Origin of the sequence: Kurthia sp. YJT4 (assembly GCF_030219945.1) — a bacterium.
Taxonomy (GTDB): domain Bacteria; phylum Bacillota; class Bacilli; order Bacillales_A; family Planococcaceae; genus Kurthia; species Kurthia gibsonii.
Genome location: NZ_CP126689.1, coordinates 2,058,332 through 2,245,000 on the forward strand (window position 1 = coordinate 2,058,332; position 186,669 = coordinate 2,245,000).

General features: G+C 36.7%; 168 protein-coding genes, 20 tRNA genes, 2 rRNA genes, 3 riboswitches and 3 other annotated features (2 of these 196 only partly in view). Of the genes, 35 read left to right on the forward strand and 155 right to left on the reverse strand.

From position 1 onward, the window contains the following. From QN089_RS10220 to zapA, 13 genes are all read right to left on the reverse strand, one after another. Positions 1–913, reverse strand: the 5' portion of a protein-coding gene (locus QN089_RS10220; RefSeq protein ID WP_285215259.1) for an aspartate kinase. 323 nt of this gene lie to the left of the window's left edge; the window shows 913 of its 1,236 coding nt (coding positions 1–913); its start codon is at positions 911–913; the stop codon falls past the left edge of the window. Between the two features lie 105 nt (positions 914–1,018). Beyond that, a riboswitch (Lysine riboswitch) is annotated at positions 1,019–1,194 on the reverse strand. 54 nt (positions 1,195–1,248) lie between these two features. After that, complete coding sequence (gene uvrC, locus QN089_RS10225) at positions 1,249–3,024, reverse strand: excinuclease ABC subunit UvrC (RefSeq protein WP_285215260.1); 1,776 nt, start codon at positions 3,022–3,024, stop codon at positions 1,249–1,251. A 69-nt stretch (positions 3,025–3,093) separates the two neighbouring features. Further along, a complete protein-coding gene (trxA, locus tag QN089_RS10230; RefSeq protein WP_068452072.1) occupies positions 3,094–3,408 on the reverse strand; it encodes a thioredoxin in 315 nt (104 codons plus the stop codon). A 245-nt stretch (positions 3,409–3,653) separates the two neighbouring features. Continuing rightward, the gene (locus QN089_RS10235; protein WP_068452069.1) at positions 3,654–4,631 is read right to left on the reverse strand and encodes an electron transfer flavoprotein subunit alpha/FixB family protein; all 978 of its coding nucleotides are present in this window, start codon (positions 4,629–4,631) and stop codon (positions 3,654–3,656) included. A 33-nt stretch (positions 4,632–4,664) separates the two neighbouring features. Then, positions 4,665–5,438, reverse strand: coding sequence for an electron transfer flavoprotein subunit beta/FixA family protein (locus QN089_RS10240; protein WP_068452066.1), 774 nt, complete (start codon positions 5,436–5,438; stop codon positions 4,665–4,667). Between the two features lie 22 nt (positions 5,439–5,460). Further along, positions 5,461–6,225 carry an enoyl-CoA hydratase gene (locus tag QN089_RS10245; protein ID WP_087680380.1) on the reverse strand — a complete coding sequence of 255 codons (765 nt, stop codon included), beginning with the start codon at positions 6,223–6,225 and terminating at the stop codon, positions 5,461–5,463. Between the two features lie 69 nt (positions 6,226–6,294). Continuing rightward, entirely contained in the window at positions 6,295–6,876 is a 582-nt protein-coding gene (locus QN089_RS10250) for a fatty acid metabolism transcriptional regulator FadR (protein ID WP_068452060.1), read from the reverse strand. A gap of 96 nt (positions 6,877–6,972) precedes the next feature. Next, positions 6,973–8,679, reverse strand: a complete 1,707-nt coding sequence (locus tag QN089_RS10255) for a long-chain-fatty-acid--CoA ligase (RefSeq protein WP_087680381.1) — start codon at positions 8,677–8,679, stop codon at positions 6,973–6,975. A 311-nt stretch (positions 8,680–8,990) separates the two neighbouring features. Further along, complete coding sequence (locus tag QN089_RS10260) at positions 8,991–9,398, reverse strand: DUF350 domain-containing protein (RefSeq protein WP_068452054.1); 408 nt, start codon at positions 9,396–9,398, stop codon at positions 8,991–8,993. 24 nt (positions 9,399–9,422) lie between these two features. Continuing rightward, on the reverse strand, positions 9,423–11,786 hold the full coding sequence (locus QN089_RS10265) for an endonuclease MutS2 (RefSeq protein ID WP_285215261.1): 2,364 nt from the start codon (positions 11,784–11,786) through the stop codon (positions 9,423–9,425). 13 nt (positions 11,787–11,799) lie between these two features. Next, positions 11,800–13,506, reverse strand: coding sequence for a DNA polymerase/3'-5' exonuclease PolX (gene polX / locus QN089_RS10270; protein ID WP_285215262.1), 1,707 nt, complete (start codon positions 13,504–13,506; stop codon positions 11,800–11,802). 80 nt (positions 13,507–13,586) lie between these two features. Beyond that, positions 13,587–14,126, reverse strand: a complete 540-nt coding sequence (locus QN089_RS10275) for a CvpA family protein (protein WP_068452046.1) — start codon at positions 14,124–14,126, stop codon at positions 13,587–13,589. After that, positions 14,119–14,391, reverse strand: coding sequence for a cell division protein ZapA (zapA, locus tag QN089_RS10280; protein ID WP_068452044.1), 273 nt, complete (start codon positions 14,389–14,391; stop codon positions 14,119–14,121). Before zapA ends, QN089_RS10275 begins: the two co-directional genes overlap by 8 nt. 88 nt (positions 14,392–14,479) lie before the next feature. Between zapA and rnhC the strand changes: the two genes are divergently transcribed. Continuing rightward, positions 14,480–15,412, forward strand: a complete 933-nt coding sequence (gene rnhC / locus QN089_RS10285; RefSeq protein ID WP_285215263.1) for a ribonuclease HIII — start codon at positions 14,480–14,482, stop codon at positions 15,410–15,412. A gap of 64 nt (positions 15,413–15,476) precedes the next feature. Here rnhC and QN089_RS10290 read toward each other — a convergent pair whose 3' ends face one another. From QN089_RS10290 to QN089_RS10330, 9 genes are all read right to left on the reverse strand, one after another. After that, entirely contained in the window at positions 15,477–17,267 is a 1,791-nt protein-coding gene (locus QN089_RS10290) for an oligopeptide ABC transporter substrate-binding protein (protein WP_285215264.1), read from the reverse strand. A 17-nt stretch (positions 17,268–17,284) separates the two neighbouring features. Beyond that, entirely contained in the window at positions 17,285–18,193 is a 909-nt protein-coding gene (locus QN089_RS10295) for an ABC transporter permease (RefSeq protein WP_082701379.1), read from the reverse strand. Between the two features lie 30 nt (positions 18,194–18,223). Further along, positions 18,224–19,186, reverse strand: a complete 963-nt coding sequence (gene opp4B / locus QN089_RS10300; protein ID WP_068452035.1) for an oligopeptide ABC transporter permease — start codon at positions 19,184–19,186, stop codon at positions 18,224–18,226. Position 19,187: 1 nt separating this feature from the next. After that, complete coding sequence (locus QN089_RS10305) at positions 19,188–20,135, reverse strand: ATP-binding cassette domain-containing protein (RefSeq protein ID WP_068452032.1); 948 nt, start codon at positions 20,133–20,135, stop codon at positions 19,188–19,190. Beyond that, the gene (locus tag QN089_RS10310) at positions 20,116–21,144 is read right to left on the reverse strand and encodes an ABC transporter ATP-binding protein (RefSeq protein WP_068452030.1); all 1,029 of its coding nucleotides are present in this window, start codon (positions 21,142–21,144) and stop codon (positions 20,116–20,118) included. The genes QN089_RS10305 and QN089_RS10310 overlap by 20 nt, the downstream gene beginning before the upstream one ends. Before the next feature lie 403 nt (positions 21,145–21,547). Beyond that, the gene (gene pheT / locus QN089_RS10315) at positions 21,548–23,956 is read right to left on the reverse strand and encodes a phenylalanine--tRNA ligase subunit beta (protein WP_285215265.1); all 2,409 of its coding nucleotides are present in this window, start codon (positions 23,954–23,956) and stop codon (positions 21,548–21,550) included. 12 nt (positions 23,957–23,968) lie between these two features. Next, positions 23,969–25,006: a phenylalanine--tRNA ligase subunit alpha gene (pheS, locus tag QN089_RS10320; RefSeq protein ID WP_068457291.1), complete on the reverse strand. Its 1,038-nt coding sequence runs from the start codon at positions 25,004–25,006 to the stop codon at positions 23,969–23,971. A 355-nt stretch (positions 25,007–25,361) separates the two neighbouring features. Then, entirely contained in the window at positions 25,362–26,123 is a 762-nt protein-coding gene (locus QN089_RS10325) for a TrmH family RNA methyltransferase (protein WP_068452024.1), read from the reverse strand. A 15-nt stretch (positions 26,124–26,138) separates the two neighbouring features. Then, a complete protein-coding gene (locus QN089_RS10330; protein ID WP_285215266.1) occupies positions 26,139–27,116 on the reverse strand; it encodes a zinc-binding dehydrogenase in 978 nt (325 codons plus the stop codon). Positions 27,117–27,233: 117 nt separating this feature from the next. On the opposite strand from QN089_RS10330, the gene QN089_RS10335 reads away from it, so the two are divergent. Next, complete coding sequence (locus tag QN089_RS10335) at positions 27,234–28,205, forward strand: bile acid:sodium symporter family protein (RefSeq protein WP_068452019.1); 972 nt, start codon at positions 27,234–27,236, stop codon at positions 28,203–28,205. 51 nt (positions 28,206–28,256) lie between these two features. Here QN089_RS10335 and argF read toward each other — a convergent pair whose 3' ends face one another. From argF to hmpA, 7 genes are all read right to left on the reverse strand, one after another. Next, positions 28,257–29,222 (reverse strand): ornithine carbamoyltransferase, encoded by a 966-nt coding sequence (argF, locus tag QN089_RS10340; protein WP_068452016.1) that lies wholly within the window; start codon positions 29,220–29,222, stop codon positions 28,257–28,259. Positions 29,223–29,385: 163 nt separating this feature from the next. Next, positions 29,386–30,471, reverse strand: coding sequence for a M42 family metallopeptidase (locus QN089_RS10345; protein WP_068452013.1), 1,086 nt, complete (start codon positions 30,469–30,471; stop codon positions 29,386–29,388). Positions 30,472–30,519: 48 nt separating this feature from the next. Then, positions 30,520–31,005 carry a dUTP diphosphatase gene (locus tag QN089_RS10350; protein WP_068452010.1) on the reverse strand — a complete coding sequence of 162 codons (486 nt, stop codon included), beginning with the start codon at positions 31,003–31,005 and terminating at the stop codon, positions 30,520–30,522. A 5-nt stretch (positions 31,006–31,010) separates the two neighbouring features. Further along, complete coding sequence (locus QN089_RS10355) at positions 31,011–31,289, reverse strand: DUF1294 domain-containing protein (RefSeq protein WP_121177886.1); 279 nt, start codon at positions 31,287–31,289, stop codon at positions 31,011–31,013. Positions 31,290–31,374: 85 nt separating this feature from the next. Beyond that, the gene (locus QN089_RS10360; RefSeq protein ID WP_285215267.1) at positions 31,375–32,859 is read right to left on the reverse strand and encodes a DUF5776 domain-containing protein; all 1,485 of its coding nucleotides are present in this window, start codon (positions 32,857–32,859) and stop codon (positions 31,375–31,377) included. Positions 32,860–33,141: 282 nt separating this feature from the next. Next, complete coding sequence (locus QN089_RS10365) at positions 33,142–34,611, reverse strand: DUF5776 domain-containing protein (protein WP_068452005.1); 1,470 nt, start codon at positions 34,609–34,611, stop codon at positions 33,142–33,144. A gap of 415 nt (positions 34,612–35,026) precedes the next feature. Then, positions 35,027–36,187: an NO-inducible flavohemoprotein gene (gene hmpA / locus QN089_RS10370; protein ID WP_285215268.1), complete on the reverse strand. Its 1,161-nt coding sequence runs from the start codon at positions 36,185–36,187 to the stop codon at positions 35,027–35,029. Between the two features lie 168 nt (positions 36,188–36,355). Between hmpA and QN089_RS10375 the strand changes: the two genes are divergently transcribed. After that, positions 36,356–36,793 carry an RrF2 family transcriptional regulator gene (locus QN089_RS10375; protein ID WP_068451998.1) on the forward strand — a complete coding sequence of 146 codons (438 nt, stop codon included), beginning with the start codon at positions 36,356–36,358 and terminating at the stop codon, positions 36,791–36,793. Positions 36,794–36,942: 149 nt separating this feature from the next. On the opposite strand, the gene rplT is transcribed toward QN089_RS10375, so the two are convergent. The 28 genes from rplT to QN089_RS10515 all read right to left on the reverse strand — a co-directional run bounded on the left by rplT (position 36,943) and on the right by QN089_RS10515 (position 69,551). Continuing rightward, complete coding sequence (gene rplT, locus QN089_RS10380) at positions 36,943–37,302, reverse strand: 50S ribosomal protein L20 (protein WP_068451995.1); 360 nt, start codon at positions 37,300–37,302, stop codon at positions 36,943–36,945. Positions 37,303–37,360: 58 nt separating this feature from the next. Continuing rightward, positions 37,361–37,561 (reverse strand): 50S ribosomal protein L35, encoded by a 201-nt coding sequence (gene rpmI, locus QN089_RS10385; RefSeq protein WP_068451992.1) that lies wholly within the window; start codon positions 37,559–37,561, stop codon positions 37,361–37,363. 34 nt (positions 37,562–37,595) lie between these two features. Next, positions 37,596–38,102: a translation initiation factor IF-3 gene (gene infC, locus QN089_RS10390; protein WP_068451989.1), complete on the reverse strand. Its 507-nt coding sequence runs from the start codon at positions 38,100–38,102 to the stop codon at positions 37,596–37,598. Between the two features lie 295 nt (positions 38,103–38,397). Continuing rightward, positions 38,398–38,988, reverse strand: coding sequence for a glycoside hydrolase family 25 protein (locus QN089_RS10395; protein WP_285215269.1), 591 nt, complete (start codon positions 38,986–38,988; stop codon positions 38,398–38,400). Between the two features lie 100 nt (positions 38,989–39,088). After that, positions 39,089–41,023, reverse strand: a complete 1,935-nt coding sequence (gene thrS / locus QN089_RS10400; protein WP_068451984.1) for a threonine--tRNA ligase — start codon at positions 41,021–41,023, stop codon at positions 39,089–39,091. A gap of 80 nt (positions 41,024–41,103) precedes the next feature. Beyond that, positions 41,104–41,333: a binding site (T-box leader), on the reverse strand. A 68-nt stretch (positions 41,334–41,401) separates the two neighbouring features. Beyond that, positions 41,402–42,343 (reverse strand): primosomal protein DnaI, encoded by a 942-nt coding sequence (gene dnaI, locus QN089_RS10405; protein WP_285215270.1) that lies wholly within the window; start codon positions 42,341–42,343, stop codon positions 41,402–41,404. Positions 42,344–42,357: 14 nt separating this feature from the next. Further along, positions 42,358–44,076 (reverse strand): DnaD domain protein, encoded by a 1,719-nt coding sequence (locus tag QN089_RS10410; RefSeq protein ID WP_087680398.1) that lies wholly within the window; start codon positions 44,074–44,076, stop codon positions 42,358–42,360. Positions 44,077–44,097: 21 nt separating this feature from the next. After that, entirely contained in the window at positions 44,098–44,580 is a 483-nt protein-coding gene (gene nrdR / locus QN089_RS10415; RefSeq protein WP_068451972.1) for a transcriptional regulator NrdR, read from the reverse strand. A gap of 179 nt (positions 44,581–44,759) precedes the next feature. Continuing rightward, positions 44,760–45,779 carry a glyceraldehyde-3-phosphate dehydrogenase gene (locus QN089_RS10420; protein WP_068451971.1) on the reverse strand — a complete coding sequence of 340 codons (1,020 nt, stop codon included), beginning with the start codon at positions 45,777–45,779 and terminating at the stop codon, positions 44,760–44,762. 160 nt (positions 45,780–45,939) lie between these two features. Further along, entirely contained in the window at positions 45,940–46,533 is a 594-nt protein-coding gene (gene coaE, locus QN089_RS10425) for a dephospho-CoA kinase (RefSeq protein WP_068451970.1), read from the reverse strand. Between the two features lie 11 nt (positions 46,534–46,544). Then, positions 46,545–47,417 (reverse strand): bifunctional DNA-formamidopyrimidine glycosylase/DNA-(apurinic or apyrimidinic site) lyase, encoded by an 873-nt coding sequence (gene mutM, locus QN089_RS10430; protein WP_285215271.1) that lies wholly within the window; start codon positions 47,415–47,417, stop codon positions 46,545–46,547. A 13-nt stretch (positions 47,418–47,430) separates the two neighbouring features. Then, entirely contained in the window at positions 47,431–50,058 is a 2,628-nt protein-coding gene (gene polA / locus QN089_RS10435; protein WP_285215272.1) for a DNA polymerase I, read from the reverse strand. Positions 50,059–50,276: 218 nt separating this feature from the next. Then, positions 50,277–51,815 (reverse strand): two-component system histidine kinase PnpS, encoded by a 1,539-nt coding sequence (gene pnpS, locus QN089_RS10440; protein ID WP_068451961.1) that lies wholly within the window; start codon positions 51,813–51,815, stop codon positions 50,277–50,279. Continuing rightward, positions 51,812–52,543 (reverse strand): response regulator transcription factor, encoded by a 732-nt coding sequence (locus tag QN089_RS10445; RefSeq protein ID WP_068451957.1) that lies wholly within the window; start codon positions 52,541–52,543, stop codon positions 51,812–51,814. Before QN089_RS10445 ends, pnpS begins: the two co-directional genes overlap by 4 nt. A gap of 57 nt (positions 52,544–52,600) precedes the next feature. After that, positions 52,601–53,041 carry a MaoC/PaaZ C-terminal domain-containing protein gene (locus tag QN089_RS10450; RefSeq protein ID WP_068451954.1) on the reverse strand — a complete coding sequence of 147 codons (441 nt, stop codon included), beginning with the start codon at positions 53,039–53,041 and terminating at the stop codon, positions 52,601–52,603. Between the two features lie 148 nt (positions 53,042–53,189). Next, positions 53,190–54,128, reverse strand: coding sequence for a malate dehydrogenase (mdh, locus tag QN089_RS10455; RefSeq protein ID WP_068451951.1), 939 nt, complete (start codon positions 54,126–54,128; stop codon positions 53,190–53,192). A 198-nt stretch (positions 54,129–54,326) separates the two neighbouring features. Next, positions 54,327–55,589 carry an NADP-dependent isocitrate dehydrogenase gene (gene icd / locus QN089_RS10460; protein ID WP_087680402.1) on the reverse strand — a complete coding sequence of 421 codons (1,263 nt, stop codon included), beginning with the start codon at positions 55,587–55,589 and terminating at the stop codon, positions 54,327–54,329. A 99-nt stretch (positions 55,590–55,688) separates the two neighbouring features. Beyond that, positions 55,689–56,804: a citrate synthase gene (citZ, locus tag QN089_RS10465; RefSeq protein WP_068451942.1), complete on the reverse strand. Its 1,116-nt coding sequence runs from the start codon at positions 56,802–56,804 to the stop codon at positions 55,689–55,691. 443 nt (positions 56,805–57,247) lie between these two features. Further along, positions 57,248–57,643 carry an FxsA family protein gene (locus tag QN089_RS10470; protein WP_068451939.1) on the reverse strand — a complete coding sequence of 132 codons (396 nt, stop codon included), beginning with the start codon at positions 57,641–57,643 and terminating at the stop codon, positions 57,248–57,250. Between the two features lie 35 nt (positions 57,644–57,678). Beyond that, positions 57,679–59,439: a pyruvate kinase gene (pyk, locus tag QN089_RS10475; RefSeq protein ID WP_068451935.1), complete on the reverse strand. Its 1,761-nt coding sequence runs from the start codon at positions 59,437–59,439 to the stop codon at positions 57,679–57,681. A gap of 21 nt (positions 59,440–59,460) precedes the next feature. After that, entirely contained in the window at positions 59,461–60,417 is a 957-nt protein-coding gene (pfkA, locus tag QN089_RS10480) for a 6-phosphofructokinase (RefSeq protein WP_068451933.1), read from the reverse strand. 185 nt (positions 60,418–60,602) lie between these two features. After that, entirely contained in the window at positions 60,603–61,556 is a 954-nt protein-coding gene (gene accA / locus QN089_RS10485; RefSeq protein ID WP_285215273.1) for an acetyl-CoA carboxylase carboxyl transferase subunit alpha, read from the reverse strand. Between the two features lie 2 nt (positions 61,557–61,558). Continuing rightward, positions 61,559–62,413 (reverse strand): acetyl-CoA carboxylase, carboxyltransferase subunit beta, encoded by an 855-nt coding sequence (accD, locus tag QN089_RS10490; protein ID WP_068451927.1) that lies wholly within the window; start codon positions 62,411–62,413, stop codon positions 61,559–61,561. Then, the gene (locus QN089_RS10495; protein WP_068451924.1) at positions 62,410–63,063 is read right to left on the reverse strand and encodes a FadR/GntR family transcriptional regulator; all 654 of its coding nucleotides are present in this window, start codon (positions 63,061–63,063) and stop codon (positions 62,410–62,412) included. The genes accD and QN089_RS10495 overlap by 4 nt, the downstream gene beginning before the upstream one ends. A 198-nt stretch (positions 63,064–63,261) precedes the next feature. After that, complete coding sequence (gene dnaE / locus QN089_RS10500; protein ID WP_285215274.1) at positions 63,262–66,330, reverse strand: DNA polymerase III subunit alpha; 3,069 nt, start codon at positions 66,328–66,330, stop codon at positions 63,262–63,264. A gap of 16 nt (positions 66,331–66,346) precedes the next feature. Next, entirely contained in the window at positions 66,347–67,285 is a 939-nt protein-coding gene (locus QN089_RS10505; RefSeq protein ID WP_068451920.1) for a DHH family phosphoesterase, read from the reverse strand. A 143-nt stretch (positions 67,286–67,428) separates the two neighbouring features. Next, entirely contained in the window at positions 67,429–68,739 is a 1,311-nt protein-coding gene (locus QN089_RS10510) for a DRTGG domain-containing protein (protein ID WP_068451918.1), read from the reverse strand. A gap of 131 nt (positions 68,740–68,870) precedes the next feature. Continuing rightward, the gene (locus tag QN089_RS10515) at positions 68,871–69,551 is read right to left on the reverse strand and encodes a metal-dependent hydrolase (protein ID WP_285215275.1); all 681 of its coding nucleotides are present in this window, start codon (positions 69,549–69,551) and stop codon (positions 68,871–68,873) included. Positions 69,552–69,795: 244 nt separating this feature from the next. Here QN089_RS10515 and QN089_RS10520 point away from each other — a divergent pair, with 244 nt between their 5' ends. Continuing rightward, entirely contained in the window at positions 69,796–70,896 is a 1,101-nt protein-coding gene (locus QN089_RS10520) for a M24 family metallopeptidase (protein ID WP_285215276.1), read from the forward strand. A 151-nt stretch (positions 70,897–71,047) separates the two neighbouring features. On the opposite strand, the gene ald is transcribed toward QN089_RS10520, so the two are convergent. Then, complete coding sequence (gene ald, locus QN089_RS10525; RefSeq protein ID WP_068451906.1) at positions 71,048–72,169, reverse strand: alanine dehydrogenase; 1,122 nt, start codon at positions 72,167–72,169, stop codon at positions 71,048–71,050. A 333-nt stretch (positions 72,170–72,502) separates the two neighbouring features. Here ald and QN089_RS10530 point away from each other — a divergent pair, with 333 nt between their 5' ends. Next, positions 72,503–72,949 (forward strand): universal stress protein, encoded by a 447-nt coding sequence (locus QN089_RS10530; protein ID WP_068451904.1) that lies wholly within the window; start codon positions 72,503–72,505, stop codon positions 72,947–72,949. Between the two features lie 51 nt (positions 72,950–73,000). On the opposite strand, the gene QN089_RS10535 is transcribed toward QN089_RS10530, so the two are convergent. The 10 genes from QN089_RS10535 to QN089_RS10580 form a co-directional block, all read right to left on the reverse strand. Continuing rightward, a complete protein-coding gene (locus tag QN089_RS10535; protein ID WP_165442694.1) occupies positions 73,001–73,168 on the reverse strand; it encodes a hypothetical protein in 168 nt (55 codons plus the stop codon). 1 nt (position 73,169) lies between these two features. Then, entirely contained in the window at positions 73,170–74,108 is a 939-nt protein-coding gene (locus QN089_RS10540; RefSeq protein ID WP_068451902.1) for a class I SAM-dependent methyltransferase, read from the reverse strand. A gap of 65 nt (positions 74,109–74,173) precedes the next feature. Then, the gene (gene tpx / locus QN089_RS10545) at positions 74,174–74,674 is read right to left on the reverse strand and encodes a thiol peroxidase (protein WP_068451900.1); all 501 of its coding nucleotides are present in this window, start codon (positions 74,672–74,674) and stop codon (positions 74,174–74,176) included. Positions 74,675–74,755: 81 nt separating this feature from the next. Further along, the gene (locus QN089_RS10550) at positions 74,756–75,265 is read right to left on the reverse strand and encodes an RDD family protein (RefSeq protein WP_082701376.1); all 510 of its coding nucleotides are present in this window, start codon (positions 75,263–75,265) and stop codon (positions 74,756–74,758) included. A gap of 11 nt (positions 75,266–75,276) precedes the next feature. Continuing rightward, positions 75,277–76,293, reverse strand: coding sequence for a signal peptide peptidase SppA (sppA, locus tag QN089_RS10555; protein WP_285215277.1), 1,017 nt, complete (start codon positions 76,291–76,293; stop codon positions 75,277–75,279). A 53-nt stretch (positions 76,294–76,346) separates the two neighbouring features. Then, on the reverse strand, positions 76,347–77,249 hold the full coding sequence (gene rarD / locus QN089_RS10560) for an EamA family transporter RarD (RefSeq protein ID WP_285215278.1): 903 nt from the start codon (positions 77,247–77,249) through the stop codon (positions 76,347–76,349). Positions 77,250–77,405: 156 nt separating this feature from the next. Then, positions 77,406–78,986, reverse strand: coding sequence for an acyl-CoA synthetase MbcS (mbcS, locus tag QN089_RS10565; protein ID WP_285215279.1), 1,581 nt, complete (start codon positions 78,984–78,986; stop codon positions 77,406–77,408). 390 nt (positions 78,987–79,376) lie between these two features. Then, the gene (thiI, locus tag QN089_RS10570; RefSeq protein WP_068451887.1) at positions 79,377–80,582 is read right to left on the reverse strand and encodes a tRNA uracil 4-sulfurtransferase ThiI; all 1,206 of its coding nucleotides are present in this window, start codon (positions 80,580–80,582) and stop codon (positions 79,377–79,379) included. Next, positions 80,569–81,726: a cysteine desulfurase family protein gene (locus QN089_RS10575; protein ID WP_285215280.1), complete on the reverse strand. Its 1,158-nt coding sequence runs from the start codon at positions 81,724–81,726 to the stop codon at positions 80,569–80,571. The genes thiI and QN089_RS10575 overlap by 14 nt, the downstream gene beginning before the upstream one ends. A gap of 129 nt (positions 81,727–81,855) precedes the next feature. Then, the gene (locus QN089_RS10580) at positions 81,856–83,559 is read right to left on the reverse strand and encodes a septation ring formation regulator EzrA (protein ID WP_068451883.1); all 1,704 of its coding nucleotides are present in this window, start codon (positions 83,557–83,559) and stop codon (positions 81,856–81,858) included. A gap of 151 nt (positions 83,560–83,710) precedes the next feature. Here QN089_RS10580 and hisJ point away from each other — a divergent pair, with 151 nt between their 5' ends. Then, positions 83,711–84,508, forward strand: a complete 798-nt coding sequence (gene hisJ, locus QN089_RS10585) for a histidinol-phosphatase HisJ (RefSeq protein WP_285215281.1) — start codon at positions 83,711–83,713, stop codon at positions 84,506–84,508. An 18-nt stretch (positions 84,509–84,526) separates the two neighbouring features. Continuing rightward, entirely contained in the window at positions 84,527–85,009 is a 483-nt protein-coding gene (locus QN089_RS10590) for a GAF domain-containing protein (RefSeq protein WP_068451877.1), read from the forward strand. 67 nt (positions 85,010–85,076) lie between these two features. Here QN089_RS10590 and QN089_RS10595 read toward each other — a convergent pair whose 3' ends face one another. Then, positions 85,077–86,945 carry a sensor domain-containing diguanylate cyclase gene (locus tag QN089_RS10595; RefSeq protein WP_285215282.1) on the reverse strand — a complete coding sequence of 623 codons (1,869 nt, stop codon included), beginning with the start codon at positions 86,943–86,945 and terminating at the stop codon, positions 85,077–85,079. A gap of 362 nt (positions 86,946–87,307) precedes the next feature. Here QN089_RS10595 and rpsD point away from each other — a divergent pair, with 362 nt between their 5' ends. Further along, positions 87,308–87,910, forward strand: a complete 603-nt coding sequence (gene rpsD, locus QN089_RS10600) for a 30S ribosomal protein S4 (RefSeq protein ID WP_068451873.1) — start codon at positions 87,308–87,310, stop codon at positions 87,908–87,910. A 213-nt stretch (positions 87,911–88,123) separates the two neighbouring features. Next, positions 88,124–88,570, forward strand: coding sequence for a DUF4352 domain-containing protein (locus QN089_RS10605; RefSeq protein ID WP_285215283.1), 447 nt, complete (start codon positions 88,124–88,126; stop codon positions 88,568–88,570). A 129-nt stretch (positions 88,571–88,699) separates the two neighbouring features. Here the strand turns inward: QN089_RS10605 and QN089_RS10610 are convergent, their stop codons facing one another. Further along, complete coding sequence (locus QN089_RS10610) at positions 88,700–89,896, reverse strand: IS256 family transposase (protein WP_285215039.1); 1,197 nt, start codon at positions 89,894–89,896, stop codon at positions 88,700–88,702. Positions 89,897–90,121: 225 nt separating this feature from the next. Between QN089_RS10610 and QN089_RS10615 the strand changes: the two genes are divergently transcribed. Then, positions 90,122–90,370, forward strand: a complete 249-nt coding sequence (locus QN089_RS10615; RefSeq protein ID WP_087680409.1) for a hypothetical protein — start codon at positions 90,122–90,124, stop codon at positions 90,368–90,370. 110 nt (positions 90,371–90,480) lie between these two features. On the opposite strand, the gene QN089_RS10620 is transcribed toward QN089_RS10615, so the two are convergent. The 3 genes from QN089_RS10620 to QN089_RS10630 form a co-directional block, all read right to left on the reverse strand. Then, on the reverse strand, positions 90,481–91,113 hold the full coding sequence (locus QN089_RS10620; RefSeq protein ID WP_068451861.1) for a YIP1 family protein: 633 nt from the start codon (positions 91,111–91,113) through the stop codon (positions 90,481–90,483). A gap of 148 nt (positions 91,114–91,261) precedes the next feature. Beyond that, positions 91,262–91,558: a rhodanese-like domain-containing protein gene (locus tag QN089_RS10625; protein WP_285215284.1), complete on the reverse strand. Its 297-nt coding sequence runs from the start codon at positions 91,556–91,558 to the stop codon at positions 91,262–91,264. A gap of 70 nt (positions 91,559–91,628) precedes the next feature. Then, positions 91,629–91,892, reverse strand: a complete 264-nt coding sequence (locus QN089_RS10630; protein ID WP_068451854.1) for a metal-sensitive transcriptional regulator — start codon at positions 91,890–91,892, stop codon at positions 91,629–91,631. Positions 91,893–92,025: 133 nt separating this feature from the next. Here QN089_RS10630 and QN089_RS10635 point away from each other — a divergent pair, with 133 nt between their 5' ends. Further along, positions 92,026–92,835 (forward strand): cobalamin-binding protein, encoded by an 810-nt coding sequence (locus QN089_RS10635; RefSeq protein ID WP_285215285.1) that lies wholly within the window; start codon positions 92,026–92,028, stop codon positions 92,833–92,835. Between the two features lie 86 nt (positions 92,836–92,921). Here QN089_RS10635 and tyrS read toward each other — a convergent pair whose 3' ends face one another. Then, positions 92,922–94,190, reverse strand: coding sequence for a tyrosine--tRNA ligase (gene tyrS, locus QN089_RS10640; RefSeq protein WP_285215286.1), 1,269 nt, complete (start codon positions 94,188–94,190; stop codon positions 92,922–92,924). Between the two features lie 49 nt (positions 94,191–94,239). Beyond that, positions 94,240–94,443, reverse strand: a binding site (T-box leader). 395 nt (positions 94,444–94,838) lie between these two features. Between tyrS and QN089_RS10645 the strand changes: the two genes are divergently transcribed. After that, positions 94,839–97,496, forward strand: a complete 2,658-nt coding sequence (locus QN089_RS10645) for a transglycosylase domain-containing protein (protein WP_285215287.1) — start codon at positions 94,839–94,841, stop codon at positions 97,494–97,496. Between the two features lie 97 nt (positions 97,497–97,593). Here the strand turns inward: QN089_RS10645 and acsA are convergent, their stop codons facing one another. Continuing rightward, complete coding sequence (gene acsA / locus QN089_RS10650; RefSeq protein ID WP_285215288.1) at positions 97,594–99,315, reverse strand: acetate--CoA ligase; 1,722 nt, start codon at positions 99,313–99,315, stop codon at positions 97,594–97,596. A gap of 273 nt (positions 99,316–99,588) precedes the next feature. Between acsA and QN089_RS10655 the strand changes: the two genes are divergently transcribed. The 3 genes from QN089_RS10655 to QN089_RS10665 are packed head-to-tail and all read left to right on the forward strand — an operon-like array spanning position 99,589 to position 102,035. Next, a complete protein-coding gene (locus QN089_RS10655) occupies positions 99,589–100,221 on the forward strand; it encodes a GNAT family N-acetyltransferase (RefSeq protein ID WP_285215289.1) in 633 nt (210 codons plus the stop codon). A gap of 18 nt (positions 100,222–100,239) precedes the next feature. Next, entirely contained in the window at positions 100,240–100,884 is a 645-nt protein-coding gene (locus QN089_RS10660) for a CBS and ACT domain-containing protein (protein WP_285215290.1), read from the forward strand. Next, positions 100,854–102,035 (forward strand): acetoin utilization protein AcuC, encoded by a 1,182-nt coding sequence (locus QN089_RS10665; protein ID WP_068451833.1) that lies wholly within the window; start codon positions 100,854–100,856, stop codon positions 102,033–102,035. The genes QN089_RS10660 and QN089_RS10665 overlap by 31 nt, the downstream gene beginning before the upstream one ends. A 43-nt stretch (positions 102,036–102,078) precedes the next feature. Here the strand turns inward: QN089_RS10665 and ccpA are convergent, their stop codons facing one another. Continuing rightward, positions 102,079–103,080, reverse strand: coding sequence for a catabolite control protein A (gene ccpA, locus QN089_RS10670; RefSeq protein WP_068451830.1), 1,002 nt, complete (start codon positions 103,078–103,080; stop codon positions 102,079–102,081). A 116-nt stretch (positions 103,081–103,196) separates the two neighbouring features. Further along, positions 103,197–104,282, reverse strand: coding sequence for a bifunctional 3-deoxy-7-phosphoheptulonate synthase/chorismate mutase (locus QN089_RS10675; protein WP_068451826.1), 1,086 nt, complete (start codon positions 104,280–104,282; stop codon positions 103,197–103,199). 198 nt (positions 104,283–104,480) lie between these two features. Between QN089_RS10675 and pilM the strand changes: the two genes are divergently transcribed. Further along, a complete protein-coding gene (gene pilM, locus QN089_RS10680; protein WP_285215291.1) occupies positions 104,481–106,634 on the forward strand; it encodes a cell division protein FtsA in 2,154 nt (717 codons plus the stop codon). A 158-nt stretch (positions 106,635–106,792) separates the two neighbouring features. Here the strand turns inward: pilM and QN089_RS10685 are convergent, their stop codons facing one another. From QN089_RS10685 to QN089_RS10725, 9 genes are all read right to left on the reverse strand, one after another. Further along, positions 106,793–107,299: a YtxH domain-containing protein gene (locus tag QN089_RS10685; protein ID WP_068451820.1), complete on the reverse strand. Its 507-nt coding sequence runs from the start codon at positions 107,297–107,299 to the stop codon at positions 106,793–106,795. A 17-nt stretch (positions 107,300–107,316) separates the two neighbouring features. Further along, entirely contained in the window at positions 107,317–107,736 is a 420-nt protein-coding gene (locus QN089_RS10690) for a DUF948 domain-containing protein (RefSeq protein ID WP_068451817.1), read from the reverse strand. Positions 107,737–107,930: 194 nt separating this feature from the next. Next, positions 107,931–109,229, reverse strand: coding sequence for a UDP-N-acetylmuramate--L-alanine ligase (gene murC / locus QN089_RS10695; RefSeq protein WP_068451814.1), 1,299 nt, complete (start codon positions 109,227–109,229; stop codon positions 107,931–107,933). A 199-nt stretch (positions 109,230–109,428) separates the two neighbouring features. Further along, entirely contained in the window at positions 109,429–112,476 is a 3,048-nt protein-coding gene (locus QN089_RS10700) for a DNA translocase FtsK (RefSeq protein WP_285215292.1), read from the reverse strand. A 211-nt stretch (positions 112,477–112,687) separates the two neighbouring features. Then, entirely contained in the window at positions 112,688–113,299 is a 612-nt protein-coding gene (gene ytpR, locus QN089_RS10705; RefSeq protein WP_285215293.1) for a YtpR family tRNA-binding protein, read from the reverse strand. Between the two features lie 3 nt (positions 113,300–113,302). Then, on the reverse strand, positions 113,303–114,112 hold the full coding sequence (locus QN089_RS10710; RefSeq protein ID WP_068451807.1) for a DUF1444 family protein: 810 nt from the start codon (positions 114,110–114,112) through the stop codon (positions 113,303–113,305). Positions 114,113–114,124: 12 nt separating this feature from the next. After that, positions 114,125–114,436 carry a thioredoxin family protein gene (locus tag QN089_RS10715; protein ID WP_068451804.1) on the reverse strand — a complete coding sequence of 104 codons (312 nt, stop codon included), beginning with the start codon at positions 114,434–114,436 and terminating at the stop codon, positions 114,125–114,127. A 67-nt stretch (positions 114,437–114,503) separates the two neighbouring features. After that, positions 114,504–115,028: a DUF84 family protein gene (locus QN089_RS10720; RefSeq protein ID WP_325922265.1), complete on the reverse strand. Its 525-nt coding sequence runs from the start codon at positions 115,026–115,028 to the stop codon at positions 114,504–114,506. Between the two features lie 79 nt (positions 115,029–115,107). After that, entirely contained in the window at positions 115,108–116,181 is a 1,074-nt protein-coding gene (locus QN089_RS10725; protein WP_285215294.1) for a M42 family metallopeptidase, read from the reverse strand. 172 nt (positions 116,182–116,353) lie between these two features. Between QN089_RS10725 and QN089_RS10730 the strand changes: the two genes are divergently transcribed. Beyond that, the gene (locus QN089_RS10730) at positions 116,354–116,671 is read left to right on the forward strand and encodes a peptidase M4 (protein WP_068451794.1); all 318 of its coding nucleotides are present in this window, start codon (positions 116,354–116,356) and stop codon (positions 116,669–116,671) included. Between the two features lie 117 nt (positions 116,672–116,788). Here QN089_RS10730 and QN089_RS10735 read toward each other — a convergent pair whose 3' ends face one another. From QN089_RS10735 to QN089_RS10765, 7 genes are all read right to left on the reverse strand, one after another. After that, positions 116,789–117,649 carry a YtnP family quorum-quenching lactonase gene (locus tag QN089_RS10735; RefSeq protein WP_068451791.1) on the reverse strand — a complete coding sequence of 287 codons (861 nt, stop codon included), beginning with the start codon at positions 117,647–117,649 and terminating at the stop codon, positions 116,789–116,791. A gap of 80 nt (positions 117,650–117,729) precedes the next feature. Further along, positions 117,730–118,347: a hypothetical protein gene (locus tag QN089_RS10740; protein ID WP_285215295.1), complete on the reverse strand. Its 618-nt coding sequence runs from the start codon at positions 118,345–118,347 to the stop codon at positions 117,730–117,732. Positions 118,348–118,426: 79 nt separating this feature from the next. Beyond that, positions 118,427–119,080 carry a tRNA (guanosine(46)-N7)-methyltransferase TrmB gene (trmB, locus tag QN089_RS10745; protein WP_068451785.1) on the reverse strand — a complete coding sequence of 218 codons (654 nt, stop codon included), beginning with the start codon at positions 119,078–119,080 and terminating at the stop codon, positions 118,427–118,429. A 58-nt stretch (positions 119,081–119,138) separates the two neighbouring features. After that, positions 119,139–120,053: a diacylglycerol/lipid kinase family protein gene (locus QN089_RS10750; RefSeq protein WP_068451782.1), complete on the reverse strand. Its 915-nt coding sequence runs from the start codon at positions 120,051–120,053 to the stop codon at positions 119,139–119,141. 2 nt (positions 120,054–120,055) lie between these two features. Beyond that, positions 120,056–121,042 carry an NERD domain-containing protein gene (locus tag QN089_RS10755; RefSeq protein WP_068451780.1) on the reverse strand — a complete coding sequence of 329 codons (987 nt, stop codon included), beginning with the start codon at positions 121,040–121,042 and terminating at the stop codon, positions 120,056–120,058. An 82-nt stretch (positions 121,043–121,124) separates the two neighbouring features. Then, positions 121,125–121,973, reverse strand: coding sequence for a D-amino-acid transaminase (gene dat, locus QN089_RS10760; RefSeq protein ID WP_087680421.1), 849 nt, complete (start codon positions 121,971–121,973; stop codon positions 121,125–121,127). Positions 121,974–122,150: 177 nt separating this feature from the next. Then, a complete protein-coding gene (locus tag QN089_RS10765) occupies positions 122,151–124,496 on the reverse strand; it encodes a glycoside hydrolase family protein (RefSeq protein WP_285215296.1) in 2,346 nt (781 codons plus the stop codon). A gap of 570 nt (positions 124,497–125,066) precedes the next feature. On the opposite strand from QN089_RS10765, the gene QN089_RS10770 reads away from it, so the two are divergent. After that, positions 125,067–125,288, forward strand: coding sequence for a DeoR family transcriptional regulator (locus QN089_RS10770; protein WP_068451771.1), 222 nt, complete (start codon positions 125,067–125,069; stop codon positions 125,286–125,288). A gap of 151 nt (positions 125,289–125,439) precedes the next feature. Here the strand turns inward: QN089_RS10770 and QN089_RS10775 are convergent, their stop codons facing one another. Both QN089_RS10775 and QN089_RS10780 read right to left on the reverse strand, forming a co-directional pair. Next, positions 125,440–126,153 carry a pseudouridine synthase gene (locus QN089_RS10775; protein WP_068451768.1) on the reverse strand — a complete coding sequence of 238 codons (714 nt, stop codon included), beginning with the start codon at positions 126,151–126,153 and terminating at the stop codon, positions 125,440–125,442. Positions 126,154–126,161: 8 nt separating this feature from the next. Further along, positions 126,162–127,772, reverse strand: a complete 1,611-nt coding sequence (locus tag QN089_RS10780; protein WP_285215297.1) for a putative polysaccharide biosynthesis protein — start codon at positions 127,770–127,772, stop codon at positions 126,162–126,164. A 126-nt stretch (positions 127,773–127,898) separates the two neighbouring features. On the opposite strand from QN089_RS10780, the gene QN089_RS10785 reads away from it, so the two are divergent. The 3 genes from QN089_RS10785 to QN089_RS10795 all read left to right on the forward strand — a co-directional run bounded on the left by QN089_RS10785 (position 127,899) and on the right by QN089_RS10795 (position 131,249). After that, positions 127,899–129,164 (forward strand): BaiN/RdsA family NAD(P)/FAD-dependent oxidoreductase, encoded by a 1,266-nt coding sequence (locus QN089_RS10785; RefSeq protein WP_285215298.1) that lies wholly within the window; start codon positions 127,899–127,901, stop codon positions 129,162–129,164. A 181-nt stretch (positions 129,165–129,345) separates the two neighbouring features. Further along, positions 129,346–130,566: a GGDEF domain-containing protein gene (locus QN089_RS10790; protein ID WP_285215299.1), complete on the forward strand. Its 1,221-nt coding sequence runs from the start codon at positions 129,346–129,348 to the stop codon at positions 130,564–130,566. A 62-nt stretch (positions 130,567–130,628) separates the two neighbouring features. After that, positions 130,629–131,249, forward strand: a complete 621-nt coding sequence (locus tag QN089_RS10795; protein ID WP_068451758.1) for a glucosaminidase domain-containing protein — start codon at positions 130,629–130,631, stop codon at positions 131,247–131,249. 79 nt (positions 131,250–131,328) lie between these two features. Here QN089_RS10795 and QN089_RS10800 read toward each other — a convergent pair whose 3' ends face one another. Beyond that, complete coding sequence (locus tag QN089_RS10800; RefSeq protein WP_285215300.1) at positions 131,329–131,616, reverse strand: hypothetical protein; 288 nt, start codon at positions 131,614–131,616, stop codon at positions 131,329–131,331. Between the two features lie 128 nt (positions 131,617–131,744). Beyond that, complete coding sequence (locus QN089_RS10805) at positions 131,745–132,368, reverse strand: Bax inhibitor-1/YccA family protein (protein WP_285215301.1); 624 nt, start codon at positions 132,366–132,368, stop codon at positions 131,745–131,747. 100 nt (positions 132,369–132,468) lie between these two features. Here QN089_RS10805 and QN089_RS10810 point away from each other — a divergent pair, with 100 nt between their 5' ends. From QN089_RS10810 to pepF, 4 genes are all read left to right on the forward strand, one after another. Then, the gene (locus QN089_RS10810; protein WP_481810418.1) at positions 132,469–133,392 is read left to right on the forward strand and encodes a ketopantoate reductase family protein; all 924 of its coding nucleotides are present in this window, start codon (positions 132,469–132,471) and stop codon (positions 133,390–133,392) included. A gap of 122 nt (positions 133,393–133,514) precedes the next feature. Then, positions 133,515–134,777 carry a dicarboxylate/amino acid:cation symporter gene (locus QN089_RS10815; protein ID WP_285215303.1) on the forward strand — a complete coding sequence of 421 codons (1,263 nt, stop codon included), beginning with the start codon at positions 133,515–133,517 and terminating at the stop codon, positions 134,775–134,777. Between the two features lie 108 nt (positions 134,778–134,885). After that, a complete protein-coding gene (locus QN089_RS10820) occupies positions 134,886–135,185 on the forward strand; it encodes a hypothetical protein (RefSeq protein ID WP_068451745.1) in 300 nt (99 codons plus the stop codon). A 67-nt stretch (positions 135,186–135,252) separates the two neighbouring features. Further along, the gene (pepF, locus tag QN089_RS10825) at positions 135,253–137,058 is read left to right on the forward strand and encodes an oligoendopeptidase F (RefSeq protein WP_285215304.1); all 1,806 of its coding nucleotides are present in this window, start codon (positions 135,253–135,255) and stop codon (positions 137,056–137,058) included. 41 nt (positions 137,059–137,099) lie between these two features. On the opposite strand, the gene QN089_RS10830 is transcribed toward pepF, so the two are convergent. From QN089_RS10830 to QN089_RS10845, 4 genes are all read right to left on the reverse strand, one after another. Continuing rightward, a complete protein-coding gene (locus tag QN089_RS10830) occupies positions 137,100–139,970 on the reverse strand; it encodes a DEAD/DEAH box helicase (protein ID WP_285215305.1) in 2,871 nt (956 codons plus the stop codon). Then, entirely contained in the window at positions 139,967–140,368 is a 402-nt protein-coding gene (locus tag QN089_RS10835) for a (deoxy)nucleoside triphosphate pyrophosphohydrolase (RefSeq protein ID WP_285215306.1), read from the reverse strand. Before QN089_RS10835 ends, QN089_RS10830 begins: the two co-directional genes overlap by 4 nt. Positions 140,369–140,429: 61 nt before the next feature. Then, entirely contained in the window at positions 140,430–142,847 is a 2,418-nt protein-coding gene (gene leuS, locus QN089_RS10840; RefSeq protein WP_285215307.1) for a leucine--tRNA ligase, read from the reverse strand. A 67-nt stretch (positions 142,848–142,914) separates the two neighbouring features. After that, positions 142,915–143,120: a binding site (T-box leader), on the reverse strand. Positions 143,121–143,173: 53 nt separating this feature from the next. Next, positions 143,174–144,346, reverse strand: coding sequence for an MDR family MFS transporter (locus QN089_RS10845; RefSeq protein ID WP_285216429.1), 1,173 nt, complete (start codon positions 144,344–144,346; stop codon positions 143,174–143,176). A gap of 186 nt (positions 144,347–144,532) precedes the next feature. On the opposite strand from QN089_RS10845, the gene mnmL reads away from it, so the two are divergent. Together mnmL and mnmM are read left to right on the forward strand one after the other, a co-directional pair. Beyond that, positions 144,533–145,501, forward strand: a complete 969-nt coding sequence (gene mnmL, locus QN089_RS10850) for a tRNA modification radical SAM protein MnmL/YtqA (RefSeq protein ID WP_285215308.1) — start codon at positions 144,533–144,535, stop codon at positions 145,499–145,501. After that, a complete protein-coding gene (mnmM, locus tag QN089_RS10855) occupies positions 145,492–146,067 on the forward strand; it encodes a tRNA 5-(aminomethyl)-2-thiouridylate-methyltransferase MnmM (RefSeq protein WP_285215309.1) in 576 nt (191 codons plus the stop codon). Before mnmL ends, mnmM begins: the two co-directional genes overlap by 10 nt. A 46-nt stretch (positions 146,068–146,113) precedes the next feature. Here mnmM and QN089_RS10860 read toward each other — a convergent pair whose 3' ends face one another. The 8 genes from QN089_RS10860 to QN089_RS10895 form a co-directional block, all read right to left on the reverse strand. Beyond that, positions 146,114–146,536, reverse strand: coding sequence for an OsmC family protein (locus QN089_RS10860; RefSeq protein WP_068451717.1), 423 nt, complete (start codon positions 146,534–146,536; stop codon positions 146,114–146,116). Between the two features lie 11 nt (positions 146,537–146,547). Further along, a complete protein-coding gene (locus QN089_RS10865; RefSeq protein WP_285215310.1) occupies positions 146,548–147,297 on the reverse strand; it encodes an amino acid ABC transporter ATP-binding protein in 750 nt (249 codons plus the stop codon). A gap of 10 nt (positions 147,298–147,307) precedes the next feature. Further along, complete coding sequence (locus QN089_RS10870; RefSeq protein ID WP_068451709.1) at positions 147,308–147,949, reverse strand: amino acid ABC transporter permease; 642 nt, start codon at positions 147,947–147,949, stop codon at positions 147,308–147,310. A gap of 17 nt (positions 147,950–147,966) precedes the next feature. Beyond that, positions 147,967–148,773, reverse strand: coding sequence for a substrate-binding periplasmic protein (locus QN089_RS10875; protein WP_121177791.1), 807 nt, complete (start codon positions 148,771–148,773; stop codon positions 147,967–147,969). Positions 148,774–148,791: 18 nt separating this feature from the next. Further along, on the reverse strand, positions 148,792–149,403 hold the full coding sequence (locus QN089_RS10880) for a TetR/AcrR family transcriptional regulator (RefSeq protein ID WP_285215311.1): 612 nt from the start codon (positions 149,401–149,403) through the stop codon (positions 148,792–148,794). A gap of 163 nt (positions 149,404–149,566) precedes the next feature. After that, positions 149,567–150,184 (reverse strand): MerR family transcriptional regulator, encoded by a 618-nt coding sequence (locus QN089_RS10885; RefSeq protein WP_068451700.1) that lies wholly within the window; start codon positions 150,182–150,184, stop codon positions 149,567–149,569. Positions 150,185–150,306: 122 nt separating this feature from the next. After that, on the reverse strand, positions 150,307–151,743 hold the full coding sequence (locus QN089_RS10890; RefSeq protein WP_068451697.1) for an alanine/glycine:cation symporter family protein: 1,437 nt from the start codon (positions 151,741–151,743) through the stop codon (positions 150,307–150,309). A gap of 298 nt (positions 151,744–152,041) precedes the next feature. Next, complete coding sequence (locus tag QN089_RS10895) at positions 152,042–152,842, reverse strand: alpha/beta hydrolase (protein WP_285215312.1); 801 nt, start codon at positions 152,840–152,842, stop codon at positions 152,042–152,044. 118 nt (positions 152,843–152,960) lie between these two features. Here QN089_RS10895 and QN089_RS10900 point away from each other — a divergent pair, with 118 nt between their 5' ends. Continuing rightward, on the forward strand, positions 152,961–153,476 hold the full coding sequence (locus QN089_RS10900) for a gamma carbonic anhydrase (RefSeq protein WP_087680440.1): 516 nt from the start codon (positions 152,961–152,963) through the stop codon (positions 153,474–153,476). Positions 153,477–153,656: 180 nt separating this feature from the next. Here QN089_RS10900 and qoxD read toward each other — a convergent pair whose 3' ends face one another. The 6 genes from qoxD to metK all read right to left on the reverse strand — a co-directional run bounded on the left by qoxD (position 153,657) and on the right by metK (position 160,496). Continuing rightward, the gene (gene qoxD / locus QN089_RS10905) at positions 153,657–153,938 is read right to left on the reverse strand and encodes a cytochrome aa3 quinol oxidase subunit IV (protein WP_068451687.1); all 282 of its coding nucleotides are present in this window, start codon (positions 153,936–153,938) and stop codon (positions 153,657–153,659) included. A 1-nt stretch (position 153,939) separates the two neighbouring features. Continuing rightward, complete coding sequence (locus QN089_RS10910) at positions 153,940–154,542, reverse strand: cytochrome (ubi)quinol oxidase subunit III (protein ID WP_068451683.1); 603 nt, start codon at positions 154,540–154,542, stop codon at positions 153,940–153,942. After that, positions 154,542–156,509: a cytochrome aa3 quinol oxidase subunit I gene (gene qoxB / locus QN089_RS10915; RefSeq protein ID WP_068457275.1), complete on the reverse strand. Its 1,968-nt coding sequence runs from the start codon at positions 156,507–156,509 to the stop codon at positions 154,542–154,544. The genes QN089_RS10910 and qoxB overlap by 1 nt, the downstream gene beginning before the upstream one ends. A gap of 76 nt (positions 156,510–156,585) precedes the next feature. Continuing rightward, positions 156,586–157,521 (reverse strand): cytochrome aa3 quinol oxidase subunit II, encoded by a 936-nt coding sequence (qoxA, locus tag QN089_RS10920; protein ID WP_068451680.1) that lies wholly within the window; start codon positions 157,519–157,521, stop codon positions 156,586–156,588. 1,217 nt (positions 157,522–158,738) lie between these two features. Next, a complete protein-coding gene (locus tag QN089_RS10925) occupies positions 158,739–159,041 on the reverse strand; it encodes a hypothetical protein (protein WP_285215313.1) in 303 nt (100 codons plus the stop codon). 258 nt (positions 159,042–159,299) lie between these two features. Next, positions 159,300–160,496 carry a methionine adenosyltransferase gene (gene metK / locus QN089_RS10930; RefSeq protein ID WP_068451670.1) on the reverse strand — a complete coding sequence of 399 codons (1,197 nt, stop codon included), beginning with the start codon at positions 160,494–160,496 and terminating at the stop codon, positions 159,300–159,302. A 255-nt stretch (positions 160,497–160,751) separates the two neighbouring features. Continuing rightward, positions 160,752–160,869, reverse strand: a riboswitch (SAM riboswitch). 267 nt (positions 160,870–161,136) lie between these two features. On the opposite strand from metK, the gene pckA reads away from it, so the two are divergent. Next, positions 161,137–162,723, forward strand: coding sequence for a phosphoenolpyruvate carboxykinase (ATP) (pckA, locus tag QN089_RS10935; protein ID WP_068451667.1), 1,587 nt, complete (start codon positions 161,137–161,139; stop codon positions 162,721–162,723). A gap of 77 nt (positions 162,724–162,800) precedes the next feature. On the opposite strand, the gene QN089_RS10940 is transcribed toward pckA, so the two are convergent. From QN089_RS10940 to QN089_RS10965, 6 genes are all read right to left on the reverse strand, one after another. Beyond that, positions 162,801–163,136 carry a GIY-YIG nuclease family protein gene (locus QN089_RS10940; protein ID WP_068451663.1) on the reverse strand — a complete coding sequence of 112 codons (336 nt, stop codon included), beginning with the start codon at positions 163,134–163,136 and terminating at the stop codon, positions 162,801–162,803. Between the two features lie 17 nt (positions 163,137–163,153). Beyond that, the gene (locus QN089_RS10945) at positions 163,154–163,909 is read right to left on the reverse strand and encodes a DUF2087 domain-containing protein (protein ID WP_068451662.1); all 756 of its coding nucleotides are present in this window, start codon (positions 163,907–163,909) and stop codon (positions 163,154–163,156) included. Positions 163,910–164,032: 123 nt separating this feature from the next. Beyond that, positions 164,033–164,482: a hypothetical protein gene (locus tag QN089_RS10950; protein WP_068451660.1), complete on the reverse strand. Its 450-nt coding sequence runs from the start codon at positions 164,480–164,482 to the stop codon at positions 164,033–164,035. A gap of 17 nt (positions 164,483–164,499) precedes the next feature. Continuing rightward, positions 164,500–165,264 carry an alpha/beta hydrolase family protein gene (locus tag QN089_RS10955; protein ID WP_087680469.1) on the reverse strand — a complete coding sequence of 255 codons (765 nt, stop codon included), beginning with the start codon at positions 165,262–165,264 and terminating at the stop codon, positions 164,500–164,502. A gap of 8 nt (positions 165,265–165,272) precedes the next feature. Then, positions 165,273–165,731, reverse strand: a complete 459-nt coding sequence (gene ytkD, locus QN089_RS10960; protein ID WP_285215314.1) for an RNA deprotection pyrophosphohydrolase — start codon at positions 165,729–165,731, stop codon at positions 165,273–165,275. A gap of 98 nt (positions 165,732–165,829) precedes the next feature. Continuing rightward, positions 165,830–166,015, reverse strand: a complete 186-nt coding sequence (locus QN089_RS10965) for a putative motility protein (protein ID WP_068451646.1) — start codon at positions 166,013–166,015, stop codon at positions 165,830–165,832. A 135-nt stretch (positions 166,016–166,150) separates the two neighbouring features. Between QN089_RS10965 and QN089_RS10970 the strand changes: the two genes are divergently transcribed. Beyond that, a complete protein-coding gene (locus QN089_RS10970; RefSeq protein WP_285215315.1) occupies positions 166,151–167,173 on the forward strand; it encodes a Cj0069 family protein in 1,023 nt (340 codons plus the stop codon). Positions 167,174–167,264: 91 nt separating this feature from the next. On the opposite strand, the gene QN089_RS10975 is transcribed toward QN089_RS10970, so the two are convergent. Next, on the reverse strand, positions 167,265–167,519 hold the full coding sequence (locus QN089_RS10975; protein WP_068451639.1) for a GlsB/YeaQ/YmgE family stress response membrane protein: 255 nt from the start codon (positions 167,517–167,519) through the stop codon (positions 167,265–167,267). Between the two features lie 169 nt (positions 167,520–167,688). Here QN089_RS10975 and yidD point away from each other — a divergent pair, with 169 nt between their 5' ends. Together yidD and QN089_RS10985 are read left to right on the forward strand one after the other, a co-directional pair. Beyond that, positions 167,689–167,922: a membrane protein insertion efficiency factor YidD gene (gene yidD / locus QN089_RS10980; protein ID WP_068451636.1), complete on the forward strand. Its 234-nt coding sequence runs from the start codon at positions 167,689–167,691 to the stop codon at positions 167,920–167,922. A gap of 88 nt (positions 167,923–168,010) precedes the next feature. Next, positions 168,011–168,979: a metal ABC transporter solute-binding protein, Zn/Mn family gene (locus QN089_RS10985; protein WP_121177786.1), complete on the forward strand. Its 969-nt coding sequence runs from the start codon at positions 168,011–168,013 to the stop codon at positions 168,977–168,979. Between the two features lie 125 nt (positions 168,980–169,104). On the opposite strand, the gene QN089_RS10990 is transcribed toward QN089_RS10985, so the two are convergent. Both QN089_RS10990 and QN089_RS10995 read right to left on the reverse strand, forming a co-directional pair. Further along, positions 169,105–169,869, reverse strand: coding sequence for an NRDE family protein (locus QN089_RS10990; RefSeq protein ID WP_068451631.1), 765 nt, complete (start codon positions 169,867–169,869; stop codon positions 169,105–169,107). Between the two features lie 110 nt (positions 169,870–169,979). Then, the gene (locus QN089_RS10995) at positions 169,980–170,306 is read right to left on the reverse strand and encodes a GlpM family protein (RefSeq protein ID WP_068451628.1); all 327 of its coding nucleotides are present in this window, start codon (positions 170,304–170,306) and stop codon (positions 169,980–169,982) included. Between the two features lie 126 nt (positions 170,307–170,432). Here QN089_RS10995 and QN089_RS11000 point away from each other — a divergent pair, with 126 nt between their 5' ends. Further along, positions 170,433–171,335 carry a LysR family transcriptional regulator gene (locus QN089_RS11000; protein ID WP_285215316.1) on the forward strand — a complete coding sequence of 301 codons (903 nt, stop codon included), beginning with the start codon at positions 170,433–170,435 and terminating at the stop codon, positions 171,333–171,335. A 22-nt stretch (positions 171,336–171,357) separates the two neighbouring features. Here QN089_RS11000 and QN089_RS11005 read toward each other — a convergent pair whose 3' ends face one another. The 3 genes from QN089_RS11005 to QN089_RS11015 form a co-directional block, all read right to left on the reverse strand. Next, positions 171,358–172,809: an o-succinylbenzoate--CoA ligase gene (locus tag QN089_RS11005; protein ID WP_350310596.1), complete on the reverse strand. Its 1,452-nt coding sequence runs from the start codon at positions 172,807–172,809 to the stop codon at positions 171,358–171,360. Between the two features lie 96 nt (positions 172,810–172,905). Then, a complete protein-coding gene (locus QN089_RS11010) occupies positions 172,906–173,820 on the reverse strand; it encodes a pseudouridine-5'-phosphate glycosidase (protein ID WP_087680445.1) in 915 nt (304 codons plus the stop codon). Positions 173,821–173,822: 2 nt separating this feature from the next. Beyond that, positions 173,823–174,920, reverse strand: coding sequence for a PfkB family carbohydrate kinase (locus QN089_RS11015; RefSeq protein WP_068451619.1), 1,098 nt, complete (start codon positions 174,918–174,920; stop codon positions 173,823–173,825). Between the two features lie 149 nt (positions 174,921–175,069). After that, a riboswitch (TPP riboswitch) is annotated at positions 175,070–175,169 on the forward strand. A 113-nt stretch (positions 175,170–175,282) separates the two neighbouring features. On the opposite strand from QN089_RS11015, the gene QN089_RS11020 reads away from it, so the two are divergent. Beyond that, entirely contained in the window at positions 175,283–176,035 is a 753-nt protein-coding gene (locus QN089_RS11020; RefSeq protein ID WP_285215317.1) for a 3-oxoacyl-ACP reductase, read from the forward strand. Between the two features lie 31 nt (positions 176,036–176,066). Continuing rightward, a complete protein-coding gene (locus QN089_RS11025; protein ID WP_285215318.1) occupies positions 176,067–177,371 on the forward strand; it encodes an LLM class flavin-dependent oxidoreductase in 1,305 nt (434 codons plus the stop codon). A gap of 61 nt (positions 177,372–177,432) precedes the next feature. Here the strand turns inward: QN089_RS11025 and menB are convergent, their stop codons facing one another. The 28 genes from menB to QN089_RS11165 all read right to left on the reverse strand — a co-directional run. Further along, positions 177,433–178,251 carry a 1,4-dihydroxy-2-naphthoyl-CoA synthase gene (menB, locus tag QN089_RS11030; RefSeq protein ID WP_068451610.1) on the reverse strand — a complete coding sequence of 273 codons (819 nt, stop codon included), beginning with the start codon at positions 178,249–178,251 and terminating at the stop codon, positions 177,433–177,435. An 18-nt stretch (positions 178,252–178,269) separates the two neighbouring features. Continuing rightward, positions 178,270–179,091 (reverse strand): 2-succinyl-6-hydroxy-2,4-cyclohexadiene-1-carboxylate synthase, encoded by an 822-nt coding sequence (gene menH, locus QN089_RS11035; RefSeq protein ID WP_285215319.1) that lies wholly within the window; start codon positions 179,089–179,091, stop codon positions 178,270–178,272. Beyond that, positions 179,079–180,806 (reverse strand): 2-succinyl-5-enolpyruvyl-6-hydroxy-3-cyclohexene-1-carboxylic-acid synthase, encoded by a 1,728-nt coding sequence (gene menD, locus QN089_RS11040; protein ID WP_285215320.1) that lies wholly within the window; start codon positions 180,804–180,806, stop codon positions 179,079–179,081. Before menD ends, menH begins: the two co-directional genes overlap by 13 nt. Next, positions 180,796–182,184, reverse strand: coding sequence for an isochorismate synthase (locus tag QN089_RS11045; protein WP_285215321.1), 1,389 nt, complete (start codon positions 182,182–182,184; stop codon positions 180,796–180,798). Before QN089_RS11045 ends, menD begins: the two co-directional genes overlap by 11 nt. 97 nt (positions 182,185–182,281) lie before the next feature. Beyond that, entirely contained in the window at positions 182,282–183,220 is a 939-nt protein-coding gene (locus QN089_RS11050; protein WP_285215322.1) for a dipeptidase, read from the reverse strand. Positions 183,221–183,339: 119 nt separating this feature from the next. Then, positions 183,340–184,284 carry a D-alanyl-D-alanine carboxypeptidase family protein gene (locus QN089_RS11055; protein ID WP_285215323.1) on the reverse strand — a complete coding sequence of 315 codons (945 nt, stop codon included), beginning with the start codon at positions 184,282–184,284 and terminating at the stop codon, positions 183,340–183,342. A gap of 121 nt (positions 184,285–184,405) precedes the next feature. After that, a tRNA-Glu gene (locus QN089_RS11060) sits at positions 184,406–184,477 on the reverse strand. A 4-nt stretch (positions 184,478–184,481) separates the two neighbouring features. Beyond that, positions 184,482–184,572, reverse strand: a tRNA-Ser gene (locus tag QN089_RS11065). A gap of 3 nt (positions 184,573–184,575) precedes the next feature. Beyond that, positions 184,576–184,652 (reverse strand) — tRNA-Asn (locus QN089_RS11070). 10 nt (positions 184,653–184,662) lie between these two features. Then, positions 184,663–184,739: transfer RNA gene (locus QN089_RS11075), tRNA-Ile, on the reverse strand. Between the two features lie 4 nt (positions 184,740–184,743). Further along, a tRNA-Gly gene (locus QN089_RS11080) sits at positions 184,744–184,817 on the reverse strand. A gap of 5 nt (positions 184,818–184,822) precedes the next feature. Next, positions 184,823–184,898: transfer RNA gene (locus QN089_RS11085), tRNA-Phe, on the reverse strand. 33 nt (positions 184,899–184,931) lie between these two features. Then, a tRNA-Asp gene (locus QN089_RS11090) sits at positions 184,932–185,008 on the reverse strand. A gap of 9 nt (positions 185,009–185,017) precedes the next feature. Further along, a tRNA-Met gene (locus tag QN089_RS11095) sits at positions 185,018–185,094 on the reverse strand. A 29-nt stretch (positions 185,095–185,123) separates the two neighbouring features. Further along, a tRNA-Ser gene (locus QN089_RS11100) sits at positions 185,124–185,216 on the reverse strand. 24 nt (positions 185,217–185,240) lie between these two features. Further along, positions 185,241–185,317, reverse strand: a tRNA-Ile gene (locus QN089_RS11105). A gap of 11 nt (positions 185,318–185,328) precedes the next feature. Next, positions 185,329–185,402 (reverse strand) — tRNA-Met (locus QN089_RS11110). A 27-nt stretch (positions 185,403–185,429) separates the two neighbouring features. Then, positions 185,430–185,505: transfer RNA gene (locus tag QN089_RS11115), tRNA-Ala, on the reverse strand. Between the two features lie 22 nt (positions 185,506–185,527). Further along, positions 185,528–185,604 (reverse strand) — tRNA-Pro (locus QN089_RS11120). A gap of 4 nt (positions 185,605–185,608) precedes the next feature. Next, positions 185,609–185,685, reverse strand: a tRNA-Arg gene (locus QN089_RS11125). Positions 185,686–185,713: 28 nt separating this feature from the next. Further along, positions 185,714–185,802 (reverse strand) — tRNA-Leu (locus QN089_RS11130). A gap of 5 nt (positions 185,803–185,807) precedes the next feature. Further along, positions 185,808–185,882, reverse strand: a tRNA-Gly gene (locus QN089_RS11135). Between the two features lie 50 nt (positions 185,883–185,932). Further along, positions 185,933–186,017 (reverse strand) — tRNA-Leu (locus QN089_RS11140). Positions 186,018–186,033: 16 nt separating this feature from the next. Further along, positions 186,034–186,109: transfer RNA gene (locus QN089_RS11145), tRNA-Lys, on the reverse strand. 4 nt (positions 186,110–186,113) lie between these two features. Next, positions 186,114–186,189: transfer RNA gene (locus tag QN089_RS11150), tRNA-Thr, on the reverse strand. A 9-nt stretch (positions 186,190–186,198) separates the two neighbouring features. Beyond that, a tRNA-Val gene (locus tag QN089_RS11155) sits at positions 186,199–186,274 on the reverse strand. A gap of 11 nt (positions 186,275–186,285) precedes the next feature. Further along, a 5S ribosomal RNA gene (rrf, locus tag QN089_RS11160) occupies positions 186,286–186,401 on the reverse strand. 132 nt (positions 186,402–186,533) lie between these two features. After that, positions 186,534–186,669 (reverse strand): 23S ribosomal RNA (locus QN089_RS11165); it runs 2,793 nt beyond the window's last position.

Below are 186,669 nucleotides of genomic sequence, written 5' to 3' on the forward strand. Positions count from 1 at the left end.
CCGTTGGTGATGCGTTTGGAATGATGGATTGTACAATGATATCCACATTGATATGGTGCTTCGCTAATGTTGTGAAGATGTTCGCTAATGACCCCATATATGCTTCGCTAAAATAAACTGTTAAACGAACGATTTCTCCTTCGAATGCTACTCCTCGTACAACTAAATCTTTTTCCATTTGAACTTCCTCCTTTAAAACGGTTCCTTCTACTTGTTCATAACTTGAACGAACAGACATGGGCATTTGATAATTTTTCGCTAATTCAACAGAGCGTGGATGTAAAACACCTGCTCCTAAATGTGCTAATTCGAGCATTTCATCATAACTTAATTCTGCTAATTTACGTGCATTTGGCACAAAGCGTGGATCACTTGTATAAACCCCATCAACATCGGTATAAATATCACAGCGTTCTGCTTGAATCGCAGCTGCAATCGCGACAGCTGTTGTATCTGAGCCACCTCGACCAAGTGTCGTAATATTACCTTCATGATCAATCCCTTGAAAACCTGCTACAACGGCTACTTTCCCTTCATTTAAACAGGTCGTGATTTTCTCACAATCAATCTGTTCAATGCGTGCATTACTCGCAACATCATCGGTCATCATACCTGCCTGCCAACCTGTAAAAGACTGCGCAGGTACATCTAATTGGTGAAGCGCCATCGTCAGTAAAGCTGTTGTAACTTGTTCACCTGTAGATAGTAGTACATCCATCTCACGTTTTGATGGATGTGTCGATACTTGGTTCGCCATCTCGACTAAATGATCTGTCGTTTTTCCCATCGCTGAAACGACAACAACCACTTTATTCCCCACTTCCACTTCTTGTAAAACTCTTTTCGCTACATTTTGAATACGTTCCGGTGTTGCCACCGATGTGCCACCAAATTTCATAACATAAGTTCCCATACGTTCTCCCCCTACATATTGTAATGTGGGTTCTCTCAATAAAAAAAGCAGCCAAACATCGAAATGTTGGGCTGCTTATGCATGTCTATTCAAAAATGAACATTCATGTGAGATAGCCCTCCAGAGTGTACACTCTGACAATTCTGCATTTATTCAATACAGAACCAGCAATGAAGTCGTAGTTCCTTCATCACTTCGGCAGTTTCCCCTTTCACCTTCTTTCACTGAGTTACTACACTCTCAAAAAGGCTACTCTTGACACCTGCTCCTCTATCATCACTTTTTCAGTGATTTTTAATTAACGTTACTTTATCACAATATTTGGCAAAAGACAATTATTTTTTCAGAAAATGCGCAATTACGGCACTAGCCAGATTTTTCGGTAATCCAGCAGCAATTAATTCTTCTTCTGTTGCCTCTTTAATTTTTTTCATCGAACCAAAGTGTTTTAACATTTGCTGTTTCCGCTTTGGCCCAACACCTGGAATGTCATCAAGTTGCGAAGTGAGTGCATTCTTCTCACGTAATTGACGGTGAAAATTAATCGCAAATCGATGCACTTCATCTTGAATACGTTGCAGCAAATAGAACCCTTCACTCGTTCTTTTCAGTGGAATAACTTGTGGCGGATTACCATAAAGTAACTGGGCTGTCTTATGCTTATCATCTTTTGCAAGACCTGCAATCGGAATATCAAGACCTAGTTCATCTTCAAGTACTTCACGCGCGACTTCCATCTGTCCTTTCCCACCATCTGTTACAAGTAGATCTGGAAGTGGTAGTCCTTCTTTTACAACACGTTGATAACGTCTTCTTAATACTTCACGCATCGCACCGTAATCATCATGCGCAGAAGCTGTTTGAATTTTAAATTTACGATAGTCTTTTTTACGCGGGCGACCATCTTCAAATACGACCATCGCAGATACCGTATCCGAACCGAAAATATGTGAGTTATCAAATGCTTCAATGCGAAGTGGTGTTTGAATATTCATCGCATCACCTAATTCTTCACATGCACCAATTGTTCGCTCTTCTTGGCGCTGTAGCATATTAAATTTCTCATCAATTTTCACATGCGCATTTTGTGTTGCTAAATCGAGCATTTCTTTTTTATAGCCGCGATGTGGCGCATGTACTTTAATGTCTAAAGCCTGTTGCAACATCTCTGCGTCCACTTCTTTTGGCACAATTATTTCAGATGGTTTTAAATGATTCGCTTCTTCATAAAAACGCGCAATAAAAGTTGTAAATTCGTCTAGCGGTTCACCATATGAAGGGAATAATGATACATCGCGCTCAATCAACTTCCCTTGACGAATAAAGAATACTTGAACACACATCCATCCTTTATCCACTGCAAAACCAAAAATATCACGATTCGTAAAGTCCGTCGTCTTCGTAATTTTTTGTTTCGCCATAATTTGATCGATATTCGCAATTTGATCGCGCAACTCTTTTGCTCGTTCAAAATCGAGTGCTTCAGATGCTTTATACATCTTTTCCTCTAGTTCCGTCTTTACATGCTCATGTCCGCCATTTAAAAAGTCTGTAATCTCTTGAATCATCTCTTTATACGCATCTTTTGGTACATCTTTTACACAAGGGGCTAAACATTGTCCCATATGATAATATAGACAGACACGATTAGGCATGACATCACATTTTCGCAGTGGATAGATACGGTCTAATAGCTTTTTCGTTTCTGCTGCTGCATAAGCATTCGGGTAGGGTCCAAAATATTTTGCACGGTCTTTCTTAACTTTTCGCACCATTAACAAACGTGGATGCGGTTCATTTGTTATTTTCAAATAAGGATACGTTTTATCATCTTTTAACATGATATTATATTTTGGATCATGTAATTTAATTAAGTTCAATTCAAGTAAAAAAGCCTCTAAATCAGAAGATGTTACAATGTAGTCGAAATCGACAATCTCTGAAACAAGGCGTGCTGTTTTCTCATTATGCGAGCCTGTAAAGTAAGAGCGCACACGATTTTTCAGTACTTTCGCTTTACCGACATAGATGACTGTTCCTTGACGATCCTTCATTAAATAGCAACCTGGTTGGTCAGGGAGAACAGCTAATTTTTGTTTGATTTCGTTCATTTCATCACCTTCAAAAAAAGAGACTGTACCTGTTATGCAGGACAGCCTCTATTCAAGTTTAATTCACGATTACATGTGTTTAGCTAGTAAATCTGCTAAAGCTTCTTTCGGGTGGAAGCCAACTGTTTTATCTACTGGTTTACCATCTTTGAAAACAAGTAGTGTTGGGATTGACATGATGCCAAATTGAGCAGCTGTCTCTTGGTTTTGGTCTACGTCCACTTTTACGATTGTTGCTTTACCATCTAAGTCTGCATCTAGTTCTTCAAGAACTGGCGCAATCATTTTACAAGGTCCGCACCAAGTAGCCCAAAAGTCTACTAGTACTACACCTTCTGCTACGTCTTGTTGGAATGATTCGTCTGTTGAATATACAATTGCCATAATTTATTTCCTCCTCTTATATAAACGATATGTTTGAATTATAGCATGGAACGACTTGAATTCGTATAAATATGCCTACATAATCGTCTCTTACTTCATTTTCATACAAAAATCTTGTATTTTATATTTCAAATCCATGATTTTATTTTATTATATTAAAAAAAGAGTTAACTTGCCAATCTTTCTGCTTCACTTTTGACAAAAGAAAACTGTTCCTCTGAAATTCAAAGGAACAGTTCTTTTTATTATACGCTCGCTTTTAATGCTTTTACTTCTTCAATTAATAGCGGCATCACTTCAAATAAGTCACCAACAATACCGTAGTCTGCTACTTTGAAAATATTCGCTTCTGGATCTTTATTAATCGCTACAATAATTTTCGAGTTCGACATACCAGCTAAATGTTGGATGGCACCTGAAATACCAACTGCGATATATAAGTCAGGTGTTACAACTTTACCTGTTTGACCGATTTGTAATGAGTAATCGCAATATTCTGCGTCACATGCACCACGTGATGCACCAACTGCACCGCCAAGTAAGTTTGCTAACTCTTTTAGAGGAGCAAAACCTTCTTCGCTTTTCACACCACGACCACCTGATACGATGACTTTTGCTTCTGATAAATCTACACCATCTGTTGCTTTACGAATTACGTTTTCAACAACTGTACGTAAATTTGTAATATCTACTGATAATGTATCGACTGTACCTGTTTTGCCTGCTTCTGCTTCAAGTGGTTCAATGTTATTTGGACGAACCGTTACGAATAACGGCTCGCTTGCTGCTTCCACTTTTTCAAAAGCTTTACCCGAGTAAATTGGACGAATGAACTGCGCATCGTCGCCTTCTCCTTCAATTGACGTTACATCCGAAATCAAGCCTGTTTGTAAACGACTTGCCACTTTTGGAGATAAGTCTTTACCAAGAGCTGTATGACCTAACACAATTGCTTCTGGCTTTTCTTGGTCTACAACTGCAAGTAGTGCCTGACTGTAACCATCTGCTGTATAGAAATTCAAGTGTGGATGTTCCACTAAAACAACGCGATCTGCGCCGTACTCGAATAATGAATTGGCTAAACCTGAAACATCTTGACCAAATAGCGCTACTACTACTTCGCCACCATCTGAAATTTTCTTCGCTGCGCTAATTGCTTCAAATGAAACATTACGTAATGCGCCTTCACGTGCTTCTGCTAATACAACTACTTTTTTAGACATATGTTCTTCCTCCAATCAATTTTTCATCGTTTGTTAAATGACTTTTGCTTCTGAACGTAATAACGAAATTAATTCTCTCGCTTGGTCACGAATCTCACCTTCGAGAACTCGACCAGCTTGTTTTTCTGGTGCTAAGAATACCTCTACAGTTTTGATTTTTGGTTCTACATCGTCTTCATCTAAATCTAAATCATCTAATTCTAATTCTTCTAAAGGTTTCTTTTTCGCCTTCATAATACCTGGTAATGAAGGGTAGCGTGGTTCGTTTAGTCCTTGTTGTGCTGTTACAAGAAGTGGTAGAGATGTTGTAATCTCTTCTGAGTCACCTTCTACATCACGCACAATTTTCACGTCACGTCCATTTAATTCAAAACCTGTAATTGTTGTTACATAGTTAATATCTAATAATTCTGCTAGACGTGGTCCGATTTGACCTGAGCCACCGTCAATTGCAACATTTCCTGCGAAGATTAAATCAACATCTTGCTCTTTTAAGTGAGCTGCTAAGATTGTTGCGACAGAGAATTGATCTAAGTCTTCTACATCTTCTTCTGCGTTGATGAGTACTGCTTGATCTGCACCCATCGCTAATGCTGTACGAAGTTGTTTTTCAGATTCGTCATTACCAACCGTAATAACTGTTACTGTCCCACCTTCGCTATCGCGCACTTTAATCGCTTCTTCAATCGCATACTCATCATACGGGTTGATGATGAATTCTGCGCCGTCTTCTTGAATTGCGCCACCTGAGATGACGATTTTTTCCTCGGTATCAAAAGTTCTTTTCACTAATACATAGATGTTCATAATGTAAACCTCCTAAATAGTATTATTTTCCTTTAAATACTGCTTGACGTTTCTCAACAAAGGCTGTGATTCCTTCTTTCGCATCCTCTGTTGCAAATACGCGACCAAATGCTTGTGCTTCTTCATCAATTCCAGTGTAAAAACGATCTGTTTTTGAGAAGTTCAGCATATCTATTGTAGCTTTCAAAGAGATTGGACTTTTTAGTGCGATCTTTTTCGCAATGTCGAGTGTTTTACCCAACAGTTCCTCTTCTTCAAATGCCGCATTGGCTAAGCCCCAGTTTACAGCTTCCTCTCCTAAGATTGGATCACTTGTAAACATCATTTCAGCAGCTTTCGCTGAGCCAACATACCGCGGAAGTCGCTGTGTTCCTCCGAAGCCAGGAATTAGTCCCAATGAGAGCTCAGGTAATCCAAGCTTTGCCGTTTTAGAAACATAGCGAAGATGACAGCTCATCGCCAATTCTAAACCGCCTCCTAAAGCTGCGCCATGAATCGAAGCGATGACAGGTTTTTCGAACGTTTCAAGACGTTCAAAAATAGATTGTGCTTCAGAAACATGTGCTGTGATATTTGGAACGGATAGAAATTCCTTAATATCTGCGCCGGCTGAGAAGAATCTTCCCTCGCCATGGATTACAACAACTCTCGTTGAATGGTCTTTCTCAATTTGATCAAGTGCTTCTGCAATCTCTTTTACAAGTTGTTGACTCATTGCATTTGCTGGTGGTCTTACGATTGTAACGATTGCGACACCGTCTTCATTGTTTAGCTTTAGAAATTCCATGTTCTTACCCCTTTTCGTATATGTTGTTATAGAAATATAGGTAAGTGGAAAAACTTACCTATATTCATTTTAACCTTTAATACCATTTAATAACAATTGATATACTTTTGGTGCTTGTGCAGTTAAGTCGAATTTGTGATCTTTCATAACCCATGATGTCGTCACTTCATCAACTGTTCCAAAAATCAATTGTCGTGCTAAGCGAAGATCCATATTGGCATCAAACTCGCCAGCTTTTACCCCTTCTTCTAAAATGGTATCCAGTTGTTCAAGATATTCTTTTAATACGGCGTTGATTTTTAGGCGAATATCACGATTCGATTGTCGTAATTCTAATTGTGTGACACGCGCTAAATATTTATCATTCGACAACACGCGGAAATGGTTCGTAATCATAAATTCGAGCTTTTCAGCCGCTGTCGTATTTTCTTGATTAACTTCTTGCAAGCTTTCAATAAATACAGCCATCTTTTCTCGGAACACCGAGATTAAAATATCTTCTTTGTTTTTAAAGTATAAATAGATTGTGCCATCTGCTACACCAGCTTGTTTTGCAATTTTAGATACTTGCGCTTGATGATAGCCATTATCTGCAATTACAATAACTGCGGCATCAATAATTTGCTTATACTTCGGTTTTTCTCTTTTCATACAAATCACACCACTTTTCCAAACAATAATGAATGGTTATTCATTCATAGTGTTATGATATTATTCATTGAAAATAATGTCAAGCATTCTCTGTCATTATGCCTGTTCTTGTCGTGGTTGTTGCTGTTTTTCTTTTTCTTCATCAATTAAAGCGCGACGTAAAATTTTACCAACTGCTGTTTTTGGTAGCTCTGCTCTAAATTCGTAAATGCGCGGCACTTTATACGCAGCTAAGTTCTCACGGCAGAATTTATTCAAATCTGCTTCTGTTGTTGTCGCACCTTCACGCAATACGATATATGCTTTAACCGTCTCACCTCGATATGGATCTGGAACGCCGGCTGCTACACACTCTACTACATCTGGATGTTCATACAATACTTCCTCGACTTCACGCGGATAAATATTATAACCACCTGCAATAATCACATCTTTTTTACGGTCTACTACATAGAAGAAACCGTCATCATCCATATAACCAAGGTCGCCTGTTTTTAGCCACCCATCTTCTAATGTCATCGCATTTTCTTCTGGACGATTCCAATATCCCTTCATAACTTGTGGACCTTTTACAACGAGTTCACCGATTTCGCCGTTCGCTCTTGGACGTTCGATTGACCCATCAACAATCATGGCATCTGTATCTGGCCATGGAATACCGATTGAATTTTTCTGACGAATGTTCTCGAATAAGAGATTAGCATGTGTAACAGGTGATGATTCTGTTAAACCATAACCTTCGACTAATTTACCACCTGTCAATTCTTCAAACTGTTCTTGTACTTCTGCTGGTAGCGGAGCCGAACCACTAATACATGCTTTAATAGAAGAAAGATCATATTTTTTGATTTGCGGATGATTAATTAAGCCAATATAAATTGTTGGTGCGCCTGGGAATAATGTCGGACGCTGCTTTTGAATCGTCTTTAAAATCATCTCTGCATTAAACTTCGGTAATAGCACCATCTTGCCACCTTGCATGACTGTATACAGTAGAACGGTTGTCATACCATATACATGGAAAATTGGCAAAATTCCTAAAATAACAGGAGGTTCACTTTGGGCATTCGGTTCTGTTAACCATTCGGCACACATTCGTGTATTCGCAATGAGGTTTTTATGTGTCAGCATAACTCCTTTTGGAAAACCTGTCGTACCGCCTGTGTACTGAAGCAATGCTAAATCTTCTTCAAAATTAAAATCAATCGTTGGTTCAATCGCTTGTGACGTTTTTAAAATCTCCATAAACTGATGGCTAACTCCACTATGGGCAACGTGGACTTGCACACCTTGTTCTTTTTTCTGCACGTACGGATATAACAAATTTTTAGGGAATGGTAAGTAATCTTTAATACTTGTAATAATGACATTTTCAAGTGCCGTATTTTTAAATACTTTCATAATACGTGGATATAAAATATCTAAGCTAACAATTACTTTTGCACCTGAATCTTTTAGCTGATACTCAATTTCTCGCTCTGTGTATAACGGATTCGTCATGACAACTGTTGCACCGGCATAAAGTGCGCCGTAATAAGAGATGACCGTTTGGGGTGTATTCGGGAGCATAAGCGCGATTCGGTCTCCTTTTTCAATACCTAATTGTTGTAAGTATTGGGCAAACTTTAGTGCAGATTCATGTAACTCTTTGTACTTAATGTCTTTTCCCATAAAGTGAATAGCAATTTTTTCAGGGGTGTTCCTTGCGGCATTTGTTAAAAACTGTTGTAACGGAATTTCTTCATAATCCAAATTTGCACGAATATAATTTGGATAATGCTTCAACCAAACCTTCTCAGTCATTTCAATCCACTCCTTATAAAATTTGTTAAATATTACTTCTTATTATATAGAAGTTTGTGAACGCTTTCAAATGATGAATAAGAAAAAAATGCATTTTTCCAACAAAAACGAAACAAAACATACAAAGTTTTCACATTTTCCTATATACCAACACTTTAACACAAATGAATGACTATTCATAGAAAATGTTCAGAAAAATTCTATTTCATTATAAATAATTGTCTTTCATGTTCTTTTTACACTCGAATACGCTATGTTATTTATGAAAAAATAAAAAAACCAGCGTGATTTTTACATCACACTGATTTTCATTAAGAAATACTCGCACCGATGACAAAAGATAAACCGATGGAGATAGCAAAGGAAATAAAGCCAACTGAACGATTATCTTTTGCAATCTCTTCATCAATTTTAAATGAAGGTGTTAAAAACTCATATAATAAATAAGCAATAATTAAGAGAATAAAGCCGAATAGTCCCCACCCAAGCATTTCTGGGAGTGAATTATTCTTCTCAATCGAGTAGCGAAAAATATTGCAAATCCCTAAGATTTTACCTCCTGTTGCAAAAGCAACAGCCATATTACCATTTTTAATCTCTTGCCAATTTTTATAGCGTGTAACAGCTTCGAAAATAGCCATTGACACAATTAAACAAAGGACAACCACACTATAATATCCTGTCATAATAACAGCAGGATGTTGCCAAAACGCATCCATGAACGAAAACCTCCGTCCTTCTATCTATTTTAATTCGGCGATTGTAACACCGAACCCACCCTCGCTCGCTTCACCGAAATGATATGATTTTACACGTGGATGACGTTTTAATAAATCTTGTACACCTTTTCGTAATGCTCCGGTTCCTTTACCATGAATGATGGATACGCGATGATAGTTCGATAACAAGGCATCATCAATATATTTTTCTGTACGATATAGCGCATCTTCATAACGCTCACCACGTAAATCAAGCTCTAATTTCACAGCTTCACGTCCACGTACATTCGTTACGTTGACAGACTCTTTTACTTTTTCAGGCTTGATGTATTCTAAATCTGCTTCATCTAGCTTCATTTTTAAAATACCCATCTGTACAACCCATTCATGATCCGATGCTTTTTCAATTAATACACCTTTTTGACCATAAGTTGTTACTTTGACTTCATCACCTTTTTGCAGTTGCTGTGCACGTTCTTGAATTTGACGTTGCTTTTTCAACACTTTATTTTCTGCTGGTGCAGCATCTTCTAAACGTTTACGCGCTTCAATAATTTCATGTTCTTTTACAACTTTATGTGCATTCATCTGCATTTTGTGTAACTCATCAATTACAGATTCTGCTTCACGTTTTGCTTCTTCTACAATTTTCTTCGCTTTTTCTTTTGCTTTTGCTTCTAATTGTTCTTTTAACTCATCATATTCTTTTAAGCGTGCATCTAAGTCTGCTTGTAAAATACGTGCTTCCTCTAATAATCGTGCACTTTCTTCCGCATCTTTTTCAGATTTCAAACGAGATTCTTCTAATGAAGCAATCATCGATTCAACTTCATGTGTCTCCGTTCCTGTGTAAGAACGTGATGTTTCGATGATGTGTTCAGGTAGACCTAGTCGTTTCGAAATTTCAAAGGCATTTGAACGTCCAGGTACACCGATTAATAAGCGATATGTTGGACTTAATGTTTCGACATCAAACTCCACACTTGCATTAACGACAGCCGGACGATTAAATCCATAAGCTTTTAATTCCGGATAGTGTGTTGTTGCCATAACGCGTGCACCACGTCCATGTACTTCATCTAAAATTGAAATGGCAAGTGCGGCACCTTCTTGCGGATCTGTTCCTGCACCTAATTCATCAAATAGGACAAGTGAATTCTCATCAAACTTTTTTAGAATATCTACGATGTTTACCATATGACTTGAGAATGTCGATAAACTTTGTTCGATTGACTGCTCGTCACCAATATCTGCAAATAATTGATCAAATACGGCTAACTCTGAACCATCTAATGCAGGTACTGGAATACCTGATTGCGCCATCAATGTACATAGACCGACTGTTTTTAAAGTAACCGTCTTACCACCGGTATTTGGTCCTGTAATCACGATTGCTGTAAATTCGCGACCAAATTCAATATTATTGGCAACTGCAATATCACGATTAAGTAGCGGGTGTCTTGCTGCAGTTAACTTAATATAACCGTCTGCATTCATTGTTGGTTTTGAACATTTATTCGCTTGTCCATATTTAGCTTTTGCTAAAATGACATCGATTTGACCTAGTACTTGTACCATGACGAATAATTCATGCGCCACTTCTTGCACCATACCTGATAGTACACCTAAAATACGGTCGATTTCTACTTTTTCTTTCACTTTTAAACTATGAATTTCGTTATTCGCTTGCACGACTGAATCAGGTTCAATGTAAAGTGTTTGACCAGATGAAGATTGGTCATGCACGACACCACCATAGTGGCTACGATATTCTGCTTTTACAGGAATTACAAAGCGGTCATTACGAATCGTAATAATCGAATCTGATAACATTTTTGCAGCATTCGTGCCACGCGTTAAACTCGCTAAACGTTCACGTACACGTCCTTCTTGCATACGTAATTGCTGACGAATTGTACGAAGTGCTGAACTCGCTGAATCTGTCACATGAGCATTATCATCAATACAGCTATTAATCTCATGTTGTAGTCCTGTTAAAATCGGAAGTTGTTCCTTTTTCTCTTCAAAATAAGGAATCTCTAAGTCTTCGTCTATCATTATTTCTTCGATGAATTCTCTAAAAATACGACTAGCACGAATAGTTGACGAGATCTCCATCAATTCTGATGGACTAAGTACACCGCCAATTTGTGCACGTCTCGCACTTGGACGAATATCAAAAATACCGCCAAGTGGTACATTCGAGCGAAGACGTAAAATGGCAAGTCCCTCGTCCATTTCATCTAATAAACGATTTACTTCTTCTAAAGTTGTTTCTGGTTTTAATTGTTCAATCGTTGATTTACCAATTGAATTCGTACAGTAATTAGCAACCTGTTCAATAATTTTTTCATATTCTAGTGTTTTCAATGCGCGTTCTGCAATCATTCAAAACACCTCCTCATTTATTCGTTAAAAACTCCATAAAGCGCTCAAATGACCATGTATTCACAATTAAATCTTTATGAAGCCATGCTTTTTGCGCATATTTTGTACCGATATCCATATAGCGTAACTGTTCAATAGCATGTGCATCTGTATTAATTGCAACCTTCACACCTGCTTTTGCAGCCATTTCTAAATGTTCGATACATAAATCAAGTCGATATGGATTAGCATTTAGCTCTAAAATCTTACCGTATTCTTTTGCCCATGCAATCAATTGTTCCATATTTGGATTATATCCATCACGCTGATGAATAACACGTCCTGTTGGATGGGCAATCATGTCAACGTGTGGATTTTTCATCGCTGTATGCAATCGTTCCATAATTTGCTCTTGTGGTTGACTAAAACTTGAATGAATCGATGCAATAACAAAATCTAAATTCGCCAGTACATCATCTGAAAAATCAAGTGTACCATCTGGTAAAATATCCATCTCTGTACCGCGTAATAAGTGGAAGCCTTCTACTTGTTTATTAAAAGCGAAGATTTCCTCTTGTTGCTGTAGCAGTCGTTCTGGCGTTAAACCATTCGCTACTTTTAAATATTGCGAGTGGTCGGTAATCACACCATGTGTATAGCCCTTCTCGATTAAAGCTCGTCCCATTTCTTCGACTGTATGCGCACCGTCTGACCATGTTGTATGCATATGCAAATCTGCGCGAACATCTTCTATTGTAACAAGCTTTGGTATATCCGTATAGCTTTCAAACTCACGTTTTCCTTCACGTAAAGTCGGTGGAATGAAAGGTAAATCAAAGTGTGCGAAAAATTCCGCTTCGGTTTGGAAAGTTTGCATCGTACCATCTGCTAATTCCACACCATATTCACTAATTTTTTCGCCGCGTTCTTTTGCGATTTGGCGCATGCGTACATTATGATCTTTAGAACCTGTAAAGTGGTGAAGTGCTGTTGCATACTGTTCAGGTTCTACAATGCGAAAATCGACATTCGGTGCATCTTCACCTGTTAAAACAACGGATATTTTTGTATCGCCAGCTGCAATTACTTCTGCTGCTTCTACTTGCGCTAAAATAGCTTCTTTTACAGCAGTCGGTTCATTTGTCGCAATCATATAATCTACATCTTTACTCGATTCTTTGATTCGTCGATAACTACCTGCCACTGAGAACGTATCAATTTCTTCAATTGAAGCAAGAATCGCATCTAACTTCGGCACGATTGTTTCTAATTGCCAAAGCGGATGACTTTCTGAACGCTTACCCAACTTTTCAAGTTCAGTGAGAATTTTTTCTTCGGTCTTTTTAGCAAAACCAGCAAGTTGCTGTACACGCCCTTCTTCACAAGCTGCTTTTAACGATTCAGCTGAATCAATACCGAGTTCAGCGTATAATTTTGCAATTTTCTTCCCGCCGAGTCCTGGAATTTTTAATAAAGGTGGCAGTCCTACAGGTACTTCTTGCTGTAATTGCTTCAACTCAGATGACTCGCCAGTTTCAAGCAATTCCGTAATAACGGAAGCCGTTCCTTTACCAATTCCTTTTAAAGCTGTTACGTCATCTATTTCTTCCATACTGCGCGGATCATTTTCAAGTGCTGCACCTGCTTTACGATAAGCAGAAATTCGAAAGGCATTTGCGCCTTGTAACTCTAAATAGGTAGCAATCTTTTCTAGTACTTTGATAACTTCTTTTTTATTCATGTTCTTCAAACTCCTTCTGAAAAAAAGAGCTACTCACGAAAAACGGAGCAGCTCTCTTTGATTAGGTTGGTGGTATGTAATTACTGTAAATACACGAACCACATCTTTTGGAACATCGATGATAAAATCGGTGTAAATTCCAATATGACTTTCGTTAAAATTGAGCTTTCTACATATTTTTGAATCGAATCGATTGGTAGTAATGCTAACACATATAAAATGATAAATAACATAATATAGCATTGTACAAAACCAAGTAATGAACCGAGGAAGCGATTGAATACGCCGAGTACTGGTACATCCTTTAAGAAATCAAAAATTGAGAATAAGATGCTTAATACAATTTTAATAACAAAGAAAATAATAGCAAATGCAAGCAATTGATAGAATGTTAAATTCAAATCAAGTGCGTCATTGGCAAACTTCAGTGCCGTATTTTCCGTAACTGCTGGATATGGAACCCATAGTACGATTTTCTCTGCAAAAGGCTTATAATAAATATAAGCCACGATTAGCGCAACTAGTAGACCGACCAAGTTCAACAACTGCGTGATGAACCCTTTTTTATAGCCGGATACAAGTGCTGCTATAAATAATATAATGATAAGTAGGTCAATCATTCACTTCATCCTTTTGTTTATTCAGTTCCGCCTCTAAGGCTTCATATTTTTGTTGCAGCTTCATTAAATCATTTACTGCGTTGGCAGCAGTAAGTACAGCGAGTTGGGTACTGCTAAGCACAGGGTTTGCAAGTTTGATCTCTCGCATACGCTCATCTACTGTGGCAGCGACAGCACGCATATGAGCAGTTGACTCTGGTCCAACCATATTGTATGTTTGACCATATATTTCAATGGCAATGCGATTTTTCGGACAATCTCCCAACAGTATCCCTCCCTTAAAAATCTCATTCTCATCATACCATGAAATCATTCATTCTGTGAATAATGATACAACGAAAGGTGTTAAAAATATGTCTAATATTGTCATTCAACTAACGAAAGAAGCACAACAGAAAGTTCACGCGCATTACACACCCTATAAAGTCGAGCGTAATGCACCTGGGGTTGTATTTGCAGCAAAAGCAAATGGCGTCTCGATCACGTCTTATCGCTCTGGAAAAGTTATGTTCCAGGGTGGACGTGCGGCAGAAGAAGCGCAACAGTTCGGTATACCAAACCCATCAAAGAATGTGACGTCATCGAAGGGCGATACGTTGCCTGAAGATTTTGCATCAAAGTCTGTCATTGGTTCAGATGAAACAGGTACGGGTGATTACTTTGGTCCGATTACGGTTGCAGCTGTCTATGTTCCTGCTCATCAAATTGAATTAGTAAAAGAGCTTGGCGTGAAAGATTCAAAAATGCTAACAGATGACTTCATTCGAAAGATTGCACCTGATTTGATTAAGACACTTACGTACTCACTACTCATCTTACACAATCCAAAGTATAATGAAGTGCAAGCGAAGGGCTGGTCACAAGGGAAAATTAAAGCCGTTCTTCACAATCAGGCACTCAAAAAAGTCTTAGCTAAAATTGCACCTGAAAAACCTGAAGCCATCTTAATTGACCAATTTGCTGAGCGTAATACGTATTATAATCATTTGAAAAACGAAAAGGAAATTGTACGCGAAAATGTGTTATTTGCTACGAAGGCTGAACAACTTCATCTCTCTGTAGCTGCCGCTTCGATTATTGCACGCTATGCTTTTTTACGTGAGATGGATCGTCTATCAAAAGAAGTCGGTGTAACTTTACCAAAAGGAGCTAGTGCAAAGGTCGATGAAGTTGCTGCGCAAATTTTATTGACACAAGGTGAGGATGCACTTTATGAAGTGACGAAATGGCACTTTGCGAACACGACGAAAGCTTCTCGAATCGCTTCTAAAAAACGCCTTATTTAATTAATATAACAAAAAGGAGGAATTCCCCCATAATGGAATTCCTCTTTTTCTTATGCTCGATTGATTATTCGCCTTTTACTGGTTCGTCAGCAGTTAATTCTACTTTTTCGATACCATCTTTTGCTAAGTAATCAATTGTCCAGTTTTTAACGCGTTTGTTTACAGGAATGATTTCCGTACGGAAGTACATTGGCACTGTTGCTGCGTTATCTGACATGAATTCTTGCCACTTACCGAATGCTTCTGCACGGTATTTTGAATCTAATGCTTCTGGTGAATCGATATCTAATAATAATTTTTCAAGTTCTGGTGAAGTGTAACGGTTATAGTTGAACTGAGCTGCTTTTGAGTAAAGACCGATTGGTGATGGGTTTGTACCTGTACCCCATGCTGCCATATACATATCGATATCTTTATCGTCTGCTTTTACTTTTTCATAGAATGAGTTGAACTCAATTAGACGACCTGTTGATAATTCTACTTTTAGACCAACATCTTTCCAGTTTTGGATGTAGAATTGTACAATTTTATCATCTTTATCTGATCCAGCCATACCTGCTAACTTAATTGTAAGTGGTTTGCCGTCTTTATCTTCACGGTAACCGTCGTTGTTTGTATCTTTATAACCTGCTGCGTCTAATAATTCTTCAGCCTTTTTCTTGTCGTATTTGTAACCTTTTAATGAATCATCATAGAATGACGAGAATACTGGTGGAATTAATGAGTTACCACGTGTACGTAAACCATCATAATATACATCTGCTACTTCTTCGATATTCATTGCGTAAGCAATTGCTTGACGTAATTGTTTATCATTCATTTTTGCATTTTCATCTACTACAACTTCTGATTTTTTAGAATCCCATTTACCTAGTTTGAAACCTAAGTAAGAGTAAGCTAATTCTGGACGACCTAAGATTTCAATGTTTTTGAAGTCTTTGATTGAAGCGTAATCATTTGCTGGGTAGTTTGGTACTGAAACATCGTACTTACCTGCTTTTAATGCTGCTGCCATTGAAGCTGAAGGAACAACTTCGATAACTACTTTGTCTAATTTTGGTTGACCTTTGTAGTAGTTTTTGTTCGCTACTAATTCTACTGATTCGCCTTTAACGATTTTGTTAATAACGAATGCACCTAATGTTACAGGGTTTTTACGTACTGCGTCTGATTTTTGTAAATCTTTTACAGCGATTTTTTCTAACTGATGTTTTGGAGCTGCGTAACCCCATAAACCGTCACCGCCAGAGTAGATTGCTGGTGAGATCTTTTTGAATGAGATTTCAGCTGTGTAATCATCAATCTTTTTAATACCTGAGATGTCTTTTGCTTTACCGTCATGGTATTCTTTTGCACCTACGATATTTTGGAAGTCTGTATCGTAACGTACACCTGTGTAGTCTTTATCGCCGATGATATAGTAAGGATAGATAACATCATCAATTGTGAATGGTTTATCATCTGACCATTTAACGTCTTTTTTGATTGTAATTGTTGCTTTTTTAGCATCTGTATCTACATCTAATTTTGCAAGACCATCATTATCGATTAAGAAGTCTTCTTTTGTTGTGAAAATTGAGTTTGAAGTATAGCTTAAGATTTCTGCATCATATGCATCTTCATATACTTCGTAAAGGAATAAACCTTTGAATGGTGCATCTGATTGTAATGCTACTTTTAATGTACCACCTTTAATTGATTCGTCTTTATTCGTCGTTTGTAACGGGAATTTTGACGTATCTACTTTTTCTTTTTGGTTACTTTTTTCGCCGCTCTTGTCGCCGCCGCCACATGCTGCTAATACAAGCATGATCGCTGCAAGAACTGTTAGTAATAGCCAATTCTTTTTGTTCATTTCATTTCCTCCCCTTTTTAACCTAATCTTTGTTTTGAATCTGCTGCTCGACGTAAAGCTTGTCCAACATAATTTATTGCCAGCATCAATACGAGAATGAGTATTGATGCGGGTAACCATACCCACCAATTGTTTTCAAGAACAACTGGGTTACTTGCAGCCCCTACCAATGTCCCTAAACTCGGTACATTTGGCGGTAGACCAAATCCTAAATACGTAAGACCTGTTTCAATACCGACATTTCCGGCAAAGTTCAGTGTCAGCTCAACAATTAGTAATGAGCTAATGTTTGGCAAAATACCTTTTAACATAATGGCAAAATTGCCTGTCCCCATCGTTTTAGAGGCACTTACATAATCACGTTTCCCCTCGGAGAGCACTTTACTTCGAATTAACCTCGCTGTTCCTACCCACAAGAATGCGCTCATGATGAGTACAAATGTGGTGACATTATATTTTGGAACAATCGTTACGAACACGATGATGATCATCAATGTTGGTAATGTCATGTAGAAGTCCATAATACGCATGATGATGGCATCAACGATTCCGCCAAAGTATCCAGCGGCTAAACCAATACCAACACCAAGTACACCTGTAATTAACGTAATCGCAATGGCAATCGTTAACGAGTTACGTGTACCGAGAATTAACTGACCTAGGATGTCACTACCACCCTGATCTGCCCCTAGAATGAAACCATTCGTTCCCGGTTGTGCAAATTCATCATATAGACTAATTTGCATTAATTCTTCTCGGTCAATCGTGAATGCCCAAACGAATGTGACAACGATAATACCGACTAATACGATGAGTGAAGTCATCGCTAATTTATCTTTTTTAAACTCACGCCATACAACCTTTAATCCAGTTGCGGGCGTTCCTTCATCTTGTTGTAAGAGTGTTTTTTCTTCAATTTGTTGCATCTTTCTCACCTCTTTATTTTCGATTATGTCCTAATCAATACGGATTCGTGGATCAACAATACTCATAACAATGTCGGAAATTAAACTACCTAGTAAAGATAGGAATCCGAATAGTAGTACGAGCGCTGTAATAACTGAATAGTCACGCTGTCCTAGTGATTGAATGAATAGTTGCCCCATTCCTGGATAACCGAAAATTGTTTCGATAAAGATGGAACCACCAAGTAAACCTGTAATTGTAAAACCAATGAATGCTGCAATTGGTAATAATGAATTACGGAAAATGTGTTTTGAATAAATGACCTTCATCGGTACACCTTTACTTCGCGCTGTTTTTACATAATCTTGTGTTTTTGCATCGATTACTTCTGAGCGTAAGTATTGAATGATTGTTGTTGTACCTAATAAAGCGAATGTAATACCTGGTAAGATAAGATGATAAATTTTATTCCATACATAATCCCATGTGCCAGGGTCATATTTCACATCGACCGTTCCACTAGTTGGGAACCAATCGAGTTTATAACCAAATAAGAATAAGAAAATTAAGCCAAGTACAAATGTCGGAATCGCATATGTAATGAAGCTATATAATACTGTTCCTTTATCAAACCAAGTACCTTGATAACGACCTGCATAAATTCCAAGTGGAATCGCGATTAAATATAAAAGAATGACACTGAATAGTGATAACCAAAGTGTATTTAATGCACGTTCTCCGATTAGGCTAGATACGCTATCTTTGAATGCATAGCTTGTTCCAAAGTCCCCTTGAAGTGCATTCGTAATCCAATTCCAATACTGTACATACCATGGATCATTCCAGCCTGCTAACTCACGTAATTCTTCGATACGGTTCGGGTCTGTTTCAGGTGTTACAAGACCTGTTAATGGATCGCCCGGCATCAATTTAGCTAACCAGAAAATGATTAAACTTAATACAATTAGTTGAGGAATCATAATTAAGATTCGTCTGACGATGGTTTTCCACATACTATTGTGCCTCCTTCTCAGCTGCTGACATCGCTACTTTATGCGTAGCTGAAATGACTTGAAGTGGGTAAACCTTTCCGTCTGCATCATAGTACTTTTGAGCATTTTCACGGTAAGCTTGTTCCACTGCACGACGCTCCATTTTTCGTTCAAAGCGTGTCTCAGGTTCGATTGTTGGAATTGCAGATAATAAACGGTTCGTGTAAACATGTTTTGAATGTTTATAAATATCTTCTTTCGTTCCCTGTTCAACAAAACGTCCTTTATACATGATAGAGATATGATCACACATATGGCGAACAACACCTAAGTCATGCGAGATGAATAGATAACTTAACCCATATTCAGTTTGAATATCTTTCATAAAGTTCAGAACTTGTGCTTGTACTGATAAGTCAAGCGCTGATACAGGTTCATCGGCAATAATCATCTTCGGCTTACACGCTACTGCACGCGCAATTCCTAGACGCTGCTTTTGACCACCAGAGAATTCATGTGGATATTTTAATAAAGCTTCTTCTGACATCCCAACGATTTCAAGCAGCTCAATCATATGGCGCTTTTCTTCTGTTGGTGATAGATTCATAAAGTTACGAATCGGCTCTGCTAATACATCTTGTACACGTTTTCTAGGATTCATCGCTGACGTTGAATCTTGGAAAATCATTTGAATATCACGTGTGAATGCACTATTACGTGTACGACGTTTATTCGTTACATCTTCACCTTCATAAATCACTTGACCTGATGTAATTTTTTCGAGTCCAATAATTGCTTTTCCTGTTGTCGACTTCCCTGAACCTGATTCTCCGACTAAACCATAAGTTTTGCCTTTTTCAAATTCCATCGATACACCATCTACTGCATAGACATGGTCTACTACTGTATTAAAGAAGCCACCTCGAATTGGATAATGTACATGTAAATCTTTAATTTGTATGAAGCTCATGATTTAGTCCTCCTTCCTCATGTTCAAAATGGAAGTCTTTCCAGCACGTACAACGTACAAAATGTTCTGGACTGATTTCGTGTAGTGATGGATTGTCCTCATGTTTAGAAGGATCAATCCAAGGAATACGTGGTGCAAAACGACAACCCGTTCTTGGCATTTTCGTTAATGTTGGAACCATTCCATGGATAACTTCTAATCGATCTTGGTCGTGATCCACTTGTGGAATTGAATTTAATAATGAACGTGTATATGGATGCTTTGGATGGCTGAACAGCTCTTCAACAGATGCGAGTTCAATAATTTGTCCAGCATACATCACTGCTACACGATCAGCCACTTCAGCTACTACACCTAAATCATGTGTAATCAAAATAATTCCCGAATTCGTTTCTTCTTGTAAGTCATTTAATAAATCTAAAATCTGTGCTTGAATCGTTACATCTAAAGCAGTTGTTGGTTCATCCGCAATCATAATTTTCGGTTTGCATGCAATCGCAATCGCAATGACAACACGCTGTCTCATCCCACCTGACAATTGATGTGGATATTGTCTTGCAACACGTTCTGGATGACTAATACCTACTTGATCTAATAATTCTAAAACACGTTTTTGACGTTCTTGTTCACTTAATTTTGTATGGTATTTTAATGTTTCGGCAATCTGATCGCCAATACGCATGAGTGGATTAAGGGCTGCAAGTGGGTCTTGGAAAATGAAGCCAATGTCATTTCCTCGAATTTTATTCAGTTGGTCTTCTTTTAATGTCGCTAAGTTCTGATCGTTGTACAAAATCTGACCATCTACTTTTGTATTGTTTGCCACATGTAAACCAACAATAGAAGTGGCTAACGTACTTTTACCACAACCTGACTCCCCTACAATTGCTAACACTTCATTCTCACGTAGTGTTAAATTGATATCTTCAATTGCTGCATAATACTGATCTTTGATTCGGAAACTTGTATGTAAGTTTTCAATTTTTAGTAATTCTTTTGATGTATTCAAAATATTGCCCCTTTCCAATCTAGCTCGAATATTCTAACTATTCAAAGCGTATGATTCTTTTTATACATACGATGTATAAATTTCGAATACCGAAACAATTAGACTTTTAAAATAAATTCCCTTATGCAATTCATGCATAAATTCCGATTATCGGAATTTTCTTAAAGGGAAATATGTTTTATTTGTCTTAATATAACACAATTTTTAATTTTTTGTCTATTTTTTGTAAAAAGTTTTTAAAATATTCTTAAAAACGAGAAAATTGAGTTTACTTTTATGTAAATCTATTTCCTATATTTTGCATTATAGCATAGCAATGACATATAACATATACTTTTTTTCAAAAAAAGAAGAAGAAAACCACACAAAATAGAATTTTGTGTGGTTTAACGAGCATTTTAAATTATCGAACCTCTACATTCGCTTGTTCTTTTAACGCTGCCATTACTTCATCATGCACTGCTACGACTTCTTCATCCGTTAATGTTTTCTCTGGATTAAAGTACGTTAATGTAAATGCAAGTGACTTTTTGCCTTCTGGCATGTTTGCACCTTCATATAAATCGAATACATGTACTGATTTTAATAATGTACCACCAGCTTCACGAATAATTGCTTCAATTGTTCCTGCCTCTAATGTACGATCTACAACTAATGCAATATCACGTGAGATGGATGGGAAGCGTGGAATTGGTTGACAAACTAAAGGTTCCACTTCTGCTCCAGCTAATTGTTTAAAGTTTAGCTCTGCTACATATGTCTCTTTTAAGCCAAGTGCTTTTTGTTCTTTCGGGTGTAATTGTCCGAAGAAACCTACTACTTCACCATCTAATACGATTGATGCAGTACGACCTGGGTGCATACCTTCTTGTTTTGAAGCTACGTACTGAATACGCGCAGATAGACCTAATTTTTCAAGTAACCCTTCGATTACACCTTTTAACACGAAGAAGTCTACTTGCTTATGTTCGCCTTGCCATGCGTTTTCAAGCCATTTACCTGTCATAACGATTGATAGATGTTCTTCTTCATTTGGTAAGCCATCTTCGCCTTTACCTAGGAATACAGAACCAATTTCATATAATGCGACTAATGGAATTTGACGTGATACATTATGCACTGCTGCCTCGATTAAATGTGGTAATAAACTTTGGCGTAATGTACTATGTGCCTCACTCATTGGCATCATAAGACGTGTTGTTTCTTCTGTTTGTAATGCGTATTTTTGTGCTAATTCATCTGATGTTAATGAGTATGTTAACGCTTGGAATAAGCCACTACCTTCTAAATGATGACGTGTTACGCGGCGTTTTTCTTGGTATGATGTTAAACCACCTACTGATGTTTCTGCTACAGGAATTGTTTTTGGAATCTCGTCGTAACCATACATACGCGCGATTTCTTCTACGATATCTTCTTCAATTTTAATATCTTGACGACGTGTTGGCGCATCTACGATTAATAAACCGTTCGCTGTTTCTACATCAAAACGTAGACGTTTTAAAATCGATACCATCTCATTTAATGAGATTTTCATACCTAGACGTGAGTTGATGAAGTCAGGTGACACAGCTACGCGAGCTGGAGTTTTATCTAATTCATCTACAAGTACTGTTCCTTCTAGTACTGTTCCACCAGCGATTTCAGCCATTAACTGCGCTGCACGTTCTGCTGCTGGTAATACGCGGTTCGGGTCAATCCCTTTTTCAAAGCGCGCACTCGCATCACTACGTAAGCCTAAATCTTTTGATGTGTAACGAACAGATAACCCTTCAAAGTAAGCCGATTCAATCACAACAGTTGTTGTCTTATCTGTTACTTCTGAATCGAATCCACCCATAACACCTGCTACTGCAACTGGCTCTTCACCATTTGTAATTACAAGGTTCGAAGCTTTTAATGTGCGGTCTTTTCCGTCTAGTGTTTTAATGTTTTCGCCTTCTGTCGCTAAACGAACAACGATTTCACCTGTTTTTAGTGCATCGTAATCGAATGCATGAAGCGGTTGACCATATTCCATTAAAATATAGTTTGTAATATCAACTACGTTATTTAATGGACGAACGCCTACAGCCATTAATGCTTGTTGTAACCATAATGGTGATTCCGCAATTTTTACATTCTCCACAACTTTCGCTGCATATAGTGGATTTTGTTCTAATGCTTCTACACGTACATTTAATACGTCTGCTGCTTTTTTCGTTGTTGCTTCATACTTGATTTCAGGTAGGTGAATTTCACGATCTAGAATTGCCGCTACTTCATAAGCTACACCTAACATACTCATGGCATCTGAACGGTTTGGTGTAAGACCTAATTCTAATACCACATCATCTAAACCTAATACTTCAACTGCATCTGAACCTACTGGTGTATCTGATGGTAATACGTAAATACCTTCAGCATATGCTTTTGGTACAACTTTACCTTCGATACCTAGTTCTTGAAGTGAACAAATCATACCGTTTGATACTTGTCCACGTAATTTAGCTTTTTTAATTTTTCCGCCTGGTAAATGTGCGCCTGGGCGTGCAACAATGACTTTTTGTCCTACCGCTATATTCGGTGCACCACAAACGATTTGTGAATATTCTTCTTCGCCAAAATCAACTTGGCAAATATTTAATTTATCTGCTTCTGGGTGTTTTTCTTTTTCTTTTACTTCTCCAACCATTAGCTTTTTAAGACCAGCTGATAAGTCGATGATGCCATCTACTTCAATCCCTGCTCGTGTAATTTTTTCTGCTAATTCTGCTGGTTCAAAACCTGAAATGTCAACATACTGTGCTAACCATTTTAATGATACATACATGCGTTATTCCTCCTAATCTTCTGCTCTTTGGAATTGTTCTAAGAAACGAACGTCATTCGTATAGAAATCACGAATATCTTCTACACCGTAACGTAACATCGCAATACGTTCTTGTCCCATACCAAATGCAAAGCCTGTTACTTTTTTAGGATCATATCCTGCCATTTCAAGTACGTTCGGGTGAACCATACCTGCACCTAGAATTTCAATCCAACCTGTGTTTTTACATACATTACATCCTGAACCGCCACATTTGAAGCATGAGATATCCATCTCAACTGATGGCTCTGTGAACGGGAAATAGCTTGGACGTAAACGAATTTCGCGTTCGTCACCGAACATCTTCTTCGCAAATACATCTAATGTTCCTTTTAAATCACTCATACGAATGTTCTCACCGATCACTAAACCTTCAATTTGATTGAATTGGTGTGAATGTGTTGCATCATCGTTATCGCGACGGAATACTTTACCTGGGCAAATAATACGGATTGAAGAACCTTTTTTCTCTTCCATCGTACGCGCTTGTACAGGTGATGTATGTGTACGCATTAAGATTTCTTCTGAAATATAGAATGTATCTTGCATATCACGCGCTGGGTGACCTTTTGGTAAGTTTAATGCTTCAAAATTGTAGTAATCTTTTTCTACTTCTGGACCTTCTACTACTTCATAGCCCATACCGATGAATAAGTTTTCGATTTCTTCTGTTACACGTGTTAATGGATGTGCATTCCCTACTTTAATTGTGCGACCTGGTAGTGTTACATCAATTGTTTCTTGAGCTAATTGTGCTTCCACTGCTTTTTCTTCTAATTCAACCATACGTGCTTCTAATACTTCTTGTACTTCGCCACGTACTTCATTCACAAGAGCCCCCATTTTTGGGCGTTCTTCGGCAGGAAGTTTACCCATGCCTTTTAATAAATCTGTAATTGGACCTTTTTTACCTAAATAAGCAACACGTACATCATTTAATTCTTTTGTATTTGTTGCTGCTTGAATACGATCCAATGCTTCTTGTTTTAACTGTGTTAATTGTGCAGCCATTTCCATCGTAAAATTCCTCCTTTTATTGGATGATTAACCTGTTGTAAGCATAAAAAAATCGCCCCTTAAAAAAGGGACGAGGATTATATCGCGTTACCACCCTAGTTATTGCATACGTTCATGCAATCACTTCGTTGAATTAACGGCTCATTTGCCGGCGTACCTTTACAGCTAATGCTGGTCCCGGACGCTGCTAACGGGGTGAACTTCTTCTATTATAGAGGCACATCTCCACTTTCAGTCTATGGTGGACACTCCCTAATTGCTTATAATAGCGTACTTTTCCCGATCATCGCATTTGAATTATGTGTTCATACTCAACTATTATAAACGCTTTAATGCCATACTTCAAGTGTTACTCGGCAGTTGCAAAGTGATATAGAACAATTCCAGTCGCTACTGCTACATTTAATGACTCAGCGCCACCCATAATCGGAATGATGACATTCTTCGTCGTTTTTGTTAGTAATTCTTTTGAAATACCACTACCTTCATTCCCCATAATGACTGCAAATGAAGGTGTCTTTTGTACTTGGTTATATACCACAGATGTCGCATCAAGTGCTGTTCCATAAATCGGAATATCACGTTCTTGTAATTGTTCTACCCAATCTACTAGCTCACCGCGCAATACAGGTAAATGGAAAATAGAACCCTGTGTTGATCGAATTGTTTTCGGATTGAATGGGTCTGCACTACCTTTTCCTAAAATAACAGCATCCATCCCCGCTGCATCTGCTGTTCGAATCATCGTACCGACATTACCGGGGTCTTGTACAGCATCAATCAGTAAAAACTTCTTCCATGAAGACTTTACTTCAAAATCAGGTTGTTTGCAGTGTGCAAAAATGCCTTGTGTACGTTCTGTCTCTGCCAATTCTGCTGCGATTGCCGCTGTTACTTCTACCATATAAATGTTGTCAATATTCCATGTAGCAGGAATTTCAACACCTTCTCGTACAATTAAGTTTAAAACATCTGTACCTTGAAGTGCTTCTTCTACTAAATGGAAACCTTCTACTAAAAACTCACCAGATTGGTCACGTTCTTTGCGTGTTGTCGCTAATTTTTTCCAATATTTCACTAATGAATTTGATAATGATTCAATTCTTTTCATTCATAAACCGCCTTTTTACATCGTTAATACTATTTTGCCAAACTGTGTACTCTCTTGCAACTGCTGAAATGCTTGTGTCGCATGTTCGATGGCATATGTTTGTTCAACGATTGGGCGAATGTGATGTGCTTCCATGAAAGAAAGACATGCACGAAATTCTTCTCGACTCCCCATTGTCGTCCCATGTAATGTGTACTGACCGTAGAAAAAGTCACGTAAATTAATCGTTGTTTCATCTGCTGTTGTTGCGCCGAATGTTACTAGTGTACCACCCTTTTTTAAAACAGCCAATGAACGATTAAAAGTTGCTGCACCAACGCTATCAATGACAAGGTCGACTGTCTCATGCTGAAGTGCCGCGTTCCAGTCCTCTGCTGTATCAATTACGAGATCTACACCTAGTTGTCGTACTTTTTCACGCTTCTCTTCTGAACGTGAACTCGTAATAACTCGCGCGCCTATATTCTTCGCAAATTGAATCATAAATGTCGCAACACCGCTACTTCCACCTGGAATAAATACCGTCTGCCCTTTTTGTAATTGTCCTTTTGTAAAGAGTGCACGATAACCTGTTAATGGAGCAATCCCAATTGTCGCTGCTTCTTCTATTGATAAATAGTCTGGTTTTCGTTCAATTTGTTCTGCTGAAATGGCGATTTTTTCTGCAAATGTCCCTTGATCTGGCAAACTTAAAATTTCGAAGTCCTCAGGTGGAGCAGGTGTATTATCGAACCAACGAAGAGAAGGATTTATAATAACTTCATCGCCTACTTGCCAATTCTCGATATCTGCTGATACCTGTTCAATAATACCTGTTGCATCTGAACCTAAAATTAAAGGTGCCGCATCTTTCGCTAAACGATTCGGTGTATAAAGGTCCCGACGATTAACACTCGCCGCTTGAATACGAACGAGTACTTCTCCATCTTTTAGTATAGGTTCTGGTCTTTCTCCTACATGAATTTCGTTTTTTTCTGCATAAACCGCTTTCATTGACATTCTTCCCTTCATTTTTAGTTTATTTATTCATTATATCATTTTTTATATTGCTATTTTAAGAAAATTATATATACTTGAAATTATCAGAATTTTTGAAAAGGTGTGGATATGATGAAAGTTTTAGAATCAATTAGTTCATTTACAGGAAAGTACTTTGCTTTTCTTGTACTCGGAGTTGCTGTCATCTCATTCTTCTTCCCGACAGCATTCCTACCATTCGGAGGTTATATTACAATCATGTTAGGGATTGTCATGTTTGGAATGGGTTTAACATTAAGTGCAAAAGATTTTAAATTAGTTTTAACAAAGCCGCTACCCGTATTGATTGGGATTGTTGCACAGTTTACAGTGATGCCACTAACAGCTCTTGGTATTGCGTACTTACTACAATTGCCACCTGAATTAGCGGCAGGACTTGTATTACTTGGATCCGTACCAGGTGGAACTGCTTCAAACGTAATGGTTTATTTAGCAAAAGGAAATGTTCCTTTATCAATTACAATGACATCTGTATCCACATTATTAGCACCATTCTTTACACCGGTGATTTTATACTTCTTAGCTGGACAGTGGATGCCTGTTAATATGTCTTCGATGTTTATGTCGATTGTACAAGTTATTTTAGTACCGGTTGCACTTGGTATCATCGTTCGTAAATTAGCACCAAACTTAATCGACCGCAGTGTATCGGTTGTACCATTAATCTCAGTTGCTGCCATCATCTTAATCGTTGGTGCAGTAGTTGCAGGGAATCAAGAGAAAATCGCAACAGCTGGCTTAATTATTTTCTTAGCCGTATTCTTACACAATACAGCTGGTTTAGTTTTAGGTTATTACGCAGGAAAGATGTGCGGACTTTCATTATCAGACCAACGTGCCATCTCCATCGAGGTCGGTATGCAAAACTCTGGTTTAGGTGTGGCACTTGCTACAGCACACTTAGGACCACTTGCTGCTATTCCAAGTGCATTCGGTGCTGTATGGCATAATATTTCAGGACCAATTATCGCTAGTTACTGGGCACGTCGTCCGATTCCAAATGAATCAAAGCAACAAGTTTCAATTGAAAAGAAACATGCATAACAAAAAGAGAAGTGGGAGGTTAATCTCTCACTTCTCTTTTTTGTTCTCGTTTTATCCAAGTACGGATACAAGTACTGCTTTTTGTGCATGTAGACGATTCTCTGCTTGTTGGAAAATATATGAGTTTTCGCCGTCAATAACAGCTGTCGCAACTTCTTCTTCACGATGTGCTGGTAAACAGTGTAAAAACATATAATCTGGTTTCGCGTATGCAACAAGTTCAGAAGAGATTTGGAATCCTTCAAAGTCTCGTAGGCGTTTTGCTGATTCTTCTTCTTGGCCCATTGAAGTCCACACATCTGTGTAAATTACATCTGCATCTGTTGCCGCTTCAATTGGATCATTCGTAAATGATACCGTACTACCATTTTGTGCTGCGATTGTTGCTGCTTTTAACATGACTTGTTCGGATGGTTCATATCCTTTTGGTGCTGCTACAACGACATCCATTCCTACATGTGCTGCTGCTACCACAAGTGAATGTGCTACATTATTTCCGTCACCAATATACGCTAGTTTCAATCCTTTGAAGTGCCCTTTTACTTCTTTAATTGTTTCAAGATCAGCTAAAGCTTGGCATGGGTGTGAGATATCTGTTAAACCATTAATTACAGGAATTGATGCATGTTCTGCTAATTCTTTCACCATCGCATGTGAATTTGCACGAATCATAATACCATCTACATATCCTGATAATACATGTGCTGTATCATAAACCGACTCACCACGACCGATTTGTAAATCGCGTGCATTCATATACATACCTTTTCCGCCTAATTGGTGCATACCTACTTCAAACGAAATACGTGTACGTGTTGAATTTTTCTCAAAAATCATCGCAAGTGTTTTACCTTCTAATAGTTTCGGACACTTACCTTCTTTTGTAATCGTTTTTAATTGAATCGCTAAGTCGATTAATTGTTGTACTTCTTCACTTGAATAATTCACTAATGATAATAGATCTTTTCCTTTTAAGCTTGTGACAATTTGTAATTGTACCTCTTCTAATAATTTCACACTGCATCGCTCCTGTACGTTTAATTGTTAATTCTCATTATATGTATGTATATTTATTCTGTCAAATGAATTTTTATGTTTTATCTGACTATTTTATCATTTCTAGTAAGATTAGATAAAAAAAGAGTTCGAAGCAGCATATTCGCTTCGAACTCTTGTATGTTTATTCAAATGTAATACGTTGTACTGTTTCAGCATCTAGCTTTTTAATCACTTCAATCACTAATTTCACTGTATTTTCAAAGTCATCGCGATGTAAAATACCTGCATGTGAATGAATATAACGTGTCGCAATACCAATCGAGATTGCTGGTACACCGTTTGCTGTAATGTGAATAGAACCTGCGTCCGTACCGCCACCTGGAATTGCTTCATACTGATATGGAATTCCTGCTTCTTCTGCTGTATCAACGACTAAGTCACGTAACCCCTTATGACCGACCATTGATGCATCATAGACAATGATTTGTGGACCTTCACCCATTTTAGAAGCTGCTTCTGAAGGTGAGATTCCTGGTGTATCTCCTGCAATACCGACATCTACTGCAAAACCAATCGCTGGATTGATTTGATGCGTAGCTGTTTTTGAGCCACGTAAGCCCACTTCTTCTTGTACAACACCACAACCGTAAACAACGTTTGGATGTTGTTCATCTTTTAAGCCTTTTAATACTTCAATCGCAATCGCACAACCGATACGGTTATCCCACGCTTTTGCTAGTAAGAATTTATCGTTTTTCATCACTGTAAAATCGAAGTACGGTGCAATCATATCACCAGGGCGAATCCCCCACTCCATTACTTCTTCTTTCGAAGTTGCACCAACATCAATAAACATCTGTTTAATGTCAACCGGCTTATTACGTTGTTCTGCTGGTAAAATGTGCGGTGGTTTTGAACCGATAACACCTGTGACTGTCTCACCTGAACGTGTGACGATTTGAACGCGCTGTGCCAACATTACTTGGCTCCACCAACCGCCAACTGTTTGGAATTTAATAAAACCACGATCATCAATTTGTGTCACCATAAAGCCCACTTCATCTAAGTGTCCAGCTACCATAATTTTCGGACCATCTTCTTGTCCCACTTTTTTTGCAATTAATGAACCGAGACCATCTGTTTCGATTGTATCTGCATACGGTTCAATGTATTGCTTCATGACATCGCGCGCTTCCTTTTCATTACCTGCAATCGCACGTGCATCGGTTAAATCTTTTAGCATGGTTAATGTTTGATCTAATTTCATCTTGAGAAATCCCCCTTGTTGAAGAATACTTCCATTATACAACAGCTTTTAATATCCTGTACGTTGTCGCTCATAATTTTTTTCGTTTTTCGAAATATATGCATCGATAATTTGCTGTGCATCGAATTGTAATGTGCGTGCAATCGCACCATAGCACTTCCAAATCTCTTCATAATTTTCGCGTTCCGGCTCATTTCCAAACACGATAATCGCTTGTTGTGTCTGTAAAAATAATTCTGTTAAAGAAGCATCACGTGCATCTGTTGGCCATTCTGTTAAATCATTAAAACCTTTCATAATACCAAGAGATAATAAAAAGTGTACTGAGTCTACGAATTCTTCTAAAATAACAGCATCTTCTGAAGGACCTTTTGTACTCCAAAATTTGAAACAGCGTGTTTCATTCGCAAGTTCTCCTAATTCCACTAATAGCGCTAATGTTTTTTCACGAAAGACATCAAAATCAATCCCCTGTGTCTTTTCGATAAATGCATCTAATTCTTTTTGCATTGTAAATAATTGTTGTAAATTCACGTTCATCATCCTTTCATATGTATAGTATCGAAGTGATCAATAGCTGACAATAAAAAATACCCATCCATTAGAGCGAAGATTGTAAATCCAATAACAAAATGAAGCTTTCTTATTTTATGTCGCCAAATCATCATACCTAAAAATGTACCGAGTCCACCACCGACAATTGTTAAAATCCATAGTGTACGCTCTCTAATACGCCACTTGTGACGAATGGCTCTACTTTTATCAATGCCCATCACAATAAAACCAATCACTGATAATACAATAATCCAAATAGCCATATATACCTCATTTCTATTCGCTTGATTAGTATAACAAAAAAAGAAGAAGGAATCGCTTCGTTTGCGCCCTTCTTCTTACTTATTTTTATTTTTTCACAACATAGGCTTTATTCGCACTAATATATTGTCCTGTACCAATTTTTAAACGTGGCGTTCCTGCAGCGCTCCATGTAACTGCTGTCACTTGAAGTTTTTTACCTTTTGCAATCGTACGTGTCTTATTAGCGAATGACACAGATGTATAAACACCTACATTTGTTTTTGTTTGAATCGTTTTTGGATTTACATAATAATAATCTGAAATATTATTTACAACAGAGCGTGTATAAGCTTTGTTTGCACTCACATAATAACCAGTTGATGTTTTTAATCGTGGTGTTCCGCCATCTGTATAGTCGATGTCTTTAATCGTGAATACGCTATTTGTGCTGTAATTTTTTAATTTTGTCGATGTACTAAATGTCGTACTTTTGTATAAACCTTGTGTCACACGTAACAACGCTTTTTTCGGCATTTTTGTGATATATTCATCAATATCTGAACGTGTTTTCACAACATAGGTACGGTTTGCTGTAATATAGTTACCGTTTTTTAGTTTTAAACGTGGTGTTCCAGATGCACTCTTTTCAACAGCTACAATATCTAATAGCGTATTTTTAGGGTGACGTTTTACTTTCGCACTTTCTTTAAAAGTACGTGAATTATATTCATATGCTACTGTTTTTGTTGCAATTTTTTTAGGGTTACTTGTATAGTAACGTGGATTTGAGACAGGTTTTGATGTTGATTGCGTGAAGTAACTTAGGCTTACACCATTTAAACGGTTTAAATCAACATATGTACCAATTCCATCTACTTTCCCTCGGTCTGTAAACTGCCATAATGCATGTGGATATGCTGGTTTAGTTGAACCATAGCGTGGAATCCAGACAAAATCTGCTTTTGATGTATCAAGATTTAATTTATCATATAGATGATTGGCTATGTATAAGCCGATTTTTTTATCTGTATATTTACGTAATTCCGCAACGAATGAATTGACGATTGCACGCATGCTCTCACCAGATTCACTTGTGAATTCTTCTACGTCAATCACATAAAAATTTGCATCTTTACTTGCACGGTTATAAAAATCACGCGCTTCTACTTTAGCATCTGCTGTGTCAGTTGCTAAATGATACGCATATACGCCAAATGGCACATTATATTTTTTAGCACTTGCCTCATAACTTTTATGCCAATGATCTTCTAATACACTTCCATATTGTGTACGAATAATCGCTAAATCAATAACTTTTGAAGCCTTTGCCCAGTCAATATTCCCTTGGTGATGCGAGATATCGACAATAACGGGATCTGTGTATGATTTTGTGCTTAGTGTACGACTTTTAGCGTTCACCGGGTTTGTATCTGTGACATATGGTGTGCCTTCCCATTCGATTTTACGATCAGGATTTGCTGGTGCTAACGTCCCATCTTGTTCTACTGCAGAAGCCGAATTACTTTGCCATGCGACTACTACAAATAACGCAAACAAAAGTGATAGACACCATTTCAATTGTTTGTTCATTTTCCACTCTCCTTTTCAAATTTTTGAGGATTTTATAGCCTGAATTGACTATCCAAATCATAACAAATTTCTCTCTTTACTTATGACACTTTTACGCGTCATTTTAATTTCATATATTAAAATAATATTACATTTTATTTCACCTTGTAATATCCATACTCTTTTTCTTCTATCTGGTTATCTTTTTGAAATAAATGCGTATTTTATATACGCTTTTCCTCATTTTTTAGTATGAATCAAAAAAAAGAAGCTAGGTCCTAAAACCTAACTTCTTCTCTATTATTATTGTTCATACCAAGGGATTTGTTTAAATAATGTCTTTTTAGTTGAGACATATTTACCATCTGCTAATTTGAATCGTGGATAGCCTAACTTATTATAAACCACGTCTTGAATATCGAGTACTGTACCGACTGGAACCATCTCTGGATCTTTTTGTTGATCACCGAAAAGTAATGTATCGTATTTATAAATTACTTTTTGTGTACGTAACTTTAAAGATGAATCATATTCTAAGAAGTAGTTTTGAATAGTTGCTGGTACTTCGACTACATCATTTTTATCTGCTGAGATAAATCTGCCATTAATAATTGCAAAACGATTTTCGCCTGAACCATTATAAACTACACGACTTACGTTAAAAATCGTATTCGCTGGAACAAACTCTGGCGAGGTATTACTTGTTGATGAACGATATGAATATAAATTACGAATTGTCATGACTTGTTTTACATTATCATTTGTTGTATAGAAATTCGACGTAGCAGAAGTTTTTAATACTAAACTTTTACTAGCACTAATATATGAACCATCTGCTAGTTGAAGGCGTGGAATACCTGTTGAAGATTTCACTACCTTTTTAACTTTTAAACGTGTTCCCTCTTTGTAGCTTTTCTTTTTATTTTTTTTATCAAAGCTTGTTTTCTTATAAACATTTACAGGTTTCTTTAAAAGAACATATTTAGGATTCGTTACATAATATTTTTTAACGAGTTCTGAGTTTGAAATTGTTGTTACTTTATTTGTAAAGTATTCTAACTTTGTTCCACCTGCTAAACGATTTAAATCAACATTTCCATTGATTCCTGGAACGCGTCCGCTATCAGTATATTGCCAAAGTTGATGTTTATAAATAGGTCCTGAATAACCATAACGTGGAATCCAGACAAAATTAAATTTACTTGCATCTAATTTGAATGATGAATACTTGTGGTGCGCTACATATAAACCAATTTTTTTATTCGTTAATTTACGCATTTCCTTCATATACTCATTAATAATAGTACGCATAGAGTACCCTTTTTTATTCGTCTGTACTTCTACATCTAAAACATAAAATTCTGTATCTTTACTCGCACGATTATAGAATGAGCGCGCTTCTGCACGTGCTTCTGCTGGTGTACCAGCTCTTACAAAAGAATAAACACCAAATGGCACATTGTATTTTTTAGCATTGGATTCATATGTACGATGCATATAATCTTCTAATTTTCCATCTTGTGTACGAATAATCACTAAATCAAGCGCTTTTGATGCTTTTGACCAATCAATATTACCTTGCCATTTTGAAATATCTGCAATAACAGGATCATTTGCAGATTGTTTTACAAGTTTTGCATTGGCTGGGTATTCCCATTTCACAACACTCTCAGGTTTTGCAGTATTTTTATGTGTCTTGGCTTCACTATTTTGCGAGAATCCAAAGAGACTAAATACAACAAGTAATAGGGCTAAACCATAAACTTTTTTCATCTTTCCCTTCCTTTCACGTTCTCTCTATTCTTTCTTCTTTTATTATATCGTATAAGAAGAAAGAATTATTATTACAAACAAATAACATTTTATTTTTTATTATTTTTTTATCCATAAAACCTTATTTTAATATTATTACGTGAAATAATATTAAAAATTACTATGTATATACCTAAAAAAGCAAAAGAAAGTTCAATCAAAATAAGTATTAAGAATTAGTCATAATAATGGAATCAAAAGTAGGCTAAACAAAAATTTCACTTCGCTTTTTTAACGTTCACAACACAAAACTGGAACCGCGCCACAGCGTGATTCCAGTTTTTCTTAAGCTTATATGAGGTATTATTTTTACACTTATGTTCTAGCTTGTGTTATTTAATTTTTCAAACCCGATACAACTTCATGTTAAATCGAATTAAATATTCATTGCTGGTCCAAAAAATTCGTAATGAATTTGGTCACGACTCATGCCCAGTTCAGTTAGAGAAGCAATCACTTCGTGCATGAATCCTACAGGTCCACATAAATATACTTCACCTGTTAAATCAACTTGCTCAGCTAACATTTCTTTCGTAATTTTCCCTGCTACATCTGAAGCGTGTTGTACATATGTCACATTTTCAGGAATGGCAATATGGCATAACGCTTTTTCAAATGCATGCTCATTTAAGTGGGATGCACTATGAATCAATTTCACTGCGGCTTTATTTTCGCTTGCTGCTTTTTCAAACATACTAATTAATGGCGTAATTCCCACACCACCTGCGATGAATGTCACGGGTTTTTCTGTTGCTTCATAAACAAAGGAACCAGCTGGTACACTAATTGATAGCGTATCGCCAACTTGTACATGGTCATGTAGATAGTTCGATGCTTTACCGATTGGTGTATTTTTTTGATCGCGTTTAACAGAGATACGGTAGCTTTCACCATCATATGATTTTGATAAGCTATATTGACGATTTAGAATATATTCTTCGTTTGGATTTTTTACTTGTACCGTAATATATTGTCCAGGTAAATATTCTGGTAATGCTGAACCATCTGCTGGTTGTAAATAGAATGATGTAATGAGTGCATTCTCAGCTACACGCTTCACAACTTTAAAGTCTTTAAATCCACGGAATCCACCTTGTTTATTTTCAGCTTCTTGATAAAGCGCTTCTTCTTCTTGGATAAAGACATCTGCGATTACACCATATGCTTCTCCCCAAGCTTGAATAATTTCATCTGTTGCTGCATCACCTAATACTTCTTTAATTGCACGTAGTAAAAATTCTCCTACGATTGGATAATGCTCTGGTAATACACCTAAACTACGGTGCTTTTGTGCGATTTGTTTTACAACTGGAATAATCGCAGGTAAGTTTTCAATGTGTACAGCTGCTGCATAAACTGTATTTGCTAAAGCTGTTTGTTGACGACCTTTTTCTTGGTTCGCGTGATTAAAAATGTTTAATAAAGCTGGATTTGCTTCAAATAAATTTTTATAAAAAGTTTTTGTAATTTCTACTCCGTGTACTTCTAATACAGGTGCAGTTGATTTTACGACGTCCATTGTGTGTTGAGATAACATGTGAATCATCCTCTCTTTTTTTTACACCCTTAGAATAATCCTATTTTCCATTTAAAGCAATATACAAAATACATCTTTAACAAAAAAGACATATTTAAAATACATATTTAAAATTTATAAATTATTTTCTTTACATGCTATAATAAAAGGAGTTGGAGGTGAATTCTGTTGAGGTTGACACTATATACAGATTATTCTCTGCGCGTTTTGCTTTATCTTGGCGCAAAAAAGCCAGATGAATTATCGACAATTAAAGATATTTCCGATGCTTATGGTGTGTCTAAAAATCATTTAATGAAGGTGACACATGAATTAGGAAAAATGGGGTACATCGAGACAATCCGTGGTCGTGGTGGTGGTATTCGTCTCGCTATGCAACCTGAAGAAATTAATATTGGGAAGCTCGTCCGACAAACAGAAGAAGATTTTTATTTAGTCGATTGCTTTAATCCTGAATCTGTTGGTTGCGTTATTTCACCCGTTTGTAATTTAAAAGGCGCGTTAAATAAAGCACTACATGCATATATTGCTGTACTTGATGAATACCATCTAAGTGATTTTTTAACATCAAAAGAAAAATTAGCTGCGTTATTATTTGATTCTTAATATACAGCATCCTTTCCTTTTGAGGATTAAATATTTATATGTACAAAAAGAAGTGATAGGAATAAATTCCATCACTTCTTTTTTTGTTGCATATAAAAAAAGAGCCAAGTCCGAAGACTCGACTCTTTCATCATACCTGAATGTATGAATTATTTTGCGATTGCTTTTTTAGCAGCGTCTGCTAATTGAGCGAATGCAGCTGCATCGTTTACAGCTAAGTCAGCTAACATTTTACGGTTTACTTCGATTTCAGCAAGTTTTAAACCGTGCATTAAACGGCTGTAAGAAAGACCGTTGATGCGAGCAGCTGCGTTGATACGAGTGATCCATAATTTACGGAAATCACGTTTCTTTTGACGACGGTCACGGTATGCATATTGACCAGACTTCATTACTGCTTGGTTCGCTACTTTATAAAGTGTGTGTTTTGAACCGAAATAACCTTTTGCTAATTTTAAAACCTTTTTACGACGCTTGCGCGTTACTGTACCGCCTTTTACGCGTGGCATAGTTCATTACCTCCTGTATTTATCACTCTGATAAATAGTATATGTGTGTGTTTTCTTATTATTTCATGTAAGCTAATAAAGATTTGATGCGTTTGTAATCACCAGATGATACTAATGATTGTTTACGTAGGTGACGTTTAGCTTTTGTAGATTTGTTAGCAAATAAGTGAGAGCCGTATGCACGGTCACGTTTTAATTTACCAGTACCAGTTCTTTTGAAGCGTTTTGCAGCGCCACGGTGTGTTTTCATTTTTGGCATTTGGATTTCCTCCTATTACTCATAACTTTAATAATTATTGTTTCTCGTTCTTAGGTGCTAAGATCAAGAACATGCTGCGGCCTTCCATTTTCGCACGTTGTTCAACAGTTGCTACTTCTTTACAAGCCTCCGCAAAGCGATCTAATACGCGTTGACCAATCTCTTTGTGCGTAATAGCACGACCTTTAAAGCGAATAGATGCCTTTACTTTATCTCCTTTTTCAAGGAATTTGATTCCGTTGCGTAACTTCGTTTGGAAGTCATGCTCGTCAATCGATGGTGAAAGTCGTACTTCTTTAAGTGCAATAATCTTTTGATTTTTGCGAACTTCACGATCTTTCTTTTGTTGTTCGAATTTGAATTTACCGTAATCCATAATACGAGCAACTGGTGGCTTGGCTTGTGGAGCCACAAGGACAAGATCCAAATTTGCACGTTCTGCAAGTTGCAGTGCATCGTTTCGAGTTTTAACACCTAATTGATCGCCATTGTGATCGATTACGCGTAATTCGCGAGCACGGATACCTTCGTTTACATACATGTCTTTGCTAATAACAATCCACCTCCAAGTAGTATTAAAATACTGCGTTTGGGCAAGGAGCCCTGTTCGGTACAGATATTTCGATGTCCATAAAAAAAGACGGACATTAGTCGAAATGTCCGCCCGCGTATATGTTGACATGCGAAATATGCATGTTCGATTCATCAATTAACCTGTCAATACCTTCTAAAAGGATCGATTCTCAGGTGAGAAGCGGGCAGCCTCTACTTCAACCACAAACTCTGTATTTGTTTACCTCAATTATAATATCACCTTTTTTTAGGTAAGTCAAACATTATTCTGCTATAAACCATGCTAATTTTTTCTTTCCATTCAAACGATTTAAATCGACATAGCCTTCAATTCCCTTTATGCGTCCTCGTTCTGTGTACTGATGTAAGTCACACGGGAACTTCGGCTTTAAAATCGTTTTGCCATCTAGATGATAGCGTGGAATCCATATGAAGTCTGCTTTCGTTAGATCTAAACAAAAAGTATAGTATAGATGATGCGCAATGTAGATACCTACTTTTTTCGCACCTAAATTCCTTAGTGTACGAATAAAAGCATTCGTTCCTGCACGCATATCAGACATCGACTCCACTTCAACATCGACCACATAAAACAAAGGCTGCTTTACTCGATTTGCACGCTCGTAAAAGTCTTGTGCTTCTTTTTCAGCGTCTTTAACAGACGTAAAACGCGCAAATGCATACACACCATACGGAATAGCAAATTGACTACAACCTTTCGCATGTTGTTCATATAAAACATCTTTTACATACGAACCATCCTGTACACGTAAAATGGCTAAATCACATACTTTCGAAAGCTCCTCATAGTTCACACGATTTTGCCATTTTGAAAAATCAACGATATACCCCATCTTCTTCATCTCCTTTTATATTTTATATAGAAGAAAAAAGATTGCGCGAGACAAAAAATGAGAAGCCGCTAGACAATACGACTTCTCATTTGAATACTTATTATTTTACTGTAATCTCTTTTGTAATTGCATCCACAAACTCGTCTAAAGAAACTGTTTCTGAATCTTTTGAGCCGTAACGACGAACATTTACTGCATTTGATTCAACTTCTTTATCCCCTAATACAAGCATGTAAGGAATTTTTTGCATTTGTGCTTCACGGATCTTGTAACCTAATTTTTCGTCACGGTAATCCATTTCTACACGTGCACCTGCAGCGATTAAACGTTCTTCAACTTGTTTTGCATAGTCAAAGTGCGCATCGTTTGATACAGGAATAATTTGAACTTGAACAGGTGCTAACCAAGTCGGGAATGCGCCTTTGTATTCTTCAATTAAGAAGGCTACAAAGCGTTCCATTGTTGATACAACACCGCGGTGAATAACGACTGGACGGTGTTGTTTACCATCTTCACCTACATAGTTTAAGTCGAAGCGTTCTGGTAATAAGAAGTCTAATTGTACTGTTGACAATGTTTCTTGTTTACCAATCGCTGTTTTTACTTGTACGTCTAGTTTTGGACCGTAGAATGCAGCTTCGCCTTCTGCTTCATAGTAATCTAATCCTAGCTCGTCCATCGCTTCTTTTAACATGCTTTGTGCTTTTTCCCACATTTCATCGTCATCGAAGTATTTCTCTGTATCTGCTGGATCACGATATGATAAACGGAATTCATAGTCTTCTAAGTTGAAGTCTTTATAAACCGCTTGGATTAACTCTACTACTTTTTTGAATTCATCTTTAATTTGATCTGGGCGAACAAATAAATGCGCATCATTTAAAGTCATACCTCGTACACGTTGTAAGCCTGATACTGCTCCTGACATTTCGTAGCGGTGCATTGTCCCAAGTTCTGCGATACGAAGTGGTAAGTCACGGTATGAACGCATTGCTGATTTGTACACCATCATGTGGTGAGGACAGTTCATTGGACGAAGTACGAATGTTTCGTGATCTACTTCCATTGGTGGGAACATATCTTCTTGGTAATGATCCCAGTGTCCTGAAGTTTCATATAATGATTTTGAACCTAAAACAGGTGTATATACGTGTTTGTAGCCTAATGCTAACTCTTTATCTACAATATAACGTTCAATTGTGCGACGTACTGTTGCACCGTTCGGTAACCATAATGGTAAACCTTGACCTACTAATTGGCTTGAAGTAAAGATGTCTAATTCCTTACCAATTTTACGGTGGTCACGCTCTTTTGCTTCTTCTAACATTTGAAGATGATGTTTTAAATCTTCTTTTGTGAAGAATGCAGTTCCGTAAATACGTTGTAGCATTTTGTTATCTGAATTCCCTCTCCAATATGCACCTGCAATTGATAGAAGTTTGAATTCTTTAATTTTATTTGTTGATGGTACGTGTACACCACGGCAAAGGTCGAAGAATTCGCCTTGTTCGTAGATTGACACTTGCTCATCTGCTGGAATTGCTTCTAGTAATTCTAATTTGTATTCGTCATCAATTTCTTCAAAACGACGTTGTGCTTCTGCACGAGATACATCATGGCGTACAACTTCTAAGTTTTCTGCGATGATTTTTTTCATCTCTTTTTCGATTTTCGGGAAATCTTCAGAAGTAATTGGTTCTTTCGAATCGATATCGTAGTAGAAACCACCTTCGATTACAGGACCAATACCTAATTTTACATCTGGGAATAGACGTTTTACTGCTTGTGCTAATAAATGGGCAGTTGAGTGACGTAACACTTCTAATGCTTCATCATCTGAAGGTGTAATAATCGCGATTGTGCCATCTTCATTTAAAGGTGTTTTTGTATCAACTAACTCACCATTGAATTTACCAACGATTGCTTTTTTACGTAATCCTGGGCTAATTGCCGCTGCTACTGCATCTGTTGTAATTCCTTTTTCATACTCTTTTACAGACCCATCTGGGAATGTTAATTGAATCATTTCTGACATATCCATTCTCTCCTTTTTATTATTTCGAAAGCTACGGGCCACAAACGGGAGATTTTTTGCATACAAAAAAGCATCCTCCCTAAAGGGACGATGCTTGCGCTCGTGGTTCCACCCTTCTTCCTTCCATGCAGAAAAAACTGCAAAGACGAAGCTCTCGATCGGCTAACGGGCCGCTACCGTCGACAATTACTATTCGTTCACTGTCGCTGCTCCAAGGTGGTAAATCATTAGCCGTCACTAGAATACTCGCACCATTGTATTCCTCTCTGAAAGTCGCACTAATCATTGTTGTCCTTATCTGTGCATTTACATATTAATGTAACCTATTATAAAACTTCAGAATCGAACTCGCAACTATTTTTTAGAATTCAAGCACTTCTATGTTAAATCGCGTAAATTTAAGCCTTCCACTTGAATTGGTTCTGTAATTGCTTTGATTCGTTCCATAATTCGCTTCGCTTTAATCGGGTCCTGTCCACCACGTGTAGTCTGAGTAAAGAATACTTCAAGACCACTATAATCAAGATTCGATGTAATAAATGTCGGCAATTGTTCTGCCATACGATAATGCAGAATAGACCCTAAAATTTCATCTCGCGTCCATTCTGATAACTGTTCAGCTCCTAAATCATCAAGCATTAACACAGGTGCTTTTTTCACAAAATCAAACTTTTCTTCTAATTGTGGTGTACCAATCGCATTTTTTAATTCACGTAAAAATTCAGGTACATAGACAACGACAGATTGAATTTGCAAAGCTGCTAATTCATTCGCAATCGCTCCAATTAAGAAGGACTTCCCGACACCAAAATCACCATATAAATAAAATCCTTTACGTGGTAATTCCCCCGTCTGCTTCACTTGGTCAACAAAGTTTTGCGCTGCCTGCAATAAATTTTCACGATCTTCACTATAGACGCGTACATCTGATAATGTCGCACGTAACACATCTTTTGGCATGTGCATACTCGCAATCATCTTCTCCGTATGACGGCGTTCATCTTCAATACGTTTTTGCTGACAAGGTGTATATTCTAAATCAATTAAACCACGTGTTAGCGATAATTTTGGTGTAAAGCCATTGATTGTATTCACACACTGCTGTACAGAAGGACACTTCGAACAATCTTGTTGTTGATTTTTAAATTCATACAACTTGCCTAATCCACGTTCTAAAACAGAGCGTGTAATCGCACCTTCATTCTCTTTAAAAAATTGCTGAATAACAGGGTCTTTTAAAAGTTCTTCTTGAATCGACTGTAGACGTTCTTGAAATTTGGCATCCATTTGTTTTTGTAATTCATTTTGAATCGGTTTCAACGTACAACACCTCCTCAGGATTTCTTCTTCATACGATATTGACGTTCTAACTCTTCAAGTGATGCCTGACTTTTTGGCTTCTCTGATGAATTAATCCATGCTGGTAATTCTTTTTTCTCAGGATTCCCGTAAGTCGTACGGCTATATTTTTGAGCGCGTGACTTTCGATAATTTTGTCCATATTGAATGGCTGTTTCAATCGTTTGAACCGACTGTTTACGCCACCCTGAAGCAATCGCCTCTAAGAATGGTAAATTCAAATTCCCTTCACTTGAGAAATGAGCATAATGAATTAACGTATTTAATAAAGGTCGTTCCCATTCATACATCGAAGCAAACTGCGTCACTGCTTTTAATTCATGTGCAAAAGGCTCTTTGCCATCTGCCAACATTTGAAGAAGAACAGGTGGTTCAATTTTTTTCATTAAACTTTTGAAGGTCTCTTCGATATTTTTTAGTTTAGCAGCACTTGCTTTACCTGGTTCAAATTGATAAAGAACGTAAGCTGCCGCCTGAAGCAATTCAAACTCCGCATGCATATCTTCGATTGTAGTCGACTTTTTCACTGTTGGATTTTTTTGATCCATGAATTGACGTGCCTCATTCATCGCTTGCGTAGCGGTTTCAATTCCTTTTTTACGCCAATCTGCTGCAATCGCTTGAATGTATTTTTTACTAATATGACCTGGATTATTCAGCGAGATATAATGAATTAATACATTCACAACAGGTGGTGTAATATCATATTGTGTAATTAAACTTTCATACATTTCAAGTTCATGGTCAAATACTTGCTTCCCGTCATTCACAGCGATTAAAACATCAATTGGTCGAGCTTGTTCAAAATACTGTACCAACTCGTCTTGTTTACTATTCCATTCCTTCGCCTGCTCATGTGCTTGTTCAGGTGGAAGCATTTTCGAAATAGCTGGTGGTGTTTTGGAAATCGTCAATTTATAATATTCACTCGCTGATTTACGCACCGCATCTGTCGTTAATTCATCATCACTATTCGCCATCATGAGTACATGCTTCATATCAATTGCTGATAAACCATACATAAATGCAACTTTTGCAATCGTTTCTTTAATCTCAGCTGTAATCAAACGATGTGGAATCATATTTTCAGATAACCCAGACATCAGTAACGGAAAATCAAAGGATTGATAGTAAAATGGTATTTTCGATGGTTTTTCAGCTATATCATGCACCATCATATTTTTGGGCATATGTTGTTGAATCGGTTGATAGACATCCGTAAATTGACGTGAAATTTCCGTCATTCCTTCGATTGCTACACGTTTCGGTGTAAAGCGCTGCAATAAACGGCGGTATGCATTCTCACCAATTTTACTGAATAAAAACATCGATAGAAGTGGGTCTTCAAAGAAACGTCTTGCTTCTAAAGGTGGTAAAATTTCATACGAAAAATAATGTAAATCATCTGTTTCTTTTTTATACGTACGTAATAATCCAATCGCTTCAAGCGCAATACGTGCGTTGAAAATAGCTCCAATCGACATATCAAGTCCATTCATCAAATGGTAGTGTGTATAGTCTCTACCTTCTTCATCTTCCCCTTCAGCCCACAACAAAAAATACAGACTAATTGGTTCAGGTCCAATTAAAGGCTGATAAAGTAGCGTAATTAACTTTCTTTCATAACTTGAAAGAGGAAATGGAATGTGAATTGTAAATCGGTCTACAGAATGTAGTTCATTATTTAGTTTCAATTCAAACTCCTCCTCTTTTGTTTAATCTTCTTTTGAGTCCGATTCACTTTCTTGTCGCTCAATTAACTCACGTAACTCATGAATAAATACATTAATATCTTTGAACTGACGATAAACGGAAGCAAAACGCACGTAAGATACTTCGTCAATTTTTGCTAAGCGATCCATTACTTTTTCACCGACATCTTCTGATTTAACTTCCGCAATACCGGCACTTCGTAAGTCTTGTTCAATTGCAAAGACAACATCTTCAAGCTCACTTAATGCAACTGGTCTTTTTTCACAGGCACGAATAAGTCCGCGCAACACTTTTTCACGGCTAAATTCTTCACGAGAGCCGTCTTTTTTCACGACAACTAGCGGCATCTCTTCTACTTTTTCAAATGTGGTGTAGCGAAACCCGCATGATTCGCATTCGCGGCGACGACGAATGGCTTTATTATCATCGACAGGTCGGCTATCAATCACTTTTGTTCCATTGTACTGACAACTTGGACATCTCATAATTTTTCTCTCCTGAATTAAATACTATTTAGTTTATCTATTATAACAAAAAAACGTGTGATGTACCGAACAATCCCTATATTTTTTAAGGGAAATACTACTGAATACAGAACAATAAAAAAACTGTAAGCAAAACGGCTTGCACCATTCTACTTACAGTTTAAATTATTGCGATTAAATTAAGCTTGTACAGCTGCTAATTCACGCGCTACTTTTTGTGTTAAATCTACTACGCGAGTTGAGTAACCCCACTCGTTATCGTACCAAGCAAGTACTTTTACTTTGCGTGTACCCATAACCATAGTTGTTAAACCATCAACTGTTGCTGAAGCTGGGTTTGTATTGAAATCTACAGATACTAAAGGTTCTGTTGTGAAATCTAATACACCTTTTAATGATGTTTGAGAAGCTTCGATGAATGCAGCATTCACTTCTTCAACTGTTACATCTTTGTTTAAGTCTACTACTAAATCTACAAGTGATACATTTGGTGTTGGAACACGTAGAGCCATACCATGTAATTTACCTTGTAATTCAGGTAGTACAAGTGCTAATGCTTTTGCAGCACCTGTTGAAGTTGGAATAATTGATTCCGCACAAGCACGTGCACGACGTAAATCTTTGTGTGGGTTATCAATATTTTTTTGGTCATTTGTATAAGCATGAACTGTTGTCATAAGACCGTTATCAATACCGAACTTGTCATTTAAAACTTTTGCTACAGGAGCAAGGCAGTTAGTTGTACATGAAGCGTTTGAAATAACATCATGTTTTGATAAATCTAATTTGTCATCATTTACACCCATAACGACTGTAATATCTTCATTTTTACCAGGTGCAGTTAAAATAACTTTTTTCGCACCAGCTTCTAAATGTAAAGCAGCTTTGTCGCGTGCGTTAAATTTACCTGTTGCTTCAATTACAATATCCACACCTAGTTCTTTCCAAGGTAATTTTAATGGATCGCGCTCTGATACAAGTTGTACACGTTTACCGTTTACAATTAGTGCACCTTCAACCGCTTCAACAGTACCTTCGAAACGTCCGTGGTTTGTATCGTATTTTACTAAATGAGCTAATGTCTCCGATGGGTAACTCGCATTGATGGCAACGATGTTTAAATCATCTTGAAGTATCGCCTGACGGAACACCATACGTCCGATACGGCCAAATCCGTTAATAGCAATAGAAACTGTCATGAAATATATCCTCCTGTTTTAAAAGAAATTCTTTTAAATGTGTTATTTGAGAATTAGTATAACACATTTATCTGGAAGTAGAACATATTTACACACAAAAACAAAAGTTTTTATTTTCTGACAACTTTTTTCTATCACTTTTTTGATATTCTTTTATGTTTTATACTAAACCCCATTCTTTTAAAATATAGTTCAACTGCTGCTCTGTTTTTTCCAATGTACTTTCATTGTAGATGACCGCATCGGCACCTTCTTCTTTCACAGATAGAGGGAGTTGCGAGCTAATTCGCGCTCGCGCTTCTTCCTCATTCAATTGGTTCCGTTCCATCAAGCGCTCCAGCTGTTTTTCTTCTGATAACGATACCACAAGAATTTTTTCAACAAAGTGTTGTAACTTACTTTCAAACAATAATGGAATATCCATAATAACGACTTCAGCCCCGTTGTTAAGCCATTCATCACGCTGTCTCAACATCTCTTTTCGAATCGCCGGATGAATAATTCCATTTAAAATAGCTCGCTTTGATGGGTCATGAAAAATGAGATCGCCCAATTTCTTTCGATTCAATGAACCATCTTCTAATAAGATTTCTTCTCCAAAAGCAGCTACGATTTCTGTCAGTGCTGGCTCCCCTGGTTCTACAACAAGACGTGCTACTTGGTCCGCATCGACAATTGGAAAACGATATTTTTCGAGCATTTTCGCTACTGTACTTTTCCCACTTGCTATACTTCCTGTTAATCCAATAATCATTTTGACATCCCCTATTTTTGACAATTTGGACAGTAATACGAATTCCGTCCTGCTATGATTTTCTGTTCTGAATTAGTATGACACATTGGGCAAATATTCATCCCGTACATTTGTAAACGGTCCTGCATACCGCCTGCTTCACCATTAATATTTCGATAATCTGAGATTGATGACCCACCATATGCGATACTTTCGCTCAAAACTGCAACAATCTCGTCAAATAGCTGTTCTTTCTCCGCCCCGCTTAATTGGGATGTAATTCGTCCCGGATTAATTTTCGTTCGAAATAAAGCTTCCGTTGCATAGATATTGCCACAGCCACATAACACATGTGAATCCATAATGACCGCCTTAATTTCTTTTTTACTGTACTTCGGTAACGCACAATATGTTAAAAAATGGTCTTTCGCAATAGCATCGAATGGCTCAGGTGCTAACGCCATTAATGGCGGATGATCTTCAATCTTTTGTAAGAAGCGCATCTCACCAAAACGACGGATATCTGAATAGATCAGCTTCTTTCCATTATCAAGTGTAAATGTCACATGGGCATGTTTACGGAACTTTTCTTCTGGAATTTCCGATACATCATGTACATCAAAAAATGCACCGCTCATGCCCAAATGATTCACTAACTTATACGTGACACCCGCATACTCTAACGTAAAATAAATATATTTCGAACGACGTGCAACATCTTGAATCGTCATTCCTGTCACAGCTTCTACAAACTCATCCGGCTGCAACCCTTTAATAATACTTTGTTTACCTGCTTCATGGCTTGTATAAATCGTCGGCGAAATTGTCACACGTTCAATCGTTCTACCTGTTACAGCAGGTTGTAGTGAACGTACGACTCCTTCTACTTCTGGTAATTCTGGCATATCATTTCACTTCCTATTTCGCATCGTACCATGTATAACCAGCAGAATAATCTGCTCTCAGCGGCACATCTAACTTCACTGTATTCGCCATCACTTCTGGTACGAGCTTTTCTAAAATTGCAATTTCTTCTTCTGGTGCTTCAAAAATCAATTCATCATGTACTTGCAATAACATTTTTGCCTGTAATTGATGCTCTTTTAAAGCTGCATCCATATCAATCATCGCTTTTTTAATAATATCTGCTGCACTACCTTGAATTGGTGTATTCATCGCTGTACGTTCAGCAAAACTACGTAAATTGAAGTTACTTGACTTTAAATCAGGTAAATAACGTCGACGATTTAATAGCGTTGTGACATAACCTTTTTCTTTTGCCATCTTCACCATATCATCCATATATGTTTTAACACCTGGGAAACTTGCGAAATAACGTTCAATAAACTCTGCTGCTTCTTTTCTCGAGATATCTAAGTTTTGAGATAAACCGTAGTCACTGATTCCATAGACAATCCCAAAGTTAACTGCTTTCGCCGCACGTCGCATAGACGAAGTAACTTCATCTTCTTCTACATGGAATACGTTCATTGCTGTATTCGTATGGATATCTAATCCGTTTAAGAAAGCTTGCATCAAGTTCTCATCTTGTGACATATGCGCGAGTACACGTAACTCAATTTGTGAATAGTCGGCTGCGAATAGTTGCCACCCTTCCGTTTCAGGTACAAAGGCTTTACGAATTTTACGTCCTTCTTCTAAACGAATCGGGATGTTTTGTAAGTTTGGATCAGTTGAACTTAGACGACCTGTTGCAGTTAAAGCTTGTTGATAGCGTGTATGAATCTTATGGTCATCTTCATGAATTTCTTTCATTAACCCTTCAATATAAGTCGATTGTAACTTCCCTAATTGACGGTATTGTAAGATGTGTTCGATAATTTCATGTTCAGGTGCTAGCTTTTCTAAAACATCTGCTGCTGTTGAATAACCGGTTTTTGTCTTTTTTATAACTGGTAATTGAAGTGTTTCAAATAGAACAACACCTAGTTGTTTAGGCGAATTAATATTAAATTTTGTCCCTGCAAGCGTATAAATTGTCGCCTCAATTGCTTGTAGTTTTTCAGTTAATTCTTCGCCCATATCAGCTAATGTCTCTTTATTAACGCGAATACCACATGTCTCCATCTTCCCGAGAATATGTGCAAGCGGTAGTTCAATATCTGTATATAAATCATATTGTTCATTTTCTTTTAGCTTCGAAAGCAATGGTTCGCGCGTCGTATAAACGGCTAACGCTTGGCGACATACATGTTCTGCTAATACTTCTTCTGATGGTACTGCTCGTTTTGCGCCTTTCCCATAAATAGATTCTTCTGTTTGTACATTTGTATAGTTGTATGCACGTGAAACAGACGCAATATCTTCAGAGGCAAAAGCTGGATCATCAATGTATGCAGCTAGTAATAAATCGAATTCAACACCCTTTAATTCAATTTGATCACGCGCAAACGCAACTTGATGTTTTTTCAAATCAAATACATATTTTTTCTTTGCTTCACCTTGTAAATAAGCTTTTACTTCTTCCGATTGGAGTACATCTTCATATGGCATATAGTAAGCAGCTGTATCCGTAACGAATGCAAGTCCAAGTGCTTTTGACGTATGGTAATGCGCATTCTCCATCTCCAAATGAATGGCCATACCATCTACGAGCTGTTCAGCAGTTAAATTCGAAACAATTTGATGTTCGAGTACGGTTGTTTCCTGTGCTTCCGATTCATATTCGCTTTTTTCAAGTAATGTTTTAAAATCAAGCTCTTGCCATAAAGCGAATAGGGCATCTACATCTGGACCTTCCCAACCAAGTTCATCTACTACCACTTCAATTGGTGCATTTACTTCAATCGTCGCAAGTTGTTTACTCATTTTCGCTTGTTCTTCATTTGCAACTAACTTCTCTTGTAACTTTGCACCCTTCACTTCACTTACATGCGCATAAATCTCTTCTACTGTTGGGTATTCTTTCAATAGTTTAATTGCTGTTTTTTCTCCTACGCCTGGCACACCTGGAATATTATCAGATGAATCGCCCATAAGACCTTTCATATCAATAATCTGTTCAGGTGTTAAACCATACTTTTCTAAAATATGTGCTGGCGTATAGTGTTCGATATCCGTCATACCTTTACGCGTTATGTAGACGGTTGTTTTGTCTGTTGCCAGCTGTGTTAAGTCTTTATCACCTGAGATAATAACCACTTGCATATCTGCTTCTTCTGCTTGTTTCGCAAGTGTGCCAATGATATCGTCTGCTTCATACATTTCTAATTCATACTGCTTCATATTATAAGCCGATACAAGTTTTCGGACATATGGGAATTGTTCTGATAATTCTGGTGGTGTTTTTTGACGCCCACCTTTATATTCGGTGTACGTACTGTGACGGAACGTTGTTTTCCCTGCATCAAATGCTACAAGCATATGCGTTGGTTGTTCCTCTGCTAGAATTTTTTGTAACATCGTTGTAAACCCATACACTGCATTCGTATGAATCCCTTGATGATTTGTTAATGGGGGTAAAGCAAAAAACGCACGATATGCTAAACTGTTTCCATCTAGCAACAGTAATTTTTTTTGTGTCATTCCCTCACACTCCTGTTCGTATTTTCTTCTTCTCTATTCTATCATGCTATGCAGTCAAAATAAAAAAAACGAAAGGAACTCACCTTTAGGGAAGGTTGAGTTTCTTTCGTATACAAGGGGTCTTTCTTTTTGGATTCATGTTATGAAGGGGGTTTCATGTGTTTAGTATAGCAAGTCGTTATGAAGTTTCTATTAGCCTTTTGTAAATTCCATGTAAATTACGATGCTAACGGAATATAAATACGCATCGTCGTTCCTACACCTTCTTCACTTTTTACAATAATTCGACCATTATGTGCTTCAACTAAATGTTTTACGATTGCAAGCCCTAAACCCGTTCCACCTGAATTACGACTTCTCGCACGATCTACACGGTAGAATCGTTCAAAAATACGCGGAATTTCTGCTTGTTTAATACCAATTCCTTGGTCAGCAATTTCGACTACACCGTATTCACCATGTGTTAGTACTTTTAAATCAATTCGTTTGTCTGGTTTCGAATAGGATACGGCATTCGCAAGTAAATTGACAACAATTTGCGTAAGGCGATTCGCATCTCCAAGTACACGAACCTCTCCTTCTTCTTCTAAATGTACATCCATATTCTTCTCTTCAATTTGAATATGCGCCATTTCCATCGCACTTTTTACAACTGCATTGAAAGAAGTTGGTGCTACATCAACTTTGAATCCTTCTTTTTCAATTTTCGACAGCTCTAATAAGTCTTGTACAAGCATTTGCAGTCGATTACTTTCTTTATACATAATCTCTAAAAACGATAACAATGTTTCTTCATCTTGGTAAGCACCATCTAGAAGTGTTTCTGAGAAGCCTTTAATCGATGTAATCGGCGTTCTTAGCTCATGTGACACATTCGCAACGAAGTCTTTTCGCACTTGTTCTAAGTTCTTCAGTTCCGTAATATCGTGCATGACAATTACAACACCTAGCCAATGACCATGCGCTCCAATAACAGGCGCGCCATACACTTCCATATGTTTAATTTGTTGATGAACGGTTATTTCAATTTGCTTACGATACGGTGTTTCCGTCATAAAAACATGATCGACAAACTCCTCTAAATTTTCATCAACACCAAGTTCTCGAAAAACATGTTTTTTAACGTCATCATGATTTTTATTGAATAACTTTAAAAAACCATCGTTTACAACAGAAATTTCACCTTCACGTCCAATCATAATTAAGGCACTTCCCATATTATTAATAAGGGTTTTGAGACGCTCTTGCTCAATCTCACGAATCATTGTCATATCTTGTAGATTACGCGCTAAAACATTAATCGACTTACTAAGTGCTGTTGTAGCTACATCAGATGATTCGTATGCACGTGCACGGTAATTCCCTTGCGCTAATTCTAAAGCGGTCTGTGTTACATGTTCCACAGATAGCGATAATTTCTTTAACAGTCGATTCGTTGTGAACATGAGTAAGACGAACGCAATAAATAGCACAATAACGAGGATGAGCCAAAAATGCCAGCGTGTTGTAATTAAATCATTTGATAAGAAACTATCTGGAAGTTGCTTCACTAGCTCTTGTTGTTGTTTATCCGTAATCGGAATTTTTTCAGAAGTAAAATAGTCACTTAAATGTTGCTGTGCTTCTTGTAAATTAGAACGCACTGTATTTTCCATATAAACAGGAAAAAGCTGGCCTAATACAAAGCCAAGACCAGCTAAAATTGCGGCATACAAGCACGCAAATGCAATTAATAGGCGTACTTTTAATGTATTCATGACCCTTTAGGCTCCTCAAACTTATAACCTAAACCACGAATCGTTTTAATATATTTCGGTTTACGACTATTTTCTTCGATTTGATCGCGTAAATGGCTAATATGCACGTCTACAATACGTGTATCTCCTGCAAAATCATAATGCCAAACGGCACTTAATAATTGATCTCTCGTTAACACACGGTTTTTATTCTCTAATAGATAAACTAGTAGTTCGAATTCTTTCGGTGTGAATTCAAGCTCTTTATTGTCTAATGATGCTTCAAAACGTTCAGGATATACGCTAAGCGGACCAATATGATACGTTTTTTCAGAGTCAGAAAGTTTTTCTTTCTCATCATTTGTTTGTGCAGATTCTACTACTTTTGAACGTCGTAAGACTGCCTTCACCCGTGCAATGACTTCACGCGGACTGAATGGCTTCGTCATATAGTCGTCTGCACCAAGTTCTAAACCTAATACTTTATCAAATTCATCATCTTTTGCTGTTAACATAATGATTGGTGTATCAATTTTTTGAATGCGTAACTCTTTACACACTTCCATACCATCTCTCTTTGGTAGCATGAGGTCTAGTAAGATCAAGTTTGGACGATGTTCGATTGCTTTTTGAAGCCCTTCTTCACCGTCATTCGCAATCATCACCTCATACCCTGCTTGCTTAAGATTGTACTGTAATAAAGTCGCAATCGATAGTTCATCTTCTACTACTAAGATTGTGTTTGTCATGTTTATGCCTCCGCTAATGTATTGAAACCCCCATTTCAAACATTCGTGCATATAATCTTACAATTTAGGTGGTATAACGTTTACAGTGCCAGATACAACAATCTGTTCTTCGTTATTTTTTCCTTCTACTTGTAAATGTAATTCATTCATTTCTGCATTCTTTACTACTACTTTTAACGATAGATGTAGCGTTTCGTAGTGATGCAATGGTTTAGGATAACGTAGTGAAATAGCTGATATATACGAACCAGGTCCAGGCATGTATTTGGAAATCGCAGATGTTACAATACCCGATAACATAATAACTGGTACAACAGGCTTTTCATATGTAGTAAGTGCTGCATATTCCTGCTGGATATATAGCGGGTTCTGATCATTCGTTAACCCTAAATATAACAATAAATCTTTACTCTCAATATTTTCTGTGATTTGCAGAGATGTGCCAACATCGATTTGATCGAATGTTTTACCCACTTTATAATCTTTGCTTAGTAACACAGAATTCCCCCTTTGTAATCTACCATATATTTATAGTATCAAGAATTGTATGAAAAATCGAGTTGTATTCGTAAAAGAAACAGGACTTTTATAATTTCCAAAATAAAAGAGGAACGCTGCTTCCGCAACATCCCTCTTTTTATATTTATTACACTAGCGCTTTCATTACATCACGAACAGCTTCTGCTGAATAATCGAGCGCTGTTTTTTCTTCTTCTGTTAGTTCAAGTTCATAAATTTTCTCAATTCCATTACTACCAAGTAATGTTGGAACACCTAAATATAAATCTTCATAGCCATACTCACCTTCTAAATAAGCAATAGATGGTAAAATACGACGTTGGTCTTTGATAATCGCTTCTGCCATTTCAACCATAGCAGCGGCTGGTGCATAATAAGCTGACCCATCACCTAATAAATTGACAATCTCTGCTCCACCTGTACGTGTACGGTTGACGATTTCTGTCAGACGTTCTTTTGGAATTAATGTTTCAAGCGGAATCCCCCCAGCAAAAGAGTAACGCGTTAAAGGAACCATTGTATCTCCGTGACCTCCTAATACGAAGCCTGATACATCTTTAACAGATACATTCAATTCTTCTGCTACAAATGCGCGGAAACGGGCTGTATCAAGTACACCCGATTGACCAATTACGCGATTTTTCGGGAAACCTGTTTCTTTAAAAATCGTATATGTCATCGCATCAACAGGGTTTGTTAAAACAATAATGACAGCATTTGGTGCATGTTTTACAATTTCTTTCGCAACAGATTTCATAACACCTTGATTAATTTGAACTAAATCATCGCGACTCATTCCTGGTTTACGTGCTACGCCTGCAGTAACTAGAATCACGTCAGAACCTTCAATACGCGCATAATCTGATGTCCCTGTTACACGTGCATCAAAATTTTGAACTGGTGATGCCTCATACATATCAAGTGCTTTCCCTTTAGTTGGGTTTTCTACTTTCGGAAGATCGACAATTACCACATCTGCTAATTCTTTTTGTGCAATTAAAAATGCAGCCGTTGCTCCTGTATAACCACTACCAATAACAGCAATCTTTTTACGTTTTAAAGACATGTGTAAAACACTCCTCATACTTTTCTTATTTTCGTTGGGTGACGAATACCTTTATTATACTTCATTCCCTCTTTTTATACCCTTCAAAAACGGAAAACAATCGCTAATCCTTTTAGATATGTCACGATTTTGTAAATTACATAAAAAAAGACCCGTTAGAATCAAATGATCCCAACGGGTTATAAAAGCCTTTAAATATTAAAGGTTTTTGATTAGTTCATCAGCGAACTCTGAACATTTCACTTCTGTAGCACCGTCCATTAGACGAGCGAAGTCGTAAGTTACAACTTTAGAAGAGATTGTTTTTTCTACTGAGTTAGTAATTAAGTCAGCAGCTTCTTGCCATCCTAAGTGTTCAAGCATTAATACGCCTGAAAGTAATACTGAAGATGGGTTTACTTTATCTTGACCAGCATATTTCGGAGCAGTACCGTGAGTAGCTTCGAAGATCGCGTGTCCAGTTACATAGTTAATGTTAGCTCCTGGAGCGATACCGATACCACCAACTTGTGCAGCAAGTGCATCTGAAATGTAGTCACCGTTTAAGTTCATTGTTGCAACAACGTCGAACTCATTTGGACGAGTAAGGATTTGTTGTAAGAAGATATCAGCGATTGAATCTTTTACAATGATTTTGCCAGCAGCTTCTGCTTCAGCTTGTGCTTTATCAGCAGCTTCTTTACCTTCAGCTTCTACGATTGCATCGTATTGAGCCCAAGTGAATACTTGATCGCCGAATTCGTTAGCAGCTAAATCGTAACCCCATTGTTTGAATCCACCTTCAGTGAATTTCATGATGTTACCTTTGTGTACTAATGTTACAGAAGGTTTTTTGTGTTCGATTGCATAGTTGATTGCAGCACGAACTAAACGCTCTGTACCTTCTTTAGAAACTGGTTTAATACCTAAACCTGAAGTTTCTGGGAAACGAATTTTGTTAACGCCTAATTCATTTTGTAAGAAGTTTAATAGTTTCTTTTGCTCATCTGAACCAGCTTTGTACTCGATACCAGCGTAGATATCTTCAGTGTTTTCACGGAAGATTACCATGTCAACATCTTCTGGTTTTTTAACAGGTGAAGGAACACCGTCAAAGTGACGAACAGGACGTAAGCATACATATAAGTCAAGAGTTTGACGTAATGCTACGTTTAATGAACGGATACCGCCACCGATTGGTGTAGTAAGTGGACCTTTGATTGCGATTAAGTATTCGTTAATTTTGTCTAAAGTTTCTTGTGGTAACCATTCACCTGTTTCGTTGAATGCTTTTTCACCAGCTAAAACTTCTAACCATTCGATTTTCTTTTCACCATTGTAAGCTTTGTTTACTGCAGCGTCGATAACGCGTGAAGCAGCGTGCCAGATATCAGGACCGATACCGTCACCGATGATGAATGGGATTGTTGGATTGTTTGGTACGTTTAAAACACCATTTTCTACTACGATTTTTTCAGACATGAATTGCGCCTCCTACTATATTCATAATCATAGGGCTAGTGCTATAACAGCCCCGCCCTATGACTTTTATATTATAACATAACAATCAAGAAGTCAGTATTATCTTTCTTCAATTGCTACGTATGTTTGCATTCCTGGTCCAACATACTCAGCACGTGGACGGATTAAACGGTTGTTAGCATATTGTTCTAAGATATGAGCTACCCAACCAGAAGTACGAGATACTGCGAATACTGGTGTGAATAGGTCATGTTCGATACCTAAAGAGTCGTAAACTGACGCTGAGAAGAAGTCAACGTTAGCTGGAAGACCTTTTTGAGTTACGATCATGTCATGGATTTTAACTGACATATCATATAATTCTGGTTTACCAGTTAATTTTGTTAATTTTTCAGACATTGCACGTAAGTGTGGTGCACGTGGGTCACCTTTACGGTATACGCGGTGTCCGAAGCCCATGATTTTTTCTTTATTATCTAATTTAGTTTGAATATATGTTTCAACGTTATCAACTGAACCGATTTCGCTTAACATTTTCATAACTTGCTCATTTGCACCACCGTGTAATGGACCTTTAAGAGCGCCGATTGCAGCAGTAACACCAGAGTAAACATCAGATAATGTAGCAACACATACACGTGCAGTGAATGTAGATGCATTTAATTCGTGGTCAGCGTGTAAGATTAAAGCTTTATCGAATGCTTCGATTTCGATTGGAGCTGGCTCTTCACCTTTTAGCATGTATAAGAAGTTTGCAGCGTAACCAAGTTCTGGTTTTGGAGCAATTGGTTCTTGACCGTTACGAACACGTGCAAAAGTTGTAACAACTGTAGCAATTTTCGCTTGTAGACGGATTGCTTTGCGGTAATTCGCTTCTGGTTCCATAACATCTGCTTCATCATCAAAAGTACCTAACATTGATACAGCTGTACGAAGAGCTGCCATTGGATGTACTGTTTTTAGAGGCATAGACTTGAATAATTCAACGATTGCTGAAGGAATTTCCATGTTATCAGCTAATTGTTGTTTTAGTTCAGCTAACTCGTCAGCTTTTGGAAGACGTGTATGCCATAATAAGAAAACTACCTCTTCAAATGTTGCATTGTTTGTTAAGTCATCGATGTTGTAACCTACATAAGTTAATGTGTCATCGATAATCGAACTAATCTTCGTTTCTGCAGCTACGATACCTTCTAAACCTTTAGTTGATGCCATAATATATCTCTCCTTTTTACATTTCTCTTTGTAACCATTCCCTAAAACGAGAAAGGCTACCCCAAAAATATCATATGAACCTATAAGTAAATCGCTTACATAAAACATTATAATCAATTTTGACGGCTTTGTGAATGAAAAGACATCATTTTATGCAAACACCACTTTTTATAGTATTTTCCATACATTAAACAGAAAAATGATGAATTTCAAAGCAGCCAAAAAGGTTCATTTTATCCTAAATTTTACTATTTTTTACTATTTTGTTCTAAATACTCGGCAAAAATCATGTTTTTATGGAAATAAAAGGTACTTTAAAACTTATAACTAAAATCAAGTTGCTACTTTACATCAAGAAAATGACACATAAATATCGTTTTTTTTCCAATCAAAAACGGAAATTAGAGGTCATTTTACCCTTCTAATTTCCGTTTTTTTACTCTTTATGCATCATGCGTGTACACTACTACGTTACTTGTTTGATATTTTTTCTTTAGCCAGCGAATCATCAGAGGTCTTAATGCATGACGAACTGGTTTTAAAATCAATAAGATGCCCAGTAAATCTGATAAGAACCCTGGCAAGATTAATAAAACTCCTGCAACTAAGACGAGAATTCCATCAATTAGCGCAAAACCGGGTGGTTGCCCTTGTCGCATACTTTGTTGAAAAGATTGTTTTGCTTTTAGACCTTCTTTTTTGAGTAAATAAATACCCAAAGCACCTGTTAACAAGATACAAGCAATTGTCCACCATGCACCGATTAACTTACCTGATAGTAAAACGAATGCAATCTCGACAATCGGTACAAGTAATAGTATAAATAAAAATTTACGCATTATTTTTCCTCCTTCAATTGAAGGGCGACGCTATTTTAAAGAATGCTTGAATAGCCGTGATAAATCACACCTGAAGTTGCATCCATTGAAATTTCTTGATCTGATTTAATTAATTTTGTTGCGTCCTTCACTCCTACAATAACAGGAATACCAAGTGATAGTCCAACAACAGCCGCATGAGAAGTTAATCCACCTTCTTCAGTAATCAGCCCTGCACAATTTGCCACTGCTGGCATCATGTCACGATCTGAACCAATTGTGACAATAATACGTCCTGTCGTATCGACTGCATTTGCTTCCTCTGCATCTTTTACAACAATTGCTTGGCCATTCGCAACTGATTTACCGATTCCTTGACCTTTTGTTAAAATATCGCCAATTACATGTACTTTCATTAAGTTTGTTGTACCTGCTTGACCAACTGGTACACCTGCTGTAATGACAACTACATCGCCATACGAGACAAAATGATGTTTTAAACTTTCTTGAACTGCTAATTCTAAAATACCATCTGTGTTACGTACTTTTTGTGCAACGATTGGCATAACACCCCAAACAAGCGCTAGTTTACGCGCAGTAATGTCAGAGGATGTCACCGCTACAACTGCTACACCTGGACGATATTTCGCAATTGTTTTCGCTGTATAACCACTCTCTGTTGGTGCTAAAATCGCAGATACTTGTAAATTAATTGACGTATATGCTACAGATTGTGCGATTGAATCCGTCATACTAATACCTTGTTCCTTACTTTGCGCGCGTACAATTGCTTTATGATCTAATGTATTTTCGATACGCTCTGCAATTTTCGCCATTGTTGCAACAGACTCTACAGGATATAGCCCCGCCGCTGTTTCACCTGAAAGCATGATTGCATCTGTACCATCTAAGATCGCATTTGCTACATCAGATGCTTCAGCACGTGTTGGACGTGGGTTACGTTGCATCGAGTCTAGCATTTGTGTTGCTGTAATAACAGGTTTACCTAGTTTATTACATTTTTTAATTAAACTTTTTTGAACTACTGGTACTTCTTCAGCTGGGATTTCTACACCTAAGTCTCCACGTGCAACCATTAAACCATCTGAAACTTTTAAAATTTCGTCGATGTTATCGACACCTTCTTGATTTTCAATCTTTGGAATGATTTGAATATGACCAGCATCATTCGACTCAAGTAACGTACGAATTTCTAAAACATCTTTTGGACGACGAACGAATGAAGCTGCTATGAAATCAACTTTTTGTTCAATTCCGAATAAAATATCGCTTGCATCTTTCTCCGTAATACCTGGTAACTGTACAGATACGCCTGGTACGTTTACGCCTTTTTTATTTTTAAGTGTTCCTGCATTTTCAACGATTGTATGAATTAATCCTTTTTCTGAATCAATAGATGTTACACGTAATTCGATTAATCCATCGTCTAATAAAATAATCGAGCCTTCTGATACATCCTCAATTAATTTGTCATATGTGATTGAAAAGACTTCTTGGTTACCAAGTACTTCTGTCATTGAAATCGCAATTTTTTGACCTGTAACTAAATCAATTGCATCATTTTCCATTTGGTGCGTGCGAATTTCAGGACCTTTTGTATCCAGTAAAATCGCGACGATTTTATTCATTTCTTCTGCTGCTTCGCGAATTGTTTTGATTCGTTCCGCATGTTCTTCATGACTACCATGTGAAAAGTTTAAACGCGCAACATTCATACCTGATGCAATTAATTTTTTTAATGTTTCTTTTGATTCACTTGCTGGACCAATTGTACAAACAATTTTAGTTTTTCTCATTACACGACCACTCCAATTTTATTAAATCGATAGTTCTTTCGATAACTTGTACATCTCGTTATCAAATTCAGGACTTTCTTCAAACACTTCTTCAAAATCATGTGCGACAATTTCGTGATTACGCATACCAACAGCTTTTCCGCCGTTATTTTGTAATAGTAACTCTACTGCTTTTGCACCCATCTGAGAAGCTAATACACGATCTCTAGCTGTTGGGGAACCGCCTCGTTGAATATGTCCAAGTACAGATACACGTGTTTCAATTCCCATCTCAAGCAATTTCACCTGTAAATCTTGTCCTGACATCACACCTTCTGCCACAATAATAATACTATGTTTTTTACCGCGATCTCGACCACGTTTCAGACGTTCCGCCATATCTTCTAAATCATGCGGCTCTTCTGGTATTAAGATTGTTTCTGCTCCACCTGCTAATCCTGCCCAAAGTGCTAAATCACCTGCGTCTCGTCCCATCACTTCAATAATAAAAGAACGATCATGGGATGTGGCAGTATCACGAATTTTATCAATGGCTTCAATGACCGTGTTAAGCGCTGTATCAAAACCAATCGTATAGTCTGTTCCTGCAATATCATTATCAATTGTTCCTGGAACACCGACACATGGAATTCCTCGCTTTGTTAATGCCTTCGCACCACGATAGGAACCATCACCACCAATGACAACTAAGCCATCAATTTCATGTGCACGTAATTGTTCAATGGCTTTTAATTGTCCCGCTTCTTCTTTGAATTCAAGACAACGTGCTGAATAAAGCATTGTTCCGCCACGTTGGATAATATCACCAACATCACCACGTTCTAATGGCTTTATATTTCCATCAATTAAGCCTTGATATCCATGAAAAATACCAGCAACTTCTAAACCATGATAAATCGCTTTACGTACGACTGCTCGAATTGCGGCATTCATACCAGGTGAATCGCCACCACTCGTTAAGACTCCGATTTTTTTCATGTTTTCCCCTCCTGCAAGTTTTTACACTTTACACAATAGCATAATGAATACAGATTAAGCAGCTATGTGTTGAAAGAATGAGGCTGTTACGATGAATATACTCTATTCTTCGAAACAGCCCTCCTCTTTATTTATACCCTATCATAACTGCTAAATCTTACTTTGGAAATATATTTTACAAATTTTTATTGTTCGAACGAGCCAATCGCACGGAATTTATCATAGCGTTGATTCACTAATTGTTCTTTCGAGAAGTCCTTAAAGTCTTGCAACCCTTGACGAATTGATACTGCGACAAATTCTGCCTGCTCCTCTGGGTTTTTATGTGCCCCACCTAAAACTTCAGGAATAATTTCATCGATTACAGTCATTTCTTTTAAGTTAGGAGCTGTAATTCGCATTGCTTCTGCTGCATCTTTTGCAAGTGAAGCATCCTTCCATAAAATCGATGCCGCACCTTCTGGTGAAATAACTGAGAATGTTGAGTTTTCAAGCATGTAAATACGATTAGCTACACTAATACCAAGCGCACCACCACTACCGCCTTCTCCAATCACAACAGATAAAACAGGAACAGTTAAACCAGCCATCTCAACCAAGTTGCGGGCAATTGCTTCACTTTGTCCACGTTCTTCAGCTGCTTTACCAGGATAAGCTCCCTTTGTATCAACAAAACAAATAATTGGTCGGTTGAATTTTTCTGCCTGCTTCATTAGGCGAAGTGCTTTACGATAACCTTCTGGATGTGGCATACCAAAATTACGACGAATGTTTTCTTTCGTTGCCTTACCTCGTTGGTGTCCTATGACAGTTACAGCTTGTCCATCAATACTTGCAATTCCACCGATTAAAGCTTCATCATCTCCGTAGTTTCGATCACCATGAAGTTCGATAAAATCATCAAAGATGGCGTGAATGTAATCTAAGCTTGTTGGACGCATAGTGTGACGTGCAATTTGAACACGATCCCAAGGTTCTAAGTTTGAATAAATCTCTTTTTGAAGTGTTTCAAACTTCGTTTCAAGATGCTTAATTTCTTCTGTAAAATCAATGTCAGCGCTCTCCGTTACTGATTTTAACTCAGCAATTTTAGCTTGTAGTTCAATTAATGGTTTTTCAAATGGTAATGTTTGTTCCATGATTAGTTGTCTCCCTTCGTGTGTAAACGAACAATCGTACTTAATGTATCTTTCATCTCATGTCGAGGGACAATTTTATCTAATTGACCATGCTTTAATAAAAACTCTGCTGTTTGGAAATCATCCGGCAATTTTTCACGTACAGTCTGTTCAATAACACGACGACCTGCAAAGCCGATTAACGCTTGTGGTTCAGCTAAATTGATATCACCAACAGATGCAAAACTCGCTGATACGCCACCTGTCGTTGGGTGTGTCATAACTGATACATATAACTGACCTTCACGACTATGTTTTTCAAGTGCTACAGATGTTTTCGCCATTTGCATTAGCGATAATGCACCTTCTTGCATGCGTGCGCCACCACTTGCAGTAAAGATAATAAATGGTACTTTTAATTCCGTTGCTTTTTCAATCGCACGTGTGATTTTTTCACCGACTACTGACCCCATTGATCCCATACGGAAGAACGAATCCATAACTGCTAACACAATCGTTTGACCATCAATTTGGCCGATACCTGTTAACACTGCTTCATTCAAACCAGTCTTCGCTTGGTCTACTTGTACTTTTTCAACGTATCCTGGGAAGCCAAGTGGATTCGTTGTTTTTAAATTATCATCAATTGATTGGAATGTACCTTCGTCAATCACTAGATTCATTCGTTGTTGTGAATTGATTTTGTTATGATAATTACATTTTGGACAAACATATAAGTTCTTCTGTAATTCTTTTGTAACCATTACATGCTTACATTCTGAACATTGATGCATAACACCTGCTTTAATATCATTTTGAACCTGTGCTTTTTTTACTTTATTCGGTTTTGTTTTTGAAAATATATTTTTTATACTCATTCCATATTCTCCCCTTCAGTTAACAAATCAATCCATACCTCATAGGCCTGAACCGCCTGAGCAGGATTCCCTGCAATTAATTCACTTATAAATGTCGCTAGTACTTCTCGTTCCGCTGGAGTCGATTGTCCTCGATACGGTGACTTACCGAATTGATTTAAAATCATCCAAATTTTAAATACTAATCGATTATGTGATGATACCATCAATTCTCGAACTAAAATTTCTCGTTCAATTTGACCTTCAATAATTAACATATGTAGTAAACTTTCCCACACAGGTAATTTACAAAGCTTTTCGTCTGTTGCAACTTCAACAATCGCATCGCGCTCTAAAATTTGTTGTGTGTGATGAACATTTACTAAATCTTTTTCTTCTTGTAAAACAAATGTAGATAATACTTCTACTAATTTATGATTTCTAAAATCGGATAGGAATGTGCCACCACCATGTTTGGTTTCAATTAAGCCTAGCAGCTCCATACTTCGTAAAGCCTCACGTACAGAAGATCGCCCAACACCTAGTCTTTCTGCCAATACACGTTCTGAAGGCAGTTTATCACCTGGTCCAATTTCTTCAACTCGAATAATTTCTCGAAGCTCTTTCACTATTTGAATAAATCTTTTTGGCGCGGACTTCTCTACATTCATCGCTTCAACTCCCCATCTTCACAAAAGTGGTCTGACCACTTTTTATAGCATACAAAAGTTTTTTTAGTTAGTAAAGTAAAATCATGTAATTCTAGACTTTTTACTCATTCATTTTTTGAATTGATTTTTAACGTTTTCATTATAAAACACAAAAAAATAAGTAGATGCGCTTTGTTATAAAACACATCTACTTACTTCTTATAATGACTTCACATCTTGTATTTTTTGGGCAATTAATTGTATTTGTTGCTGACGCGATTCTACTTTTCCTTCAATATATAAAATAGAATCTTCCTCTAATAAGGACTTGATTTGTTCAAACACCTTCGGGAAAATTGTAACGGATAGTGCCCCTGTTTCATCTTCGATTGTTAAGAACGCCATTTGCTCGCCATTTTTTGTACGAATTACTTTTATGTTTTGAACCGCTGCTATGACTTGAATCGTTGCACCTATTTTAATAGAAGAAACTCGATGTATTGGAACTACTGGTTGCCCCATTTTCGCTTTCAACTGCTCAACAGGGTGCTTGGAAATATAGAAACCAAGAACTTCTTTTTCACCTTGTAGTTTTTCTTTTTCAAGCATAGGTTCTGCTTCGGCATGTTTCGGTACACCGTAAATTCGCGTGTCATACAACACAGTCGTTTCTTCATCAGGCGCATACAATTTAGCAAGATTTTCAGCACGACTAACAGTAGCTAGAAGTGTTTGTCGGTCTTGTTCAAAATCATCTAAAGCGCCTGCTTTGATTAAAGCTTCGATTGTTTTTTCTTTAAAATGTTGTGCTGATATACTTAATGCCATATCAAAAATACTTTTCCACTCTTTTTTCTCTTGCTGCATTTGCTGTAATTTTTTCAAAAAAGTTTGGGGTACGCCACGAATTGCTCCTAATGCTAATCGGATACTACCGTTTTCAACGCGGTAACTCTTTCCACTTTTTTGAATCGAGGGGCGTAGTAATGGAATATCTTTTGCACGTACTTCTTGCAAAATTTTCAACTGCTTTTCTCGATCTCCCATAACACTTGTTAAGAGAGCCGCATAGAAATACGGTGCAAAATTGGCCTTTAAATAAGCTATTTGATACGTAATTAAACTGTAGGCAACAGCATGACTTTTCGGAAAACCATAATTCGCAAAGCGAACAATTAAATCATATACCTCATTTGCTACATTTTTAGCGTACCCATTCTGTAGAGCACCTTGTACAAAATGTTGACGTTCTTGATCTAATATACTTTTTTCTTTTTTACTAACTGCTCGTCTTAATACATCTGCCTCACCTAATGTAAAACCTGCAAAAACAGAAGCGATTCGCATAATCTGTTCTTGATAGACGATAACACCGTACGTTTCATTAAGAATGGGCGCAAGTATCGGGTGAGGTAAAACGACCTGTTCTTGTCCATGCTTCCTTCTACTATAAACAGGAATAAAATCCATCGGACCTGGACGATACAACGCATTTACTGCTACTAAATCTAAAAAGCTAGTTGGATATACTTCTTTTAAAGCTTGTCGCATACCAGCCGACTCCAATTGGAATACCCCTGTTGTATCACCTTGTTGTAGTAATTGATACGTTCTCACATCATCTAAAGGAATTTTTTCAAAATCTAGTACACGTCGTTCACCTGCATAAATAAGATATCGAATATGGTCGAGTATGGATAAATTACGCAAACCTAAAAAGTCCATTTTCAATAATCCAACCGCTTCAACTTCTTTCATCGGCCATTGCGTCATATAGATATCATCGCTACCTTTTTCAATTGGAACGATTTCAGGTAAAGCAATCGGTGATAAAATCACACCAGCAGCATGAGTCGAAGCGTTACGTGGTAAACCTTCTAAGCGTTTCGCAATTTGTAGCCACTTCACCTTATGCTCATCTGTACCAATCCACTGTTCAAATGCTGGCTCAGCATCTCGTAACATTGTTCCTGGCTTTGAAGGTATGAGCGCAGAAATTTGAGCCATCTCCTCCATTGTAAAGCCTAGAACACGTGCGACGTCGCGTGCTACTGCTTTCGCTGATAATGTACCAAATGTAATAATTTGTGCTGTATGCGAGGTTCCGTACTTTTTCGCTACATACTCAATCACTTCTTGTCTTTTAGCGTCTGCAAAATCGACGTCAATATCAGGTAATGTAATACGCGCTGGATTTAAAAAACGCTCAAATAATAAATCATACTGTATCGGGTCAACATTCGTAATACGTAAACAATACGCAACGAGTGAACTCGCAGACGAACCACGACCTGGTCCTGTTAAAATACGTTTTGAACGCGCAAAAGCGATATAGTCTGCTACGATTAAGAAGTAATCTGCATAACCCATATCATTGATGACACGTAGTTCATATTGCAAACGCTCTTCATATATTTGTTGTCCTGTAAAACCACGCTCTTGTAAACCTTTTTTACATTGCTCTGCAAGTAAAACCTCGGCTGTCTTTCCTTCTTCTAATGGTTGAAACTTCGGCATATAATGCTGTTCATACGTTAACTCAACTTTACACTGATTTAATACTTCCGCTGTTGTATCTAACCATTCTGGTACATCTTGAAACCACTCTTTCAATTGCAACATTGTCGGTAAATAATGTGCACGTTCTATAGGATTAAGTTGTTCACGGTCCTCTACACGCACACCTTGCTGAATCGCTTTCGCTACTGTATAGGCTTCCACGTCTTCTTCGTTTAAAAAATGGACGCGCTGGGTTGCCATCACTTTTAGTTTTTCAGATTGTGCAACATCACGCCACAGCGATTCTTGTTCGTGGATGATTCCATTCGCTCGCTCAATCCCTAAATAGAAATATTCTAATTGTTCATGTAACTGTTGAACCATTTGTATGACTTCATCACAATGATGTGTCATTGCAACAGGTAACATGACAATTAGCCCCTTTTGATAACCAAGTAACCATTTTAACGGTAAATCTTCTTGCTCTCTTAATGAAATCGCAGAAGAAATTTTGATTAGATGTTGGTAACCTTGTTGATTCGCTGCATATAAAACAAGTGGTATCGTGAGATTTTCTTGGCACACAAGATCTACTGTCAGTCCTAAGACTGGTTGTATGTGTGCTTTTTTCATAACTTGATTGAAATGAAGTAAACCATACAACTTACGGTCTGTAATGGCAACTGTTGCATGCTCATACGATTGTAAAGCAGCTGATAATTCTTCGATTTTCACAATACTATCCAGCATACTTGCAGACGTTACGATTTGCGGAAAATGAGCATCCATTCATTTCTTCTCCTTTCTATTGCGCACAAACCTCATCTAATTGTGCGATTAAATCATCTGCTTCTGACCAATCATAAATTGTAGCCCCCGAAGCAAATGGGTGACCGCCGCCTCTAAATTGTTTAGCAATCGTATTAATAACTAAACCTTTCGAGCGTAAACGAACACGAATTTGATCTGGCTCTTCAACAAAAATAGCCCATGCACGAATTCCTTTTACATTTCCTAAAGAACTGACAAGCGCACTTGTTTCGAGCGCTGTGACTCCATATTCTTCTAGTAATTCTTTTGGCAACTTAATATAAGCTGCACCATTTTCGTTCATATGGAAATTTTGATAAATGTAGCCTTGTAATTGTAGCAATTCTTTACTCAATTCATACATACCATCAAATAGCGTAGAGCGATCAAAGTCATGCTTCACTAATTTACTTGCTGTTTTAAATGTTTTTTCTGTTGCACTTGGGAATTTAAAACGTCCTGTATCGCCTACAATTCCAGCAAATAAATAACGTGCTGCCTGTGCAGGAAGCCCCCAAGCACGATGTTCTTCCCCATATTCATATAGCTCATAAATCAATTCTGAGCAAGAACTCGCAGATGTGTCTACCCATGTAATGTCACCATAAGCATCGTCATTTGGATGATGGTCTATTTTAATTAATGTCTCACCCATTGTATAACGTTGATCATCAATGCGTTCTTGATTCGCTGTATCTGTGACAATCACTAGAGCACCATTATATGCTTCATCTTCCACATGTACGGGTTCACCTAAATATGTAAGTGCCGGATCATGTGTACCAGGTGTGTACACTGTTTTTTCGGGATAATTTGATTGAATGAGTGCAGCTAGTCCCATTTGCGAACCATAGGCATCTTCATCTGGACGTACATGACGATGAATGATAATCGTTTGATACTTTTCAATACATTCAATAATTTGTTGTTTCATCTAAATCGCTCCCTTAAAATAAATTAACGAAAATACTACTTTCTATTTTAACAGTTTTTACATGAGGTGTATTTATTTCTGAGTTATTTTATCTGAAATCGTAAATAAAAAAAGTATTGGGCAACAAAATCGCCCAATACTCTTTATCGTTCTAATACTTGGAATGTCACAAGTGCCTTACATACTAATATTTCATCGCTATAAACTTCAAAATCAATTTTCGCAAATTTACGACTCATGTCTAAAATTTTCGGTAACACTTGAATGGTTTTTTCCATTTGCACAGGCTTCATGAAATAGATGGTCATATTTTCAACCACACTGTCGCCTCGCTTTGTTTTTTTCAAAGCGGCTGCCCCTGCTTCTACTAGTAATGTTGTGAAAGCTCCATATGAAATCGCACCAAACTGATTCGTCATTTGCGGTGTTACCGTAAATTCAACCGTTGAATCGTCTTCGTCTTTTTCAAGCTTCATCTCATTTTTCACAAGGTCATCAATCGTTTCGCCATGCTGTGGTTGACGCTGAGCCATTTGCATCGCCTTTAATACATCCTGACGACTTACAACGCCTTGTAACACGCCATGTTCGTCCGTAACAGGTAATAAATCGATTCCTTCCCAAATCATACGGTGTCCAGCTGTTGCTACACTCGTCTTCATTGTAACTGTAATGGGATTACGTGTCATCAAACGATCAATCGAGTCTGATTCTTGCTTACCAATTACGTCTTTTGATGTCACAATCCCCACTGTTTTCTTCTGTTTATCAACGACTGGATAACCACCATGCGTTGTACGAGAATTTAATTCATTAAAGTCACGTACTGTGTCAGTTGATTTTAAATATGAAGTGTCTTCAATTGGTACAACAATATCTTCAATTAATAGAATCTCTTTTTTAATTAACTGATCATAAATAGCGCGATTAATCATCGTTGCAACTGTAAAGGTATCGTAACTTGAAGAAATAATAGGTAAATCAAGTTCATCCGCTAAGCGACGCGCTTCTTCATCCGCATCAAAACCACCTGTAATTAATACAGCAGCTCCTGCTTTTAAAGCATTCAAATGCGTATTCGAACGGTTACCAACAATTAATAAACTGCCTGCATCCGTATAACGCATCATGTCATCTAACTTCATTGCACCAATAACAAATTTCGTTAATGTTTTATGCAATCCACTTTTACCACCTAATACTTGTCCATCTACAATGTTAACAATTTCAGCAAAAGTTAAACGTTCAATATTCTCTTTTTTCTTCTTCTCAATACGAATCGTCCCTACACGCTCAATCGTACTAACTAAGCGACGTGTCTCTGCTTCTTTAATCGCGCGATAAGCTGTTCCTTCACTTACTGCCATATCTTTTGCAATTTGACGTACAGAGATTTTATCACCTACAGGTAAAGTCTCGATGTATTGAATTATCTTTTCATGTTTAGTAGCCAAAGAATCACCTATTTTCCAACTTCATTCTACCCCTAGTGTACCATATTTCCTGTTTTGTCGTGCTGCTTTTTAAAACAAAAGTACAGTAAATTTGCTACAAATTTAGCGTTTTCAGTGGATTTCTCATAAAACTAGCGTTCGATTACATCCCCTGCGGACATAATTAATACTTCTGTTCCCTCAACTAATTTTGCAAAATGGGTTGGATTTTGCTCAATTACGGGGAATGTATTGTAGTGAATCGGTACAGCTAATTTTGGTTTTAAAAACGCTACTGCCGTTGCAGCATCTTCTGGTCCCATCGTAAAGTTGTCACCAATCGGTACAAACGCAACGTCAATCGGATGTCGTTCACCAATTAATTTCATATCACTAAACAGCGCTGTATCACCTGCGTGATAAATGGTTTTGCCTTCTGCTGTAAATAAAATACCACCTGGCATGCCCGTATAAATAATTTGTTTGTCTTCTGTTACATAAGAAGACCCGTGAAATGCTTGTGTATATTTGACTGTTCCAAAATCAAATGTATAAGCGCCACCAATATGCATATTATGAACGCGTACACCTTGCCAAGATAGATAATCTGCTAATTCGTTTGGAGCGACCACAAGGGCATCATGTTTTTTCGCCAACTCAACTGTATCACCAACATGATCATTGTGACCATGTGTTAGTAAGATTACATCTGGTGATTCTGACTCTACTTTTAAATCGGTTTGGCTATTTCCATTAATGAATGGGTCGATTAAAATGACCTTGTCATTCGTTTTGATTTTTACAACTGAATGTCCATGAAATGATATTTGCATTGAAAAATCCTCCTTAAAATATGGATTACATTACACACAAATGCTGTTTTTTTGATACACTGGTAAAGCGTTACACTTGTTTTAGATTGACGTGACTTCATGTGAAATGTACGTATCTCATTTGTAACATATTCTGTTACAGAATGGAAACCTAAGATAACTAGTACACACATTTTTTCTTACGTTTGTTCTATACCCAAGTCAGACGAAATTCAATTATAGAGATTTGAGAGGAGACGACATTATGTCATCTAAAATCGAAAAAATTCAACACCATTTACAAGCAGCAAACATTGATGCTGCATTCATCACAACTCCTGAAAATGTTTTTTATCTATCAGGATTTTTAAGTGATCCACATGAGCGCTTACTAGGCATTCTTATTTTTAAAGATGCTGCACCATTTATGATTTGTCCAAAAATGGAGGTTCCTGATGCGAAGGCAGCTGGCTGGACATACGATGTAGTAGGTCACGACGATCAGGAAGATGCTTTTGAAGTACTTGCAAATAAAGCAGCTCAATCTGTTAGTGCCATTCAAACATTAGCAATTGAAAAATCACATTTAACAGTAGAACGTTTAGATACTTTACAACGCTTCTATCCGAACAGTTCAGTTGTTGGAATTGATCAAGTATTAACAGATTTACGTATTGTTAAATCTGCTGATGAAGTGGAAAAAATTCGTGAAGCAGCAAAACTTGCTGACTATGCGATTCAAGTAGGTTGCGATGAATTAGCTGAAGGTAAAACAGAACTTGAAGTACTATCGGCAATCGAAGCTGCAATCCTTCAAAAAGGTTACTATATGTCATTCGATACAATGGTATTAACAGGATTAAATGCTGCTTCTCCACATGGCACGCCAGGTAACACAAAAATTAAAAAAGGTGACCTAGTACTGTTTGATTTAGGTGTTGTTTATGAAGGTTACTGTTCTGATATTACACGTACAGTTGCATTCGGTGAACCAAATGCAGAGCAAAAAGCAGTATATGATGCTGTACTAAGCGCGAATAAAGCCGCAATTGATTTAGTTAAACCAGGTGTTCGTACAATGGACTTAGACCGTGCAGCGCGTCAAAAAATTGAAGATGCTGGTTTTGGTGAATATTTCACACACCGTCTAGGACATGGTCTTGGAATTGGTTTACACGAAATTCCTTCTATCCACGGTTCAAATGAATTGCCTTTAGTGGAAGGTATGGTTTTCACGATTGAACCAGGTGTTTATAAAGGTGACACAGCTGGCGTACGTATCGAAGATGATGTTGTTGTGACAAAAGATGGTGTTGAAATTCTAACATCATTCCCTAAAGAGTTACACATTGTTGAACCAAAATAAGTGTTAAAAACAAAAGAGAAATTCCGCTGCCAATCGGCTTTGGAATTTCTCTTTTTTTATACAATGGATTGACTTATATCAATCTCTATTTATACGTTATCTACTCACAAACAAACTGACCCCTGATTCCCTTTGTATGAATCATTTTTGATTATGCTTTTGCTTGTAATAACGCGTCAGCTGGAACGTATTCGTAACCAAGCGCTTCTGCAACTGCATCGAACGTTACATGACCATCTAATACGTTTAAACCTTTACGTAATGCTTCATTATCTAAGCATGCTTTTACATAACCTTTATTCGCAATTTGTACTGCGTAAGGTACTGTGTTATTTGTTAAAGCCATTGTTGCTGTACGTGGTACTGCACCTGGCATATTTGCCACTGCATAGTGAACCACACCATGCTTCACATAAGTTGGCTCATCATGTGTTGTAATACGATCTGATGTTTCGAAAATACCACCTTGGTCGATTGCGATATCAACAACAACTGAACCTGGTGACATCGATTTAATCATCTCTTCTGTTACTAATTTTGGCGCTTTAGCACCTGGAATTAATACAGCACCGATTACTAAATCAGATTGTTTTACAGACTCTGCAATGTTATATGGGTTTGAAATAAGTGTATGAACATCTGTACCGAATTGATCATCTAATTCACGTAAACGTTCTGGGCTTAAGTCGATAATTGTTACATCAGCACCCATACCTACAGCGATTTTCGCAGCATTTGCGCCAGCCATACCACCGCCGATTACTGTTACTTTACCGCGTGACACCCCTGGTACGCCGCCTAGTAAAATACCTTTACCGCCTTCTTGTTTTTCTAAATACTGTGCACCGATTTGTGTTGCCATACGACCTGCAACTTCACTCATTGGTGTTAATAATGGTAGTGAACGGTTTGGTAATTGTACTGTTTCATAAGCAATCGCTGTCACTTTTTTATCGATTAATGCTTTTGTTAAAGCTGGTTCTGGTGCTAAGTGTAAATAAGTGAATAAGATTAAGCCTTCTGTAAAGAAGCTGTACTCTGATTCGATTGGTTCTTTAACTTTCATGACCATATCAACATTCCAAGCACCTGCTTGGTCTACCATTACTGCCCCTGCTTCAATATATTCTTCATCTGTAAATCCTGAACCAATACCAGCGCCCTTTTCTACGACAACATCGTGACCTGATACCTTAAAGTTCACAACGCCTGCTGGTGTAATTGCTACACGATTTTCATTGTTTTTGATTTCCTTTGGAATACCAATTTTCATGACCCATCCTCCTAAAGATAAAAGTATATATGAAGTTAAACTTATCTCTTCAAACAAATCTATCTTAACAGATTTTTACGACTTTTTGCAAAATAATTTTCAAGTTTTTTTCTTTTTTCCAAATAATTGCGTTTACAAAAGGCCTATAAACTCTTTTTTTATGTAAAAATAACAAAATATGCTATTTAATTATATTAAATCTTTTGATTTTTCTAATTAATTTTTTGATGAAAAATTCATAATTTGTTCCAATTCCATTTAAAAAAGAGGGATTTGTGAATTGATATAGAATGTTATAATATGCTTATAAAAGCAAAGAGGAGGAATTTTATTATGGCAACTTATAACAACATTATTGTAGCAGTAGATGGTTCTGCAGAAGCAGAATACGCATTCAACAAAGCAGTAGAGGTAGCACAACGTAACGATGCGGTTTTACACTTAGTAAACATCATCGATACACGTTCTTTCGCAGCAATCGAAGCGTATGATCGCTCAATCGCTGAACGCGCTCAAAGCTTTGCTGAAGAAAAATTAAACGAATATAAAACAATTGCTGAACAACATGGCGTAAAAGAAGTGAAAACATTAATCGAATACGGTTCACCAAAAACAATGATTACAAAAGACGTTGCTGAAAAAACAGTAGCTGATTTAATCGTATGTGGTGCGACTGGTCTAAATGCTGTAGAGCGCTTCCTAATCGGTAGTGTATCTGAAAGCATCGTACGCTCTGCAAAATGTGACGTATTAGTTGTACGTACACCAGCAGCTGAATAATCACCAATTAAAAAAGAGAAATCGCGATTCAATGCGATTTCTCTTTTTCTATTACTTTTCTTGTTCTTGCTCTTTAGTGAGCTTTTCACACAGGTAACCAACAATATGACCTCTTGGTGTTTTTTCTTCTAAGTCACCATTCTCAACTAATTCATCGAGTGATTGCCAAATGGTTGCCCATAATTCTGTGTTTTCATATTGTTTATATTGTGGATTCAATTTATTTCTTCTCTTCTTTCTTCCAATTTTGTACGCGTGCGAAGAAAGTTTCGAGTGCTTGAATATTGTCTAGTCTTGGAACTTTCGCGAGTAGCACATCTTTAACTGCTTGTTCGCCTTCTTTTTTCTTCTGTAAAATGAATAAGCTTTTTCCCATCTCTTTTTGTTTAAAAAGATTTTCAGGTAACTGGACAACCGCTTGAATCCACGCATGTTTTTGCACATAACTATAAAGTAAAGGTGCTTGTTCTGATTCAAATAAGTTATTCGGTACTAAGAAGAATAAGTAGCCACCATCTTTCGTATGGTTCATTGATTGCTCAATTAATAAATGGTGTGCATACGTCATACCATCTTCCTTATGAATTTCAAAGTTCTCTGCATATTCTGTATCTGGATAATATCCAACAGGTAGATCGCAAATTACTCCATCAACAGGATCGATTAAAAGGTGTTGTAACGCATCTTGACGATATAAAGCAACCGGTTGCTCTTGTAAATCAGCTGAAACTGCAGCGAGTTGAATTAATAGTTCATCAATCTCTACACCAATTCCTTCAATTTTACCGTCTAAATGATTCATCACAGTCATCATTAGGTTCCCTGTTCCAATGGTTGGATCAAGTAATGTAACCTTCTCTTGCTCTTTTAATTGCTTTTCAAAGAACTGCTCGACAAAATAACCTACTAAAAAACCAAGAGAATCGGGTGTCATTTGATGATTTGGCTGTACATTTTTACGCATGCCTTTTAATAAAGCGAGTTGAATTGCCTTTCTCACTTGCTCTTTTGATACTTCTTTTAGAATAGATGATTCAGGTTCTTCCACTAATTGCGTTAGAGTAGATAGAAGACCGTCTAAATACGTAACATCAAATTCTTTGCTTACTTTTTTAGATTGCTCATCTAAATAAGTGAAAATATTTTCTATTTTTTCCATTTGATACTCCTAAACACGAAAGGGACTATCCTTTACAGGACAGGCCCTAACGTTCATGTTTTTAATTAAAGTGCTTTTAGAGCTTCTAAAGCACGATCATAATCTGGGTGGTTTGTGCCTTCTGGAACATATTCTGTGTAAGTGACTTCACCAGCTTCATTAATTACGAAGATTGAACGAGCTAATAAGCGAAGTTCTTTCATTAATACGCCATAAGCTTCACCAAATGATGCATCGCGGTGATCTGATAATGTAATAACATTTTCAATACCGTTTGCGCCACACCAACGTTTTTGTGCGAATGGTAAGTCCATTGAAATCGTCAGTACCACAACATCATCACCGAATGATGCCGCTTCTTCATTGAAACGACGTGTTTGTGCATCACAAACGCCTGTGTCTAAAGAAGGTACAACTGAAATTAACACTTTTTTACCAGCGAAATCTTTCCATGTTTTTTCACCTAAACCGTTATCTACAACTTTAAAATCAGGTGCTTTTGAACCTACAGTTACTTCTTCGCCTACTAGTGTTACTGGATTATTAATAAATGTTACATTTGCCATTCTCAAAACGCCTCCTCAAAATTTCTACTTCCAATTCTACTAAAATTACACTTTACTACGCAACTATGAAGCCTTAATTCTTTATACTTCGACTGTTTGCGATACTACTTGTTCTTTTTTACTATATGCTCTTTCATGGATAACATGTGTATCTGCAATGAAATCATGGACAGCTTTATGCTTTGGTGTGAATGGAATGATTAAATATAAAATTTTCACTGTCATCGAAATAAAGCGCCCTACACCTTCACGAAATAGCACAGTAGACCATGAAAGAGGTTCACCATCATCTCGTACGACTTTTAAACCAAAAATCATCTTACCTAATGTCTGACTTAAAAATTTTGTCATCAAGATGAAGTAAATGTAAAACATCACGCCTGATAAAACAGCTGAAATCGAGATATATAAAATCAATTCATTTTCCCAAATCGACTTGGGAATAATGTTTTGTAACAGCAGACCGACTAGGACAGTGTTTACTAATAATACATCAATTAAAAAAGCGAAAAAGCGAACCCAAAATCCCGCTGATTTATGTTCAAAAATAGCGGATTCTTGCATTTCGATTTGCGTTGCAAATTGTGTCATGCGAAAACCTCCTATTCTTCACCATACATATACATGAGACGTGGGCCATTTTGTGCATTTGATAAAATGTGTTGAACCATTTGTGCATCAACTGAGCCACCACCTAATAACGACTGCACTTTTGTTGCAAATAAGCTTGTGATGGAATCGGTTGTACTGTATTCATATACTTTTGAACCTGTTAAACCTTTTTCTTTCTTCATTGCAGCAATCGCATCTTCTGTATAACCGAATTCATCTGCTAATCCTACTTTTACAGCTTGTGAACCATTATATACGCGACCATCTGCCACTTTTTTAACTTTTTCCATCGGCATGTTACGACCATCTGCTACAACTTTTAAGAAACGTTGGTATGAGTCATCAACCATTGATTGTAAGATTTTACGGTCGCCTTCTGTCATCTCACGAGAGCCACTCATAATATCTTTATACGGACCTGTTTTAATCGTTTCGAATTTCACGCCGTATTTATCAGCTAATTTACTGTAGTTAATTGATTGCATGATAACGCCGATTGAACCTGTTAACGTCTCTTCATCGATAAAGATTTTATCTGTTGGCGCTGAGATATAGTAACCACCTGAAGCGGCCATTGATCCCATTGATGTATAGATTGGAATATTACGCGTCTTTTGAATATCTTTGATTTTTTCATAGATTTGTTTTGACTCGACAACGCCACCACCTGGTGAATTCACATATAATACAACACCTTTTACAGTTGTATCTTTTTTCACATCATCTAACTGTTTTAAAAACTGTTTATGATTATATCCCTTTGACCCTGTAAACGCTGAAGCTTCACCTGTATCTTGAATTGCTCCATCTACTTTTAAAACTGCAATTTGTGATGTTTCTTTTCCTTCTTGTACTGTTGTACGTTCAAGTGAAGATTCTTCACCCATTACTTGCACCATAGCATCAGAAAATTTTACTTTACTAAAATTAATCAAGCCACTAATTACCGTAGAACCAACCAGTAAAAAGGCTGCTATTCCAAGTGCAATCCATCTTTTTGCATTCATAAACTCATCTCCTCTGACTGTTTATACGCATTATTTTTCCAAATGTTTCATTTTCAGGCTAAATTTTTTGATTTTTTCGCCTCTACAATTGTAGCATATGAGAAAACAATAATGGCAAGCCAGATACAGCCAAATGCAATGAAATCATGAAGTCCAAATTTTTCATGGTAAATAAATGTACCAATTAACAATGTCATAGTTGGCGCAATATATTGGAAGAATCCAACTAAGTAAAGTGGAATATTTTGTGCACCTACTGCAAATAAGATTAATGGAATTGCTGTGATGACACCTGTACCAATTAATAGTAATGTTGTTACCCAGTCTAAGTGGAACATTGCCGATTCACCTTTAGCAATTAAATAAATATAATAGCCTACTGCAAGTGGCAGAATAAATAGTGTTTCAATTACTAAACCGCGTGTGGCATCTAGTTTGATTTGTTTCTTTAATAACCCATAAATACCAAATGAAAAAGCAAGTCCAAGTGCTACAAATGGGAACTTTCCATTTGAAATAATGAGAACTGCTACACCGGCAAATGCAATGATGCACGCTAAAACTTGCGCCTTTGATAAACGCTCTTTCAAGAAAATAACACCTAGTAATACAGAAACTAATGGATTAATATAATAACCCATACTTGTCTCTACAATATGATTATGATTCACTGCCCAAATAAATATGTACCAGTTTGCTGATATTAAATAGGAAGCTGCAACTAATGACCAAAATGATTTTTGATGTTGCCACAGTGTTTGAACATCTTGTAATAAATCTTTTCCTTGTCGAATGGCTACGACAAAGATGAGCGTTAAAATAAATGACCAGATAATACGACTCGTAATAATTTCGTTACTATTCACCATGTCTAGTTGTTTCCAATAAATCGGTACAAGTCCCCAAATAATATACGCAAACGTTGCGGACAAAATACCTTTTTTTGTTGAATCCATTCTCATTTCATCTCTTTTCTTCTTTCTAGTGTTTCTATAGTATAGTAATATTTGTTTGCATATGTAAATAATTTTTTCTTCGTTTAACGAAAGTTTTAAATATGAATAAGCCTGCATGCATCTACTACTGCATACAGGCTTATTTGTTCTATTTCATTACACTGTTTTTTTCATTTCGCGTTCGCGCAATTCTACACGGCGAATTTTACCTGAAGCTGTTTTTGGTAATTCATCAACGAATTCAATTGCGCGTGGATATTTATAAGGAGCTGTTGCTTCTTTTGCAAAGCTTTGTAGCTCTTTAATAAATCCTTCTTCGTTAGCGCGTTCTTTGTTTTGTAAGATGATATATGCTTTAACAATCGTTCCACGAATTTCATCTGGACTTCCAACTACTGCACATTCTTGTACATCAGGGTGTTTCACAAGTGCATCCTCTACTTCGAATGGCCCAATTGTATAGCCAGAACTGATAATAATATCATCGCTACGCCCTTCAAACCAGAAGTAACCATCTTCGTCTACTTTAGCTTGGTCACCTGTAATGTAGTAATCGCCTCTAAATTGACCTTGTGTACGCTCAGGATCGCGATAATATTCTTTGAATAATGCAGGTGTTGTTTTATGGATGGCGATATCTCCTACTGTATTTGGCGCACATGGTTCACCGTTCTCATCGACCACTACTACCATGTTTCCTGGTGTTGGTTTACCCATCGAACCAGCTTTTGCTTCCATGCCCTTCATTGTACCGATTAGTAATGTGTTTTCAGTTTGACCATAACCATCGCGTACTTGTAAGTCAAATGTCTGTTGGAATTTATTAATAACCTCAACATTTAATGGTTCACCAGCAGATACTGCACTGTGTAAGCTACTTAAATCAAAGTCGGCTAAATTTTCAACTTTCGCCATAACACGATACTCAGTCGGTGTACAGCACAATACATTAATTTTATGTTCTTGAATAAGTGACAGATATGTTTGTGCATCAAAACGACTGTTATAAACAAAGCCTGTTGCTCCGCTACCTAATACAGATAAGAATGGACTCCAAATCCATTTTTGCCATCCTGGACTTGCCGTTGCCCAAACTAAATCACCTTTTTGAATTCCTAACCAGTGAGAAGCAGCTGTGCGTAAATGCGCATAAGCCCATGCATGTGTGTGAACAGCTGCTTTTGGATTACCCGTCGTGCCGCTTGTATAAGATAGGAATGCTGTATCCGTACTTAACGTATCGCACATTTCAAATGATGTAGAAGCTTCCTTTACTTCTTCTAATAAAGGAACCCACGGTGTATGTGCATGACCAATTACAAATTGTTTTACACCTTCTAAATTGCGTACTTGATCGAATTGATCAATATATGGTTCGTATGACACAATCGCTTTTGCTGAACTGTGTTCAATACGGTATTCAATATCTTTTGTACGTAGCATTTCAGAACTTGGAATCACAATAATTCCGGATTTAATCGCAGCAATATACGTAACATATGCTTCAATTAAACGTGGAACCATGACAATCATAACGTCTCCTTTTTTTAGTCCATGTGCTTGAAACACATTGGCCATTTGATTCGCTTGTTGAATGAGAGCATCGTATGTGATTTCTTTGTGTTGTCCTTCTACGTCTTCATATTTGACTGCTATGGCACCTTCACCTGTTGCGAACTGTTCAAACTCTGATACCAAGTTATAATGTTCTGGTGCTAATAAATCCTCTCTGTTCATAACGAACTCCCCCTAAATTTAAGATTTCTGCTTAATTATTATAACTAAGCACTCCCGATTGCACAACCTATTACTATAACTTATTATTATTACTAGGTCTTAATATCAAAAGAAAAATATTTTCAATTACCTAATAATTCCCAAAATTATAACATATTAAAAAAGTAAAATACCATTATAAACTATAGAGAAAAATGTGTTTTTCAACAAAATTTTTCAAAAGACGAGCATTAAACACTCAAAGTAGTTATTTCATGTAACTTTAGATTCTTGAATTCTGATGTATTCATCAATAAATAAACAATTAAAAACAATTTATTTACTTAACTAAAAAATTTTTCAGTACAAAAAAATCCGCATAAAAAATTATACGGATTTTTCGCTTTTTATTTAAAGTAAATCGTCAAACGCATCTACTTCTTTTTTACGTGGGAAGTCATGAATTTCGCGATTTTGTATCGCGCGTTCAATCATTTCATCGAAATCTGTAAAGCTTTCATAATAATTCATTTTGTCAATCTTGGGTTTAGTTTTTGGACTTGCTGGTGTAAATACCGTACAGCAATCCTCATATGGACGAATCGATGTTTCATACGTACCAATTTTTTGTGCGATATCAATAATTTCAAGCTTATCGTATGTGATTAGCGGACGTAAAATAGGCGTTGTTGTTACATCATTAATAGCTGCTAAACTCTCTAATGTTTGACTCGCTACCTGTCCTAAATTCTCCCCTGTCACTAAGACTTTTGCGTCAATTTCTTTACGAACTAAATCAGAAATTTTCATCATCATACGGCGCGTTGAAGTCATCGTTACATTCTCCGGTACATTTTGTTGAATTGTTTGCTGAATTTCTGTAAATGGAATAATGTGTAGACGAACTTTACCACCAAATTGACTGATTTGTTGACAAAGATCTTTAACTTTTTCAAGTGATTGGTCACTTGTGAATGGCGGACTAAAGAAGTGAATCGCTTCAATTCGCACACCACGCTTCATAATGAAGTACGCTGCTACGGGGCTATCAATCCCACCTGATAATAATAGAAGTGCTTTACCATTTGAACCAACTGGCAAACCTGTAGCACCTGGAATTTTCTCCACCATCATATATGTGCCATTTTCACGTACTTCCACAACTAATTCAATTTCTGGATTTTTCATTTGAACCGTCATGCCTGGCAGTGTCGTTAACACATGCCCTGCTAAATCACGATTTAATTCATATGTGTCTAATTCAAATTTTTTATAAGCACGACGTACATTCACTTTGAATGTTTTACCTTTGTAATCGATTCCTTCAACAATCTTTACAGCGAGTGCTTTCATTTCTTCTAAATCGGTTTTACATTCTGCTACTGGACTAAATGATTGTATGCCGAAAACACGTGGTAAACGTTCTAATAAAATTGCCATCTCATGTTCATGACTACTTCTTAAATACATACGATCATGCTCTGAACGAATACGTAAATCTGTTACATCTTGAAAAACAAAACGTAGATTTTCACGTAGACGACTAATGAATTGTTTACGGTTCTTTCCTTTTGTTGAAATTTCACCGTAACGAATTAAAATTTCATGCCATTTCATACTTTTTGACCTCTCCCTTAACTTGCTGAATCACGCGTTCTATAATGTCTTTTACTTGCTGAATTTCCTCATCTGTATTAAACATCCCAAAGCTAATACGCACAACACCACGTGCATATTCATGTGGTACATTCATCGCAGATACAACATGACTAACCTTTGTATCTTTTGAATGACAAGCACTTGAAGTAGAAATAATGACATTATGTGCTTGCATCGCATTAATCATCACTTCACCTTTGATACCTGAAACTGCATAACTAACAATATGAGGTGCACCATGATTCGTTGATAGTACACGAATTGCTTCAAATTGCTGTAAAAATTCATGTAGCTCATTGCGCCACATGCTATATTTCTTCGCATTCACTTGTTGCTGTTCAGCAGCTAAACGAATCGCTTTTGATAATGCCACATACTGAGGAACCGCTACTGTACCGCTGCGCAATCCCATCTCTTGACCACCACCATGAATAAGTGGTTCAAGTGTCATTTGTTTACGAAAAACTGCTACACCTGTTCCTTTTAGTGCGTGTAGTTTATGACCGGAAATTGTAATCGCATCTGGCCCTGCTTCACTTGCAAAACGGATTGGTAACTTACCAAAACTTTGCACCGCATCTACATGGAAAAAAGCACGACTTTCTCGATGAACAATTTGTGCAATTTGTTCAATCGGTTGAATCGCACCCACTTCATTATTCACATGCATGACACTCACAAGTACCGTATCTTTTTGTAATTTTCGCTGTAAATCTTCTAAGTCGACAATACCTGTTGTTGTGACGTCCACATAATCAACTGTAAATCCTTCTTGTTCTAAAGCACGTACACTTTCTAATACCGACGCATGCTCAATCGCTGAAACTAGAATATGCTTCCCTCGATGTGTATTTGCTCGTGCAATGCCTTTTATAATAAAATTATTCGATTCTGAACCACCTGAAGTAAATACAACTTGTTCAGCTGTTGTGCCAAAAACATCGGCTACTTGTTGGCGAGAACGACTTAATAATTTATTTGTTTCGACACCCATTTCATGCAATGAAGCTGGATTTGCGTAAAAACGTTCATTCGCTTGAATAAACGCGCGCATAACTTGTTCATCTGGCTTCGTCGTTGCACTGTTGTCTAAATAAATCATATTGACCCTTCCTTCTATCGTACATATTCAATTATTATATCAAAAAGAATAACAGATGTCTTACACCTTTTCTTGCAATATAAAAGAGGCTAGAGCAGACATTTGCTCCAACCTCTAATTAAATGTGTATTAAACGCGTGTCACCGTTTGTTTCGCTAAACCTTCGATTCGTTTTAAAGCACCCGGTTCAGCTGCTTCTACTGCCGTCGCAACCACTTCTAAAGCTTTCGTATAACGTAAATTAGTAAAAGCTAGTTCTGCTTCTGTTAATTTTTCATCCATACCAGGTTTTGAAGTACGGTAACGATTACCATATTGAATCAATAATTCAATCAACTGAACATTACTTAACATTTCTTCAATTACACCTTCTGCTTCAGTAATTAATTCATTTGATTTTTTTAAGTTTGCGGCAATCACACCTACATTAATCGGTACTTCTAATAATTCTTGCTTCACAACATCTAATTGCTGATCAGCTTCTTTAAAGCGAGCAATAATCTCATCTGGAATACCTGGCATATTCGCTTTTTGAATTCTACGTTCTAGTAAACGAAGTCGTTGTTCAAATGATTCTAGCTGTTCGCGTCCTTCATTTTCATGAACACGTAAGTCTACTAATTTTTTAGAAAATTCTTCAATCTCTTTTTTCTTAATTTCAACAAGCTTATCTAAATCTTCTAATTCTTCTTTTAGAATAGAGTAAGCAGATTGTTCTTCTTTTACTTCTACACATAATAAATCGTATCGTTGCTTATACGTATTTAAAGCTGAACGGCATTGACGAGGCATTGCAAGTTCCTGTGTTGTTAAATGATAACTTTTTTGAACAACTTCTGCTTCATACTGCATTTCATCTACAGCTAAAAGTAAATCTTCTAAACGTGTACCTAACTTTGTAAAATTAGAATCCACAAATTGTTTTGCATGGACTTCATTTTCAAGTGCTTCATAATAGGCATCAATATCTTTTTTCATTTGTTCTACTTGTTCAATTGCAACTTCAGTTTCTAACTGCACCAACTGCTCTTTTAATATAGGTAATTGCGCTTCAATTGCATCCAATTTTTCTGGCAACTCTAAGTGTAAGAGGAAGAATGATTGCTGTTCCATCGAACGATAACCATTACGTAAGTCGGATAAATCATTTGGTATCTTATGTTGCACATCTGTCAACAATGTTGGAATCTCCGTAATTAAGCGTAGAATTTCTTTACCTTCATGATCCAACTCTTTCACAATTTCTTTCGCTTCTAAATAGTTACCTTCTGCTGTTAGTCGCTCATAAGCTTCAAATTTTTCTGGGAATACAGCTAAACGACTTTCAAGTAGATTACCCGCTTCCCCAAATGAATATTGATGTGCGAGTAAAGTCTTGCGTGATGTACGATAATCTAATTTTAAATTTTCGATTTCCACACGACTTTTCTTTTCGCTTTCAATTAAATCATTTAGTTCTGTTAGAATGTTTTCGAGCTCACCATCACAAGCATCAATGCGCTGTTCCACTTCTTCTTCAATTTGTGTAGCTTTTTTAAATTGGAACTTATCTACAGTTTCTTCTGCTTGGATTAGTTGTTGTTCAATTTGAACTAAGTCATCATCCATCATGTCAGTCCATTTATTGCGCCATCTCTCAAACATTTCTTCTGCCTGACCACTCATATTTAACTTTTTCACTTTCGATAATTCCTCTAAAACTGGTTTGTTTTGAAGGTCTAACCTTTTTTGATCCAATCTACTAATCTCAGTATGATGTTTTTTGCGGTACACAAAAAGTACGACCACAAAAATCAATAGTACGATGACAATTGGAATGATATAATTGTACATCATATGCCCCCTATCTCTTCTATCAGGTTTTCTGCCTACTTATATTATTTTAATATTACCATGTTTCATTTCTTTTTGTTCACCATTTGTATGCGATTTTGTGTTTTTTTCAATTTTTTGTACTTTTTTTAAGCCATTAGGAGGTTTTCTCATGAAAAGAAACGGACATATTCATACACCTTTCTGCCCACATGGCACGAAAGATTCTTTCGAGCAATATATTGAACAGGCAATTCAAGCAGGTTTTGAAGATATTACTTTTACAGAACATGCTCCTTTACCAACAAATTTTGTAGATCCAACACCTTTACAAGATAGTGGTATGCAACCAAAAGATGTAGATACGTATATTAAAACATTGCAAAACTTACAAGTTCAATATGCGAACAACATAAAAATCCGCATTGGTTTTGAAGTTGATTATATAATGGGATATGAAGAAGAAACAAAACAATGGTTACATACATATGGTCCTGTAATAGACGACGCTATTTTATCTGTTCATTTTTTAAAAATTAACGGAGAGTATGTTTGTATTGATTACTCAGATAGTGTTTTTATGGATACCGTTCAAAAAGTCGGCTCAGTTGAACGATTATATCATATGTATTATGATACAGTTCAGCAGTCGATTGAAGCCGATTTAGGGACTTTTAAACCAAAGAGAATTGGACATCCAACACTCATCCATAAATTTCAACATGCTCATCAAGAAACGATTGACGATCACGAACAGATTGAACATGTTTTACAATCCATCAAGCATCATAACTATGAGCTTGACGTAAATAGTGCGGGATATGCTAAGAAATTTTGTTTAGAATCTTACCCACCTATTCGTTATATCGAACACGCAAAACAATTACAAATTCCTCTCGTTTTTGGTTCAGATGCTCATCAAGCAAAAGACTTTGACCAGTTCTTTGAGGAATTACAACCGTATTTATAGAAAAGGAAGTGGCTTTATATGTTTACACCACAAAATATTGAAGGTTCATCAAAAGAAAAATATGTTATGTTATCAAAACAACTAGCAGCATTAACAGAAGGCGAAACAGATCACATCGCTATTTTAAGTAATGCATCAGCTTTATTAAACCAAGCGCTTGATACAATTAACTGGTGTGGTTTTTATTTATATAAAAATGACGAATTATTATTAGGTCCATTCCAAGGCTTACCAGCTTGTGTACACATCACTCTTGGTCGTGGTGTTTGCGGTACAGCTGCAAGCGAATTAAAAACATATCGTGTAGAAGACGTGCATGCTTTTCCAGGACACATCGCTTGTGATGCTGCATCCAATTCTGAAATTGTCGTACCAATTGTAATCAACGGAGAACTATACGGCGTACTTGACATTGATAGCCCAATCAAAAATCGCTTCTCAGAAGAAGACCAAGAAGGTATTGAGCTATTTGTCGAAACACTTCAAAAATTCTTAGTATAAGCAAACACAAAAAGAGAAATCCCTTTAAAAATAATGGGACTTCTCTTTTTTCAATTCTTTTTATCTATTAAAGACTCTCTTTAATTTCCATCTTTTTCGTGTATATTTGAGCTTGATTTTTCCCATTACCTTTTGCAAAATATAACGCTGCATCCGCTTCTTTAAATAGACTTTGATATGTTACATGCTTTCGGTGATGATTCCAATAAGAAATTCCTGCAGAAACTGTTACTTTAGGAACTGTCTCGGTGGCAATACGTTGTGAAATACGCGCTACGATTTGTTGACTATTCAGCAACTGATTATTCGGTAGATAAACAGCTAGTTCTTCCCCGCCCCAACGCGCTCCAATTCCACACTCCCCTACTTCTTCTTGAATAATTTTTGCTACATGCTCTAAAACACGGTCTCCTTGATGATGACCGAATTTATCATTTACTTGTTTGAAGTCATCAATGTCAAATAATACAAAAACACCTTGTCTATCGATGTGCATCGCCTTCTCAACAAAGCTATCTAGATAATGGCGCGCAAAAAGTTTGGTTAAATTATCGCGGTTTACCATCTCCTGTAGCTGTTCACGTAAAATAACATTTGAAATTGCCAAAGAAGAGTGACGAATAATCGATTGAATCAATTTATAACTATCAAAGGAGAAGTAATAAGCTTCTTCATGTACTAATAACACAAAGCCATGCACTTTCTCTCGAATAATGATAGGTACAGCCATCAATGATGCGTATGGTATTTCTAAATCAATTAATTCTTGAAAATCCGCAACAAACAGTGGCTCATTCGTTCTTGAAAAGTGCTCACCAATATACTCCAAATAAACAGCTGATTCATTTGAGTAAAAATAAGGTGTTGTTCCTGTCTCCATCTCTAATCGTTGGTTCATAAAAACAACTGCCAATTCAGAAGGTTTAAATGCTTTTGAAATTTGTTTCGACAAATATTCAAGCATTTCTTTTTGTGATAAGTTCATATTCAAATCATGAAATGACTCATTAATAAACTGTAAATCGCTGACAAGTCGATGCGATTGCCCATATAACTTTGCATTTTCTAACGCTTTACCTGATGTATCGCCTAAAAAACTTAGTTTTCGTTCATCATATTCTGTGAATTGGTATTTCTCATGCTTTTCAATGCGGATTACACCGTATGTTCCTTGACGACCCTTGATTGGAGCACATAAAGATGTTAATCCATGTTCTTCAAAATTTTCATGCACCAAATGACCCGATACAAACGATTCCGTTGTCGCAGGTCTTTCATTAATATAGTCATATACCGATACATTTTTAGGTAGTTGATGTTCTTGATCATTTGATAAAATCAATTGATGTTCATATTGAGGAAACTTACTTTCTAATTCTTGTAAAAGCGCATCTATAATATGCTCAACATTCATTGTTGAGTGGAATAATTCTGTCATTTTCAACAATTCTTTATTCAAACGATTTTCTGCACGATTTTGATATTGTTGCTTAATTGTACGTGCAGACTCATAAAATGACTCCATTAATTCCGCAAAGTAATCACTTTGTTTGAATTCTTCCCATTTAGGTGAAGAAGTAAAAAACAACACTCCTTCTACATCGCCTTTTTGTCGAATGATTAAAGCATCATTCACTTCTGGATGATGTATTTGTACGCTTGATACAAGATGATGAATTGAATTATTTTGTATGTGTGTGAGAATACAATCTAAAGCGATATGATGAGATTGAAAATCTTGTTGATGATGTCTTAGCTTTCGTAGTTGTTTTTCTTCTATAAAATAGTACTCTACATTTTTTAATTGGAATTGTTGATACAATAATTCATTTAAATAACTATAATATGAGAAGGTATTAAATCCATCGCGATGAATTTCAATCCATAAGTCCAATATATGCCCTTTAATTGCATCCATAATATGTTGATCTCGCAAATGTAATCACCTATTTTCGTTTAATAGACACAAGATTCTTAACTGTATTATACACAAATAGGTTCTTTTATACTACTTCTATTTAACCAAGTTCAAAAAAACTATTTTTATTAATTAATTTGTCCGTTATTTTTTTCATTTTCTTGACATACCAATCTATACGCTATACAATAGAATTTGTGTAAAATAAACGCAGCGGTTGTATGGTATTGTCGTTTATTCTGTTCCTCTAGTTCTGCTAGACGGAGTAGGAGTAATTCTTAGGCTGCATGAACGAAACTACTTGAATATAGAATAACTGCTTTGCTAAATACAGCTGATTTTTGTTTTATGCCAAATAAAAATCATAGGAGGGACTTTAAATGTCTCGTTATACAGGTCCATCTTGGAAACTATCTCGTCGTTTAGGCATTTCTTTAAGCGGTACTGGTAAAGAAATCGAAAAGCGTCCATACGCTCCAGGTCAACACGGTCCAACTCAACGTAAAAAATTATCTGAGTATGGTCTACAATTACAAGAAAAACAAAAACTTCGTCATATGTACGGTATGACTGAACGTCAATTCCACAACTTATTCGTTAAAGCTGGTAAAATGAATGGTGTACATGGTGAAAACTTCATGATCCTTCTTGAAACTCGCTTAGACAACCTAGTTTACCGTCTTGGCTTAGCTCGCACTCGTCGCGGCGCTCGTCAATTAGTAAACCACGGTCACGTAACAGTTGATGGTAAACGCGTTGATATCCCATCATACAGCGTAAAACCAGGTCAAGTTATTTCTCTTCGTGAAAAATCTCTTAACCTTACTGCTGTAAACGAAGCAATCGAAGCTAACGCATTCGTTCCAGAATACTTAACTTTCGATGCTGACAACAAAGTTGGTACTTTCACTCGCCTACCAGAGCGCTCTGAATTATCAGCTGAAATCAACGAAGCTTACATCGTAGAGTTCTACTCTCGTTAATCTTTTTGATTCAAAAACCTTTGAAAACGTTGTTTTCAAAGGTTTTTTTGTTGTTTAAATACATAATTTATAACAAAAATACACTTATTTTCATTCATCGATAAACATATTTTCTCTTTCCATACCTCACCTTTCACTTAAAAAGATTAAATCCTACTAAAAAAGGGCAAATAAACAAAGAACAGTCTAAATTCTATTTCGGGAGGGTTTACTATGCGTAAGTCATTAGTTGCTTTACCATTGGTTGCACTTTTTTTATTAAGCGCTTGCGGTAATGCAACAGAAGAAAAAAATGGCGAAAAAGCAGAAAGTTCATCAACAACTGATACATCGAAAAATGGTACAAAATATGAAATAGGACATACGGTGAAAATTGATCGTGTTGATTTCACCATTACATCTGCAAAATTATCGGATGGTGAAAAAAATATAAAGCCTAAAGGCAAGGCTCTTACACTAGATGTAACTGCAAAAAATGAATCAAACAAAAAAGTACTACTTGCTTCTACAGAATTTACACTTTATAAAAACGGTAAGAAACAAGAAAGTTACTTCGGTGAAACGAATCATCTAGATGGTAATTTAGATAGAAACAAAACAGTTAAAGGTGTATTACAATATGATGTTGAAGGGGTACTGTCAATAATTTTGTGTAAATGACCATTCACCCATTCAAGGTAGCTCATCACCTGTGTATTCAATTGTACTTGTTCGAAGTGTTGATTTGAGTGTGTAGGAAAGGGCTAGCCCTTTCCTACACACTCAAATTTCGCGCTGGCGCGTTCCGGTTTAGTTTGCCGGTTCGTGCAGCTGCTCAAACATCTCTTCTAGCTCCGCACGGGCCTGATTGAAGCCAATGTGGCAGCGTGTGGCGAAACGTTGATTATAGTCCTCGAACTGCGTCACTAAAAAGCGTTCCAACGATTCTTCACTCGGGAACTGTTCCTTGCGCTTCGTGTATTTCTTGATTTGTTTATTAAACGACTCGATTAAATTCGTCGAGTAGATACTTCGCCAAATCGCCTTTGGAAAGCTGTAAAACGTCAGTAAATACGGGTTTTCTCGTACGCCTTGTGCGACCTTTATATACGATTTGCCCCATTTTTCGCAGAACGTCTCGAGCGCTTCTTTCGCTGCTTCGGCGTCCTTTGCTTGGTGAATCGTTTTAAAATCCTCGCATACTTCCTTGCGATCTTCTACGCGTACTTTATGCATGATATTGCGCGCCACATGGACAAGGCACACCTGATATTTTGCCTTTGGAAACACGTTGAACACAGCGTCTGCCATGCCTTTTAAGCCGTCTGATACGAATAACAGCACGTCTTTTACACCACGGTCCGTCAGCTCTTCTAATAGCTCCTGCCAGTTGTAAGCAGATTCCGTTGGGGCAATCGTATAACCAAGCACTTCTTTCGAGCCGTCTTCACGAATGCCGACCGCAATATAGACCGCCTCTTTTGACACCGTATCACGACGCACGGCAATATAGGTCGCGTCTAAATACACGACTACGTAACGATTGTGCAACGGACGGTTATTAAAGGCTTCTACCGTTTCTGAAACAGCCTTTGTCATATTCGAAATCGTTTGAGGCGTATAGTGATGCCCATACATTTTCTCGATTAATTGCGCAATTTCCGCCATCGTAATTCCTTTTTTGAACAGGTGAATCACGGTTTCTTCCAGCGTATCGTTCGAGCGCTTATACGGTGCCACTGTCTGTTGCTTGAACTCACCGTTGCGATCACGCGGGATTTGAAGCGTTAAATCGCCGTACTCCGTGTGAAGTGTACGCGAATAAGACCCATTGCGAGAATTGCCTGAGTTGAACCCGATACGATCGTATTTTTCATAATCCAAAAATTCCGTCAGCTCTGTCGCCAGTAGCGAGTTGATCGCCATTTCCAAGTGCGAACGAAAAACCTCGGTAATATCTTGTTTTTTGACTAGTGCATCGACAATTTCTGTTGTAAACTGATTCATAGGGAAGACCTCTTTTCTAGGATTGGTTGTGGTGACTTAATTCTACCAAGAAAGGGTCTTCCTTTTTACATGGAATTTTCTATTTACACAAAATATTTTATACTCTCGTTGAAGGTGCTGGAGAATATGAGCTTATTTATAAACCAGCCTATATAAATGACAAAAAAGAATATAAGTGGCATATTGAAGTAAAATAAATCTATTTAATTGAAAGGAAGATAATTTATGGGACGCTACTACTCAATTAACTTTGGATTAGGCAATGCTTTTGAAGGTTTGTTTGAAGATATTGGAGAAGCTAAGTCATACGCAGAAGAAAATGTGGAACTAAATCGCCAACATATTAAAATCCATGATGATGAAGGGAAACTCCTTAGCACATCGCATTGGAATGGTGTTGCTCCTACTGCTGACGAAGATGTACTTGTTGATTTCGGTAAACATGGTTACTACAGTAATTGGATGGATGTATAAATAAAAAAACAGGTTAAAAAAACTGGAACTGCGTCACAACGCGATTCCAGTTTTTCTTATGCTCATGTGGGATCATATTTTGTATACTTATGTTTCAATCTGCTTAAATTCTATAGTTGTGTAAGACCTAAAAAGATTCCTACACAAGCAAATATAATAGCAGAAATGACAACCACTGATAAAATCATCGTAAAGAACGCTTTCCATTTGGAGAATTGATGTACTTCCGATAACATAACAATCCCTACAATGAACGTATAGATAGAACAAATAACCGCTAAAATAACCACGATAATTGCTAACGTAACTGATCCAGCTGTCTGATCTAAATCCGTATTATAAAAATTAGCCGGATATGCAATTAAATAAATAATTACAAATGGGAAAAGTAAAAAGTGAGGGAATGTTAGGAACATCGAACCTTTATACAAAGCTACAAAACTACCTGTTCCCTTTAAAATTTTACCCGCTAACCAATAAAAGAATGCTGTAAAAATACTACCCACAATTAAAGCAAAAATGGCACCGACTGCTCCAGCGAATATAATAATGAAAGAGTTTGGTAAGTCACCTGAACTTGTCACCATATTCTTTTGATCCATTGTTCCAAATAAACTTGTTGCCCATGCACCTAAGAAAGCAAGAAAGAATATACCCCAAAAACTGCGTTCCATCAATACGCTTTTCACCGTATCAACTGGATGAAACCAGAGATGTGTAAAGGGATTTACTTTTTTACGCATGCTCATCCTCCTAATTAATAAAACATGAATTTTTTGATATTACTAGAATTTACCCTGATTTCTTTTAGGACAAACAGCCTCCATTTATTGTTACTTTGCAAAAAAGAAGAACCACAACATCGTGTGATTCTTCCAGATTGAGTATTGATTATTCTACTTCTCCGCCCCACATCATCATACCGCCATTCATATTCGTTACATCGTAACCTTGTTGCTCTAAAAATTGTGTCGCTTGACCTGAGCGTCCACCTGAGCGACATACCATAATATATGGTGTATTTTTATCTAATTCATGCATTCTAAATTCTAATAAACCTAATGGAATATGAATAATCCCTGGAATTTTCCCTGCTTCTACTTCTTCTACTTCGCGTACATCGATTAAATGTAGTTGTTCACCTGCTGCTAACTTTTCTTGTACTTCTGTTGTTGTAATAGTTTTCATTCTATATGCTCCTCTTTTATACTTACGGGGGTATTAAAAATAGTAAAAAGAAGTACGAAACGACTTCTTTTTAGCGACTTTTCACAAGAAGATTCACAGCTTCTTGAATAAGCTCTTCGTGTGTTTTATCGTCTGTATTCCCTTCGCCTTGGATACAGTGTACTAAATTCGTACTAACGACTAAGCCAATTGTACGATCGATTGCTGAACGAGCAGCAGATAATTGTGTAATGACTTGTTTACAGTCTTTACCTTCATCCATCATGCGTAAAATTCCTTGAATCTGTCCATCGATGCGTTTCAGTCTGTTTCGAACTTGTTGATCATATTCCACTATTTTTACCTCCCATCATTTATTTATATTGCTATGATATACCCCATAAGGTATTTAGTCAAGCATTTAAAATTCAGAAGTTCATCATACACTATGTTATAATTTTTGAAAAGAAATGTGAAGGAGGATTTTCATGCGTATTATCTCCATTTGTCCAAGTAATACAGAAATCGTTGCTTTACTCGGCTTGACTGATTCACTCATCGCTGTTGATGATTTTTCAGATTGGCCACAGACTGTAAATACATTACCCAAATTAGGACCTGATTTATCCATTGATTTAGATGCATTAGAGGCATTACAACCAGACCTCGTTCTATCTTCTCTCAGTGTTCCTGGTATGGAAAAGAATGTTGACGGTTTAAAAGAACGCGGGATTCCTCAACTCGTTTTAAATGCAAATTCACTCGATGAGATTATTGAAGAAGTCCGTCTTGTTGGGAAAGCTTGTGGTGTTGCAGATCGTGCGGAAGAAGTTGCAACAGCTTATGAAGCAAAAAGACATGAACTACATACCATTTCTCAATCAATCAATGAACATCCTTCACTTTATTGGGAATGGTGGCCCAATCCTATTTTCACACCAGGAAAAGTAAATTGGCTAACAGAAATCAGTCAACTTGCAGGTGGTCGTAATACGTTTGAAGATGTTGAATTAGCTAGTGTCATGACTGATTTTGACGATGTAAAAAAGAGAAATCCTGATTATATTTTTTTATCATGGGTGGGCGTAGCTTATGAACGAATCAATCCAAAAGTCGTATTAAAGCGTGATGGATGGCAAGAGATGGATGCTGTAAAAAATGAACGTATTTTTAAAATGGAAGAATGGCTTTACTGTCGCCCCTCTCCACGTCTTTTAATTGGTGCAATTCAACTTGCCAAACGAATTCATCCAAAGGCATATGCTCATGTCGAAATCCCATCTTTTTTAACAATATAATAGGAAGAAACTCATTTTTCATGCATAAAAAAAGAAGGAATCGACTAGTTGCGATTCCTTCTTTTTTGCGTTCAAATGAGATTGTATTATGAAAACTTCACCATGAAGTATTTTTTCTTACCACGACGAATGATTGTAAATGCATCCTCTAAGCGATCTTTTGCGTCAACTGTGTAGTCAAGGTCTTGTACTTTCTCACCGTTTACGGAAATAGCACCGTTTGTTACATCTTCACGCGCTTGACGTTTTGAAGGTGAGATTTTAGCTTCTACTAATAATTCAACAATATTTGTATCTGCTTTCGTTACTTCTACAGATGGGACACCTGAGAATGCAACTTTCATCTCATCTGCTGATAAAGCTTTTAAGTCACCTGAGAATAGCGCAGCTGTAATTTTTAATGCTTGCTCTAAACCTTCTTCACCGTGAATCATTTTTGTCATTTCAGCAGCTAATGTTTTTTGAGCTTCACGTAAATGCGCTTCTGTTTCTACTTTTTCAGCTAAAGCTTCAATTTCAGCACGTGTTAAGAATGTAAAGATTTTTAAGTATTTCACAACATCTGCATCTGCTGTGTTTAACCAGAATTGGTAGAATTCATATGGAGATGTTTTTTCACCATCTAACCAAATCGCACCACCAGCTGTTTTACCAAATTTCGTACCATCTGCTTTTGTCACAAGTGGAATTGTAAAACCGAATGCTTTTGCCTCTTCATCATGTGTTTTACGAATTACTTCTAAACCTGTTGTAATATTACCCCATTGATCAGAGCCACCCACTTGAATACGTACATTGTGGTGATCGTATAAATGATTAAAGTCCATACCTTGAATTAGTGTGTATGTGAATTCAGTGAATGATAGACCTGATTCTAAGCGAGAAGAAATCGTATCCTTACCTAGCATGTAATTAATATTAATTAATTTACCATAGTCACGTAAAAATTCGATTGTTGTCATATTGCCGAACCAATCGTAGTTATTCACTAATTTTGCGCCATTCGCTTCATCTTTGAAGTCGAAAATACGACCTAGTTGTCCTTTAATACAATCTACATTGTGTTGAATTTGTTCTTCTGTTAATAAATTTCGCTCTGAAGAACGACCTGATGGGTCACCAATCATTCCTGTTGCACCACCTACTAGTAATACAGGTTGGTGACCAGCTTGTTGGAAACGACGTAATGTTAGCATTGGTACGATATGTCCGATATGCATCGAATCTGCTGTTGGATCTACACCTACGTATAACGATACTTTTTCTTCGTCTAGTAATTTCGCCATGCCTTCTTCATCTGTTTGCTGGTACAACAAACCGCGCCATGTTAAGTCTTCAATTAATGCATTTGTCATTGTTATTCCTCCTAATAATAAAAAAATCGTCCCTGCCATCATATATTGATGCAGGGACGTTAGGGACGAATAACGCGGTACCACCCGGCTTGGAGAAATGCTTGTCATCTCTCCCGCTCTATCGCTTTAACGCAGCGGCTACGTCGTTACTCCAAATGTGTAATTCAAAACAAAATTATGGTTAGCTTGCACCGACCGCTAACTCTCTGAACAGGGAATTTTGTTTCTACTGCGCATTTTTCTCCGTACGAAATATATACCTGTTACTTTACTTTAGTTCATTTTTTTTGTCAATGTTTAAATTGTTCACACATAAGTGAGTCATTTTCATGTAATATTAAGTATGTATGCAAAAATTTTAACCGTCTATTATTTGGAATATATTTGCTATAAGTAGGGTAAAATATTGTATACTATTTTTACGTAAGAGATGCTAAAGTTAATAACGGTTCATACATATGCTAATTGCATCGATTCATTTATAATTAAAAAAAGAAAAATCGATTGTATTATACAGTCTTGTGACCAGTTAAAAAATGTATAGTTGCAATACCTTTTTTAACCTGATTTAAACTGAAGGAGGAAGGTCATTTTTAAAGTAGCAATGCTCTCAAAAGAGTTTTAAAAATGATCGTTCGAGTGATATCCATGAAAAAGCTATTAGAGAGTTGGGATCAACATATACAAGCATTTTCCGACAAACCATTTATGAAATATTTCCGTATTTCATCCAGCGTAATTTGGAATTTATTCTTATTATTCTTAACGCTTATGCTTGTCGGAATTGTCTTTTTAGGTTCTATTGGTGCAGGTTATTTTGCATCACTAGTAAAAGACGAAAAGCTCTCATCAAAGCAAGAAATGCGTGAGACCATTTTTAACTATGATGAGACCAGTCAGTTATACTTCGCTAATAATCAATATTTAGGGAAGATGCGAACTGATTTAGAAAGAACGGAAACAACTTTAAAACAAGTATCACCAAAAGTAATTGATGCTGTACTTGCGACAGAAGATGAATACTTCTATGAACATAACGGAATTGTACCAAAGGCTGTATTCCGTGGTTTATTACAAGATGTATCGAATTCGTCTATGCAAACAGGTGGTTCGACACTGACACAACAATTAATTAAAAACCAAGTCTTAACGAATGAAGTATCTTATGAACGTAAAGCAAAAGAATTACTGCTTGCCATGCGTTTAGAGCACTTCATGACAAAAGATGAGATTTTAGAAGCATATTTGAATATTATCCCGTATGGTCGTAATTCGGCTGGTCGTAATATTGCAGGTGTTGAAACAGCTTCAAAAGGAATTTTCAATAAGAGCGCTTCAGACTTGAATTTACCACAAGCTGCTTATATTGCTGGGATTCCGCAATCTCCATTTGCTTATACACCTTATACGCAAACTGGACAATTAAAAGATAAAAAGATGTTACAACTTGGCGTAAATCGTATGAAAACAGTACTTTATCGTATGCATGAAACAGGTTATATTTCAGATGCAGAATATAAAAAAGCACTTAAATATAACATTGTGAAAGATTTCCGCGCACGCGAAAAACAAGCGACAGAAAAATATCCATACGTAACATATGAAATTGAAGATCAAGCAAAAGATATTATGGCAAAAATTTTGGCGAAAAAAGACGGGATTGAAGCAAAACGTATTGATAAAGAATCCAAATTACGTGAAAAATACACAATTTTAGCTGACCGTGAATTACGCTCAAAAGGTTATAAAATTTATTCGACAATTGATAAAAAATTGTATGACGCGATGGATAAAGCGAAGGACTCATTCCCTTATTACGGAGCTACGTACACGAAGAATGTAACAGACCCTGAAACAGGCGAAACGAAGCCTGTAGCCGACCCTGTTCAAGTAGGTGGCGTAGTCATCGAAAATGAGACAGGTCGCTTATTAAGCTTCATCGGTGGTCGAGACTTCAAACTTGAAGAACTCAACCATGCAACACAAGCAAAACGTTCAAATGGTTCAACAATGAAACCTTTACTTGTTTATGCACCTGCAATTGAATATGGTCGTATTGGTGCTGGTAGTCCTGTAGCCGATGTGAAATTTAATTATGGTGGTTGGCAACCTTCTAACTTTGATGTGAATGAAGAACGTGGTATTGTTTCTGCACGTGACGCTTTAAAAGACTCATTAAACTTACCTGCGATTCGTTTATACGCTCAAATCATGGCGAATAAACCTGCAAACTTCTTAGAAAAAATGGGCTTCTCAAATCTAGATGCAGATGATTATACAAACTACTCAACATCGATTGGTGCTTTAAAATACGGCGTAACAGTAGAAGAAAATGCCAATGCATTTGCGACATTCGCAAACGGCGGAGATTTCGTTGATGCGTATGTGGTTGAAAAAATTGTAGACCGTAACGGTAAAACGATTTACAAACACAAGTCGAAAAAGAAACGCGTATTCTCTGAAGAAACATCGTATATCATTACAGATATGCTACGAGATGTATTCAATGGCGGTACAGGTTCAAAAGCAAAAGGTAGCCTAAACTTTAGTGGTGATTTTGCTGGTAAAACAGGTACATCTCAAGAATATAAAGATGTATGGTTAGTCGGCTACAACCCGAAAATTACATTAGGTGTGTGGATGGGTTATGACCAACCAAAAACATTAAATCAATATAACGGCGCTTATTTCGATCCAAGTACACGTATCAACTTATTCTGGGCACGTGTTATGAACTCGATTTATAGTACAGATCCAAAACTTGCAACAGCTGGTGGTAGCTCATTTACACGCCCTCCAAATGTTGTGAATCGTTCATTCTGTGCAGATACTGGTGGTTATTCTGGATGTGGTAACATGACATCTGATTTATTCAATGGTTCATTGTCTGTTCCTCCAGTAACTATCTCTTCTCTATTATCACCATTCGGTGGTACGCTACCAGCGAAAAAAGAAGAAAAGAAAAATGTAAATAACACTACGACAGATAAAAAGAATGAAGACAAAAATAAAAATGAATCATCTAGCAATAATTCGAATTCATCAAGTTCGAATAATACTCAAACAAATAAACCGTCTACTGGTGGTTCAAATAATTCAACAGGTTCTGATAACACATCAAAACCAGAATCAAACAATAAGCCACCAGCTACCAACAATGGTGGTAGTGGCAATAGTTCGAATAAACCAAGTACAGGTACAGAAGAAAAACCAAGTACAGGCGGTGGAAATTCAGGTAGCGGTTCTAACGAATCTACTGAAAAACCAAAGCCAAAACCAGATGATTCAAAAGAAGATAAAGAATAGTAAAAGAGAAGTGGGGTCTACCTACTTCTCTTTTCATTTCTTAAAAAATAAAAAAACCGCACCATCGCGATTTTTTTATTATTACACATATCATTTTTTAATCATCTTCCATTGTAGACAAATCACCTGTCGGTAAATTTAATTCCCATGCTTTTAATACACGACGCATAATTTTACCACTTCTTGTTTTTGGTAACTTCTCTTTAAACTCAATTTCACGTGGCGCTGCATGTGCTGCCAAACCCTTCTTTACAAAATCCTTAATATTCGCTTCAAGCTCTGGTGTTGGTGTAACACCTTCACGTAGGGCAATAAAAGCTTTAATAATTTCCCCTCTTACTGGATCCGGCTTTCCAATAACACCGGCCTCCACAACATCAGGATGTTCTAATAATTTACTCTCTACTTCAAACGGTCCGACACGCTCTCCGGCTGTCATAATCACATCATCAATTCTCCCTTGGAACCAGAAGTAACCTTCATCATCCATATAAGCGGAATCTCCTGAAACATACCATTCGTCTTTTAAAAAGTACGAATCATAGCGTTCTGGATTATTCCAAACTTGGCGCATCATTGATGGCCACCCCTTTTTAATCGCTAAGTTCCCCATTGTGAACGGTGGTACTTCTATTCCTTGATCATCTACAATTGTCGCTTCAATACCTGGTAATGGTTTTCCCATAGAACCTGGCTTAATATCCATTGAAGGATAATTACAAATCATCTGCGCTCCTGTCTCCGTCATCCACCATGTATCATGAATACGATGATGTAACACTTCTTTTCCCCATTTAATAACTTCTGGGTTTAATGGCTCCCCTACAGATAATACATGACGTAAATGACTTAAATCATACTGTTCAACCACATGATTACCTGCCCCCATTAACATTCGAAATGCTGTAGGCGCACTATACCATACCGTTACTTTATACTTTTCTAATGCACCATACCAGGATTCCGGTGAAAATCGTCCCCCAACGATGACCATCGAAATACCATGTAACCATGGTGCAAAAATGCCATAAGCTGTTCCCGTTACCCAACCTGGGTCAGCTGTACACCAATAAATATCATCATCTTTTAAATCTAAAACCCATTTAGCACTTTGATATTGTTGAATCATTGCATTGTGTACATGTAAAACCCCTTTTGGTTTACCAGTTGAACCAGACGTATAATGTAGAACAGCTCCATCTTCTAGCGTTACCCACTCTACTGAGAATTGATCCGAAGCTTGCTCCATTAATCGATTAAAATCAAAAATTTGTTCTGTTTCTTCGATTTCTTCTCCTACTACAAAAATCTTTTTCAAATGCGGTAGTCGATCAACTGGAACACGTGGTAACAACTCTGGTGTCGTTACTAAAACAGAAGCTTCACTATCATATAGACGATCATATACTGCTACTTCCATAAAAGCTTCAAACAAAGGCCCTACAATAACACCTTTTTTAATTGCACCAAGTAAGGCAATATAAAGTTCTGGTGTTCGTGGCATAAAGATAAATAAGCGATCCCCTTTTTTCAAATCTGTATAATTTGAAAATACATTTGCTGCTCGATTAGATAACTTTTTCATTTCCCCAAATGAATAGGCTTCTTTTCGATGTGCATCTTCATAATATAAAGCAATACGATTTTCTTTTTCTGAATCAGCATGGCGATCGATTGCTTCATGCGCCAAATTGACAAGACCTGTTGTGCTCCATGAAAAAACTTCATTCACTTTCTCCCAATTGAATGTGGCTTTTTCTTTGTCATAATCTACAAGATTAAAATCACCCTTCGTTGCTACTAGTGGTTCAATTCTCATATTTTAACCCCCTTGTTCGATTAATACCTTTTTATTATATAACAGATAAACCTGTGTTATAATAGATTATATAAAATTGACTGAATAATTCAAAAAAATAAGGATTTTTCGAATTTAAACAGCAAATTTCAGTTAAAATTATACTTTTAGAATGAATATCCTTTTTTGTACACATTTTCGCACTAATCTATCATTTCTTCTCATTTACGTTATTTTTTTCTTTTCACATGATGTATAATAAAAAACAAACGTATCGAAAAGGAGCGGTGGACATTGGAACATATTCGTACATTTTATTCTGAAATCATCGATACCTCACGTGGCCCAGTCATGGTAGAAGGTCCTGTATTACCTGAAAATTTAGAAAAAATGACATTTCATGAAGATTTAGCTGCATTTCGTCCAGCACCACAACAATTTAAAGCTATTTTGGGCATCTCAAAGCTACCCGAAGGTCGTATCATTGTGTGCAGACAAGATCAGCTGGTCGTCGGTTATACAACATTTGTTTACCCAGACCCACTTGAACGATGGGCTGAAGGCAATATGGAAAATTTAATTGAGCTAGGTGCAATCGAAGTGATTAATGACTTCAGAGGTAGTGGTTTAGGAAAAGCAATGTTACGTGTTTCAATGTTAGATGACGCGATGGAAGACTATATCATTATTACCACTGAATATTATTGGCATTGGGATTTAAAGAGAACAGGGTTAAATGTATGGGATTATCGCAAAGTTATGGAGAAAATGATGAATGAAGGCGGACTAGAATATTATGCAACAGACGATCCTGAAATTTCTGCTCATCCTGCAAACTGTCTTATGGCGCGTATCGGTAGTCGAGTAGACCGTGCAAGTATTGAAAAATTTGATCGTTTACGTTTTTCAAATCGTTTGATGTATTAAGTAAAGGAGGGAATCATCATGATTGTTGAAAGAATTATGACGAAAGATGTTTTTACGCTTACACCTGAGCATACTTTACAAGATGCTAACCAATTAATGCGTGAAAAAAAGATTCGACATTTACCAATTATTAATACAGAGAAACAACTTGTTGGCTTAGTTGCACAACGCGATATTAAAAATACAATTACGCATTTATTGAATCAAGATGAAGAAAAAAAGATTCTTCAAACACCTATTTCAGAAATTATGACTAAACACCCTTTAGTTGGACATCCACTCGATTTTGTCGAAGAAGTTGCCCTTCTATTTTATGAACACAAAATTGGTTGTTTACCGATTATTAGTCATAAAAAGTTAGTTGGAATCTTAACAGATAGTGATTTACTTTATAATTACATTGAATTGACAGGTGCTACAAAACCAAGTTCACGAATTGATATACGAATTAAAGATGAGGCAGGGATTTTACATGACATTACTGGCGTGATTGCACAATATAATGCAAATATTTTAAGTATCTTACTACACCCAGATATTTCTCTTAATCATCAGGTAATCTCGATTCGTGTAAAAAGCATGAATCCTGTTCCAATCATTCGTGCATTACGTAAGGAAGGATTTGATGTGTTATGGCCAAATACACCAGGAATGGACCTTTAGAACAAGATGCAGTCTTTATTTATTCACCAGAGCAACTTGATTATAAATTTTCAGAAACACATCCTTTTAATCAAAAACGTCTTCAATTAACAATGGATTTACTAAAGCAGATTAATGCACTTCAACCCGAACAAATCAAAACAGCTCGTGTTGCTACGGATGAAGAATTGTTGCTCGGTCATGATGCTGCTTATATTGATATTGTCAAAAGAGCAGGTCATGGTGAATTGCGTAATGGTGAGGGCGAAGTTTACGGAATTGGTACAGAAGATACACCTATTTTTAAAAATATGCATGAAGCAAGTGCCATGTTTGTAGGTGGTACGCTTACAGCTTGTGATTATGTGATGCAAGGCAAAACAAATCATGCACTCAACCTTGGTGGCGGATTACATCATGGTTTTCATGGGAAAGCTTCTGGTTTTTGTATTTATAATGATAGTACAGTTGCCATCAAATATATGCAAAAAAAATATGATGCACGCGTACTTTACATAGATACAGATGCGCATCACGGGGATGGTGTACAATGGAGCTTTTACGATGATCCGAATGTATGTACACTATCTATTCATGAAACAGGACGATATCTATTTCCTGGAACGGGTGCGGTAACAGAACGTGGGAATGGTGAAGGATATGGCACTTCCTTTAATATTCCGCTCGATGCTTTTACAGAAGATGGCTCTTTTTTAGAAGTCTATGAAACAGCAATTCGAGAAGTCATTGCACACTTTAAACCGGATGTTATTTTGACTCAAAATGGTGCAGATGCACATTATTTTGATCCACTTACGCACCTTTACAGTACAATTAAAACATATGAAGTCATACCAAAAATCGCCCATGAACTAGCTCATGAATTTTGTGAAGGGCGCTGGATTGCAGTTGGCGGTGGTGGCTATGATATTTGGCGCGTTGTTCCACGCGCATGGTCAATGGTATGGCTTGCGATGACGAATCAACAAGTTCCAACAGGCGCTATTCCAAAAGAATGGTTAGACAATTGGCAAAAAGAAGCACCTGTTACACTCATACCTACATGGGAAGATCCTGAAGATTTATATGAACCAATCCCACGTAAAGAAGAAATTACAGAAAAAAATCAGCAAACACTTGAAAAAGCGTTATACATGATTCGCCAAAATTAAAAGACAGGGATCACGAGTATTTGTGATTCCTGTCTTTTATATTTTATGCTTTTGTTGAATTTCGCTCTTCCATACGGTGTGGTAGAACAACTTGTAATTGTTCTGTCTGTTCTTTGTTCATAATTTTTGTGAGTAAACGCATCGATACAGCACCGATATCATACAGTGGTAATACCATACTTGTAAGTTGTGGACGTACCATACGTGCTAATTTTGAGTTTTCAAAACTAATCACTTCAATATCGTCTGGTACAGACTTACCAACATCTTGTGCTGCATGAATAATGCCAATCGCTAACTCATCACTACCTGTAAAATAAGCTGTTGGCGGGTCTGCTAATTCATTTGCATGCGTAAAGTCTTCCATACCACTATCATATGAATCTTCTGCTGCTAATACAAGGTTATCATCCAGTGCAATACCTGCTTCTTCTAATGCTTTTTGATACCCTACAAACTTATGCTCTTTATTAATTGTTGATGTGAATGGTCCCGATACGAAGGCAATACGCTTATGACCGTTATCAATCAATTTTTTCACTGCTTCATATGCTGCCTGTACATAATCAATATTCACAGCTGGAATCTGTTTAGAATCTTCAACAGAACCCGCTAAAACGATTGGTGAAGGTGAATGACTCATTTTGTCTAGAATTGCTTCTGATACATTTTCACTCATCATCACAATCCCATCTACTTGCTTTCCGTACATTGTATCCAATAATTCAATTTCTTTTGCTTCGTTTTGATCAGAATTGGATAAGATAATATTATAACGATACATCGTTGCAATATCCTCAATTCCGCGTGCTAACTCTGCGTAGAATACATTTGAAATATCAGGAATAATAACGCCCACTGTTGTTGTTTTCTTACTTGCTAAGCCACGTGCAACGGCATTTGGACGATATTCTAAACGATCAATTACTTCTAATACTTTTTTTCTAGTTGTAGGTTTTACATTGGGATTCCCATTGACTACCCTAGATACCGTTGCCATCGAAACATTTGCTTCACGTGCAACATCATAAATTGTTACGGTCACCGATGACCCTCCTTTTTCGAACTACTTCTAATCATAATATATTGTGTCAACGATTTTCAACAGCTAGTCAAGCAAAAAAGTGACGATTCAAAGGATTTCGAATCGCCACTTACAAATTATGCTTTAATATCGTGTGTTTTCATGAATGTTTGCAATGTATCATAGAATGCATCGAATGTTTCAAAGTCCATTTGTTGTTGCGAATCTGATAGCGCTACTGCTGGATCTGGGTGTACTTCGGCCATCACACCGTCTGCACCAATTGCAATTGCTGCTTTCGCACATGGTAATAATAAATCACGACGACCTGTAGAATGTGTAACATCTACAAATACAGGTAAATGTGTTTCTTGTTTTAAAATTGGAACAGCTGAAATATCTAATGTATTACGTGTTGCTTTTTCGTAAGTACGAATACCACGTTCACATAAAATAATTTGCTCATTCCCTTTTGACATAATGTATTCTGCTGCATGGATGAACTCATCAATTGTTGCTGCTAAACCGCGTTTTAATAAAACTGGTTTATTCGTTTGTCCTGCTGCTTTTAATAATTCAAAGTTTTGCATATTACGTGCACCAATTTGAATAACATCTACATAGTCTAATGCTTCTTCTAAATGTGTTGGCGTAACAATTTCAGATACAATACCTAGACCGTATTTTTGACCAACTTCTTTTAGAATTTTTAACCCTTCTAACCCAAGTCCTTGGAAATCGTATGGTGATGTTCTTGGTTTGTATGCACCACCGCGCATTAATTTCAAACCTTTTTTCGCAATTTCTGCACCGACTGCATCTACTTGTTCGTAAGATTCTACTGCACATGGACCGAATACAAATGATGGCGCTCCTGTACCAATCGGTTCTCCATTCACATTCACGATTGTATCTTCTTTTTTACGTTTACGAGATACTAGTAATTCTTTTTTCGTATTCGTTTGTTGTAAATCTAATGCTTGTTTGAAAATTTCTTTAAATATATGACTAACCGCACCTTCTGTTAGCGGTCCTTGATTATTTTCTTTAATTAAATCGAGCATGTGACGTTCACGTAAAGGATCAAATCGGTTAACACCTTGCTTTTCCTTTGTTTTACCAATCTCTTCAACTAGCTCTGCACGCTTGTTAATCAAGTTTAAAATCTCTAAGTTAATTTCGTCTACTTGATTTCTTAAGTTCTCTAAAATTTCATGACTCATAACCGTTCTCCTCTCTCCTTACGTATCTAGTACTTCCAGCCCACTGAAATGTATGATACATTTTATGATATACATGTATTATAAGCAATCCATTCTTAAAAGTCACGAACTTTTTCTTTAACGCTTCAACGCGGAAAAGTAAAAAGGTTTTATTTCACAAAATTTCGCAATAATCGAGCAAAGGATGTGTAAACAAAAATGACAGAAAAATTATTCGCACTAGACATCGGAACGCGTTCTGTTGTCGGTATTATATTAGAACAGATTGATGAAGGTTATCATGTTGTTGATTTGATTTCTAAAGAGCATAAAGAGCGCGCAATGGTTGATGGACAAATACATAATGTTGTCTATGTTGCAAATGTCATTTCACAAGTGAAAGCAGAATTAGAAGAAAGGCATGGTCCTCTTACGAAAGTATCTGTCGCTGCTGCAGGTCGTTCTTTAAAAACAGAACAAGCAAGCTCTAAGCTATCCATTCAACATCGCCCTGCACTAACAGAAACGGATATAGACCGACTTGAATTAGCTGCTGTACAAGAAGCACAAGCAAAATTACTAGAACATAAGGAAGATTTAAAAGGGAGCCATTATTATTGTGTTGGCTACTCTGTTCTTTATTATCGTTTAGATGGCGAGGAAATCGGTAGCTTAATCGATCAACAAGGTACAGAAGCTTCCATCGAAGTCATCGCCACATTTTTACCACGTGTAGTGGTTGAATCACTGATTGCTGCTTTAAAACGTGCAAATTTAGAGATGGATGGATTAACTTTAGAGCCGATTGCAGCAATTAATGCACTCATTCCCCCTTCGATGCGACGTTTAAATGTTGCACTCGTTGATATAGGTGCTGGAACGTCCGATATTGCCATTACAGATCAAAGTACAGTTATAGCTTACGGAATGGTTCCAACAGCTGGAGATGAGATTACAGAGGCTTTAAGTGATCATTACTTATTAGACTTCCCTGTTGCTGAAACTGTAAAAAGAGAACTATCTGTTTCAGAACATGTTACGATTACAGATATTTTAGGTTTTGAACAACAAATCCATTCAACTGAAGTAATTTCACATATTCAGGGAGCCATTCAACATCTCTCGACGAATATTGCCCAGGAAATAAAACGTCTCAACTCTGGTCAGTCACCAAAAGCTGTTTTATTAATTGGTGGCGGTAGTTTAACACCAAATATTACAAAAGAAATTAGTCTAGCGCTTGATTTACCTGACCAACGTGTAGCGGTACGTGATTTAAATGCCATTCAAAATTTAACACGAGAAAACCATATTCCAGCTACTCCAGAGTTAGTGACACCAATCGGTATTGCGATTGCTGCACAAAATACACCAATTAAATACATGTCACTTACTGTCAACGAGCAAGTTGTGCGTCTTTTTGAATTAAAAGAAATGACTGTAACAGACGCGCTACTTGCTGCAAATATTGTTGCTTCCAAACTATATGGTAAACCAGGTCTTGCGATGTCGGTTCAATTAAATGGACAGACAATTCATATACCTGGCAATCTAGGAAGTCCAACACGTATTTTAATTAATGGCGAAGAAGCATCTATGAAGGCAACGATTGAAAATGGTGACTTTATTGAATTGATTGAAGGTCAAGATGGTAAACCTGCAACTGCAACAATTGCTGATTTATTAGATGAAGCATCTAATAAAGTTATTAAGGTTAATGATCAAACCTATACCATTTCTTCTACAATTCTTGTGAATGGCGTTCCAGCAAATAGGGAAACTTCTTTACAAGAAGGCGATGTCATTTTTGTTTCAACAGATACAACGGTAGAAGAAGCATTACAACAGTTTGGTTTTGAACATAGCGCTCATTACAATGAACCAACTTATTATTACTTAAATGACCAAAAACTTAACATGACTGCTTTTCAAGCTCAACTAACTGTAAATGGTTTAACTGTACAAGGACACCATATTTTACAAGACGGTGACCATATCCTATTACAAGAAGCAATCAAACCTACAGTAGAAGATTTTACAAAGCAATTAAATATGACTTTACTCGATCAATGCCAACTTACATTCCAACATGAAGAAATTGTCTTACAAAGACCGCTATATAATATCTATGTGAATGGACAAGAATGTTCACTCGATACGATTTTATCAATTGGAGATCGTATTCAATTCGTTCAAATCGAATATAGTCAATGGACGTTCCAAGACGTTTTTAAATATACGAATTGGTCGTTACCACGTGATTTCAAAGGAACGTTTGAACTACTTAGAAATGGTGAAAAAGCTCAATTTGATGCACCTGTTTTTGGTGGAGATACGCTTAATCTACAATTAATTCCAACAACACTCGTTTAAATTTGAAGAAGAATTCATAAAAAAGTGATCGAGGCAACACATTTCATTCTACTTTTTTAGCATTCGTAAAGAAAAATCGGAACCGCATAACGCGATTCCGATTTTTCTTATAATTAGATCTAGTCGTATTTCATACGTATATCCAATCTACTTTTAAATTAGTGTTGATCTTTTTCTGTTTTTTCATATTCATGAATTGTATTCTCAACAGTTTCCATGAATTCCATTTGATCTTCACCATCTGCAAATGCCGTTCCATCATCTAAAGGTGGTGTAACATTGTTACCTTTTAATGATTTTACTTTATTTACAACTGGCGCTGCTTGTTCCTGTACTTTTTTTACGACAGGTGCAGCTTGCTCTTGCACTTTTTTCGTTAATTCTGAGGATTTTTGTTTTGCTTGTGAAGTGATGTCAGAGCTTTTCACTTTCACGTCATTACGTAAATCTTTACCAGATTTTGGTGCTAAAAATAATGCTGCTGCTGCTCCAATTACACCACCGACGAATGCGCCAATCACAAAATCTTTACTACTCGTACACGATGAGTTATCTTCATAAAGTGCATCTTGTTTTGATACGTATGTTTCGGGTAAATAAAGCGACTGTCCTGTATTTTCTAATTGTTCACGGACTTCACTATAGTTTAATTTTGATCCTGACATGCAAGTTCCTCCTCTATCTAATTAACAACTTTATTTTTCTTCATTTTGTTACGTAGACTTAAAATGGTTGTACCCCATTGTACCACATTCGCAATTTGATCGCGATTTTGGTCAACACTTGTATTAATTGTAGATGTAACATTTTGTACAGTATTGTTTAAACCAGATACAGAATCACCAAATCCTTTTACTGCACCAACTAATGAGTTCAGTTGTTCTGACTTATGTTGAACATCTGCTGCAAGTGCATTTGTTGTATGAAGTAATACTTCTGTTTCCTTTGTAATGCCTTGCATCTGACCTTCAATACCTTCCATTGTTTTTGCAACACTAGTTAATGTTCTTTTCACAGAACTTAGTGTTACAGCCAAACTAATACATAGCACTAATACGGCTATCGCAAAAATAAGTGCTGCGATGTAGAGAATGCTAATCATGCTTTTCCCCTCCTAAATGGTAATACTACTCAAATTTCCACAATTTTACGTTACCTAAACATTGTGTGATATCTATATTCTACTATTTTTCTCTAAATCCTTCCAACAATATCATTATCGTAAGCAAATATTCTTTCAAAAAATTTAATACAAAAGAAAAAAAGAGGCTGGAATGACTCCATACCTCTCCTAATTTACACCAATACTTCTTCGAATGCTTTTTGGAATTTACCAATGTCGCCTGCACCCATAAATAAGAATACAGCTTCTTCATGTGCTTTTAAATCTTCAATGTTTTCTGTACGTAATATGTGGCTTCCTGGAATTAATGCTGCTAAATCTTCAATCGTTAATTCTCCTGCATTTTCACGTGCAGAACCGAAAATATCACATAAGTAAACACAATCTGCTCCACTTAAACTTTCGGCAAAGTTCTCTAAAAACGCTTTTGTACGTGAGAATGTGTGTGGTTGGAATACTGCTACCACTTCACGATTTGGATATTTTTGACGTGCTGACTGAATCGTTGCACGAATTTCTGTTGGATGATGTGCATAATCATCAATTAATATTTGCTCGCCTTTGATTGTTTCAGAAAAACGACGCTTTACACCATGATATGTGTTTAATTGCTCTTGAATCATTGTAGCTGGAATACCTTCATACTCACATAGAGAGATAACAGCTAATGTATTTAAAACATTGTGATCTCCGAATAATGGAATATGGAATTGACTATAAAACTCATTACGAACGAACACATCAAATGTCGTACCTGTCGTATCTTTTTCAAGATTGCGTGCTTCAAAGTCATTTTCAGAGCCAAAGCCATAATAAACAACTGGAACATTTGCTTGAATACGTTGTAAGTTTTCATCGTCACCACATGCAATGATGGCTTTTTTCACTTGTAGTGCCATCTCTTGGAATGCACTAAATACATCGTCAATACTTGTATAATAATCTGGATGGTCAAAATCAATATTTAACATAACCGCATAATCTGGGTGGTATGCTAAGAAATGACGACGGTATTCACACGCCTCCATTACGAAGTTTTTTGCATCTACTGCTCCTCGTCCTGTACCATCACCAATTAAATAAGATGTCGGTTCATTACCTGCTAGTACATGTGCCATCAAACCTGTTGTAGATGTTTTACCATGTGCGCCTGTAATTGCTACAGATGTATATTTTTCAAGATAATTCCCTAAAAATTCATGGTAACGAATAACCTCGACACCTAATTCTTTTGCACGCACAAGTTCTACGTGATCATCTGGAAAAGCATTTCCTGCAATGACGGTCATACCTTCTTCAATGTTATTCGCATCGAAAGGTAACACACGAATACCACGTTCATGTAGTGGCTCCTCAGTGAAGAAATGTTTTTCTATATCAGATCCTTGTACCTTCTCACCAGAATCAAATAAAATTTGTGCTAATGAACTCATACCAGAACCTTTAATTCCAGTAAAATGATATAATGTCATGTTGAAACCTCCTGAGAGTCTGTTTTTCACTCTCTTTTTTTCATCGTTCTTAATTGTTATTTACAGTAATAGATTCATTGATTTTTCAAAACATCTAATATTATAGCACGAAACGAATCATTTCAAAAACTTCCGTTCATTTTACTTCCATATACCTATATTTCGCGAAACTTTTCAACATATAAGAGTGATTTTCGTATTACTGTTGGAAGATTGAATCGACTTGGTCTGGTGTTAAAAATACTTCACGTGGTTTCGTGCCTTTTGCTTCTGACACAAAGCCGTGAGCATCCATCATTTCTACTAATCGTGCTGCTCGGTTATAACCAATGCGATATTTACGTTGTAAAGATGAGATGGATACACTACCTTCTTCTGCAACTGAACGACAAACTTCCTCAAATAGTTCATCTTGCTCTTCTGCCTGTTCTACTTTTTGAACAAGCTCCTCTGGTGCGAAAGCATAATTTGGTTTACCTAATGAACGAATATATGCTGTAATTTGTTCAATTTCCTCATCTGTTACAAACGTTCCTTGTAAACGAACCGTATCTGATTTACCATACCCTAAATACAATAAATCACCGCGTCCTAAAAGACGTTCTGCCCCTTGTGAGTCAATAATTGTACGTGAATCAATTTGAGATGATACAGAGAATGCTATACGTGTTGGGATATTCGATTTGATTAGCCCTGTAATGACATCAACAGATGGTCTTTGTGTAGCAAGTACTAAATGAATTCCGCATGCACGTGCTTTTTGTGCAATACGACAAATCGATTCTTCTACTTCTGCTGGAGCCATCATCATTAAGTCTGCTAACTCATCAATTACTATAACAAGATACGGCATTTTTAATGAGAATCTTCTTTGTTCTTCAACGATTTCATTATAGCGTGTAATATGACGAACCTTCATATGATGGAATAATTGATAACGACGTTCCATTTCATCTACTGCCCATTTTAATGCGGCTGTCGCTGCTTTTACATCTGTAATTACAGGACTCACTAAATGAGGTAGTTCATCGTATACAGCTAACTCAACAATTTTCGGATCAATTAACATCAGCTTGACATCTTGTGGACTAGCCTTCATTAACAAGCTAATTAAAATAGAATTAATACAGACGGACTTACCTGAACCAGTCGCTCCAGCAATTAATCCATGTGGCATTTCACTTAAATCAAATGTTACAGGTTGACCTGTAATATCGAGTCCTAAAGCTACTTCCAAATCTTTGTTAGAATCTCTAAAACTGTTATTACCCACAATTTCCGATAGTCTAACCGGTCTTGCTTTTGCATTCGGTATTTCAATACCAATTGAACGTTTTCCTGGAATTGGTGCTTCAATTCGAATATCACGTGCAGCAAGTGCTAACTTTAGATTATCCGAAAGATTTTTAATTTTACTTATTTTTACGCCATGACCAACTGTAATTTCAAATTGTGTAACAGTTGGACCTTGTACGATATTTTCAATTTCTGCTGGAACATTAAACTCTGCTAAAACTTCAACTAATAACTGTCCCTGTTCTTCCATCCACTCTACATCAGCTTGTTGAAATTCTGGTTCACGTAATAACTGCAATGTTTCATCGTAAACTTGCCATTCGATTTTTTCTTGTACTTCTTCTATTACATTTGCCTCAATTGTGCTTGGTAAGGGTAACTCCTCTTCTAAAACTTTGGTGGGTGAATCCTCATCTTCTACTTTTACAGAATCTTCTGTAGTTCGCTTTACTGACGGTACAGCATAACGATTTGTAGGTGCTTTGGAATCTTTCCAGCTTGGTAGAACGATTTCCTTCGCCTGTGCTTGCTGTAACTTTTCTTTGTCTGATTTCAACATAACCACATTAATTGGTGTCTTACTTCTTTCTCTTACTGGAGTTTCTATTGGCATCTGAGCTGGTACAAGTTCTTCTATTTCTTCTCGCTCTAGTTCTTGTTCTTGTACCAGTTCCTCCACTTCTTCTCGCTCTGGTTCTTGCTCTGTTACGAGTTCCTCTATTTCTTCTCGCTCTAATACTTGCTCTGTTACAAGTTCTTGTACTTCTTCTCGCTCTGACACTTGCTCTGTTACAAGTTCTTGTACTTCTTCTTGTTCTGGTTCTTGCTCTGTTACGAGTTCTTGTACTTCTTCTCGCTCTGGTTCTTGCTCTGTTACGAGTTCTTGTACTTCTTCTCGCTCTGGTTCTTGCTCTTGTACGAGTTCCTCTACTTCTTCTCGCTCTAGTTCTTGCTCTTGTACCAGTTCCTCTACTTCTTCTCGCTCTGACACTTGCTCTGTTACAAGTTCTTGTACTTCAGCTGTTGCTAACTCGATTGTTTCTTTCTCTTGAACTAGCAATGCTACTTCTACTTCTTCCACTACTTGTTCAGAAGGTGAGATTATCTCAACAGCTTCATTTGTTGTAGTGACTTTTGCTACTTCATCTATTTGAATTGTTTTAGGCTGTTCATGTACTTTAGATTCCAATTTTGGTAGTGTCACTAGAATTTCATCGTGCTTTTTAATCGTTAAAGATTCTGACTTTTGTTCAGTAGGCTTTGGCGTAGTCGGAACAGACATGCGACTCGCTTCTAATCTTTCCTCTCTACGCACACGATTTTGCACTAATTGATCTGCCAATGTGCCACGATTTTTCTTACGTTCTGCTTGTAATCGCTCCTGTACCTTTCGCTCATATGGCGTAAGTGTTGATGGCTTTTTAAATCCAAACACTGGTGATGGTACATCACTTGGTACAAACCGTTTTTTCGGTTGTACCGCTGGCTCGATTGGCACTGGTGTTTTATTTAATTGTGGTTTCACTGCTGGTTCGTCTTTTATCTCTACTTTTGTAGTAGGCGTACTTGATTTTTTAAATGGATTATAGTGTTCACGTGACATACCATGTGCAACGTGTTGTGAATTACCTGGCGCTGTAAAAGGTGAGTAATGCTCTTTTGAACTTACTGGTGTTGTTCCTCTATTTAAACGTAATGGTTTAGATTCAACTGCTGGTTGTTCAATTAATTGATTCACTTCATTTGAATGAGTAGAAGAATCCGTAACAACATCGTCTATTAATGGGAATCGAAAGTTACCTTTAGATGTTTTCGGCTGTTCTTCTCGTTGTTGCTCTTCATAGGTTTCATAAGAAAAGTCTTCTTCTGCTTCTTCATATGTATTTCGATCATACATCTCTTGTCCATCTTCATCTGTTACTTTATTAAAAAGGTTTTTAAACCATTTCATATCCAATCAACTCATTTCCAAATAATTGACTTTATTTTATCAGTTATAAAGCAGATGGTGCAACGCTCACACGGAATTTAAACATCTTTTTTACCAATAAAGTAATCTTTTTTGTAATTTTCATCTTTTTTCGGAAGAAAATCGCATGTTCAGACAAAAATTTTTATATACAAAAAGAGATTACGCATGTGCATAATCCCTCTTTTACACTTTATGCTTTAAAAGCAGTACCTACTTGTGCGCTGTCTTCTAAAACTAAAATTCCTTTTACTTGTGGGGCATTTGGAATTGCTAATTCACGAGCTGAACAAAGCATTCCAAACGAATCCACACCACGGAGTGCAGACTCTTTAATCACCATACCTGATGGCATCACTGCACCGACTTTTGCGACAACAACTTTTTGATTTTGTGCAACATTTGGTGCGCCGCATACGATTTGAAGTGGTTCTGCTTCCCCTACATCTACTTTTGTAATGTGTAGTTTATCAGCGTTTGGATGTTTTTCAATTCCCACAACATGACCAACAACGAATTTTGGTGAAAAATCAACATGTAAATCAATTTGTACATCTGCTTCGTTTAATGCTTTTTCAAGTGATTGTACAAATTCTTTTGTAATATCAACATTCCCTACAACACCATCTAAATTCATTTTTTCACTCGCGTTAAATAAATTGAAACCCTTCACTTCTGAAGTAGCCTCTTCTGTTAAAATTGCGACGTCACCGCGGCGGTCCACAATTGTTTTTACAGCTGGTTCTGTTGATAGTTCTACTAGTAACACATCACCGACATGTTCTTTATTATATGATGCAATCATTACTTATTCTTTCTCCTTTTTCACACTATTTTTTGCCATAATAAATATAGGCTCTAATTTTTGGTTTTCGTAAATGAATGATAATGATGTGATGGGCACAGCACCTACTGAGAAGAAGTGCATTGTCATCTGTGCTAAAACATCATATCCCTCTTTATTTCGTATGTCTCCAATAATGAGTACATCTTGATGTGGTACAGAAACGGTCATATCACCTTCAACCTTATTCGCCATCTCTTGTAGGAAAGCTTCGTTTAAAATACGGCTCGCATCATATCCATCATTGTGATTTAAGAAGTAAAATACATTGCCCGCGACTTCATCTTGTTTGACGTCTGTTTTTAAAGAACGTACTTGGAAACGCGCCATTTCTTTTACTTGTGTCTCTGTTAAATTTAATTGACTGAGCATACTCTCATCAATTAGACGATACGTATTTCCTAAATCAAGCGCAAAGAAAATCGTCGTTTCAGCAGTATGCTTTTCTGTAATGAAAGGAATACCGTCTTTTGTTTTCTTCGGGAATGAACCTGAACGAATGGCTGGATAAATCGTAATATTTTGCCCAAATCCCTCTGCCTGTTCACGTAACATCGCTTCGAAAGTTTGTTCAATAATATATACGACCTCGTCAATCGCAGCTTCTTGACGCTGTTCGTACTTATTCAGTACATCGCCAAGCATTAAGTCCATACCTTTTTGTAACGCTCGATGTTCAATGCGTAGTTTATTCGTTTTCCCATCTAATTCCCACGCATACGTATCTTCACCTAAACGTTCTTTCAACGCTTGAATTAATTCAGGTGCTTTCATGTCATCACTCCATTATTGTGCAAGAAGAAATTCTTCAATTTCTTGTTGTGTTTTACGATCTTTTGATACAAAGCGACCTGTTTCTTGACCATCTTTATAAGCGATAAAACTTGGAATACCAAAAATATCAAGTTCGATACATAAATCGATAAACTGATCACGATCTACTAATACAAATTCAAAATCGTTAAATTTTGTTTCCAAAGCTGGCATAAACGGTTCGATAAAACGACAATCTGGACACCAGCCTGCTGAAAATACAAATACCGTTTTGCCTTGTGCTTTGATTGTTTCAAATTGCTCTACACTTTGTAATGTTTTCATTTTTCTAACCTCCGTATCAAATATAGGACTTCCTCATTCTAACTGTACCATCTATTCCTTTGCAACTCTACTGTTTCGACCAATAACGATACTGTCCTACTAACATTTCCACAATTGGTTCAAACATCTGTGCACGATCAATTAATCCATCTGTAAATACACCAATCGCACCTGCATGTTGTCTCGTATCTTGTTCTTTTGTGTAACGATCCATAACAGGTCCAAGCTCTTCACCTGCAATTAATGATTGGACGATTTCGATTGGTAAGGGTATTTGTGCACCTGCTGCTGTGTAAGTATGCTCTTTCGTTGCAAGAGCTGCCCAGTTACATAAGTAGAGTTCTTTACCAATCCATTTCACACCGCCTTCTAACCCAAAGGCAAGGTCTGCTCTTGATGTCTGTAACGTCTGCTTTGCTCGATTAATCGCACCAAGACGCGTTTCTTCATCTGAAAAAGGTTGTGCGCTTACACCTGAGTCTACATCATAGCCAGTGATACTTGAAATTTCGATGAGTGTACGATTTACTACTGTTTCCACTGCTTTTAATTTTGCTTTATTTTTTGTTCCTACTGCGATCTTCACATTCATCACTCCTGCATCTTTCATGTAACTTGAAGAAATGAAAGAAGAAATCGCAACCGTTCACGACTTCTTCTTTCAAAGTTATTTAACCATTTTGTTGGATTGTTTCCCATGTTGTGCGGTCTGCATTACGTACAAGTGTCACGATTAATTCTTTTGCTGCATCAATATCATCTGTATGAATAATTGAAGCGTGTGTATGAATATAACGTGAACAAATACCAATAACAGAAGACGGTACACCATTATTTGAGATATGAACATTCCCTGCATCTGTACCACCCGGTGATACAAAATATTGATATGGAATATTATTTGATTCTGCTGTATCTAGAATATATTCCCGCATGCCTTTATGTGTCACCATCGTACGATCAAAAATACGTAATAATGCACCTTTACCTAACTGACCAAATTGATTACGGTCACCTGTTACATCATTTGCTGGACTTGCATCAAGCGCAAAGAATAAATCTGGTTTAATCATATTAGCTGAAACTTTTGCACCGCGAAGCCCTACTTCTTCCATTACATTTGCGCCTGAATATAATGTATTTGGTAATTTTTCACCTTTTACTTCTTTTAGGAGTTCAATTGCTAAACCACAGCCATAGCGATTATCCCACGCTTTTGCCATGATTTTTTTAGGATTTGCCATTTGAACAAATTGACTTGTTGGAATAATCGATTGACCTGGTTTAATGCCCATCGACATCGCATCATCTTTATCATCTGCACCAACATCAATTAGCATATTTTTAATTTCTGTCGGTTTTTTCGCCATCTCGGGCGTTAATAAATGTGGTGGCACTGAACTAATAACCCCTGGAATCACACCTTGGTCACCATAGATATCTACGCGCTGCGCAAGCATCACTTGATTTGACCAACCACCTAATGGTTGAAAACGAATCATACCGTTATCTGTAATTTGTGTCACCATGAATGCTACTTCATCCATATGTCCCGCAACTAAAATACGTGGTCCGTTCTCGTCACCCTTTTTTAATCCGAAAATCCCACCTAATTGATCTTGTACAATTTCGTCTGCATACTTTGATAATTCCTCACGCATAAAAGCTCGTACTGCATGTTCATTACCAGGTGCACCTGGTAATTCTGTTAATGTTTTAAATAATTGTAATGTGTCTTGATTCAATGAAATAGCCCCCTTAATTACATAAGCAATACCCTTATTTTAATATTAATATTTCCAAAAAACCACTGATAGTTTCGAAAACCGTAATATTCGACACTGTTTTCAATACCATAATTCCCCTTATTTATGGTACACTAATAAAGAATAGAACTAATGAGGGGGTATTCAAATTATGAAAGCACGTGACTTTATAATTGGTGTTGTTACAGGTGTAGCAGCTGCTTATGTCGTAAAAGAGGCGACGAAACAAGTGAATCCAAATCGCAATCCGAATGCCATTTTGGAAGAAATCAAGCAAGAGTTTAAAAAACAAGGACCAATCGATGGTTCGTGGATTTTCATGCAACCCGAAACATTCTATAAAGAAGATATTCCAATCTCTGTTTATAAGGGTGGAATTTCACGCATCGAAAATGGCGAAAGCGTAAACTTTGAATTCGCTGCTGATAGCAAAAGCGGTGTTATCGTTGACTTAGTACGCGTCGCATAATTTTTTTATATGTAGCTGTTAGTCAACCTAACATTTTTTACAAGGACACTCATGATTTCATGAGCGTCTTTTTTTATAACTAAAAAGAGAATGCGGAATTGCATTCTCACTTTAAAATTATTGAACTGGATTTTTCTCTGTTACAACAAGCTCGTCAATGACTTCCTTACCTGTTGGGTCCCATTTAATCAGACGCTTATGTGCATCATGGTAGAAGCTCACGAAGTAACCGTTCTCAAGAATTTCTGATACAAGCTCATCTTTTGCAAAAACAGATGTCATTGGATAATCATCATATGCCAGTACCCACAGTGGATTTTGATGTGCATGTGTTGGCATTAAATCTGCCATATGAATAATTGTCTCGCCATTTTGTGATAGACGAATAATTGCATGACCGTCACTATGTCCACCTGTATGAATCATTTGAATACCTTCAGCTACGTCCAACTTGTCTTCATATGTCTGTACTTGATGAACGATTGGCTCCCAGTTCTCTTTCCAATATGTGTTTTGTGAGCGAATATTCGGATTACGCATCTCATCCCATTCTACTTGTGTTGTGTAGATTGTCGCATTTGGAAAAACTGGAACAAGTTTTTCACCTTCATATTTTGTTAAACCACATGCATGATCAAAATGAAGATGTGTCATTAATACATAATCGATATCCGCAGGTGTTAAATTCAACTTTGCTAGGTCTTCTTCAATATGTGATTGATCTGTTACACCGTAATTGCGTAGTTGTTTTTCTGTGAATTTGCCATTACCTACACCTGAATCAATTAAATAATTTTTACCACCATATTGGATCAAAATTGGATGTGTTGGTAATTCAATTTGATTTTTGTCATTCACAGGATACTTTCTAGACCATAGTGGTTTTGGTACTACCCCAAACATCGCCCCACCATCTAAAAATGTAACACCACCATTTAGCCACGTTAATGTCATATCATGAAATTTGTAAGAATCCATCTGTTTATCCCCCTTGTTATGATTCGACTTCACTTCTATATTTTACCATGAAAAGCTCGAAAAAGTAATTATTTTCTTTTTTAAGTCGCGAAACCATCATTTTTATTTGGAGAACGATAGCGTAAAAAGGCTTTTGCTTGAATGATAGACTTCTCAATACAACACTCAATTGCACAATCCTCTTGTATCTCTTTTACGAGTAATTTCACTAACTTCGCCTGATTTTCTAGAATAATCTGTAATTCTGGTGTCATCTGAGAAAGTTCAATATTTTCTACTAAATAATACGTTTTAGTGCATAAATTCCTCATCAACATCTCATCATAAGCATGTTTCTCCATAATTTTACGTTTCCAAGCGTGTACATAATCCGTTAAAAAGCACGCCACAACAAAACGTTCTTTTCTTGTAAAGCGATCTAGAATCATTAAATACATTTCGGTTTTTTCAATTTCTTGAATACAAAAAATATTCACAGTATGAGAAAAAGTTTTAATATGATCGATGATGAGACATTCTTCTTGACTAATTAATAGTAACCAATGATTAAAAGCTGCTGCCCATGTATCCACTTCTGAATGAGTCAGATTAAATGCCGGTTGTAAGTCGTGGTAGTCTTGTGAATACTGTTGGAATTCTTCGACCAATATAGGATCAATCATGAATAGACTATGCTCTACTGATAGTTCCCTATACATCACTAACGCCTCCAGTTCGTTAACAATCGCCTAAAAAAAATAGATAACGTATTCATCACGTTACCTATTTTCTGTGTATTTAATCTTTTTTTGTGATAAATTGTGCTTCAACGCGATAAATTGGCTGACCTTTTGCAGAGAATTTTTCTTCATACTCTGTCATGATATTATCTGCTGGGTTATCCGCATGTAAATCAAGTGACACAAGCTTTAACTTCATGCCATAGTCTGTCATACTAATTAATGAATATTCAAATAAACCGCGATTATCCGTTTTAAAATGAATTTCACCATTATCGACTAATACCGCTTCGTATAATTTTAAGAAACCTTCATGTGTTAAACGACGTTTTGCATGACGTGATTTTGGCCATGGATCTGAGAAGTTTAGGTATAAACGATCGACATCATTTTTTGCAAAATACTTTTCTAAATCTGCACCATTTACACGCAGTAGACGTAAATTCGATGGTGAACCTGCATCTAATGCTTTCTCGCAAGCTTTCATCATAACACTATCAAATAATTCGATACCGATATAATTCACCTCTGGATTAGCAAGTGCCATTCCTGTAACGAATTGTCCTTTACCTGTTCCTACTTCGATGTGTAGTGGATGGTCATTACCGAATAATTCATTCCAGCGTCCACGATAATTTTCTGGATTTTGTACAACTATTTCAGGATGCGCATCTAAAAATTGTGGCGCATTTGGATTATTTCTAAGTCTCAAGCGTATTTCCTCATTTCTTTTTTACTTATCATCTGTTCATTTTAAAGAAACTATTCATTTAGTCAAGTGTGTTCACTGCTAATTGCCATTCATGTGGCATAATTTCGTAGTGGATTGTTTGACCGTACACAGTTTTGTCAATAAATTCGCCATCAACATGTCCATATACTTCACCGTGAATTGTCACGTCAAAAGAAGTTGCTTGCATCTGCTGTACTGCTTTAAACCGTGTATGTTTGCCAAAAAAGACAGTTCCAAAAATTAATAATAATTTCCACTTCGCAATATTATATACAATTGTTAGTTCAAGTAAATGATCATCTGCCTTGGATTGAGGTGAAATTTTCATTCCTCCACCAAAATAAGGTTGATTACTTACTACGACAAAATAACATGATGTGTAAGTTTTTTCATTGTTTATTGTAAGATCAAATGGTGTAAAACGGATTAGTTCTTGAAAAACAATCCAAGCATAAGCTACTTTACCGAGAGAGAACCGGTTCAATAGCTTTTTCAATTTAGATTGATTCGTGCGATATGTGACAAGTGCATCAAAGCCAAATCCACCATTATTAATAAAAAGAGACTGTTTCGTTCCTTTTATGAGTTTTCCTAAATCCATCGGAACGACTTCATGGCGCAAAAGAAATTGTTCAATCTGCTGTGCATTTTTAAATGTTGGATAAGCTCGACTAAAATCATTACCTGAACCGCCTTTTACCATACCGACAATTGCATGAGAATGGGCATGTGCACCTTCAACTACTTCATGCATCGTTCCGTCCCCACCAATTGCAATAAATAATATTTTTCGCTTATCTATCAGATGCTTTTCAACAATCTCCGCTGCATGTCCTGTGTAAGCAGTTCTCTCTAGCGTAAAAGGAACGGTTAATTCTTTTGTAATTTTTTCACATTGTTTTTTAGCACGACCATGCCCTGCTTGTTCATTCACAATAATGACTACTTCCATCGCTATTCTCCATCTGTAAACCATTCTGCACGCATAAATGACGTTGTTTGCATATGGTCTAGTAATAATTGTGCTGCTCTAAATTGCGTGTGTTTCATCGGTGAGCGATGATTTTTTAATTGCTCAAACCACTGGTCATAATGTCTTCGATCAATAAACTGCACCCCATACGAAGAACCTGGATAATCAATATATCCTCGTCTTGATAAAACAACTTTTTTAATACCTAGATGTAAATCATGATGTTCAAAAAAGGGCTTTAAAAGACTTTCCATTCGATTCAAACCAATTAGTGGATTGACAATATTTTTTGTTCGTTCACCAATTCGCTTCACCCAAAAGCGATCTGTATTAATACCAGAGAATGTCGCACGTTCTTCCGCATCAATCACTTGAATACAGTAGCAGTCTGTTGGTGTCAAAATCAAAATACCCAGTTCTACAGGTGCTTTTTTCACAAGAAGAATCGGTTCATATAATACAAAGAAAGTATCTGGTAGCTGTTGTAATAATTCTTTTAAAAATACGTCTCTTTGATAGCGCGGATCAATATTTGATTTTTCGCGCATCGTCGTACTTGCCCAGTTTAGTTGAAAACCAAACAACTGGTCCAAATACATGCGACGTAAATCTTGAATGGTCTGCGGACGGTACAATAGGTTCGGCTCAAAAGCAAAGCCAATATCTTCTTCCTCTTCTTGTTTTGGCTTTTCAAAAATTTCTTCTTCATGATCATCATATTCAAAATCTTGTTTTCGTTTTTTAAACGGATTTAATTTTTTAAAGAATTTTTTAGGTGTTGATTCATCATCTTCCCAAAGAATTTCTTCCTCTTCTTCCCATGTCTCTTCAAAAAGTGGTTTCGTTTCCCACTCTTTTTTCATGCGTTCCCACTTCGCCTGTTTCATTCGAATATACTGTGTTGGATAACGCGTCGCATCAACTTGATATCTCGAGATATAGTCTTGTAATTTAATAAGTTGTGCCATGTTATTCTCTCCTTAACATTCATCCATTCATTTCTAAAAAAGAGATTGTCCTGCTATTTATTTCGGACAATCTCTCATTTATTTACATCATTACTGCTGTTTTTACTTTTAATTCAAATGCCTGCTGTAAACGACGTGTCCATTCACCTGGTAAGCCATCTGCAATGGGGTGACAATCTACTTCAATAATGGGTGTCACTTCGGAAGTAGTCGATGTAAGTAATAATTCATCCATCTCTAAAGCCCGTTCACAAGTCATCGCTTCTTCTACAACAGGTAAACCTATTTCTTCGCAACATTGAAGTAATACGTGACGTGTAATACCATTCAAAATATAATTATTTACTGGATGTGTATAGAGCACCCCGTCTTTAATACCAAAAATATTCGAAGAAGAACCTTCTGTAATGACACCATCACGATGTAAAATCGCTTCATAGCAACCTTGCTCATGTGCTTTTTGCTTTGACAATACAGCGCCGAGTAAATTAAGTGATTTAATATCGCAACGTAACCAACGAATATCCTCATCAAAAATTGTTCTAACACCACGTTGTAAATTTTGTAGAGGTCTATCACCTTGTTGTGTATATGCGACAAATGTTGGAGCTACATCACTCGGGAAAAAATGTGTACGACTTGCTACACCGCGTGTAATTTGCATATAAACATGTCCTACTTCTAACTCATTTTCTTCAACTAAGTCATATAACATTTTGTGTAGTAAATCTTTTGTATAAGGAATAACGATTTGTAATTTTTCAGCGCATGTATAAAAACGGTCGATATGTTCTTTAATTGTGAACAACGAACCATTATAAACTTTAATCACTTCATAAATTCCGTCACCAAACTGAAAACCGCGATCTTCTATGTGAATATGTGCATCTTCAGCCTGTATCATTTGATTATTTAATAAAATTGTACGCAAAACTTTCCACTTCCTCATTTCTGTCTTCTTAGTTATTATGACAAATAATTTGATTTTGTGAAAGATACGATTCGAATCATCTCTAAATGCTGTATAAAAAATAAGTAACCAACACAAAACCGAACATGTTATGGATGCCAGTTGTTCATATATGTTCGGTTCTTGTATGTGTCAATTCTATTGTTTTATAATCGTTACCTTTTTCGGATTTGTATAAACTAAATATTGATCAGAAATTCGAATAAAATATTCATCTAAATCTTTTCCTATATTTGTTTCTAACGCGCGAATCGCTTCTTCATCAAGTCGATCATAGATAATTTCATACTCCTCTGCGTTCACATTATTACGCCAAGGAAGAAATTGCATTGCTCTTCCGACATTTTCAAATGTATTATGTTCATAACGTGGCGCATAAGAACCACTCGACAGAATACCTCTTTTTCCAGATTGTCCTACTGCAATATTTTTAAAATAGTTTTGTGAAATAATTGGTCCATCCCAATTCATCGCACGAATTGCATCATTACGAATGTCCATAAATATATTATTTTGGATGACAATGCCTTTATGAGGTTTTGATTCATAATGTACTCCTTTGATTATGCCTTCTCCTGAATATTTGTGCGTGCCAATTGCACGGTCAATATTTTTAAAAGTAGAGTCTTGAATTGTCACCCGGTTTACAGGGGTACGGTCAAAACTACTCCATTCAGAATTAAATCCTTTCGTTGCACGGTCAGGTGTATCAATGTTAATTGCTTCTTTCACCATATTTTCAGAAGGAGTAGAGTCTTCAAATGTACACGCATCAATTAATACATCTTGAGAAGCATCTAATTCAATAAAATGCCCAGAATTCATATTACGAAAATCGATATTTTTAAATACCACATTATTTGTATGTGCCATAATTACACCAAAACTAAAATATTTATGCTGCAAATCAATTGTTGCACGTCCTTGTGAATAAATCTTAATATTTTGAGAACCATCATACTCTCGGACACTAGCTTTTTTATTTGCTTTAGATGGTGGAACTAATTGGAATATCGAATTAGATAGCGGCATTGTTGTTGCATCTGTTTCTAATGCTTTTTTTAAAATAACACCATCTTCTAATTCTACTGTCACATTCGATGGTATAAATAATGTATTCGTAAGCATATACGTACCCTTCTCAATATAAACTGTTCCTCCGTCTTGCTTTTCTAATTGTTCAAAAATCGAACGTAAAACATAATAATCCTTTGTCATTGATGTGTAAGAAGGTCTTAATTCATACGTACGATTTAATGGCTTTGTATCATGATTCACATGATAAACGTCTTTTTGAAATTCTGCTTCATCCATAATTTCTGCTTGATTTCCCGTTTGATTATAGCTACCTGAAGGTAAAATGATGATATTTTGCTTTACTTGTCTTGCTTTGTTTGTTAATAAATCACGTTTATTATCTAGTGTAAATGTATTTTTTGCAGCTGAAAGACCTAACTGTAAACTTTCAGATAATGTGCGGAATGCAACCATTTGATTTGAACGAATAAACATATTTTTTCGAATAACAGGTGTTTGAACTGCACGCAACTCAATTGTTGCGTTTGCCTTCCCCATCGTATCGTCAAATTGATTACGGTCAATAATTGGATTGGCCCAACCAACTAAGTATAGTGAAGTATTGTTCATACGTTTTAATTGATTACTTTCAATTATTATTCCTGTTTGATGTGCTTTTTTGTTGTAAGTACTCGTTCTTACAGCCATGTATTGTGAATCGAATTGATTGTTTGATATGGTTACATATTGATTTGTTACTTGATCATGCTTAATCCATGCATAGTTCAAAACAGCCGCATGCTTCATTGCAGATTCTAATCGAATAGCAGGTGTTGTCGTTTGCTTTGTAGCATATAAAAAATGATTATTTTCAATATTTTGCTTCATTGAACCTATTATATGAATGAATGTGCCTTTGTGATTATTTCTAAATTGAATACCTGTTATACGCACATTATTTGTATGAGCACTCACAATCCCCTGTGCTTTTTCAATTTTCCCTAAATCTATTGTTGCACTACCATACCCTTTAATTGTAATATTTTTACTTCCTGCATACCCATTCACCTGTTTACCTTTTTTAACGGTTTGAGAAGGCACAAGAAGGAATAGTGATTTACTTGCTTTAAAATTCGCTTTACCTGTTTGGTTATATTTTTGGACTTTCGTTCCATCTTTTAATTCAAGTGTTGTATTTGAAGGAATATATAAGTTATTTGAAATTTTATACGTTCCTTTTTTTAAAATAAGTTTACCTCCACCTTCTTTTTCAATACGTTCTAAATAACCTTTTAGTAGATAATAATGTTTAGTGTGCTGATTACTATTTTTAGTTTTAATAAGCGGTTTACTATTCGGTGTCACTTGATATGTTTTTGCTTGTGCAACTTCTCCACTTACAAGCACAACAAATGATAGAGTGAACACACAAAGAAAGATAGCGCGCCAATTGATGCGAATTGTCATCTGTCCTCTCCTTTATCATATTCATATATGCTCATTTCCTTATGTAAAAATACATGAAACATTTTACGAGAAAATCGAATTAAAGATAGATTAATAGTTTAAAGCTTCCATTATAACCCGTCAATATTGTCTCTACAACTTAAACTCTTCTGGACTCTTTATCACTATTATATTTTACTTGTATTAAAATTATTGCAAACTATATTCATTTACAATACTTTTCTACTATCCACACTATAATTGTTCGTTACAATATTAATTTTTACCTAAATTATACAATAAAATAACTTTTCTATCGTTAAAAATAGTATATTTACACCTATAAAACGTACATTAATTGAATATAAATATATAATTGTACGTCTTTTACTGTAAAGCTATTGTAAAAAAAGCTTTTTCTATACTTTTTTATGGAAAAATAGTGCATAATCCGTTATAATATGATTGTCAGATAATACTGACGAAAAAACCGAAAAGGGAGATGTCTAAGGCAAAATAAATTTCGCCTACAGATCGCAATTTCTATCGTCCGCTAGTCTTGAGAATATAAGATGAAGGAGTGGTTCACCAATGAAACCAACAACTGATCGGATGCTTAACCGTATTAAAGATGTGTATAAATACATCCATGATAATGGAACTGTAACAACACAGGATTTAGTCGACGAATTCGGCATCACTCCTCGCACCATTCAAAGAGATTTGAATGTGTTAGCCTTTAATGACTTAGTTGAAAGTCCATCTAGAGGTAAATGGACAACGACGCGTAAAAAAGTGAAAATGACATCTTAGAAAGGTTACAATGAGTTTTATCTCACACTGACTCGTTGTATTGAGAAGCCAACAAGCCCTAAGAATAACATGCTGAGGCCAACTTCTCATATTACTCAAATCAACTATAAATGAACTTGTAAAAAAAGAATGACCCTGCTGCGTCGCGAGGTCATTCTTTTTGTTTTAATTTTTCTACTTCTTCTGTTGTTAATTCTCTATACTCGCCAAGCTCTAAATTTTCATCTAATTCGAGTGGTCCCATCGACAAGCGCTTTAAGTATGTCACTGTTTTACCAACTGACTCGAACATACGCTTCACTTGATGAAACTTACCTTCTGAAATCTCGAGCTCAATTTCAGATTGTTCCCCAGCTTTTAAAATCTTTAATTTCCCTGGTTTTGTATGATATCCGTCTTCTAATGTCACACCTTGTGCGAAAGCTTCAATATCTGCTTCGACTACTTCTCCTTCAATTTGAGCATAATACACTTTCGGTACGTGCTTTTTCGGAGACAAAAGATTGTGTGATAATTGACCATCGTTTGTAATGAGTAAAAAACCTTCTGTATCCTTATCTAAACGTCCAACAGGGAATGGTTTGAAATGTTGATGAAATGGATCTAACAAGTCAATGACTGTTTGATCATACATATCTTCTGTTGCTGAAATAACGCCCGGCGGCTTGTTCATCATCAAGTAAATAAACTCTTGATAATGAACGCGCTCACCATAGACCATCACTTCTTGTTTTTCTGGATCGACATGTTTTGCTACATCTTTCGTAACAACCCCATCTACTTTTACTGCTTGGCCTTTTAATAAAGCTTTTACTTCTTTACGAGAGCCAAAGCCCATATTCGATAATAATTTATCTAAACGCATATTTCCTCCTACATACCTAGTTTGCGTGCGATTTTCGTCACGCGACTACCTAATAATTTTTGTGCTAAACCGATACGCAGTGATAAATACCCATAAACAGCCACACCTACAGAACCACAGACAATAATATAAATCATTGCTGTAAAGCGTGTTTCTACTTCAGGTAAAATGAGTGATAATCCTTCGCGAGTTAGCCATACAATCAATGTCATAACCGCTGTTAAAATAACAATTAAAATAGAACGTCGAATGACCACTTGTGGTTTGTAATCTAATACTTTACTTAAAACAATTAAATTGATACCAATCGATACCATATAACCAATGGTTGTTGCTAAAATCGCACCATCTGCTTCTAACCATTGAATCATTGGGATGTTTATGGATAACTTCACTAAAATCCCTGTTAATAAACTTAAAATAATCCACTTTTGATAGTCAATTCCTTGTAACAATGCAGCCGTTACTTGGAAGAAAGCAAACAAAATCGCTACAGGTGCATAATGAGCTAACACGCTCGCTCCCATCGCATCTGGTTCATATAACATCGTGTACACATCATACGATAAAATCGAAATACCAATAACTGCTGGAAGTGTGATAAATAATAGAATTTGATATGTCTTATCTACAGCATCAATCAATTCACCACGCTGTTTTTGCGTATAATAACGTGTAATTGTCGGGACAAGTGCCATTGAAAATCCCGTTGCTAACATAACAGGGATAATGACAATCTTATGTGTAGTAAAGTTCAACATGCCAAGAATATTATCTGAAATTTTCGCTAAACCAATACTCGACATCGCTTGGTTAAACGTGAACATATCAACTAATTGGAATAGTGGATTTGCAACCCCTACAAAAATGTAAGGAATCGAATACGTAATAACTTCTTTATAAATCTTTTTGTAGCTGAGTTCTCCAGACGGGACACTCTCAGCTAACTTCAAATCAAATTCCGGCTTCAATTTACGCCAGTAATAATATAAACATAATAAACCACCAATAGCACCAATAAATGCTGAGAATACAGCGAATGATACTGCTGTTTGTGCCTGACCAGCAAACACATTCATTACTAAGAATGAGCCGACTAACAGCACAACAATTCGTACAATTTGTTCGACTAATTGTGATACTGCTGTTGGTGACATATGGTTATAACCTTGGAAGAATCCACGTAATAAACTCATAAATGGTACTGCGATTAATGCAAAACTTACCCAACGAATCACACTCGCAATTTGTGGCACTGTGAAAATTTGATCGTCATCTTTAATAACTAACTCTGCAATCGGTGTTGCTAGAGAATATAATGCGATAAACGATAAAATACCAGTTCCAAGCATAATCATTAAACCCGACTTGACGAGTTTTCTACCCGACTCATAATCACCCATACTATTATATTTAGCGACGAATTTCGAAACAGCTACAGGTGCTCCTGAAATGGCAATCGACAACATAATTGAATAAGGAATATATGCATAAGAATATAGTGTAACATTCTCTTGACCGATAATCGCGTAGAACGGGAATATGTATATAAGACCTAATACTTTTGATAAAAACATACCAATCGTAAGAATGGCAGTTCCCTTCATTAATGATGACATAAAATCCTTCCATTCTGTCCAAATCTAATAAAACCTAAACTATAGTTTACAACTCGATATACAATTACTCAAATAGTTTCTTCATTTCATGTATAATAAAATAAAAAAAGAAAGTGAGCTAGAAAAATGTATGATGTAATTGTAATTGGCGGTGGACCATCTGGACTAATGGCCGCAATCGCTGCTGGGTCTAAAGGTAAAAAAGTATTGTTGCTTGAAAAAGGTAAAAAGCTAGGGCAGAAATTAGCGATTTCTGGAGGTGGTCGTTGTAATGTAACGAACCGCCTACCTGTTGAGGAAATTGTTAAACATATTCCTGGTAACGGCCGCTTTCTTTATAGTCCTTTTACGGTATTTAATAACGAAGATATTATCGCATTCTTTGAAAATCTAGGTGTTGCTTTAAAAGAAGAAGATCACGGGCGTATGTTTCCTGTATCAAATCGCGCACTAGATGTTGTAGATGCGCTGTTACGCGAACTTGATCGTCTTCACGTCGAAGTACGCAAATTAACAAAAGTAAGTAAGTTACTCATGGACGATGAAAAAGTGATTGGCGTTCGTTTAGAAGATGGTACCGAAATCAAATCACAAGCAGTTATTGTCGCAGTCGGTGGTAAAGCTGTACCTCAAACTGGTTCAACAGGTGACGGTTATCCATGGGCTGAAAAAGCTGGACACACTGTAACAGATCTCTATCCAACAGAAGTTCCCTTACTATCAAATGATGACTTTATCCAATCAAAAGAACTTCAAGGTTTAGCACTTCGCGATGCCGCTGTATCCGTTCTTAAAAAAAATGGTAAACCGATTGTAACACATACAATGGACATGCTTTTTACACATTTCGGTTTAAGTGGTCCAGCCATTCTTCGTTGTAGCCAATATGTTGTAAAAGAACTTAAGAAAAATGGTCAGAAACCTGTTACGATGCGCATTGCAGCTTTACCAGAACATAATGCTGAATCCGCTTTTCAAATGCTCTTTAAATTGGCAAAAGATGAGCCGAAAAAAGCGCTAAAAAACGTCTGGAAAGGCATTGTTCCAGAGCGCTGGTTACTTTTTTTAATGCAACGTGCAAATATCGATGAAGCATTAACAGGAGCGGATTTATCTGCTGAGCAAACGCGCACGCTCGCACAATCACTTGTCGCATTCGAAATGACTGTCTACGGTACACAACCAATTGAAAAAGCTTTTGTAACAGGTGGTGGTGTATCTACGAAAGAAATCGAACCACAAACAATGGCTTCTAAGAAAAAACACGGTCTATTTTTCTGTGGCGAAATTTTAGACGTACATGGTTATACAGGTGGTTATAATATCACTGCAGCTCTAGTCACAGGACATATTGCAGGTGATAGCGCAGCTTCTCTCTCATACCCTATCTAACGTTTTTTAAGTACGAATCGTTTCCATACGATTCGTATTTTTTATGCCAAAATCTATTTCTGTCACAAATTTGTACGTTATATATATGAACATATTGTTTTTAATTCTTTTTAAGCACATAAATTCTATATTATGGTATTCTATAGGAATAAGTAAACAACTAAGAATTGGAGTGCATTGCATGAAAAAGTTATTTGCGAATTTATCACATTCGCCTCCAGCATCGATTTATATTCAACGTGAATTTGCCAAACAAAATATTAAAAGATTATTTCTTGTTTCGATATTTTCGTTATTTATGCTTTCCGCTATTTTTTTAATTAACTTATATGCACACACACATACTACATATCATTTTAAAGACTATAAAGGATATGTTATTTGCTACATTCTTATTATAGCAATTAATATTTTTACATTAATTTATGCTTTTAAACATCGAAGAAAACAGGCAATCTCGATTGAACAAACTAAAAACATCAATGCGATCATCTTTTTATACGTTTGGATTACCCTTCTGAGCAGTTGCTATATTTCAAATTATGACCAACAATTACATGGACAAATTGTGATTTACTTAGTCTATACTTTCTTATGTTCATGCGTTGTAATTATACCTCTCAGAAAAACGATGATTCCGATTTTATTTTGCACAATTTTACTTAGTATAGCTATTATTTTCAACTCAAACTTTATTACATCCGGACAATTTAATTTAATCTTATTACTATTAATTACTGTTTTAACACTTTCTTTAAATTACTTGAATTATCGTATTATGAAACAACACTTAGAGCAAAATCAACGTCTTGTTGAAGAAAAGCAAGTATCAAAAATGTTAACAAAAGAACTTAGAGCTGCTGCTTATACAGATGAATTAACTAATTTATCAAATCGTCGCGGCTATTTACATCATTTAGATTATTTACAAACACAACTTCCTTGTAAAATGACCGTGCTCATGATTGATATTGATTGTTTTAAAAAATATAATGATTACTATGGACATGCGTATGGAGATATCGTACTTGCAAAAGTCGCTTCTACACTACATGATTTATGTGCAGGTCCGAATCGATTTGCTTCACGTTGGGGTGGAGAAGAGTTTTTAGTACTCCTTCAAAATCATACAGAGAATGAAGTACATCGATTTTATAAGCAATTTTTAAACCAGATTAATTCATACCACATCCAACATGTAGCTTCTGAAACTGCCGATTATTTAACTTTTAGTATTGGTGGGAATTCACAGACTATTATACATGTAGATGATATGAATACTTGCATATTACATGCTGACGAAGCTCAATATATGGTAAAACATTCAACAAAAAATGATTTTGTTTTAATGGAAAATGGGAAGATTATTTCTATGCCAGACTCTATTGCACAATGTCAATAAACGGAACTTTTTATGTTTATAAACGTTTTAATTGTAATCGCGTAAAATAAAAGGAGATCAACATGCGAAAAGCTTCACAATTACTCATTGGAATTATTATTGCTCTTAGTCTTTTTATTTTTTGTGTCGTGTTATTAGTTAAAACACTTATATTTAATAACGAAGCACAACCTAAACCAGTAGAATCAAAGAAAGTCGGTTACACAGAAAAAGAATTTATCAAAAAAATTGCACCAACTGCTCAAAAAATTGCAGACCGCTATGGTTTATACGCTTCTGTTATGATTGCACAAGCAACACTCGAAAGTAACTCCGGAAACAGTGAACTTGCTAGTGCACCCAATTACAATCTTTTTGGAATTAAAGGAACGTATAAAGGTGAAAGTGTTCTACTACCTACTCAAGAAGATGATGGTAAAGGGAATTTACGTACCATTGATGCTGCATTTCGAAAGTACAATTCTTACGAAGAGAGCATGAAAGATTATGCAACACTTTTAAAGAACGGCACTTCATGGAACAAGAAATTTTATAAAAAAACATTCAAGTCTTCCGCTTCTACCTATCAAGAAGCAACAGAAGCATTAACAGGTAGTTATGCTACCGACACAAAGTATAATAAAAAATTAAATGCGATGATTCAGCAGTATAACTTACAAAAATATGATGAATCGAAGAACTAACTTCTATAAGCACAAAAGGAAGAAGAACCTCGCTCAATGCGTTGGCTCATCTTCCTTTTTATTTATGTATATATGCAAGCTAACTTAAAAACGTCTTTGAATAGCTATCAATTTGATTAAAAATCATAAATTCTGCCATTGTTTTAATCTGTTCAATTATCTTTTGATCGTCTGTCAAAGCTAATTCAAAGTCTGCTGCGTTCTTTTCAATCTGAATAACCCCATTTGATAAATCAACAGCTACAGATAAATACATCTGCTGGTCAATTGTTACCTTTGCTTCTACCTTCTTTTTCTCTAAATCAATAAATGGATAATGATATGTAATCGTATTCTCTGTATTACTTTGTTTTTTTGAATTGATCATATGCTCTCCTCCACTTCTACAAACACACTATAAACACCCTTATTACACACAATAATGAAAACAGTTGAAAAACGCAACTTTTTCATAGAGAAAGGAGAGTTGTCAGACCTATAACAACTCGCCTTCATTTAAAATGTGCGACGAATATTGTACACAAGACTTAATAGATATTGGAATAAGTTAATGAAATCTAAATATAAATTTAGTGCAATCATCGGTACATCTTCATCCTTAATTGGTTGTTTTGCAATTCGATTCATATCGAAAATCGTATAAACCGTAAATACAATGACCCCTAATGCACTAACGAAAATCCATACGACTGATGAGAATTTCACAAAAATCGCAATGATTGAGAATGCGATTAAACCAACTAATAAGATGAATAAGATACTTCCTTTATTCGTAAAGTCTCGTTTCGTATAATAACCATATAAACCAGCTGCGATGAAGATGATGGCAGTCGTCCCTAAAATAAGCAAGACCATTCCTCCACCTAATGCACCTAGATAAAAATTTAACGCACTATAAAATGTAATACCGACTAATATTGCGACAATAATCGATATGAATCTTCCTAACCTTCTCATTGTACGACTAAACATCATTGCAATTAGTAAGATTAACGTCACAATACTAAGTGGTAATATAAAGGCCTGTGGTAATATGGTTCCTATTAATAATCCAATAATTGTAAAAAACCATAAGACTGTGAAGAATTGTAGCACTTTATTGAATTGTTGTTTTTCCATCGGCGTTCGCCTCCATTACCTTACTTACTGTTTTTATACCCGATTTGTTTCATTTTTCAGCAAAAAATTTGTTATGATACGTTTATGACATAATTTAGGAGTGGGTCAATTGAAAATTCAACAAGTAGCAATCGTAGGACTTGGTGCACTTGGTGTACTGTATGCAGAACATTTTTCAAAACGATTACCAAAGGAACGCGTAGAAGTGATTGCAGACGCTACACGTATTGAACGCTATAAACGCGACGGTATTTTTTGTAATGGCGAACCTTGTACATTTCATTATGTAACACCTGAACAAGCGACACCCGCAGATTTGATTTTAATCGCAACAAAGTTTGATGGTTTATCTGAAGCCATTGAGATAATTCGTCCAATCGTACAAAAACAAACGATTATTCTCTCTGTATTAAATGGCATTATTAGTGAAGAAGAAATTGCAAAAGTTTTCGGTGTCGAACATACACTATATTGTGTAGCACAAGGAATGGATGCTTTAAAAACAGGCAACCATATGACTTATGTCAATAAAGGCTTACTTTGTATCAGGGCGGACTTAGAAGGAATGGAACTCGAACGCCTACATACCGTTACAAAATTCTTCGATGAAACGGAATTCCCTTATGAAGTCGATCCACAAATGCGCCATCGCTTATGGGGGAAATTCATGTTAAATGTAGGTGTTAATCAAACTGTTGCTGCAATTGAAGGTACATTCCACGATGTTCAAATCGAGGGTGAAGCGCGCGATATGATGATTAGTGCCATGCGAGAAGTAATCAAAATTGGACAAGCAGAAGGTATCGCACTATCCGAAAAAGATTTAGCTTATTGGCTTGATATTCTAGCCACGCTTAACCCAGAAGGAAAACCTTCCATGGCACAGGATGTCGACGCAAAAAGAAAAAGCGAGCTACCACTTTTCGCAGGAACAATCCGAAAATTAGGTGTAAAACATCAAATTGCTACACCAACGAATGATAAACTTTACGCAATTATCCAGGCAAAAGAATCAAATTATTAGCATGAAAGCACTTTCATTTCCTTTTGTTTTATTATAATATAACAGTAAGCATTATTTTTCTTTATATCATACATAGAGAATTGTAATGCTTTATTTTATTTTTACATAAAGGGGATGAATGGATGAAATTAGCAAAACGTATTTTAATGGCACTTGCATTAGGGGCTATTGTAGGTGTTATCATTAACGCCTTTTTCCCGAGTATTTTTAAACCTTTAGATGGTTATCTATTTACACCACTTGGCACAATTTTCTTAAACTTAATTAAGATGGTGATTGTACCACTTGTATTCTTCTCGATTGTGACAGGTGTTGCGAATATTGGTGATCCTAAAAAACTCGGCAGAATTGGTATTAAGACGATTACATTCTTTTTAACAACAACAGCCATCGCGATTACAATCGGAATTGTTTTAGCACTGATTTTAAAACCAGGTTTTGCTGGAACTTTTCAAACAGATAATTTAAACTATGAACCAACAAAAGCACCGCCCGCATCAGAGACATTCCTCGGTATCATTCCAGTTAATCCAATTGCTGCAATGGCAGAAGGCGCAATGCTACAAATTATCTTCTTCGCTGTTTTCATCGGCTTTGCAATTAGCTATTTAGGTAAAAAAGTAGAGGGTATTGCAAAACTAATGGAACAAGGAAACGAAATTATGATGTTCTTAGTCAACCTTGTCATGAAGTTTGCACCGTTTGGTACATTCGGTTTAATCGCCTCTGCAGTTGGTCAACTCGGATTTAGTGCATTAAAAGCAATGTTCTTATACATGCTTGTTGTATTGCTTGCACTTGCTGTCCACTTCTTCTTCGTTTACGGCGGTGCTATGAAGTTTTTAGCGAAACGTAATCCAGTACAGGTAATTAAAACGTATTCGCCTGCAATGGCTGTATCGTTTAGTACATCAAGTAGTAGCGCTACACTACCTGTCGCTATGGAAATTGCGCAGAAAAAACTTGGCGTCCCTCGTTCAATTAGTTCATTCGTACAACCACTCGGTGCAACGATTAACATGGATGGAACTGCGATTATGCAAGGGGTTGCAACAATCTTTATTGCACAAGTTTTCTCGGTTGATTTATCCATTACAGCACTAATTACAGTCGTATTAACAGCTGTACTCGCAAGTATTGGAACTGCTGCTGTTCCAGGCGCTGGTCTTATCATGCTTGCTATGGTATTAACAGCGGTTGGCTTACCTGTAGAAGGTATTGCTTTAATCATCGGTATTGATCGTCTACTCGATATGACACGTACGATGGTAAATTCAACAGGTGACCTAGCATGTACGCTCTATGTAACAACAAGTGAAGAAAATAAAGGCGAAGTATTTGACGATGTTTACGAATCTGGAGAAGATGATTTTGCAAAATCGTAAACGAAGAGTTAGAGAGAAAAATCGCGCTTTGGTGCGATTTTTTTCTTTTCCTCCTTGAAACAAAATTCAAAGTCATTCGTATATTTACTAACGAAAGGATGGATGTGTATGTTTTTTGTAACGACATTAATTGCTTTTTTATATGAAGCCTATCTCGCAATTCCGATTGTAGGAGGAGCTACAGTACTTGCTACTGGCTATGCAACTGTATGGGTTGCTCTTGTCATTCATGCCATTGTACTCATCGTTCGTATGGGGACAATCCAATCAAAAGTAGTTCCAATCATTGCGATTTTCTTAACTTGTTTCACATGGATTCCTATACTTGGGTGGGGTATTCATCTATGTATCGCAATTCTTTACTTCATTGATTTATTGCTCGGGAAATATTCAATTCGTCGACTGTAATCATTTACTTCACAATCCGAAATATTTAGAATATAATGAAAAGACTAAATATAAGGAGTGAAGTGATATGAAGTTACCTGTTCGTGAAGCTGTGCCGTTAGAAGAAACTTGGGATTTAACACGTTTAGTCAAAGATGAAGATGAGTTTAATGAAAGAGTTGAGGCATTGTTAGAAGCTGTACATCAATTCCAAGTAAATTATGAAGATCACTTAAACGCTGCTACATCGATTGCACAAGCACTAAAAGATTACGAAAAAATCTTTGAGCAATTTGTGATTGTGCATACATATGCCAATCTCTCATGGGAAACAAACCAAGGCGATGAAGCGGCGCAAGCACGTGTCTCTCGCATGAATCAAGTGGCGGCGACTCTCTTTAGTAAGACATCTTTTTTCAAAACAACATTACTAAGTACATCTGAGGACGTATTGAACGAAGCAGTTGAACAAGTTCCTCACTTAAAACATTTTGTAGAAGACATCTTACGTAATCAACCGTACCAATTACACCCAGAAGTCGAAAAAGCATTCGCCTCACTTAATGTCGCTTTTGATGCACCTTATGCACTCTATAATGCAACAAAAGCACTCGACCTTCGCTTCCCTGATGTTGACGTAGACGGTGAACAGTTCCCATTAAGCTATAGCTCATTTGAAAATAATTGGGAACAAGAAGTCGACTTCAGTAAACGTCATGCAGCTTTCCAAACATTTTACGGGAAATTGCGTGATTATGAAGCAACAACCGCAAAAGCCTATGATACACAAGTACAAATTGAAAAACGTATGGCGGATTTACGTGGTTTTGATTCTGTCTTCCATTCTCTACTCCACGAACAAAAGGTGACGGAAGATTTATACCACAGACAAATTGATGTCATTATGAACGAATTAGCACCGCATATGCGCCGCTATGCTAAGTTACTTCAAAAAGTGCATGGACTCGACCAAATGACTTTTGCTGACTTAAAAATCTCACTAGATCCTGAGTATGAACCGACTGTTACGAAAAAAGAAGCCGAAAAAATGATTTTAGAAGCATTACAACCAATGGGTGAAAATTATACAAAGATGTTACAACGTGCATATGATGAGCGCTGGATTGACTATGCACCGAATGAAGGCAAACGAACAGGCGCATTTTGTGCAAGCCCTTATGGCGCAAACTCGTACATCTTGATGTCATGGAATAATCATATGAGTAATGTGTTTACACTCGCACATGAGCTAGGACATGCCGGGCATTTCCAACAAGCATATCAAAAACAAAATGTTTTTGACGGACGTGTATCACGTTACTTTGTAGAAGCTCCTTCAACATTGAATGAACTGCTAGTCGCAGAACACCTCGTTACAACAAAAGAGGATCTTCGTTTTAAACGCTGGATTATTTCAAATATGGTATCAAAAACGTATTACCATAACTTTGTGACACACTTATTAGAAGCAGCTTATCAGCGTGAAGTATATCGCATTGTTGATGCAGGTGGTGCTGTCACAGCGAAACGCCTTAATGAATTAAAACGACAAGTGCTTGAACAATTCTGGGGTGAGGATATCCTTATCAATGAAGGTGCTGAACGCACATGGATGCGCCAACCTCATTACTATATGGGCTTATATCCGTACACATACAGTGCTGGCTTAACGATTGCCACACAAGTCGCACAAAGAATCATCCATAAAGACGAAAACGCCGTAGACGACTGGCTACGCGTTCTACAAGCAGGTGGCACAGCCACACCTGAAGAACTCGCTAAAATGGCAGGCGTTGACGTATCAACAGATGAACCACTCCGCAATACCATCGCTTATATCGGACAACTGATTACACAGTTGGAAGAACTGACGGAGGAGTTAGAAAAAGCATAAACAGAGAAAACCCGTAACGACTGCAATCGTTACGGGTTTTGTTATACTTCTTCGTTTTTTAAATAGTGATAAATCGGCATTTTAATCGATTGTTTTAAATCAAATTCAATCGTAACCACATCTACTTGATCACCTTTTAATGTCTCAATTTTTTCTTGTTGTGCTTTATTAGGTTCTGCTTCTACTTCCCCCAAATAATAAAAGTCAGTACCTTCTGCACCTTCTTTTTGAATGAACAAATGAATCTTCACACCATGTTCTTTTGCATAGATAATTTTTTCTAATTCTTTCGATTGTAAAGTTCTAGGTGTTCTTGAATACCATTTAAATAATTCTGGTGTGATTAATTCATCACCATAATGAACACTTGTCGAAAGTTTTTCATCTTTATGATAGGTCACAAATAAAGGACACGTATCTTCCACTCGTTTATAACCATACACCGTACTCGACATATCACTTTGCCAGTTTAATAAACGACATGCGTCTTTTCGTGAATATTTTTCATAGAGTGTAAATATCTTTTGTTGGTCATATTTCTTTGCTTTTCTTAAGCCCACATTTAAAAGGTCTTGCATCTGTTGCTTAAAATATTCATTTTGTAAAGGCATATTTAATTGATATACATCATTTTCGACTACCACTAAAGATTGTCCGCCATAACGTTTTTGGAAAGCCTGTGTGAAAAACTCTAATGTTAAAACACGTTCCATCGATGCGATTGTTTCATAGTCGGTACGCACTTCTTTTTTATTTAATAAATGAATAAATTCTTGCTTTGAAAGCGTTGAGCACTGCAATAGTTCATTTAATAATAATAATTCATGAACTCTTTTACCATTCATTAATTCTTCACCAATCATATACAAAACTTGTACTTCATATTCTGATAAATTTGGGATATCCTCTTTCATTTTTTGCAAGAATTGATAGTACGTTTTATTTGTACCAATCAGTACATACGGATCAATCGAATTATTTTCCATAAAATCAACTAAACTCGGAATATGCCCTAATCGATTTTTTAACTGTTCATATTTTTCTTTTAAGTTCTTTTGTGTGGATAAATTTGTATTCGTAATCGAATCAAATATTCTTTGCTTTGCAATTTCTTCAAAATTAACGGTTGAAATCCCTTTAATGAATGACATATCGACTGTCTTACGACGAATTGTATCCTTATTTAACGTTTGATCACCTGAAAGTGCAACTGGAATTAAATAGTTATTCTCATAATTCCCGATAAAGTCAATGATGGTGACAAACTCTTTTTGAGGATGTTTACGCAAACCTCTACCAAGTTGTTGAATAAATACAATACTTGATTGTGTTTGGCGTAGCATAATGATTTGATTCACTACTGGTATATCAATACCTTCATTGAAAATATCAACAGTGAAAATATAATCAATTTCTCCTTTTTCTAATTTACGAATCGTTTCCTCACGTACTTCCTGAGAATCTTCTCCTGTTAAAGCAACGGAAGGATGATTTCTTTGTGTAAAAAGTGTGGCTAATGTGTGCGCCTCTTTTTTATTCGCACAAAAGACAAGACCCTTTAATTTTTCACCCGAATGCCCATAATAAGAGACACGCTCTAATACATGATCCACTCGTTTTTCTTGATCTAAGTACTGAAATTCCTTCGTACTCTGAATTTCTTCTCCTTCTACTTCAAAATCTGTAATACCAAAATAATGGAATGGACATAACATATCTTCTTCTAAAGCTTCTTGTAGTCGAATTTCATACGCCACATTATAATCAAATACTTCATAAATATTAAAATCATCTGTGCGTTCTGGTGTAGCAGTCATACCTAATAAGAAAGAAGGCTTAAAGTAGTTAATAACTTTTAAGTAAGACGATGCACCTGCTTTATGCACTTCATCAATTAAAATGTAATCAAATTCTGTTGGATCGAAAGCATTTAAAATCTCTTGTTTAGAGATCGTTTGTATTGTCGCAAATAAGTATTTCGCATGGATATCCTTTGAATTCCCTGTTAATAAACCATATTCGTCTAAATCGCCACCAATAATTTGTTGGTAGTCTTGCATTGCCTTCTTTAAAATTTGTTCACGATGCACAATGAATAAAAACTTCTTCGGACGAAAAGCTCGTACATCAAATGCAGATAAGTAAGTTTTACCTGTCCCAGTTGCTGAAATAACTAATGCTTTTTCAGCCCCCTGATTTCTAAGTCCTGCAATTTGAGCCAACGCCTTTTCTTGCATTTTGTTTGGTTTAATTTCAAGTGTGCGACTTAAAGGATTTTCTAAAACATTCATAGGTACTTCTAAAACAACTTGATTCGTATTTGGCGGGGTATAAAGCTGTTCATATTGTTGAATCCATTCCGTCGTTAGTGGATATGATTTAGTCCAAAGATGTTCAAATTGATCATGGAAATTATTGATTAACTCACCATGTTCTAATGTAGTCAATTTAATATTCCATTCATAATTCTTTTTTAATGCATTCGCTGTTAAATTCGAACTTCCTACAATAAACGTTTCGAAGTTTTCATGTTTGAAATAATAGCCTTTTGCATGAAAACCATCGATATCAGTTAAACGCACTTCTACATTTTTCAGCTTTAATAACTCTTTAAAAACTTTCGGGTTATTAAAATTTAAATACGTGGAAGTAAGAATACGCCCTTTAATGTTTCGAAGGGATAATTCATATAACACTGTTTTTAACATCGCTAAACCACTCTCTGTAATAAAAGCGACTGAAATAAAAAACTCCTTACACGTTTTTAACTCTTGCAGTAAAGTCGGCAACACTTGCTCTTGTTCATTATTTAATAATAATTGTGGTCGATATGTAAGCGGCGCTACAATGTTCGAATCAATAAACCCTCGCTCAATCGATTTCTGTAAATAATTTTGACTAACTTCACTCATCTAACAAACTCCTCTTGAATCTTCTTTACTGCTGGTATATCTGCTGCTGCCCAGTTTAATTCACCTAATTCTTCTACAGCCAACCATTTGCTCGCCTGATGTTCTTGAAGAACCAGTTCTCCTTTTAAAATTTTTGCTTTAAATGTCTCTAAACGAACAATAAATGTCTCATATTCATATGTGGTATCTTCAATTTGTTCATACACTTCAATCTCACACATTAATTCTTCTTGAATCTCTCTTATTAATGCTTGCTGTTTTGTTTCTCCATCTTCAATTTTACCACCCGGAAATTCCCATAATTCAGGTAGAGACATTTTTTTACTACGTTGTGCGCAAAAAATCTTTCCTTCATCGTTTACCATAACGGCCCCTACTACATGTACATGCTTTTTCATTATTTACGCCCCCTATAAATAAAACGGCAAATATCATGAGAATATTTGCCGTTTTACACTATTATTTCGCTACAATATTAACTAACTTACCTGGTACAGCAATTAATTTTTTAATTTCTTTACCGTCGATGTGTTCTTGTACGTTTTCATTTTCAAGTGCAGCTTTTTCAAGGTCTTCGCGTGAAGCGTCTTTTGCTACAAGTAGTTTCGCACGTACTTTACCGTTAATTTGAACAACGATTTCTACTTCGTCGTCTACTAGTTTTGTTTCATCATATGTTGGCCATTCAGCATATGTGATTGATTCTGTGTGACCTAGTTTCGCCCATAATTCTTCTGCAAGGTGTGGTGCGATCGGTGATAACATTTTTACGAAGCCTTCTGCATAAGCTGTTGGTACAACTTCTGCTTTGTAACATTCGTTGATGAATACCATCATTTGTGAGATTGATGTATTGAAACGGATGTTTTCATTGTTATCTGTTACTTTTTGAACTGTTTGGTTGTACACTTTTTCAAGTGTTGTGTCGTTCGAATCTTGAATCTTATCTGCTAATGCACCTGTCTCCTCATTAATGAATAAGCGCCATACGCGATCTAAGAAGCGACGTGCTCCGTCAAGTCCATTTGTAGACCATGGAATCGATGCTTCAAGTGGTCCCATGAACATTTCGTATAAACGAAGTGTATCTGCACCATGTGATTCGATAATATCATCAGGGTTTACAACATTCCCTTTTGATTTCGACATTTTTTCGTTACCTTCACCAAGAATCATCCCTTGGTTGAATAATTTTTGGAATGGCTCTTTCGTTGGAACAACGCCTAGATCGTATAACACTTTATGCCAGAAACGAGCATATAGTAAGTGAAGTACTGCGTGTTCTTGTCCGCCAATATAGATATCAACTGGTAACCAGCGTTTTAATAGCTCTGGGTCTGCGATTGCTTCTGTATTGTGTGGATCGATATAACGTAAGAAGTACCATGATGAACCTGCCCATTGTGGCATTGTGTTCGTTTCACGACGACCTTTCATACCTGTTTCAGGGTCTACAACATTTACCCACTCTGCGATATTCGCAAGTGGTGATTCACCTGTACCTGATGGGTGAATATCTTTTGTCTTTGGTAATTCAAGTGGTAGTTGATCTTCTGGAACTGTTGTAATTGAACCATCTTCCCAATGGATAATTGGAATCGGTTCACCCCAGTAACGTTGACGAGAGAATAACCAGTCACGTAAACGATACGTTACTTTCTTCTCACCCACTTTATTTTCTTCCAACCAAGCGATGGCTTTTTGAATGCCTTCTTCTTTATCAAGTCCATTTAAGAAGCCTGAATTAATGTGTGGACCATCTTCTGTGAATGCCGCTTCTTCAATGTTGCCGCCTTCTAATACAGGGATGATTGGTAAGTCGAATTGTTTCGCAAACTCGTAGTCACGCTCATCATGTGCTGGAACAGCCATGATTGCACCTGTACCGTATGAAGCAAGTACATAATCTGCAATCCAAATTGGCACTTCTTGACCGTTAATTGGGTTGATTGCATAAGCACCTGTGAACACACCTGTTTTTTCTTTTGCAAGGTCTGTACGTTCAAGATCTGACTTCATCTTCACTTGATCTAAGTAAGCTTGTACTGCTTCTTTTTGTTCTGGTGTTGTGATGTCTTTTACAAATTCATGTTCTGGTGCTAAAACTGTGTAAGTTGCACCGAATAATGTATCTGGACGTGTTGTGAATACGCGGAATTGCTTATCTGTTCCTTTAATTTTAAAGTCTACTTCCGCACCTTCAGAACGACCAATCCAGTGGCGTTGCATATCTTTAATATTTTCAGGCCAATCCACATCTTCTAAATCGTCAATTAGACGGTCTGCATAAGCAGTGATTTTCAGCATCCATTGTTTCATCGGACGACGTTCTACTGGATGTCCACCACGCTCTGATTTACCATCGATGACTTCTTCATTTGCAAGAACTGTTCCAAGTGCTGGGCACCAGTTTACAGCTACTTCATCAATGTAAGCTAATCCCTTTTTGTATAATTGGATGAAAATCCATTGTGTCCACTTGTAGTATGAAGGGTCTGTTGTATTAATTTCGCGATCCCAATCATAACTAAAGCCAAGCTCTTGGATTTGGCGTTTGAACGTTGCAATGTTTTGCGCTGTAAATTCAGCAGGGTCATTCCCAGTATCCAGTGCATATTGCTCTGCTGGTAAACCGAACGCATCCCATCCCATTGGGTGAAGTACGTTGTAACCTTGCATACGTTTGAAGCGAGATAAAATATCTGTCGCTGTATAACCTTCAGGGTGTCCTACGTGTAGACCTGCTCCTGATGGATATGGGAACATATCAAGTGCATAAAATTTTGGTTTTGAATCGTCATTGACTGTTTTAAAAGATTGGTGTTCATCCCAATACTTTTGCCACTTCTTCTCAATCTCTTGATGATTAAAGCTCATGTTTTTTCCTCCTTTAATATAAGAACGCATTCACCAATGACGGAAAATAAAAAGTCCCGTCCCTTGAAAAAGGGACGAGACATATAATTCCCGCGGTACCACCCAAATTAGTGAAAACACTCAACTTGAATCCTTATCGCGGATTAACGGCGTAGGTCAATCATTCCTATGCAGACTCCCAAGGCAAGTTCGATTCCATCCGTTATTAGCTCCCACCAACCGCTAACTCTCTAAAAACTTCCGTTATCTACTACTCCTGATCTTCGTCCTATTAGTATAATGCCTTTATTTTATCTGAAAAGCCTTAAAATAACAAGTCCATTTCTTTAACTCGTTACTTTCTTCCTTTTAAGTGGCAAATCGTAGAAGAAGAATGGAATTGCCGCAAGGAATAGAATACCGATTAATACGATAAACGTCACTTGCATGCCATAAGCTTGCGCAAGTACACCACCTACAACCGGTCCTAGCATACGCCCGAATGTCGCAAAACCATTAATCAATCCTTGGAAGAAACCATCTTTCCCCTTTGGTGCGAGCACACTTGCCAATGTTGGAACGACTGGCCAGATGAACATTTCACCGAATGTTAGAATGACCATTGCGACAATAAACATTGTGAATGTTTTTGCAAAAATTAATACAACAAACGACACGATGAAAATGGATAAACCAAATAAGATTTGTGCTTTATAACGTCCTTCTAATTTGCGTACAATTGGCGCAATTAGTGGCTGACCAAGAACGATTAGGAAGCCATTCACAGCCCAAAGTGCACTATATTGTTTTAACGATAAACCGAGATCTTGTGTATAAGTTGAAATCGTTGATACCCATTGTGAGTACACAAGCCATCCAAGTAAGAAGCCGACACCTAAAATACATAGCGCAATGAGTGGTGCACGATTTTTCAACTCACCTTTAGGTAATGCTGCTGTTGGACCATACGCATCTTCTGTTTGGATTTTTTTGAACTTGAATGCAATGCCTAAGAAAAGAATATACATAATTAAATTAGCAACAAATAAATAATCAAAACTATACGAAGCTACAACACCTGCTAATACAGGACCCACTGCTACTCCAAGATTTTGTGCTAAGTAAATGGCATTGAATCCTTTTCGGCCACCTTCTGGCCACGCAACACCAACAAGCGCGAACATACTCGGAAACACAATCCCGCCGCTAAAACCGATAAGCGCAAGTAGCCATACATATTGCGGCCATCCATGCCAAATCGTTAAAAGTGCGAGACCCACAATCGTCAAAATAATACCAAATAAAATCGTTTTATAACCGCCTATTTTATCAAATAAATAGCCGCCGAGTAGATTCCCTACTACGCCAGCTGCTGCATTTAACATTAATACAAGTCCTGCTACTGTTAAACTCTGACCGAGGTGGTCATGCAGATAAATTGTATTCATTGGCCATAAAAAAGAGTTACCTGTCGTATTTACAAGCATTCCGATCACTAAAAGCCAAACTGTTTTTGGCATTTTCATGCATAAACCCCCTCCTATAATCTCAAAATGAGATGATATCTATCTCGTAATATTAAAGGAGAAATCACCTCGATACAACCCCAAATATTCCGATTTCCGAAAAATATTTTAACAAACACTTTTTAGCATATCGAAAGCATTTCATGTTAAAATAAATCGTTAGAGGAGATGACAGAAACAATGACAGAAAATCAATTTCCTTTCCCTTCAGATGGAAAGAGATATTATACATGGAATCGTTACTTACGCAATGAATTCGGTTCAAAAGTATTCAAAGTAGCACTTGATGCTGGGTTCGATTGTCCAAACCGAGATGGTACTGTAGCATTCGGCGGTTGTACATTCTGTTCAGCTGCTGGTTCAGGTGACTTTGCAGGCGATCGTGTAGATCCAATCGACGTACAATTTGCTAAAATCAAAGAGAAGATGGAGCATAAGTGGAAGGGTGGCAAAACGATGGCCTACTTCCAAGCCTATACGAATACACATGCACCACTTCCTGTATTAAAAGAAAAATTTGAAGCAGCGCTTGCATGTGAGGGTGTTGTCGGTCTAAGTATCGCAACGCGTCCAGACTGTTTACCAGATGATGTTGTTGAATATTTAGCCGAGTTGAACCAACGTACTTATTTATGGGTAGAATTAGGTTTACAAACAGTACATGAAAAAACAGCGAATTTAATTAATCGCGCGCATGACTATCAAACATACGTTGAAGGTGTTAATAAACTGCGTAAACATGGTATTCGTATTTGCACCCATATCATTAACGGTCTCCCTCTTGAAGACTACGATATGATGATGGAAACAGCACGTGAAGTAGCCAAACTCGATGTACAAGGCATTAAAATTCATTTACTTCATTTATTAAAAGGAACGCCACTTGTCAAACAATACGAAAAAGGCCAATTGGAATTAATGGATCAAGATGCCTATACGCAACTTGTTGCAGACCAATTAGAAGTCATTCCGCCAAGCATGGTCGTACAGCGTATTACAGGTGATGGACCGATTGATTTAATGATTGGACCAATGTGGTCAGTGAATAAATGGGAAGTATTAAACGGTATTGATGCAGAACTTGCAAAACGTGATAGTTGGCAAGGTAAGCACTATGTACCTGCGGAGATGACGTCTTCATGCGATTAGAACGTGTTTTACAATATGCTAAAACTCTATTAAGAGATACAATCGAAATCGGTGATACAGTTGTCGATGCCACTGCTGGTAATGGACATGATACATTATTCTTAGCTGAACTTGTTGGCGATACAGGTCGCGTCTATGCATTTGATGTACAACAACAAGCTGTTGATGCGACAATGAGTCGTCTTGCGGAAGCTGGTGTACAAGCAAGATGTGAAGTCATTCTTGATGGACATGAACAAGTAGCCAACTATGTATCTAAACCGATTAAAGCAGCTGTTTTTAATCTTGGTTATTTACCCGGTGCAGCACATGATGTGATTACAAAACCTTCTACGACGGTGGCAGCACTTGAATCATTGCTTCAACAACTCGTTGTAGGCGGTATGATTGTCTTAGTCATTTACTATGGACATGAAGGTGGTAAAGAAGAACGTGACCGCGTACTCGATTACGCCGCTTCTCTCCCTCAAAAACAAGTCCATGTACTGCGCTATGAATTCATCAATCAACAAAATGACCCACCATTCGTTATCGCACTTGAAAAAGTAAAAGAATCCCCTAAATGAAAAAGGAGGCATTCACTCAATTGAGTGATGCCTCCTTCTATCTTATTTATACTTCTTCAACTTGTTCACCATTTAAAATAAGTGAATGTGTAATTTCTGCTTTTAATGAAGCGGAAACAGCACAATATTTTTCTTCACCTAATTTAATCGCACGCCATACTTTTTTAGCTGTAATATCACCATCAACTGTGAACGTAATATGTGCTTTTGTAAAGGCAGTTGGCATTTCCTCTTTACGTTCACCATCTACTGTAATATCTAATTTTGTAATTTGGTCTAAATGTGGTTTTAAAATCATCGTCACATCAATACCAATACATCCTGCTAAAGCACTCAATAACATCTCTGTTGGTGTTGGTGCAGATGAATCGCCACCATATTTTTCAGTGGCATCCATTAACATCGGAAATCCTGAATCGCCTTTTGCTTCAAAAGCACGTCCACCTTGCCAAGTTGCTTGAATTCTCATTTCTATTCCTCCTAAAATTCGTTTACTTTACGAATAAATTGTTGTGCACGTTCTGTTGTTGGTTTCGTAAAGAACGCTTTCGGGTCTTGTGAATCTTCTACAATTCGACCATCTGCCATAAAGACGATACGATCGGCAACATCACGCGCGAAATTCATCTCATGCGTCACAATCACCATCGTCATACCGTCTTCAGCAAGATTCTTCATAACACGTAGTACATCGCCTACTAATTCAGGATCTAGCGCTGACGTAGGTTCATCAAATAACATCAATTGTGGTTCCATCGCAAGTGCACGCGCAATCGCAACTCGTTGTTGTTGACCACCCGATAATTGCGAAGGATAGTTATCTAATTTCTCAAGTAACCCGACTTTGTCGAGTAAACGCTCTGCACGTACTTGTGCTTCTTCTTTTTTTAATTTTTTTACAACAATTAAAGATTCCATCACATTTTCGATGACCGTCTTATGCGGATATAAGTTGAACTGTTGAAATACCATTCCCGTCTCTTGACGAATCCCATAAATCATTTGCTTTAACTCTTTTTTATTCATATTGGCTTCAATCGTATGTTGACCGACTGTAATTTTACCTTCTGTTAAAATTTCTAGACCATTCAAACAGCGTAAAAATGTACTTTTCCCAGAACCTGAAGGCCCAATTACTGCAACTACTTGATGTGCTGGAATTGTAATCGATAAATCATGTAATACTTCTAGTTCATCAAATTTTTTTGATAAATGTTCTACTGTAATCATATGGACACTCCTAATAAACGGATAAACGTTTTTCAACTCGGTTTAAAATGAATGTGAAGAACACACTCATCGCCCAATACATTAAAGCAATCATAATGTAAAACGGCATATATACATAATATTGCGCGACTAATAACTGAGCCGCGCGCATTAATTCCGTTACAGCAATTGCTGATACAAGCGATGTTTCTTTTAACATACCGACGAATGTATTCCCAATTGGTGGAATAGCGTAGCGAACTGCTTGCGGAATAATGATTCGCTTCATCGCCTGTCCTTCTGTCATACCTGATGCAACAGCTGCCTCTAATTGTCCTTTTGGTACAGACTGTAAAGCACCTCGGAAAGCTTCTGCGATATACGCTGCAATATTAATACTTAACGCGATACAAGCTGCTACAATGGATGGTAATTCAATACCATAATCACTCAATCCATAATAAACAATGAAAATTTGAACAAGCGGTGGAGTACCTCGAATAATCGAGACATAGAATCGTGCAATATTACGTAAAAATGTATTGCCTTTTACACGCATGATGGCAATGATTAAACCTAAAATTAACCCAAAAAACATTGAAACAACGGTAATCAATAATGTATAGTAGGCACCTTGTAAAAGGAAACGCCAATTATCTAGTACGAGCTCCATATTTAGTCCCTACCTTGCTATTTTGTATATTCTGCTGGTGGTTCTTCGTTAAACCATTTTTTATAGATTTTTGTGTATGTTCCGTCTTTCTCCATATCATTTAACGCTTTATTTAATTGATCCACTAGCTCTGTTTGACCTTTTTTCACTGCGATACCAGCTTTATCTGATTTTAAAGCTCCACCAACAGCTTTAATTTTATAGCCATTTTCTTCAACAATCGGTTTTAAAGCAAATACGTTATTAATCGTTGCATCAATACGTCCAACATTTAAATCTTTTAATGTTGTGATAACATCGTCATACGTATTAATTTTGAATTCGCCTACTTTTTTCATTAAGTCATTACGAAGATATGCTTCATCGTTTGTACCTAAACCTACACCAATTGTTTTCCCTTTGAAGTCTTCTGCTGATTTAATCGTTGTATTATCATCTTTTACGATAGCTTTTACTTCATTTGTAATATATGGCTCTGTAAAATCAACTTGTTTTTTACGATCATCTGTAATCGTTACTTGGCTTACTAACATATCAAACTTCCCTTTTTGTAAACCCGGAATCAATCCTGAAAAATCTTGTGCGACAAACTTCGCTTTTTTATCTAAACGTTTTGCAACTTCTTTTGCAATATCAACATCAAAACCTGTATATTGCTTATCTTTATCTAAGTAGTTATAAGGTGCATATGTCCCCATAATCCCTACTGTTAATTCTTCTTTTTTCGATACATCCTCTTTACTCGTATCGTCTTTTGATCCACAAGCTCCTAGTACTAATGCAGATGCTGCTACAAGTGATGCTAACCAACCTAATTTTTTCATCTATAATTCCTCCCTTTTTTAAACACCAAAAATGCCAAAAAACTCAAAGTGAACCGTCTGTTGAACGAGTTCCTCTAACGTTAACTCTTGAAATGCTGCTTCATGATCCACCCAACGACTTAGTACACCCTCAATTAAACTCATAATAAAAACCGCTAATACTTTTGGATTTTTATGTTCTGCTACCATATGGAATTTTTGTGCCTGTTGAATGTTATGCACAAATGCTTCTTCCATATTCTTTTTAATGCGCACAATTTGTTTTTGTAATAATTCTTCTGATGATAAGCCTTTAAAAAGTAACATTGTAAAAAAGCGATTTTCTTCTGCAAAGTGAAACAGTGCTTCAAATAATCGAGTAGATGAATTCACCGACTGCTCTACTGGAACGCGTGCATTTTGAAAGCCGAGTGAAATCATTTGTAATATTTGCTGATTTCCTCTTTCTAAAATATAGAGCGCGATTTCTTCTTTACTTTTAAAGTGCCAATAGAACGTACCTTGTGACACACCCGCTAATGCAACAATATCTGAGATTTTCGTCTTCGTATAACCCACTGTTGCGAATTGTTCTAATGCAATCTCAATCAATTGCTGCTTTCTTTCTTCTCTCGTAATCCGCTTTGTCATCATCACCAATCCCTTAACTGATTCATCAGTCAATTAATTCCTATGGAAATACTATAGTTTATATTATCTCGAATTGCAACTATTTATTCCGATAAATTTAATAAGATTTCAATGTAATCAAAATAACCCACGAGATTTTAAAGGAATCTCGTGGATTATTTTTTCATTTTCTTTTAAATAAACCTTTCATAAAGCCAGTCGGCTCTGGTTCAACCTCTTGTACTTCTTCTTTCAATTTTTGAACGGTTAATTTATTTAACACTGACATGATTGCACTATTTTGTGATTCAACGCGGTCCAACTGGCGTTTATAATCCACTTTTGGCTCTTCTAATTGATGCTTCATCATACTCATTTCTTCTTTTAACCATTCATTTTGTTGATGTTGCATTTGTATAAGTTGTAGCAATTGTGCATTTTGCGCTTCAATACCTTGAATATGATCTGCCAGTAATTCCATTGTTTTTGATAAATCATCGTATTTTTCAACAACTTGTGTATGATACTCTCGTTTAGCTGGTAACATCTCTGCATCTTGCACAATCGTATCATCGCCAATAATAACAGCTGCTGCTTCTTTTAATGTCATGCCTTTTTCTTGATGCAACTGTTTATAATTTTGAAAAACATGTACATCTTCTTCCGTAAATAAACGATAATTTCGGTGATCTCGCTTTACATGGTAACCACTATTTTCTAATATCGAAATATAATGCTTGAGTGAAGATTTCGTTACGCCAACTTGTATAGCGAACTCGGCAGTACCGAACATTTTTTCCATAATAATCAAATTCCTTCTTTCTTTACAAAACTATCTCTATTCTCTCAAAAATTATATTAAAATACTATGATTACACAATAAAAAAAGAGAGACGATTACGTAAATCGTCCCTCGCTCATTATTTATTTCTCCCAAAATGTCGCATTTTTAATCCCAACTTTTCGTGGGTCAAATACAGGATCTAGCCCCATACGTTTTTGTTGTTCATAATCTTTCAAAGCAAGAACGGCTGGTTTTGCCATAAATAGTATCGCAATGACGTTCACCCATACCATAATCCCTAAACCAATATCTCCAAGCACCCAAGCTGCCGCTGCTGGTCGTACAGCGCCAAAATAAGTAGCTAAAAGAATAACAATCTGTACAACGCGCACACCGATTTTTTGTTTTTTACCATCAAATAAATACGCCACATTCGTTTCAGCAATATAGTAGTAAGCCATCGTTGTTGTAAAGGCAAAGAAGAATAGAGCAAAAGCTACGAAGATTGTACCAAAACCTGCAATTGGGAATGCTGCATCTACAGCATGTTGTGTGAAGGCTGTTCCTGCTTCTACACCAGGTAGATGTTCTACAATAAATGTTCCCTTGCCATCATCTTCTTGTACATTGTACATACCTGTGAACAAAATCATAAAGGCTGTTGCTGTACAAACTAAGAATGTATCCAAGTAAACTGAAGCAGCTTGTACTAAACCTTGTTTTACAGGGTGTGATACTTCTGCTGCTGCTGCTGAATGTGGTCCTGTACCTTGACCAGCTTCATTCGCATAAATACCACGCTTTACACCCCAAGCAATGGCAGCCCCTACCATACCACTAAACATTTGCTCAGCACCAAAAGCACTTTTGAAAATTAAAGCGAAGATGTATGGCACTTCTGAAATATTCATTGCAATGATGATTGCGGCCACTAAAATATATGCAATCGCCATGAAAGGAACAATAATTGAAGCAGCAGTTGCGATTCGTTTTACACCGCCAATAATGATTGCACCTAAAATTACACAAACTACTAAACCAGAAACCCATTTTGGTAACTCAAATGCATTGTACATCGCATCAGCAATCGCATTTGCTTGAACGGTTGGTTGTAAAAATGACATAGCGATTAATGCTGCAATGGCAAAAATCATACCTAGCCAACGTTTACCTGTGAACTTATGTATGTAAAAAGCAGGGCCACCACGATAAACACCGTTTTTCTCTTCTTTATAAATTTGCGCAAGTGTCGACTCAACGTAAGCTGTGGCTGAACCAATGAAAGCAATTGCCCACATCCAGAAGATTGCACCAGGTCCACCGAAAGCAATCGCTGTTGCTGTCCCTGCAATATTCCCCGTCCCTATTCGACCTGATAACGCCATTGTCATCGCTTGGAATGATGAAACACCTGCATCTGATTTTTTGCCTGTGAAAATTTGACCGAACATATCTTTTAAGAATCGAACTTGTACTCCCCTAGTTCTCACAGTAAATATAAGTCCCACGATGAGAATACCGTAAATCATCCACGGACCCCAGAGTAGTTCATAGATGGTATTAATGATTGCTTCCATGTAAATCCCCCTAAATACGAACATTTTAAATATAAAACATATTAAACGTACGTTTTTGTCAATTACTATATTGTTCTATTATATAAAAGTATTATGTCTTTTTAAAGAGATAGTTCTACATTTTTTCGCTCACTCATACATTTTTCCTCTAATTGTACTTTCAGAGAATACAATTAAGTCATTTTTAAACCTTTATTTTATATGTTTTTTATATATTTAATATTTTTGTATTTCTAGAGTAAACTACAGAAAAAAGAAAAGGAATCATGCCACTTATAAAACGTGACATAATTCCTTTTTAAACGATATACCCTATTGTTCGTAGTCTGTTCAAAATAAAATCTTCTGTATATTGATAAATCAAATCACGTTCTGGTTCTTGGAACAAATCATGATAACAGTTCGCCCACTCTTTGTAAGCATACTCAGATAATTTCTGTTTCTCCAACCATTGACGATTGTATTGAGTATCAATAATTTTATCGCTCTTTCCATTCATCATTAAGACAGGTATGTCTTTAAAATGATTTTCTAATTGATAAATGGCTTTCATAAATTGTTGAACATCATGGTACCAACGAATGGTTACATTAGAGTTGTAATAAGGGTCTCGCCCCATTTCTGTATAAAACTCATAACTACGTGATAAAAGCTTCGTATTCATCTCATGATGCATTTTAAAGCTCCCTGCAATCTTACTCACTCCTTTTAAGGCTGCAGCGAATTTTGATGGTTGATGCTGTAAATGTAGCCAAGGTGATGTCAAGATGGCTCCTGCAATCTCATATTTAAATTCACCTACTGCATACATCGCTAATGTTGCCCCAAGACCATGCCCTAAAATAAATAATGGTAAGTTATATTGTGTCGCTTCATAAATCATTAACTTTATATATTTTTCATATTGTTTTAAATATTCATCATGGGCGGATTTCACTTTACTTTCTTCACCATGCCCAGGTAAGTCCCCTGTGATCACATGAAAACCTGCTACACGAAATTTTTCAATTAACCATGCGTATCTTCTATGATGTTCATACGCACTATGTACGATTACAATAACTGCTTTTGCATGTCCGTCTGCTTCCCATTTCCACATAAACTTCTCTCCTTCATAGTACTCATTCTTATTGTAACGCATTCCTCTACTTTTTCGTTCCATAAATCCATGATGTTTGATACGATTATGTTACAGTTCAAAGGAAAGAGGGATGAATATGTTATACCCATACAAGGGAAAAGAACCAAAAATTGATCCGACTGCTTTCATCGGTGATAATGTTGTTATTACAGGTGATGTGACAATTGGAGAAGGTTCATCTATTTTTTATAATACTGTGATTCGTGGTGATGTGTCACCTACAATCATTGGAAAAAAGGTAAATATTCAAGATTTATGCTGTTTACACCAAAGTCCAGCTCATCCATTAATTATTGAAGACGAAGCTTCAATTGGACATCAAGTAACACTTCACAGCTGTCATATTAAAAAAGGGGCTTTGATTGGTATGGCTTCGATTGTTTTAGATGGTGCTGAAATCGGCGAAGGTGCTTTTATCGGTGCTGGTAGTCTTGTAACACAAGGTAAAGTGATCCCACCGAATACACTTGCATTTGGTCGCCCTGCGAAGGTTGTACGTGAATTAAATGAAGAGGATAAAAAAGATATGCAGCGCATTTTAAACGAATATTATGAAAAAGGACAATACTATAAATCTGTTCAAAAGAAATAACCTTAGTATTTTTATACCCTTCACTTCTTTTTTTTAACATTTAAAATACTATTTCCTAAAAAAACTAAAAGAAGGTGCTTCTCTTAAACTAGCATCTTCTTTTTATTATTTATACTATCAAAAGAAAAAACCAGCCTTCCTAGGGGGATACCCGAAAGGCTGGTTTTATTCTTCTGTAAATTAGTATCCCCAGATCATAGCGAATAATGAACCGAATACTGTTACTAAACCAATAACTACTGAATATAGTGTAATGACGTAAATTGAACCTTTATCGTCTGTTTCACCAATATGCATGAATAGTACTAGTTGCAATGAAGCTTGAGCAAGTGCTGTTACCCAAAGAATAACTAAACCTGCTGTTAATGATACATCAAACTGCACAACGGACAGTGCAGCGATTGTTAAAATGATTGATCCAATAAACCCAAGGACATGTTCTTTTGGAAATAATTGTGCCATTTTACATCATTCCTTTCAAGTAAATAAAGCTGAATAGGAAGATCCAAACAACATCTAGGAAGTGCCAGTATAAAGAGAAGATGAACGCTTTATTGGCAGTACGCTTATTAATACCGTGCTTAGCAACTTGAATAATAATCGCAATTCCCCATAGTAAACCAAACGATACGTGGGCACCGTGAGTACCTAGTAAAGTCATTAAACTTGAAGTAAATGCACTTGTTTGAATCGTAGCATCTTCGTGATAGATATAAGTGATAAACTCATCTACCTCTACCGCGATGAATCCTGCACCAAGAATTAATGTAATGATGTAGAATACGATCATTGGTTTAACACGGCCTAAACGCATTGCGTGAACACCTAAACCAATTGTGAAACTAGATGTTAAAAGTAAGAATGTTTCTAGAATTACTGGTGGTAATTCAAAAAGGTCAACGCCTGTTGGACCTGAACCTGTACGGTCAACTAATGTGAAATACGCTGTGAATAAAGTTGCGAAAAGAACAATTTCTGCGCCTAAGAATACCCAGAAACCGAAGATTTTCAAATCATTTTCTTCACCTTGGTACTCCAATGGCACTGAATTATTATGTTTTGACATTATCGGTCACCTCTCAATTGACGCTCTGTTTCTTTTAGCTTACGCTCTGTTTCTTCGATTTCTTCAACATGGATATGACGACCATTATCAATTTCAAATGAACGGTAAGCCATGAATAGTAGTGTCACAATACCTAAGATAATTGCGATACCAATTTCGTTGAATACGAAGAAGAATGATGCTAATCCCATAACAACTGATTGCCAGAATGGCGCTGCAGAGTCATTAGGCATATGAATATCTTTAATTTCGCCTGCTTGTAAATCGCGGCCTTCTTTTTTAGCAAACCAGAATTCATCAAGACGAGAAATTTTTGGAATAACTGCGAAGTTATACTCAGGAACTGGAGAATGAGTAGCCCATTCAAGTGAACGACCATCCCATGGATCGCCAGTAACTTTTAATTCTTCTCTGTGACGAACACTGTAGTAGATGTTGTAGCAAAGCGCTAAGAAACCAAGAGCTAATACTAATGCACCAATGAATGAAATCATGTTTAATGTACCATAGCCTGTTTCAGCTGAGTACGTGTACATTCGACGGGCGTAACCATCTAAACCTAAGATGAACATAGGGAAGAATGTTACGTTGAAACCAATTGCAATTAACCAGAAACCAACTTTACCGATTGAATCTTTAAGTTGGAAACCGAAGATTTTAGACCACCAGAAGTGGTAACCAGCTAGTACACCAAATACTGTACCAGGAATTAATACATAGTGGAAGTGGGCAACTAAGAATAATGTATTGTGATATTGATAGTCAGCACTTGCCATTGCTAGCATTACCCCAGTAACCCCACCGATTGTGAAGATTGGAATAAAGCCTAAAGAATATAACATTGGTGTTGTGAATGTAATACGACCATGACGCATTGTTAATAACCAGTTGAAAATTTTAACCCCAGTTGGAACTGCGATTAACATTGTAGTGATTGAGAATACGCCGTTTACTGCTACGTTTTGACCCATTGTGTAGAAATGGTGGGCCCATACTAAGAATGATAGTAACGAGATGATGATCATAGAAGCAACCATCGAACCATAACCGAATAAGTTTTTACGAGCAAATGTAGAGATTACCTCACTAAATACACCGAATGCTGGAAGAATTACGATGTATACCTCTGGATGTCCCCATACCCAGAAGATGTTCGCCCAAAGCATGTCCATACCGCCATCTTCTGTAGCGAAGAATTTAGTACCGAACTGGCGATCCATTGTCATCATTACAAGTGCTACTGTTAACACTGGGAATGCAAATACGATGATAATGTTTGCGATGAATGATGACCAAGTGAACATTGGAACTTTCATCCATGTCATACCTGGAGCACGCATTTTCACGATTGTTGTTACAAAGTTAATCCCTGTCATTAATGTACCTAGACCCGAGATTTGTAGTGACCAAGCATAATAGTTATTGTTTACGCCTGGGTTAAATTCAATACCTGCAAGTGGGAAATAAGAAGTCCAACCTGCGTTTGGAGATCCACCAATGATGAATGAAACGTTAATTAACACTGCACCCATTGCGAATAACCAGAAAGATAATGCGTTAAGACGTGGGAATGCTACGTCGCGCGCACCAATTTGTAGTGGAATAACTACGTTGAACAAACCAAATAAGAATGGCATTGCTACGAAGATAATCATTAACACACCATGTGTACTGAAAATCTCATTGTAGTGTTCAGAGTTTAATAATTTATTATCCGGAACAGCAGTTTGAGCACGCATTAATAACGCCTCAACCCCACCTTTGAATAACATTAGTAATGCTACGAAAATGTACATTACACCGATTTTTTTATGGTCTACTGTCTTTACGTAGTTAGTATATAACCAACCCCATAACTTGAAATATGTTAGACCTGCAACTACTGCGATTACACCAACTAAAATACCGATCGCCGTACCCATGATCAGTGGTTCTTTAAGCGGTGCAAATACTTCACTCATTGTCATTTTGGTAAACAATTTGGTTAACTCCTTTCATACATCTACTATTTAGTAAATAACATGTTGTATCAATGTAATCGGATTATTCACCGATATCGTCCATTTCTTCCATGTCGTGAGAATCTAAATCTAAATTACCATTTTGAGCTTTTTTAGATTCATTATATTTCTCAGCATCCATCATCTTAGAGTGATCCATAGGTGGTGAAGAGAAACCTAAATGAGTAGAAGAGAAGCTCTTACGTCCAACAACACTTGCTTTAAGTAAGTTACTGAACTCTTTTTCTGTTAATTTTGGTTCATTTGCTTTTACATCTTTAACCCACTGATCGAATTCACCTTGTTTTTGAGCAGTGATTTCGAATTGCATTGCCTCGAATCCTTCACCGTTGAAGTTCGAGTTACGACCCCAATAGTCTCCCTCGTGGTCTGCTGCTAAATGGATTGTTGTTAACATGTCTGTCATCGCATATTTCTGACCAGCTAATTGTGGAACCCAGAAACTTGTGATTGTACCATATGAGTATAAACGGAACTCAATTGGACGATCTGTTGGAATATGTGCATAGTTTACAGTTTCAATTCCTTCTTCAGGATAACTGAAATGCCATTTCCATTGTGATGATGACGCATAAATTACTAGAGGTTTCTTGTCTCCGTAACCTTCTGGTTTACTTTCTACATCCTTTAATGTGATGATTGTTACAACTGATAAGAAAGCAACTGTTAGGATTGGAATAACTGTCCAGAAAATTTCTAGTTTGTGGTTACCTGCTTCGTGTGGTGGCTCATAGTCCGCCGCTTGTTTTCCAGCACGGTATTTAACTAACATATTGATTAATAAAACATAGACAACTGCTAATACACATAACATTGTCCCGATAGAGATCCAGATCGTGTTCGATAATGTTTGTGCGTTAGGTCCTTTTGGATTTAGTACCATTAGTGGTTCACATCCAGATAAAAACACTGCTAACAAACCTGCAACGATTGGCATAATTAACACTTTTTTACTCATGTTGTACTCCCTTCTAAAACAACCTTCTTTTAATTTAAGTGCAGAATGTTGAATGGATATTGAAGTGTTTCCCCCTAACCTATTCTATGTAGAATAAGCAAGTTTATGAACTGCTGAGATGATTGAACATTTTTTACTCTTATTCGTCTTAATCATTAAGTCGTTCTAATTTCTTTTATAATTGCTATAGAACGAAAATAAGTTAAACTAAAACGATTGTTAAGACGAAGTATAAGACGAGTAAAGCAACCCAAGCTCTCTAACCCTCTTCTTACACTAAGAAGCATTCAACCTTCTTTTCAATTCAAATGAATTATAAACCTAATATCTACCGAAAAGAATAAAAATATCTATAATTTCACATTTTCTTTGAAAGTTTTTGAACGTTCTGTGGACGACTTCTATTTATAGCAATTTTCAAGCACTTTTTAGTTACTTTAGAACTACATAATTACCTTTTAATAACTTAATTGGTTTTCATAAACCAATATTTCTTTTGCAACTTTTTATAAATCCTAGAATACACTGCAAAAAATAGGTCGTTCTTACACGAAAAACTCTTGAAAATGGAAAAAGTCACAAACAAACGACATAAACCTTACAAAACCACAGTCTATTCGTTTGAATTGTAAATCTTTTCGATTGAAGGAGTTTACTCATATATTATATAGGAAAAACTTCTTACCCATTATAACATTGTTCTTCTTTTCTTCAATACTCAATTCTAAATTCAACTTCTTCTAAAATAGTCTGTAAAATCTGGCTTTTAAATAGAGTTTCTTCTATTTAAATAGTACATATGCTACTATACGTATTTTTCTTATTCACCCCCCTCTATTTTCATACGCATATAAAATATCAGACCATACCTCCTTATTCATTTTTTACCATCTCCATTATTTTCCCTTATTCCATAATTTTACTCATAAAACACCTAGGAATTTTCAATCAAAATACAAAAAGAGCGTAAGATAAGAATGTTTTTAATACAGTAAATCCCGTATAGTTTTTCGTAACCATACGGGACTATCCATTAGTGTCAACTTTCATTTTGCAAAGCGAATAGAAATAAGCAAGAAAAAATGAAACAGCTTATTGTAAATCTTATCACTATATCGAATAGCAGTTGTGAGAATAGCTTGAATTATTTTTTATATGTTCAAATGATTTAATTATTTTTATTTTAGATACTTTGATTTTACTCTATTAGAGTATTTTTAAATCGTTTTTCTTAGTACACTTTCCGGAAAATAGACACGGTCAGTTTGACGTGAGCCATCTGGTTGGACATTATATTTTATATAAATCATCTTACTCAACATGTTTTGAAGTGTATTTGTTAATAAATCTTTTTTATTTTTTTCTGTTACTTCACAGTAAATCAACTTATTCGTGCCAACACCATTGTTTACATATAGTGTAAACAAAACAGATGAATTGAAATAATCAAATATATTTTTACGAATGGTTATATTGATTGTGCCATTTGTATTAAATATTTTCGCATGCTTTTTACTCATCTTAAATGTATTTTTTCGATTAATGTATTCGACCAATTCATTGCACGAATCGGATCTTTTCGTAAATTATAAAAAAACATTCGACCGAATAATTACTTAGTTGTGTAATTTTTTATACGAATATTTATGCGTACCAATCGCGCATAGTATATTTGAAAACTCATTCTTACACTATTTTATACTGTTAAAAATTGATGTAAACGATAAAAAAATGGCAGGAGTTTCATGTTTTTGCATGACTCCTACCATTTTACTTTATTATTTTAAAAGTTTTGCTTTTAATGCATCTGCTTTGTCTGTTGCTTCCCATGGAACATTTAAATCCGTGCGTCCAAAATGACCATAAGCTGCTGTTTGTTTATATATAGGACGACGTAAATCAAGCATTTTAATAATACCTGCTGGACGTAAGTCAAATAATTCACGAACAGCTTCTACAAGTTCTGCTTCTGTTACTTTGCCTGTGCCGAATGTATCGATTGCGATTGATACAGGTTGTGCTACACCGATTGCATATGCTAGCTGTACTTCTGCTTTATCTGCAAGACCAGCAGCTACGATGTTTTTCGCTACATAGCGCGCTGCATAAGCACCTGAGCGGTCAACTTTTGTAGCATCTTTACCAGAGAATGCACCACCACCATGACGTGCATAACCACCGTAAGTATCAACAATAATTTTACGACCTGTTAAACCTGCATCACCTTTTGGTCCACCAATTACAAAGCGACCTGTTGGATTAATAAAGTATTTTGTATCTGCATCTAATAATTCAGCAGGTACAACTTCCGCAATCACATGTTTACGAAGGTCTTCATTGATTTGTTCTAATGTTACTTCCTCATCATGTTGTGTTGAGATAACGATTGTATCCACACGCACAGGGTGGTTATTTTCATCGTATTCTACCGTGACTTGTGTTTTACCATCTGGACGTAAATACTTTAATAATCCTGATTTGCGAACTTCTGTTAAGCGACGTGATAATTTATGCGCTAGACTAATTGGTAGCGGCATTAGTTCAGGTGTTTCATTATTTGCATAACCGAACATTAAACCTTGGTCGCCAGCACCGATTGCTTCGATATCTTCATCTGTCATGCTTCCTTCACGTGCTTCTAAAGCTTGGTCAACACCTTGTGCAATATCAGGTGACTGTTCACCGATTGCTACAAGTACAGCTAGGTTTTCTGCATCAAAACCATATTTACCACGTGTATAACCGATTTCTTGAACTGTTTCACGAACAATTCCTTTAATATCTACATACGTAGATGTTGTAATTTCTCCTGCTACTAACACAAGTCCTGTTGTAACAGTTGTTTCACATGCTACACGAGCATTTGGATCTTTTGCGATGATTGCATCTAAAATCGCATCTGAAATTTGGTCACAAATTTTATCAGGGTGTCCTTCCGTAACACTTTCTGATGTAAATAATCGACGTTGAGCCATAATTGGTTTCCTCCTATACGAGATCGCCTCGAAAAAAGATACGGTACTCTTTATCCATGTGTGTTTCTTCTATATAAATGTAGAAAAAACTCCAAGCCAGCCTATGCTGCTTTTTACACGAGGATTTTTTTTATAGAAAGTGCCAGTATATACGTAATAAAAAGGTAGTTGTTCCACCACCATATATTTTGAAATAAAAAAACCCTCTCACTCATACAGTATGAGAGAAAGGGGTTATTTCGTAAGCACCTTTCACTCTTATCGTTCAAGGAATGAATCCTTGCATTCAGATTAGCACCAGCGCATCTCGTGAAATGAAATGCAGGTTGCCGGGTTTCATAGGGCCTGACCCTCCACCAGCTCGGGATAAGAGTATCCGTTCATAGCCTATGTTAGTAGAATTATACGTCGATGTCAACCTCAATCTGAATATGACTTAAATGTTATACCTATATATAGAGTGTTTTAAATAAAGTATATATATAATTTGTCCTAAACATGATAAAATGTTAAAAAAATAAAAAAACATATCATATTAGTATAGACTAATTCTTTTAATGTGTTATACTAATTCCATAAATGATGACTAACCACATTTGTGGGTACAATAAATACGAAAAAAGGATGGTATATACACATTATGAATTCAGTAGAAATGATGAATGAACTGAACACACTTCTATCAGGTAATAACATTAAAGAACAACTAACTGTTCCAGAATTAGTTGAAAAAGCAACATCTCGCGGTGAAGCGATTTTAACAGTTGATGGTGCATTACGTGCTAACACAGGTAAATATACAGGTCGTTCTCCTAAAGATAAGTTTATGGTTGAAGAAGCGTCTTCAAAAGATCATATTGATTGGGGTTCAGTAAACCGTCCAATCTCATCTGAAGTATTTGATGCCCTTTATACAAAAGTAATTAATTATCTTAAAGAAAAAGAAGAAGTGTTCGTATTCAAAGGTTTTGCTGGTGCTGACGCTGAAACACGTTTAGCAATCCGCGTTGTGAACGAATATGCTTGGCATAATCTATTTGCACATAATCTATTTATTCGTCCAACAGAAGAAGAAGCTGCAAACCATATTGCTGATTTCACAATCGTATCAGCTCCAACATTCCATGCAAACCCAGCTATAGACGGTACAGAATCAGAAACATTTATTATGGTTTCACTTGAAAAGAAAATTATCTTAATCGGCGGTACAGAATACGCAGGAGAAATGAAAAAATCAATCTTCGGTATTATGAACTACTTATTACCACAACAAGGTATTTTATCAATGCACTGCTCAGCAAACGTTGGTGAAAAAGGTGATACAACTTTATTCTTCGGACTTTCTGGTACAGGTAAAACTACTTTATCTGCAGACGCAAACCGTAAATTAGTTGGTGACGATGAGCATGGTTGGTCAGATAATGGCGTATTCAACATTGAAGGTGGTTGCTATGCAAAAACAATCAACCTTTCAGCTGAAAAAGAACCTGAAATTTATAACGCAATTCGTTTCGGTACAGTACTTGAAAACGTAGTAGTAGATGAAGAAACACGTATCCCAGATTATGATGATGAAACACCGACTCAAAATACACGTGCTGCTTATCCGATTACGAATATTGATAATATCGTATTACCATCTGTTGCAGGTCACCCAAATACAATCATCTTCTTAACTGCAGATGCATTTGGTGTATTACCTCCAATCTCTAAATTAACAAAAGAACAAGCAATGTATCACTTTATCTCTGGCTTCACTTCAAAAACACCTGGTACAGAACGTGGTGTTGTAGAACCAGAACCAGCATTCTCTACTTGCTTCGGTTCTCCATTCTTACCATTACCAGCAACAGTATATGCTGAAATGTTAGGTAAGAAAATTGATGAACATAATGTTAATGTATTCCTAGTAAACACTGGTTGGACTGGTGGTTCATTCGGTACAGGTACACGTATGAAACTTTCTTATACACGTGCAATGGTTAATGCTGCAATCGAAGGTAAATTAAATGATGTACCAACTGAAAAAGATGCATTCTTCGGTTTAGCAATTCCAACTTCAATTGAAGGCGTACCAACTGAATTATTAAATCCTCGCAATGCTTGGGCCGATAAAGATGCTTATGACATCAAAGCAACACAACTTGCTGGTATGTTCCACGAGAACTTCAAAAAATTCGGTGAAGTAGCTGAAGATATCGCAACAAAAGGCGCTCCTTTAGTTTAAGATTAGTTACACCCAAATATCATATGGTTTAAATAGAAAAGAGGCTCTTTCCCAAAGAGAGCCTCTTTTATTGTTGTTTAATTTAATGAAATTGTATGACCTAATTGACTTGACCACTTTTCCTGTGTTTTTTCCAAAGCTTCTTTCATACCTTGTTCTTCTATTACTTCTTCTTTTAATATTTCTCGAACTACACATTCAAAAGCCGACTCGCCTTGTTCTTTCCATGCTTGTTGTAAGTTTTTATGCATATGTGTTCCGCTATTTAATTGAAAAATAATTCCGTTCAATCGTTTTAGATTATTTAATGAACCGATATATATGTCTCCAGTTTGCTTATTTGTAATCGTATAAATACCTGCTTCAATTTTTATTTCTTTATACTGCTCTTTTAATATTTTTCGTTGATCCATTCCATTCATCTCTTTTCTTATTTTTTCACCCAATAAGCACTACCATCATTTTCTCGGTCTACAAAACCATATTCAATTAAATAACGACGAATTGTTACATAATCCGGATCATATTTAGCAATCGCTGCATTTAATTCTTGCTCTGTATATCTTTTCGTTTGATCAAGCATCGATGTAATTGCGCGTAATACGATTACTTTTTGCTTCTGTTTTTTGGGGAAACGCACTAATTGTCCCTCTAAACCATTCGGAAAAAGTTTTCTTAGTACTTCTTCTTCCTCCTCACGCGTTACATGATAGCGTTCATCTACCATTGTAGCTGTTGCATGGATTGGCACATATTCCACTGGATTCTCCTCCTGTTCTTTTAATAAAGTCATCATCGCTAAAAATGTTTTTGCTTGGCGCTCTTTTTCTCTCAATGCAAAACGATATTGGCGAATTGTAGAGGCACTACCAATCGCTAATTCTTGCTGAATTTGCTGATCTGTTTTACCTTCATAAAAAGCTTTCATTACATGGCTTTGTTGTTCTGTTAACCCCGTCATTTTTTTATTAAGCTGAATAAAATAATGAAAAGGTGATTGATGTTGCGTTTGAATATGAACTTCCATATATTTTTGTGCTTCTAATAAACGCTCATTGTGTGGGTAAATAATGCCCTTTTCAATAACATCACCACAAAAAATACATGTATAGCTTTGTTCATCTTCTATAAAACCTTTTACTAATTGTTCGACAGTCGCCTGCTCAAATATATCTTTCTCCATCATGCACCTCCTATTTATATAAACAATATAACATTTCGTTTATAAATTTGTAAACTTAAATTTAAAACGTTTGTTAAAAAAGGAAGAATTACGCCTAAGCATAATTCTTCCTTTTTTAAAAATTAATTAATCTTGTTCATCTTTTACAAACACGGCATTCGCATTTCCTTCTTGGAAAAGCTCAATGACTGGCTGTGCGTCTTCGATCGATATTTGATTAAAAATCACTTCTGTACCGTAATCACGAATCTCTAATCTTTCAACACCTTCACAATCTGTAAAAGTCATCATAAACCATTTTAATTTTCGTCCATCATATGAATCATCTCGCAAAAATAAAAAATGTTCCTTTGTGAGTTCAATTGAATGAATATGCACAAGTCCTTCTTGTTGTGTATTCTCTGCTACTGCGTGTAGCTCATGAATTTGCTTAGTTTCTTCATTCCAACATTGTACTTGTACCTCTGCTAATTTCACTGCGTATCGATTCCATAATCGTTCCCAATACCAATAATTTTTTGAAAAAGGTGTATGACCATTTTGATTAATATCAATTTTCGCACGAAAATAACCCACTCATATTCACCCTTCCATCATTGTCTTTTCATCCACTGTAGTGCTTTTACAAGAACCTGATGGTTTAATTTACCCGGAAAGAAATGATTCAACTCAGGATAGTACCATGTCTCTATTCTTTTATGATGTTTTTTTAGCAACTTTTCTAACAGATGTGCATGTGTCACTCGAACATTCAAATCTTTTTCACCATGAATAACTAAGACTGGTGCATGAATGTGTTCTAATTGTTTTAAAGCAGAGCGCTTATTATAAATATCAGGCACACGACTCGGTGTACCACCAATTACTCGCTTCATCATACGACGCATATCGACTCGTTCTTCATACGTTAATTCTAATGACGACACACCTCCCCATGTGACCACAGAGGTTATATCATCTCGTAAAATAGCTGTCCATAACGCCATAATCCCACCGCGTGAGAATGCAAATAGATGAATTTTTGAAGAATTATATCGCCTTTTTAGTACATCTACTCCATGAATAGCATCATATACATCTACTCCACCAAATTGATCCTTGCCTTCTCCACCACGGTTTCCTCGGTAATAAGGTGCAAAAACAACAAAACCTTGTGATGCAATTTCAGCAATTCGTGCAGGACGTACCATACCGATTGATTGAATACCACCACGTAAATAAAGAACGCCTTCATAATCGCCTTTTCGTACGGGTTCTGCTAGCATTCCTTTCACGCGAACTCCCTCAGACCAATACGTAATTTCTGTTAATCGAATATGTGGACTAGGTGATGGATAAATTCGTTCCGTTACAATCATGGCATTCTTCACACGCGTTCGCTCTCCTTCTCTAGCATCTTCTTCATTCCAGCATCTTTCATATAAAAGCTTAAATGCTCTTCATTCATTAAATCTTCTGTTGGACAAAGAACCGCCCCTAATGTTTCGTATCTTTTGAAATCTTCATCTAGCAACTGTACTTCTGCTGTATAGACTGATTTTACAAAAGGTTCTTCACATTGCACATAATAAGAAGCAAACCACTCAATATTCGTAAGGGTAGCTCCTGTTTCTTCATACGCTTCACGAATAACTGCTTCTGTTAAGGTTTCTCCTACCTCTACCTTGCCACCCGGAAATTCAAGTCCTCTTTTTGGATGATTCGTTAATAGCCACTGATTTTGTTTTTTAGCTAATATTAAAATATGCGTCGGTTCTATTTCAAATGCCTCTTTTTTAAAAGATAAAGTGACACCATAACCATTTAAATCTGTAAATTTAAACAAGAAAATCACTCCCTTATACAAAGTGTAACGAAAAATACATAGAGAAACAACGATACAAAAAAGAGTATCGCGTATTAAGCCATACTCTTACTTTGTCTTTATACTGACATATCAAATAACTGACCACGATTCGGGTCTTGTGCGACTGGAATTTCTGACATTGTTTCAATTAGAGCTGTTGCATTTTGCTCTTGAAAATCCATTGCTTTTCCCACAACACTAAGCTGTACTTGCTGTTGTAATTGCATCGCTGATAAAGCAGATGACATTGCTGCTACGTCCATTTTTACACCTCTTTTACATTCGTGACCTTGTCTTTAATTATACATATTTTTTTACAAAATATACTATACCATCTTTACATAAACAGTGTATATTAATCTAGCAAGAAAAAAAAGCAAAAGGAGGCTATATGAATAATGAAAAAGATCATTATTTTCGAGGTACAAGGCGGCAGCGACAAAGGTCCAGACGGTTATAGAAAAGATACGATGCCCATGGTACAAGCTTTACAACAACGTGGATTTGAAGCAGAGGTTGTTTTCTACGATTTTGAACGCCAACAAGAGATTTTAAACGACGTTTTAGAAAATGCCTGTGCATATGTATCGCGTATTAATCCCGGTAACTTAAAGCATGAATCAGCATACTTTTCTATGCTACGCCAGCTTTGTGAAAATGGCATAATCGGTATGCCACATCCAGACGCTATGATTGGCTATGGCGCAAAAGATGCCCTTGTTAAATTAACAAATACGTCACTCGTGCCAGCAGACACGTATGCATATTATTCATTACAGGAGCTATTCGAGCAATTTCCTTCATCACTAGCAAAAGGAGAACGTGTATTAAAACAAAATCGTGGATCTACAGGCGAAGGTATCTGGCGAGTTTCACTAGTTGATGAAGGCGAAGTTCCACATGCAAAATCAAAAATTAAGTGTACAGAAGCAAAAGATAACCATGTGGAACATTGGGAACTCAAAGACTTTATGTATTTCTGCGAACAATATATTACAGGTGATAATGGTATGCTTGTTGATATGCCGTTCTTACCACGTATTAAAGAAGGCGAAATTCGTTTATTAATGCTAAAAGATCGCCCAATTAATGTTGTGCATAAAAAACCTCAAGACCATGAAGATGCTTTTAGTGCTACATTATTTTCTGGTGCTGCCTATCGTTATGATTCACCAGAAGAGTGGCAAGAGCTTGTAACATCATTTTTAATGCAGTTACCTGACGTTACAAAACAGTTAGGCGGTTATGATTTACCATTACTTTGGACTGCGGACTTTATTCTAGACACAAATCCAGATGGAACAGATTGTTATATACTTGGTGAGATGAATTGTTCATGTGTTGGATTCACATCAGAACTTGAATTAGCTCATGATATTGCAGAAGCAATTATCGACCGAGTGGCTACTTCAACGTATTAAAAAAAGAGGCTAAGTTTTAAACTTAGCCTCTTTCTCTTCTTTTCAAACTCTTAGAGAGTATAATGGGTTTTTAAATAAAAGAAATGGATAATTACTTCTTAGCTGTAGCTCTCATAATAAAGCTGACAATTAAAATTAAAATAATACTACCGATTAATGCTGGGAACACGTAGAATTTACTTACTTGCCATCCCCAATCTCCTAGTAATACACTACCAAGCCATGCGCCGACGATACCTGCTAGAATATTTCCTAGAATACCACCAGGCACATCTCTTTTAACAATAAGTCCTGCTAGCCAACCCAAGATGCCCCCTATAATGATGTACCAAAGAAATGAAAACATAATACCCTTCTCCTCTCATATATATAGGTTCTATAATCTATTTCCTAAAAGTTGCTAGTCTAAACATTTTTATTTAATTTTTTTTAAAATCATTCTATTGGGGATTTTTCAAAAAATCGAGTATACTAAAAGAAGGTATTCTAAGTTCATAATAGAAAGAAGTTTGATGATGAAACAAATTTTTATTTTCCTATTTCGTGTTTATCAAAAAGTGATTTCTCCTTTAAAACCACCTAGTTGCCGCTTCTATCCAACATGTTCTAACTATGGAATTGAAGCGATGCGTAAACATGGTGCAATCAAAGGCACGATTTTAACTGTATATCGTATTCTACGCTGTCAACCGTTCTCAAAAGGCGGTTATGATCCTGTACCAGAAGAATGGCCATCGAAAAAAAAATAATTTCGATGGTTTTTCTATTGTCAAAAAGTATTTTTTCTAGTATATTCATAAGAGTAAATCGTAACCATTACTATTTAAGGAGGAAATTATGAAGAAACTCTCACTACTTTTACTCGTAGCTGTTTTAACTATTTTTACAGCAGCGTGTGGTAATACAGAAAAAGAAAACAACGCTTCGAAAAATCAAATCAAAATTTATACTACAGTGTATCCTTTACAATATTTCGCAGAAAGAATTGGTGGCGATCACGTCAATGTATCATCAATTTATCCACCTGGTTCAAACGAGCATACATTTGAGCCAACACAAAAAGACATGATTGCATTAGCAGATGCAGATTTATTCTTTTATATTGGTTTAGGTCTAGAAGGTTTTGTAAGTAATGCACAAAAAACATTAAAAAATGAAAATGTTAAAATGATAGAAACAACAAAAGATGTACCCGAGAGCGCTTTAGATGTAAGTACTGCTTCAAAAGAGCATGATCATGATGAACATGAAGGTGAAGCACATGAAGATGAACATGACCACGGTGGTGTTGATCCGCACGTATGGTTATCTCCTATTATTTCACAAGATTTAGCAAAATCGATTAAAGATAGCCTTGTTCAAAAAGATGCGACTCATAAAGCAGATTACGAAAAAAATTATGAAGCATTGATTAAAGACTTGAAAGATTTAAATACAGACTATAAAGAAATGGCTGACAATGCGAAACGTAAAGAGTTCTTTGTTTCACATGCAGCATTCGGCTATATTGCTGGGACATATGGTTTAAAACAAGAATCAATTGCAGGATTAAATTCACAAGATGAACCTTCTCAAAAAGAATTAACAAAAATTGCAGATGAAGCGAAAAAAGATAATATTCAATATATCTTATTCGAACAGAATGTATCTTCTAAACTTGCAGAAGTATTAAAGAATGATATTGGTGCTGAGAGTTTAACAGTTAATAACTTGAGTGTTTTAACAAAAGAAGATATCGCTGCGAAAAAAGATTATGTATCGATTATGAAAGAAAACTTAGAAACATTTAAAAAAGCGTTACAATAATAAAATAAGTGTTAAACATCTTCTCATATGAGCATAAAAAAACGAAATCGCATCGTAATGCGGTTTCGTTTTTTTTTTCGTTACAAACCCTAAAAGAGCGAATGAAATATTTTATCAAAGCCTCTTTATGCATTTACTCGCAATTTAATCCATTCATGCACACAAGTTGTCGCTATCCCCTGCTCATACGTTTGTTCAAAAAATTCGATTTTATCTTCCATCAAACGAAGTACAGTCGTACAACGTGTGCCGTAACCTTCTCGTTTGACAAAGATTGAAGATAAATCTCGTTCTAACAAGAGACCTGCTCCTGTATTAGGTAATCGTTCATCATTCGGCTTTATATCATCTAATCCAATCTGCGCAAGTTCTTCTGTTGTAGCTTGTTGTTCTAATTGATGCGCAACTAACATCTTCATGCGCTCTAATTTTGGCCATGGTGTATTCAATGTCGCATTACTTACACAATGAATACCAGGTTCAATTGTATGTAACACATTTTCGATATTATTATAATGCATGAATGTTTCACCGTCGTAAACAAGTACATTCATTGCACCGTAACGTGTGCGTTCTTGCTGAATCGCTTCCAAGAAGGCTTCTGGATATTCAGTGCCTGCCACAAAATTTTTGACAATTTCACCACGCGACTTCTCACCTACAGGATCCATTGAAAAGTCACGATAATTTGTGACAGCGGCAAAGCGCCCATTTTCTTGAACTGCAAGCCAGCCACCCATCTTTTCTAAATCACGCCCACCAAATATATTCGGTTCATCTTCCCAAAAAGCAGCTTCTTTTGCTGGTCTTTCATAGAATTCATCGCGGTTGGCTACAACAATGAGTGGCTGATTTTCTACTACTTTATAAGCAAATGTAATGATACACATCATTTTCAACTCCTTGAATAATGTACGTTCTTTCTACACCATAACCGAAATTTCTCCTATAAGTCAAAATTAAAAAAGTGGGCTTAAGTTCCCCCCACCTAAGCTCACTTTTATGCTACTATTAATTTCGAACCGAACATATACATCACATATAGACCAATTCCCATTAAGACAGCTGTTGAAGGCTTGAAATGGCTCGAAAAAATATAAATTGCCACAATCAGAATGACCATACCTACTGCACCGATAATGCCATTTCGTTGCGTTTCATGAAAGGCTTCTTGTGACATATGCTGAACTTGCAGTTTTAAATTAAGCAATGTCAAAATCGGTAGTAGTGTAATGACTCCTGATAAGAATAAATATTTCGACTGACTTAAAATCGTAGCGAGCAGCATAACTGAACCGCCAATGATGAATTGGATGACATACCCCATATGTTTGAAATCTCCCTTTGTGTTTTGTAAATGTCGCTTCTCTTGTATTGTAATTTCATATTTAATATAAGTAAATTGAATTTATTATATAGTTAACATTACATTTTTCTATAGTTAGGTGATTACATGAGTATTTTAAAATTAAAAGCATATATTGCAGCTGTACAATTTGGTTCTTTAACGAAAGCGGCAGAGGCACTTGATTATACACAGCCAAGTATTAGTCATATGATTCATTCTTTAGAAGATGATTATGGCTTTTCGTTATTAACACGTAGCAAAAGTGGTGTGACCCCCACTGATAATGGGCTTGAGCTTCTTCCAATCATGCAAGATATCGTACAACGCTATGAACATCTCTCTGAAGCCGTTTGTGCCATTCATGGTTTAGATGTCGGAGCCATTCGTATTGGCGCTTATACGTCCATTTGCGTTCATTGGATGCCTTATTTATTAAAGGAATTCCATAAAAGTTATCCTAAAATTGATATTCACTTATTCGAAGGGAACTCAGATGAGATTCATGCATGGCTTGAAGAAGGCCATATTGATTTTGCGATTAGCACAATTCAGCGTCCAGAAGAATTTCACTTTTTACCACTCATGGAAGATCGCATGATGGCAATTCTTCCTGAAAATCATACACTTGCAGAAAATCATGCATTTGCAATTGAGCAATTTGCAGAAGAACCTTGTATTATTCCATATGAAGATACACATAAGGATGTACAACGTATTTTTAAACAAGCAAATGTTAAGCCAAATATTGCGTATCAAATTCGTGGAGATGAAGCAATTATTGCCATGGTTAAACAAGGTCTTGGTATCTCTTTATTATCAGAGCTACTCATTCAAGACCACGCTGATGATATGATAAGCCTACCTCTTGAACCAAACCATGTTCGTACACTCGGCATTACATCAAAAGACGATTTAAAAAGTTTGTCACCTGCTTCTAAAAAATTCATTCCATTCATGCAAGAGTGGCTTAAAAAACAAAAAATGCATACTAAAAGAGGAATCGTATAAAAATGATTCCTCTTTTTCAATATTATTTTGGTATTAACTCAACTAATTTACGACGAAGTAATTTCCCTGTACCATTTCGTGGTAATTCTTCGACGAAATGAATTTGTTTGGGTAGTTTATATTTCGCTAATTTATCTTCGCAAAAGGCTAAAATCGTTTCTGCATTCAATGTTGTCTCTTTTGACATAATAAAGGCAGCCGGAACTTGTCCCCATATCTCATCTTGGACACCACATACACCAACTGCGGCAATATGAGGATGCCCTGCTAATACATTTTCAATTTCAGCTGGATAAATATTTTCTCCACCTGAGATAATTAAATCTGAACGACGATCGGCTACATAAAGATAACCTTCATCATCAAAATAGCCAATATCTCCTGTGTGTAAAAAACCATCTACCTGTGTTTTAATATGGGCATGTTGTCCAACATAACCTGGTGTAACACTATCCCCTCTTACACAAATCTCACCATGGTCAAATGGTCTTTCTACTCCTGCAATACAAATCTCATTAAACATCAGTGGTTTTCCAACAGAACCCACTTTACGAAGCGCGTCTTTACTGGATAGTGTCGCTACTTGGCTTGCTGTTTCCGTCATTCCGTATGTTTGTGCTACACGGAGATCAATGGCTTCTGCACGTGTTAAATAGCTTTTGGGAACAGGACCACCGCCTACTAATAGTAATTGGAACTTTGGCGATACACGCTGTCCTTGCTCTTCAATATAAGACACTAACTTCTCTAACATAACTGCGACAGCTGACATACGAGTCGCAGTACCTTCAATTAATTGTAATGCCACTTCTTCAACTGTATATTTCTCATACAAATCTAGTCGAACACCATGTAAAATACATTTGCACAGCATAGAGAACCCGCTAATATGAAAAATAGGGACTGTACAAATCCATCCTTCATCTTCTACTAAACCTGTATTATAAAGTGCTGAGGTCGCACTCGCCATATGATTACCAATCGTTTGACGAACACCTTTTGGCTGACTAGTTGTACCTGATGTGTACATGATAGTCATTGTTTCATCTCGTGACCAATGTTTAATTACCTCTGCCTTTTCTTGTGAGGTCATTAAATCAGAAAATAGAATTTGCAATTTATGCGTAGAAGGTAATTGTTCTACTAAATCGTCATCCACAAGTAATGCATCTACTTGTGCATCTTGAATTTGATAAGCAAGTTCTGCTTCTGTTAATCGTAAGTTTAATAACACCATCTCGATACGCAATTGCATACATGCAAAAATCGTACGAATAAGATGCGGTGTTGACCGCCCAAAAATGGCAACGCGTTGTCCTTCATGTAAACCGGCAGCTTTTATAGCACCAGCATAATATTTTGATTGTTCGGATAGCTGTTCATACGTCCATTTCTCATCTTGAAAAGTTAATGCTACACGATGAGGTGTTAATGACGTGCGTTGCTCAATCCAGTTTGGTATCATTTTTTTCATCCCTAACTCTATTGTTTTCATCCTTTCTTATTCTAATACGAAACATGTGAAATACAAAACGGAAACCCCTCAAATCGAAAGGTTTCCGTTCGTATATTATTTTGTTTTATTTAATTCAACTGCGATTTGAGCACCGATATGCGCATTGTGTTTTACTAATGCAATGTTAGCTACTAGGCTCTTACCTTCTGTTAACTCTTTTACTTTACCTAATAAGAATGGCGTAACTGATTTACCTTGAATATTATTTTCTTCTGCTTCTTTTAATGCTTCATGAATAATATTTGTAATGAAGTCATGGTCTAATGCATCTTCTTCTGGGATTGGGTTAGCGATTACCGCGCCACCAGCCATATTTAAATTCCATTTTGTACGTAAAGTTGCTGCAACTTCTGCAGGTGTATCTTGACGGAAGTTTACATCAAATCCTGATTTACGTGTGAAGAATGCTGGTAATTCGTCTGTACCATATCCAATAACAGGCACACCTTTTGTTTCTAAGAATTCAAGTGTTAAACCGATATCTAAAATTGATTTTGCACCTGCACATACAACACCTACTTTAGAAGTTGCTAGTTCTTCTAAGTCAGCTGAAATATCCATTGTTGTTTCTGCGCCGCGGTGAACGCCACCAATACCACCTGTTACGAATAACTCGATTCCTGCTAATTCAGCTGCAATCATTGTCGCTGCTACTGTTGTCGCACCGATTTTTTTCGTTGCGATTAAGTATGGAATATCACGACGAGAAGCTTTTGCTACATTATCCGCATTACCGAACATTTCTAATTCTTCATCTGATAAACCAATTTTGATTTTGCCGTCGATGATTGCGATTGTTGCTGGAACTGCGCCATGTTCACGAATGATTTGTTCTACTTCACGTGCTGTTTGTACATTTTGTGGGTATGGCATACCGTGTGAGATAATTGTTGATTCTAATGCAACGATAGCTTTACCAGCGTCCATTCCTTCTTGTACTTCTTTTGATAATTCGATGTATTGTTTCATAATTAATCCTCCAGTTCTTGTTCTAACGATTGTTTTGTTAATTCAGGACGTACAGTAAACTTAGATTCAAGCGTATTTTTCGCATTGATTAATCCTGCTTGAATCGTCTGTTCAAATGTGTACTTCTCTAACCAAGCATGTACAACTGCTGAGACGAATGCATCTCCTGCGCCTGTAACATCCTCAATTTGATTTGCTGCTCGTGCTTCAAAATGTGTTGGCATCAAGTTCTTGTTTGCAGCATAAACTCCCTTTGCGCCAGCTGTAATTACGACATTTTCTACGCCCATCTGAGCGATCTCTTGAATTGCTTGTAAATAATCTGCTTCTGATGTAATCGTACGATTTGTTAATGTTTCGGCTTCATCTGTATTACAGATGAACCATGTAACGCCTTCTAATGTTGTTGGCATACGGTTCATCTTTGGAGAAGATACCGGCACAATAATAAGAGGTACTTCTCTCGTTACTGCAAATTGTTGAATATAATCAACTGTTTCTTTCGGACAATTCAAATCAACTATAATTGCCGGAGCAGTCGATAAAACATGTTCATGCTTCATTAGAATTTGTGGTGTTAATGCATCATAGACGTCCATATTCGCTGTTGCCATAACCAATTCGCCTTGTTCATCCATAATGGCTGTGTAAGAACCTGTTGAACATTGTTCCAACTGCTCGACTTCTTCTAAATGAATAAAAGCATTCGAAGCTGCAACAATTGCTTGCCAATCAGAATCTTTTCCAGCAGTCGTCAGTAAACTCACTTGATGTCCAAGTCTTCCCAAGTTTTCAGCAATATTTCGCGCTACGCCACCTACACTTTCTGTAGATGTTACAGGATTTGATGTCCCCATCTGAACCTGTCCCTTCAAATGAAGTTTTCGGTCCATATTGGCTCCACCAATACATATAATTTTATTTTCTTTTGGCAATACGTACGCTCTCCCTATAATCTTACCCTTTTTCACTAACCCCGATATTAAGTTAGCTAGAGCCGGTCTCGACATTTCTAATTTTTCAGCCATCTCTTGTTGCTGCATAAACGGGTTTTCCTTAATGAGTTGAATCAGTGCTTGTTCTCTCTCCGTCAATGTCATCACCCTAAGTTTTATTTGTTTACATCATAAACAAAATTAAGTCTAGTGTCAAATGTTTATAAAAACAAACTTTTGTTTAATATCAATATAAATAATAAACAAATTTGACAATATAAACCTTATAAGTTAGTATTCAATGTAACTTAATAGGTCTACACTAGGGGTGTTATTTAACTGAGATGAGTCCTACTCAAACCCTTTGAACCTGAACTAGTTAATACTAGCGTAGGAAAGTGTCAATTCTATACATACTGAAAAAAGTCTGTACTTTTTTGTTATGCAATGATTTGTTATACACAACTTTCCTACGAAGGTTGTGTATTTTTTATTTAAGTTGAAATAAATAAGAGGAGTTGTTTTGAATGAAAAAAACAGTAGTAGTTACAGGTGGGAGTAGAGGGTTAGGTGCAGTTATTGTCAAAACACTTGCACAACAAGATTTTCAAGTTGTCATTAATTATTATCAAAGTAAAGAAGCTGCTGAAAAATTAGTAACTGAAATTGGTGAAGACAAAGCGATTGCTATTCAAGCTGATGTAACGAATCGACAAGAAGTCGATCAATTAATGAACATGGCAACAGAACACTTTGGTCAAATAGACGCTGTTGTAAATAATGCATTAATCGACTTTAAATTCGATCCGATTAAACAAAAATCTTTCAAAGACCTTTCTTGGGATGATTATCAAAAACAACTGGATGGTACGTTAAAGGCTGCATTCAATACAAGCCAGAGTGTAATTCCGCAATTTATTGAAAGAAAAAATGGTAGCATTATTAGTATTGGTACTAATTTATTTCAAAATCCCGTCGTACCCTACCATGAATACACAACGGCTAAAGCAGCTTTGATTGGTTTCACACGTAATCTCGCTTCAGAATTAGGCGTTTATGGTATCCGAGCAAATGTTGTTTCAGGAGGTCTTTTAAAAACAACAGATGCCAGTGCTGTTACAACACCTGAAGTATTTGATTTAATCTCTCAATCTACACCTTTAAGAAAAGTAACCACACCACAAGATGTTGCCAATATGGTAGCGTATCTATGTTCCGAAAAAGCACATGGAATTACAGGACAGAACTTTACAGTAGATGGTGGTTTAACAATGAACTAATCCCTATCCAAAATAAATCGAGGTGTAAATCATGTTAAAAACTACAGAAAAACAGTTACATATAGGTGTTTTACTATATGGTTGTGGTCATCATCAAGCAGCTTGGCTAATGGACAATTCACGCATTGAGGATATTGGAAGTATCTCTTATTATCAAGAATTAGCTCAACTAGCGGAAAAAGGATTATTGGACGCTGTATTTTTTGCAGATCATCATGCTTTTCCAGCAAATGATGCACAAGTCATGCCTGCATTTTGGTTTGATCCGCTAATTAATTTAACAGCTATTTCTCAAGTAACGCATCATATTGGTTTAGTTGCCACTATTTCAAGTACGTTCTCTAATCCCTATACAGTTTCTAGACAACTATTAAGTTTGGACCATCTCACCGAGGGGCGCGTAGGTTGGAATCTCGTTACATCAATGAGTGATAATGAAGCTCGCAATCATAGTATGGAAGCATTACCTCCCCATAATCAACGCTATGAAAAAGCTGAAGAATTTTCGATACTTATGGATCAACTATTTTTATCTTGGGATGCTTGTGATTTTGTCCATAATCGTGAAGAAAATAAAATTATCAATGCTTCAAATATTCACTCTTTTAATCACAGTGGTCATTATTTTCAAGTTGCAGGTCCTTCTACTGTACCAAAAAGTCCACAAGGTGCACCGGTCAAAATGCAAGCAGGTGCTTCAAAACAGGGCGTTGCTTTAGCTGCTAATCATGCTGAAGTAGTCTATTCAGTCTCTTGGAACCTCAAGCAAGCTAAAAATTTTCGACATAAATTAAATGACGCAATTGAAAAATCATCTAAACCTAAGAAACATATTAAAATTTTACCTGGATTAGTAACATATGTAGGTCATACACATGAAGAAGCTTTAGCTAAAAAAGAAGCTATGGACCAAGCTCTCCCAATTGAAGTTGCTTTAAAACAATTAAGCTCATTTATTCAACAAGACTGCTCAAATTGGAATATTGATGAAAAGATCCCTCCATTACCTTCTGTAGAAGCATTCAATGGACCTGTGGGACGCTATGAAACGATTCTAGAAATCATTCGTGATACCGATCCAACAGTGAAAGAATTACTCGGTTACTTAAATGCTGGCGGTGGACATTGTACATTGATTGGTACACCAAAGGAAATTGTTGACCAAATGGAGATCTGGTTTAAGGAAGGCGTAGCTGATGGATTTAACCTCATGCCTCCAACATTACCTGATAGTTTAGAAGATTTTGTTGAAATGATTGTTCCTGAAATGCAAAAAAGAGGACTTTTTAGAGAGGCTTACATGGAGCATACATTCCGTGAACGCATGGGATTATGATAATAAAAAAGTAGCGTAAACCATCCAAAGGTCTACGCTACTTTTTATAATCATTTAAGTTCTATGGGAAACGTGGGAACTGACCGAAGTCTGGTTGACGTTTTTCTTTGAATGCATCGCGACCTTCTTTTGCTTCATCTGATGTGTAGTAAAGAAGTGTTGCGTCACCTGCAAGTTGTTGAATACCTGCAAGACCGTCTGAATCTGCATTGAATGCACCTTTTAACATACGAAGAGCCATTGGTGACAGTGCAAGCATTTCTTCACACCATTTCACTGTTTCGTCTTCTAACTGCTCGTAAGGTACTACTGTATTAACTAAGCCCATATCAAGTGCTTCTTGTGCATCATATTGACGGCATAAGAACCAAATCTCACGTGCTTTTTTATGACCGATAATACGTGCTAAGTAACCTGCACCGTAACCACCGTCAAATGAACCTACGCGAGGACCTGTTTGACCGAAGCGTGCATTATCAGCTGCGATTGTTAAGTCACAAACAACATGTAATACGTGACCTCCACCGATTGCATAACCTGCTACCATCGCAACTACTGGTTTTGGAATTTTACGAATTAATGTTTGTAAATCTAATACATTTAGACGTGGAATATTATCGTCACCTACGTAACCACCGTTACCACGTACTTTTTGGTCACCGCCTGAACAGAATGCTTTTTCGCCTTCACCTGTTAAGATGATTGCACCGATTTTCGCATCATCACGCGCACGTGTGAAAGCATCAATCATTTCAGCAGTTGTTTTTGGACGGAATGCATTACGAACCTCTGGACGGTTAATCGTAATTTTTGCGATTCCATTGTATGATTCATATTTAATGTCTTCATAGACATGTTCTGTTACCCATTGACGAGTCATTATGAACTCCTCCTACTATTATAGATGTAATTGCTCTTTTACTATTGTAGCAAAAGATTGTGGATTTTCCACATGAATTGCATGCCCAACTTTTGGTACCACAATTTGTTGAGCATTTGGAATTAGTCCCTTCATCTGCTCAGAAATTGTTATAAACTTCAAGTCAAGCTCTCCATTTAATAATACCACATTTTTCTCGAATTTTGACAACTCCGACCAATATGAATTTTGTTGCCCTGTTCCCATTCCACGTAAACTATTCGCTAAACCAATCTCTTGTTGGTTCAAGCGTTCTTCTCGAATCGCATGTTGCTTTTCTTCAGATAATAACTTTTGTGTTTGGAATAACGGGATATCTTGCCAATAATCAACAAAATCCACAATACCTCGCTGTTCAATTCGATCTGCCAGTAAATGATCCAACTGAATACGCTGCTCACGTTCTTCAATCGTTTTTAAACCCGGTGACGCATTTTCTAAAATTAGCGTATGAATACGTTGTGGATAATTCATTGCATAAGCTAACGCCACACGTCCTCCCATTGAATAACCAATTAAATCGAATTGTTCGATTTGTTTCCATTCGAAGAAGGCTTCTAGTATTTCAACTTGTTCTTGCATAGAATAATAGCGCAATAATTTCGGTGCATCCGTCTGACCATGTCCAACTAAGTCAATTGTAATCAGACGATGTGTAGCAGGAAGTTGTTCAATCACTTCATCCCACGTGCGTGTACTACCTGTAAAGCCATGTAAAAAGACAATTGTTTGTTCTTGTCGTGCATTGTGCACTTCATAATGTACATCAATGCCACGTATATTCGTTATTACACTTGCCATAATTGATTAAGCTCCTCATTCATGCTTGCCCATAGTTTACGATGTGTGACAACATTATCTTCACGATTCGTTTGTACTTCAATGATTCGAAGATTTTTTTCTTTCGGTTGTTGTAAAACAGACTTAAATTCTTCCTTCGTATGAACATGCTCATACTGTGCGTCATACATACGTGCCAATTCCTCAAAGCCAAGTCCTGTAGGTGTACCAAATAGTTGTTCATAATGCGCTTCAACAGACGATTGTGCTAAATAAGAGAAAATACCACCACCATCATTGTTCATCACAATAATCGTTAACTGTGTATCTTGATAACGACTCGCAAGCAAACCATTCGCATCATGTAAAAACGCTAAATCACCAATTAATAAATACGTGTCGCGCATCGTACCTAATTGCGCGCCAATTGCAGTAGATACAACACCATCAATACCATTTGCACCACGATTCGCAAATATACGAATATCACGCGCTGTTTGGTAGAAGAATGTATCTACATCACGTATTGGCATACTGCTGCTCACAACTAAATCACTTTCATTTGGTAAGTATTCAAACAGCATTCCTGCCAGTGCACCTTCATCATGTTCTTTAGCAATATAGGCTTTCACATGTTGACATGCAATTTCATTTGCTCGTGTAAAGATTTGTTGGTACTCCGCGTCATAGTTCATCTCATCTACATTAAAATCAGACATCCAAGAACCGATTTCTGCTTGAATGTGTGTAGTTGTAACACCTAACGGATCTCTAAATAAACTATCTTCATCTACTGTAATAAAAGTACGTGGTTTCACTGCTTTTAAAAATAGTGTTAGCGGCTTTGAAACAGGCTGCGCACCAAATCGAATGACCGTATCTGGATGCATGTTCTTTTTAAATACATCATTTTTTAAGATACTATCATAATGTTCGATCACATAATGCTTACAGTCATTTGGCACTTGGGTACGTAGCTGCGATAAACTTTCAACTAATACAGGCCACTTTAATGTACGAATAAATGACCAAACTTCGTTTAAATCTGTACCTTCTGCTAATTCCCCCATTACAACAAAACCTTTTCTGGCTTGTTGAATAGCCTCTTTCCAAAATTGTAGTGCATCATTACTTGGTACGAGTTTCGCAGTAAATGACTGATGAAAAGTTGGCTTTGGTAATTCATCTTGAAAATCAATCAAAAGCGGCTCTCTAAAAGGAATATTTAAATGTACAGGTCCTTTAGGAGAAGCCATCGACACCGTTGTAGCGCGTGCAATATGACGTTCAATATGAGGCAGTGTCGCTTCATATTCGTCTGGAATTGGTAAATCAACAGACCATTTCACATGATGTCCATATAAGTCCGGTTGATTAATCGCTTGCGGTGCTCCGACGTCGCGCAATTCATGCGGACGATCTGCTGTTAAAATAATAAGTGGAACTCGTGCATAATATGCTTCTACAATCGCAGGAAAGTAGTTGGCTGCTGCTGTTCCTGATGTACAGAGTAACGCAACGGGCTTTGCTTTTGTTTTCGCCATACCTAGCGCTAAAAAAGCTGCTGAGCGCTCATCTACTTGTCGAAATACATTAAACTCTTTAGAAGATGCAAACCCATAAGCAAGAGGTGTCGAACGTGATCCTGGACTTATAACAACATCGGTTACGCCATACTCTGCTAATGAGCCGATGATTCGATAAACATAATCCGATAGAATTTGCTTATTCATCATTCAACTTTCCTCCTAATGTACGTAACATCGGTCTAAACTTCACCAATGTTTCCTCGTATTCACTTTTTGGTTCAGAATCTTCCACAATGCCGCCGCCTGCATATAAATAAGCTTTTTTATCTTGTAATAGTGCTGAACGAATCGCAACAGCAAACTCACCGTCGCCATCTGCGTTAAGCCAACCAATTGGCGCTGCATATACACCACGATTCATCGGTTCATACTGGCGAATCATCTCCATCGCAACTTCACGTGGTGATCCTCCAAGCGCAGGCGTTGGATGTAATTTTTCAACCATTTGTAAGATTGTTGCATCTTCTTTTAAAATCCCTTCAATTGGCGTATGAAGATGCTGAATATCACGAATCTTTAATAAATCTGGATGATTTGGTAACGTGTACTGTTCACACGTTTCTTTAAATGAATTTGAAATCATATCTACAACATACTGATGTTCTTGTAAATTCTTCGTATCATTTAAAAGAATACGCCCAAACTCCTCATCTTCTTGAACCGTTGCACCACGTCGAATCGAACCCGCTACACAAGATGAATACGCTTTTTTATGATTTACAAAAACTAGTCGCTCAGGTGTGGCACCTAAAAACAAGTCCTGCCCTTGCTCCTGTGCAAATAAATAACTTTCTGGTTGTTCTTCTGAAAGTTGTGCTAATAAATTCGACGTATTTACTTCCTCGTCAAACGTCAGCGCAAGTGAGCGCGCAATCACGACTTTATCCGCTTGTTTTGCTTTGATTTGATTTGTTACTTGTGTAATAGATTGAAGATATTCCTCTTTATACGGTTCTTCTGTTAATACAACATGTGGTTTGATATACGTCTTTAATGTACGCCCTTTCGCTTGCTCAAGCAATGCTTCTCGTTCTTCTCGTGCAAGCTCAATATCTTCATCTGTAATGACTTCCTCTGATACAAGATGTGTATTCATGTAAAAGCGTCCATTTGACTCTACTAATTGGTGTTTTGCCAGTGCGAAATTCGCATGTGAAAAATTAGCCCATTCATCCGACACACCTTTTTTTGGATCAAAGGTAAAGCTACCAAATAAAATGGGTTGTTGTTTAATTCCTTTTAATGATGTTGAATGAATCAAATGTTTCCATGCTTTTTCAACATCTTCATAGCGAGCATCTGCATCATTACTTTTAATTGTATAAGCATGACCTAGCCCAACTAATGTGAAATCTTTATCTTTGTTTTGCCAATAAAAACATTGTCCCTTAAACTTTTCTTCGCCGATTTCAAAAAATACTAAAGTAGATTGTGTTTCTAACTCTTTCGACTCAATATAAAAGTGGACTGTCGACTGATCAGTTTTACTTAGATCGCCGTTTATCGTCGACAATTTACGATTCATCAAAATTACCTCCGTCAGTAGATTCTAAATCTACTCGTACATACTTACTTCATATACTATCATACAACTTTATAAGCTATTCAGCACATAATAAATCCTAGCTTCTTTCGATTTTAGAAATAAAATGTTGAAAGTTTTCAGCTGCAATTCCTTTTATTTCTTCTGTTGTAAAAATACCCTCTAATGCTTGTAAAAGATTCGGTATTTCTTCTGTTCTCGTAAGATTTTCAACATACAAATCAATTCCCTCAAAATCTGAGCCAAGACCAACTCTAGATGGTGTGATGATTTTAGCAAGGTGTTTGATATGCTTTACTAAGTCATCAATTGTCACAGATGCTTCATTGCTAATAAAAGGAGGATAGAATACACAATGTACGTGCCCACCTTTTTCAGCGATTGCTCTTAATTGTTGATCATATAAATTACGTGGATGATCTTGAATAGTACGTGCATTTGAATGACTGGCAATCACATATGTTGCTTCTTGCAGCGTATCCCAAAAACCTTGTTCATTTAAATGCGATACATCGATAATAATGTGATGTGCATTTAATAAAGCAATGACTTCTCGACCAAAAGGTTTAATCCCCATTGCTGGGTCTTCTTCAGCGCCATAAGCTACTGCATTTTCATGATTCCAAGTTAATCCACATAATAAAATGCCTGCATCTATAAATGTTTGAAGTTTTCGCAGATCTGAGCCAATCGCATCGCAGCCCTCAAGACTTAACACTGCACCAATTTGATTCGATTGTAATTGTTCTAATTGTTTCCAATCTGTAATGTGTACCATTTCTTCATAAGGTGTTATGATTTCCTGGTGAAAAATTTCTACTTGGCGAATCGCTTCTAAGTATCGTTGATTTTCATTTAGTGTATCGTCTATAAAAATCGCAAATACTTGTAATTTCGTATTTGTCTTTTTTAATTGTTCTAACGTTACTTCTAGTTTCTCATTGTTTTTAAAAGAGATTGGTTCTTCTGCTTGTGATAATGTATAAAGAACGTCACAATGCAAATCAATTATTTCCATTCTTACACCTCGTTTTACTATTCCATTACTTTAACTATATAGATGTTTTAGACATTGTTCTAGTAAATATAAGAAAAAAGTCAAAACAATATCGTTCTGTAACGACATCGTTTCGACTTTTATTTAATAGCAGAATATAATGTTATTGCATCTACAATGTGTATTGGTTCTCCACTTGCAGCCCCTTTCGCATTAAGAGTGATTAATGCGTAAGTCTTTCTCTTTTTATTAGCAACTGAAGCAAGTGACAACCCACTCTCTAATGTGTATCCTGTTTTTCCACCTACAAATGTAAAAGAACGCTTTTCATTAGGGTTTATTTTATTAAACAGTGTGCTTGAGAATGAAAAGCCTTGAGGACGTAAATTTGTTTTTTGAACACCGTACTGTTTAGCAGAGAAGATTTCTTTAAATGTTGGGTTTTTCATTCCATATTGAAGCAATTTCATTAAGTCATGTGCAGTTGAATAATGATTGTCATGATGGAGACCTTCAACATTTTCAAAATGAGTTTGATCCATATCAAGTTCTTTTGCTTTCTCATTCATTAAATGAACGAAGTTTTTTTCATCACCTGCAACATATTTTGCAATAGCTAAAGATGCATCTGCTCCTGAAGGTAACATAACACCATATAGTATATCTTCAACTGTCACTTTTTCATTAGGCTTAAATCCAGCAATCGAAGCGTTTGCTTGTTGAATATAATCAAAAATTGAATCGGGAACTGTTACTTGATTTTGTAAATTCGGTATATTTTCTAATGCAACAATAACAGTCATTAATTTTGTTAACGATGCTGGATAGGCTCTTTTTTCAGCTTCTTTTGCATAAAGTACTTGATTCGTATTTAAGTTAATTAAAAGAGCTTCTTTACTTTTAATATTCTTTTTTAAGGTATTTATATTTTGAATAGGTAGCGCTTTATTTTTTTCTTCTATACTTTTTTTCATAGCAATCTGTATGGTTTTTTCATTAGCAAATAACTCCTGAACTTGCATTACGGCAATAATGAATCCAGATAAAATAATCGCTGTCACTGAAATATAAAGAATTTTTTTCATATGAAAACTCCTTACTTTATATGGTTCTATTAATAATAGATATTTGTTAGAATACCCTACCAAATAATTTAAAAAACAAAAAAATAATCGATTGCATATCATATGCAATCGATTATTAGTATGACCCCTACGGGATTCGAACCCGTGTTACCGCCGTGAAAGGGCGGTGTCTTAACCGCTTGACCAAGGGGCCAATATGGCGGAGAAGGAGGGATTTGAACCCTCGCGCCGGTTGCCCGACCTACACCCTTAGCAGGGGCGCCTCTTCAGCCACTTGAGTACTTCCCCATATGGCTCCGTTGGCAGGACTCGAACCTGCGACCCTCTGATTAACAGTCAGATGCTACTACCAACTGAGCTACAACGGAATCATATAAATGGTGGGCCTAAATGGACTCGAACCATCGACCTCACGCTTATCAGGCGTGCGCTCTAACCAGCTGAGCTATAGGCCCATTTTGGAGCGGGTGAGGAGAATCGAACTCCCGACAACAGCTTGGAAGGCTGTGGTTTTACCACTAAACTACACCCGCAATCATGGTGGGTTTGGACGGAATCGAACCGCCGACACTTAGAGCTTCAATCTAATGCTCTACCAACTGAGCTACAAACCCATGATTGATTGTACTTATGTATCTTTTTAAAAATGGCGGTCCGGACGGGACTCGAACCCGCGACCTCCTGCGTGACAGGCAGGCATTCTAACCAGCTGAACTACCGGACCATTTTTAATTGGTTGCGGGGACAGGATTTGAACCTGCGACCTTCGGGTTATGAGCCCGACGAGCTACCGAACTGCTCCACCCCGCGATAATAATATTTATATTGTATGGTTAATATGGAGGAGGAAGAGGGATTCGAACCCCCGCGCGGTTTGACCCGCCTGTCGGTTTTCAAGACCGATCCCTTCAGCCAGACTTGGGTATTCCTCCGAGATAGTATATAAAGTTCTTACTTGGTGGACCTTGCAGGACTCGAACCTGCGACCGGACGGTTATGAGCCGTCTGCTCTAACCAACTGAGCTAAAGGTCCTTTAGGTAATATGGCGGCCGAGGGGATCGAACCCCCGACCTCCCGGGTATGAACCGGACGCTCTAGCCAGCTGAGCTAGGCCGCCATAATAATATTGGTTAAAGTTTTAAATTGGTGGAGCCTAGCGGGATCGAACCGCTGACCTCCTGCGTGCAAGGCAGGCGCTCTCCCAGCTGAGCTAAGGCCCCAATATAATGGGTATGTTGTTAATGGTCGGAATGACAGGATTCGAACCTGCGACCCCTTGGTCCCAAACCAAGTGCTCTACCAAGCTGAGCTACATTCCGGAAATGGTGCGCCCGGCAGAAGTCGAATCCACAACCTTCTGATCCGTAGTCAGACGCTCTATCCAATTGAGCTACGGGCGCAAAAATAAGTATATACGGTTTTTAAAAATGGTGCCGAGGGCCGGAATCGAACCGGCACGGTGATCACTCACCGCAGGATTTTAAGTCCTGTGCGTCTGCCAGTTCCGCCACCCCGGCATATTTGGAGCGGAAGACGAGGTTCGAACTCGCGACCCCCACCTTGGCAAGGTGGTGTTCTACCACTGAACTACTTCCGCAATATGCTTAGATATTTTTTATCTGACAGTTATGAAATTATAAGAAATTATGGTGCGGGTGAAGGGAGTCGAACCCCCACGCCTTGCGGCGCTAGATCCTAAGTCTAGTGCGTCTGCCAATTCCGCCACACCCGCATAGTAAATATTAAAGTGGTGAGTCATGCAGGATTCGAACCTGCGACCCTCTGATTAAAAGTCAGATGCTCTACCAACTGAGCTAATGACTCAAAATGGTGCCGGCGAAAGGAGTCGAACCCTCGACCTACTGATTACAAGTCAGTTGCTCTACCAACTGAGCTACACCGGCATATTTTGATGGTGGAGGATGACGGGATCGAACCGCCGACCCCCTGCTTGTAAGGCAGGTGCTCTCCCAGCTGAGCTAATCCTCCATTATATAACAGCCCGGCAGCGTCCTACTCTCACAGGGGGAAACCCCCAACTACCATCGGCGCTAAAGAGCTTGACTTCCGTGTTCGGCATGGGAACGGGTATGACCTCTTTGCTATCGCCACCAGACTATTTTCTTAAGATTTCTCTTAAGGACAAGAATTATTATATCAGTTTAACGAGTGAATGTCAATCGTTTTTCTAAAATAATTTTTATTCTTTCAAAACTGGATAAACGGTTCATTGAAACACACAATTGTTTTGGTTAAGTCCTCGATCGATTAGTATTCGTCAGCTCCATATGTCACCATACTTCCACCTCGAACCTATCTACCTTGTCGTCTTCAAGGGATCTTACTTACTTGCGTAATGGGAAATCTCATCTTGAGGGGGCTTC

Excerpts from the sequence above, each read along its gene's own strand:
- uvrC (WP_285215260.1), bottom strand. The coding sequence starts at position 3,024 with ATGAACGAAATCAAACAAAAATTAGCTGTTCTCCCTGACCAACCAGGT.
- trxA (WP_068452072.1), bottom strand. The coding sequence starts at position 3,408 with ATGGCAATTGTATATTCAACAGACGAATCATTCCAACAAGACGTAGCA.
- QN089_RS10235 (WP_068452069.1), bottom strand. The coding sequence starts at position 4,631 with ATGTCTAAAAAAGTAGTTGTATTAGCAGAAGCACGTGAAGGCGCATTA.
- QN089_RS10240 (WP_068452066.1), bottom strand. The coding sequence starts at position 5,438 with ATGAACATCTATGTATTAGTGAAAAGAACTTTTGATACCGAGGAAAAA.
- QN089_RS10245 (WP_087680380.1), bottom strand. The coding sequence starts at position 6,225 with ATGGAATTTCTAAAGCTAAACAATGAAGACGGTGTCGCAATCGTTACA.
- QN089_RS10250 (WP_068452060.1), bottom strand. The coding sequence starts at position 6,876 with ATGAAAAGAGAAAAACCGAAGTATAAGCAAATTATTGATGCCGCAGTT.
- QN089_RS10255 (WP_087680381.1), bottom strand. The coding sequence starts at position 8,679 with ATGACTGAGAAGGTTTGGTTGAAGCATTATCCAAATTATATTCGTGCA.
- QN089_RS10260 (WP_068452054.1), bottom strand. The coding sequence starts at position 9,398 with ATGGATGCGTTTTGGCAACATCCTGCTGTTATTATGACAGGATATTAT.
- QN089_RS10265 (WP_285215261.1), bottom strand. The coding sequence starts at position 11,786 with ATGATTGCAGAACGCGCATTGAAAACACTAGAATATGAAAAAATTATT.
- polX (WP_285215262.1), bottom strand. The coding sequence starts at position 13,506 with ATGAATAAAAAAGAAGTTATCAAAGTACTAGAAAAGATTGCTACCTAT.
- QN089_RS10275 (WP_068452046.1), bottom strand. The coding sequence starts at position 14,126 with ATGATTGACCTACTTATCATTATATTATTTATAGCAGCACTTGTATCC.
- rnhC (WP_285215263.1), top strand. The coding sequence starts at position 14,480 with ATGTCTAATATTGTCATTCAACTAACGAAAGAAGCACAACAGAAAGTT.
- QN089_RS10290 (WP_285215264.1), bottom strand. The coding sequence starts at position 17,267 with ATGAACAAAAAGAATTGGCTATTACTAACAGTTCTTGCAGCGATCATG.
- QN089_RS10295 (WP_082701379.1), bottom strand. The coding sequence starts at position 18,193 with ATGCAACAAATTGAAGAAAAAACACTCTTACAACAAGATGAAGGAACG.
- opp4B (WP_068452035.1), bottom strand. The coding sequence starts at position 19,186 with ATGTGGAAAACCATCGTCAGACGAATCTTAATTATGATTCCTCAACTA.
- QN089_RS10305 (WP_068452032.1), bottom strand. The coding sequence starts at position 20,135 with ATGAGCTTCATACAAATTAAAGATTTACATGTACATTATCCAATTCGA.
- pheT (WP_285215265.1), bottom strand. The coding sequence starts at position 23,956 with ATGTATGTATCATTAAAATGGTTAGCACAGTATGTTGACATTTCAGGT.
- pheS (WP_068457291.1), bottom strand. The coding sequence starts at position 25,006 with ATGGCTGCACAATTAACACAGTTAAAACAAGAAGCATTGGATCGTATT.
- QN089_RS10325 (WP_068452024.1), bottom strand. The coding sequence starts at position 26,123 with ATGAAAAGAATTGAATCATTATCAAATTCATTAGTGAAATATTGGAAA.
- QN089_RS10330 (WP_285215266.1), bottom strand. The coding sequence starts at position 27,116 with ATGAAAGCGGTTTATGCAGAAAAAAACGAAATTCATGTAGGAGAAAGA.
- QN089_RS10335 (WP_068452019.1), top strand. The coding sequence starts at position 27,234 with ATGAAAGTTTTAGAATCAATTAGTTCATTTACAGGAAAGTACTTTGCT.
- QN089_RS10345 (WP_068452013.1), bottom strand. The coding sequence starts at position 30,471 with ATGAAATTAGATCAAACATTAACCATGCTAAAAGATTTAACCGATGCA.
- QN089_RS10355 (WP_121177886.1), bottom strand. The coding sequence starts at position 31,289 with ATGGCTATTTGGATTATTGTATTATCAGTGATTGGTTTTATTGTGATG.
- QN089_RS10360 (WP_285215267.1), bottom strand. The coding sequence starts at position 32,859 with ATGAACAAACAATTGAAATGGTGTCTATCACTTTTGTTTGCGTTATTT.
- QN089_RS10365 (WP_068452005.1), bottom strand. The coding sequence starts at position 34,611 with ATGAAAAAAGTTTATGGTTTAGCCCTATTACTTGTTGTATTTAGTCTC.
- hmpA (WP_285215268.1), bottom strand. The coding sequence starts at position 36,187 with ATGTTATCTCAACACACAATGGACGTCGTAAAATCAACTGCACCTGTA.
- rplT (WP_068451995.1), bottom strand. The coding sequence starts at position 37,302 with ATGCCACGCGTAAAAGGCGGTACAGTAACGCGCAAGCGTCGTAAAAAG.
- rpmI (WP_068451992.1), bottom strand. The coding sequence starts at position 37,561 with ATGCCAAAAATGAAAACACACCGTGGCGCTGCAAAACGCTTCAAAAGA.
- infC (WP_068451989.1), bottom strand. The coding sequence starts at position 38,102 with ATGTATGTAAACGAAGGTATCCGTGCTCGCGAATTACGCGTAATCGAT.
- QN089_RS10395 (WP_285215269.1), bottom strand. The coding sequence starts at position 38,988 with ATGGGGTATATCGTTGATTTTTCAAAATGGCAAAATCGTGTGAACTAT.
- thrS (WP_068451984.1), bottom strand. The coding sequence starts at position 41,023 with ATGTCAGAAATGATTCAATTAACATTCCCAGATGGGTCTGTAAAAGAG.
- nrdR (WP_068451972.1), bottom strand. The coding sequence starts at position 44,580 with ATGAGATGTCCAAGTTGTCAGTACAATGGAACAAAAGTGATTGATAGC.
- QN089_RS10420 (WP_068451971.1), bottom strand. The coding sequence starts at position 45,779 with ATGACAGTTTCTATTGCTATTAACGGATTTGGCCGTATCGGACGTATG.
- coaE (WP_068451970.1), bottom strand. The coding sequence starts at position 46,533 with ATGATTATTGGATTAACAGGAAGTATAGCAAGTGGGAAAAGTACAGTA.
- mutM (WP_285215271.1), bottom strand. The coding sequence starts at position 47,417 with ATGCCAGAATTACCAGAAGTAGAAGGAGTCGTACGTTCACTACAACCT.
- polA (WP_285215272.1), bottom strand. The coding sequence starts at position 50,058 with ATGACACAAAAAAAATTACTGTTGCTAGATGGAAACAGTTTAGCATAT.
- pnpS (WP_068451961.1), bottom strand. The coding sequence starts at position 51,815 with ATGAATACATTAAAAGTACGCCTATTAATTGCATTTGCGTGCTTGTAT.
- QN089_RS10445 (WP_068451957.1), bottom strand. The coding sequence starts at position 52,543 with ATGACAAACACAATCTTAGTAGTAGAAGATGAACTATCGATTGCGACT.
- mdh (WP_068451951.1), bottom strand. The coding sequence starts at position 54,128 with ATGTCTTTAAAACGTAAAAAGATTGCTGTTATTGGTAGTGGTTATACA.
- icd (WP_087680402.1), bottom strand. The coding sequence starts at position 55,589 with ATGTCTGAAAAAATCGTAGTAGAAAATGGTGTTTTAAACGTACCAAAC.
- citZ (WP_068451942.1), bottom strand. The coding sequence starts at position 56,804 with ATGGCATCAACTAAAGGTTTAGAAGGTATCGTAGCTGCAGAAACGAAG.
- QN089_RS10470 (WP_068451939.1), bottom strand. The coding sequence starts at position 57,643 with ATGCGTAAATTTTTATTTATACTATTACTTGTACCGATTGTCGAGATT.
- pyk (WP_068451935.1), bottom strand. The coding sequence starts at position 59,439 with ATGAGAAAAACTAAAATTGTTTGTACAATTGGTCCAGCAAGTGAATCA.
- pfkA (WP_068451933.1), bottom strand. The coding sequence starts at position 60,417 with ATGAAAAAAATCGGAGTCTTAACGAGTGGTGGCGATTCACCTGGTATG.
- accA (WP_285215273.1), bottom strand. The coding sequence starts at position 61,556 with ATGGAACAAACATTACCATTTGAAAAACCATTAATTGAACTACAAGCT.
- accD (WP_068451927.1), bottom strand. The coding sequence starts at position 62,413 with ATGAGTATAAAAAATATATTTTCAAAAACAAAACCGAATAAAGTAAAA.
- QN089_RS10495 (WP_068451924.1), bottom strand. The coding sequence starts at position 63,063 with ATGAATGTAGAGAAGTCCGCGCCAAAAAGATTTATTCAAATAGTGAAA.
- dnaE (WP_285215274.1), bottom strand. The coding sequence starts at position 66,330 with ATGGATGCTCATTTTCCGCAAATCGTAACGTCTGCAAGTATGCTGGAT.
- QN089_RS10505 (WP_068451920.1), bottom strand. The coding sequence starts at position 67,285 with ATGAAACAACAAATTATTGAATGTATTGAAAAGTATCAAACGATTATC.
- QN089_RS10515 (WP_285215275.1), bottom strand. The coding sequence starts at position 69,551 with ATGCAAATATCATTTCATGGACATTCAGTTGTAAAAATCAAAACGAAT.
- QN089_RS10520 (WP_285215276.1), top strand. The coding sequence starts at position 69,796 with ATGTCATCTAAAATCGAAAAAATTCAACACCATTTACAAGCAGCAAAC.
- ald (WP_068451906.1), bottom strand. The coding sequence starts at position 72,169 with ATGAAAATTGGTATTCCAAAGGAAATCAAAAACAATGAAAATCGTGTA.
- QN089_RS10530 (WP_068451904.1), top strand. The coding sequence starts at position 72,503 with ATGGCAACTTATAACAACATTATTGTAGCAGTAGATGGTTCTGCAGAA.
- QN089_RS10540 (WP_068451902.1), bottom strand. The coding sequence starts at position 74,108 with ATGGAAAAAATAGAAAATATTTTCACTTATTTAGATGAGCAATCTAAA.
- tpx (WP_068451900.1), bottom strand. The coding sequence starts at position 74,674 with ATGGCAAATGTAACATTTATTAATAATCCAGTAACACTAGTAGGCGAA.
- QN089_RS10550 (WP_082701376.1), bottom strand. The coding sequence starts at position 75,265 with ATGACACAATTTGCAACGCAAATCGAAATGCAAGAATCCGCTATTTTT.
- sppA (WP_285215277.1), bottom strand. The coding sequence starts at position 76,293 with ATGAATGCAAAAAGATGGATTGCACTTGGAATAGCAGCCTTTTTACTG.
- rarD (WP_285215278.1), bottom strand. The coding sequence starts at position 77,249 with ATGGATTCAACAAAAAAAGGTATTTTGTCCGCAACGTTTGCGTATATT.
- mbcS (WP_285215279.1), bottom strand. The coding sequence starts at position 78,986 with ATGAACAGAGAGGATTTATTAGCACCAGAACATTATAACTTGGTATCA.
- thiI (WP_068451887.1), bottom strand. The coding sequence starts at position 80,582 with ATGAAATGGCATGAAATTTTAATTCGTTACGGTGAAATTTCAACAAAA.
- QN089_RS10575 (WP_285215280.1), bottom strand. The coding sequence starts at position 81,726 with ATGATTTATTTAGACAACAGTGCAACGACGAAGCCAGATGAACAAGTT.
- QN089_RS10580 (WP_068451883.1), bottom strand. The coding sequence starts at position 83,559 with ATGTACAATTATATCATTCCAATTGTCATCGTACTATTGATTTTTGTG.
- hisJ (WP_285215281.1), top strand. The coding sequence starts at position 83,711 with ATGAAAAGAAACGGACATATTCATACACCTTTCTGCCCACATGGCACG.
- QN089_RS10590 (WP_068451877.1), top strand. The coding sequence starts at position 84,527 with ATGTTTACACCACAAAATATTGAAGGTTCATCAAAAGAAAAATATGTT.
- rpsD (WP_068451873.1), top strand. The coding sequence starts at position 87,308 with ATGTCTCGTTATACAGGTCCATCTTGGAAACTATCTCGTCGTTTAGGC.
- QN089_RS10605 (WP_285215283.1), top strand. The coding sequence starts at position 88,124 with ATGCGTAAGTCATTAGTTGCTTTACCATTGGTTGCACTTTTTTTATTA.
- QN089_RS10610 (WP_285215039.1), bottom strand. The coding sequence starts at position 89,896 with ATGAATCAGTTTACAACAGAAATTGTCGATGCACTAGTCAAAAAACAA.
- QN089_RS10615 (WP_087680409.1), top strand. The coding sequence starts at position 90,122 with ATGGGACGCTACTACTCAATTAACTTTGGATTAGGCAATGCTTTTGAA.
- QN089_RS10620 (WP_068451861.1), bottom strand. The coding sequence starts at position 91,113 with ATGCGTAAAAAAGTAAATCCCTTTACACATCTCTGGTTTCATCCAGTT.
- QN089_RS10625 (WP_285215284.1), bottom strand. The coding sequence starts at position 91,558 with ATGAAAACTATTACAACAACAGAAGTACAAGAAAAGTTAGCAGCAGGT.
- QN089_RS10635 (WP_285215285.1), top strand. The coding sequence starts at position 92,026 with ATGCGTATTATCTCCATTTGTCCAAGTAATACAGAAATCGTTGCTTTA.
- tyrS (WP_285215286.1), bottom strand. The coding sequence starts at position 94,190 with ATGACAAATGCATTAATTGAAGACTTAACATGGCGCGGTTTGTTGTAC.
- QN089_RS10645 (WP_285215287.1), top strand. The coding sequence starts at position 94,839 with ATGAAAAAGCTATTAGAGAGTTGGGATCAACATATACAAGCATTTTCC.
- acsA (WP_285215288.1), bottom strand. The coding sequence starts at position 99,315 with ATGAGAATTGAACCACTAGTAGCAACGAAGGGTGATTTTAATCTTGTA.
- QN089_RS10660 (WP_285215290.1), top strand. The coding sequence starts at position 100,240 with ATGATTGTTGAAAGAATTATGACGAAAGATGTTTTTACGCTTACACCT.
- QN089_RS10665 (WP_068451833.1), top strand. The coding sequence starts at position 100,854 with ATGGCCAAATACACCAGGAATGGACCTTTAGAACAAGATGCAGTCTTT.
- QN089_RS10675 (WP_068451826.1), bottom strand. The coding sequence starts at position 104,282 with ATGAGTCATGAAATTTTAGAGAACTTAAGAAATCAAGTAGACGAAATT.
- pilM (WP_285215291.1), top strand. The coding sequence starts at position 104,481 with ATGACAGAAAAATTATTCGCACTAGACATCGGAACGCGTTCTGTTGTC.
- QN089_RS10685 (WP_068451820.1), bottom strand. The coding sequence starts at position 107,299 with ATGTCAGGATCAAAATTAAACTATAGTGAAGTCCGTGAACAATTAGAA.
- QN089_RS10690 (WP_068451817.1), bottom strand. The coding sequence starts at position 107,736 with ATGATTAGCATTCTCTACATCGCAGCACTTATTTTTGCGATAGCCGTA.
- murC (WP_068451814.1), bottom strand. The coding sequence starts at position 109,229 with ATGACATTATATCATTTTACTGGAATTAAAGGTTCTGGTATGAGTTCA.
- QN089_RS10700 (WP_285215292.1), bottom strand. The coding sequence starts at position 112,476 with ATGAAATGGTTTAAAAACCTTTTTAATAAAGTAACAGATGAAGATGGA.
- ytpR (WP_285215293.1), bottom strand. The coding sequence starts at position 113,299 with ATGATTGCATCATATAATAAAGAACATGTCGGTGATGTGTTACTAGTA.
- QN089_RS10710 (WP_068451807.1), bottom strand. The coding sequence starts at position 114,112 with ATGAAAGCACCTGAATTAATTCAAGCGTTGAAAGAACGTTTAGGTGAA.
- QN089_RS10715 (WP_068451804.1), bottom strand. The coding sequence starts at position 114,436 with ATGAAAACATTACAAAGTGTAGAGCAATTTGAAACAATCAAAGCACAA.
- QN089_RS10720 (WP_325922265.1), bottom strand. The coding sequence starts at position 115,028 with ATGAATGTGAAGATCGCAGTAGGAACAAAAAATAAAGCAAAATTAAAA.
- QN089_RS10730 (WP_068451794.1), top strand. The coding sequence starts at position 116,354 with ATGAAAGCACGTGACTTTATAATTGGTGTTGTTACAGGTGTAGCAGCT.
- QN089_RS10735 (WP_068451791.1), bottom strand. The coding sequence starts at position 117,649 with ATGGATTCTTACAAATTTCATGATATGACATTAACGTGGCTAAATGGT.
- QN089_RS10740 (WP_285215295.1), bottom strand. The coding sequence starts at position 118,347 with ATGTATAGGGAACTATCAGTAGAGCATAGTCTATTCATGATTGATCCT.
- QN089_RS10750 (WP_068451782.1), bottom strand. The coding sequence starts at position 120,053 with ATGGAAGTAGTCATTATTGTGAATGAACAAGCAGGGCATGGTCGTGCT.
- QN089_RS10755 (WP_068451780.1), bottom strand. The coding sequence starts at position 121,042 with ATGGCACAACTTATTAAATTACAAGACTATATCTCGAGATATCAAGTT.
- QN089_RS10765 (WP_285215296.1), bottom strand. The coding sequence starts at position 124,496 with ATGACAATTCGCATCAATTGGCGCGCTATCTTTCTTTGTGTGTTCACT.
- QN089_RS10770 (WP_068451771.1), top strand. The coding sequence starts at position 125,067 with ATGAAACCAACAACTGATCGGATGCTTAACCGTATTAAAGATGTGTAT.
- QN089_RS10775 (WP_068451768.1), bottom strand. The coding sequence starts at position 126,153 with ATGCGTTTAGATAAATTATTATCGAATATGGGCTTTGGCTCTCGTAAA.
- QN089_RS10780 (WP_285215297.1), bottom strand. The coding sequence starts at position 127,772 with ATGTCATCATTAATGAAGGGAACTGCCATTCTTACGATTGGTATGTTT.
- QN089_RS10785 (WP_285215298.1), top strand. The coding sequence starts at position 127,899 with ATGTATGATGTAATTGTAATTGGCGGTGGACCATCTGGACTAATGGCC.
- QN089_RS10790 (WP_285215299.1), top strand. The coding sequence starts at position 129,346 with ATGAAAAAGTTATTTGCGAATTTATCACATTCGCCTCCAGCATCGATT.
- QN089_RS10795 (WP_068451758.1), top strand. The coding sequence starts at position 130,629 with ATGCGAAAAGCTTCACAATTACTCATTGGAATTATTATTGCTCTTAGT.
- QN089_RS10800 (WP_285215300.1), bottom strand. The coding sequence starts at position 131,616 with ATGATCAATTCAAAAAAACAAAGTAATACAGAGAATACGATTACATAT.
- QN089_RS10805 (WP_285215301.1), bottom strand. The coding sequence starts at position 132,368 with ATGGAAAAACAACAATTCAATAAAGTGCTACAATTCTTCACAGTCTTA.
- QN089_RS10815 (WP_285215303.1), top strand. The coding sequence starts at position 133,515 with ATGAAATTAGCAAAACGTATTTTAATGGCACTTGCATTAGGGGCTATT.
- QN089_RS10820 (WP_068451745.1), top strand. The coding sequence starts at position 134,886 with ATGTTTTTTGTAACGACATTAATTGCTTTTTTATATGAAGCCTATCTC.
- pepF (WP_285215304.1), top strand. The coding sequence starts at position 135,253 with ATGAAGTTACCTGTTCGTGAAGCTGTGCCGTTAGAAGAAACTTGGGAT.
- QN089_RS10830 (WP_285215305.1), bottom strand. The coding sequence starts at position 139,970 with ATGAGTGAAGTTAGTCAAAATTATTTACAGAAATCGATTGAGCGAGGG.
- QN089_RS10835 (WP_285215306.1), bottom strand. The coding sequence starts at position 140,368 with ATGAAAAAGCATGTACATGTAGTAGGGGCCGTTATGGTAAACGATGAA.
- leuS (WP_285215307.1), bottom strand. The coding sequence starts at position 142,847 with ATGAGCTTTAATCATCAAGAGATTGAGAAGAAGTGGCAAAAGTATTGG.
- QN089_RS10845 (WP_285216429.1), bottom strand. The coding sequence starts at position 144,346 with ATGCCAAAAACAGTTTGGCTTTTAGTGATCGGAATGCTTGTAAATACG.
- mnmL (WP_285215308.1), top strand. The coding sequence starts at position 144,533 with ATGACAGAAAATCAATTTCCTTTCCCTTCAGATGGAAAGAGATATTAT.
- mnmM (WP_285215309.1), top strand. The coding sequence starts at position 145,492 with ATGCGATTAGAACGTGTTTTACAATATGCTAAAACTCTATTAAGAGAT.
- QN089_RS10860 (WP_068451717.1), bottom strand. The coding sequence starts at position 146,536 with ATGAGAATTCAAGCAACTTGGCAAGGTGGACGTGCTTTTGAAGCAAAA.
- QN089_RS10865 (WP_285215310.1), bottom strand. The coding sequence starts at position 147,297 with ATGATTACAGTAGAACATTTATCAAAAAAATTTGATGAACTAGAAGTA.
- QN089_RS10870 (WP_068451709.1), bottom strand. The coding sequence starts at position 147,949 with ATGGAGCTCGTACTAGATAATTGGCGTTTCCTTTTACAAGGTGCCTAC.
- QN089_RS10875 (WP_121177791.1), bottom strand. The coding sequence starts at position 148,773 with ATGAAAAAATTAGGTTGGTTAGCATCACTTGTAGCAGCATCTGCATTA.
- QN089_RS10880 (WP_285215311.1), bottom strand. The coding sequence starts at position 149,403 with ATGACAAAGCGGATTACGAGAGAAGAAAGAAAGCAGCAATTGATTGAG.
- QN089_RS10885 (WP_068451700.1), bottom strand. The coding sequence starts at position 150,184 with ATGGAAAAAATGTTCGGTACTGCCGAGTTCGCTATACAAGTTGGCGTA.
- QN089_RS10890 (WP_068451697.1), bottom strand. The coding sequence starts at position 151,743 with ATGGAAGCAATCATTAATACCATCTATGAACTACTCTGGGGTCCGTGG.
- QN089_RS10895 (WP_285215312.1), bottom strand. The coding sequence starts at position 152,842 with ATGTGGAAATGGGAAGCAGACGGACATGCAAAAGCAGTTATTGTAATC.
- QN089_RS10900 (WP_087680440.1), top strand. The coding sequence starts at position 152,961 with ATGTTATACCCATACAAGGGAAAAGAACCAAAAATTGATCCGACTGCT.
- qoxD (WP_068451687.1), bottom strand. The coding sequence starts at position 153,938 with ATGGCACAATTATTTCCAAAAGAACATGTCCTTGGGTTTATTGGATCA.
- QN089_RS10910 (WP_068451683.1), bottom strand. The coding sequence starts at position 154,542 with ATGTCAAAACATAATAATTCAGTGCCATTGGAGTACCAAGGTGAAGAA.
- qoxB (WP_068457275.1), bottom strand. The coding sequence starts at position 156,509 with ATGACAATGAGTGAAGTATTTGCACCGCTTAAAGAACCACTGATCATG.
- qoxA (WP_068451680.1), bottom strand. The coding sequence starts at position 157,521 with ATGAGTAAAAAAGTGTTAATTATGCCAATCGTTGCAGGTTTGTTAGCA.
- QN089_RS10925 (WP_285215313.1), bottom strand. The coding sequence starts at position 159,041 with ATGAGTAAAAAGCATGCGAAAATATTTAATACAAATGGCACAATCAAT.
- metK (WP_068451670.1), bottom strand. The coding sequence starts at position 160,496 with ATGGCTCAACGTCGATTATTTACATCAGAAAGTGTTACGGAAGGACAC.
- pckA (WP_068451667.1), top strand. The coding sequence starts at position 161,137 with ATGAATTCAGTAGAAATGATGAATGAACTGAACACACTTCTATCAGGT.
- QN089_RS10940 (WP_068451663.1), bottom strand. The coding sequence starts at position 163,136 with ATGGATCAACGAAAAATATTAAAAGAGCAGTATAAAGAAATAAAAATT.
- QN089_RS10945 (WP_068451662.1), bottom strand. The coding sequence starts at position 163,909 with ATGATGGAGAAAGATATATTTGAGCAGGCGACTGTCGAACAATTAGTA.
- QN089_RS10955 (WP_087680469.1), bottom strand. The coding sequence starts at position 165,264 with ATGATTGTAACGGAACGAATTTATCCATCACCTAGTCCACATATTCGA.
- QN089_RS10965 (WP_068451646.1), bottom strand. The coding sequence starts at position 166,015 with ATGGACGTAGCAGCAATGTCATCTGCTTTATCAGCGATGCAATTACAA.
- QN089_RS10970 (WP_285215315.1), top strand. The coding sequence starts at position 166,151 with ATGAAAAAGATCATTATTTTCGAGGTACAAGGCGGCAGCGACAAAGGT.
- QN089_RS10975 (WP_068451639.1), bottom strand. The coding sequence starts at position 167,519 with ATGTTTTCATTTCTTTGGTACATCATTATAGGGGGCATCTTGGGTTGG.
- yidD (WP_068451636.1), top strand. The coding sequence starts at position 167,689 with ATGAAACAAATTTTTATTTTCCTATTTCGTGTTTATCAAAAAGTGATT.
- QN089_RS10985 (WP_121177786.1), top strand. The coding sequence starts at position 168,011 with ATGAAGAAACTCTCACTACTTTTACTCGTAGCTGTTTTAACTATTTTT.
- QN089_RS10990 (WP_068451631.1), bottom strand. The coding sequence starts at position 169,869 with ATGTGTATCATTACATTTGCTTATAAAGTAGTAGAAAATCAGCCACTC.
- QN089_RS10995 (WP_068451628.1), bottom strand. The coding sequence starts at position 170,306 with ATGGGGTATGTCATCCAATTCATCATTGGCGGTTCAGTTATGCTGCTC.
- QN089_RS11000 (WP_285215316.1), top strand. The coding sequence starts at position 170,433 with ATGAGTATTTTAAAATTAAAAGCATATATTGCAGCTGTACAATTTGGT.
- QN089_RS11005 (WP_350310596.1), bottom strand. The coding sequence starts at position 172,809 with ATGAAAAAAATGATACCAAACTGGATTGAGCAACGCACGTCATTAACA.
- QN089_RS11010 (WP_087680445.1), bottom strand. The coding sequence starts at position 173,820 with ATGAAACAATACATCGAATTATCAAAAGAAGTACAAGAAGGAATGGAC.
- QN089_RS11015 (WP_068451619.1), bottom strand. The coding sequence starts at position 174,920 with ATGACATTGACGGAGAGAGAACAAGCACTGATTCAACTCATTAAGGAA.
- QN089_RS11020 (WP_285215317.1), top strand. The coding sequence starts at position 175,283 with ATGAAAAAAACAGTAGTAGTTACAGGTGGGAGTAGAGGGTTAGGTGCA.
- QN089_RS11025 (WP_285215318.1), top strand. The coding sequence starts at position 176,067 with ATGTTAAAAACTACAGAAAAACAGTTACATATAGGTGTTTTACTATAT.
- menB (WP_068451610.1), bottom strand. The coding sequence starts at position 178,251 with ATGACTCGTCAATGGGTAACAGAACATGTCTATGAAGACATTAAATAT.
- menH (WP_285215319.1), bottom strand. The coding sequence starts at position 179,091 with ATGGCAAGTGTAATAACGAATATACGTGGCATTGATGTACATTATGAA.
- menD (WP_285215320.1), bottom strand. The coding sequence starts at position 180,806 with ATGATGAATAAGCAAATTCTATCGGATTATGTTTATCGAATCATCGGC.
- QN089_RS11045 (WP_285215321.1), bottom strand. The coding sequence starts at position 182,184 with ATGAATCGTAAATTGTCGACGATAAACGGCGATCTAAGTAAAACTGAT.
- QN089_RS11050 (WP_285215322.1), bottom strand. The coding sequence starts at position 183,220 with ATGGAAATAATTGATTTGCATTGTGACGTTCTTTATACATTATCACAA.
- QN089_RS11055 (WP_285215323.1), bottom strand. The coding sequence starts at position 184,284 with ATGAAAAAAATTCTTTATATTTCAGTGACAGCGATTATTTTATCTGGA.